Source organism: Streptomyces sp. NPDC057617, from assembly GCF_042800555.1.
In the GTDB taxonomy this organism is placed as follows: domain Bacteria; phylum Actinomycetota; class Actinomycetes; order Streptomycetales; family Streptomycetaceae; genus Streptomyces.
Genome location: NZ_JBHVGV010000007.1, coordinates 1 through 230,686, shown reverse-complemented (window position 1 = coordinate 230,686; position 230,686 = coordinate 1). Strand labels below are relative to the sequence as shown.

At 70.7% G+C, this 230,686-nt stretch carries 196 protein-coding genes (1 of these 196 cut by a window edge); 118 read left to right on the top strand and 78 right to left on the bottom strand.

The genetic code is table 11. From position 1 onward, the window contains the following. Nucleotides 1–156, top strand: partial view of a winged helix DNA-binding domain-containing protein gene (locus ACFU9P_RS19500; protein ID WP_384082320.1) — the end only. Its footprint begins 999 nt before the window's first position; 156 of the gene's 1,155 nt are visible here — the last part of the coding sequence; the start codon falls outside the window, past its left edge; the stop codon is at nt 154–156. A 92-nt stretch (nt 157–248) separates the two neighbouring features. Here ACFU9P_RS19500 and lysA read toward each other — a convergent pair whose 3' ends face one another. The 4 genes from lysA to ACFU9P_RS19480 all read right to left on the bottom strand — a co-directional run bounded on the left by lysA (nt 249) and on the right by ACFU9P_RS19480 (nt 3,901). Beyond that, a complete protein-coding gene (lysA, locus tag ACFU9P_RS19495) occupies nt 249–1,592 on the bottom strand; it encodes a diaminopimelate decarboxylase (RefSeq protein WP_384082317.1) in 1,344 nt (447 codons plus the stop codon). Then, nucleotides 1,589–2,131 carry an SAV_915 family protein gene (locus ACFU9P_RS19490; protein WP_384082314.1) on the bottom strand — a complete coding sequence of 181 codons (543 nt, stop codon included), beginning with the start codon at nt 2,129–2,131 and terminating at the stop codon, nt 1,589–1,591. The genes lysA and ACFU9P_RS19490 overlap by 4 nt, the downstream gene beginning before the upstream one ends. Before the next feature lie 166 nt (nt 2,132–2,297). Then, entirely contained in the window at nt 2,298–2,942 is a 645-nt protein-coding gene (locus ACFU9P_RS19485; protein ID WP_384082311.1) for a LysE family translocator, read from the bottom strand. A gap of 131 nt (nt 2,943–3,073) precedes the next feature. After that, entirely contained in the window at nt 3,074–3,901 is an 828-nt protein-coding gene (locus ACFU9P_RS19480; RefSeq protein ID WP_376380627.1) for a response regulator transcription factor, read from the bottom strand. 298 nt (nt 3,902–4,199) lie between these two features. On the opposite strand from ACFU9P_RS19480, the gene ACFU9P_RS19475 reads away from it, so the two are divergent. Continuing rightward, nucleotides 4,200–6,149, top strand: coding sequence for a multicopper oxidase family protein (locus tag ACFU9P_RS19475; protein WP_384082307.1), 1,950 nt, complete (start codon nt 4,200–4,202; stop codon nt 6,147–6,149). 159 nt (nt 6,150–6,308) lie between these two features. On the opposite strand, the gene ACFU9P_RS19470 is transcribed toward ACFU9P_RS19475, so the two are convergent. After that, entirely contained in the window at nt 6,309–6,755 is a 447-nt protein-coding gene (locus ACFU9P_RS19470) for a pyridoxamine 5'-phosphate oxidase family protein (protein ID WP_384082304.1), read from the bottom strand. A gap of 39 nt (nt 6,756–6,794) precedes the next feature. Beyond that, nucleotides 6,795–7,823, bottom strand: a complete 1,029-nt coding sequence (locus tag ACFU9P_RS19465; RefSeq protein ID WP_384082301.1) for an Acg family FMN-binding oxidoreductase — start codon at nt 7,821–7,823, stop codon at nt 6,795–6,797. Between the two features lie 346 nt (nt 7,824–8,169). Between ACFU9P_RS19465 and ACFU9P_RS19460 the strand changes: the two genes are divergently transcribed. Together ACFU9P_RS19460 and ACFU9P_RS19455 are read left to right on the top strand one after the other, a co-directional pair. Further along, nucleotides 8,170–8,820 (top strand): CBS domain-containing protein, encoded by a 651-nt coding sequence (locus ACFU9P_RS19460; protein WP_376380640.1) that lies wholly within the window; start codon nt 8,170–8,172, stop codon nt 8,818–8,820. Between the two features lie 96 nt (nt 8,821–8,916). Continuing rightward, nucleotides 8,917–9,960 (top strand): zinc-dependent alcohol dehydrogenase family protein, encoded by a 1,044-nt coding sequence (locus ACFU9P_RS19455; RefSeq protein WP_376380643.1) that lies wholly within the window; start codon nt 8,917–8,919, stop codon nt 9,958–9,960. A gap of 133 nt (nt 9,961–10,093) precedes the next feature. On the opposite strand, the gene ACFU9P_RS19450 is transcribed toward ACFU9P_RS19455, so the two are convergent. Continuing rightward, complete coding sequence (locus ACFU9P_RS19450) at nt 10,094–10,780, bottom strand: CBS domain-containing protein (protein ID WP_376380646.1); 687 nt, start codon at nt 10,778–10,780, stop codon at nt 10,094–10,096. A gap of 424 nt (nt 10,781–11,204) precedes the next feature. Here ACFU9P_RS19450 and ACFU9P_RS19445 point away from each other — a divergent pair, with 424 nt between their 5' ends. The 5 genes from ACFU9P_RS19445 (at nt 11,205) to ACFU9P_RS19425 (ending at nt 17,029) form a co-directional block, all read left to right on the top strand. After that, the gene (locus tag ACFU9P_RS19445) at nt 11,205–12,110 is read left to right on the top strand and encodes a universal stress protein (protein WP_384082297.1); all 906 of its coding nucleotides are present in this window, start codon (nt 11,205–11,207) and stop codon (nt 12,108–12,110) included. 173 nt (nt 12,111–12,283) lie between these two features. Next, a complete protein-coding gene (locus ACFU9P_RS19440) occupies nt 12,284–13,825 on the top strand; it encodes an AMP-binding protein (RefSeq protein WP_384082294.1) in 1,542 nt (513 codons plus the stop codon). Nucleotides 13,826–14,026: 201 nt separating this feature from the next. Further along, entirely contained in the window at nt 14,027–15,052 is a 1,026-nt protein-coding gene (locus tag ACFU9P_RS19435) for a cupin domain-containing protein (RefSeq protein ID WP_384082291.1), read from the top strand. A 38-nt stretch (nt 15,053–15,090) separates the two neighbouring features. Further along, on the top strand, nt 15,091–16,002 hold the full coding sequence (locus tag ACFU9P_RS19430; RefSeq protein ID WP_384082288.1) for a hypothetical protein: 912 nt from the start codon (nt 15,091–15,093) through the stop codon (nt 16,000–16,002). A gap of 19 nt (nt 16,003–16,021) precedes the next feature. Next, on the top strand, nt 16,022–17,029 hold the full coding sequence (locus ACFU9P_RS19425) for an alpha/beta fold hydrolase (protein WP_384082285.1): 1,008 nt from the start codon (nt 16,022–16,024) through the stop codon (nt 17,027–17,029). 43 nt (nt 17,030–17,072) lie between these two features. Here ACFU9P_RS19425 and poxB read toward each other — a convergent pair whose 3' ends face one another. The 3 genes from poxB to ACFU9P_RS19410 form a co-directional block, all read right to left on the bottom strand. Then, nucleotides 17,073–18,809, bottom strand: a complete 1,737-nt coding sequence (poxB, locus tag ACFU9P_RS19420) for a ubiquinone-dependent pyruvate dehydrogenase (RefSeq protein WP_384082282.1) — start codon at nt 18,807–18,809, stop codon at nt 17,073–17,075. 17 nt (nt 18,810–18,826) lie between these two features. Further along, nucleotides 18,827–19,423: a DoxX family protein gene (locus ACFU9P_RS19415; RefSeq protein WP_376380665.1), complete on the bottom strand. Its 597-nt coding sequence runs from the start codon at nt 19,421–19,423 to the stop codon at nt 18,827–18,829. Between the two features lie 170 nt (nt 19,424–19,593). Continuing rightward, complete coding sequence (locus tag ACFU9P_RS19410; RefSeq protein WP_384082279.1) at nt 19,594–19,974, bottom strand: YciI family protein; 381 nt, start codon at nt 19,972–19,974, stop codon at nt 19,594–19,596. Between the two features lie 199 nt (nt 19,975–20,173). On the opposite strand from ACFU9P_RS19410, the gene oxc reads away from it, so the two are divergent. Both oxc and ACFU9P_RS19400 read left to right on the top strand, forming a co-directional pair. After that, complete coding sequence (oxc, locus tag ACFU9P_RS19405; RefSeq protein ID WP_384082695.1) at nt 20,174–21,892, top strand: oxalyl-CoA decarboxylase; 1,719 nt, start codon at nt 20,174–20,176, stop codon at nt 21,890–21,892. 13 nt (nt 21,893–21,905) lie between these two features. Further along, entirely contained in the window at nt 21,906–23,120 is a 1,215-nt protein-coding gene (locus ACFU9P_RS19400) for a CaiB/BaiF CoA transferase family protein (RefSeq protein ID WP_376380674.1), read from the top strand. Between the two features lie 226 nt (nt 23,121–23,346). Here the strand turns inward: ACFU9P_RS19400 and ACFU9P_RS19395 are convergent, their stop codons facing one another. Next, the gene (locus tag ACFU9P_RS19395) at nt 23,347–23,814 is read right to left on the bottom strand and encodes a Crp/Fnr family transcriptional regulator (RefSeq protein WP_376380677.1); all 468 of its coding nucleotides are present in this window, start codon (nt 23,812–23,814) and stop codon (nt 23,347–23,349) included. Nucleotides 23,815–23,982: 168 nt separating this feature from the next. Between ACFU9P_RS19395 and ACFU9P_RS19390 the strand changes: the two genes are divergently transcribed. Together ACFU9P_RS19390 and ACFU9P_RS19385 are read left to right on the top strand one after the other, a co-directional pair. After that, nucleotides 23,983–24,492, top strand: coding sequence for a DUF6328 family protein (locus ACFU9P_RS19390; protein ID WP_384082276.1), 510 nt, complete (start codon nt 23,983–23,985; stop codon nt 24,490–24,492). Nucleotides 24,493–24,619: 127 nt separating this feature from the next. Continuing rightward, entirely contained in the window at nt 24,620–26,080 is a 1,461-nt protein-coding gene (locus ACFU9P_RS19385; protein ID WP_384082273.1) for a phosphoribosyltransferase family protein, read from the top strand. Between the two features lie 39 nt (nt 26,081–26,119). On the opposite strand, the gene ACFU9P_RS19380 is transcribed toward ACFU9P_RS19385, so the two are convergent. Next, nucleotides 26,120–26,899 carry a hypothetical protein gene (locus tag ACFU9P_RS19380; protein ID WP_384082270.1) on the bottom strand — a complete coding sequence of 260 codons (780 nt, stop codon included), beginning with the start codon at nt 26,897–26,899 and terminating at the stop codon, nt 26,120–26,122. A gap of 277 nt (nt 26,900–27,176) precedes the next feature. On the opposite strand from ACFU9P_RS19380, the gene gcl reads away from it, so the two are divergent. Continuing rightward, on the top strand, nt 27,177–28,946 hold the full coding sequence (gene gcl, locus ACFU9P_RS19375; protein WP_384082267.1) for a glyoxylate carboligase: 1,770 nt from the start codon (nt 27,177–27,179) through the stop codon (nt 28,944–28,946). Nucleotides 28,947–29,313: 367 nt separating this feature from the next. On the opposite strand, the gene ACFU9P_RS19370 is transcribed toward gcl, so the two are convergent. Together ACFU9P_RS19370 and ACFU9P_RS19365 are read right to left on the bottom strand one after the other, a co-directional pair. Further along, entirely contained in the window at nt 29,314–30,204 is an 891-nt protein-coding gene (locus ACFU9P_RS19370) for a 2-hydroxy-3-oxopropionate reductase (RefSeq protein ID WP_376380690.1), read from the bottom strand. 54 nt (nt 30,205–30,258) lie between these two features. Next, nucleotides 30,259–31,101 (bottom strand): TIM barrel protein, encoded by an 843-nt coding sequence (locus tag ACFU9P_RS19365; RefSeq protein WP_376380693.1) that lies wholly within the window; start codon nt 31,099–31,101, stop codon nt 30,259–30,261. A 384-nt stretch (nt 31,102–31,485) separates the two neighbouring features. Between ACFU9P_RS19365 and ddaH the strand changes: the two genes are divergently transcribed. The 7 genes from ddaH to ACFU9P_RS19330 all read left to right on the top strand — a co-directional run bounded on the left by ddaH (nt 31,486) and on the right by ACFU9P_RS19330 (nt 36,459). Next, a complete protein-coding gene (ddaH, locus tag ACFU9P_RS19360) occupies nt 31,486–32,301 on the top strand; it encodes a dimethylargininase (RefSeq protein ID WP_384082262.1) in 816 nt (271 codons plus the stop codon). A 95-nt stretch (nt 32,302–32,396) separates the two neighbouring features. Beyond that, the gene (locus tag ACFU9P_RS19355) at nt 32,397–32,705 is read left to right on the top strand and encodes a hypothetical protein (RefSeq protein ID WP_384082259.1); all 309 of its coding nucleotides are present in this window, start codon (nt 32,397–32,399) and stop codon (nt 32,703–32,705) included. After that, entirely contained in the window at nt 32,702–33,091 is a 390-nt protein-coding gene (locus tag ACFU9P_RS19350) for a helix-turn-helix domain-containing protein (RefSeq protein ID WP_384082256.1), read from the top strand. The genes ACFU9P_RS19355 and ACFU9P_RS19350 overlap by 4 nt, the downstream gene beginning before the upstream one ends. Before the next feature lie 137 nt (nt 33,092–33,228). After that, nucleotides 33,229–33,786 carry a 2-oxo-4-hydroxy-4-carboxy-5-ureidoimidazoline decarboxylase gene (uraD, locus tag ACFU9P_RS19345; protein WP_384082253.1) on the top strand — a complete coding sequence of 186 codons (558 nt, stop codon included), beginning with the start codon at nt 33,229–33,231 and terminating at the stop codon, nt 33,784–33,786. Further along, nucleotides 33,783–34,133, top strand: a complete 351-nt coding sequence (gene uraH / locus ACFU9P_RS19340) for a hydroxyisourate hydrolase (protein ID WP_384082250.1) — start codon at nt 33,783–33,785, stop codon at nt 34,131–34,133. Before uraD ends, uraH begins: the two co-directional genes overlap by 4 nt. Nucleotides 34,134–34,138: 5 nt before the next feature. Then, a complete protein-coding gene (pucL, locus tag ACFU9P_RS19335; protein ID WP_384082247.1) occupies nt 34,139–35,062 on the top strand; it encodes a factor-independent urate hydroxylase in 924 nt (307 codons plus the stop codon). Between the two features lie 20 nt (nt 35,063–35,082). Further along, a complete protein-coding gene (locus ACFU9P_RS19330; protein WP_384082244.1) occupies nt 35,083–36,459 on the top strand; it encodes an 8-oxoguanine deaminase in 1,377 nt (458 codons plus the stop codon). Nucleotides 36,460–36,570: 111 nt separating this feature from the next. Here ACFU9P_RS19330 and ACFU9P_RS19325 read toward each other — a convergent pair whose 3' ends face one another. The 3 genes from ACFU9P_RS19325 to ACFU9P_RS19315 form a co-directional block, all read right to left on the bottom strand. Further along, complete coding sequence (locus tag ACFU9P_RS19325; RefSeq protein WP_384082241.1) at nt 36,571–37,422, bottom strand: chitosanase; 852 nt, start codon at nt 37,420–37,422, stop codon at nt 36,571–36,573. A 146-nt stretch (nt 37,423–37,568) separates the two neighbouring features. Beyond that, nucleotides 37,569–38,363 (bottom strand): chitosanase, encoded by a 795-nt coding sequence (locus ACFU9P_RS19320; RefSeq protein ID WP_384082692.1) that lies wholly within the window; start codon nt 38,361–38,363, stop codon nt 37,569–37,571. Nucleotides 38,364–38,495: 132 nt separating this feature from the next. Beyond that, nucleotides 38,496–40,025: an MFS transporter gene (locus ACFU9P_RS19315; protein WP_384082238.1), complete on the bottom strand. Its 1,530-nt coding sequence runs from the start codon at nt 40,023–40,025 to the stop codon at nt 38,496–38,498. A 93-nt stretch (nt 40,026–40,118) separates the two neighbouring features. Between ACFU9P_RS19315 and ACFU9P_RS19310 the strand changes: the two genes are divergently transcribed. Further along, entirely contained in the window at nt 40,119–40,520 is a 402-nt protein-coding gene (locus tag ACFU9P_RS19310; RefSeq protein ID WP_384082235.1) for a winged helix-turn-helix transcriptional regulator, read from the top strand. Nucleotides 40,521–40,579: 59 nt separating this feature from the next. Next, complete coding sequence (locus ACFU9P_RS19305) at nt 40,580–42,721, top strand: hypothetical protein (RefSeq protein ID WP_384082232.1); 2,142 nt, start codon at nt 40,580–40,582, stop codon at nt 42,719–42,721. A gap of 180 nt (nt 42,722–42,901) precedes the next feature. On the opposite strand, the gene ACFU9P_RS19300 is transcribed toward ACFU9P_RS19305, so the two are convergent. Then, nucleotides 42,902–43,507: a TIGR03086 family metal-binding protein gene (locus tag ACFU9P_RS19300; protein ID WP_384082229.1), complete on the bottom strand. Its 606-nt coding sequence runs from the start codon at nt 43,505–43,507 to the stop codon at nt 42,902–42,904. A 214-nt stretch (nt 43,508–43,721) separates the two neighbouring features. On the opposite strand from ACFU9P_RS19300, the gene ACFU9P_RS19295 reads away from it, so the two are divergent. The 6 genes from ACFU9P_RS19295 (at nt 43,722) to ACFU9P_RS19270 (ending at nt 49,919) form a co-directional block, all read left to right on the top strand. After that, entirely contained in the window at nt 43,722–44,465 is a 744-nt protein-coding gene (locus tag ACFU9P_RS19295; protein ID WP_384082226.1) for a DUF1684 domain-containing protein, read from the top strand. A 95-nt stretch (nt 44,466–44,560) separates the two neighbouring features. Next, nucleotides 44,561–46,138: an ABC transporter substrate-binding protein gene (locus tag ACFU9P_RS19290; protein WP_384082223.1), complete on the top strand. Its 1,578-nt coding sequence runs from the start codon at nt 44,561–44,563 to the stop codon at nt 46,136–46,138. Between the two features lie 115 nt (nt 46,139–46,253). Continuing rightward, complete coding sequence (locus ACFU9P_RS19285; RefSeq protein WP_384082220.1) at nt 46,254–47,219, top strand: ABC transporter permease; 966 nt, start codon at nt 46,254–46,256, stop codon at nt 47,217–47,219. Continuing rightward, nucleotides 47,216–48,130, top strand: a complete 915-nt coding sequence (locus tag ACFU9P_RS19280; RefSeq protein ID WP_384082217.1) for an ABC transporter permease — start codon at nt 47,216–47,218, stop codon at nt 48,128–48,130. The genes ACFU9P_RS19285 and ACFU9P_RS19280 overlap by 4 nt, the downstream gene beginning before the upstream one ends. Continuing rightward, nucleotides 48,127–49,086, top strand: a complete 960-nt coding sequence (locus ACFU9P_RS19275; protein WP_384082214.1) for an ATP-binding cassette domain-containing protein — start codon at nt 48,127–48,129, stop codon at nt 49,084–49,086. The genes ACFU9P_RS19280 and ACFU9P_RS19275 overlap by 4 nt, the downstream gene beginning before the upstream one ends. Next, nucleotides 49,083–49,919 carry an ABC transporter ATP-binding protein gene (locus ACFU9P_RS19270; protein WP_384082211.1) on the top strand — a complete coding sequence of 279 codons (837 nt, stop codon included), beginning with the start codon at nt 49,083–49,085 and terminating at the stop codon, nt 49,917–49,919. Before ACFU9P_RS19275 ends, ACFU9P_RS19270 begins: the two co-directional genes overlap by 4 nt. A 149-nt stretch (nt 49,920–50,068) precedes the next feature. Here the strand turns inward: ACFU9P_RS19270 and aceB are convergent, their stop codons facing one another. Both aceB and ACFU9P_RS19260 read right to left on the bottom strand, forming a co-directional pair. Further along, entirely contained in the window at nt 50,069–51,700 is a 1,632-nt protein-coding gene (aceB, locus tag ACFU9P_RS19265) for a malate synthase A (protein ID WP_384082208.1), read from the bottom strand. Between the two features lie 232 nt (nt 51,701–51,932). Further along, nucleotides 51,933–52,583: an NTP transferase domain-containing protein gene (locus ACFU9P_RS19260; RefSeq protein WP_384082204.1), complete on the bottom strand. Its 651-nt coding sequence runs from the start codon at nt 52,581–52,583 to the stop codon at nt 51,933–51,935. Between the two features lie 256 nt (nt 52,584–52,839). Between ACFU9P_RS19260 and ACFU9P_RS19255 the strand changes: the two genes are divergently transcribed. Next, nucleotides 52,840–53,157: a DUF5955 family protein gene (locus tag ACFU9P_RS19255; RefSeq protein ID WP_376380754.1), complete on the top strand. Its 318-nt coding sequence runs from the start codon at nt 52,840–52,842 to the stop codon at nt 53,155–53,157. A gap of 161 nt (nt 53,158–53,318) precedes the next feature. Here the strand turns inward: ACFU9P_RS19255 and ACFU9P_RS19250 are convergent, their stop codons facing one another. Beyond that, nucleotides 53,319–54,122, bottom strand: coding sequence for an IclR family transcriptional regulator (locus ACFU9P_RS19250; protein ID WP_384082201.1), 804 nt, complete (start codon nt 54,120–54,122; stop codon nt 53,319–53,321). Between the two features lie 357 nt (nt 54,123–54,479). Here ACFU9P_RS19250 and allB point away from each other — a divergent pair, with 357 nt between their 5' ends. The 3 genes from allB (at nt 54,480) to ACFU9P_RS19235 (ending at nt 58,378) form a co-directional block, all read left to right on the top strand. Beyond that, complete coding sequence (gene allB / locus ACFU9P_RS19245) at nt 54,480–55,823, top strand: allantoinase AllB (protein WP_384082689.1); 1,344 nt, start codon at nt 54,480–54,482, stop codon at nt 55,821–55,823. A gap of 181 nt (nt 55,824–56,004) precedes the next feature. Next, nucleotides 56,005–57,075: an allantoicase gene (alc, locus tag ACFU9P_RS19240; protein WP_384082687.1), complete on the top strand. Its 1,071-nt coding sequence runs from the start codon at nt 56,005–56,007 to the stop codon at nt 57,073–57,075. Between the two features lie 109 nt (nt 57,076–57,184). Then, on the top strand, nt 57,185–58,378 hold the full coding sequence (locus ACFU9P_RS19235; protein WP_376380760.1) for a cytochrome P450: 1,194 nt from the start codon (nt 57,185–57,187) through the stop codon (nt 58,376–58,378). 57 nt (nt 58,379–58,435) lie between these two features. On the opposite strand, the gene ACFU9P_RS19230 is transcribed toward ACFU9P_RS19235, so the two are convergent. Continuing rightward, nucleotides 58,436–59,440, bottom strand: a complete 1,005-nt coding sequence (locus tag ACFU9P_RS19230) for a Gfo/Idh/MocA family oxidoreductase (protein WP_376380763.1) — start codon at nt 59,438–59,440, stop codon at nt 58,436–58,438. A gap of 168 nt (nt 59,441–59,608) precedes the next feature. On the opposite strand from ACFU9P_RS19230, the gene ACFU9P_RS19225 reads away from it, so the two are divergent. From ACFU9P_RS19225 to ACFU9P_RS19200, 6 genes are all read left to right on the top strand, one after another. Then, nucleotides 59,609–60,373 (top strand): GntR family transcriptional regulator, encoded by a 765-nt coding sequence (locus ACFU9P_RS19225; RefSeq protein ID WP_376380766.1) that lies wholly within the window; start codon nt 59,609–59,611, stop codon nt 60,371–60,373. Between the two features lie 222 nt (nt 60,374–60,595). Then, a complete protein-coding gene (locus ACFU9P_RS19220; protein ID WP_376380769.1) occupies nt 60,596–61,624 on the top strand; it encodes a sugar ABC transporter substrate-binding protein in 1,029 nt (342 codons plus the stop codon). Next, complete coding sequence (locus ACFU9P_RS19215; protein ID WP_384082196.1) at nt 61,621–62,694, top strand: ABC transporter permease; 1,074 nt, start codon at nt 61,621–61,623, stop codon at nt 62,692–62,694. Before ACFU9P_RS19220 ends, ACFU9P_RS19215 begins: the two co-directional genes overlap by 4 nt. Beyond that, entirely contained in the window at nt 62,691–63,551 is an 861-nt protein-coding gene (locus ACFU9P_RS19210; RefSeq protein WP_384082193.1) for an ATP-binding cassette domain-containing protein, read from the top strand. Before ACFU9P_RS19215 ends, ACFU9P_RS19210 begins: the two co-directional genes overlap by 4 nt. 324 nt (nt 63,552–63,875) lie before the next feature. After that, the gene (locus ACFU9P_RS19205) at nt 63,876–65,036 is read left to right on the top strand and encodes an ROK family glucokinase (protein ID WP_376380778.1); all 1,161 of its coding nucleotides are present in this window, start codon (nt 63,876–63,878) and stop codon (nt 65,034–65,036) included. After that, complete coding sequence (locus ACFU9P_RS19200) at nt 65,033–65,611, top strand: hypothetical protein (RefSeq protein WP_376380781.1); 579 nt, start codon at nt 65,033–65,035, stop codon at nt 65,609–65,611. Before ACFU9P_RS19205 ends, ACFU9P_RS19200 begins: the two co-directional genes overlap by 4 nt. 31 nt (nt 65,612–65,642) lie before the next feature. Here the strand turns inward: ACFU9P_RS19200 and zwf are convergent, their stop codons facing one another. The 6 genes from zwf to ACFU9P_RS19170 all read right to left on the bottom strand — a co-directional run bounded on the left by zwf (nt 65,643) and on the right by ACFU9P_RS19170 (nt 74,626). After that, nucleotides 65,643–67,079, bottom strand: coding sequence for a glucose-6-phosphate dehydrogenase (gene zwf / locus ACFU9P_RS19195; RefSeq protein ID WP_384082189.1), 1,437 nt, complete (start codon nt 67,077–67,079; stop codon nt 65,643–65,645). After that, nucleotides 67,076–68,113 carry a phosphogluconate dehydrogenase (NAD(+)-dependent, decarboxylating) gene (gene gnd / locus ACFU9P_RS19190; protein WP_384082186.1) on the bottom strand — a complete coding sequence of 346 codons (1,038 nt, stop codon included), beginning with the start codon at nt 68,111–68,113 and terminating at the stop codon, nt 67,076–67,078. The genes zwf and gnd overlap by 4 nt, the downstream gene beginning before the upstream one ends. A 76-nt stretch (nt 68,114–68,189) precedes the next feature. Continuing rightward, entirely contained in the window at nt 68,190–69,263 is a 1,074-nt protein-coding gene (tal, locus tag ACFU9P_RS19185; RefSeq protein ID WP_376380789.1) for a transaldolase, read from the bottom strand. Next, a complete protein-coding gene (gene tkt, locus ACFU9P_RS19180; protein ID WP_384082183.1) occupies nt 69,260–71,323 on the bottom strand; it encodes a transketolase in 2,064 nt (687 codons plus the stop codon). Before tkt ends, tal begins: the two co-directional genes overlap by 4 nt. A 217-nt stretch (nt 71,324–71,540) precedes the next feature. After that, complete coding sequence (locus tag ACFU9P_RS19175; protein WP_384082180.1) at nt 71,541–73,886, bottom strand: glycoside hydrolase family 65 protein; 2,346 nt, start codon at nt 73,884–73,886, stop codon at nt 71,541–71,543. Then, the gene (locus tag ACFU9P_RS19170) at nt 73,883–74,626 is read right to left on the bottom strand and encodes a beta-phosphoglucomutase family hydrolase (RefSeq protein WP_384082178.1); all 744 of its coding nucleotides are present in this window, start codon (nt 74,624–74,626) and stop codon (nt 73,883–73,885) included. The genes ACFU9P_RS19175 and ACFU9P_RS19170 overlap by 4 nt, the downstream gene beginning before the upstream one ends. A 303-nt stretch (nt 74,627–74,929) precedes the next feature. Here ACFU9P_RS19170 and pcaC point away from each other — a divergent pair, with 303 nt between their 5' ends. From pcaC to ACFU9P_RS19135, 7 genes are all read left to right on the top strand, one after another. Further along, complete coding sequence (pcaC, locus tag ACFU9P_RS19165; RefSeq protein ID WP_376380801.1) at nt 74,930–76,222, top strand: 4-carboxymuconolactone decarboxylase; 1,293 nt, start codon at nt 74,930–74,932, stop codon at nt 76,220–76,222. Between the two features lie 142 nt (nt 76,223–76,364). Next, complete coding sequence (locus ACFU9P_RS19160; protein WP_376380804.1) at nt 76,365–76,997, top strand: MBL fold metallo-hydrolase; 633 nt, start codon at nt 76,365–76,367, stop codon at nt 76,995–76,997. A gap of 156 nt (nt 76,998–77,153) precedes the next feature. Next, a complete protein-coding gene (locus tag ACFU9P_RS19155) occupies nt 77,154–77,942 on the top strand; it encodes an exodeoxyribonuclease III (RefSeq protein WP_384082173.1) in 789 nt (262 codons plus the stop codon). Between the two features lie 106 nt (nt 77,943–78,048). Next, nucleotides 78,049–78,489, top strand: coding sequence for a DUF6278 family protein (locus ACFU9P_RS19150; RefSeq protein ID WP_046502235.1), 441 nt, complete (start codon nt 78,049–78,051; stop codon nt 78,487–78,489). Between the two features lie 8 nt (nt 78,490–78,497). Then, the gene (locus ACFU9P_RS19145; RefSeq protein WP_384082169.1) at nt 78,498–79,448 is read left to right on the top strand and encodes a glutamate ABC transporter substrate-binding protein; all 951 of its coding nucleotides are present in this window, start codon (nt 78,498–78,500) and stop codon (nt 79,446–79,448) included. Between the two features lie 10 nt (nt 79,449–79,458). Beyond that, nucleotides 79,459–80,103, top strand: a complete 645-nt coding sequence (locus ACFU9P_RS19140) for an amino acid ABC transporter permease (protein ID WP_384082166.1) — start codon at nt 79,459–79,461, stop codon at nt 80,101–80,103. 14 nt (nt 80,104–80,117) lie between these two features. Further along, nucleotides 80,118–80,996 carry an amino acid ABC transporter permease gene (locus ACFU9P_RS19135; protein WP_384082684.1) on the top strand — a complete coding sequence of 293 codons (879 nt, stop codon included), beginning with the start codon at nt 80,118–80,120 and terminating at the stop codon, nt 80,994–80,996. On the opposite strand, the gene ACFU9P_RS19130 is transcribed toward ACFU9P_RS19135, so the two are convergent. Next, a complete protein-coding gene (locus ACFU9P_RS19130) occupies nt 80,917–81,630 on the bottom strand; it encodes a hypothetical protein (protein ID WP_376380817.1) in 714 nt (237 codons plus the stop codon). The genes ACFU9P_RS19135 and ACFU9P_RS19130 overlap by 80 nt on opposite strands. Before the next feature lie 105 nt (nt 81,631–81,735). On the opposite strand from ACFU9P_RS19130, the gene ggt reads away from it, so the two are divergent. After that, nucleotides 81,736–83,580, top strand: coding sequence for a gamma-glutamyltransferase (ggt, locus tag ACFU9P_RS19125; RefSeq protein WP_384082162.1), 1,845 nt, complete (start codon nt 81,736–81,738; stop codon nt 83,578–83,580). A gap of 151 nt (nt 83,581–83,731) precedes the next feature. Here ggt and map read toward each other — a convergent pair whose 3' ends face one another. Beyond that, the gene (gene map / locus ACFU9P_RS19120) at nt 83,732–84,499 is read right to left on the bottom strand and encodes a type I methionyl aminopeptidase (protein WP_384082159.1); all 768 of its coding nucleotides are present in this window, start codon (nt 84,497–84,499) and stop codon (nt 83,732–83,734) included. A gap of 64 nt (nt 84,500–84,563) precedes the next feature. Between map and ACFU9P_RS19115 the strand changes: the two genes are divergently transcribed. The 8 genes from ACFU9P_RS19115 to ACFU9P_RS19080 all read left to right on the top strand — a co-directional run bounded on the left by ACFU9P_RS19115 (nt 84,564) and on the right by ACFU9P_RS19080 (nt 93,570). Continuing rightward, nucleotides 84,564–84,815, top strand: a complete 252-nt coding sequence (locus tag ACFU9P_RS19115; protein WP_384082156.1) for a helix-turn-helix domain-containing protein — start codon at nt 84,564–84,566, stop codon at nt 84,813–84,815. Nucleotides 84,816–84,914: 99 nt separating this feature from the next. Further along, a complete protein-coding gene (locus tag ACFU9P_RS19110; RefSeq protein ID WP_384082154.1) occupies nt 84,915–85,298 on the top strand; it encodes a PPOX class F420-dependent oxidoreductase in 384 nt (127 codons plus the stop codon). Between the two features lie 132 nt (nt 85,299–85,430). Beyond that, on the top strand, nt 85,431–86,921 hold the full coding sequence (locus ACFU9P_RS19105; protein WP_384082151.1) for a hypothetical protein: 1,491 nt from the start codon (nt 85,431–85,433) through the stop codon (nt 86,919–86,921). Between the two features lie 267 nt (nt 86,922–87,188). After that, complete coding sequence (locus tag ACFU9P_RS19100) at nt 87,189–88,031, top strand: nitrilase-related carbon-nitrogen hydrolase (RefSeq protein ID WP_384082148.1); 843 nt, start codon at nt 87,189–87,191, stop codon at nt 88,029–88,031. Beyond that, a complete protein-coding gene (locus tag ACFU9P_RS19095) occupies nt 88,028–89,323 on the top strand; it encodes an aspartate aminotransferase family protein (RefSeq protein WP_384082145.1) in 1,296 nt (431 codons plus the stop codon). The genes ACFU9P_RS19100 and ACFU9P_RS19095 overlap by 4 nt, the downstream gene beginning before the upstream one ends. A gap of 102 nt (nt 89,324–89,425) precedes the next feature. Then, nucleotides 89,426–90,832: a dihydropyrimidinase gene (hydA, locus tag ACFU9P_RS19090; protein WP_384082143.1), complete on the top strand. Its 1,407-nt coding sequence runs from the start codon at nt 89,426–89,428 to the stop codon at nt 90,830–90,832. Between the two features lie 85 nt (nt 90,833–90,917). Further along, a complete protein-coding gene (locus ACFU9P_RS19085; RefSeq protein WP_384082140.1) occupies nt 90,918–91,919 on the top strand; it encodes a TIGR03842 family LLM class F420-dependent oxidoreductase in 1,002 nt (333 codons plus the stop codon). Nucleotides 91,920–92,040: 121 nt separating this feature from the next. Then, entirely contained in the window at nt 92,041–93,570 is a 1,530-nt protein-coding gene (locus ACFU9P_RS19080) for an NCS1 family nucleobase:cation symporter-1 (RefSeq protein ID WP_384082137.1), read from the top strand. A gap of 108 nt (nt 93,571–93,678) precedes the next feature. Here the strand turns inward: ACFU9P_RS19080 and ACFU9P_RS19075 are convergent, their stop codons facing one another. Beyond that, a complete protein-coding gene (locus ACFU9P_RS19075) occupies nt 93,679–94,734 on the bottom strand; it encodes a biotin/lipoate A/B protein ligase family protein (protein WP_384082134.1) in 1,056 nt (351 codons plus the stop codon). Nucleotides 94,735–95,200: 466 nt separating this feature from the next. On the opposite strand from ACFU9P_RS19075, the gene ACFU9P_RS19070 reads away from it, so the two are divergent. The 5 genes from ACFU9P_RS19070 to ACFU9P_RS19050 all read left to right on the top strand — a co-directional run bounded on the left by ACFU9P_RS19070 (nt 95,201) and on the right by ACFU9P_RS19050 (nt 100,833). Then, nucleotides 95,201–95,944 carry an IPT/TIG domain-containing protein gene (locus ACFU9P_RS19070; RefSeq protein WP_384082131.1) on the top strand — a complete coding sequence of 248 codons (744 nt, stop codon included), beginning with the start codon at nt 95,201–95,203 and terminating at the stop codon, nt 95,942–95,944. A 225-nt stretch (nt 95,945–96,169) separates the two neighbouring features. Continuing rightward, on the top strand, nt 96,170–97,222 hold the full coding sequence (locus ACFU9P_RS19065; protein ID WP_384082128.1) for an IPT/TIG domain-containing protein: 1,053 nt from the start codon (nt 96,170–96,172) through the stop codon (nt 97,220–97,222). A 239-nt stretch (nt 97,223–97,461) separates the two neighbouring features. Beyond that, complete coding sequence (locus tag ACFU9P_RS19060; protein ID WP_384082125.1) at nt 97,462–97,914, top strand: Ig-like domain-containing protein; 453 nt, start codon at nt 97,462–97,464, stop codon at nt 97,912–97,914. Nucleotides 97,915–98,070: 156 nt separating this feature from the next. Next, a complete protein-coding gene (locus ACFU9P_RS19055) occupies nt 98,071–99,885 on the top strand; it encodes a gamma-glutamyltransferase family protein (RefSeq protein WP_384082122.1) in 1,815 nt (604 codons plus the stop codon). A 66-nt stretch (nt 99,886–99,951) separates the two neighbouring features. Then, nucleotides 99,952–100,833 (top strand): inositol monophosphatase family protein, encoded by an 882-nt coding sequence (locus ACFU9P_RS19050; RefSeq protein ID WP_376386785.1) that lies wholly within the window; start codon nt 99,952–99,954, stop codon nt 100,831–100,833. 7 nt (nt 100,834–100,840) lie between these two features. Here ACFU9P_RS19050 and ACFU9P_RS19045 read toward each other — a convergent pair whose 3' ends face one another. Then, entirely contained in the window at nt 100,841–101,662 is an 822-nt protein-coding gene (locus tag ACFU9P_RS19045; protein WP_384082119.1) for a nucleotidyltransferase domain-containing protein, read from the bottom strand. Nucleotides 101,663–101,747: 85 nt separating this feature from the next. On the opposite strand from ACFU9P_RS19045, the gene ACFU9P_RS19040 reads away from it, so the two are divergent. The 4 genes from ACFU9P_RS19040 (at nt 101,748) to ACFU9P_RS19025 (ending at nt 106,378) form a co-directional block, all read left to right on the top strand. Then, entirely contained in the window at nt 101,748–103,163 is a 1,416-nt protein-coding gene (locus tag ACFU9P_RS19040) for a phytoene desaturase family protein (protein ID WP_384082116.1), read from the top strand. A 13-nt stretch (nt 103,164–103,176) separates the two neighbouring features. Continuing rightward, on the top strand, nt 103,177–103,698 hold the full coding sequence (locus tag ACFU9P_RS19035) for an O-acetyl-ADP-ribose deacetylase (protein WP_384082113.1): 522 nt from the start codon (nt 103,177–103,179) through the stop codon (nt 103,696–103,698). A 250-nt stretch (nt 103,699–103,948) separates the two neighbouring features. Then, nucleotides 103,949–105,283 carry a Dyp-type peroxidase gene (locus ACFU9P_RS19030; protein ID WP_384082110.1) on the top strand — a complete coding sequence of 445 codons (1,335 nt, stop codon included), beginning with the start codon at nt 103,949–103,951 and terminating at the stop codon, nt 105,281–105,283. Between the two features lie 57 nt (nt 105,284–105,340). Next, entirely contained in the window at nt 105,341–106,378 is a 1,038-nt protein-coding gene (locus ACFU9P_RS19025; RefSeq protein WP_384082107.1) for a beta-propeller fold lactonase family protein, read from the top strand. Between the two features lie 44 nt (nt 106,379–106,422). Here ACFU9P_RS19025 and ACFU9P_RS19020 read toward each other — a convergent pair whose 3' ends face one another. The 4 genes from ACFU9P_RS19020 to ACFU9P_RS19005 all read right to left on the bottom strand — a co-directional run bounded on the left by ACFU9P_RS19020 (nt 106,423) and on the right by ACFU9P_RS19005 (nt 112,158). Next, nucleotides 106,423–107,421 (bottom strand): cytochrome d ubiquinol oxidase subunit II, encoded by a 999-nt coding sequence (locus ACFU9P_RS19020; protein ID WP_384082104.1) that lies wholly within the window; start codon nt 107,419–107,421, stop codon nt 106,423–106,425. After that, nucleotides 107,418–108,866 (bottom strand): cytochrome ubiquinol oxidase subunit I, encoded by a 1,449-nt coding sequence (locus ACFU9P_RS19015; protein WP_384082101.1) that lies wholly within the window; start codon nt 108,864–108,866, stop codon nt 107,418–107,420. Before ACFU9P_RS19015 ends, ACFU9P_RS19020 begins: the two co-directional genes overlap by 4 nt. Nucleotides 108,867–108,994: 128 nt before the next feature. Then, on the bottom strand, nt 108,995–110,443 hold the full coding sequence (fumC, locus tag ACFU9P_RS19010; protein WP_384082098.1) for a class II fumarate hydratase: 1,449 nt from the start codon (nt 110,441–110,443) through the stop codon (nt 108,995–108,997). Then, nucleotides 110,440–112,158 carry an NAD-dependent malic enzyme gene (locus ACFU9P_RS19005; protein ID WP_384082095.1) on the bottom strand — a complete coding sequence of 573 codons (1,719 nt, stop codon included), beginning with the start codon at nt 112,156–112,158 and terminating at the stop codon, nt 110,440–110,442. The genes fumC and ACFU9P_RS19005 overlap by 4 nt, the downstream gene beginning before the upstream one ends. 148 nt (nt 112,159–112,306) lie before the next feature. Between ACFU9P_RS19005 and ACFU9P_RS19000 the strand changes: the two genes are divergently transcribed. Both ACFU9P_RS19000 and ACFU9P_RS18995 read left to right on the top strand, forming a co-directional pair. Then, a complete protein-coding gene (locus ACFU9P_RS19000) occupies nt 112,307–113,824 on the top strand; it encodes an AlkA N-terminal domain-containing protein (protein ID WP_384082092.1) in 1,518 nt (505 codons plus the stop codon). Between the two features lie 52 nt (nt 113,825–113,876). Next, nucleotides 113,877–114,392 carry a methylated-DNA--[protein]-cysteine S-methyltransferase gene (locus tag ACFU9P_RS18995; RefSeq protein ID WP_384082087.1) on the top strand — a complete coding sequence of 172 codons (516 nt, stop codon included), beginning with the start codon at nt 113,877–113,879 and terminating at the stop codon, nt 114,390–114,392. 28 nt (nt 114,393–114,420) lie between these two features. Here ACFU9P_RS18995 and ACFU9P_RS18990 read toward each other — a convergent pair whose 3' ends face one another. The 3 genes from ACFU9P_RS18990 to ACFU9P_RS18980 form a co-directional block, all read right to left on the bottom strand. Continuing rightward, nucleotides 114,421–115,143 (bottom strand): NAD-dependent deacetylase, encoded by a 723-nt coding sequence (locus ACFU9P_RS18990; RefSeq protein ID WP_376382364.1) that lies wholly within the window; start codon nt 115,141–115,143, stop codon nt 114,421–114,423. Between the two features lie 77 nt (nt 115,144–115,220). Then, complete coding sequence (locus tag ACFU9P_RS18985) at nt 115,221–116,438, bottom strand: hypothetical protein (protein WP_384082084.1); 1,218 nt, start codon at nt 116,436–116,438, stop codon at nt 115,221–115,223. 184 nt (nt 116,439–116,622) lie between these two features. After that, the gene (locus tag ACFU9P_RS18980; RefSeq protein WP_376382368.1) at nt 116,623–117,126 is read right to left on the bottom strand and encodes an NUDIX domain-containing protein; all 504 of its coding nucleotides are present in this window, start codon (nt 117,124–117,126) and stop codon (nt 116,623–116,625) included. Between the two features lie 88 nt (nt 117,127–117,214). On the opposite strand from ACFU9P_RS18980, the gene ACFU9P_RS18975 reads away from it, so the two are divergent. The 3 genes from ACFU9P_RS18975 (at nt 117,215) to ACFU9P_RS18965 (ending at nt 121,838) form a co-directional block, all read left to right on the top strand. Beyond that, a complete protein-coding gene (locus ACFU9P_RS18975) occupies nt 117,215–118,369 on the top strand; it encodes a glycerate kinase (protein ID WP_384082081.1) in 1,155 nt (384 codons plus the stop codon). A gap of 387 nt (nt 118,370–118,756) precedes the next feature. Then, nucleotides 118,757–119,878, top strand: coding sequence for a lipid II:glycine glycyltransferase FemX (locus ACFU9P_RS18970; protein WP_384082078.1), 1,122 nt, complete (start codon nt 118,757–118,759; stop codon nt 119,876–119,878). 166 nt (nt 119,879–120,044) lie between these two features. Next, nucleotides 120,045–121,838: a GNAT family N-acetyltransferase gene (locus ACFU9P_RS18965; RefSeq protein WP_384082075.1), complete on the top strand. Its 1,794-nt coding sequence runs from the start codon at nt 120,045–120,047 to the stop codon at nt 121,836–121,838. Here ACFU9P_RS18965 and ACFU9P_RS18960 read toward each other — a convergent pair. The 10 genes from ACFU9P_RS18960 to ACFU9P_RS18915 form a co-directional block, all read right to left on the bottom strand. Continuing rightward, nucleotides 121,818–123,734: an AMP-binding protein gene (locus ACFU9P_RS18960; protein ID WP_384082072.1), complete on the bottom strand. Its 1,917-nt coding sequence runs from the start codon at nt 123,732–123,734 to the stop codon at nt 121,818–121,820. The two genes, ACFU9P_RS18965 and ACFU9P_RS18960, sit on opposite strands and share 21 nt — an antisense overlap. Nucleotides 123,735–123,829: 95 nt before the next feature. After that, a complete protein-coding gene (pssA, locus tag ACFU9P_RS18955) occupies nt 123,830–124,684 on the bottom strand; it encodes a CDP-diacylglycerol--serine O-phosphatidyltransferase (RefSeq protein ID WP_376382478.1) in 855 nt (284 codons plus the stop codon). Next, a complete protein-coding gene (locus tag ACFU9P_RS18950; protein WP_376382377.1) occupies nt 124,677–125,324 on the bottom strand; it encodes a phosphatidylserine decarboxylase in 648 nt (215 codons plus the stop codon). Before ACFU9P_RS18950 ends, pssA begins: the two co-directional genes overlap by 8 nt. Before the next feature lie 180 nt (nt 125,325–125,504). After that, nucleotides 125,505–126,710 (bottom strand): acyl-CoA dehydrogenase family protein, encoded by a 1,206-nt coding sequence (locus ACFU9P_RS18945; protein WP_384082068.1) that lies wholly within the window; start codon nt 126,708–126,710, stop codon nt 125,505–125,507. A gap of 7 nt (nt 126,711–126,717) precedes the next feature. Continuing rightward, nucleotides 126,718–127,224 carry a MaoC family dehydratase gene (locus ACFU9P_RS18940; RefSeq protein ID WP_376382479.1) on the bottom strand — a complete coding sequence of 169 codons (507 nt, stop codon included), beginning with the start codon at nt 127,222–127,224 and terminating at the stop codon, nt 126,718–126,720. Nucleotides 127,225–127,226: 2 nt separating this feature from the next. Continuing rightward, nucleotides 127,227–128,228: an HpcH/HpaI aldolase/citrate lyase family protein gene (locus ACFU9P_RS18935; protein WP_384082065.1), complete on the bottom strand. Its 1,002-nt coding sequence runs from the start codon at nt 128,226–128,228 to the stop codon at nt 127,227–127,229. Continuing rightward, on the bottom strand, nt 128,225–130,237 hold the full coding sequence (locus ACFU9P_RS18930) for a protein meaA (RefSeq protein ID WP_384082062.1): 2,013 nt from the start codon (nt 130,235–130,237) through the stop codon (nt 128,225–128,227). The genes ACFU9P_RS18935 and ACFU9P_RS18930 overlap by 4 nt, the downstream gene beginning before the upstream one ends. Before the next feature lies 1 nt (nt 130,238). After that, nucleotides 130,239–131,627, bottom strand: a complete 1,389-nt coding sequence (gene ccrA / locus ACFU9P_RS18925) for a crotonyl-CoA carboxylase/reductase (protein WP_384082059.1) — start codon at nt 131,625–131,627, stop codon at nt 130,239–130,241. A gap of 425 nt (nt 131,628–132,052) precedes the next feature. Then, complete coding sequence (locus ACFU9P_RS18920; RefSeq protein WP_384082056.1) at nt 132,053–132,865, bottom strand: TetR family transcriptional regulator; 813 nt, start codon at nt 132,863–132,865, stop codon at nt 132,053–132,055. A 115-nt stretch (nt 132,866–132,980) separates the two neighbouring features. Continuing rightward, the gene (locus tag ACFU9P_RS18915; RefSeq protein ID WP_384082053.1) at nt 132,981–134,792 is read right to left on the bottom strand and encodes a 3-hydroxyacyl-CoA dehydrogenase family protein; all 1,812 of its coding nucleotides are present in this window, start codon (nt 134,790–134,792) and stop codon (nt 132,981–132,983) included. Nucleotides 134,793–135,181: 389 nt separating this feature from the next. Between ACFU9P_RS18915 and ACFU9P_RS18910 the strand changes: the two genes are divergently transcribed. Then, nucleotides 135,182–135,748: an adenylosuccinate lyase gene (locus tag ACFU9P_RS18910; protein ID WP_384082050.1), complete on the top strand. Its 567-nt coding sequence runs from the start codon at nt 135,182–135,184 to the stop codon at nt 135,746–135,748. A 37-nt stretch (nt 135,749–135,785) separates the two neighbouring features. Here ACFU9P_RS18910 and ACFU9P_RS18905 read toward each other — a convergent pair whose 3' ends face one another. Then, the gene (locus ACFU9P_RS18905; RefSeq protein WP_384082047.1) at nt 135,786–136,679 is read right to left on the bottom strand and encodes a helix-turn-helix transcriptional regulator; all 894 of its coding nucleotides are present in this window, start codon (nt 136,677–136,679) and stop codon (nt 135,786–135,788) included. Between the two features lie 128 nt (nt 136,680–136,807). Here ACFU9P_RS18905 and ACFU9P_RS18900 point away from each other — a divergent pair, with 128 nt between their 5' ends. Continuing rightward, nucleotides 136,808–137,758: an NAD(P)-dependent alcohol dehydrogenase gene (locus ACFU9P_RS18900; protein WP_384082045.1), complete on the top strand. Its 951-nt coding sequence runs from the start codon at nt 136,808–136,810 to the stop codon at nt 137,756–137,758. A 97-nt stretch (nt 137,759–137,855) separates the two neighbouring features. Here the strand turns inward: ACFU9P_RS18900 and ACFU9P_RS18895 are convergent, their stop codons facing one another. From ACFU9P_RS18895 to ACFU9P_RS18885, 3 genes are all read right to left on the bottom strand, one after another. Beyond that, nucleotides 137,856–138,464, bottom strand: a complete 609-nt coding sequence (locus tag ACFU9P_RS18895; protein ID WP_384082042.1) for a GNAT family N-acetyltransferase — start codon at nt 138,462–138,464, stop codon at nt 137,856–137,858. A gap of 11 nt (nt 138,465–138,475) precedes the next feature. Then, on the bottom strand, nt 138,476–138,892 hold the full coding sequence (locus tag ACFU9P_RS18890; RefSeq protein ID WP_376382398.1) for a RidA family protein: 417 nt from the start codon (nt 138,890–138,892) through the stop codon (nt 138,476–138,478). A 110-nt stretch (nt 138,893–139,002) separates the two neighbouring features. Next, entirely contained in the window at nt 139,003–140,067 is a 1,065-nt protein-coding gene (locus ACFU9P_RS18885; RefSeq protein WP_376382400.1) for an Rv2578c family radical SAM protein, read from the bottom strand. Between the two features lie 136 nt (nt 140,068–140,203). On the opposite strand from ACFU9P_RS18885, the gene ACFU9P_RS18880 reads away from it, so the two are divergent. The 9 genes from ACFU9P_RS18880 (at nt 140,204) to ACFU9P_RS18840 (ending at nt 153,184) form a co-directional block, all read left to right on the top strand. Beyond that, on the top strand, nt 140,204–140,671 hold the full coding sequence (locus tag ACFU9P_RS18880; protein WP_376382402.1) for an SRPBCC family protein: 468 nt from the start codon (nt 140,204–140,206) through the stop codon (nt 140,669–140,671). A gap of 411 nt (nt 140,672–141,082) precedes the next feature. Beyond that, a complete protein-coding gene (locus tag ACFU9P_RS18875; RefSeq protein ID WP_384082680.1) occupies nt 141,083–143,476 on the top strand; it encodes an MFS transporter in 2,394 nt (797 codons plus the stop codon). A gap of 135 nt (nt 143,477–143,611) precedes the next feature. Then, nucleotides 143,612–146,236: a SpoIIE family protein phosphatase gene (locus ACFU9P_RS18870; RefSeq protein ID WP_384082038.1), complete on the top strand. Its 2,625-nt coding sequence runs from the start codon at nt 143,612–143,614 to the stop codon at nt 146,234–146,236. Nucleotides 146,237–146,283: 47 nt separating this feature from the next. Next, nucleotides 146,284–147,003, top strand: coding sequence for a class I SAM-dependent methyltransferase (locus tag ACFU9P_RS18865; RefSeq protein WP_384082035.1), 720 nt, complete (start codon nt 146,284–146,286; stop codon nt 147,001–147,003). Between the two features lie 67 nt (nt 147,004–147,070). Then, nucleotides 147,071–147,916: an NAD(P)H-binding protein gene (locus ACFU9P_RS18860; protein ID WP_384082033.1), complete on the top strand. Its 846-nt coding sequence runs from the start codon at nt 147,071–147,073 to the stop codon at nt 147,914–147,916. An 85-nt stretch (nt 147,917–148,001) separates the two neighbouring features. Further along, complete coding sequence (locus ACFU9P_RS18855) at nt 148,002–148,835, top strand: M55 family metallopeptidase (protein ID WP_376382410.1); 834 nt, start codon at nt 148,002–148,004, stop codon at nt 148,833–148,835. 1 nt (nt 148,836) lies between these two features. Beyond that, a complete protein-coding gene (locus tag ACFU9P_RS18850) occupies nt 148,837–150,177 on the top strand; it encodes a M20/M25/M40 family metallo-hydrolase (RefSeq protein ID WP_384082678.1) in 1,341 nt (446 codons plus the stop codon). A gap of 11 nt (nt 150,178–150,188) precedes the next feature. Further along, nucleotides 150,189–152,210 carry a prolyl oligopeptidase family serine peptidase gene (locus ACFU9P_RS18845; RefSeq protein WP_384082030.1) on the top strand — a complete coding sequence of 674 codons (2,022 nt, stop codon included), beginning with the start codon at nt 150,189–150,191 and terminating at the stop codon, nt 152,208–152,210. Next, entirely contained in the window at nt 152,207–153,184 is a 978-nt protein-coding gene (locus ACFU9P_RS18840; RefSeq protein ID WP_376382414.1) for an LD-carboxypeptidase, read from the top strand. Before ACFU9P_RS18845 ends, ACFU9P_RS18840 begins: the two co-directional genes overlap by 4 nt. 192 nt (nt 153,185–153,376) lie before the next feature. Here the strand turns inward: ACFU9P_RS18840 and ACFU9P_RS18835 are convergent, their stop codons facing one another. Next, nucleotides 153,377–156,838: a phosphodiester glycosidase family protein gene (locus ACFU9P_RS18835; RefSeq protein ID WP_384082026.1), complete on the bottom strand. Its 3,462-nt coding sequence runs from the start codon at nt 156,836–156,838 to the stop codon at nt 153,377–153,379. A 182-nt stretch (nt 156,839–157,020) separates the two neighbouring features. Here ACFU9P_RS18835 and ACFU9P_RS18830 point away from each other — a divergent pair, with 182 nt between their 5' ends. Further along, entirely contained in the window at nt 157,021–157,611 is a 591-nt protein-coding gene (locus ACFU9P_RS18830; protein ID WP_384082023.1) for a GNAT family N-acetyltransferase, read from the top strand. A 42-nt stretch (nt 157,612–157,653) separates the two neighbouring features. On the opposite strand, the gene ACFU9P_RS18825 is transcribed toward ACFU9P_RS18830, so the two are convergent. After that, entirely contained in the window at nt 157,654–157,989 is a 336-nt protein-coding gene (locus tag ACFU9P_RS18825) for a DUF6204 family protein (protein WP_384082020.1), read from the bottom strand. Between the two features lie 84 nt (nt 157,990–158,073). Between ACFU9P_RS18825 and ACFU9P_RS18820 the strand changes: the two genes are divergently transcribed. Next, nucleotides 158,074–159,006 carry an arginase family protein gene (locus ACFU9P_RS18820; RefSeq protein ID WP_384082675.1) on the top strand — a complete coding sequence of 311 codons (933 nt, stop codon included), beginning with the start codon at nt 158,074–158,076 and terminating at the stop codon, nt 159,004–159,006. A 111-nt stretch (nt 159,007–159,117) separates the two neighbouring features. After that, entirely contained in the window at nt 159,118–161,133 is a 2,016-nt protein-coding gene (locus ACFU9P_RS18815; RefSeq protein ID WP_384082017.1) for a DUF5107 domain-containing protein, read from the top strand. A gap of 95 nt (nt 161,134–161,228) precedes the next feature. On the opposite strand, the gene ACFU9P_RS18810 is transcribed toward ACFU9P_RS18815, so the two are convergent. The 4 genes from ACFU9P_RS18810 to ACFU9P_RS18795 form a co-directional block, all read right to left on the bottom strand. Continuing rightward, nucleotides 161,229–161,588, bottom strand: coding sequence for a VOC family protein (locus tag ACFU9P_RS18810; RefSeq protein WP_217305949.1), 360 nt, complete (start codon nt 161,586–161,588; stop codon nt 161,229–161,231). A 41-nt stretch (nt 161,589–161,629) separates the two neighbouring features. Further along, nucleotides 161,630–162,439 (bottom strand): class I SAM-dependent methyltransferase, encoded by an 810-nt coding sequence (locus ACFU9P_RS18805; RefSeq protein WP_384082014.1) that lies wholly within the window; start codon nt 162,437–162,439, stop codon nt 161,630–161,632. Nucleotides 162,440–162,519: 80 nt separating this feature from the next. Further along, nucleotides 162,520–163,089 carry a GNAT family N-acetyltransferase gene (locus ACFU9P_RS18800; RefSeq protein WP_384082012.1) on the bottom strand — a complete coding sequence of 190 codons (570 nt, stop codon included), beginning with the start codon at nt 163,087–163,089 and terminating at the stop codon, nt 162,520–162,522. A 108-nt stretch (nt 163,090–163,197) separates the two neighbouring features. Further along, entirely contained in the window at nt 163,198–164,706 is a 1,509-nt protein-coding gene (locus tag ACFU9P_RS18795; RefSeq protein WP_384082007.1) for a bifunctional phosphatase PAP2/diacylglycerol kinase family protein, read from the bottom strand. 238 nt (nt 164,707–164,944) lie between these two features. Here ACFU9P_RS18795 and ACFU9P_RS18790 point away from each other — a divergent pair, with 238 nt between their 5' ends. After that, nucleotides 164,945–166,162: an aminotransferase class I/II-fold pyridoxal phosphate-dependent enzyme gene (locus ACFU9P_RS18790; RefSeq protein WP_384082004.1), complete on the top strand. Its 1,218-nt coding sequence runs from the start codon at nt 164,945–164,947 to the stop codon at nt 166,160–166,162. Nucleotides 166,163–166,320: 158 nt separating this feature from the next. Here ACFU9P_RS18790 and ACFU9P_RS18785 read toward each other — a convergent pair whose 3' ends face one another. Together ACFU9P_RS18785 and ACFU9P_RS18780 are read right to left on the bottom strand one after the other, a co-directional pair. Then, nucleotides 166,321–166,995, bottom strand: a complete 675-nt coding sequence (locus tag ACFU9P_RS18785; protein WP_384082672.1) for a DedA family protein — start codon at nt 166,993–166,995, stop codon at nt 166,321–166,323. Then, nucleotides 166,995–167,786, bottom strand: a complete 792-nt coding sequence (locus ACFU9P_RS18780) for an MBL fold metallo-hydrolase (protein ID WP_376382486.1) — start codon at nt 167,784–167,786, stop codon at nt 166,995–166,997. Before ACFU9P_RS18780 ends, ACFU9P_RS18785 begins: the two co-directional genes overlap by 1 nt. Before the next feature lie 238 nt (nt 167,787–168,024). Here ACFU9P_RS18780 and ACFU9P_RS18775 point away from each other — a divergent pair, with 238 nt between their 5' ends. The 4 genes from ACFU9P_RS18775 (at nt 168,025) to ACFU9P_RS18760 (ending at nt 171,693) form a co-directional block, all read left to right on the top strand. Further along, on the top strand, nt 168,025–168,459 hold the full coding sequence (locus ACFU9P_RS18775; protein ID WP_376382434.1) for a hypothetical protein: 435 nt from the start codon (nt 168,025–168,027) through the stop codon (nt 168,457–168,459). A 137-nt stretch (nt 168,460–168,596) separates the two neighbouring features. Beyond that, entirely contained in the window at nt 168,597–170,822 is a 2,226-nt protein-coding gene (locus tag ACFU9P_RS18770; RefSeq protein ID WP_384082001.1) for an alkaline phosphatase family protein, read from the top strand. Nucleotides 170,823–171,015: 193 nt separating this feature from the next. Next, nucleotides 171,016–171,324, top strand: a complete 309-nt coding sequence (locus tag ACFU9P_RS18765; protein ID WP_384081998.1) for a hypothetical protein — start codon at nt 171,016–171,018, stop codon at nt 171,322–171,324. A gap of 93 nt (nt 171,325–171,417) precedes the next feature. After that, complete coding sequence (locus ACFU9P_RS18760) at nt 171,418–171,693, top strand: hypothetical protein (RefSeq protein ID WP_376382440.1); 276 nt, start codon at nt 171,418–171,420, stop codon at nt 171,691–171,693. Nucleotides 171,694–171,778: 85 nt separating this feature from the next. Here the strand turns inward: ACFU9P_RS18760 and ACFU9P_RS18755 are convergent, their stop codons facing one another. From ACFU9P_RS18755 to ACFU9P_RS18730, 6 genes are all read right to left on the bottom strand, one after another. Continuing rightward, nucleotides 171,779–173,041, bottom strand: coding sequence for a sulfite oxidase (locus tag ACFU9P_RS18755; protein WP_384081995.1), 1,263 nt, complete (start codon nt 173,039–173,041; stop codon nt 171,779–171,781). 248 nt (nt 173,042–173,289) lie between these two features. Then, the gene (locus ACFU9P_RS18750; RefSeq protein WP_376382444.1) at nt 173,290–174,858 is read right to left on the bottom strand and encodes an AbgT family transporter; all 1,569 of its coding nucleotides are present in this window, start codon (nt 174,856–174,858) and stop codon (nt 173,290–173,292) included. An 85-nt stretch (nt 174,859–174,943) separates the two neighbouring features. Then, on the bottom strand, nt 174,944–175,903 hold the full coding sequence (locus ACFU9P_RS18745) for an alpha/beta hydrolase family esterase (RefSeq protein ID WP_384081992.1): 960 nt from the start codon (nt 175,901–175,903) through the stop codon (nt 174,944–174,946). A gap of 273 nt (nt 175,904–176,176) precedes the next feature. Beyond that, a complete protein-coding gene (locus ACFU9P_RS18740; RefSeq protein WP_384081989.1) occupies nt 176,177–176,950 on the bottom strand; it encodes a creatininase family protein in 774 nt (257 codons plus the stop codon). Continuing rightward, a complete protein-coding gene (locus tag ACFU9P_RS18735; protein ID WP_384081986.1) occupies nt 176,947–177,687 on the bottom strand; it encodes a FadR/GntR family transcriptional regulator in 741 nt (246 codons plus the stop codon). The genes ACFU9P_RS18740 and ACFU9P_RS18735 overlap by 4 nt, the downstream gene beginning before the upstream one ends. Nucleotides 177,688–177,719: 32 nt before the next feature. Then, entirely contained in the window at nt 177,720–178,760 is a 1,041-nt protein-coding gene (locus tag ACFU9P_RS18730; protein ID WP_384082668.1) for a LacI family DNA-binding transcriptional regulator, read from the bottom strand. A gap of 386 nt (nt 178,761–179,146) precedes the next feature. On the opposite strand from ACFU9P_RS18730, the gene ACFU9P_RS18725 reads away from it, so the two are divergent. From ACFU9P_RS18725 to ACFU9P_RS18705, 5 genes are all read left to right on the top strand, one after another. After that, entirely contained in the window at nt 179,147–180,445 is a 1,299-nt protein-coding gene (locus ACFU9P_RS18725; RefSeq protein WP_376382452.1) for an ABC transporter substrate-binding protein, read from the top strand. A 10-nt stretch (nt 180,446–180,455) separates the two neighbouring features. Beyond that, nucleotides 180,456–181,448: a carbohydrate ABC transporter permease gene (locus ACFU9P_RS18720; protein ID WP_384081983.1), complete on the top strand. Its 993-nt coding sequence runs from the start codon at nt 180,456–180,458 to the stop codon at nt 181,446–181,448. A gap of 95 nt (nt 181,449–181,543) precedes the next feature. Further along, nucleotides 181,544–182,365 carry a carbohydrate ABC transporter permease gene (locus ACFU9P_RS18715; protein WP_376382490.1) on the top strand — a complete coding sequence of 274 codons (822 nt, stop codon included), beginning with the start codon at nt 181,544–181,546 and terminating at the stop codon, nt 182,363–182,365. 36 nt (nt 182,366–182,401) lie between these two features. Then, on the top strand, nt 182,402–183,760 hold the full coding sequence (locus tag ACFU9P_RS18710) for a glycosyl hydrolase (RefSeq protein ID WP_384081980.1): 1,359 nt from the start codon (nt 182,402–182,404) through the stop codon (nt 183,758–183,760). Nucleotides 183,761–183,910: 150 nt separating this feature from the next. After that, nucleotides 183,911–186,958 carry an alpha-mannosidase gene (locus tag ACFU9P_RS18705; RefSeq protein WP_384081977.1) on the top strand — a complete coding sequence of 1,016 codons (3,048 nt, stop codon included), beginning with the start codon at nt 183,911–183,913 and terminating at the stop codon, nt 186,956–186,958. A gap of 70 nt (nt 186,959–187,028) precedes the next feature. Here the strand turns inward: ACFU9P_RS18705 and ACFU9P_RS18700 are convergent, their stop codons facing one another. Together ACFU9P_RS18700 and ACFU9P_RS18695 are read right to left on the bottom strand one after the other, a co-directional pair. Further along, nucleotides 187,029–187,559, bottom strand: a complete 531-nt coding sequence (locus ACFU9P_RS18700; protein WP_384082664.1) for a hypothetical protein — start codon at nt 187,557–187,559, stop codon at nt 187,029–187,031. 50 nt (nt 187,560–187,609) lie between these two features. Then, nucleotides 187,610–188,887 carry a molybdopterin-dependent oxidoreductase gene (locus tag ACFU9P_RS18695; RefSeq protein WP_384081974.1) on the bottom strand — a complete coding sequence of 426 codons (1,278 nt, stop codon included), beginning with the start codon at nt 188,885–188,887 and terminating at the stop codon, nt 187,610–187,612. Between the two features lie 142 nt (nt 188,888–189,029). On the opposite strand from ACFU9P_RS18695, the gene ACFU9P_RS18690 reads away from it, so the two are divergent. The 5 genes from ACFU9P_RS18690 to ACFU9P_RS18670 all read left to right on the top strand — a co-directional run bounded on the left by ACFU9P_RS18690 (nt 189,030) and on the right by ACFU9P_RS18670 (nt 193,482). Next, entirely contained in the window at nt 189,030–190,469 is a 1,440-nt protein-coding gene (locus tag ACFU9P_RS18690) for a hypothetical protein (protein WP_384081971.1), read from the top strand. Nucleotides 190,470–190,476: 7 nt separating this feature from the next. Next, nucleotides 190,477–191,637 carry a molybdopterin-dependent oxidoreductase gene (locus ACFU9P_RS18685; protein WP_384081968.1) on the top strand — a complete coding sequence of 387 codons (1,161 nt, stop codon included), beginning with the start codon at nt 190,477–190,479 and terminating at the stop codon, nt 191,635–191,637. After that, nucleotides 191,634–192,092, top strand: a complete 459-nt coding sequence (locus tag ACFU9P_RS18680) for a hypothetical protein (RefSeq protein WP_376382465.1) — start codon at nt 191,634–191,636, stop codon at nt 192,090–192,092. The genes ACFU9P_RS18685 and ACFU9P_RS18680 overlap by 4 nt, the downstream gene beginning before the upstream one ends. An 89-nt stretch (nt 192,093–192,181) precedes the next feature. Further along, nucleotides 192,182–192,487 carry a 4a-hydroxytetrahydrobiopterin dehydratase gene (locus ACFU9P_RS18675; protein WP_376382467.1) on the top strand — a complete coding sequence of 102 codons (306 nt, stop codon included), beginning with the start codon at nt 192,182–192,184 and terminating at the stop codon, nt 192,485–192,487. A gap of 47 nt (nt 192,488–192,534) precedes the next feature. Next, nucleotides 192,535–193,482 (top strand): AraC family transcriptional regulator, encoded by a 948-nt coding sequence (locus ACFU9P_RS18670; protein WP_384081964.1) that lies wholly within the window; start codon nt 192,535–192,537, stop codon nt 193,480–193,482. Nucleotides 193,483–193,563: 81 nt separating this feature from the next. Here the strand turns inward: ACFU9P_RS18670 and ACFU9P_RS18665 are convergent, their stop codons facing one another. The 3 genes from ACFU9P_RS18665 to ACFU9P_RS18655 form a co-directional block, all read right to left on the bottom strand. Next, a complete protein-coding gene (locus ACFU9P_RS18665; protein WP_376382470.1) occupies nt 193,564–194,394 on the bottom strand; it encodes an aldo/keto reductase in 831 nt (276 codons plus the stop codon). Between the two features lie 142 nt (nt 194,395–194,536). Then, nucleotides 194,537–196,360 carry an AMP-dependent synthetase/ligase gene (locus ACFU9P_RS18660; RefSeq protein ID WP_384081961.1) on the bottom strand — a complete coding sequence of 608 codons (1,824 nt, stop codon included), beginning with the start codon at nt 196,358–196,360 and terminating at the stop codon, nt 194,537–194,539. Between the two features lie 402 nt (nt 196,361–196,762). Next, on the bottom strand, nt 196,763–197,644 hold the full coding sequence (locus ACFU9P_RS18655) for a LysR family transcriptional regulator (protein WP_384081958.1): 882 nt from the start codon (nt 197,642–197,644) through the stop codon (nt 196,763–196,765). 165 nt (nt 197,645–197,809) lie between these two features. Here ACFU9P_RS18655 and ACFU9P_RS18650 point away from each other — a divergent pair, with 165 nt between their 5' ends. Then, entirely contained in the window at nt 197,810–198,835 is a 1,026-nt protein-coding gene (locus ACFU9P_RS18650; RefSeq protein ID WP_384081955.1) for a bile acid:sodium symporter family protein, read from the top strand. A gap of 116 nt (nt 198,836–198,951) precedes the next feature. On the opposite strand, the gene ACFU9P_RS18645 is transcribed toward ACFU9P_RS18650, so the two are convergent. The 6 genes from ACFU9P_RS18645 to ACFU9P_RS18620 all read right to left on the bottom strand — a co-directional run bounded on the left by ACFU9P_RS18645 (nt 198,952) and on the right by ACFU9P_RS18620 (nt 206,899). Continuing rightward, nucleotides 198,952–199,860 carry a phosphotransferase family protein gene (locus ACFU9P_RS18645; RefSeq protein ID WP_384081952.1) on the bottom strand — a complete coding sequence of 303 codons (909 nt, stop codon included), beginning with the start codon at nt 199,858–199,860 and terminating at the stop codon, nt 198,952–198,954. Between the two features lie 216 nt (nt 199,861–200,076). After that, nucleotides 200,077–200,916: a formate dehydrogenase accessory sulfurtransferase FdhD gene (fdhD, locus tag ACFU9P_RS18640; RefSeq protein ID WP_376386972.1), complete on the bottom strand. Its 840-nt coding sequence runs from the start codon at nt 200,914–200,916 to the stop codon at nt 200,077–200,079. 26 nt (nt 200,917–200,942) lie between these two features. After that, complete coding sequence (locus ACFU9P_RS18635) at nt 200,943–201,800, bottom strand: 2Fe-2S iron-sulfur cluster-binding protein (RefSeq protein WP_376386970.1); 858 nt, start codon at nt 201,798–201,800, stop codon at nt 200,943–200,945. Then, entirely contained in the window at nt 201,797–203,827 is a 2,031-nt protein-coding gene (locus tag ACFU9P_RS18630; RefSeq protein ID WP_384081948.1) for an NAD(P)H-dependent oxidoreductase subunit E, read from the bottom strand. The genes ACFU9P_RS18635 and ACFU9P_RS18630 overlap by 4 nt, the downstream gene beginning before the upstream one ends. A gap of 14 nt (nt 203,828–203,841) precedes the next feature. Further along, a complete protein-coding gene (locus ACFU9P_RS18625) occupies nt 203,842–205,782 on the bottom strand; it encodes a molybdopterin oxidoreductase family protein (protein ID WP_376386479.1) in 1,941 nt (646 codons plus the stop codon). A 145-nt stretch (nt 205,783–205,927) separates the two neighbouring features. Continuing rightward, nucleotides 205,928–206,899 carry a 2-dehydropantoate 2-reductase gene (locus tag ACFU9P_RS18620; protein WP_376386477.1) on the bottom strand — a complete coding sequence of 324 codons (972 nt, stop codon included), beginning with the start codon at nt 206,897–206,899 and terminating at the stop codon, nt 205,928–205,930. Between the two features lie 198 nt (nt 206,900–207,097). Between ACFU9P_RS18620 and ACFU9P_RS18615 the strand changes: the two genes are divergently transcribed. The 19 genes from ACFU9P_RS18615 (at nt 207,098) to ACFU9P_RS18525 (ending at nt 230,556) form a co-directional block, all read left to right on the top strand. Next, nucleotides 207,098–208,480, top strand: a complete 1,383-nt coding sequence (locus tag ACFU9P_RS18615; RefSeq protein WP_384081943.1) for an OFA family MFS transporter — start codon at nt 207,098–207,100, stop codon at nt 208,478–208,480. Then, nucleotides 208,428–208,592: a hypothetical protein gene (locus ACFU9P_RS18610; protein ID WP_198533878.1), complete on the top strand. Its 165-nt coding sequence runs from the start codon at nt 208,428–208,430 to the stop codon at nt 208,590–208,592. Before ACFU9P_RS18615 ends, ACFU9P_RS18610 begins: the two co-directional genes overlap by 53 nt. A 181-nt stretch (nt 208,593–208,773) precedes the next feature. Beyond that, complete coding sequence (locus ACFU9P_RS18605) at nt 208,774–209,721, top strand: beta-ketoacyl-ACP synthase III (protein WP_376386472.1); 948 nt, start codon at nt 208,774–208,776, stop codon at nt 209,719–209,721. Nucleotides 209,722–209,814: 93 nt separating this feature from the next. Then, nucleotides 209,815–210,507 (top strand): GntR family transcriptional regulator, encoded by a 693-nt coding sequence (locus ACFU9P_RS18600; RefSeq protein ID WP_384081939.1) that lies wholly within the window; start codon nt 209,815–209,817, stop codon nt 210,505–210,507. A 275-nt stretch (nt 210,508–210,782) separates the two neighbouring features. Next, entirely contained in the window at nt 210,783–211,964 is a 1,182-nt protein-coding gene (locus ACFU9P_RS18595) for an ROK family protein (protein ID WP_376386470.1), read from the top strand. A gap of 363 nt (nt 211,965–212,327) precedes the next feature. Beyond that, nucleotides 212,328–213,860 carry a sugar ABC transporter ATP-binding protein gene (locus ACFU9P_RS18590; protein WP_384081936.1) on the top strand — a complete coding sequence of 511 codons (1,533 nt, stop codon included), beginning with the start codon at nt 212,328–212,330 and terminating at the stop codon, nt 213,858–213,860. Next, the gene (locus ACFU9P_RS18585) at nt 213,857–214,927 is read left to right on the top strand and encodes an ABC transporter permease (RefSeq protein WP_376386466.1); all 1,071 of its coding nucleotides are present in this window, start codon (nt 213,857–213,859) and stop codon (nt 214,925–214,927) included. Before ACFU9P_RS18590 ends, ACFU9P_RS18585 begins: the two co-directional genes overlap by 4 nt. A gap of 57 nt (nt 214,928–214,984) precedes the next feature. Beyond that, the gene (locus ACFU9P_RS18580; protein WP_376386464.1) at nt 214,985–216,025 is read left to right on the top strand and encodes a substrate-binding domain-containing protein; all 1,041 of its coding nucleotides are present in this window, start codon (nt 214,985–214,987) and stop codon (nt 216,023–216,025) included. Nucleotides 216,026–216,075: 50 nt separating this feature from the next. Beyond that, nucleotides 216,076–217,308: a Gfo/Idh/MocA family protein gene (locus tag ACFU9P_RS18575; RefSeq protein ID WP_384081932.1), complete on the top strand. Its 1,233-nt coding sequence runs from the start codon at nt 216,076–216,078 to the stop codon at nt 217,306–217,308. An 82-nt stretch (nt 217,309–217,390) separates the two neighbouring features. Beyond that, on the top strand, nt 217,391–218,395 hold the full coding sequence (locus ACFU9P_RS18570; protein ID WP_376386461.1) for a sugar phosphate isomerase/epimerase family protein: 1,005 nt from the start codon (nt 217,391–217,393) through the stop codon (nt 218,393–218,395). Nucleotides 218,396–218,734: 339 nt separating this feature from the next. Then, the gene (locus ACFU9P_RS18565) at nt 218,735–222,424 is read left to right on the top strand and encodes a ThuA domain-containing protein (RefSeq protein ID WP_384081928.1); all 3,690 of its coding nucleotides are present in this window, start codon (nt 218,735–218,737) and stop codon (nt 222,422–222,424) included. Nucleotides 222,425–222,530: 106 nt separating this feature from the next. Next, complete coding sequence (locus tag ACFU9P_RS18560) at nt 222,531–223,682, top strand: inositol-3-phosphate synthase (RefSeq protein ID WP_384081925.1); 1,152 nt, start codon at nt 222,531–222,533, stop codon at nt 223,680–223,682. After that, nucleotides 223,679–224,581: an SCO3242 family prenyltransferase gene (locus tag ACFU9P_RS18555; protein ID WP_384081921.1), complete on the top strand. Its 903-nt coding sequence runs from the start codon at nt 223,679–223,681 to the stop codon at nt 224,579–224,581. Before ACFU9P_RS18560 ends, ACFU9P_RS18555 begins: the two co-directional genes overlap by 4 nt. Beyond that, nucleotides 224,578–225,420, top strand: a complete 843-nt coding sequence (locus ACFU9P_RS18550; protein WP_384081918.1) for a sugar phosphate isomerase/epimerase family protein — start codon at nt 224,578–224,580, stop codon at nt 225,418–225,420. Before ACFU9P_RS18555 ends, ACFU9P_RS18550 begins: the two co-directional genes overlap by 4 nt. Then, on the top strand, nt 225,417–226,040 hold the full coding sequence (locus ACFU9P_RS18545) for an EboA domain-containing protein (RefSeq protein WP_376386453.1): 624 nt from the start codon (nt 225,417–225,419) through the stop codon (nt 226,038–226,040). The genes ACFU9P_RS18550 and ACFU9P_RS18545 overlap by 4 nt, the downstream gene beginning before the upstream one ends. Then, nucleotides 226,040–226,888, top strand: a complete 849-nt coding sequence (locus ACFU9P_RS18540; protein WP_384081915.1) for a TatD family hydrolase — start codon at nt 226,040–226,042, stop codon at nt 226,886–226,888. The genes ACFU9P_RS18545 and ACFU9P_RS18540 overlap by 1 nt, the downstream gene beginning before the upstream one ends. A 4-nt stretch (nt 226,889–226,892) precedes the next feature. Beyond that, complete coding sequence (gene eboE, locus ACFU9P_RS18535) at nt 226,893–228,062, top strand: metabolite traffic protein EboE (RefSeq protein ID WP_376386449.1); 1,170 nt, start codon at nt 226,893–226,895, stop codon at nt 228,060–228,062. Next, entirely contained in the window at nt 228,059–229,474 is a 1,416-nt protein-coding gene (locus ACFU9P_RS18530; RefSeq protein WP_376386447.1) for a nucleotide pyrophosphatase/phosphodiesterase family protein, read from the top strand. Before eboE ends, ACFU9P_RS18530 begins: the two co-directional genes overlap by 4 nt. A 26-nt stretch (nt 229,475–229,500) precedes the next feature. Next, nucleotides 229,501–230,556, top strand: a complete 1,056-nt coding sequence (locus ACFU9P_RS18525) for a sugar phosphate isomerase/epimerase family protein (protein WP_376386445.1) — start codon at nt 229,501–229,503, stop codon at nt 230,554–230,556. Nucleotides 230,557–230,686: the final 130 nt, after the last annotated feature.

The window sequence follows — 230,686 nt, the reverse complement described above, 5'->3', positions numbered from 1 at the left end:
GGCGGGCGGGTGACCTTGACCGTCGAGGCCTTCGGTGCGCTGACGCCCGGGCAACGTGCGGAGGTGGCCGAGGAGGGGGAGCGGGTGCTTGCGGTCATGGGCATGGGCGGGCCGTACGACATCCGGTTCGGGAGTTTCAGCGGGCCGCAAGGCTGAAACGGTCTCAACGGGCCGCGGGGCTGAGCGTCCCAGGCCGGCGGTGACTGCCGGAGGCCGGCGAGGCAGGGTCCGGCATGCGGTCCATGCGGTCAGAGTCCGACGTCGCGTGCGCGCAGGTCGTCGAAGGTCTCCCGGCGTACCAGAAGCCGCGACCTCCCTCCTGAGACCGCCACCACCGGTGGGCGGCCGGTCATGTTGTAACCGGAGGCCATCGACACCTGGTAGGCGCCCGCGGCCGGGACCGCCAGTACGTCGCCGGGTCTGATGTCCGCGGGCAGCTCCACCGGGCCGGCGAGCACATCGCCCGCCTCGCAGTGCCGGCCGACGACCGTCGCCGTGCGCATCGGGGCCGTGGAGGCATGGCCGACCCGGCGGACCGTGTAGCGCGCCCCGTACAGCGCGGGCCGCGGGTTGTCGCTCATCCCGCCGTCGACCGCGACAAAGACACCGCCGGCGCCCCGCTTCACCGACAGCACCCGGTAGAGCGCGACCCCGGCGGGTGCGACGACCGAACGGCCCGGCTCCACGGTCAGTTTCGGTACGGGCAGGCCGTGGGCGGCACAGGCGTCCGCGAGGGTGGTGGTGATCAGGCGCCCGTACTCGGCCGGGGCAGGCGCCGGATCGCCCGGTACGTACGCCACCGCGAAGCCGCCGCCCAGATCCAGTTCGGGCAGGGTCACGCCGTACCGCTCCCTGATCCACGCCAGAAACGCGACCAGGCGGCGGACCTCCTCGGCGTACGGTTCCGGCCCGGCGATCTGGGAGCCGAGATGGCAGTGCAGGCCGGTGAGTTCGAGGCGGGGCTGGCCGAGGATCCGGCCGACCGTCTCCTCGGCGGAGCCGTCCGCGATCGAGAGCCCGAACTTCTGGCCCTCCGCCCCCGTACGGATCTTGGGGTGCGCGCCCGCCTCGATCCCGGGCAGAACGCGGACCAACACCCGCTGCGGACCTGGCCCGGGCGCCTGCGCGGCGATCCTCGCCGTCTCGCAGGCCGAGTCGATGACGATCCGGCCGACGCCCAGGCGCAGCGCCGCCGACAGGTCCCGGGGGGACTTGGCGTTGCCGTGCAGCACGATCCGCTCGGGCGGGAAGCCGCGGGTGGCGGCCAGCTCCAGTTCGCCGGCGGAGCAGACATCGAGGCCGAGGCCTTCCTGCTCCATCCAGTCGACGACCGCCCGGCAGAGGAACGCCTTGGCGGCGTACACGATCTCGGCGTCGGGCAGCGCCCGCCGCCACGCCCGGGCGCGGGCCCGCACCTCGTCCTCGTCGAGGATGTACACCGGGGTGCCGTAGCGGTCGGCCAGCTCCGCGAGCCCGACCCCGGCCACCGCGATGTCCCCGCCGGGCGCGACGACGGCGGACGCGGGCCAGACCGGCGGGGCGTTCAACTCGTTGATGAGCGCGCGGACATGCCTCAGCGGTTCGGTGGTCATACGGGCATCGCCTCCGGCCGCACGAGCTTCGGCTGTACGGGCGCGTCGGCCGGTTCCGAAACCGGCGGGGCATGGCGGGAACAGGCCCTGACCGGCGCGGCCTGCCGGCCGACGGCGGGGGCGGCGGGGGCCGGGGCGGTGAGCTGGGGGTCCACCGTGACGATCGTCGTGCCGAGCGGTGCGGCGAGCGCACGCAGCGCGGGCTCCGCCAGCCTGATCCACGTCTGCCGCTCGCCGAGAACGGCTGTCAGCCGACGGTCGCTGGTGAAGCCGATCGCGGTCCGCGCGCCGAGCGGGGTGCGCGCGAAGCGGAGCTGGTACCCGCCGCACGAGCCGAGCCGTACGGGCACATACAGCGGCCGTACCGCGCGCCAGTCGTCGGGGCGGGAATCAACGGGGTCCGGATCGGAGGGGTCCGAATCGTCCGCGGCCGAATCGTCCGCGGCCGAATCGTCCGCGGCCGAGCCGTCCGTGGTCGAGCCGTCCGGGGTCGAATCGGCGGGCTCCGAGTCCGCGTCCTCGGGTATGAGGCGCTCCATGGTGTCCTCCCAGGGGAGTCGTTCACTGCCTGACTCCAGGAAGCTATGCCCGGCGGAAGGCGGTTTGCCGGACTCATGACGGAGCGTTGACCGCGCAGCCCCGCTTTTTGACGCGCCCCTGGCACCCGCCGTTTTCCAAGCTCCGGCCCCCGTCCCGTACGGCTCCTCAGTCCGCCCGGCCCGTCGCCGCGACCGTCACCCCCAGCCCGATCATGGCGAACCCGCCCGCGCCGCCGACCATTGACAGCCGCCGGTCCGACCGCGCGAACCAGTTGCGGGCAGCGGAGGCACCCAGACCCCACAGGGTGTCAGTGACCAGCCCGATCCCGATCGGCACCAGCCCCAGCAGCAGCATCTGTGCCGGCACCTGGCCCGCCGAGTGGTCCACGAACTGGGGGAGCACGGCCGCGAAGAACACCACGCCCTTGGGATTGGTCATCCCCACGACAAAGCCGTCCCCGACCGTACGGAGATCTCCGCGCGCCGGGCCCGCGGGCGCCGACATGGCCGAGGCCCGCATCTCCTTGCGGTGCCGGAAGGCCTGCACCCCCAGGAAGACCAGATAGGCCGCGCCCGCCAGCTTCACCGTGAGGAAGACCGTCACCGACTCCTCGACCAGCGCGCCTATCCCCAGCGCGACCGCCACCACCAGGGCATACGACCCGGCCACATTGCCGAGCACCGTGGCGAGCGCGGTCCGCCGTCCGTGCGCCAGCGCCCGCCCGATCACGAACAGCACGCTCGGCCCCGGGATCACGATCACGAGCAGGGACATCGCGGCGAAGGCCAGGAACCGGTCTGTCGACACCATGTGCATACCTCCAATCCGTACCTATGAACGACCGGCCACAGAGGCCGGGCTTTTCCACTGCGGCCGCTGCGGCCGCGGGTCTCCCGAAGCGGCCGCGAAAGGCTCGCGCAAGCTCGAAAGGCTCGCGCAAGCTACGGCAGCAGGCCGGCGCGCCTGGCTGCCACCACCGCCTCCAGCCGGCTGTGCGTGCCGAGCTTGCGCATCGCCGAGCGCAGATAGCCCTTCACCGTCTCCGGGCGGAGCCCCAGCAGCCTCGCCGTCGTCGCGTTGGTCGAGCCCGCCGCGACACAGCCCAGGACATCCACCTCGCGCGGTGCCAGCGTGACCGGCAGCGGCGGCGCCGGGGCGTCCACCGGCAGCGCGGCACCCGCGTGCCGCCCGCAGACGGTGAGCAGCTCTTCCCGCAGCTCCGCGTCGACGATCCGGGGCGCCAGCGCGCGCAGTTCGCTGTGGGCCGCGCGTATCTCCTCCCGGGCACCCGCACCGCCCGCCGCCTCGCGGGCCACCGCGAGCAGCCGCCGCACCTCGTCCCGTACAACTAGGGCCTGCTCCACATCCCGCGCGGCGGCCACCGCCGCGTCGAAGGCCCGCTCCCCGATCGGCAGGGCGCTGCGCAGCGCTCCGTACAGCACCCCGCGCACCCTGCGCCGTACGACCACGGGTACCGCGAGCACCGAGCGCAGCCCCTCCGCCGCCACCGCCGCGTCGTACTCATGGCTGATGTGCCGCGCCTCGCGGTAGTCGGTCACCGCGCAGGGTCTGGCCATGGCGATCGACTTGCCGCCCAGACCGTTCCCCGACGAGATCCGCAGCCCGCGCAGGGCGCTCGTCGAAGTCCCGTGCAGCTCGGCGATCCTCAACTGCCCCATCTCATACGTCAGTCCGCCGAACGTCACGGTCAGCCCGGTCGACCTGCGCAGCCGCGCCAACGCCGCCCGCATCTCCACCGCCTCGCCCATGCCCCCGCCCTCCCGCCGGCACCGCGGCCCCTCCGCCGCCACCCCTGTCCCTGGGTGGTGAGACCCGTATCACTGACAACTCGATGCTAGGGCCTGCCCGCGACACGGCATCAGTTGTCCACAGGCCGGGCCACGACCGTTGTCCACAGGCCGCGTCGGCGCAGGGCGCGGCTAGCCTCATCAGGTGATTCATATCCGGCCATGGAGAGTTTCAACGGCGGTACGGGTATTTGTTCGATGGTGTCTCGGGGCATCTCCTGGCCGTGTGAGTCGGTTCTGACCGTGCGCGGGAGGGCCAATGATCAGTAGGCGTCGGGTCGTGCGGGCCGGTGTTGCGGGCGGGGTCTGTCTGTTTCTGCCCGGCGGGACGGCGTTCGCGGCCCCGGTCACCGCGGACGGGATACTCGATCCGGAGACGGTGGAGAAGTACGTCACCGAACTCGCGATACCTCCGGTGATGCCCCGGGATTCGTGGGACGGCGGGACCGGCCCCGGCACCGACGGCTATACGATCGGCGTCCGGCAGTTCCGGCAGCAGGTACTCCCTCCCGGCAGTCCGGCCACGGCTGTCTGGGGATACGGTTCCTGTCGGCACCCCGGCACATTCAGCTACCCCGCCCGCACGGTGGAGGCCGAGGCGGGCAGGGCGGTCCGGGTGACCTGGGTCAATCGTCTGCTGGACGCGCGGGAGAACTATCTGCCGCACCTGCTGCCGGTGGATCCCACGCTGCACTGGGCGAACCCCCCTGGCGGAGTTCCCGGGCGGGACTCGTCCCCCGTGTTCACCTCGACCCCCGGCCCGTACACGGGTCCCGTACCGATCGTGACGCATCTGCACGGAGGGCGGAACACCGAGGAGAGCGACGGCTACGCCGAGGCGTGGTATCTGCCCGACGCACGTGACATTCCGGCGGGCTACGCGCGAACCGGGTCCTTCTACGCCGAGTTCCGCAGGAAGTCCGAGGAACTGTTCGGCGCGAAGTGGGGCCCGGGGAACGCCGTGTTCCACTACGCCAACCAGGGCCGCGCCGCCACTCTCTGGTTCCACGATCACGCCCTGGGACTCACCAGACTGAATGTGTACGCCGGTCTGACGGGCTTCTACCTTCTGCGCGGCGGGTCGGCAGACCTGGGCGAGGGGGTACTGCCGGGCCCCGCGCCCAGGCTCGGCGACCGGCCGGGGACGAGGTACTACGAGATTCCGGTCGTCATCCAGGACCGGTCGTTCCACACCGACGGAAGCCTGTTCTATCCGGCGAGCCGGGCGTTCTTCGACGGATTCGGGGGACCGTATGTGCCGGAGAGCGACATGGCGCCGATCTGGAATCCGGAGTTCTTCGCCAACGCGATGGTCACCAACGGCCGGACCTGGCCGGTGCTGTCCGTGGAGCCGCGCCGCTACCGGTTCCGGTTTCTCAACGGCTGCAACGCGCGCTTCCTGATCCTCAAGATCGTCACCGACCCGTTGGCACCCAGGCCCGCCGCGCCGGTGCTTCCCTTCTGGCAGATCGGCAGTGAGGGAGGATTCCTGCCGACGCCTGTCCAGCGCGGGGAACTGCTGACCGCGCCGGCCGAACGCGCCGACGTCATAGTCGACTTCACCTCCGTCCCGGTGGGGACCGAGCTGTACCTCATCAACGAGGGACCCGACACGGTGTTCGGGGGCGGAGCGGCGGTTACGGACTTTCCGCCGGCGAATCCGAAGACCACCGGTCAGGTCATGAAGTTCGAGGTGGGACCGCTCACCGCGCCGGACGGGTCGGCGCCGGTCTCTCAGCTCGTACTGCCCCCGTGCGAGCCCCTGGGCGCGGCGAGCCGTACGCGGCGGCTCAGCCTGAACGAGGCGGGCTCGGCCCGGCTGCCGGGCGTGGGTCCGCGCGCCGTGCTTCTCGGCATCCTGGACCCGGCGGGGCAACCGGTGCCTCTGGGGTGGGGCGATCCGGTCACGGAGAATCCCGCCCTGGGCGCGACCGAGGTCTGGGAGATCCACAACCTGACGATGGACGGACACCCGATCCACATCCACGAGGTTCAGTTCCAGGTGGTGGACCGGCAGCGGGACGGTGAGGCGGCGCAGCCCCCGGAGCCGTGGGAACTCGGTTTCAAGGACACGGTGATCGCGTATCCGGGCGCCGTCACCCGGGTCAAGGTCCGGTTCGACCAGGCGGGCCGGTACATGTGGCACTGCCACATGCTGGAGCACGAGGACAACGAGATGATGCGGCCGTTTCGCGTCGGCCCGTCCTGACGGATGCCGGAGAGGGCCGTGCGGTCGTGCGACGGCGACGTTTGGGCCCACAGCCCCGGGACCCGCCCACGGCACACGACGGTCACGGCGCCGAACGCACGGCCGGACGACCGCGCGGCCCGTGTGGGTCGTCCGGCCGGCGCCCTTCCTCCCGCCCGGTCAGCGGCCGGGAGCCGGCGCCGGGCCTATGCGGCGGCCCGTCATCCGGGCCGGGAAGATCGCGAGCCACAGCCGGCGGTCGTCCCCCGCCCAGGGGGCGGTGTACGCCTGCTGGTCCAGTCCGCGTGCGGCGGCGTCTCCCGTGACGGCATGCGCGGTGCCGACGACATTGACGCTCCAGCCCTGGCGCACCGCTTCATCGACATGGTCGACCTCGAAGACGACCTCCTGGTCGGCTGCCGCCGCCGCGGCGGTGCCCGGGGCCGTTCTGTACGCCAGCGAACCGTCGCCCGACACGACGTAGTTGACGGGAACGACAGCGGGGCCGTTGCGCGTGTTCACGGCCACACGGCCGACACCGTGCGTGGAGATCAGGGCACGGCACTCCTCCTCGCTCAGCGTTCCGAACTCGGTCTCGCGCGAATCCCTCCGGGCCCGGTTCGTCATGGTCGACCACCTCCCATCCCTCGGTCTTCTCCTGGCCGGTCAGTCGCCGATCGTCAGTACGTCCCGTACGGGACGACGGGGTGTCCGGGGGCCACGCGGCCCGTACCCCAGGCGCAGGACCATCTGGACATGGCCCGTGCCGGACACCGGGTCACGCAGCAGCCACCGCAGCTCGGGATGTTCGAGTGCCTGAGTGGCGGGTGCGCCGGACACTCCGTGACGTGTGGCGAGGAGCAGGACGCGCTCCATGGCCTGTCCCGCGCGCAGCCAGTCGGCCGGTCCGTCCTCCGGGGTGCTCAGCAGGGCCAGGTGAGGCCGGTCCTCGAAGTCCGCCACCGGCCTGCCTGACACCGCGCCCGCGCCGGCGAAGTCGCGCGCCGGAGCCCTGCCGGCCCGCTTGCGCGGTCCGAACGCGTAGTCGGGGACTCCGTCCGCGGGTGAGTCGGACCTGGCGTTCCAGGTCCACTGCCGCAGCTCGGCTTCCCTTCCGGGGGCCATCCGGCTGTATCCCTCGGCGTCCTGGATCAGATCCAGGACGAACTGGAGGTGCGGTCCGATGAGGAAGGCGAGTTCGGCGCCCTCCCGCCGGGCGGCTCCGGCGAGCGCGCACCGTACCTCCTCCGGCAGCTCCTGGTCCGTGAAGGGCTCGCGGCTGGTGTGCCGGTCATGGATCGCGGGGTGGAGCGAGCCGAGTCCGTCGACCTGTGCCTCGTCCCGTGCCTCTGCCTCTGCCTGTGCCTCTGCCGCGGTCGTCGCGGATTCGAGTCGTACGGTCGCCAGGAGCGAGGGATCGCGGGGGTCGGGGAGCAGCGTCGTCACCGGGAGGAGCCCCTGGTGGACGGCCGCGACCCGGAGATTCAGCAGCGCGGCGCCGCAGCCCAGGTGCAGGCCGGTCAGGGTGGGATCGGAGTACGGCAAGGCGCGGTCGAGATCCGCGGACAGCGCGAGGGTGCGGCTGTCCGGGTTGTAGTGGAAGCGCCAGGGCTGGGCGTTGTGCATCGAAGGCGCGGCCGTGGCGTCGGCGACCAGGCCGCTCACCGTCGTTTCGTCGAGCGCGGGTGACAACACGGCTGCTCCCGGATGAGTCGGTGCTCCCGGACGGGCGATCCCCGTTCCTCTCCAGCGTGCTTCCGAGGCCAGGCCGGTGGCAGGGGCCGTAAGGCCCTGTCCCGGGACCCGTCGGCCTGGAAGCGCGGGCCGGGCGTTCCCCTTCTTCCCGTGATGAGGGGCCGGTTCTTCCCGTGATGAGGGACCGAGTGGCTCATGGTGCCGGGTGGCGCGGCCGGGGACCGTGGAGAGGTGGCCGCGCCGGGCGGTCGGGATCCGAGGCCCATGGCCATGAAGCCTGAGGCCCTTGGCCATGAGAGGCCCTTGGTCATGCGAGGCCCTTGGCCATGAAGGGAGCAGTGAGGACATGGATCACCGCAGGATCAGTGAGCTGATGACCCGCGATGTGGTGAGCGTGCGGCCCGAGACGCCCTTCAAGGAGATCGCCAGAATGCTGGCGGACCACGACATCAGCGCCGTACCCGTGGTCGACACCGCGGGCCGTCCGGTCGGCCTGGTGTCGGAAGCGGATCTGCTGCGCAAGGCGGCGGGCGGGTCCGATCTGTCGGGCCGGACGCCGCTGCCGGACCTGGAGGCGTGGGAGCGCGCCCGTGCCGAGGGCAGCACCGCCGGGGAGGTCATGTCCGCCCCGGTGGTCTGCGCGCACCCCGACTGGACCGTTGTGGAGGCCGCCCGTCTTATGGCGGTGCAGAACGTCAAGCGTCTGCCCGTGGTGGACGAGACCGAGACACTGCGCGGCATCGTCAGCCGCGCCGACCTGCTCCGGGTCTTCCTGCGCCAGGACCACGCCATCCGGGACGAGATCACACACGATGTCCTGGCCGGAACCCTCGGCCTCGCCCCCATGGCGGTCACAGCCGATGTCAAGGAGGGCGAGGTCACCCTGCACGGTGCGGTGGAGGACAGCCGCCTGGTCCCGGTGGTGGTACGGCTGTGCCGCAGCGTGGACGGCGTCGTCACGGTCTCCGAGGATCTGAGGCACCCGACGCGCGACTGAGGCACCAGGTGCTGGACGTCGCCGCCGCCTCCGGCCCGCGAGGAGCTGACTCAACGAGCTGAACCAACGAGCTGAACCAACGAGGAGATGCGCGTCATGAAGGCATTCGTCTTTCACGGACCCGAACAGTCCTCCTGGGACGAGGTCCCCGAACCTTCCGTCAAGGACGGGGCGGATGTGATCGTCCGCGTCGACTCCGTCACCATCTGCGGCACCGATCTGCACATCCTCAAGGGCGATGTCCCGGAGGTCGTCCCCGGGACCGTCCTCGGCCATGAGGCCGTCGGCGAGGTCGTGGAGGCAGGCGGTGACGTGCACACCGTACGGCCCGGGGACCGGGTCCTGGTGTCCTGCGTCTCGGCGTGCGGGCGCTGCCGCTTCTGCCGGGAGGCGCGGTACGGCCAGTGCCTCGGCGGCGGGGGCTGGGTGCTGGGACATCTCATCGACGGGACCCAGGCCGAGTATGTGCGCGTTCCCTTCGCCGATCTCTCCGTCCACCGGCTGCCCGGCTCCCTGGACAGCCAGGACGCGGTCCTGCTCGCCGACATCTTCCCCACCGCCTACGAGGTGGGTGTGCTCAACGGCCGTGTCCGGCCCGGTGACACGGTGGTCGTGGTCGGGGCGGGGCCCATCGGCCTGGCGGCCGTCGCCGCGGCGCGGCTGTTCTCACCGAGGCGTGTGGTCTCCGTCGATCTGTCGCGGCCGAGGCTGGAGGCGGCACGCAGGTTCGGCGCCGACGCGGTGGTGGACGCGGCGGAGGACCCCGCGCGTCTGGTCAAGGATCTGACCGAGGGGCTCGGCGCCGATGCGGCGATCGAGGCGGTGGGGCTGCCCGAGACCTTCGAGCTGTGCACCCGCCTGGTCCGCCCGGGCGGACGCGTCGCCAATGTCGGGGTCCACGGCAAGCCCGCCGTACTGCACCTCGAAGACCTGTGGATCAAGGACGTGACCATCACGACCGGGCTTGTGGACACCTACTCCACCCCGATGCTGATGGACATGACCGCCGCCCGGCGGCTGCCCACCTCGGCACTGGTCACCCACAGCTTCGAACTCGACCGGATGGAGGAGGCGTACGAGGTGTTCTCGGCGCCCGACAGCGGAGCGCTCAAGGTCGTCCTGGAACGGCCCGCCGCGTAAGCGCAGGGCCGAGCCCTGCTTCGTAGCCGAGCGCAAGGCTGCGCCGCTTCGTGCGAGTTCGAGTTGCTTCGTACGTGCCCCTTCCGAGCCGCTTCGTAGCGGCAAGGCCGCGGTGCCTCAGAGCCGCTATGCCTCAGAGCTGAGGCCGCGTCATGGGCGGCCCGACCGGTCCGATGCCCGGGCCTACGAGCGCGCACTCGACGTCCACCACCCCTTCGACCGCACGCGTCAGACGGGCCGCCAGCGGGACGAGAGCGGTGTCATGGATCTGCCCGCTCAGCGTGACCACCCCGTTGACCACGGTGACCCGCACGTTCTCACGGGACACCAGGAAGAGGCGGTCGACGACGTCCTCGCGTACCTCCTCCGCGAGATCCTCGTCCGACCGGAGGAACACCTTGAGCAGATCGCAGCGGCTGACGATCCCGTCGAGCCGTCCCGAGGAGTCGACCACGGGCAGCCGCTTCAGGGTTTTCTGAGCCATGGTCCGTGCCGCCTGGGCGAGCGTGGCATCCTCCCGGACCGTGACGGCGGGGGCGGTCATGACCTCCGCGGCGGTCACCGCTCCGGCCTTGCGCAGATCGTCGAGGCGCCGCATCTGTTCCGCGCGGCCGGGATCCGCGTCCCGGAACTCCTCCTTGGGGAGCAGATCCGCTTCGGACACCACGCCGATCACCCGGCCGTCGTTCGCCAGGACCGGCAGGGCGCTGATGTTCCACCTCTCCATGGTGTCCACGATCTCCTTGAACCCGGCCTCCGGGCTGACCGAGACCACGGCATGCGTCATCACATCGCTCACCGTGTGCGGAGTGTGATGCATGATCCCTCCTCCAGCGGATTGAGCGGACGGCCATGTCGGGACCGGTCGCCGCTACAACAAGCCTCGGCCCACCGGACCCTCGGGCCCAGAGGCCGGCCGGCTCTGCCTCCGGTCCGAACGGCCCACACCGCTCACACCCGCTCACACCCGCCCGTACCGCCCATGCCCGCAGTCCGGCCGGCAGACAGACCAACAGGCCCTGCCAAAGGGGCCGTTCAGCCCCATCGTCACGGACCTTCGGCATCCCGCGGAATTCTCCCCGCGGGACAAGAGTGAGCGGTGCCGGGCAGCGACCGGACGGCCCACCGGTGGTCCGCACACCACAACCCCACTCGATACGACGCCGGAATCGCACGCCCCGATTCAGAACACCCCGATACGGAACGCCCTATTCGGAACGCCCCGATTCAGAAGGTGGAAGCCCATGTCCCGTACCGTCATCGCCGGCCTCGACGGCTCGCTCGAAAGCCGGGCCGCCGCCGACTGGGCGGCCCGCGAAGCAGAACTGCGCGGTCTGCCGCTGAAGCTGGTCCACGTCTGGGAGCCGGTACCGGAACCCGTCGCGCAGGCCTCGCTCCTCGGGGCGGAGACCCAGCGGCACTGGAGCGAACGGATTCCCCGGGAGTCCGCCGAGAGCATCCGGCAGCGGCATCCCGGAGTCGAAGTCACCACGGAGCAGCTCTCCGGACGGCCCAGTGACGTCCTGTCGGGTCTGGCGGAGGACGCCGCCCTGCTCGTCCTGGGATCCCGCGGGCTGAGTGGGATCGGCGGCTTCGTGGTGGGCTCCGTCGGCCTCGCCGTGGTGGCGCACTCCGAGCGGCCCGTGGTCCTGGTGCGCGCCGGGGAACGGGCGACGGACGAGCACACGGCGGATCCCGCCGGCATCCCGTCCGCCACGACTCCGTACCGGCCCGTGGTCCTGGGCCTCGATGCCGACAGCCCGGACGCCTCGGTCATCGAGTTCGCCTTCGACGCGGCCGTCCGCCGGTCCACCTCCCTGCGGGTCGTCCATGGCTGGAACCCCCCGGCCTACTACGCGTACGCCCTATCCATCGACTTCGAACTCCACACGGAGCTGTCCCGGCAGCAGGCCGCCACCCTGACCGAGGTCCTGGACCCGTGGCGGAAGAAGTTCCCCGATGTCGAGGTCAGGGCCGAGTCCGGCTCCGGCAGGCCCGCCGACCAACTGGCCGACGCCTCCCGCGAGGCATCCCTGGTCGTGGTCGGCCGCCGGATCCGCCGCTCCCCGATCGGCGCCCACATCGGACCCGTCACCCAATCCGTACTCCACCACGCCGCGGCCCCCGTAGCCGTCGTCCCGCACGACTGACCACTCCAATGATCATTCCAACACGACTGATCACTCCAAGGGGAGACGTCGACCGCTGACCTCCGCTTCGCGTGGCCTTGATGAACCGTTCAGGGCGTCGGGAACGGGGAAGTCCCTTTCCCAATGCGATCGAGCGCCCGACAGGCGCTCGTTCCGGACAGAGGGAGAGAGCAATGCGGGTTCCGATGACCGTGGCGGACTTTCTCGACCGGGCGGAGCGGGGGTTCCGTACCAGCCCCGGTGTGGTCGACGAACCGGATCAACCCGGCCCGCCCGTGCCCGTCTCGACGTACGGGCGGCTCGGCGAGCGGGTACGGGCCTGGCAGGCGGGGCTCGATGCGCTCGGCGTGGGGGAGGGCGAGCGGGTGGCGGTGGTGAGCCACAACTCCGCGCGCCTGCTTGAGCTGCTGTTCGCCGTGCCGATGAGCGGACGGATCTGCGTGCCCGTCAACTTCCGTCTGAAGCCCGAGGAGATCGAGTACGTGGTGCGGCAGAGCGGCGCCTCGGTCCTGTTCGTCGATCCGGAACTGGACGCGGCACTCTCCGGGATCAAGGCGCGCCACCGCTTCGTTCTGGGCGAGCAGACCGAGGCAGGACTCATGCGTTTCGGCGTCGAGCCGCGCCCGTGGTCGAGTCCGGACGAGGACGCCACCGCGACGATCAACTACACGTCAGGGACCACCGCCCGCCCCAAGGGTGTCCAGTTGACCCACCGCAATATCTGGGTCAACGGGCTCACCTTCGGGCTCCACACCCGGGTGTGGGAGCGGGACGTCTATCTGCACACGCTGCCGATGTTCCACTGCAACGGCTGGGGGATGCCGTTCGTGATGGCCGGACTGGGCGTCAAGCAGGTGGTGCTGCGCAAGGTGGACGGTACGGAGATCCTGCGCCGGATCGACGAGCACGGAGTCACGCTGATGTGCGGCGCGCCCGCGGTGTGGAACGCGGTGCTGGACGCGGCGGCTTCCTGGGAAGGAGAGATCCCGGGCCGGGACAGGGTACGGATCGTCTGCGCGGGCGCCCCGCCGCCGAGCAGGATGATCCAGCGGGTGGACGAGGAACTGGGCTGGGAGTTCACCCAGATCTACGGCCTGACCGAGACATCACCCCTGCTCACCTTCAACCGGACCCGGCCCGGCGACGAGGCCCTGCCCGCGGAGGAGCGTGCACGCAAACTCTCCCGCGCGGGACTCCCCGCGCTCGGCGCCAGACTGAAGGTCTCCGACTCCGGAGAGGTCCTGGCCCGGTCCAACGTCGTACTCGACGGGTACTGGGACAAGCCGGAGGAGACCTCAGCCGTTCTTGAGGACGGCTGGTTCCGCACCGGCGACGGCGGCACGTTCGACGACGCCGACGGGCATCTGACCATCTCCGACCGGAAGAAGGACGTGATCATCACAGGCGGCGAGAACGTGTCGTCGATCGAGGTGGAGGACACGATCTTCAGCCATCCGGCGGTCGCCGAGGTAGCCGTCATCGGTGTGCCCCACGAGAAGTGGGGCGAGACGATCAAGGCCCTGGTGGTCCTCGTGGAGGGCGCGACGGCTCAGGAGGCCGACATCATCGCCCATTGCAAGCAGCGGATGGCCGGCTACAAGGCACCGACGACCGTCGAATTCCGCGATGCCATCCCCCGTACGGCCACCGGAAAGATCCAGAAGTACAAACTCCGCGAGCCGTACTGGTCAGGCCTGGACCGAGGGGTCAACTGACCGCCTCTGACCGCCCCGCTCCGACCGCCTCGCTTTTGACAACGGCTCGTGGCGGGCGAGAATTGAAATGGTGTGCGACTACGAGGTCCGAGGCCCGGCCCCATTGAACGGGGCGTACGAACAGGTCACGGAATCGCCGGTGAGTCATGGGCCGGCGGCTCGGTGGAACGGTGCTCGGACCTCGGATGGGACGGTTGAGCAATGGCCAAGGCCAGGACTCCACAGGACCTGAACAGGCCAATCCAACAGGACGCACCTCTGCTCAGGCGCGGCAAGCTGGTGAAGCCGGGTGAGGGCGTCTCGATCTGGTGGATGGGCGACGACCTGATCACTTTTGCCGCTGTCAGCGAGGACACGGGAAGTGAGTACGCGTTCTGGCTCGATTGTCCGCCGGCCGGAACCGGTCCGCCCAGACATGTCCATTCGCGTGAGGAGGAAGGCTTCTTCCTGCTCCACGGGACGCTTGAACTGAAGGCCGGGGGAATCGACACCATCGTGGGCGACGGTACGTTCTTCGCGGCGCCCCGTGGCATCCCTCATGAGTGGCGCAATGTCGGAGAGGACAGCGCGGAACTCATCACCTTCACCACCCCGGGCGGCAACGAGGGCTTCTTCCTTGAGCTGGGCGCACCTGGCGATGAGCCTCCGGGTGAGCGCGGGACGATGCCGGTCCAGGAAATCAACGCCCGGACTCCTCGCTACGGCGTCACCTATCTGGAAAGCGGCCCCAACGGGTCGGCAAGACCCCTTCCGATCGGCGAAGGACGCGGTCCCACGCTGGTCCTCCCGGGCGAGGGCGACCGCCGGTACGCCGCAGGAGCGACGTACAACATCAAAGCGGCGGGTCTTGCGACCGCGGACGCCTATACGGTCACGGAGATCACGCTTGAGCCGGGCGGCGGCCTGCCCGCCCACCGCCATGCCCGTTACGAGGAGGCCTTCTACGTCCTGGAAGGAACCGTCAGCGCGCAGGTCGACGGACAGGAGTACGAAGCCTCCGCCGGTGCGGTTGTGCTTGTGCCCTGGGGGGTTCACCACCAGGTGCGGAACCGTAGCGATCGGAGCGCAAGACTGTTCGACCTGACGGTGCCCGGCGGGATCGAGGAGTACTACCGCGGTGCGTGTCGCCCGTCTCCCGGGCCGGAGAGCGATCCGGACGGGGATCTGAACCGGCTGACGGAGGTCGGGAAGAAGTTCGGTATCGAGGTCGGCAACAGGAGGCTGTAATGACGGACGCCAACTTTTTGACCGGTAGCAATGGTCTCGTGGCAGTCGACAAGGTCGGGAATCATATTCTGTTTCTCGATCCGGCCACGTATGAGGTCGAGTTGACCCTCGAAGGCTTCGCGCCCAGGGTGCACGAGCTTCTCATCTCGTCCGATCGCCGCTTCGCGTATGTCCCCATCTACGGTGCCGGCATTCACGGGGACAACCCTCATCCGGGCCATCTGATCGCCAAGTTCGACCTGCGGGAACGGAGGCATGCTGGTGACCTCAGCACGTATCCGTATCTGGCCCCGCACGGCCTGCGATGGGGCGCGCGCGGCCAGTTGTACTGCGTGTGCGAGAACAGCGGTGTGGTGCTCGAAATGGATCCCAAGAGCGGCGCGATCGCGAACGTGATCGAGGTGGGTTCCAACAAGGCGCACCGCGTCGAGGTGCTGCCGGACAACAGCAAGCTCTACACCGAGAACGAGGAAGACACGTTCGCGTCGGTCGTCGATCTGGCCACGAAGCGTGTGATCAAGAAAATTCCCACGCCGAACGGCTGCGCGGGAATCGGTATGTCCCCCGACGGGGAGACGGTCATTCTGGTCGACGCACTGCAGCCGCAGTTCTATGTGGTCGACACGGTCTCGGACGAGATCCGCGCGACGGTCACTCTCGACGGGCACCGGAAGGCGGCCCAGATCGCGCGCTACAGCCCCGACGGCAGGTATCTCGTGGTCACGAACTTCGAGGAGCCGCTGGCGACGGTCTTCTCCGAGGACCTCAAGTCCCAGACGCTTCTGCACCTCGGCCAGGGCCCCATGAACATGGCCTTCCACGAGGACGGGGAAACGGTGCTCATCGCGAATCACAACGAGGGCTCGCTGGCCGTGTGCAATCTCGAACGCGGTGAGGTGCTGCGTACCGTACAAGCGGGCTTCGGCATCGAGACCCTCTCGTTCTTCTAGAGGCTTCCAGAGGTCGCTCATGACCATGACCACTGACTGGCAATCCGAAGCCGAGTCGGGCTTCCACACCGTCGGCGACTTCCGGTTCGACGACGGACACCGCCTCGATGTGACCTTGGCGTACCACACGCTCGGTTCGCTGGACGCGGACGGCGGGAACGCCGTGATGCTGCTGCACGGCACCACCGGTTCCGGCCGGCAGTTCCTGGAACCGTCCATCGCGGACTTCCTGTTCGGGAGCGGCCAACCTCTCGACGCGAGCAGGTTCTTCGTGATCCTGCCGGATGCCATCGGGCACGGCAGGTCGAGTCGGCCCAGTGACGGGCTGGGACCCGGCTTCCCGCACTACGGCTATGGAGACATGGTCGAGGGGCAGCACCGGTTGCTGGTGGAGGGGCTGGGCGTCGAGCGGTTGCGGCTGCTGCTGGGCACGTCGATGGGCGGGATGCAGACGTGGATGTGGGGTGAGCGCTATCCGGACCAGCGGGCGCTGATGGCGATCGCCAGTCTTCCGGAGCGCATCACCGGGCGGAATCTGCTGTGGCGGAGGATGCTCATCCATCTGATCGAGTCCGATCCCGCATACGGCGACGGGCGCTACGGCAAGCAGCCGGCCGGTGTCGGTCACGCGATGGCGCTGTTCCAGCTCATGGCCGGAAGCGCGCGGCACATGGCGTCCGATCTTCGGTCCATCGACGACACCGACGGGCAGATCGAGAGAATCGCGTCGCAGGCGCTGGACTGTGAGGACGCCAACGACGTCATCTGGGAGTTCGACGCGTCCCGGGACTACGATCCGGCGCCCGGCCTCCAGTCGATACGGGCGCCGCTGCTGGCCGTCAACTTCGAGGACGACGAGCTCAACCCCGTCGAACTCGGAGGTCTTGAGAGAGCCATCGCGAAGGTTCCCCACGGACGGGCTACGACGCTTCCGGCCGGCCCGAAATCGCGGGGGCACCAATCGCTCCATGTGGCGGAGATCTGGTGTGACCACCTCGCCGAGCTGCTTGACCGGACCCGGGACTGACGGCTCCGGTCAGTGGTGCTCACTCGGTCATTCGGTACCTCGGTCATTCGGTGCTGAGCTGCCGCAGGTTGGTCTTGGTGAGTTCGAGGATCTCGTCCCCCCGGCCGGAGAGGATCGTCCGGGTGGCGAACAGGGTGAAGCCCTTGAGCTGCTCAAGGGTGATTTTCGGGGGCAGCGACAGTTCGTACCGTTCGGTCCGGGCGTCGATCAGCGCCGGTCCGTTGTGCGCGAAGGCCGCGCGCAGGGCGTCCTCCAGCTCGTCGGCGCGCGCGACGCGCGCCGCGAACAGGCCGGCGGCGCGGGCCAGGGCGCTGAAGTCGGGGTTGTCGAGCCCTGTGCCGTACGTGACGATGCCCGCGGCCGTCATCTCCAGCTCGACGAAGGACAGCGCCGAGTTGTTGAAGACGACGATCTTCACCGGAAGGTCCAGCTGGCGCAGTGTGATCAGCTCGCCGAGCAGCATGGCCACGCCGCCGTCACCCGACAGCGCGACCACCTGGCGGCCGGGCTGACCGGCCTGGATGCCGATCGCGTGCGGCAGCGCGTTGGCCATCGAGCCATGGTTGAAGGAGCCGATGAGCCGCCGCTCGCCGTTCATCCGCAGATAACGGGCCGCCCACACCGTCGGAGTGCCGACGTCGGCGGTGAAGGCCGCGTCACGCGCCGCCAGCCGGTCGATCGCGGCGGCGACCTGCTGCGGATGCATGGGGGAGCCGTCCCGTCCGGCCTCGGCCAGCCGGTCCAGCCGGGCCCGCACCCGCCGGTAGTGCCCGGTCATCCTCTCCGCGAAGTCGTTGTCCGTCCGGCGCTCCAGCAGGGGAAGCAGCGCCTGCGCGGTGTCCTTGACGGTCCCCACCAAGGGGACCTCCACCTGCGTACGGCGGCCGATCTGCTCGCCGCGCACGTCGACCTGCACGACGGGGACGTTCTCGGGGTAGAACGACCGGTACGGGAAGTCGGTGCCGAGCATCAGCAGCGCGTCGCAGTGCTCCATCGCCCGGTAGCCGGAGCTGTAGCCGATCAGCCCGGTCAGGCCGACGTCGTAGGGGTTGTCGTACTCAAGGAAGTCCTTGCCGCGCAGTGAGTGGACCATCGGCGCCTTCAGCGCCGCGGCCAGCGCGACTGCCTCGTCGTGGGCGCCCGCGCAGCCCGCCCCGGCCAGGATGGTCACCCGTCCGGCGGCGTTGAGCACGCGCGCGGCCCGCGCGAGCGACCGGTCGTCCGGCCGGATGATCGAGGCCGACTTGAACACCGGGCGCGGTGCCGACGAGGAGGCGGCGCGGTCGAGGAAGAGTTCGCCGGGGATGACCACCACCCCGACACCACCGCGCTCCAGGGCCGTGCGCATGGCCATCTCCAGCAGCCTCGGCACCTGCTCGGGCACGCTCGCCATCTCGCAGTACACACTGCACTCGCGGAACAGCTCCTGAGGGTGTGTCTCCTGGAAGTAGCCCCCGCCGATCTCCGCGCGCGGGATGTGCGCGGCGATGACGAGCACCGGCACCCGGCTGCGCTGTGCGTCGAACATGCCGTTGACGAGGTGCAGGTTGCCTGGGCCGCAGCTACCGGCCGCGACGGCGAGTTCGCCGGTGACGCCTGCCTCGGCGGCGGCCGCGAACGCGGCGGCCTCCTCGTGCCTGACATGCTCCCAGACGATGCCGCCGTCGCGGCGCAGGGCGTCGGTGAACCCGTTGAGGGAGTCTCCCGGCAGGCCGTAGATCCGCCGTACGCCGGAGGCTTTGAGCGTGGAGACGATGGCATCCGCGACTGTGACGGCCATCCGTTCCTCCTGACTGTTCAGGGGCTGCGCGTGACTTCTGACATCCCGCCCGGACCGCTCGCTCGCCACAGCACACGCCGCGTGGCCAGGCCCCCCAGCACGCCGGCCGCACAGCCGACGATGCCGGCGGACGCGGGCCAGTCGATGCCGGCCAGCCGGTCGAGTGACCAGGCGCCCGGCCCGGCGAGCCCGGTGACGGCCACGGACAGGATCAGGACCAGCGGGTACTCGTATCCGTCGTCCTGGACCCACAGCCCGTGCGGGAACTTCACCGTGGCCGCGACGGTCATGACGCTGGCGACGGCCGCCACCCCGAGCGGCGTGAGGAGCCCGGCCGCGAGCAGCAGGCCCCCTCCTGTCTGACCGCTCCCGGCCGCCAGCGCGGTGAGCCGGCCGCCACGGAAGCCGTCGGCCCGGAACTCCTCGGCACCGGCGGTCAGTCCGACTCCGCCCAGCAGGTGCGTCATCTTCTGCAGACCGTGGGCGGCGACCAGCCCTCCGACGACAACACGGAGGGCGAGCAGCCCGGCATCGGTGGAGACGGCGTCCGGGCCGGCAGCGCCCCCTGCCGCACGCAGAGAACGCCGTCTGACGGTGAGTCGTGGATACCGCATGGTCACTTCATTTCTCGCGCCGCGGCATGACAATCCGTTTCGAACTGTGCAGATTGACGCCTTCAGTACAACGTCCCCATATCCGGTGCGCAAGCTGTGGATCGTGATCTTGCATACGGGGGCGGCCGTTGCCGTCACCCGGTGTGGTCGATTCAGATGGGCCGGTGTGGTCAATGCAGGTGGAAGGACGAGCTGGAGGCGTCGAGCGAGATCGGGATGCGTCCCTCGCGCAGCTCCCAGGGGAACGGGCCCTCGAAGGTACGCAGCCCTCGTCGGCACAGCGGGTCCTCGGCGAGCAGTTCGCGGGCCTCGTCGGCGGTATCGGTGTTCAGGATGGTGAGTCCGTCGCCGACCTGCACACCTGGCTCGACAAACGGGCCCGACGCCCAGAGCAGCCCACGGCCTTCCAGCTCGATCATGTACCGCAGGTGGTCCCCGACGTACGGCGTGATTTCGGCGTCCTCGGCGACCCTGCGGTTGATCGCCGCGAACAGCCGTTTCCTGGTCATCCGGGCGAGGAGTTGCTCTACGGTCTTGTCGGTCGTGGACACAGTGATACTCCTTCTCGTGGCGGGCGCCGTGCGACGTGTTATCCCACGCCGGGTGGATTGCTAGACACGATGCCGACTGACCTGGATGGACACCTCCGGTAGGCGTGATCGCCACTGCGGTGGAAGGGTTGGGTTCAGTCGCTCACATTCCTGGGTGATTGATTCGGCATGCATACATGCGGCGTTGGGCGGAGTGGACATGTCTGAGCGGTCGACCCGGCAATTGACCAATGGGTTCAATCTGCTTATCGATGCACTCCAGGCCAATGGGGTGCAGACCATGTATGGCGTGGTCGGAATCCCGGTCACGGATGTGGCACGTCTGGCGCAGGCCCGTGGCATGAGGTACATCGGATTCCGGCACGAGGCGTCGGCCGGAAACGCCGCGGCCATCGCGGGATTTCTCACTCGACGTCCGGGTATCTGTCTCACTGTTTCCGCTCCAGGCTTTCTGAACGGCCTGGTCTCTCTCGCGGCGGCCACGGTCAACTGCTTCCCCATGATCCAGATCAGCGGTTCCAGCGAACGGCCCATCGTCGATCTCCAGCGGGGCGACTACGAAGAACTCGACCAGTTCAGCAGCGCGAAGCCGTTCGCGAAGGCGGCGTACCGCGTCGACCGCCCCGAGGACATCGGACTGGCCACCGCACGTGCTGTCAGGGCCGCTGTGTCCGGACGGCCCGGTGGTGTCTATCTGGACATCCCCGCCGCGGTCCTCGGCGCGACTCTCGACGCGTCGACGGCAGCCGAATCGATCTTCAGCCCCGTGGACCCGGCTCCGGCTCAACTACCGGACCCCACCTCCATCAGGCGCGCCCTCGACCTGCTGCAACGTGCGCAGCGGCCTCTCGTCGTGCTGGGCAAGGGTGCGGCGTACGCGCAGGCGGACGAGACCATCCGTACCTTCATCGAGCACACCGGCATCCCGTTCCTTCCCATGTCCATGGCGAAGGGGCTGCTGCCGGACGGCCACCCGCAGTCCGCGGCGGCGGCCCGCTCCTTCACCATCGGCAATGCCGACGTCGTGTTCATGGTCGGCGCACGGCTCAACTGGATGCTGAGACACGGGGAACCGCCCCTGTGGAACCCGGACGCGAAGTTCGTACAGGTCGACGTCGCGGCCACCGAATTCGACAGCAACCGCCCCATCGCGGCCCCCGTTCTCGGGGATATCCGCTCCGTCTTCGACGTGCTGGTGAAGGAACTTGAGAACTGCCCGGTCCAGGCGCCCAAGAAATGGACCGACGAGATCGGGACCCACAAGGCCAAGAACGTCGAGAAGATGGCCGCCCGCCTCGGCGCGCCCCATGTACCGATGGGATTCTACGGCGCGCTCCGGGTGATCCGGGATGTCATCGCGGACCACCCGGGAACTTATCTGGTCAATGAGGGAGCCAACACGCTCGACTTCGGCCGGGACATCATCGACATCCATAAACCGCGTCACCGCCTCGACACCGGCACCTGGGGCGTCATGGGGATCGGAATGGGCTACGCGATCGCGGCAGCCGTGGAGACAGGTGATCCCGTGATCGTCGTCACGGGCGACAGCGCTTTCGGGTTCAGCGGTATGGAGGTCGAGACGGTCTGCCGCTACAAACTCCCCGTGGTGACCCTCGTGTTCAACAACGGTGGCGTCTACAAGGGCGATGCCGTGAACGCCGAGTCCGCCGATCCGGCACCGACCGTACTCATGCACGACGCACGCTACGACAGGATCGCCGAGGCTTTCGGAGCCGCCGGCCACCATGCCACCACACCCGAAGAACTCGACTCCGCGCTGCGCCAGGCCATGGCATCGAAGAAGCCGGCGGTCATCAACTGTGTCATCGATCCCACGCTGGGCACCGAAAGCGGACATCTGCAGAACCTCAACCCACAGAGTTCGGTACCGGAAACGGCATCGACGAAAAAGTAAGGGGACGGCTTCAATGACGGCAACCGCACGCACGGCAAAAGACCGGGCGAAGACCGACGCACGGAGCGCCGGGCATCTCGACCCTGAGAAGCCGTATCCGCTCGCGGGGATCACCGCACTCGACTTCACACATGTGCTGGCGGGGCCGACGTGTTCGCGCATGCTCGCGGACGGCGGGGCCCGGGTCATCAAGGTCGAGCGGCCGGGCGTGGGAGACGACACCCGGAAGATGGGGCCGTTCCTCAAGGACGGGAGCAGCGAGTACTACCGCTTCGCCAACGTCGGTAAGCAGTCGATCGCCATTGATCTCAAGAATCCCGAGGACATGGCGCTCATCAGACGGATGCTCGGCAAGGTCGACGTGGTCGTGGAGAACTTCCGGCCCGGTGTGATGGCCAAACTGGGTATGGACCCGGAAGAACTGGTCAAGGAATTTCCGCGTCTTGTGGTGTGTTCGATCTCCGGCTTCGGCCAGTACGGGCCCATGCACGACCAAGCCGCGTACGACACGATCATCCAGGCCCTGTCCGGGATCATGGACGCGACCGGTTTTCCGGACGGCGGGCCCACTCGTGTCGGTACGTCCCTCTCGGACATCGCCGCGGGAATCTACGGGTATTGCGGCATCGTGACCGCACTGCTCGCCCGGGAAAGCACGGGTATGGGGAGTACGGTCGACATCGCCATGCTCGATTCGACGTTCGCCCTCCTTGAGCACGGTCTCATGGACGCGCTCGGCCCACGAGTGCGGCCCCAGCGGCTCGGGAACCGGCACCCGTTCATGTATCCCTTCGACACCTTCGCGTGCCGGGACCAGCCACTCGCCATCACCGTCGGGAACGACCATCTGTTCGGGATTCTGGTCGATGTACTCGGCAAACGGCAACTGGCGACGGACAACCGCTTTGACACGAATGCGAAGAGGTCCGACAACTGGGCCCCGTTGAAGCAGGAGATGGAGGCCGTACTCACGACCGACACGGCCGCCGCATGGCGCACGAAGCTCGAACAGGCCGGTATCCCGGTGGGCGTGGTCCTCAATGTGGACGACACACGCAGACTTCCCCAGATCAAGGCACGGGCCATGGTGAAAAACGTCGGGGGCTACGACGTGCCCGGCAGCCCCTTGAAGTACGGGCGGTACAACTCCCTCGGGACACTGTCGCCGTCGCCCGAGCTAGACGAACACGGTGCCGCCATCCGTGCCGAGTTCCAAGAGAGCAAGTAGAACAATCGTTGCCGCCCACCGGCCACGGGCGAACGGTCCCTGGCGGCCAGGGACCGTTCGCGGGTACCGCCGGACTGTGGCGCGACCGGGGCCCGGCGTGACGGGAGCCGCTACTGCGCGGCGAGACGCCAAAGACGCGACGGGTCGGTGTCGCAGTTGTAGATGACGGTGAACGCGTTGTTGTCGACGCGGCCGCCGGGGGGCTGAGGCACTTGCCGCTGTCCTCTCAGGGCATCGGGCCCTCGTTCGTGGCGTGCGGTGCGAACAGGTCCAGGATCCGGGTCCTCGCCTCGTGCAGCCGGTAGGCGAGGACCCCGCCTATCCAGAGCGCCACGGCCTGCCCGAAGACCGGATCGGCGCGGCACATCCGCCGTACGTCCTCGGCGTCGAACTCGTAGGTGCGTACGAGCGTCATGGCCTCCGCCCCGAGCTGCCAGGCGAACGGCGGGAAGAGCCAGGACCATCCGACGAGACTGCCGGCGCCGAGCGATCCGACCTCGGCCGGGCGGCGGCCCGGCACCCGTACGTCGAGGATCACGCAGCCGCTGCGCACGATCCAGAAGCGGTCGGCTGGCTGTCCCTCGTCGAAGAGGCGGGTGCCCTCGGCGAAGTTCACCTCGCGCGCACCGCGCATCAGGCGTTCTCTGTGGTGGATGGGGAGTGCGTGCAAGGTGGTGTCTATGGTGGTGGTCATCAGTGCCGCCTCCTGGGAAAATGCCGCGGCGACCGGCCCACGAACCCGCGGCGGCCTGCGGTTCTTCCTCTCCAGACTCCACCAGGACTTCGCCGTGCGCTATGGGGCATCCGCTTCCGTACGGAGAGTCCTTCCGGCCCGATTCCCGGGGGTGGCGGAGAATGGGGCATGCCCATGCGACCGGATGACGACAGCTGGCGGGACGGTCGGCAGGACAGCCATGAGCCGGTTCGCCAGGAGACCCCCGACCAGCGAGCAGACCGGAATCTGGTGGAACTCCTCCAGGAGCTGCGGGTCGTCCAGACCGGGGTGCAGATCGTCTTCGCCTTCCTCCTCGGCGTGGCCTTCACCAACCGGTTTCCCGGCCTCGACGACTTCCAGCGCGACACCTACGTGGTCACCCTGCTGCTCACCGTGGTCTCCTCCGCGCTGCTCGCGACACCGGTCGCGCTGCATCGCGGCCTGTTCCACCGCGGTGTCAAGCGCCGGATCGTGGATCTTTCGGGACGGCTGGCCGAAGCGGGGCTGGTCTTCCTCGCCCTCTCGCTCAACGGCGCCGTCCTGCTGCTGATGGATGTCGTGCTCGGCCGGACGCCGGCGGTCGTGATCACCGCTGTCTCGACCGCGATGTTCGTAGGTCTGTGGTTCGTTCTGCCCCGTGTGCTGCGCCGCCATTGACGGCCGTCATCGGCGCCGACGGCCATCATTGACGCTTCTGCGACGGTCCTGCCGGTTCAGGTGTTTTGGGGTTGGATGGAAAGAGTTCCCGATACGGGCCGCAGAGCCCCGGCAGAGGAGGCGGATCATGCGCTTCGTCGACCGAACGGCCGCCGGGAGACGGCTGGCCGAAGAAGTGGAACGGATGGATCTTGTCGATCCCGTGGTGCTGGGCCTGCCACGCGGCGGGATCCCGGTCGCGTACGAGGTGGCCCGGGCACTGGCCGCGCCGCTCGATGTGATCGCCGTACGCAAGCTGGGCGTGCCGTACCAGCCCGAGCTGGGATTCGGCGCGATCGGCGAGGAGGGGGTGCGGATCATGAATGAGGATGTGGTCCGCGCGGCCCGGGTCGGCGCGCGCGAGCGCGCGGCGGTGGAGGAGGACGCGCGGGCGGCGCTGGAGCTGCGGCTGCGGCGCTACCGGGGCGACCGCCCGCCGGTCCGGCTCAGGGGCCGTACGGCGGTGATCGTCGACGATGGCATCGCCACCGGCTCCACCGCGTCCGCCGCCTGCCGGGTGGCGCGGGCGCGCGGTGCGGCGCGGGTGGTGCTGGCCGTACCGCTGGCACCGGCCGAGGCCCTGGCCTGGCTGCGCCAGGAGGCGGACGAGGTGGTGTGCCTGTCGTCGCCGGAGTACTTCGGCTCGGTCGGCCAGTGGTACGTGGACTTCGCACAGACCGGCGACGACGAGGTCGCCACCCTGCTGGCCCGAGGCGCGATGCCGGAGGACGGCGGGACCGTACGTACGAGTGCCGCTACGGGCACGAGCAGGGGTACGCGTACGGGCCCCGGAACCGGCCCCGGCACCGGAACCGGAACCGGCACTGGAACCGGCCCCGGGCCCGATACCAGCACCGGTACGGGCATGGGTACGGGTACGGGCATGGCGGACCCCGAGGTCGTGGTGAGCGCCGGGCCGGTCCGGCTGCCCGGGGATCTGGTTGTGCCGGACGGAACGCCGGGCATCGTGGTCTTCGCGCACGGCAGCGGAAGCAGTCGGCACAGCCCCCGCAACCAGGCCGTGGCCGCCGTCCTGAACCGGGCCGGCCTCGGCACCCTGCTGTTCGATCTGCTCACGCCCGACGAGGCGATGAACCGTACCAATGTCTTCGACATAGGACTGCTGGCCGAGCGGCTCACCCTGACCACCCAGTGGCTGCTTCGCGAACACCCCCTGCCGGTCTGCTACTTCGGTGCCAGCACCGGCGCTGCCGCGGCCCTGATGTCGGCGGCCGAGCCGCATATGGACATCGCGGCGGTGGTCTCGCGCGGCGGCCGTCCCGATCTCGCGGCGGGCCGGCTCGCCGAGGTACGGGCGCCCACGCTGCTGATCGTCGGCGGTGCGGACACCGAGGTCCTGCGCCTCAACCGGCAGGCGGCCGACCGGCTGCGCTGCGAGCACCGGGTGGCCGTGGTGCCCGGCGCCACGCACCTCTTCGAGGAACCGGGCGCGCTCGAAGCCGTGGCGGATCTGGCCGGGGAGTGGTTCGCCGGGCACCTGTCCCCGCACGGAGCGCCTCTGGGCCCGCGCCCGGGCCGCGAACGCTGAAGGCCGAACGCTGAAGGCCGCCGGCACTGAAGCGGGATCTCACGCGCCGGCCGAGACCAGCTCGTCCGCCGGGCCGTTGACCGGGCGCGGGGTGCCTGTGAGGTCGAGGACGAAGAGAGGCACGCTCAGTTCGTCCGCGCGGGCGCGGGCCTCGTCGGCGTACCCCGCCAGGGAGAAGAAGACGCTCACCACGGAGGCGTTCAGCCCGTTCAGCCAGAGGCACTCGACGGAGCGCGGGGTGGCCGGGCGGGTCGTCGGGTCGACCTGGGCGAGCACACCCGGGCCGCGCAGGTCGATACCGGCGGGCCTGCCCGCCCTGCCCTCGCCGGTCCGGATGACGCCCTTGAACCCCAGCCAGCGCAGATAGAGCGCGGCGGCCGTCACCGCGTCGTCGGCGGTACGGATCGTCAGCGGGCGGAAGGAGGGGCGCGCCGCCGCAGCGGTCCGGGGCAGCGGAATATGCGCGGGCGGCCCGGCGGGAGGCCGTGCGGGGCCCGCCGCAGGATCACCCGCCACAGGGCCACCCGCCACAGCATCCGCCGCAGGGCCCGCCGCCCCCTCGCGCCGTAGCGGAATCCGCAGCATCGCCCCGCATGCGCAGCCCAGTTCCGGCCGTGGCCAGTGGTCCTCCCGCCCGCAGGCCGCACAGCGGACCCGCACCCACTCCTCCGCCCAACTGCGCTGCGTGACCGGCTCGACCGGAGCGCCCTTGGCCAGCGACGGCGCCACCGGAGCCCCGCACGCGCAGGAGTGCACCGAGGCCACAAAGGTGTGCCTGCGGCCGCAGGACGGGCAGCTCACCGGGACGCTCTCACTCACCCGGCACTCCTTCCCGGCTTCCTGGCTTTCCGGCCGCGCCGCGCCCGCCGCGCTCCGTCATTCCATGGTCCACCACCGGCGAGGCCATGACGAGGGCGCATGACGCCAGGGCGCGGGCCATGGGGGAGCGTCTTCGGCCATCCCTTGACGCCGTACCCGGTCCATCCTAAATTGATTCCGTATCTCAGAACTAAACTTCCGCATTACGGAATCGACTCTCAGGTGGCGCGACAGAGCCCGAATCCGCCGGCCGAAGCAGGAGTACTCCATGCCTCGAATGACCGCTGCCCGAGCGGCAGTTGAGATCCTCAAGCGCGAGGGCGTGACAAATGCGTTCGGTGTGCCGGGCGCCGCGATCAACCCCTTCTACGCAGCACTGAAGGCTTCCGGCGGGGTCCATCACACGCTCGCCCGCCATGTCGAGGGCGCCTCGCACATGGCCGAGGGCTACACCCGTACGCACCCGGGCAACATCGGTGTCTGCATCGGTACGTCCGGGCCCGCCGGCACCGACATGATCACCGGCCTCTATTCCGCGACCGGTGACTCGATCCCGATCCTCTGCATCACCGGCCAGGCACCGACCGCGGTGATCCACAAGGAGGACTTCCAGGCCGTCGACATCGCCTCCATCGCCCGGCCCGTCACCAAGTCGGCGACGACCGTCCTGGAGGCCGCGCAGGTGCCCGGCGTCTTCCAGCAGGCCTTCCATCTGATGCGCTCGGGCCGCCCGGGTCCTGTCCTCGTCGACCTGCCGCTCGATGTCCAGCTCACCGAGATCGAGTTCGACCCCGAGACGTACCAGCCGCTGCCGGTCTACAAGCCGGCCGCGAGCCGCGCGCAGATCGAGAAGGCCCTCGCGATGCTCAACGCGTCCGAGCGCCCGCTGATCGTCGCGGGCGGCGGTGTCATCAACGCCGACGCCTCCGAACTGCTCGTCGAGTTCGCAGAGTTGACCGGGACCCCGGTCATCCCGACCCTGATGGGCTGGGGCGCCATCGCGGACGACCACGAGCTGAACGCCGGCATGGTGGGCCTCCAGACCTCGCACCGCTACGGCAACGCGACCTTCCTGGAGTCGGACTTCGTCCTCGGCATCGGCAACCGCTGGGCCAACCGGCACACCGGAAAGCTCGATGTCTACACCCAGGGCAGGAAGTTCGTCCATGTCGACATCGAACCCACCCAGATCGGCAAGATCTTCGCACCCGACTACGGCATCGCCTCGGACGCGGCGGCCGCGCTGGAACTCTTCGTCGAGGTCGCGAAGGAACTGAAGGCCGCGGGCGAGCTGCCCGACCGCGCCGCGTGGGCCGCGTCCGCGCAGGAGCGCAAGGCCACGCTGCACCGCCGTACGCACTTCGACAATGTGCCGCTCAAGCCGCAGCGGGTGTACGAGGAGATGAACCGGGCGTTCGGTCCCGAGACCCGGTACGTCACCACCATCGGCCTCTCGCAGATCGCCGGCGCGCAGATGCTGCATGTCTACCGGCCGCGCCACTGGATCAACTGCGGTCAGGCGGGACCGCTCGGCTGGACCGTCCCCGCCGCGCTCGGTGTCGCCGTCGCCGACCCCGACGCCACGGTCGTCGCCCTCTCCGGGGACTACGACTTCCAGTTCATGCTGGAGGAACTGGCGGTCGGCGCGCAGCACCGCATCCCGTATGTGCATGTGCTGGTGAACAACTCGTACCTGGGGCTGATCCGCCAGGCGCAGCGCAACTTCAACATCGACTTCCAGGTCAATCTGGAGTTCGAGAACCTCAACTCGCCCGAGCTGGGCGTCTACGGCGTCGACCATGTCAAGGTCACCGAGGGCCTGGGATGCAAGGCGATCCGGGTCACCGAGCCGGACGGGCTGCTGCCGGCCTTCGAGGAGGCGAAGAAGCTCGCCGCCGAGTTCCGGGTGCCGGTTGTGGTCGAGGCGATCCTGGAGCGGATCACGAATATCTCGATGAGCGGTACCGACATCGCGAGCGTGAACGAGTTCGAGGATCTCGCCACCGAGCCGTGGCACGCGCCCACGGAGATCCTGCCGTTGACCTGACCCCCGACCGGTCAGTGGCGGAGGGACACGGCCCCCGCACCGGGCAGGTTCCGGTGCGGGGGCCGTCGTCTGCGTACGTACCGCCGTCCTCGTGCAGCCGTACGACCGTCCCAGTACAGCCGTACGGTCCCGTGCCCGGCCCGCGCCGGGCACGCAGAAGAGCGCGGGGTACGGGAGGGTCCCGTACTCCGCGCTCTTCCGTACGCCGTACGCGCGTGGCCTCACGTACGGCCGGGTGGGTCCGGGCGGCGGCAGCGCCTGGGCGCGACAGGACAGGTGTCAGCGCTGGCGCCGCCCGGGTTCAGGGGGCCGGTGCCCGGTCGGGACGGCCGGAGTGTCCGGCTCGGTCGGATCTGCTCACCGACGGTCAGACCTGGTCACCGGAGAGGCGCTCGACGGAGCGCAGCAGCGCGGAGTGGTCCAGGCCGCCGTCGCCCTGCGCGCGCAGGGAGGCCACCAACTGGGCGACCACGGCGCCGACGGGAAGCGCGGCCCCGACATTGCGCGCGGCGTCCGTGACGATGCCCATGTCCTTGTGGTGCAGATCGATCCGGAAGCCGGGCTTGAAGTCCCGGTTCAGGAAGTTGTCCTTCTTGCGGGTCAGTACGGTCGAGCCGGCCAGCCCGCCGTTGAGGACGTCGAGGGCAGCCGTGAGGTCCACCCCGGACTTCTCCAGGAAGACCACGGCCTCGGCGCACGCCTGGATGTTCACCGCGACGATGAGCTGGTTGGCGGCCTTCACCGTCTGGCCCGCGCCGTGCGGCCCGCACAGCACGATGGTCTTGCCGAGCGCCTCGAACAGCGGCTTGGCCGCGTCGAAGTCGGCCCGCTCACCGCCGACCATGATGGAGAGCACCGCCTCGATGGCCCCGGCCTCGCCGCCGGAGACCGGGGCGTCCAGCACCCTGATGCCCTTCCCGGCCGCGTTCTTCGCCAGATCCACCGAGGTCTGCGGGGTGATGGACGACATGTCGATCAGCAGCGCGCCGCTCCTGGCGTTCTCCAGGATGCCGTCCTCGCCGTACGCGATGGCCTCGACCTGCGGGGAGGCGGGCACCATCGTGACGATGACATCGGCGTCCCCGACCGCCTCGGCGACCGAGCCCGCGACCGAGCCGCCGGCCGCGGCCAGCCGGTCGAGCTTGGGCTGCTCCAGGGTGTAACCGGTCACCGAGTAACCGGCCTTGATCAGGTTCTCGGACATGGGCGAGCCCATGATGCCGAGGCCGATCCACGCGATCTTGGGAAGATTACTCATGAGGTGGCCTCTTTCAGCACACGCGCGCGCGTCTCGACACGCCCGTGAAGGTGGTCAGTTGGCGAGCCAGCCGAAGGCGTCGGCGCTCGGGCGGTCGCCCGGCTTGTACTCCAGGCCGATCCAGCCGGCGTAACCGGCCTTCCGCAGCCGCCCGATGAGATCGTCCAGCGGCAGCGCCCCGGTGCCCGGCGCGCCACGGCCCGGGTTGTCCGCGATCTGTACGTGGCCGGTCTTGTCGGCGTACCGGTCGATGACCCCGGGCAGGTCCTCCCCGTTCATCGACAGGTGGTAGAGGTCGAGCAGGAACGCGGCGTTGCCGAGCCCCGTGGCCTCGTTGACCCGGTCGACGACCTCGATCGCGGCCTCGGCGCTCACCAGCGGATAGCGCGGGGACTCCGGTTTGTTGAGCGTCTCGACCAGCAGGGTCGCCCCGGTCTCGTGGGCCGCGCGGGCGGCCAGCACGAGATTGTCCAGGGCGAGGGCGTCCTGGACGTCCGGGGCGACACCCTCGACGCGGTTGCCGTACAGCGCGTTGAGCGCGCGGCAGCCCACGGAGTCGGCGAAGCCGGCCGCGACCTCGATATTGGCGCGGAAGCGCTCGGATTCCTCACCGGGCACGGAGAGCGCGCCGCGGTCGGGTCCCGGAAGCTGTCCGGCGTAGAAGTTCAGCCCCACGAGCTGGGTGCCCGCGTCGTCGAGCGCCTTCTTCAGCGCAGTCAGCTCGGCCTCCGGCGGGGTGGGGGTGTCGATCCAGGGCCACCACAGCTCCACCGCGCCGAAGCCCGCCGCCGCGGCGGCCGCGGGGCGCTCCAGCAGGGGAAGCTCGGTGAAGAGGATGGACAGGTTCACATCGAAGCGCTGCTCTGTGCCGCGCCCGTTCGTGGAGAGAGGGGCCATGAGGAGTCAGGCGCTCCTTCCGTATTGCGGAAGTCATCTTCTGCTTGATGGAAAGCCTGCCTGTGGGGCTCCTGGGCTGTCAAGAGGTGACGGGGGAAGACGGCGGAAATCCGGGGCTTCGCGGTGCCCCCTCCGTGCGGTGGACGGCCGGACGCAACGAACCGCCGCCGAACGGCCCCGCCACGTCGCATTCTTGCGTCAGCACGCAACATCCGCGGCTTGAGGGCCGTCTCGTCCGGTTCTTATCGTTGAGGCATCCCGTTTTTTCCTTCAGGCGCTCCGCCGCAGCTCCGTCGTGTTCCCCCGTCGCATCCCCCTCGCGTTCGCCCCATCGCGTTGCCCTGTCGCATTCCCGTCGCGTTCCCGTCGGCGAGAGGAAACCCCGTGCCGCCTGTCCGCGTGCCCCGGCCCCGGCGCTATCTCACCTGCGAACCCCGCCACTTCGCCGTCAGTTACGCCATCAACCCCTGGATGCGTCTGGACGAGCCCGTCGACACCGCCCTCGCGCGCGCCCAGTGGGAGTCGCTCGTACGCGCCTACCGTGGCCTCGGCCATACGGTCGAGACCGTCCAGCCCGTCGCGGGACTGCCCGACATGGTGTTCGCCGCCAATTCCGCGCTCGTTCTGGAGGGGAAGGTCTTCGGCTCCCGCTTCCACGCGGCGCAGCGGCAGCCCGAAGCGGGCGTGTACGCGGCGTGGTTCAAGGAGGCGGGGTACGAGACGCACACCCCGGACGCGGTGTGCGAGGGCGAGGGGGACTTCGTACCGGTCGGCGGGCTGATCCTGGCCGGCACCGGCTTCCGCACGACCGTCGCGGCGCACCAGGAGGCCCAGGAGTTCTTCGGGGTGCCGACGGTCGCCCTGCGGCTCGTGGACCCGTACTTCTACCACCTGGACACCGCCCTGTTCGCCCTGGACGACGAGAACATCGCGTACTACCCGGGGGCGTTCTCGCCCGGGAGCCGCGGTGTCCTGGAGCGGCTCTTCCCGCAGGCGCTGATCGCGAGCCGCGAGGACGCGATGGCCTTCGGGCTGAACTCCGTCTCCGACGGGCGCCATGTGATCGTCGCGCCCGAGGCGGTGGGGCTCATCGGGCAGCTCGCCCGGGACGGGTACGTACCCGTGCCCGTCGATCTGTCGGAGTTCCACAAGGCGGGCGGCGGCGCGAAATGCTGCACCCAGGAGATCCGCGGCTTGTGACGGGGAGGCCGGCCGCGGTAGGTCGTGGCCGGTCGAAGCGCGTTTCCCTTCGGTTAGGGTCGTCTCGACCCGGGGCGCGGCGCGATGGAGGCACAGTGCGACTGAGAGTCGAGTTCACGACCGAACCGTTCGACCTCGACGAGGCGCCCGCGCACGCGGTGGTGGCCCGTGAGGTGGTCATGGGCGCCGCGCTGGACGCCGTCGACGTGGGACCCTTCGGCAATACGGCGGAGGGCGGCGCCGAGGCCGTACTGAGCACGGTGGACACCGTGCTGCGGCGGTCGCTGGCGGCCGGGGCGACGCGGGTGTCGCTCCAGATCAATGTGATCGGGACCGACGGGACGGAAGGGGCCGGGAGCGGCGATCACGGGGCGGACGGCGCGCGTGCGGAGGCCGGGCGGTGAGCGGGCCGCCGGACGATCCCTTTGTGACGGCCGTCAAGCCGCTGGTCGACGCCATCGGCGGTGAACTCCTCGCACCGCACGAGGCCCGCCCCGACGATGTCGTACTCGCCTGGGAGGGCGAGAACGTCCTCGCCGTACGGCTGCCCCAGCTCTCGGAGTCCCTGGACCACATCCTGGCCGGACTTGAGCGCCGGCACGGCATGCCCCTCGCGGACCTGGACCGCAAGACCAAGCAGTCGGTCGTACGGACACTGGAGGCACGCGGCGCCTTTTCTGTACGGCACGGTGTGGAGACGGTGGCGAGCGCCCTCGGGGTCAGCCGCTTCACCGTCTACAACTACCTCAACCGCGAGAACGCGGCGAAGGGCGATCAGTCGCCGGCCTGAGGCGCGAGGCTTGAGGCACGAGGCTTGAGGCACGAGGCTTGAGGCGCTTCAGAGGGAGGGGGCGTCGCCGTATCGCCGTACGGTCGTATACAGGGCTTCAACAAAGTGTTGACGATGGAGTGCCGAGGGCGTTAGCTATGCGCAGCCCCCCCAGCACAGCCACGGAGGCTCCCGTGACGTCGACACCGGCTCCGACACCGGGCCTGGTCCGGTTCAACACCCTGTCCGACAGTGCGTTTCTGGCCCTGCTGCACGAGGTGTGCGCCAGTGAGGCATGGGGGAGGAAGCTGCTCGCCCGCCGTCCGTACGCCACCGAAGAAGGCCTTTTCGCCGCCGCCGACACCGTGATGGGTGAACTGGCCGACACGGATCTGGCCGAGGCGATGGCCGGGCACCCGCCGATCGGCCGGCCGAAGCCCGGAGACCCGGTCTCGTCCCGCGAGCAGCGGGGGATGGCCGGTGCGTCCGGGGCGCTCAGGGCCGAGATGCTCGAACTGAATCTGGCGTACCAGGAGCGGTTCGGACATGTCTTCCTGATCTGCGCGACCGGCGCGACCGGCGAGGAGATGCGCGACGCCCTCAGGGAACGGCTTGCGCACACGCCCGAGCGGGAGCGCGCCATCGCGCGTGCCGAGCTGGGCAAGATCAACCGCATCCGGCTGGCCGGTCTCGTAGCGGAAGACAACCACTCATGAGCGCCGGCACCGCGTCCACCGCTTCGGTGTCCACGCACATCCTGGACACCAGCACCGGGCGCCCCGCCGCGGATGTCGCCGTCTCGCTCGCGGCCCGCACCGGTACCGACGAGGCATGGCAGACGCTCGGCGGCTCGCGTACCGACGCCGACGGGCGCTGCAAGGATCTGCCGGCCCTGCCGGAGGGAACGGTTCAGGTACGTCTCGAATTCGCGACCGACGCGTATTTCGACAACGGTGCTTTCTTCCCGGAAGTGACGGTCACCTTCACCGTCGTCGCCGGCGAGCACTATCACGTACCGCTCCTGCTCAACCCGTTCGGCTACTCCGTATACCGAGGGAGCTAGCAGAAATGCCCACGATGCTCGGCCAGAACCAGTACGGCAAAGCGGAAACCCGTGTCGTCAGGATCACCCGGGACGGCCGTACCCACCACATCAAGGACCTGAACGTCTCCGTCGCGCTCCAGGGTGATATGGCGGACGTCCACTATTCCGGCTCCAACGCTCATGTGCTGCCGACCGACACCACCAAGAACACGGTGTACGCGTTCGCCAAGGAGTACGGAATAGAGTCGGCCGAGCAGTTCGGCATCCATCTCGCCCGGCATTTCGTCACCAGCCAGGGACCGATCCATCAGGCGCGCATACGGATCGAGGAGTACGCCTGGGACCGTATCGCCTTCGTGGACGAGCCCTCGCATGAAGCGGGCCCCGACGCGCCGGCGCACTCCTTCGTCCGTACGGGACAGGAGACCCGTGTCACCCAGATCACCTTCGACGGCGAGATCTGGGAGGTCATATCCGGCCTCAAGGACCTGACCGTGATGAATTCGACGGACTCCGAGTTCTGGGGCTTCGTCAAGGACAAATACACCACGCTCCGCGAGGCGTACGACCGTATTCTCGCCACCGAGATCTCCGTGAGATGGCGCCATCACTGGTCGGGCGACGACGAACCGATGCCGGACTGGGACGATTCGTACGCCCGGACGAAGCGGCACATCCTCCGTGCCTTCGCCGAGACCTATTCGCTCTCGCTCCAGCAGACCCTTTACCAGATGGGTTCGCGCGTCATCGAGAACCAGGGCGAGATCGATGAGATCCGTTTCTCCCTGCCGAACAAGCACCACTTCCTGGTCGATCTGGCGCCCTTCGGGCTGAAGAACGAAAATGAGATATATATCGCGGCCGATCGCCCCTACGGTCTGATAGAGGCGACCGTTCTGCGCGACGGAGCCGAGCCCCGCATCCCGCTCGACCTCACCCAACTCTGAACGCAGGGAGCAGAACCGCCATGGCGGCTTCGCGCATCGTCATCGAGAACTGCGCCATCGCGACCGTGGACGCCCTCGACACCGAGTACGCCTCGGGGCATGTGGTTGTCGCGGGCAACCGGATCGAGTCCGTCGGCCCCGGCGCGGCTCCGGCAGGTCTCGACGGAGTGGTCCGCCGCATCGACGGCACCGGCCATCTCGTCACCCCCGGCCTGGTCAACACGCACCACCACTTCTACCAGTGGATCACCCGCGGCCTCGCCACCGACCACAATCTCTTCGACTGGCTGGTCGCGCTCTACCCGGTCTGGGCGCTGATCGACGAGCCGATGGTACGGGCGGCCGCGCGCGGCTCACTCGCGATGATGGCCCGCGGCGGGGTCACCACCGCCATGGACCACCACTACGTCTATCCGCGCGGTACGGGCGATCTGTCCGGCGCGATCATCGGGGCCGCCGCCGAGACGGGCGTACGGTTCACCCTCGCCCGGGGCTCCATGGACCGTGGCCGGTCCGACGGCGGACTGCCCCCGGACTTCGCCGTCGAGACCCTCGACGCCGCGCTCGCCGCCACCGAGGAAACGGTCGACCGCCACCACGACAGCGCCTTCGACGCGATGACCCAGATCGCGGTCGCGCCCTGCTCGCCCTTCTCCGTCTCCACCGATCTGCTGCGGGAAGGGGCGGAGCTGGCACGCCGCAAGGGCGTACGGCTGCATACGCACGGCAGTGAGACCGTGGAGGAGGAGCAGTTCTGCAAGGAGCTGTTCGGGATGGGCCCGACCGACTACTTCGAGTCGGCCGGCTGGCTCGGCTCCGATGTGTGGATGGCCCATTGCGTCCATATGAACGACTCGGACATCGCCGCGTTCGCCCGTACCGGCACGGGAGTCGCGCACTGTCCGTCCTCCAACGCCCGGCTCGCGGCCGGCATCGCCAGGGTCCCGGACATGCTCGCGGCGGGCGTCCCGGTCGGCCTCGGGGTCGACGGCACGGCCTCCAACGAGTCCGGCGAACTCCGCACCGAGCTGCGCAACGCCCTGCTCATCAACCGCCTCGGCGCGCATGGCGAAGCTGCCCTGAACGCCCGTCAGGCGCTGCGCCTCGGTACGTACGGCGGCGCCCAAGTCCTGGGCCGCGCGGGGCAGATCGGCTCGATCGAGGCGGGCAAGCTGGCCGACCTGGTGCTCTGGAAGCTGGACACCCTCGCTCATGCCTCGATCGCGGACCCGGTGGCGGCGCTGGTTCTCGGCGCCGCCGCGCCCGTCACACTGTCCCTGGTCAATGGGCGGCCGGTGGTCGAGGACGGGCGTCTGACCAGGGTGGACGAGGACGCCATCGCCCGCTCCACCCGTGCCGAGGCGCGGCGGCTCGCACGGATCGCCGCGGAGTCCTGAACCTGTCTTCAACCACCTGGGCCGGCGCGGGAAGGATCCCGCGCCGGCCTGTTGGCTCAGTGGCCGGTCGGCTCGCGGGCCGGTCGGCTCAGCCGATACGCAACGGCTCGCTCAGCCGATGTGGAAGCTGTCGCCGTAGACCTTCCAGTCCAGCGGCGGATCCAGGTTCAGATTGCCCTTGTTGAGGAACACCCGCTGCGCGGTGTCCACCCGGCTGGTGTCCTCGTGCGCCTCCTCCTGCTTCATCGCCCAGACCCGGGCGTCGAGGAAGGCGTGCAGATACTGCCTCTCGTCGCCGCCCTGGGCCGGGGTCTTCGCCTTGGCCAGGGCGCGCTTGCGGATATTGCCGAAGCTGGTGCTGTCGCCGCCGTCGCCGTGCATCACGATGGCGTCGTAGTACGCGAACTGCCCGAGCGTGCCGAGCCCGTCCTGCTTGCCGCGGCTGACGGCCGGGTTGAAGTAGACCCGGTCGCGTTCGTCGTTCTGAGCGGTCTTGAACGCGGAGTCCTTGGCGGCCTGCTTCCAGGCCGAGGTGAAGCCCGGGTCCAGGCCCTGGTGCGAGTCCGTGCCGTCGACCTTGCGCAGGGCGGGCAGATACGAGGCGAGCGGGTTGCCCGGCTTGCGGCTGGTGTACAGCTCGACGAGGTCGAGCATGTCGCCCGTACCGGAACAGAATCCGATGATGCCGGCGGTGTAGCCGCGGCCGTCGCCGATGTCCTCGATGTAGCCGTACTGGGCCTTCCAGTCCAGCGAGGAGTTCTCGGCGCTGGAGACGAGCTGCATGGCGATCTCCTTCTTCGCCGGGTCGTCGAGTCCCGCCGCCGCGGCGGGGGCGGCAGGGGCGAGGGCGGTGGCGGCGGCACCGGTGGGGTTCGGTGCCGCGTTCGCCAGGGTGGTGGCGGTGACGGGAAGAGCGATCAGCGTCAGTGCGAGCAGGACAGTGCGTACGTGGGGGGTGGGCACCCTGACCTCCGTGGGGGAGAGTTCCTGGTTGCGCTATCTGTTAGGAAGCTTTCCTACCAAAGGCGAGAGGTGTCGTATACCCGTTCGGGTGTGAAGAGGGCGTGAGGGCTGGACAGTTGACTACAAGTCGACCGCTCCGGTGGGTGCTACTTGCCGGCGATGTGGTAACGGTCGCCGTACACCGACCAGTCGAGCGGGGGATCGAGGTCCAGATTGCCCCGATTGAGAAAGACCCGCTGGGCCGTGTCGATCCGGCTGGTGTCGGAATGGGACGGCTCGTCGCGCATCGCTGCGGCCCGCGCGTCCAGGAACGCGCCGAGATACGCGGTCTCGTCGCCTCCGCGAGCGGGCGGCTCGGCCCGGCGCAGGGCGCGTTCGCGGATCGTACGGAAGCCTGCCGAGCCCTTGGCGTCGGCGTAGCCGTGCATCACATAGGCGTCGTAGTAGATGAACTGCCCCAGCGCGCCCAGACCGTCGGCCTTCGCCCGTGCGACGGCCGGACCGAAATAGATCCGGTCGCGCTCCGCGTCCTGGGCCTGCCGCATGGCCGGGTCCTCGGCCGCCTTCTTCCAGGCGTCGGTGAAGGCACGGCCGAGCCCTTCGTGGGACGCGCTGCCCTCGACCGCGCGCAGCGCGGGGAGGAAACGCTCAAGCGCGTTGCCGGGGCGGGCCTTCGTGTACCGCTGGACGACCAGTCGGAGATCGCCGCAGCCGGTGCAGAATCCGACGATGCCCGCGGTGTAGCCGCGGCCGTCGCCGATGTCCTCGATGTAGCCGTACTGCGCCTTCCAGTCCAGCGAGGAGTTCTCGGCGCTGGAGACGAGCCGCATTGCGATCTCCTTCTTCGCCGGATCGTCCAGCGCGGCCGGCGCCTGCGGGGCGCCGATGCCGATGCCGGTGCTGGTACCGCTGCTGGTGCACGCGGTGCCGATGACGCACATCGCCAGCACCGCCGGGACCCGCAGCAGTCTGCGGAGCGCGTGGATCACGTACCGGCCCTTTCCCCCCGTGGTGCGCACCGGTTTCCGCGGTGCGCACCGGCCGGATCACGAGATTACGGGAGTAGTCCGGGATCAACCCGTATGAGTGGTAGGGGTTCCCGGCTTGTTCGTACGTGGCTCACCTGTACGAGGCTTTTCCGTACCGGACTTGACCGTACGGGCCTTCTTCTTGCGGGGCTTTTCCTTACGCGGCCCTTCTGTACGGAGGAGAACGGCTGCGGCCAGCAGCGCCACCGCGGCCACGCCCGCCGCCGTACGGAACGCGAGCTGGTAGCCGCCGCTCAGGGCCGGGACCGGGTCTTCCCCCGCCCCGAGCAGCTCGCGGGTCCGGCCGGACGCGAGGGCCGCGGTGACGGCCAGACCGAGCGCACCGCCCACCACTTGGCCGGTGTTGAACAGGCCGGACGCCAGACCGCCGTCCTCCGGCCGCGCGTCCGCCATCGCCAGGCCCGTGAGCGCCGGCATGGCCAGCCCGAAACCGGTCCCGAGCAGCAGCATCACGGGCAGTACGTCCATCGCGTACGTACCGTCCGCGGGCGCCCGTCCGAGCAGCGCCAGCCCGGCGACGATCAGCGTGAGCCCGGCCAGCAGCACCCGCCGGGGCCCGAACCGTACGGTCAGCCGTGCCGAGAAACCCAGCATCAGCACCCCGATGACCACTGGCGCGGGCAGGAACGCGAGGCCCGTCAGCAACTCGTCGAAACCCAGCACCCGCTGGATGTAGAGCGCGCCCAGATACTGGAAGGTGAACATGCCGGCGACCATCAGAAGCTGGACGAGATTCGCGCCCGCCAGGGTCCGGGAGCGCAGCAGCCGTGGCCGCAGCAGCGGATCGGCCGCGTACACCTGCCGTACTGCGAAGGCCGCGAGCAGCAGCACGGACAGCGCCCCGAAACCGAGCGTCGGGGTGGACGCCCAGCCGCGGTCCGCGGCCCTGACGATGGTGTGGACCCCGAGCATCAGCGCCGCGGTGACCAGCACCGCGCCCGCGTAGTCGGCCCCCTTGCCGAGGCCCTGGCCGCGGTCGTTCTCCAGGACGCGCAGGGCGGCGATCAGCGCGGCCACCCCGATCGGGAGATTGATCAGGAAGATCGAGTGCCAGCCGAGAGCCGAGGTGAGGGCGCCGCCGAGAAAGGTGCCGAGCGCCCCGCCCGCGGCCCCGACCGCGCTGAACACGGCGATCGCCCTGGCCCGGTCACGGCCCTCGGGGAACAGCGCCACCAGCATGCCCAGGACGACCGCCGAGGTCATCGCCCCGCCGATGCCCTGCGCGAAGCGTGCGGCGATCAGGGCACCGGAGCTGGTCGAGACCCCGCAGAGCAGTGAGGCCACGGTGAAGACGGCGAGCCCCGAGACGAACATCCGCCGCCGCCCGATGAGATCGCCGAGCCGGCCCGCCAGCAGCAGAAGCCCGGCGAAGGCGATGAGATAGGCGTTGACGACCCAGGCGAGACCGGCCGGGGAGAAGCCGAGACCGGACTGGATGGCGGGCATCGCCACGGTCACGATACTGCCGTCGAGGACGGTCATCAGGGTCCCTGCGCACAGCACAACCAGCGCTGTCCAGCGGGAGTGACGGGAGGGCACTACGACCCCGTCCATGGCTTGGACCATGGCTTGGACCTCCAAAGGTGCACGATATGTAACGGGGGTTATCGTGGGTGACCGTGGAGTCCGTCGTAAGGAGGCACTTCGATGTCCCAGGGGAACACGCGGGTAACGGCACAGGTCGTGCACGCGCAGGCGTGCCCGGTGCGGGAAGTTCTTGACAGGGTCGCCGGGAAATGGAGCGTCCTGATCCTGATCGCGGCCGCCCACGGGCCGATCCGGTTCACCGAGCTGGAGCGCTCCATCGAGGGCATCAGCCGGCGGATGCTCACGCTGACCCTGCGGAATCTGGAGCGCGACGGGCTGCTGATCCGTACGGCGCATCCCACCGTCCCGCCCAAGGTCGAGTACGAACTGACGCCCGTCGCCCGCGAGTTGCACGCCTCACTGCTGGGGCTGACGGACTGGGCGGAGCGCCACCGCGTGACGATCGCGCAGTCGCGGGCGGCGTACGACGAGGCGCACGGGCGGGGGCTGAACGCGGACTGAGGGCCTGCCCTGTGGACAAGGCCGGGGCGTTGTCGGACCCCCGTGGCACGATGCCGGTCATGGATCTCGTACAGGTATTCGCCGATCTGGACGCCCAGCCCTGGGCGGACCTTCAGCACGCCTATGGCAGCGCGGCCGATGTGCCCGGGCTGCTCCGAGGGCTGGCGAGTGAGGACGAGGAAGAGGGGTCGGAGGCTCTGGACGAGCTGTACGGCAGCATCTTCCACCAGGGCTCGGTGTACGACGCCACCGCGCGGGCCGTGCCGTATCTGGCGCGGCTGGCCGCGGCCGGGGTCCAGAGCATGGACCTGCTGGTCCTGCTCGGCGGAATAGCGGAGGGCGAGCACGAGCGCGGCCCGAGCGAGTCCGAGCCCGGTGCCTGCCGGGCGGCCGTCATCGCCCAACTGCCCCTGATCCTGCCCTTCGTGGAGGACGGCGAGGCGCGGCTGCGGCAGGCGGCGGTCTGGACGGCGGCCGGTACGGGGGCGGCGGAGGCGGTGCTTCCGGTGCTGCTGCGGCGGCGTGAGCGGGAGAAGGACGCTCTCGTACGGGCCGAACTGCTCTCCGGGATCGTGCTGCTCGACCCGGCGGGATCGGTGTCCGAGGCGATCGCGGCGCTCGACCCCGGGGAGCCGCCGGAGCTGAGGATCGCCGGGGTCCTCGCCTCGCTGGACGCCGGGCTGCCCTGGACGCCCGCGCACCACGAGGCGGTGCTTTCGCTGCTTCCGCTGGACGATCTGGCCGCCGACCGTTTCGACCACGACCGGTCGGAGCCCCTCCAGTTCATCGTCGAAGCGTTGTTGGAGCGTGACACCCTCGCCGACCGTGAGGCGGCGCTCTCCCTGCTCGACGCGGTGCTCCGCGCGCCGGACGCGGAGAGCAGGGCGGAGGGGCTGTGGGCCGCTGAGCAGGCCTGCGACTTCTCGCGCAGTGCCCCGGCGCGGCTCGCGCCTGCGGTGATCGGCCTGCTGGACGACCCGACGCCGGCGCGTGCGGCGCTCCTCGTACTGGACAAGCTGGGCCCGCACGCGGCTCCCGCCGCCCCGGCGCTGGCCGCTCTGGCCTCGGGCGGCGGCGATCTCGCGGACCGCGCGCTCAGCTCCCTCGTCCTGGTGGACCCGGAGCGGGCGGCCCCGCTGCTCGCGCGGGATCTGCCCGAGCGCCCCGGCGCCCTCGGCGCGGCCGTCGGTTTCCCGGACGGGCGGGACGCCGTGCCGTTCCCGTACCACCCGGAGCTGCTGGCGGCCGTCCGCGCGCGGCTGGCCGACCCGGATCTCCAGGGGAACGAGCCGATCCATCTGGCCCGGCTGCTCACGCACTGGGGCGAGCGTGCCGCGCCCGCCTTTCCCGAACTCGTCGCGGCACTGGGCCGGTTCCCCCTCGTCGTACCGCGCGCGCTGGCGGCGGCCGCCCCTGCGCGGGCCGTCGGACCACTGCGTGCAGCGGCCGAATCGGGGCCGGAGGAGGGCCGGTTCGCGGCGGCGCGGGCACTGCACGGGCTGACCGGCGAGAGCGGGCCGCTGCTGACGGCGATCACCGCGGAACTGGCCTGCGGCGATCCCTACCGGATTCGGGAGGCCGCCGGCGCCGCCGACGGGCTGGGCCAGGACGCGACCGTACTGCTTCCGGCGCTCCGGGCCGCCCTCGGCGGGGAGGACGAGCGCCGGACGACCCCGCGCATGGACGCCGATCTGGAGATATCCCTCGCGCTGTGGCGGGGGACCGGTGACCCGGGCGATGCCGTGCCGGTGATCGCGGGCGTACTGGCGGACGCGGACCACGACTGGTCGACGTGGACGGCGATACGGGCGGCACGGGCGGCCGCCCGGCTCGGCCCGGCGGCCGCCACGCTGCGCCCGGCCCTGGAGCACCAGCTGACCGATCTCCGCCGCGCACCGTCAGCGGTCCTGGCCCTGCTCGCCGTGGTCCCCTCCACCCAGGACCTTGGCGATCTGGCCGCCACACTCCTCACCGCGGCCGAACAGAACGCCGACCCCCGAGGAGCCCTGGACGCGCTCACGGCCCTGGGCCCGGCGACCCTGACCCCGGACCACCGCGCCCGCCTGACGGACCTGGCGGAACGAGACCGCAGAGTCTGGGCCACGGGCGATACGAGAACCCTCGTCGCGGCGGACGCCCACTTCCAGCAGCAGGCCCGCGCTTTGCTCCGGAGGGGCAAACCAAGCCCGTCCGGCGCCTGAGGACACAACACAGCAGCCCGTCCGGCGATTGAGGACACAGATTGAGGACACAGCGCGGCAGCCCGTCCGGCGCCTGAGGACGAACCGCGGGGGGGAGCAGGTCCGGGCGCCGTCGACCGTGAGGCCCCCCGGCCCCCGGGCGGGCGCGCCCGGACCTGCCCCGGTTCGCGCGGTCCGGTGTCAGGCCGGGCGCCAGCCCGGATCGCGGCCGCTCAGGCCGATGACGCGGTCCAGCAGCGGCGCGCCGGCCGGCAGCACGATCGGCGGCCCGAACAGACCCTCCGGAGCCGGATCCGTGTCGGCCGGCTCCGCCGCAGGCGCCAGCATCCCGTAGGACACCTGGAGGCTCGCCTCGTCCGGGTCGTACTCCTGGCCCGTACTGCGCGCCAGGTCCCAGCCATGGATCAGGACCTCGTTCAGCGCCACCGTCGCCGCGACCGCCCCCGGCAGTTCGACCCCGCCGACCCGGGTCGCGCCCTCCCATGCCTCAGGCGCCCGCCAGGCCTCGGCCAGTTCGTCGAGCTGCCCCGGCAGCAGCTCACGCCAGTTGTCGACGAGTACGGGCAGCGCGGAGTTCGGCGACGTATCCGTCGTCGGGCCCAGCTCCTTCCGTGCCGCGTCCCGGAACGCCACCGTCAGCCCGACGAGATGTCCGAGCACCTCCCGCACCGTGTACGCGGGACACGGCGTCGGCCCGGCGAGGTGCTCATCGCGAATACCGCCCACCACCCCGGCCACCCGCCGGCACACGGGTCCGAAATCGAAAAGATCAACCTTCATGTCCATGTTCGTATTCGTGTTCATGAAAGGGCAGACCGGCCCCGCCACCGGAACTCATCGGTCCAAGCGCACCCGGAGCCCAGCCATGAGACGGCTGTCTCGAAGAGTGGGCGTTTATGGCTGGAAATGATCCCTCGCATGTACGATCCACTCGTTCCAGACCCGACAGCGACAACGCGCGCCGGATCGAACCTTTGACGCAGACCGGAGCGAGTCACGCATGTCCGTACAAACCCGTGCTTCCTCGTCGGCCATAGCCGTCGCACAGGCCGGCTTCGACGCCTGGCGGGCCTCCCGGCAGACGGCCGTCACCGGGCCGCTCGGGAATCTGGCGCTGGTCGAGACCCGTTGGCTGCCGCAGGGGACCGACGCCGAGGAGGCCAAGGCGGCGGAAGAGGAACAGCTCGGCGGGGACGGCCGTGTGACCGTCACCACGGTGCGGCGGACCGATCTCCACACCGGCGAGCCCGAGCACGGCCTGCGCCTGTGGGACGCCGACGCCCCGGCGATCCAGCACTTCTTGTCCATCGACACCTACCCTTTTCGGCCGGACTGGGTCGTCGAGGCCGCGTTCGCCCCCGTCGCCGCCGACCGCCGCGTTCCGTTCGAGCACATCAGAGACAGCGGAGGCAGCCGGGAACTGGTCGTTCCCGGTGATATCCACGTCACACTGGACGGTGTGGACTACACGCTGTCGGCCTTCGACGACGACGGAACGCTTCTCCTGGTCTTCGGCGATCCGACCAATGGCGCCGACACATACGGCGCGGGCCGGTTCCTGTTCGTCCCGCGCGAGGGGGAGAGCGAAACGGTGATACTCGACTTCAACCGCGCCTTCGTGCCGCCGTGCGGATTCTCCGCTCAGTACAACTGTCCATTGCCGCCCCGGCAGAACCGGTTGCACCTGCCCGTCCACGCGGGCGAGAAGGTCCCGGTTTTCCGCGGCGGCTACTCGCTGAGCTGAGCAGAGCAGATCCCACCACGGCACCACAGCCGGACCGGCCCTCCGCGGGCATCCGCCCCCGGGCCCCGTCCGGCCGTTGATCAGGAGTAGAAGAGATGAGAAAGTCCGTACCGCTGCCCGTACCGCGGCCCGTAGCATCGTCCTCGCCGCTGCCCGGTCCGCTGTCCCGGCCGCTGCTCGGCGGCGCCCTCGCGGTCGCCCTGGCCCTGGCCCTCACCGCCTGCGGCTCCGGGAACGACAACAAGAGCAGCACGCCCTCCGGTTCGTACGACAAGAACGCGACCATCGGCATCGGCTCGCTCTACGAACCGCAGAATCTGGACAACACCGGAGGCGGCGGCCAGGGCGTCACCGAAGCGCTCAACGGCAATGTCTACGAAGGCCTGTTCAGGCTGACCGACAGCGGCAAGGTCGAGAAGCAGCTCGCCAAGGACTACACCGTCAGCCCGGACGGCCTGACGTACACCTTCAAGCTCCGTGACGGTGTGACGTTCCACTCGGGCAAGAAGCTCACCTCCGCGGATGTGAAGTACAGCATCGAGAAGGTGACCGCCGAGAACTCCCAGTCGGCGCGCAAGAGCAGCTTCGACATGATCAAGTCGATCGCCACCCCGGACCCGGCGACCGTCGCGGTGACCCTTTCGTCCAAGTCGATCTCGTTCGTCTACAACCTCAGCTATGTGTGGGTCGTCAACTCCGAGGCCAAGGACCTCAAGACGTCGGAGGACGGCACGGGACCGTACAAGCTGGACAAGTGGACCCGCGGCTCCGCGCTCAGCCTCGACCGCTTCACCGGCTACTGGGGAACGCCCGCGACCAACGCCAAGGTCGTCTTCCACTACTACAAGGACGCGACCGCCCTCAACAACGCGCTCCTCACCAACGCCGTGGACGTGGTGACCAGCGAGCAGAGCCCGGACGCCCTCGACCAGTTCGCCAGCAACCCGGCGTACAAGGTCAACGACGGGAACTCGACCACCAAGCTGCTGCTGGCCTTCAACGACAAGGTCAAGCCCTTCGACAATGTGAAGGTGCGCAAGGCCGTCAGCTCGGCGATCGACAACAAGAAGCTGCTCCAGTCGGTCTGGGGCGACCACGGCACGCTGATCGGCTCCATGGTCCCGCCGACCGACCCGTGGTACGAGGACCTCACCAAGGTCAATCCGTACGATGTGGCGCTCGCCAAGAAGCAGCTCGCGGAGGCCGGTTACGCCAAGGGCTTCGACTTCACCCTCGACACCCCGAACTACGACCCGCACCCGACCGCGGCCACCTTCATCAAGTCGGAACTGGCCAAGGTCGGCATCAACGTCAAGATCAACATCATCACGCCGGACGAGTGGTACACGAAGGTCTACAAGAACCACGACTTCAGCGCGACGCTCCAGGAGCATGTCAACGACCGGGACGTCGTCTGGTACGGGGACCCGGACTTCTACTGGGGCTACGACAACAAGCAGGTCGGCGCGTGGGTGAAGCAGGCCGAGCAGTCGGACACCACCGATGAGCAGACGGCGCTGCTGAAGAAGGTCAACAACCAGATCGCGGAGGACGCGGCCAGCGACTGGCTGTATCTGTACCCGCAGATCGTGGTGGCGTCGACCAAGCTGTCGGGCTACCCGCTCAACGGGCTCAACTCGCAGTTCTACGCTTACGCCATCAAGAAGAGCTAATGTCCTCCACCGCCGTACGGGCGCGCCGTCCCAGTGATCTCCGGATTCCTGGCCGTCGGGCCCGTACGGCGGGAAGCCCCGCTCCCGTGCTTCCGTCGATCGGTCCCCTCCCCTGATGATCTCCTATCTGCTGCGGCGGCTGGCCTTCCTGGCCGGCTCACTCTTCCTGGCCAGCGTGGTGATCTTCCTGCTGCTGCGGGCGCTGCCCGGCGATCCGGCGAACTCCCTGCTCGCGGTCGGCGCGAGCCCCGAGCAGATCGCCGCGGCCCGCCACGAGATCGGCTCGGACCGGCCGCTGCCCGAGCAGTTCGTCACCTGGCTCCATCAACTGGCCACCTTCGACCTGGGGAACTCGTTCATCAGCACGCTCCCGGTCGGGCCGGAGATCACCTCGCGGCTCGATGTGACCGTCCCGCTGACGCTGTTCTCCTTCGTGCTGGCGATACTGATCGCGGTCCCGGTCGGTTTTGTCGCCGCGCACCGCTCGGCCACCTGGTACGGCACGCTCATCAGCGGAATCTCCCAACTGGGCATCGCCGTACCGGTCTTCTGGATCGGGATGATCCTGATCACGGTCTTCGCGCTGCAACTCGGGGTCCTGCCCGCCGGGGGCTTCCCGCAGGACGGTTGGGCCGAGCCGGGGGAGGCGCTCACCTCGCTGGTCCTGCCGGTGATCACCGTCGCACTGGTGATGTCCGCCTCGCTGATCCGGTACGTACGGTCGGCGGCCCTGGACGTCCTCGGCAGCGACTATCTGCGTACCGCCAGGGCCCTGGGCTCGTCCTTCAGCCACGCGATGTGGCGCCACGGCATGCGCAACGGCGCCGTACCGGTCGTCTCCGTCCTCGGTATCGAACTCGCCACGACACTGCTCGGCGCGGTGGTGGTCGAGACGGTGTTCGCGCTGCCAGGACTGGGCAGCATGCTCGCCCAGGCGGTCGCCCAGCACGACTACCCGACGGTCCAAGGGGTGCTGTTCGTGAGTACGTTCGCGGTCCTGGTCATCGGCTTCCTCGGCGATATCGCACAGCGGCTGATCGATCCCCGGCTGCGCGGCCGGCTGTCGGGGGGTGCCCGATGAGCGAGCCGACCGCCGTGGAGCTGACGAAGACGACGCGGGATACGGGTACGGATAGGGGTACGGGCAAGGAACCCGGCACGGCTTCGGGAGCCTCGCGCGGGCGCCGTTCGCCCGCCCTGGTGGCCGGCTGTGTGCTCGTCGGGCTGATCGTCGCCGTCGCGCTGGTCTCGCTGTTCTGGGTTCCGTACGCTCCCGACGACACCTCGGGCGGCAGGCTCACGCCACCCGGTCTGCCGCATCTGCTCGGTACGGACAAGCTCGGCCGCGACCTGCTCACCCAGCTCATGATCGGCGCGCGGATCGCCCTGGAGGCCGGGCTCGGCGCGATCGCGATCGGGGCGGTCCTCGGTGTCTGCGCAGGACTGGCCGCGGGCTTCGCCACCCGCTGGCTCGACGACACCCTGTCCACCCTGCTCGACGTACTGATCGCCTTCCCGACCCTGCTGCTGGCCATGCTGATGGTGGCGGCCCGGTCGGCCTCGCTCGGTACGGCGGTCCTCGCCATCGGGTTCGCGATGACGGCGGTGGTCGCGCGGCTGACCCGGATCCTGGTCAAACGGGTGCTGGCCCTGGACTACATCACGGCGGCCCGCACCTCGGGGACCTCATGGCCGCGTGTGATCACCGGGCATGTGCTGCCCAATATCTGGCCCACCCTGGTGGTGAATCTCGCCCAGCAGTTCGGCCTCGCGGTCATGGCCGAGGCGAGCCTGTCGTTCCTGGGCCTCGGCGCGCCGCCGCCGAACGCCTCGTGGGGACGGATGCTGCATGAGGCACAGGCGACCGTGTTCACCGCGCCCACGGGGGTCATCGCCCCCGGGGTACTGCTCGTCATGCTCGTGGTGGGGGTCAATCTGATCGCGGACGGACTGCGCGACACGCTGGATCCCACGCGGCGGAGGACGCGATGAACGAGTTCGAGAAGTCCGGCCCCGCCGTTCCCGGCGCAGAGGCGGCCGGCGCGGAGACTCCCAGCGGGAAGGCGCCAGGCCCGGCGGCTCCCGGCCCGGCGGCTCCCGGCCCGGCCGCCCCCGGCCCGACCGGCCCCGCCGCCACGGTTCTCGATGTCCGCGGACTGACGATCCGTACCGACCAGGGCCGGGCCCTCGTCTCCGACCTGTCGTTCTCGATCGGCGCGGGCTCCCGGCTCGGCCTGGTCGGCGAGTCCGGTTCCGGCAAATCCCTCACCGCGCTCGCCGTCCTGGGTCTGCTGCCGCCCGGGATGGCCGCCTCCGGCAGCATCGTCCTCAGAACGGATACGGACGGACCCGGCGCCGAGGTCGTCGGCGCGACCGAGCAGCGGCTGACCGGTATGCGCGGCAGGGCCGCCACGATCGTCTTCCAGGAGCCCCTCACCGCGCTCGACCCGCTGATGCGGATCGGCGGCCAGATCGCAGGACCGCTGCGCCGGTGGCGCGGGCTGCGCGGAGCCGCGCTGCGCCGAGCGGTGGGGGAGGCGCTCGAACAGGTACGGCTTCCCGACCCGGACCGGATCATCCGCGCCTACCCGCACGAGATCTCCGGCGGCCAGCGCCAGCGGGTCGCGCTCGCCATGGCCCTGGCCTGCGAACCGGCCCTGCTGATCGCGGACGAGCCCACCACAGCTCTCGATGTGACCGTCCAGTCGGAGGTGCTCGCGCTGCTGGACGGGCTGGTCGCGGAGCGGGACATGGCGCTGCTGTTCGTCAGCCACGACCTGGCGGTCGTCTCGGCGGTGACCGACCATGTCGTGGTGCTCAAGGACGGGTCCGCGGTCGAGTCGGGGACCGTGGACGAGATCGTACGGCGGCCCCGCCACCCGTACACCCGGGATCTGGTGGACAGCGCCCGCCACCTGGAAAGCGCACTGGAACGGATCGTCCGATGACCAACCCGATCCAGCCCGACTCGGCGGCAGCCCCGGGGGCCCCGAATTCCCTGGCCAAAGACGCGCCGATCCTGTCCGCGCGGGACGCGGGCTTCGCGTACCGCGGCTCGCCGCCCGTCCTGCACGGCATCTCGCTCGACATCACCGCCGGCCACAGTATCGGCCTGGTCGGTGAGTCGGGGGCCGGCAAGACCACCGTGCTCAGGCTGCTGCTCGGCCTCACCCGGCCCACGACCGGACGGATCCTGTTCGACGGGGCCGACCTCCGGCTTCGCGACCGGGAACAGATGCGCCGCTTCCGGCGCGCCGTACAGAGCGTCTTCCAGGACCCGTACTCGTCCCTCGACCCCCGCCAGCGGGTCGGCGGCATCGTCTCGGAGCCCCTGCGCTCCCTCGGCCTGACCCGCTCCCGCCAGGACGACCCCCGGGTCGCCGCGGCGCTGGAGGCCGTCGGCCTGCCGGCGGACGCGGCGGCCCGCTACCCGCACGAGTTCTCCGGCGGCCAGCGCCAGCGCATCGCCATCGCCCGCGCCACGGTCTGCGAGCCCCGGATCCTGCTCGCCGACGAACCGGTCAGCGCCCTCGATGTCACGACCCGGGTCAGGATCGTGGACCTGCTGATCGAACTGAAGGAGACCAGAGGCCTCACCATCGCGATGGTCTCCCACGACCTCTCGGTGGTGGCGGCCCTGTGCGAACGTACGGCGGTGCTGGAACGCGGCCGCATCGTCGAACAGGGCGACACCCCCGCGGTCCTCGGCACCCCCACCCACCCCTACACCCGCCACCTCATCACCAGCGTCCCCAGGCTCCCGTCACCGAAGGAAGCCTGAGGAAGAAGCCGGGGGACGAAGCCGGGGGACGAAGCCCGAGGAAGAAGCCCGAGGAAGAAGCCCGAGGAAGAAGCCCGAGGAAGAAGCCCGAGGAAGAAGCCCGAGGAAGAAGCCTGAGGCGACGCCCCCTGACCCTTGCTGACGCCTCGTCAGCCGTGCAGTCGCTCGTAGGCGGGGAGGGTGAGGAAGTCGGTGTAGTGGGGGTCCAGGGCCACCGTCAGCAGCAGGTCGTGGGCTTCCTGCCACTTACCGGACGCGAAGGCTTCCTCGCCGATCTCGGCGCGGATCGCGGTGAGTTCGTCGGCGGCGATGCCCCGGGCGAGTTCCGGGGTGGCGCGCAGGGTGCGGCCGTCGTGGTCGAATTCGACGCCCGCGTTGATCCACTGCCAGATCTGGGAGCGGGAGATCTCCGCCGTGGCGGCGTCCTCCATCAGGTTGAAGATCGCGACCGCGCCCATGCCGCGCAGCCAGGCCTCGATGTAGCGGATGCCGACCTGGACGGCGTTGCGGAGGCCTTCGTATGTGGGCCTGGCGTTCAGGGAGTCGATGGCGATCAGATCGCCGGCGGCGACGGAGACGTCCTCGCGCAGGCGGTCCTTCTGGTTCGGGCGGTCGCCGAGGACCGCGTCGAAGGAGGCCATCGCGATCGGCACCAGGTCCGGGTGGGCGACCCAGGAGCCGTCGAAGCCGTCGGCGGCCTCGCGGTCCTTGTCGGCCTTGACCTTCTCGAAGGCGACCTTGTTGACCTCGGCGTCGTGGCGGGACGGGATGAAGGCCGCCATACCGCCGATGGCGTGCGCGCCGCGCTTGTGGCAGGTGCGGACGAGCAGTTCGGTGTACGCGCGCATGAACGGGGCTGTCATCGTCACGGCGTTGCGGTCGGGCAGTACGAACTTGGCGCCGCCGTCACGGAAGTTCTTCACGATCGAGAACAGATAGTCCCAGCGGCCCGCGTTGAGCCCGGAGGCGTGGTCGCGCAGCTCGTACAGGATCTCTTCCATCTCGTACGCCGCGGTGATGGTCTCGATCAGGACGGTCGCGCGCACGGTGGACTGCGGAATCCCGGTGTAGTCCTGCGCGAAGACGAAGATGTCGTTCCAGAGGCGGGCCTCCAGATGCGACTCGGTCTTCGGGAGATAGAAGTACGGGCCCTTGCCCAGCTCGATCAGGGTCTTCGCGTTGTGGAAGAAGTACAGGCCGAAGTCGACGAGCGCGCCGGGCACCGGCTCGCCGTCCACCCGGAGATGACGCTCCGTCAGGTGCCAGCCGCGCGGGCGCATCACCACGGTCGCGAGCCGGTCCGCGTCCTTGAGGGCGTACGACTTGCCGGAGCGCGGGTCGGTGAAGTCGATACGGCGGGCGTACGCGTCCTTCAGATTGAGCTGGCCCTGGACGACGTTCTCCCAGGTGGGGGCGAGGGCGTCCTCGAAGTCCGCGAGCCAGATCCGCGCCCCCGAGTTGAGCGCGTTGATGGTCATCTTGCGGTCGGTCGGTCCGGTGATCTCGACCCGCCGGTCGTCGAGCGCCTTAGGCGAGGGGGCCACGCGCCAGCTCTCGTCCTCGCGGATCGCCACGGTCTCCGGCAGGAAGTCCAGGCTGGAGGTACGGGCGATCTCCGCGCGGCGCTCCGCGCGGCGGGCGAGCAGCTCGTCACGGCGAGGGGTGAACCGCCGGTGCAGCTCCGCCACAAAGGTGAGGGCGGCGTCGGTGAGTACCTCGTCCTGCCGGGGCAGGGGCTCGGCGTCGACGATGGCCGGTGACGGCGCGGGTGCGGACGACATGAACGGTCACTCCTTCACGGGCGGTGCCCGGCGGCCGCCGGGTCACCTCGGACGGCACGCGGTGCCGTGGCACCGGGATACGGTCGTGGGCGCCGGGTGGGGGGAATGGGCGCTTCTGACCTGTGGATACTAGTTTTCTCATGGTGGAAGTTCAATGGTCTGTTGATATCGAGATTCTCAGGGTCGACAGATCACGACGCCGGGTGCCACGGAAATTCGGGCTGCCGGGCTCTCACTGCTCAAGGTGGGACAGATCTTCCTCCGTGTCGATGTCGTACGCCTGCGCGACATCCCCGCACTCGATCAGAACGATCTCGCTCTCATGCGCCCGCAGATAGCCGCGCGCCCCGCGGTCGCCCCGCGCGTCCGCCGCGATCTCCGCCCACCGGCGGGCGCCGAAGAGTACGGGGTGGCCGCGCCGCCCGTCGTACGAAGCGGACACGAGCGCATCGGGACCGCTTCGTACGACGGCCGGCGCCGACACCAGCCGGGCCACCGCCGCCGCGCCGATCCCCGGCTGGTCCACCAGCAGAACGAGGGCCGCGCCCGCGTCCGTATCGGTCAGTGAGGCGAGGCCCGCGCGCAGGGACGACCCCATGCCGTCGGCCCAGTCCGGGTTGTCGACCAGGACGCATCCGGGCAGGTCCGCCCGGTGCCGTACCTCGTCCGCCGCCGCCCCCAGCACCACATGCACCGGGCCGCAGCCTCCCTCGCGCAGGGCCCGCGCCGCATGTTCGACCAGCGGGCGGCCCCGGTGGGGCAGCAGCGCTTTCGGCCGGCCGCCCAGTCTGCGGCCACCGCCCGCGGCGAGCAGCAGCCCGGCGACACCGCCGTGCCGGGTGGCCTCGCGCGGGTCCGTCGTGTCGTTGTCTCTGCCTGGCATGTGCCCTGCATACAGCAGATATCGCGTCCGTGCGCAGTGCGCCGGCCGGCCCGGCCGGAGTGATCACCGGGTGTTCTGTCCGCATTCGGTTCGCATTCCCGCCGTTTTCCGTCCGCGGAGTGGCGCGTACCGCGCGGGATGGCGTTAACTTGCCCGCGAACCTTGGCGCCTGACCACCGTCCTGGGACCGGAATATCAGCGTGAAGATGTGCCCTACACAAAAATGTGCGGGCACAAGGGGATTGAGGGGGAAGCTTTGTTGCGGAGCGTGGGGCAGACGCCGGTGGCTGAGAAGGGTGAGGACCCGAGGCTGGCGGGGCTGAACGGAGCCGTTTCCCGGCTCCGGCGCGAGCTGGCCGGCTACCCGGTCGAGTTCAGGGACCGGGCCATCGCCGAGGACGAACTGGCGGCGCTGGCCGCGATGGTGGCGGGCGGCGCTCCCGAGGTCGCCCGTATGCGCCGCTCACTGCTGCTGATCGTTGGGTCGATAGGTTCGGTCAGCGCGCTCGGTCCCGCGCTGATGAGCGTACGGAACGCGGTGGACCTGTTCGGGGACGTCCCCGGGTCGCGCTAGGGCGTGTCCGCGGCCCTGTCCGGCGGGTCGGCCGACCGGCTCACCGCGCCCGCCCGCCGCTCACGCCCGCCTCGCCGCTCGCACCCGCCGTTCACGATCCCGTACCGCTCCCGCTGTTCACCATCCCGTACCGCCCGTACCGCTCCCGATCCCCGTACCGCTCACGACTGCGTCGCCGTGTTCGCCAGTGCCTCCGCCAGGTCCCGAGCCACCTCCTGGAGCACCGGGACGATCTTCTCCGTGGCCTCCTCCGTCACCCGGCCCGCCGGGCCCGAGATCGAAATGGCCGCGGCCGTCGGGGAGTTGGGAACCGGCACCGCCAGACAGCGGACCCCGATCTCCTGCTCGTTGTCATCGACCGCGTACCCCGAGCTGCGCACCACCTCCAGGGCCGCCAGAAAGCCCTCGGGGGTGGTGATCGTCTTCTCGGTGGCGGCGGGCATCCCCGTACGGGCGAGCAGGGCGCGGACCTCCTCCGCCGGGGCGTGCGCGAGCAGCGCCTTGCCCACGCCCGTGGAGTGCGGCAGCACCCGGCGGCCCACCTCGGTGAACATCCGCATCGAGTGCTTGGACGGCACCTGCGCGACGTACACGATCTCGTCGCCGTCCAGCAGCGCCATGTTCGCGGTCTCGCCGGTCTCCTCGACCAGCCGGGCCAGATACGGCCGGGCCCAGGTGCCGAGCAGCCGCGACGCCGACTCGCCGAGCCGGATCAGCCGGGGGCCCAGCGCGTACCGCCGGTTGGACTGCTGGCGCACATAGCCGCAGGCGACCAGGGTGCGCATCAGCCGGTGGATCGTGGGCAGGGGCAATCCGCTGCTGGCGGAGAGTTCGCTCAGCCCGACCTCGCCGCCCGCGTCCGCCATCCGTTCGAGCAGGTCGAAAGCGCGCTCAAGAGACTGGACGCCGCCGCTGGCGGGGGCTGATTTGGCGGCGTCGGTGGTGCTGGCGCTGGACGACGGCACGTCAACGGTCCTTTCGGGGCGGGCGGGGCCAAGCAAGCAGCCTACCGGGGCGATTCTTCTCGGGGTCCTGCCTGGAACCCTCCTTGATCCTTTCGCGGCCCTCCTTGAGTGAGCCGCGTTCTGCTTGATGGAATACGGATTCCACCTTACGGAAGTCCATAAGTCTAGCGCGGCAGCGTACCCGATGGGCGGGTCCCCTGGGAATGTGGTCTTGACGGGCCGGGGTCCGGAGTGAAGACTCCTTCAACAGTTCGTTGAATTCTTGTTCGAGAGGCCGACAGGTCGAGAGGCTGAGAGGCCGAGGGGCAGATTCGAGGGGCAGAGATGGCAGAGGTGCCCACAGAGGCGTCCGCGGAAATGTCCGGGGTGAGCCTGGTCCTGCGTTCGACGCGCGTCATCACGCCCGAGGGGACCCGCGCCGCCTCGATCGCGGTCGCCGGCGGACGGATCGCGGCCGTGCTGCCGTACGGTGCCGACGTCCCGGCGGGCGCGCGGCTGGTGGACGCCGAGGACGATGCCGTGCTTCCCGGGCTGGTCGACACCCATGTCCATGTGAACGATCCGGGCCGCACCGAGTGGGAGGGCTTCCGGACCGCCACCCGCGCCGCGGCGGCCGGCGGGATCACGACCCTGCTCGACATGCCGCTCAACTCCCTGCCGCCCACCACGACCGTCGCCCACCTGCGGACCAAGCAGGCGGTGGCCCGTACGCGGGCCCATGTCGATGTGGGCTTCTGGGGCGGCGCGATCCCCGGCAACACCGAGGATCTGCGGCCGCTGTACGACGCCGGGGTCTTCGGCTTCAAATGCTTTCTGTCGCCCTCGGGCGTGGAGGAGTTCCCCGAGCTGGACCGGGAACAGCTCGGGCGCTCGCTGGCGGAGATCGCGGGCTTCGGCGGACTGCTGATCGTCCACGCCGAGGATCCGGGCGAACTGGCCGCGGCACCCCAGCGCGGCGGTCCCGCGTACGCCGACTTCCTGGCGTCCCGGCCGCGCGCCGCCGAGAACGCGGCGGTCGAGGGGCTGGTCGCACAGGCGAAACGGCTCGGCGCCCGGGTACACGTACTGCATCTCTCGTCCTCGGACGCGCTGCCGCTGATCGCCGCGGCCAAGCGCGAAGGGGTACGGATCACCGTCGAGTCCTGCCCGCACTTCCTGACCCTCACGGCCGAGGAAGTCCCGGACGGGGCAACGGAGTTCAAGTGCTGCCCGCCGATCCGTGAGGCCGCCAACCGGGACGCGCTCTGGCAGGGGCTCGCCGACGGCACGATCGACTGTGTCGTCTCCGACCACTCGCCCTGCACACCCGATCTCAAGTCCCCCGATTTCGCCGCCGCTTGGGGCGGAATCTCCTCGCTCCAGCTCGGCCTTCCGGCGATCTGGACCGAGGCGCGCGACCGGGGCCACTCGCTGGAGGACGTCGCGCGCTGGATGTCGTCGGGTCCTGCCGCGCTCGCGGGACTGAGCCGTAAGGGCGCCATCGAGGCGGGCAGGGATGCCGACTTCGCGGTGCTCGCGCCCGACGAGACCTTCACCGTGGACCCGGCCGCGCTGCACCACCGCAACCAGGTGACGGCGTACGCGGGGAAGCGGCTGTACGGGGTTGTCAGGTCGACATGGCTGCGCGGCGACCGGATCGTCCATGACGGCGTCCTCGCCGAACCCTCCGGCCGACTGCTCGAAAGGAACGACCGAACGTGAAAGGAACGGACTGACCGTGTCCGAAGCCCCGTCGGCTCCGTCACCCGAGCCCGACTCGCCCCAGCCCGGCTCGCACCCGCCCGACTCACCTGCGCCCGGCTCAGACGCGCCAGACTCACCCCAGCCCGGCTCACCTGCGCCCGAATCGCCGCCGCGCCTTCCCTCCTTCACCGGTGACGCCCTGCCGTACGCGGGCGGCGATCCGTACGCCGACTACCGCACCGCCGACTTCCCCTTCGCCCGCCTCCCCGATCTCGCCGACCGTCGGCTCGGGGCCGCAGTCATCGCCGCCAACGACGAGTTCTTCGCCGAGCGCGAGAATCTGCTGAAGCCGGAACGCGCCGAGTTCGACCCCGGGCGCTTCGGGCACAAGGGCAAGATCATGGACGGCTGGGAGACCCGGCGCAGACGCGGCACCGGCGCGGACCGCCCGTACCCCGCCGCCGAGGACCACGACTGGGCGCTGGTCAGGCTCGGCGCCCCCGGGATCATCCGCGGGATCGTCGTCGACACCGCGCATTTCAGGGGCAATTACCCGCGGGCGGTCTCGGTCGAGGGCACCTCGCTGCCCGGCTCCCCGTCGCCCGAGGACCTGCTCGCCGACGAGGTGATGTGGACGGTCCTGGTGCCCCGTACGGTCATCGGCGGCCACGCGGCCAACGGCTTCGCGGTCGGAGCCGAGGGGCGCTTCACCCACCTCCGCGTCAACCAGCACCCGGACGGCGGAATCGCCCGGCTGCGGGTGTACGGCGAGGTCGCGCCCGATCCGGGGTGGCTAGGCGTCCTCGGTACGTTCGACCTCGTCGCGCTGGAGAACGGCGGCCGGGTCGAGGACGCCTCCGACCGTTTCTACTCGCCCCCCGTCCACACCATCCTGCCCGGCCGCTCGCGTTCGATGGACGAGGGCTGGGAGACCCGGCGCCGCCGGGACCGGGGCAACGACTGGATCCACTACCGGCTGGTGGAGCGCGCCGAGATCCGCGCGGCCGAGATCGACACGGCGTATCTGAAGGGCAACGCGGCAGGCTGGGCGGCGCTGTCCGTACGCGACGGCGCGGCCGGCGACTGGCGGCAGATCCTGCCCAGGACCCGCCTCCAGCCCGACACCAACCACCGCTTCGCCCTGCCGGCCCCCGCGATCGCGACGGAGGTGCGCATCGACATCTACCCCGACGGCGGCATCTCCCGGCTCCGCCTCTTCGGCTCCCTGACGGACGACGGCATGCGGCGGCTCCGGGCCAAAAGCACCTAGAGCCAGCAGGGCGGGCCTCAACTCCCTGTCCGGTTCGCCCGGTTGGCGCAGGGTGCGGATCCGGCCACCGAGGATGGTGGCCCGGGTGCGGGCCGCGTACGCTGGCCGGATGGCGGTTATCGAACTGGCTGATTACGGCCCGGACTTCAACGTCAATCCCTATCCGTACTACGCGAAGCTGCGGGAGGCGGGGCCCGTTCACGAAGTGCGGGCGCCGGACGGCAACCAGTTCTGGCTGGTCGTCGGATACGAGGAGGGCCGCGCGGCCCTCGCCGACCCCCGGATGTCCAAGGCGCTCGCCACCATGGGGTACGAGTCGGCCGACGAGGCGATCATGGGCCCGCATGTGCTGACCCTCGACCCGCCCGACCACACCAGGCTGCGGAAACTGGTCGCCCCCGAGTTCACCCCGCGCCGGGTCGAGGCGATGCGCCCCCGTATCCAGCGGATCACCGACGACCTGCTCGACGCGATGGTCCCCAAGGGGCGGGCCGACCTCGTCGACGCGCTGGCCTTCCCGCTGCCGATCGTGGTCATCTGCGAGCTGCTCGGCGTGCCGTACGCGGACCGGGACACCTTCCGCGCCTGGACCAATGAGATCGTCGCGCCCACCACCCCCACCGGCCAGCGCGACAACACCATCGAACTCTGCGCGTATCTCGACGAACTCATCGAGGACAAGCGGTCGTCCGGGCCCGCCGACGACCTGCTCTCCACGCTGCTGCGCACCCGGGACGAGGACGGCGACCGGCTCTCCGCGGCCGAACTGCGCGCCTGGGCCTATGTGCTGCTGATCGCCGGGCACGAGACGACCGTCAACCTGATCTCCAACGCGGTCCGCTCCCTGCTCGACCACCCCGCCCAACTGGCCGCGCTGCGCGCCGACTTCAGCCTGCTCGACGGGGCGATCGAGGAGACGCTGCGGTACGAGGGGCCGGTGGAGACCAGCACCGTACGGTTCACCACGGAGCCGATCTCGTACGGCGACACGGAGATCCCGGCCCTCAGGACGGTTCTGGTCGCGCTCGCCTCGGCGGACCGCGATCCGGCCCGTTTCCCCGACCCGGACACCTTCGACATACGCCGTTCCAGTACGCCCGGCCGGGGCCCGGGACATCTCGCCTTCGGGCACGGCATCCACTTCTGCATCGGCGCGCCGCTGGCCCGGCTGGAGGGCCGGATCGCGCTGCGGGCGCTGCTGGAGCGCTGCCCCGGGCTGGAGTTCGACCCGGCGGCGGGAGCGTACGACTGGCTGCCGGGGATGCTGATCCGCGGTGTGCGCGAGCTGCCGGTGCGCTGGTAGGAGCGCTGTCCGTACGGGAGCACCGGCAGCTCGCAGCAAGGGAACCGGTGGCGGGGATCAGCTCGCGGGGATCTCCGCCACCGCGACCGGCCGGTGCTCCCGCCGCGACAGCTCGCACGCCTCCGCGATCCGCAGCGCGTGCAGCGCCTCCCCGCCGTCGCACGGATTCTCCAGCTCGCCGGCGACCACCTTCAGGAAGGCGTCCAGCTCCGCCTCGTACGCCGGGGCGAACCGCTCCAGGAAGCCCGGCCACGGGTTGTCGCAGGGCGGCGGGCCCTTCGGCTCGGTCGAGGTGATCGGCGTACGGTCGTCGAGCCCGACCGCGAACTGGTCGTGCTCGCCGGCCAGTTCCATTCGTACGTCATAGCCCGCGCCGTTGCGGCGGGTGGCCGTCGCCGTCGCGAGCGTCCCGTCGTCCAGGGTGAGTACCGCCGCCGCGGTGTCGATGTCGCCCGCGTCCCGGAACATCCCGGGCCCGCCGTCCGACCCCGTCGCATACACCTCCGCCACCTCGCGGCCGGTGACCCAGCGCAGGATGTCGAAGTCGTGCACCAGGCAGTCGCGGTACAGCCCGCCGGAGAGCGGCAGATACGCGGCGGGCGGCGGAGCCGGGTCCGAGGTGATCGCCCGTACGGTGTGCAGCCGGCCGAGCCGGCCCGACCGTACGAGCTCGCGGGCCGCTCCGTACCCCGCGTCGAAGCGGCGCATGAAGCCGAGCTGGAGCACCGTGCCCGCCGCCTCGACCTCCCGCAGCGCGCCGAGCGTTCCGGCCAGATCGAGGGCGATGGGCTTCTCGCAGAAGGCGGGCAGTCCCGCGCGGGCGGCGCGGCTGATCAGGTCGGCGTGCGAGGAGGTGGCCGAGGCGATCACCACGGCGTCCACGCCCCAGGTGAAGATCTCGTCCACGGAGGGGGCGGCGGTCGATCCCGTACGGTCGGCGACCTCCGCCACCCGTGCCGAGTCGATGTCCGCGACGACCAGGGAGCCGACCTCGCGATGGCGGCTGAGCACGTCCGCGTGAAAGGTGCCGATACGGCCCGTGCCGATGAGTCCGATGCGCATGGCCCCCAAGGTGGCCGTATGCCGCTCACCATGTCAAGCATTTGTCCTGACAATCGAACTTCACGCCTTCCCGTCAAGAAACAGTGCGACTACGCTCGGTCCGTGCCCCATCAGCCGAGACCAGCCCAAGCAGGACAGGAGACGCCCAGCCAGGAGAGGCCCGGGCAGGTGACGCCCGAACCGGATGCGCGTGATCTGCCCCTCCAGCTCAGCGTCGACCGCACCAGCCCCGTCCCGCTGTACTTCCAGCTCTCGCAGCAGTTGGAGGCGGCGATCGAGCGGGGCAGGCTGGCCCCCGGCAGTCTGCTCGGCAACGAGATCGAACTGGCCGGGCGGCTCGGGCTGTCCCGCCCCACCGTCCGCCAGGCCATCCAGTCCCTGGTCGACAAGGGGCTGCTGGTGCGGCGCAGGGGCGTGGGCACCCAGGTCGTGCACAGCCAGGTCAAGCGCCCGCTGGAGCTGAGCAGCCTGTACGACGACCTGGAGGCGGCGGGCCAGCGCCCGGCCACCCGGGTCCTGCGCAATATCCTCGAACCGGCCGCCGCCGAGGTCGCCGCCGCGCTGGGGGTCGCCGAGGGCACGGACGTACAGCTCATCGAGCGGCTCCGGTACGCGCACGACGAGCCGATGGCGTATCTGCGCAATCACCTTCCGGCCGGTCTCATCGAGTGCGACACCGAGCGCCTGGAGGCCACGGGTCTGTACCGGATGATGCGCTCCGCCGGGATCACCCTGCACAGCGCACGGCAGTCGATCGGGGCGCGGGCCGCGACCGCCGAGGAGGGCGGGCTGCTGGCGGAGGCGGGCGGCGCCCCGCTGCTCACCATGGAACGGATCACCTTCGACGACACCGGGCGGGCCGTGGAGTTCGGCTCGCACATCTACCGGGCGTCGCGGTACGCCTTCGAGTTCCAGCTCCTCGTACGTCCGTAGCACTTCCGTGTTACGTCCGCGGGGCTTGACACATGTCTTCTTCGTAAGAATGTACGGACAAACTATTGACGCCTGTACACGAGCGCGGCTAGAACTCGGGAACATCCGGTGGGCCACCCGGTGACCACCCGGCGAACACGCATGGCCGATACTTGGGCGGCCGGGCCGGATCCGCAGGGGCCCCGGCCGTACCGACGAGTTCAGCAAGAAGGGCGCGGCGTCGTGGCAACGGTTCGGACAGGGGTACGGGTACGCGCGCTGAGCGCGGCACTGGCGGCGGTGCTCGGGGTCTCGGCCCTCGCCGGATGCAGCAGCACGGGCGGCAAGCGCGCCGAGGAGGAGCGGGCCCGGCAGGCGGCGACCGCCCAGGGGCGGGCCGCGGTGAACACACCGAAGTGGACGGTGGCCATGGTCACCCACTCCGGTGACGGGGACACCTTCTGGGACATCGTCCAGAACGGCGCCAAGCAGGCCGCCGTCAAGGACAACATCGACTTCCTCTACGCGCACAGCGACGAGGGCCAGCAGCAGGCCCAGCTCGTCCAGTCGTACATCGACAAGAAGGTCGACGGGCTGATCGTCTCGCTCGCCAAGCCCGACGCGATGAAGGATGTCGTCACCAAGGCCGTCAAGGCCGGTATCCCGGTGATCACCGTGAACTCCGGGGCCGATCAGTCGAAGGCGTTCGGCGCGCTGACCCATATCGGCCAGGACGAGTCGATAGCCGGCGAGGCCGTCGGCGACGAACTCGGCGCACGCGGCAGGAAGAAGGCGCTCTGCGTCATCCACGAACAGGGCAACGTCGGCCTTGAACAGCGGTGCGCGGGAGCCAAGAAGAACTTCGGCGGACAGCTTGAGAACCTGTACGTCGACGGTACGAACATGCCGGACGTGCAGGCGTCCATCGAGGCCAAGCTGCAGAGCGACAAGAGCATCGACGCCGTCGTCACCCTCGGCGCGCCCTTCGCGGACGCCGCCGTCAAGGCCAAGCAGGGCGCGGGCAGCGACGCGGAGATCGACACCTTCGACCTGAACGCCAAGGTCGCCGCCGGACTCACGGCCGGGACGCTGGGCTTCGCCGTCGACCAGCAGCCGTACCTCCAGGGGTACGAGGCCGTGGACCTGCTCTGGCTCTACCGCTACAACGCCGATGTGCTCGGCGGCGGGCGCCCGGTCCTCACCGGACCGCAGATCATCACCAAGAAGGACGCCGGGGCACTGGCCGCGTACACCGAGCGGGGGACCCGATGACGGCGACCGCGCCCCCGGTGCCTCCGCTGAACGACAAGTCCCATGGGCAGGGCGGGGACGAGCGGCTGCTCCGTGTCTCGCCGCTGCGCGCGCTCCTCGGCCGCCCCGAACTCGGCGCGGTCGTCGGCGCCCTCGCCGTCTTCCTCTTCTTCTCGGTCGTCGCCGACTCCTTCCTCCGGGCCTCCAGCTTCGGCACCGTCCTGTACGCGGCCTCCACGATCGGGATCATGGCGGTCCCGGTGGCGCTGCTGATGATCGGCGGCGAGTTCGACCTCTCCGCCGGTGTGATGGTGACCAGCTCCGCGCTGATCTCCTCGATGTTCAGCTACCAGATGACCGCGAACGTCTGGGTGGGCGTCGGGGTGTCCCTGCTGGTCACGCTGGCCCTCGGCGCCTTCAACGGCGTGATGCTGACCCGTACGAAACTGCCCAGCTTCATCATCACGCTGGGCACCTTCCTGATGCTCACCGGCCTCAATCTCGGCCTGACGAAACTGATCAGCGGCACGGTCTCCACCAAGACCATCGCCGACATGGAGGGCTTCCCCTCCGCCAGGAAGCTCTTCGCCTCGCAGCTCACCCTCGGCGATGTCGAGCTGAAGGTCACCATCCTGTGGTGGGCCGCGCTGGTGGCGCTCGCCACCTGGATCCTGCTGCGGACCCGCTTCGGCAACTGGATCTTCGCGGTGGGCGGTAACGCGGAGGCCGCCCGCGCGGTCGGCGTACCGGTCACCAGGACCAAGATCGGGCTGTACATGGGCGTGGCCTTCTGCGCCTGGGTGGCCGGACAGCATCTGCTGTTCTCGTTCGATGTCGTCCAGTCCGGCGAGGGCGTCGGCAACGAGCTGATCTACATCATCGCGGCGGTCATCGGCGGCTGTCTGATCACCGGCGGATACGGTTCGGCGATCGGCTCCGCGGTCGGCGCGTTCATCTTCGGCATGACCAGCAAGGGCATCGTCTACGCGGAGTGGAACCCGGACTGGTTCAAGTTCTTCCTCGGAGCGATGCTCCTACTGGCCACGCTGCTCAACGCGTGGGTGCGCAAGCGTGCGGAGGCGACACGATGACGGCGGACGGCACGGCGGCGGAGGACAGGGCGGCCCACGGCGGGGCGGCCGGCGGCGGCGGGGCGGTGGACGGCGCGCTGGTCGAGCTGGACAGGGTCAGCAAGTACTACGGCAATGTCCGCGCCCTGGAAGGCGTCTCGCTGGAGGTGCGCGCGGGCGGGATCAGTTGCGTACTGGGCGACAACGGCGCGGGCAAGTCCACCCTGATCAAGATCATCGCCGGGCTGCACCAGCATGACGCGGGCGACTTCCTGATCGAGGGCGAGAAGACCGTACTGACCTCGCCGCGCGAAGCCCTGGACCGGGGCATCGCCACGGTCTACCAGGACCTCGCCGTGGTGCCGCTGATGCCGGTCTGGCGGAACTTCTTCCTGGGCTCGGAGCCGACCAGGGGGCGCGGGCCCCTCAAGCGGCTCGATGTCGGGCTCATGCGGGAGACGACCCGTACCGCGCTACTGCGGATGGGCATCGACCTGCGCGATGTCGACCAGCCGATCGGCACCCTGTCCGGCGGCGAGCGCCAGTGTGTGGCCATCGCCCGCGCCGTCCACTTCGGCGCGAAGGTCCTGGTCCTGGACGAGCCGACCGCGGCGCTCGGGGTGAAGCAGTCGGGTGTGGTGCTCAAATATGTGGCCGCCGCACGAGACGCGGGACTCGGGGTCGTGCTCATCACACACAACCCGCACCACGCCTTTCTGGTCGGGGACCGGTTCGTGCTGCTCAAGCGCGGCACCATGTCGGGCAGCCACACCAGGGACTCGATCACTCTGGACGAGCTGACCCGCCAGATGGCGGGCGGCTCCGAGCTGGAGGAGCTGAGCCATGAACTGGAGCGCGCCTCCGCCGACACCGCTTGAGCCCGCCCGGGACGCGTCAGCGTCCACGTCCGTAGGTCCGTAAGCCCGTAGGTCCGTAACTCCGTAAAAGTCCCGCCCGGCCCGCGACGCCCGTCACACGACCACAGGACACCCGCGACGCCCCGGACCGGCCCGCAGGGACCTTGACCCGGCCCCGACCGCCCCGGATGGCACAATCTGCCAGGGCGGACACCGTTCGCCGCCGCTGCCCACCCGGGCCGGCCGGCCCCTCATCCCAGGGACGACACGACCCGTGCGAGCACCCCAACCGCGGCCCCCACAGGCCGTGCCGCCTGAGCCGACCCGCACGAGGGAGTCCGGCCGATGAGCACCTACCGCGACCTCACGTCCCACCGCGGCACCGCCCGCGCCACCGTCCTGCGGACCGCCGGCACCCGCGAGCGCCGCTCCCTGCTCACCGCGCCCCGGGTCCCGACCGTCGGCATCGACATCGGCGGTACGAAGGTGATGGCCGGGGTCGTCGACCCCGACGGCAACATCCTGGAGAAGCTCCGCACCGAGACCCCGGACAAGTCCAAGAGCCCCCGGGTCGTCGAGGACACCATCGTCGAGCTGGTCCTCGATCTTTCCGACCGCCACGATGTGCACGCCGTCGGCATCGGCGCGGCCGGCTGGGTCGACGCCGACCGCTCCAAGGTGCTGTTCGCACCGCATCTCGCCTGGCGCGACGAACCCCTCAGGGACGCGCTCTCCGCCCGGCTCGCCGTCCCCGTTATGGTCGACAACGACGCCAACACCGCCGCCTGGGCGGAGTGGCGCTTCGGCGCCGGACGCGGCGAGGACCATCTCGTCATGATCACGCTCGGCACCGGGATCGGCGGCGCCATCCTGGAGGACGGCCGGGTCAAGCGCGGCAAGTACGGGGTCGCCGGCGAGTTCGGCCATATGCAGGTCGTGCCGGGCGGGCACCGCTGCCCCTGCGGCAACCGCGGCTGCTGGGAGCAGTACAGCTCGGGCAACGCGCTCGTACGGGAGGCCAGGGAGCTGGCCGCCGCCGACTCGCCGGTCGCGTACAACATCATCGACCGCGTCAAGGGCAGCGTCCATGACATCACAGGACCGCTGATCACCGAACTCGCCCGCGAGGGCGACGCCATGTGCGTCGAACTGTTCCAGGACATCGGCCAGTGGCTCGGCGTCGGCATCGCCAATCTGGCCGCCGCCCTCGACCCGTCCTGCTTCGTCATCGGCGGCGGGGTCAGCGCCGCCGACGATCTGCTGATCGGCCCCGCCCGCGACGCCTTCCGCCGCCATCTCACCGGCCGCGGCTACCGGCCCGAGGCCAGGATCACCAAGGCGCAGCTCGGCCCCGAGGCCGGCATGGTCGGCGCCGCCGACCTCTCCCGGCTGGTCGCCAGACGCTTCCGCCGCGCCAAGCGCCGCCGTGTCGAACGCCATGAGCGGTACGAGCGCTACGCCCAGGCCATCCGCACTTCCCGTACGAGCCAGGAACCGCCGTCATGACGCTGTCCCGACCGCTGCCGGCCACGGACGAGGCCGGAAAACCGCCGGAGGACCGGCGCCACCGCAACCGCCGCCGCTGGCTGACCGCCATCGTGATCGTGCTGCTCATCGGCATCCCGGCCGGCTATCTGGTGATCTCCGCCGGACAGAGCCGGGAGAGCGGCCGGGACAAGGAGGCCGAGTCCTCCGCCACCGGACTCCAGCACGTCCGGCCCTCCAGGATGAAGCGCCGGATCTTCGAGGTGCCGATCCCCAGCAGCGCCACCCGGGTGCGCTACTACGAGACGAGCAACTGGAAGACCAGCAGGCTGTACGTACAGTTCGACGTCACCTCCACCCAGCTCGACACCTTCCTCACCGGCATGGGCACCGACCGGTCCGCGCTCAAGGACGGCGACATCACCATCGGTCCGCGCGATCTGCGTACCGTCGGCTGGAACTTCGACCTGCCGGGCCACGACTGGGCAGGCACCAGCCACCGCCAGAAGGCACCGCGCCCCAGCCAGGACGTGGTCGTCGACCTCACGGAACCGGGCTTCCCCCGGGTATTCGTCGTCTCCACCACGACCCCCTGACCGCAGCCGCGCCTGACGGGCCCCCTTTCCTTCAGGGTTTGCGATCATCCGGCAGATACCAGCGGTAGGGGGCGATCAGTTCGGTGATGGCCGGTTCCGGGCCCCAGGAGCCGGGTGCGTACGGCTGCGGTGGCGGAGGAGACTCCAGAAGAGGGGCGGAAACCTCCCAGATGCGCTCGATGCCGTCGGACCCGGTGAACAGCGACTGGTCTCCCAGCATGGCGTCCAGGATCAGTCGTTCGTAGCCCTCCAGCCCGTGTGCCTGGCAGAAGGCGTGCTCGTAGTGGAACGCCATACTTGCCGGCCCGAGGAGCATGTCGGGGCCGGGCTCCTTCGCGAGGAAGTCGGCCGCGATCCATCCGGGGTCCCCGAAGTCGATCACGATCTTGTTCCCCTGATCCCTTACCTGCCTGGGAAGTTCGGTCCGGAACATCCTCAAGGGCGGCTCACGGAGGCCCAGGGTGATGACCTCCCGGCGCTGTGCGAGGTTCTTGCCGGAACGGAGATGGAAGGGCACTCCGGCCCACCGCCAGTTGTCCACCTCCAGGCGCAGTGCCGCGAACGTCTCGTTCTGCGAATCCGGGGCGACACCGGGCTCGTCGCGGTAGCCCTCGTACTGGCCGCGTACGACATGAGTGGGTTCGATGGGGCGCAGTGCCTCGAAGACCTTGGTCTTCTCATCCCGCAGCGGTTCGGCGTCGAGTGTGACGGGTGGTTCCATGGCCACGATCCCGAGCACCTGGATCAGGTGTGTCACGATCATGTCCCGGAAAGCGCCGGTGCCTTCGTAGAAGCCGGCGCGGCCCTCGATTCCGATCGATTCCGGCACGTCGATCTGAACATGGCTGATGTGGTTGCGGTTCCAGATCGGCTCGAACAGGCCGTTGGCAAAGCGGAGGGCGAGGATGTTCTCCACCGACTCCTTGCCGAGGAAGTGGTCGATGCGGAACACCTGGGACTCGTCGAAGACCGCGTGGATGGTTTCGTTGAGTGCTCGCGCCGACGCGAGATCAGTGCCGAAGGGCTTCTCGACGATCACTTTGGAGTTCGGGGCGAGGCCGGTTCCGCCGAGCATTTCGATGACGGACCTGAACGCCGGGGGCGGAATGGCCAGGTGGAACAGCCTGCGTGGCTGTCCGCCGAGGGAGTCCTCGGCTGCCCGCACCGCCGCGAGTAGCGGCTCGGCGTTGTCCGGATCCGCGGCGCCGAAGGACAGCGAGGCCTCGAAGGACTCCCATGCCGGGCCGGACGGATCGGACAGCCCGAAGGCAGCGACCGCGTCGTGCGTGTGCTTACGGAACGCGTCGTCGCTGAGCGCGGACCGGGACGTCGACGAGCCCACGATGCGGTAGCCGTTCGGAAGGAGCCCTGCCTGGGCGAGGTGGAACAGTCCGGGCAGCAGTTTGCGCTTGGCGAGGTCGCCGGTGGCGCCGAAGAGTACGATCACGTGGTCGTCCGGGCGTTTCATGACCGGCTCCTCTTCTCGGCGTGGCCGCCGAACTCGCTGCGCATGGCGGACAGGGCCCTGTCGGCGAACTCGCCGAGGCCCCGGGACTCGAATCGCTCGGTGAGTGCGGTGGTGATCACGGCGGCCGGTACGCCTTCGTCGACGGCCGCGAGTACCGTCCACCTGCCCTCGCCGGAGTCGGACACGTGTCCGGTGAACTCCTCCAGGTGCGGTGACCGGGCGAAGGCGTCCGCGGTCAGATCGACAAGCCAGGACCCCACGACCGAGCCGCGGCGCCATACCTCGGCGACTTCGCCGACATCGATCTCGTACTGGTAGGCCTCAGGCTCGCGCAGCGGGGTGGTCTCGGCGTCGGTGCTGAGCTTGCGGCGCCCCGCGTCGGCGTTCTTGATGATGCTGAGTCCTTCGGCGATCGAGGCCATCATCCCGTACTCGATCCCGTTGTGGACCATCTTCACGAAGTGTCCGGCGCCGCTCGGGCCGCAGTGCAGATAGCCGTCGGGTGCGGTTCCGTTGGTCCGTGTCCGGCTCGGTGTGGGGGCCGCGGAGCCGGTACCGGGGGCGATGGTCCGGAAAATCGGGTCGAGCCGGGCGACGGGCTCCGGCTCGCCGCCGATCATGAGGCAGTAGCCACGTTCCAGCCCCCAGATACCGCCTGAGGTTCCACAGTCGAGGTAGTGGATCCGGCGCGGAGCGAGCTGCTTGGCCCGGGTCATGTCGTCCCGGTAGTACGAGTTGCCGCCGTCGATGACCGTGTCGTCCGGATCGAGGAGTTCGACGAGCTGGTCGAGGACCGGCTGCACAACGGCGGCGGGCAGCATGAGCCAGGCGGCTCGGGGCCGCTCCAGTTTCGCCACGAAGTCCTTGAGCGAGCCGGCGCCGACAGCGCCCTCGCCTTCCAGTTCCTTCACTGCGCCCTCGCTGCGGTCGTAGACCACACAGTGATGGCCGTCGCGCATGAGCCTGCGGACGAGGTTGGATCCCATCCGGCCGAGCCCGATCATGCCGAGCTGCATGGGCGTATCGGTTGCCATGGCTGTTCTCCTGTCGGGACGGGCCCTGGCGTTTCAGGGCGCGGTGACTGGCGGCCCCCGCTTCCGCCGGGGGTGGTCAGACAAGGGCCTCCCGTTGCGCGGAGATACGCGCGAGGAGGTCGTTCCAGGAGGTCACGAAGGATGCCGCGCCATCGCTTTGAAGTTTCGCGGCGAGAGCCTTGACGTCCACGCCCGCGTCGGCGAACCGTGCCAGTACCGCGTCGCAGCCGTCGCCGTCGGCCGGCATGGGCTCGCCCACTTCGCCGTGATCGTAAAAGGCCTTGAGCGTCTCGTCGGGCATCGTGTTGACCGTGAACGGTGCGGCGAGTCCGTGGATGTAGAGCGTGTCCGACGCGGCGGGGTCCTTGGTGCGGGTGCTGGCCCACAGCAACCGTTGCATACGAGCGCCCGCGTTCCCCAGGCGTTGCGCACGGTCCGAGTCCAGCAATGTACGGTAGGCCCGGTAGATGTCCTGGCCGACGGCGAGACCGAGCCGGTCACGCAACTCGTCCGGTGCCTTTCCGCTGACAGCCGCGTCCCAGCGGGACATGAACACCGACGCCACCGACCCCACATCAGGATCGAGTCCTTGCTCCACCCTCCGTTCGACCCCCGTCAGATACGCGTCGGCGGCGGCCCGGTAGTGGTCGGCCGAGAACAGCAAGGTGATGTTCACCGGAACGCCCGAGGCAATGCTGTCGCTGATCGCCGGGAGACCTTCGGCGGTGCCGGGGATCTTGATGAACAGGTTGCTCCTGCCCGCTCGTGCGTGAAGTTCCCTCGCCGCTTCGATGGTCCGCGCCGTGTCGTACGCCAGAAGAGGTGACACCTCCAGGGAGACCCAGCCGTCCACGCCGTCCGTTCTCTCGTGGACGGGCAGAAACTGATCCGCGGCACGCTGGAGGTCCTCGATGGCCAGCTCGAAGAAGAGCTCCTCATCCGGCCGTCCCGCCGCGGACTTGGCGCGGATGGCGTCGTCGTACGAGCCGGAGGAAATGGCCTTGTCGAAGATCGAGGGGTTCGATGTCAGGCCGGTCACCGCGTAGTTGTCGATGTAGTGCTGGAGCTGACCGGAGTCGAGCATGTCGCGGGTGATGTTGTCCAGCCACAGACTCTGCCCGAGCTCGTGCAGCATCTGAGTCGCCTTCACGATGTTGTCTCCTTACCGTGTGCCACCAATTCGCGTGCCACCTGCGAGACCCGTTCAGGGGTGAAGCCGAACCTGTTGAGGAGCTGTTTGAGGGGCGCGGAGGCGCCGAAGGTGTGCATGCCGACGACGGCTCCGCGGTCGCCGACGTAGCGGTCCCAGCCGAGTGTGGAGGCCTCTTCGACCGCGACCCTGGCCGTCACCGCGGGTGGCAGCACCTCGTCCCGGTAGTCCCGCGGTTGCCGGTCGAACAGTTCCCAGCACGGCATGCTCACCACCCGGCACGCGATGCCGTCGGCGGTGAGTTCTTCGTACGCGGCCATGGCGAGTGACACCTCGGAGCCGGTGGCGAGCAGAATCACCTCCGGCTCGCCCGAGGGTGCTTCCGCCAGCACATAGGCTCCCCGCGCGACGCCGCCCGCCCCGCCGAGGCGGCTGCGGTCGAAGGTGGGAAGGGCCTGGCGGGAGAGGACCAGCGCCGCGGGCTCGTGGCGGAGGCTGGCGACCACCCGCCACATCTCCACCACCTCGTTGGCGTCGGCAGGGCGGAAGACGAGCAGCCCGGGCGTCGAGCGGAGCCCGGCAAGCTGCTCGACAGGCTGGTGGGTGGGTCCGTCCTCGCCGACCCCGATGGAGTCGTGGGTGAAGATGTGTACGGTCGGGATCTCCATCAGCGCGGAGAGGCGAATGGCCCCCTTGGCGTAGTCGGAGAAGATCAGGAAGCCCGACCAGTACGGCCGTAGTTTCGTCAGTGCCATACCGTTCGCGACGGCTGCCGACGCGTGCTCCCGGACGCCGAGGTGAAGGTTGCGCCCGGACCGGTCGCCGGGCTGGAAGTCGCCGGCGCCGTCGAAGGCGAGTCGGGTCCTGGTCGACGGTGTCAGATCGGCGGATCCGCCGAGGACCCATGGCACCGCCTGGGCGATGGCGTCCAGCACCTGGCCCGATGAGTCGCGGCTCGCCATCCCCTTCGGGTCGGCGGGGAAGGCGGGAAGTACGTTCTCCCAGCCCTCCGGCAGCTCCCGGCGATGGATTCGCTCCAGTTCGTCAGCGAGACCGGGGTAGGAGCCGCGATACGCCTCGAACGTCTTCTCCCAGTCGGTGCGCAACCCGTCGCCACGTGCCCCGATTCCCCGGGCGAACCAGTCGGGCAGGCCGTCGGGGATGTGGAAATCGGCGTCCGGCGGTATGCCGAGGAAGCGCTTGGCCGCTTTGACCCCTTCGGGCCCGAGCGGCGTCCCGTGCGCTTTCGGTGAATCCTCGACCGGCGAGCCATAGCCGATGTGGCTGTGGACCAGGACCAGAGTGGGACGCGCGGTCTCGGCTCGGAAGGTGTGGAAGGCGCGGCCGACCTGGTCGAGGTCGTTGGCGTCGGCGACGGTGGTCACGTTCCAGCCGTAAGCGAGGAAGCGGGCGGCGACGTCCTCGGTGAAGGTGATGTCGGTGTGGCCCTCGATGGTGACCCGGTTGGAGTCGTAGATCCAGCACAGGTTGGACAGCTTCAGATGCCCGGCCAGTGAGGCGGCCTCGGAGGAGATGCCCTCCATCATGCAGCCGTCCCCGGCGAGGGCGTACACGTCGAAGTCGAAGAGTGTGAAGTCCTCACGGTTGAACCGCGCCGCCAGCCACTGGCCGGCGATGGCCATGCCGACGGAGGTGGCGACACCCTGCCCGAGCGGGCCGGTGGTTGCCTCGACGCCGCTCGTCCACCGGTACTCGGGGTGGCCGGGGCAGTGCGAGTCGAGTTGCCGGAACGACTTCAGGTCATCGAGTGTGACCGCCGGGCGGCCCAGCACCTCGTAGTCGGGATCGACCGCGCGGACGCCGGTCAGGTGCAGCAGCGACCAGAGCAGGGCGGAGGCGTGGCCTTCGGAGAGCACGAAGCGGTCGCGGTTCGGCCAGATCGGGTCGGCCGGGTCGAAGCGCAGAAACTTCTGCCACAGTGTGTAGGCGACCGGTGCCATGCCCATGGGCGTTCCGGGGTGCCCGGAACCGGCCTTTTGGATCGCGTCCATGCACAATCCACGAATCGTGTTCACTGACAGTGTGTCGAGGTCGACCATCGCTTCGCCACATCCGTGCTCTCGGTGGATGTCTCCGTGAGTGCACTACGTCGGCGGGCCCGGCCGAAGAGGCCGGAGCGGAGCCCGGTCGCGCGATGAGGCAGGTCACCGGTTCGGGAGGACCGCCATTGCAGGCACTCTCTGCCTGGCCACGTACGGGCCGTTCAACGTACCCACTGTTGTCAGCCTAGGCTCGCCGGGACCTGCCCTCAACTTCTCAGTTGGGGCGCTCGGGGCGGCGTCCTGACGGTTGGGAGGGTTCCGGCAGGACGGTCGGCGGCTTGGTGGGCCGGGTCTGCGGGATGCCGCGGGAAACGGTCACGTGCTCCCCGAAGTGCCTGATCTCGATCGGTTCCCCGGCCACCAGGGTGTAGCAGGCATGGGAGTTGGTGATCTCGACGCGCAGACACCGCTGCCGTGCGTGCATCGAGAAGGCGAGCCGGCTGAGCTTCTCGGGCAGCCTGGGGGCGAAGTGCAGAGTTTCCCCGTGGCAGCGCATGCCCCCGAATCCCGCTACCAGCGCGATCCAGGTGCCGGCCAGGGAGGCGGTGTGCAGTCCGTCGCGGGTGTTCTTCTCCAGATCGTCCAGGTCCATCAGCGCGGCTTCGCCCAGGTAGTCGTAGGCCAGGCGCAAGTGGCCGACCTCGGCGGCCATGACGGCCTGGGTACACGCCGACAGGGAGGAGTCGCGGACGGTGAGCGGCTCGTAGTAGGCGAAATTCCGAGCCTTCTGGCCCTCTTCGAAGGCGTCACCGCGCAGATACATCGCCAGCACGACGTCCGCTTGTTTGATCACTTGCTTCCGGTACAGCTCGAGGTAGTGGAAGTGCAGCATCAGCGGGTACTGGTCGGGCCGGGTGCCGGCGAAATCCCAGACCTGGTGGCCGGTGAAGCCGGCTGACTGCTCGTGGATGCCCAGCGCGCTGTTGCAGGGCACGGCCATCGCCTTGGCGGCATCCCGCCAGGCGGCGATCTCCTTCTCGTCGACGCCGAGCGCCGTGGCCTGCTCCGGATGGCGCTCGGACGCGTCCGCGGCGCCCCGCAGATTCGTCTGGGCCATGAGATTGGTGTAGACGTTGTCGTCCGCGAGCGCACTGTATTCGTCCGGTCCGGTGACGCCGTCGATGTGGAAGCTGCCGTGGGTGTCGTGGTAGCCCAGCGAGTGCCACAACCGGGCCGACTCCACCAGCAGTTCCACGCCGGTCTCGCGCTCGAAGTCCACATCGCCGGTGGCTGAGACATAGCGCACGACGGCATTGGCGATGTCGGCGTTGATGTGGAAGGCCGCGGCGCCGGCCGGCCAGTAGCCGGAGCATTCCGCCCCGTCGATGGTGCGCCACGGGAAGGCCGCGCCCTCCAGGTCCAGTTGGCGGGCGCGGGTGCGGGCCGCGGGCAGGGTGTCCTGGCGCCAGCGCAGCGCCTCGGCGACGCAGCGCGGATAGGTGAAGGTGAGCAGGGGCAGGACGAAGGCCTCCGTGTCCCAGAAGGAGTGCCCGTCGTATCCGGAGCCGGTCAGGCCCTTGGCCGGGATCGCCCGCTGCTCTGCCCGGGCAGCGGCCTGCAGTACGTGGAAGAGCGCGAAGCGGATGGCCTGCTGGATCTCCGCGTCGCCGTCGACCTCGACATCCGCGTGTCCCCAGAAGTCGTCCAGGAACGCTCGCTGCTGGTCGGCCAGGCCCTGCCAGCCGGTGCTCCGCGCGCCGCTGAGCGCGGCCTCCACTTGATCCCGGAGGGCCGGCAGCGAACGCAGCCCGGACCAGCCGTAGGAGACCAGCTTCTCCAGACGGAGCGTCTCGCCGGGCTTGAGTTCGGTGACGACGGTGACCCGGGCGACATCGTCCGCGCTCTCGCTGGAGGCCCGGGTGGACGCCGGGCCCCGCACGATGTGGTCGGCGGCGGCCGCGATCCGCAGGTTGCTCTCGGCAGTGCGGTGCACCAGGCGCAGCCGCATGCCCGCGGCCACGTGTTCCTCGGGCCGTAGCGGTGACTCCAGGGCGGTGGCGACCCGCGGATCGGCGCTGGGCTGGGCCATCGGCTCATTGGCGACGAGTTCGGACTGGATGACGAGTCGCACCTCGTCGTCCACCGGTTCCACCTCGTAGGCGATCGCGGCGATGGCCCGCTGGGCGAAGGAGACCAGGCGGGTGGAGCGCACGCGGACGGTCCTGCCGGCCGGCGAGGTCCACTCGCACACGCGGTGCAACAGTCCGCTGCGCAGATCGAGCACCCGTTCGTGGGAACGAAGGTGCCCGTAACGCAGGTCGAACTGCTCGTCGTCGACCAGGAGGCGGATGAGCTTGCCGTCGGTGACGTTGATGACCGTCTGGCCGGACTCCGGATCGCCGTATCCGGCTTCCGCGTGGGGGCTCGGATGCTTCTCGTGCACGCCGTTGAGGTAGCTGCCCAGCAGTCCGTGCGGCTCGCCCTCATCGAGGTTGCCCCGCCAGCCGACGTGTCCGTTGGACAGGGCGAAGACCGATTCGCTCTGCGCCAGGACGTCCCAGTACAGCCCGCTCTCGCGCACCCGCCAGGGCTCGGCCACAAAGGCGGAATGGGTGATCACGTCACGTCCTCCAGCAACTGCGCGAGATCCTTCACGACAATGTCCGCACCGTGCTCACGCAGGGCGTCCGCCTGACCGACCCGGTCGACGCCGACAACGCATCCGAAGTGGCCGGACCGGCCGGCGTCCATACCTGCCAGGGCGTCCTCGAAAACGGCCGCCGCCCCGGGCTCGACGCCGAGGTCGTGCGCGGCTTCGAGGAAGGTGTCGGGGTGCGGCTTGCCGGGCAGCTTGCGCTCAGCCGCGACCACGCCGTCGATCCGCACGTCGAACTGCTTGTCCATGCCGACCGAGACGAGGATGTCGCGGCAGTTGGCGCTGGAGGAGACAACAGCGGTGCTGAGCCCGGCCGCGCGTACCGCCTCGACATAACGGACGGATCCCGCGTATGCCTGGGCACCCTGTGTATGGATCTTCTCCAGCAGCAGGGCGTTCTTGCGGTTGCCGAGGCCGTGCACGGTGTCCAGTCCGGGTGGGTCGTCGTCGGCTCCCTCGGGAAGCCTGATGCCGCGCGAGGCCAAGAAGGTGCGTACTCCGTCGGCGCGCGGGCGCCCGTCGACGTACGCGTCGTAGTCGGCCACCGAGTCGAAGGGCCGGAAGCCGGGGCCCTCCCGGTGCCGCAGGAAGTCGTCGAAGGCTTCCTTCCAAGCGGCGGCGTGCACCACCGCGGTCTTGGTCAGCACTCCGTCCAGATCGAACAGACAGGCTCGCGTCACGTCTGGAATGCCCAACTTTGTCATGACTTGGGCGTGCCCGTTCTGTCACCCCCTATCCGCGAAATCCATGAAAAAGCGAGACGGACGGGGCGGCAGGCCTTCCGGGCAGCCGCGCGTCGGCCTCGGATCATGGCCGAGAACGTGCTTCGGCGGGGCCGCTTGTACGATGCACGCGCGAGTTGCTTCAGGTACCTCGCGAACAGCGGGGTGCCGGATCATCTCCTTGCCCGGTGGGCGGGGCACCCCGATGTCAAGCGCGCGTGGCGTTGCCGGCCGGTGTCCCGACCCTCTCCCGTGGGAAATCGCGGGATATGGGAGCGTGAGCGGGTGAGTGAGACGATGACTAAGACCCTGCAATACCGCATGGACGGCCCGGAGGACGCCCCCGTCCTGGTCCTCGGGCCCTCCCTCGGCACCACCTGGCACATGTGGGACCGGCAGGTGCCCGAGCTGGCCCGCCAGTGGCGGGTGATCCGTTACGACCTGCCGGGCCATGGCGGCGCGCCCGCGCACCCCGCCACCAGCATTCCCGAGCTGGCGGAACGGCTGCTGGCCACGCTCGACGGGCTCGGGGTGCAGCGCTTCGGGTACGTCGGCTGCTCCATCGGCGGCGCCGTCGGGGCCGAGCTGGCGCTGCGCAGGCCCGACCGGATCGCCTCGCTCGCGGTGGTGGCCGCCTCGCCCCGGTTCGGCACGGCCGACGAGTTCCGCCAGCGCGGGGTGATCGTACGGGCCAACGGTCTCGACCCGATGGCCCGTACCGCGCCCGAGCGCTGGTTCACCGGGCACTTCGCCGCCGCCCAGCCGGCCATCGTCGAATGGGCCGTCCAGATGGTCCGCACCACCGACCCCGGCTGCTACATAGCCGCCTGCGAGGCGCTCGCCGCCTTCGACATCCGCGCCGAGCTGGGCCGTATCGCCGTACCGACGCTGGTCCTGGTCGGTGCCGAGGACAAGGTCACAGGACCGGCCGAGGCGCGCACCCTGGTCGCGGGGATACCGGACGCCCGGCTCGCACTGGTGCCCGGCGCCTCCCATCTCGCGCCGGTCGAGCAGCCCGCCGCCGTCACCGATCTGCTCGTCCACCACTTCTCCACGGCCTGGTACAACCCGTCCGACACCTCCACCGGTCTGACCGTGCTGCCCGACCGGATGATCCAGCCCGCGGTCTCCGCGCCGGCCGGGCCGGTCGCCGAGATCGCCCCCGCCGAGCAGCCCCGGGCCGTATCAGCCGCGCGGCCCGACCCGTACGAGGCGGGTATGCGGGTACGCCGCCAGGTCCTCGGGGACGCCCATGTGGACCGGGCCATGGCCGACGAGGACGACTTCGCCGGCGACTTCCAGGAGCTGATCACCCGCTACGCCTGGGGCGAGGTATGGACCAGGGAGGGCCTGGACCGCCGCACCCGCAGCGCGATCACCCTGACCGCGCTGATCGCCGGCGGACACGTGGAGGAGCTGGCCTTCCACACCCGGGCCGCGCTGCGCAACGGCCTCACCCCGGCCGAGATCAAGGAAGTGCTGCTCCAGTCGGCCGTCTACTGCGGGGTTCCGGCCGCGAACACGGCGTTCCGGGTGGCGCGGACCGTGATCCAGGAGGAGACGAGACCCGAGGCGTAGGACGATGGCGTAAGGGGCCGAGCGAAACGGGCTCAGCGAAACGGGCCCGGCAAAGGGGGCTCAGCAAGCCCGGCAATAGGGGCCGCTAAACCCCAGAGGCATCCACCAGAGGCTCCAGAGACCAGAGAAGAGGCGGTCACCGGTGAAGCTCACCAAGAAGAAGCACTCCTGCGTCCGGCTGGAGAAGGACGGGCGCGCCCTGGTCATCGACCCCGGCGTCTTCACCGAGGAGGACGCCGCCGTCGGCGCGGACGCCGTCCTCATCACCCATGAGCACCCCGACCACTTCGACGAGGGCCGGCTGCGCGCGGCCCTGGAGGGCAACCCGGCGGCCGAGCTGTGGACGCTGCGCAGCGTCGCCGAACAGGTGTCCGCCGCCTTCCCCGGCCGGGTGCACACCGTCGGCCACGGCGACCACTTCACCGCGGCCGGATTCGAGGTACGGGTGCACGGCGAGCTGCACGCCGTGATCCATCCGGAGATCCCGCGGATCACCAATGTCGGCTTCGTCGTGGACGGCTCGGTCTTCCACCCCGGCGACGCGCTCACCGTCCCCGACGAGCCGGTCGAGACGCTGATGCTCCCCGTGATGGCGCCCTGGAACAAGATCGCCGAGGTGATCGAGTACGTACGGGAGGTCAAGCCGCTCCGTACGTACGACATCCATGACGCGCTGCTGACCGAGCTGGCCCGGCCCGTCTACGACACCCATCTCACCAATCTGAGCGGCGCCGACCACTTCAGGCTGGCACCGGGCGGTTCCGCCGAGCTCTGACGGAATCCGAGGGGATCTGGGGGATCTGAGGGGATCCGTCGAGACCCGACGGGACCGGGCGGGACCGGACGGGATCCGACCCGCGAGCGGGCGGGCCGCGGGCGCCGCCGATCCGGCCGGACGCCCACTGTCCGACCCCGCCGATAGGCTGTCCGCATGCGCATCGCGACCTGGAATGTCAATTCGATCACCGCTCGGCTGCCCCGGCTGCTGGCCTGGCTGGAGAGCAGCGGCACGGATGTGCTGTGCGTCCAGGAGACCAAGTGCACCGAGGAGCAGTTCCCCGCCGGCCCGCTCCGTGAGCTGGGATACGAGTCCGCGGTCCACGCGACCGGGCGGTGGAACGGAGTGGCGCTGATCTCCCGGGCCGGTCTGACGGATGTCGTCAGGGGCCTGCCCGACGGGCCTCAGTACGAGGGCGTGGCGGAGCCGCGCGCCATCTCCGCGACCTGCGGCCCGGTCCGCCTGTGGTCGGTCTATGTGCCGAACGGCCGCGAGGTCGGCCATGACCACTACGCGTACAAGCTGCGCTGGTTCGAGGCGCTGCGGAAGGCGGTCGCGGACGGTACGGCGGGCGCGCGCCCGTTCGCGGTCCTCGGCGACTTCAATGTCGCGCCGACCGACGAAGACGTCTGGGACATCTCGCTCTTCGAGGGCGCCACCCATGTCACCCCGGCGGAGCGCGCCGCGCTGGCGGCCCTGCGCGAGGAGGGCCTCTCCGATGTGGTGCCCCGCCCGCTGAAGTACGCCCACCCGTACACCTACTGGGACTACCGCGAGCTGGGCTTCCCCAAGAACAGGGGCATGCGCATCGACCTGGTCTACGGCAACGCGCCGTTCGCGGCGGCCGTCAAGGACAGCTATGTCGACCGGGAGGAGCGCAAGGGCAAGGGCGCCTCCGACCACGCCCCGGTGGTGGTCGATCTCGACGTCCAGGGGCTGTGAAAGACAGGCCCCACAGCCTTCTGCAACACCCTTTGGCGGCTGTCCAGGCGTTGCCGCCCCGCGTGCCCCATGGTGGACCGGCGGGGGGAATGGCACTCTGAGCGGTATGAACATTCCTTTTCTGGACAACTGGCGCAAGCGGCACGGCGGTGATCGCGGCACCTCGCTCGCCGCCGCCGTCCGCGGTGAGCCGGAGGGGGTGGCCGAGCTGCTCTCCGAGTGCGAGCTGCTCCGTGTCCGGGCGGGGCGGGAGGGTCTCCAACTGGACGACTCCCCGGCCTCGTTGGAGGCGCTCGACCAGTTGCCGCCGCGCTGGCGCGACGATCCCGAGGAGCTGCCCTGGCTGGGCAATGACGCGGGGCTCTATCTCGGCACGGTGATCGTCCGTACCGTCCCCGGCGCGGTCTGGCACATCTGGCCGGGCGGGCACCCGGTGGTGCGACTGGCGTCGGGGCGCGAGCTCCAGGTGGTCGAGGCCGGACTCGACTGGGCGGTCAACGGCGCGCCCGAGCTGTCCCAGGTGTACGCGGAGGCGGCGGAGGCCTGACCCCGCAGATGGCCGCCGTCACATGTACGACGCGTACGCATACGAAACAAACCCTGACGGCGCTGGCGCTCGCCCCGCTCGTGCTCCTGGCCGCCGCTTCCGGCGCCGGCTGCGGCAAGGCCGGCAGCCCGCCCGTCAAGGGCCCCAGCCCCGGCTCCCTGCCCCGCTACCGGGTCGACCCCGGCTTCCGGCTCCCCGCCTCGCCCACCTGGTCCGCCGCGAAGAGGCGCGGGCATCTGGTCGTCGGCGCCAAGGAGGACCAGCCGTACATGGGCGAGAAGGACCCCGCCACCGGTGTCTACTCCGGCTTCGACATCGAGATCGCGAAAATGACCGCGGCCTCCCTCGGCTTCGCCCCGGACGGGATCCGCTTCCGTACGATCGCCTCGGCGAACCGCGAAACCGCCCTGCAGAACGGGCAGATCGACTACTACGTCGGCACCTACACCATCAACGCCAAGCGCAAGAAGCTCGTCGGCTTCGCGGGCCCCTACTATCTGGCCGGCCAGTCCCTCCTCGTACGGACCGGTGAGCACGGCATCGAAGGCCCGCGCGACCTCGACGGCAAACGTGTCTGCTCGGCCGCGGGCTCCACCCCGTACCAGCGCATCAAGGACGACTACCCGCGCGCCGAACTCGTCTCGTACGACACCTACTCGGTCTGCGTGGACAATCTGCTGACCTTCCAGGTCGACGCCGTCACCACCGACGACACCATTCTGATGGGCTACGCCGCCAAGGTGCCCGACGTGCTGAAAGTGGTCGGCAGACCCTTCTCGAAGGAGCCGTACGGCATCGGCGTCCCGCGCGGCGACTCCGCCCTGCGGTTCGCGCTCGACGACGCCATCGCGGCGCGTGAGAAGAACGGCGACTGGCGCAGGGCGTACGACGCGACCCTCGGCCTGTCCGGCCGCGCGCCGGCGCCGCCCCCGCCCATCGACCGCTACCCGGCGAAGTGAGGCAGCCGCCATGGACGTACTCACCGAGAACTTCTCCCTCTACGGCGAGGGCTTCCTCGGCACGGTCGAGCTGACGGTCTACGCCTCGCTGCTCGCGCTGGCCCTCGGATTCCTGATGGCCTCCTGCCGGGTGGCGCCCGTACGGTCGCTGCGGGCGGTCGGCACCGTATGGGTGACCGTGCTCCGCAACACCCCGCTGACCCTGCTCTTCTTCGCGGTCCTGCTGGGCCTGCCGCGCTTCGGACTTGTGCTGCCCTTCCAGCTCTTCGCGGTCCTCGCGCTCGGCTGCTACACCTCGGCGTTCATCTGCGAGGTGCTGCGCTCGGGCATCAGCACCGTACCCAAGGGGCAGGGCGAGGCGGCCCGCGGTCTCGGGATGACCTTCGGCCAGACCCTGGGCGCGGTGATCCTGCCGCAGGCGTTCCGTACCGTCATCCCGCCCATCGGCTCGACGCTGATCGCCCTCGCCAAGAACTCGGCGATCGCGGGGGCGTTCAGTGTCACGGAGCTGCTCGGCACCTACAGAACCCTCAATGAGAGGGGTTTCAGCATCATCTGGACCTTCGTGTGGATCGCGGCCGGCTATCTGGTCATCACGCTGGCCATCAGCGCGCTGTTCAACGTGCTGGAGAAGCGCTGGGGACTGGTCCGGTGAGCCCGGTGAGCCCGGTGAGCCCGGTGGGTACGGTGCGGCCGGTGGCGGCCGAGTCGACGGCCCTCTACGACGTCCCGGGCCCCAAGGCGCGCCGACGCCACCGCCTGTACGGTTTCGCGGCGACGGCCGCGATCACCGCGCTGCTCGCCTGGGTGGTCCAACTCCTCTTCGCCACCGGCCAGTTCACCGCCGCCAAGTGGCGGCCCTTCGAATACCGCGGCATCCAGGAGCTGTTGCTGCGCGGACTCGCCAACACCCTGCTGGCCTTCGTCTGCGCCGCGGTGCTCTCGCTCGTCCTCGGCGGTGTCCTCGCCTGCGGCCGGCTCTCCGAGCACCGGCCCGTACGGTGGCTCGCCACCGCCGTGGTCGAGTTCTTCCGCGCCATGCCCGTCCTGGTGATGATCTTTTTCATCTTCGTGGCGCTCCAGGTACGCGCCCTGCCCGCGCTGGTGGCGGGTCTGACGCTGTACAACGGCTCGGTGCTCGCCGAGGTGTTCCGTACCGGAGTCAACTCGGTGGAGCGCGGGCAGCGGGAGGCCGCGTACGCCCTCGGCATGCGCAAGACGCAGGTCATGACGTACGTCCTGGTGCCGCAGGCGGTCCGCGCGATGCTGCCCGCGATCATCAGCCAGCTCGTGGTCGCCCTCAAGGACACCTCGCTCGGCTATCTGATCACCTACGAGGAGTTCCTCCACGCGGGAAAGCTCATCGCCTCGAACCTCGACTACGACGTGCCGTTCATCCCGGTGGTGATGGTGATCTCGCCGGTCTACATCGGGATGTGCATGCTGCTCTCGTGGTGCGCCCACCGGCTCAGACGGCGGGCTCCCGGGCCGCGCGGGTCACGTCGGCGACCAGTTCCACCACATCAGGGCCGTACGCCTGCGAGTTGACCACCTTCAGCAGCAGACAGAACGAGGAGTCGCCGTACTTGCGGGCGAGCCGCTCGTGGTGGCGGGCCAGATAGCGCGAGGCGGCCTGGTTGGTGATGGCGCGCTGCCCGCAGAAGAGGAAGACGGGCCGCGCCCCCTCCCCGGCGGTCAGCCGCGCAAGCAGCACATGTTCCGCGACTCCCGGCTCGGCGAGATAGCGCTCGGTGCCGATCTGGAAGGCGCCCCGGTCGGTCTTGGGCTCGGGGTCGGTGGTCACCTTGACGCCGGGCAGCAGCGAGCTGAGATGAGCCGCCATACGCCGGTTGGAGGCGGGGCCGCCCAGGCAGAATTCCGTACGCTCGCCGAACCCCTGGCGGGCGGTGTCGTGCTGGATGATCTCGGCGTGCGCCCCGCAGTCCTTGATCAGGGCGGCCAGTTCCAGCAGCGCGAAGACGTCGTGGCGGTGCACCGCACCGTCACCGCCCGCCTCGCGATTGACGACCAGCAGACACTCGGAGTTCTTCGGCAGCCCGAAGAACGCCTGCTTGCGGCGGAGCCTGCGGCGCCACAGAGAAGTACGGACGATCCAGCCCAGAGCGGCGCTGACGCCCGCGGCGACCACGCCCAGCACGATGTTGCGTATGTCGTCAGTCATGGGCGCGCATCGTATAGGCATGACGCGAACATCGTTCGAGACGGTCCTGACGGCGCGGGGGTGCTGAAGTTACGCTGCCCCGACAGTTCTTGACTGGAGGTACGGATGCGTCGCTCCGCCGCGTGGAATGTCTCGGTTCTGGCCGTCACCACCGCTGCCCTGCTCTCGGCCTGTGCGCCCGCGCCGCCTTCCTCGGTCTCGGCGGCGCCGGGGCCAAGGACGGCGGGGCCGGCGGGGACGCCCGTGAAGACGCCGGTGGCGGCGGGGTACGGGGGAGCGGTCGCCAGCGTGGACGCGGACGCCTCGGCCGCCGGGATCGAGGTGCTCAGGCAGGGCGGCAACGCGGTGGACGCAGCCGTGGCCACCGCGGCCGCCCTCGGAGTCACCGAGCCGTACTCCGCGGGCATCGGCGGGGGCGGCTACTTCGTCTACTACGACGCCAAGTCCCGTACGGTACGGACCATCGACGGCCGTGAGACCGCGCCGAAGTCCGCCGACAGCTCGCTCTTCCTGGAGGGCGGCAAGCCGATCCCGTTCGCCGACGCGGTCACCAGCGGCCGGAGCGTCGGCACGCCCGGCACCCCCGCCACCTGGGACACCGCCCTCGACGCGTGGGGGAGCAGGCCGCTCGGGCAACTCCTCAAGCCCGCCGAGCGGCTGGCGAAGAACGGCTTCACCGTCGACGAGACCTTCCGCTCGCAGACCCAGGCCAACCAGGCGCGGTTCGCGGACTTCCCGGCCTCGGCCGAACTCTTCCTGCCCGGCGGCCAGTTGCCCGTCGTCGGCTCGGTCTTCAAGAACCCCGATCTGGCCCGTACATACGAGGAACTGGGCCGCAAGGGCGCCGACGCGCTCTACCGCGGCAAGCTGGCCGACGACATCGTCCGTACGGTGCGCAAGCCGCCCGTCGACCCCGCCTCGACCCGGGTCGTACGCTCCGGCGACCTCACCGCCCGGGATCTGGCCGCGTACCGTACGAAGCGGCAGGCGCCGACGAAGGTCTCGTACCGCGGTCTCGACGTGTACGGCATCGCGCCGTCGTCCTCGGGCGGTACGAGCGTCGGCGAGGCCCTCAACATCCTTGAGGGCACCAAGCTTTCGCGGGCGAGCGAGGCGGGCTATCTGCACCGGTTCATCGAGGCGAGCAGGATCGCGTTCGCCGACCGGGGCCGCTGGCTCGGCGACCCGGCCTTCGAGGACGTACCGGTCAAGGAGCTGCTGTCGCAGCGGTTCGCGGACTCGCGCGCGTGCCTGATCAAGGACGACGCGGTCCTCAAGAGCCCGCTCGCGCCCGCCGATCCGCGGCATCCCACGCCGTGCACGGCCCGCGGGACCGCAGCGCCGACGACATACGAGGGCGAGAACACCACGCATCTCACGGCGGCGGACAAGTGGGGCAATGTCGTCGCGTACACGCTGACCATCGAGTCGACGGGCGGCAGCGCGATCACCGTGCCGGGGCGCGGCTTCCTGCTCAACAACGAGCTGACGGACTTCTCCTTCGCCCCGGCGAACCCGGCGGTCCACGACCCGAATCTGCCGGGGCCCGGGAAGCGGCCGCGCTCGTCCATCTCCCCGACGATCGTGCTCGACGCGCACGACCGGCCGGTGCTGGCGCTCGGTTCGCCGGGCGGCGCGACCATCATCACCACCGTGCTCCAGACCCTGACCGGCCATCTGGACCGGGGGCTGCCGCTGGTCGACGCGATCGCGGCGCCGCGCGCCAGCCAGCGGAACGGGGCGGCGACGGAGCTGGAGCCGGGGCTGTGGAACAGCCCGGTGCGCGCGCAACTGGAGGCGCTGGGGCACGTGTTCACGCAGAACCCGGAGATCGGCGCGGCGACCGGGGTGCAGCGGCTGCCGGACGGCCGCTGGCTGGCGGCGGCGGAGAAGGTCCGCAGGGGCGGGGGCTCGGCGATGGTGGTACAGCCGTCGGGCGGCAAGCGCTGACTGTGTAACCTCGTGCGCCGGACGGGACCGGGCAGTCCGGCCCGCGGCCCGTCCGGCGCGCGGGGCCTCGCCCGCCCGCAGCCGGTTGGTGCCTGGGCCCTGTCCGGCCCGTATGGCGCTCGATGGCAAACCGGCGGCCGGACGATCCCGATCAGAGCGCCGTCAGGATCCTCGGGCCGTCGTCCGTGATCGCGACCGTGTGCTCCGCGTGGGACGCCCGGCTTGAGTCCAGGGTGCGGACCGTCCAGCCGTCCTGTGCCGTGAAGTGCCGGTCCGTGCCGCTGCCGATCAGCATCGGCTCGATCGCCAGCACCATCCCGTGGCGCAGCGGCAGGCCGCGCCCGGCCCGCCCCTCGTTCGGCACCCCCGGGTCCTCGTGCATCGAGCGGCCCACCCCGTGGCCGCCGAAGCCGTCCGGGATGCCGTAGCCCGCCGAGCGGCAGACCCGCCCGATCGCATGGGCGATGTCCCCGATGCGGTTGCCGACGACGGCCGCCGCGATCCCCGCCTCCAGCGCCGCCTCGGCCGTGTCGATCAGCCGGAGGTCGTCGGGGCGGGCGCGGCCCACCGTGAAGCTGACCGCCGCGTCGCCCACCCAGCCGTCGAGCACCGCACCGCAGTCGATGCTCACCAGATCGCCGTCGTGCAGCCGGGACGAGTCCGGGATGCCGTGCACGATCGCGTCGTTCACGGACGCGCAGATGACGGCGGGGAAGGGCGTGGGCGCCCAGGCGGGGTGATAGTCGAGGAAGGGCGAGCCGGCCCCGGCCTCGCGCAGCACGGTGCGCGCGGTCTCGTCGAGGGAGCGCAGGGTGACTCCCACGGCCGCGGCCTCGCGTACCGCGGTCAGCGCCTGGGCCACGACCCGGCCCGCGGCACGCATGGAATCGAGGGACGCATCGGTTTTGATCTCCACCATTCCAATAACTATACCGGTCGCCTTGGGGTGGGGCACGCTTGCGCAACGGTATTAGAATGACGGAATGGTACGGACTCCCCTCACCCCCCAGGAGCGCGAGCGCGGCGAGCGGCTCGGCCGTCTGCTCCGCGAGGCGCGCGGCGCGCGCAGCATGGTGGAGGTCGCGGCGGTCGCCGGACTCTCCGCCGAGACCCTGCGCAAGATCGAGACGGGCCGCGCCCCGACCCCGGCGTTCTTCACCGTGGCCGCGCTGGCGGGCGCGCTCGGACTGTCGATGGACGAGATCGCCGTGAACTGCGCTCCGGTCCCGGTCTGACCGCGCGCCGGCCACCCCCGCCGGCGGCGCCTGAGAGCTGGTGGAGGAGTGACGGAGGGGGCTACCGGGGCGATCCCGCCACGGCGTAGGCTCCGGCCCGTGACGACTCTGGACGACATAGCCCCCAGCCGCTACATCAGCCTCACCACCTACCGCAAGGACGGAACGGCTGTCGCCACCCCCGTCTGGCACGCGGTGGAGGGCGGCGAACTGTTCATCTGGACCAGGACGAACACCGGGAAGGTCAAGCGGATCCGCAACAACGGCCGGGTCGTTGTGGCCGTGTGCGACGTACGCGGGCGGATCGCCGAGGGCGCGCCGACCGCCCAGGGCACGGCGCGGCTGCTCGACGAGTCCGCCACCGAACGGATCCGGGGGATGCTCTCCCGCAAATACACCTGGCGGTTCTGGACGATCGACTGGCCCGCGAGGCTGGTGCGGGGCAGCAATCGTCCCCAGATCGGTATCGCTGTCACGTTCTGACCCGTCGGGCACCGTCGCAGCGAGTGGTCCGCACCGTCCCGGAAAACAGTCTGTAGCCGTCCTGTAACACGACTGAGGTCGAATGCAGCGGACCGAAAGGTTCCCTTCGGCAAAGGCAGGGACGGGGCAGCGATGGCGGTGCATCAACTCCCGGCGGAGATCGGGGCGTTCGCGAGGTACTTACGGGATCTCACGGCGCTCCTGGATCCGGGCGACGGCTGGTACGGAGTCTTCCGCGAGCGTGATCCCGAAGGCCTGCGCGCCTGCTTCGAGGGTACGGAGATCCCGCCCTGGGACGTCGTGGACTCACTGCTCCAGGACTACGCGGCGGGGCGCGACCCTCAGGACGCGGCACGCGAGAGCGCGCGGGCGCGACGGCTGCACGCGGCCTCGGCGGCGGCGTACGACCGGCGGTCCGGCGGCGCCGAAGCGCTCTCCGAACGGCTTCAGTTGATGCTGCGCGAGCAGGCGTACCTGGCGGGCCGGGCCGAGGAGCTGGGGCGGCTGCTCCGTACAGCTCCCCAGGACACCCCGCAGGCCCGGCAGCTCAGCCATGAACTGGCCTGGATACGTGACGACCACGCCCGCGCGACGGCCCGCGTCGCCGAACTCCGTGCCAGGCTCACATCGTTGACCACGCCGGGCCGCGCCACTCCGACTCCGCGCCCGCTGGCGCCGGAGGGGTGGTTCCGCGCGGAGGAGCCCTCGGTCTTTGACCGCGAAGCTGGTCCTGACGCACCATCAGGAGCGGTCCGTACGAAGGACGTTCCCCAGTGGGTCGAGGAGGGGCGGCGCGCCGGAGCCCCGGCCGAGACCCCCGCCCCTGCCCCCGCCGCCGCTGCGAAAGGTGCGAAGGAGGCAAAGGACCCCAAGGACGCCAAGGAGAAGAAGCGCGCGTCCGCGCCCAAGCGCAAGCCGCGCGGCGCCCGGTTCGCCGGACTCGAAGTCGAGGAGGAGGCCGAGGAGGCCGCGCCCGCGCCCGCGCTGCCCGTGCCGCCGCCCGCCGCCGCCCCCGCCACCCCGCGCGGCGCCCGCTTCGGCGGCGCACCCGTCGCCGCGGCCCTGCCCGAGGCCCCGCCCGAGCCCTCCGTCGAGGACCTGCGGGCCGCCGCCGAACTCGTCAGGACCCTGGCCGCGCTGCGCGCCGGCGGCCGCAGCGGAGAGGCGCATGTCGTGCTCTGCGAGGCCGCGGGCCGCCCGCCCGGACAGCTCCCGCTGCTCGCCGACGAACTGCACCGCGCCGGACTCGGCGCCGACTGGGCCGAGCTGCTCTGGGAGGCCGCGTTCCTGCCGCCCACCCAGCTCGCCGCCGCCGCGGGCGCGCTCTCCGCGGCCGGCCGCGACGAGGACTGCCGCCAGCTTCTGCGCCAGGGTGTCTCCCGCCCGGCCGAGGAGATCACCGACGCCGTGCTCGCGCTGGGCGGCGCGGGCCGCGCGCACGAGGCGAGAGCACTGCTCTGCGCGTTTGTGCAGGCCCGCGCGCCGGAGGACGCCGTCCTGGTCGCCGCGCCCGACCCGCACCGGCTGGTCCCGCAGCTCATCGAAGCCGCCCGCGAGGTCTCCGTGGCCCGCGAACGCGATGTCGTCCACGCCCTGCGGGTGGCGGGGATCGCGGACGCCTGAGACGCTCGCCGTACCCCCCTCCGTACCGCTCGCCGTACCCTTGCCGTAAAGCCTCGCCCGCTCCTGTGGCACCCCCCGCCGCACCCCCGCCGTACCCCTCGTTCGGACCACAATCGCGCGGTGTCGACCGCTCGGGTGTGAAACTTGATCGACTCTGCGGGTTAACGACGATGGTCTTGCCCCTGTGTGGGACGGGGCTTAGGTTCTCCTCCTACGCATCGTGTCTACGGGCGTAGAGCTATCGCCGCCCCGCCGAAGGAGCAGCTCGTGGCCAGAGTCGTACGCGCCGCACTTGTCCAGGCGACCTGGACCGGCGACACCGAGTCAATGATCGCCAAACATGAGGAGCACGCCCGCGAGGCGGCCCGGCAGGGCGCGCAGATCATCGGGTTCCAGGAAGTGTTCAACGCGCCCTACTTCTGCCAGGTGCAGGAGCCGGAACACTACCGCTGGGCCGAGCCCGTCCCCGACGGCCCGACCGTCAGCAGGATGCGGGAGCTGGCCCGGGAGACCGGAATGGTCATCGTGGTCCCGGTCTTCGAGATCGAGGGAGCCGGCTTCTACTACAACACCGCGGCGGTGATCGACGCCGACGGCTCGTACCTCGGCAAGTACCGCAAGCACCACATCCCGCAGGTCAAGGGCTTCTGGGAGAAGTACTACTTCAAGCCGGGCAACGTCGGCTGGCCGGTCTTCGACACCGCGGTCGGCCGCGTCGGTGTCTATATCTGCTACGACCGCCACTTCCCCGAGGGCTGGCGCCAGCTCGGGCTGAACGGCGCGCAGCTCGTCTACAACCCCTCCGCCACCTCCCGCGGTCTCTCCGCCTACCTCTGGCAGCTCGAACAGCCCGCCGCGGCCGTCGCCAACGAGTACTTCATCGCGGCGATCAACCGGGTCGGCCAGGAGGAGTACGGCGACAACGACTTCTACGGGACGAGCTACTTCGTCGACCCGCGCGGCCAGTTCGTCGGTGACACCGCCGACGACAAGACCGAGGAACTCCTCGTCAGGGACCTGGACTTCGGGCTGATCGACGAGGTGCGCCAGCAGTGGGCGTTCTACCGGGACCGCCGCCCCGACGCGTACGAAGGACTGGTGAAGCCGTGACGCAGCCGCCCGCCGACGAACTGTACGGCCGCCACCGCGCGGTGCTCCCCGACTGGCTGGCGCTCTACTACGACCGCCCCGTCGAGATCACCCACGGCGAGGGCCGCCATGTCTGGGACTCCGAGGGCAACCGCTATCTGGACTTCTTCGGCGGCATCCTCACCACCATGACCGCCCACGCGCTCCCCGAGGTCACCAAGGCGGTGAGCGAGCAGGCCGGGCGGATCATCCACTCCTCCACGCTCTACCTCAACCGTCCGATGGTCGAACTCGCAGAGCGGATCGCCGCCCTCTCCGGCATCCCGGACGCCCGGGTCTTCTTCACCACCTCGGGCACCGAGGCCAATGACACCGCGCTGCTGCTGGCGACCGCGTACCGCGCCTCGAACCAGATCCTGGCGATGCGCAACAGCTACCACGGCCGGTCCTTCTCCACGGTCTCCGTCACCGGCAACCGCGGCTGGTCGCCCACGAGCCTCTCCCCGCTCCAGACGCTGTACGTGCACGGCGGCGTCCGCAGCCGCGGTCCGTACGCGGGCCTCACCGACGAGCGGTTCATCGAGGCCTGTGTCGCCGATCTGGAGGACCTGCTCGGGCACACCCGCGCGCCCGCCGCGCTGATCGCCGAACCGATCCAGGGCGTCGGCGGCTTCACCGCCCCTCCGGACGGGCTGTACGCGGCGTTCCGCCGGGTCCTCGACCGGCACGGCATCCTGTGGATCAGTGACGAGGTGCAGACCGGCTGGGGCAGGACCGGCGAGCACTTCTGGGGCTGGCAGGCGCACGCCGAGAACGGCCCGCCGGACATGTTCACCTTCGCCAAGGGCATCGGCAACGGCATGTCCATCGGCGGGGTCGTCGCCCGCGCCGAGATCATGAACTGCCTGGACGCCAACTCGATTTCGACCTTCGGCGGCAGCCCGGTCACCATGGCGGCCGGCCTCGCGAACCTCTCGTACGTACTGGAGCACGACCTCCAGGGCAATGCCCGCCGGGTCGGCGGACTGCTGATCGAGCGGCTGCGCGCGATCGGCGCCTGCGTCGACTCGGTACGCGAGGTGCGCGGCCGGGGGCTGATGATCGGTGTCGAACTGGTCAGGCCCAGCACCGGGGAAGCGGCCCCGGAGACCGCCACGGCCGTCCTTGAGGCGGCGCGTGAGGGCGGGCTGCTGCTCGGCAAGGGCGGCGGCCACAACACCAGCGTGCTGCGGATCGCGCCCCCGCTCACCCTGACCGTGGCGGAGGCGGAAGAGGGCGCAGCGATTCTCGAACAGGCCCTGCGCGGCGCGTAGTACGGCCCCGGGCCGGGCCGGCCGCACCCCGGCCCGCTGATCGTCCCGTAACGGCCCGATCGTTCCGGGCCCGATCGTTCAAAAAGGGAGGGCGCCACCACCATGAGCAGTACCCGCACCCTGATCCGCGGCGGGCTCGTCATCACCGCCGCCGACGAGACCCGTGCCGATGTCCTGATCGAGGACGGCCGGATCGCCGCACTCGCCGCGCACGGCTCGGGCGTGGCGGAGGGCTGGAGCACCGGCCGTACGATCGACGCCACCGGCAAATACGTCATCCCGGGCGGGGTCGACGCGCACACCCATATGGAGCTGCCGTTCGGCGGCACCTTCGCCTCCGACACCTTCGAGACCGGCACCCGGGCCGCCGCCTGGGGAGGCACCACCACCATCGTCGACTTCGCCGTCCAGTCCCCGGGCCGGGCGCTGCGCGAAGGTCTCGACGCCTGGTTCGCCAAGGCCGACGGGCAGTGCGCGATCGACTACGCCTTCCACATGATCATGTCCGATGTGAACGAGAGCTCCCTGAAGGAGATGGACCTCCTGGTCCAGGAGGGCGTCACCTCGTTCAAGCTCTTCATGGCCTATCCCGGTGTCTTCTACAGCGACGACGGGCGCATCCTGCGCGCCATGCAGCGCGGTGCGCAGAACGGCGGGCTGATCATGATGCACGCCGAGAACGGCATCGCCATCGATGTCCTGGTCGAACAGGCCCTGGCCGCAGGCCGCACCGACCCCCGCTACCACGGGGAGGTACGGAAAGCCCTGCTGGAGGCCGAGGCCACCCACCGGGCGATCAAGCTGGCGCAGGTCGCGGACGCCCCGCTCTATGTCGTCCATGTCTCGGCGGAGGAAGCCGTCGCCGAACTGGCCGCCGCCCGCGACCAAGGGCTCCCGGTCTTCGGCGAGACCTGCCCGCAGTACCTGTTCCTCTCCACCGACAATCTCGCCGAACCGGACTTCGAAGGCGCCAAATACGTCTGCTCCACCCCGCTGCGGCCCAAGGAGCACCAAGCCGCGCTCTGGCGGGGGCTGCGCACCAACGATCTCCAGGTGGTGTCCACGGACCACTGCCCGTTCTGCTTCGTCGGGCAGAAGGAGCTGGGGCGCGGCGACTTCTCGAAGATCCCCAACGGCCTTCCCGGTGTGGAGAACCGGATGGATCTGCTCCATCAGGCCGTGGTCGAGGGCAAGTTGAGCCGCCGCCGGTGGATCGAGATCGCCTGCGCCACCCCGGCCAGGATGTTCGGTCTCTACCCCCGCAAGGGCACCATCGCGCCCGGCGCCGACGCCGACATCGTCATATACGACCCGAGCGCCGAGCAGACCGTCTCGGCCGAGACGCACCACATGAACGTCGACTACTCCGCGTACGAGGGCAAGCGGCTCACCGGACAGGTGGAGACGGTCCTCTCGCGCGGTGAACTCGTCATCGAACGGCGGGAGTTCACCGGCCGGGCGGGACACGGGCAGTACACCCCACGCGCCACGTGCCAGTACCTCACCTGACAACCCCAGTACCGCACCTGAGCATCCCGATACCTCATCACCTCATTCGACATATCTCACCCGACAACCGAGGAGTGACCAGGCCATGGACTTCGGACTCGTCCTCCAGACCGACCCGCCGGCCTCGGCGGTCGTCGGCCTCATGCGGCGCGCCGAGCGCAACGGCTTCCGGTACGGCTGGACCTTCGACTCCGCCGTGCTCTGGCAGGAGCCGTTCGTCATCTACAGCCGCATTCTGGAGCACACCACGACCCTGACCGTGGGCCCCATGGTCACCAACCCGGGCACCAGGACCTGGGAGGTGACCGCCTCCACCTTCGCCACGCTCAACGAGATGTACGGCAACCGCACCGTGTGCGGGATCGGGCGCGGCGACTCGGCGATGCGGGTGGCGGGCCGCAGACCCACCACCCTGGCCAGGCTGGGCGACGCGATCGGGGCCATCCGCGATCTGGCGGAGGGCCGCGAGGCCACCGTCGACGGGCAGGAGCTGCGGCTGCCCTGGGTACGGGACGGAAAGCTGCCGGTGTGGATGGCGGCGTACGGGCCGAAGGCGCTGGCGCTGGCGGGGCAGAAGGCCGACGGATTCATCCTCCAGCTCGCGGACCCGTTCCTGACCGAGTGGATGGTCAGGGCGGTCCGTACGGCCGCCTCGGACGCCGGGCGCGACCCGGACTCCGTGACGATCTGTGTCGCGGCGCCCGCCTATGTGGGCGACGACCGCGCGCACGCGCGCGAGCAGTGCCGCTGGTTCGGCGGGATGGTCGGCAATCATGTCGCCGATCTGGTGGCGCGGTACGGAGAGGGCTCGGGCCTGGTGCCGGAGGCGCTGACCGCGTACATCAAGCAGCGCGAGGGGTACGACTACAGCCACCACGGCCGGGCCGGGAATCCGTCCACGGACTTCGTGCCCGACGAGATCGTGGACCGGTTCTGTCTGCTGGGTCCCGTCGAGGCGCATATCGAGAAGCTGAGGGCGCTGCGCGAGCTGGGCGTCGACCAGTTCGCCGTCTACAACATGCATGACGCGAAGGAAGCGACGATCGACGCGTACGGCGCGGAGATCATCCCCGCGCTGACGGACTGACCGGGCCCTTCCCGCGACGCCCGCCGGGCCCGAACCCGAACCGCCTCCCGCACGGCCTCGTTCGACGTTCCCGATGTTCGACGTCCCCGATCACCGCTTTGGAACGAAGGGTCCCGCCGCCATGACCGCGACCGTACCTCCCCCGTCCCCAGGAGAACCGATAGCCGATCCCCAGGGCCGCGTCGAGCTGCCGCCCGGCGCGCTCCCAAGCGACAGCCGTTTCGTCAACGACGATCTGCTGCCCGTCCCGGTCGCCCGCCGCCGCTGGACGACGTACAACTTCGCCGCGCTCTGGGTCGGCATGGCGCACAACATCCCCTCGTGGCTGCTGGCCTCCGGCCTGGTCACCCTGGGGATGGACTGGAAGCAGGCGGTCTTCACGATCGCGCTGGCCAATCTGATCGTCCTGTTCCCGATGCTGCTCACCGGGCATGCCGGACCCAAGTACGGCATCCCGTTCCCGGTGCTGGCCCGCGCCTCGTTCGGGCTGCGCGGCGCCAATCTGCCCGCGCTGATCAGGGCGGCCGTGGCCTGCGCCTGGTTCGGGATCCAGACCTGGATCGGCGGCCAGGGCATCTTCGTACTGCTCGGCAAGATCTTCGGCGGCTGGGCGGAGGCGTCGGAGATCGGCGGTCAGCCCTGGACGCTCTGGCTCTGCTTCGTTCTCTTCTGGGCGCTCGAACTCGCCATCATCTACCGGGGGATGGACACCCTGCGCCGCTTCGAGAACTGGGCGGCGCCGTTTGTGATCGTCGGCGCGCTGGTGCTGCTCGTCTGGATCGGTGTCAAGGCGGGCGGTCTCGGCCCGCTGCTCGACCAGCCCTCGAAGCTGGGCTGGGGCGCCGACTTCTGGCCGGTCTTCTTCCCGTCCCTCATGGGAATGATCGCCTTCTGGTCCACGCTCTCCCTGAACATCCCCGACTTCACCCGCTTCGGCGCGGGCCAACGCGCCCAGATCTGGGGCCAGTCGCTCGGCCTGCCGACCACCATGACCCTCTTCGCGCTGCTGTCCGTGTTCGTGACCTCGGGCTCGCAGGCGGTGTACGGGGCGGCCGTCTGGGATCCGGTCGAGCTGGCCGCCAAGACCGACAATGTCTTCGGGCTGCTCTTCGCGCTGGTGACCGTACTGGTCGCGACGATTTCGGTGAATATAGCAGCCAATGTGGTCTCGCCCGCCTATGACCTCGCCAATCTCGTACCGAAGCTGATCAACTTCCGTACGGGCGCGCTCATCACCGGTGTGGTCGGGGTCCTGTGCATGCCCTGGAAGCTGACCTCCACCCCCGAGCTGTACATCTTCACCTGGCTGGGGCTGGTGGGCGGTCTGCTCGGTACGGTCGCGGGCATCCTGATCGCCGACTACTGGATCGTCCGGCGCACGGTCCTCGACCTCGGCGATCTCTACCGCCCCGGCGGCCGCTACTGGTACGCGAACGGCTGGAACCCCCGGGCGGTGCTGGCCTTCGCCGTCGGCGGTGTGCTGGCCGTGGGCGGCTCGCACTCGGCGCCGGGGAAGGGGCCGTTCCCCGAGGACGGACTGATCCCCTTCCTGAAGCCGCTCGCCGACTACGGCTGGGCGGTGGGCCTCGCGGCCTCGCTGGTGCTGTACGTGGCGCTGACCCTGCCGGGCCGCCGGAGCGTGGCGGCCTGAGGGCCCTACAGGCCGGGTGCACGACCGTAACAAGGCCCGCTGACAGCGGGACCCGGGACGGCCGGCGGCGACCCGTCGGCTGTTCCGGCCGTCCTGGCCGGACAGGGCCTACGGCACCCGGGCCGTCCACTCCGGGGTGCTGAACTTCGTCTCCGCCAGCTCCCGTGCCCGTGCCATCTCGTGGTCCGTGACCTTGCCTTCGGTGAGCCCGTAACGGTTCCGGAAGGAGGCGATCATCCGCTCGATGACCGCCTCGCGCGGCAGTCCCGTCTGGCGCCGCAGGGGGTCGACCCGCTTGGCCGCGCTGCGGGTCCCCTTGTCCGAGAGCTTCTCGCGACCGATACGGAGCACGTCGAGCATCTTGGCGGCGTCGATGTCGTACGCCATGGTCACATGGTGCAGTACGGCGCCCGTCCCGCTCACGATGCGCTTCTGGGCGGCCCCCGCGACCTTGCCACTGTCCGTGGCGATGTCGTTGAGCGGCTGGTACCAGGCCTTGACGCCCATGTCGCCGAGCGCGCCCAGCACCCAGTCGTCCAGATACGCGTAACTGTCGGCGAAGGTGAGCCCCTTGACGAGCGAGTCCGGCACCGAGAGGGAGTACGTGATGGTGTTGCCGGGCTCGATGAACATGGCGCCGCCTCCCGAGATACGGCGGACCACCGTGATGCCGTGGCGCTCGGCGCCCTCGGGGTCGACCTCGTTCCTCAGGGACTGGAAGCTGCCGATCACCACCGCGGGCGCCGCCCACTCCCAGACCCGCAGCGTCGGCGGACGCAGCCCGGCCGCGACCTCGGTGGTGAGGACCTCGTCGAGCGCCATGTGGAGGGCGGGGGACTGGGGCGGCTCGTGGACGAGCTGCCAGTCGTAGTCCGTCCAGTCGGTGGCGTGCGCCAGCGCGCGGCGGACCGCGACGGCGATGCCCTCGGCGGTCAGCCCGTACATCACCGTGCCCTCGGGAAGCGCCGCTTCGACACGGCCGGCGAGACCGGCGGCGTCGGTGTCGGCGGGCGCGCCCTCCAGGGCCCGGTCGATGGCCTCGATCGCCTCGTCGGGCTCCAGGAAGAAGTCCCCGGCGACCCGCACCCGGCGCAGCAGCCCGTCCTCCGTGTCGAGATCGACGACGACGAGCTTGCCGCCGGGGACCTTGTACTCACCGTGCACGGGAAACCTCCGCCTTTGGGGCATGACCTGTGCAAATCGTACTGCTGTCCGGTGTCAAGGCGTGACGAGACGATAGTGGGAATTTCACGAATGCGCCGCTAATGCGCCCCAGTTCAGGCCACAGCGCTCGGCTGAACGGGTGACTCCCTGTCGGAAGCCTTGTGGCGAAATCACCCGGATGGGTTACTTCAGCTATGCGCATCGGCGGGCCTGAGAATCCGCGAAGACGCGAGCGAGCCCCTGATCAGGCGGTGCATTTTCGAGCCTGACAGGCTGTGTACGTCAATGACCTTCGGTGTGACACGGGTGGCGCGGGACCGGCGACCGGGCACCGGACAAGGCCGTTGATATCTCACCTGGCCAGTGGACACAAGAGCTGACTCGTGACCTGCCGCGGTGACAAGGGCCCGAACGCTCCCATCAGCGCTCGGCGATGCACCACATCCCGGGCGAGGAAGAAGCACTCATGCCCATCACTCCGAACCAAGGATCCAGCGGTGGCGGCACGCCCGTCACCATTACCGGCACCAATCTCTCCGGCACCACCGCGGTGCGCTTCGGCACCCGGCTCGCCACCAACCTCACCAACGTCTCACCCACGCAGGTCACCGCCGTCTCTCCGTCCGGCAGCGGGGCGGTGGGCGTCACGGTGACCACGCCGGGAGGGACGAGCAACCCCATCCCCTTCTACTACGTCGGCGCGCCGTTCAAGCAGTCCCTGAGTCCGACCTCCGGGTCGACGGCGGGCGGCCAGACCGTCACCATCAACGGCACCGGTCTCTCCAGCGCCACCAGTGTCGCCTTCGGCGCCAACACCGCGGTGCCCACCGTGGTGTCCGACAGCCAGATCACCGTGGTCGTCCCGGCCGGCGCGGCCGGCGCCGTGAGCGTCAGCGTCACCACGGCGGGCGGCACCAACAACGGCCTCTCGTACACCTATGTCGCCGCCCCGACGGTGACGGCGGTCGCCCCCGACGAGGGGCCGACGGCGGGCGGTACGGCCGTGACCATCACCGGTACGAACCTCACCAGCACCACACAGGTGACGTTCGACGGCAACCCGGCGCCGTTCACGGTGATCTCCGACACCTCGGTGTCGGCCGTCACCCCGCCCGGCGCGGCCGGCGCGGTGGATGTCGTCGTGACCAATGACGCGGGCAGCGTGACCTCCACGGACGCGTTCACCTACGTCGCCGGGCCCGGTATCTGACCGAGCCATCGAGGGCGGCCACTCTCGGGGTCCGCCCCCCTGCCGAGGCGGACACGGCGTTCCGCGAGGCGGCACCTTCCCGCGGGACGCCCTGTCCCCTCCCGAGTCCCCGGCCCGGTCTCCCTTCCGGGCCGGGGGCCACGGCCCGCCCGTCCAGCGGCGGGCGATCGGCCGTTTCCGGCCCCTTCACGGCTTTGCAAGCCCACTCACACCTACGGAGACACCGTGGACAACCGCGATCCCGCCGTGGCGGCGGCGCGGCCGACCGCCATCGCCGCCGCGCCCGTGCTCAACTCGGTCGTACCCAATTCGGGTCCTACGGCGGGCAACAACGTCGTGACACTGAACGGCAGCGGTTTCACCGGTGTCACCGCGGTCAGCTTCGGCACCGCCGCCGCTCTCCTCTACACCGTCAACTCGACGACGCAGATCACCGCGACGGTCCCGCCCGGGACGGGCACCGTCGGAGTCACCGTCAGAACGCCCGGCGGGACCAGCGGTTCCGTCCCCTACACGTACGTGGCGCCGCCCACCCTCACCGCCGCATCGCCCACCCAGGGCCCGACATCCGGCGGCACCACCGTCGTCCTCACCGGGACCGCCCTCACCGGCGCCACGGCCGTGACCTTCGGGGGCATCCCCGCCACCAGCTACATCGTCAACTCCGCCACCCAGATCACCGCCGTCTCACCGGCCGGATCGGGCGCGGTGCCCATCACCGTCACCACAGCCGGCGGCACCTCCGGTCCCGTCTACTTCTTCTATGTGAGCGCGCCCTACCTCGTCGACATCTCGCCCGGCCAGGGTCCGGCATCGGGCGGCACCACCGTCGTTCTGACCGGGGCCGGCCTGACCGGCGCCACGGCCGTCGCCTTCGGCGCCACCCCGGCGGCCGGTTTCACGGTCACCTCGTCCGCGCAGATCACCGCCGTCTCACCGGCGGGTACGGGGTCGGTCGCCGTCACCGTCACGGGCCCCGGCGGCGTCAGCAACCCGCTCACCTACACCTATGTGGCGCCCCCGGTCCTCAGCGCGCTCTCCCCGGCGCAGGGGCCGACCAGCGCCGGAGCCGGTGTCACCCTCATCGGCAGCGGTCTGACCACCACGACCGCGGTCCGCTTCGGCACGGCGTCCGCGGCGTTCACCGTACTGTCCGACACCACCATCGCCGCGCTCGCTCCGGCGGGCACCACGGGATCCGTTTCCGTCAATGTCACCTCGGCCGGCGGCACCAGCAACTCCCTGACCTATACGCGAGTGGCGGCGCCCATGATTTAGCGCGTGCGCGGAGTCCGTATGCACAAAGAGTCCTTATGCACAGAGAAAAGAATTCCGCTCCTTCTGCTCACCCATTCGACCGGAGTGGGCCGGCCGAGCCAATGCCTCCCGGGAATGGCGGGACTCCCGGCGTAGGGTGACGCTCTCCGACCCGCTGCCCCCTTGCGGCGGGTCTCTGCCCTTTTGCCGATCAAGGAGTGGAATCAGTGCGACATCGGAAAGAACGGCAAGCCTGGAGAATGGCCACCGTCGCGGCGTTCGCCGCGGTGGTGGCCTTCGCCACGCCGGCGGCGGCGGCCGTACCGTCCATGACCACGGTCCAGGCGACGCCCTCCTCGGCGACCGTCGGGCAGTCGGTGCAGCTCACCGCGACGGTGACCTGCGAGGGCGATCCCAGCGGCGGTCTCGGTATGACGTTCTTCGACGGCGGGGACATCCTGAACACCGTGCCCGTCGGAGCGGACGGGCAGGCGAGTTATACGGCGAGTTTCACCACCACCGGCACTCACACCATTACGGCCGCTTACAACGGCAATGACAATTGCGGCGCTTCGAACGACGAGACGGCCGTTGTGGTGTCGACGACACCGGTGCCGCCCACGCCCCCGAACCGCCCCTGTCTCCTTGTCTGCGGCGGCGCCCTGATCAATTTCAGCACGGGCAACATCCACAACGAGATCAACATCGATTAGCAGGTGGCCCCGCCGGGGCACCGCCACCGAGGGAGGACGCGTTTTTCCGCGTCCTCCCTCCGGTCTTTTCCGGCTCTCCTCGCGGACGTCGCCGCACTCGCGCCCGATATCCTGCTGGGCGCGACCGGTCCGTCCCAACAGTGAGGTGGCATCCGTATGTTCACGACCCGGCCGACCCTTCAGGGCACCATCGGCATGGTCTCCTCCACCCACTGGCTCGCCTCGCAGTCCGCGATGGCCGTCCTGGAGGACGGCGGCAACGCCTTCGACGCCGCCGTCGCCGCGGGCTTCGTCCTCCATGTCGTCGAACCTCACCTCAACGGCCCCGGCGGCGAGGTGCCGATCATCCTGGCGCCCGCGGGCGGCGAGGTCCGGGTGCTCTGCGGCCAGGGCCCCGCGCCCGCCGGCGCGACCATCGCCCACTACCGCTCCCTCGGCCTCGAACTGGTCCCCGGCACCGGCCCGTTGGCCGCGGCCGTGCCCGGCGCCTTCGACGCGTGGATGCTGCTCCTGCGCGACCACGGCACCAAGTCCCTGGCCCAGGTGCTCCGTTACGCCGTCGAGTACGCCGAGGACGGCCACCCGCCCGTCGAACGGGTCGCCGAGACCGTCGAGTCGGTCAGGGAACTCTTCGAGACCGAGTGGACCTCGTCCGCCGATGTCTACCTCCCCAGCGGCAAGGCACCGGCGCCGGGGGAGCTGTTCCGTAACCCCGTCCTCGCCGCGACCTGGCGCCGGCTGATCGCCGAGGCCCAGGCGGTCGGCGGCGGGGACCGGGTGGCCGAGATCGAGGCCGCCCGTACGGTGTGGCGCGAGGGCTTCATCGCGGAGGCGCTGCTCCGGCAGTCCGCCCGCCCCACCATGGACACCAGCGGCTCCCGCCACACCGGCACCCTCACCGCGGCCGATCTCGCGGACTGGTCGGCGGCGTACGAGGCACCCGCCACCTACGAGTGGAACGGCTGGACCCTCTGCAAGGCGGGCGCCTGGAGCCAGGGCCCCGTCTTCCTCCAGCAGCTCGCCCTGCTGCCGTCGCGGGTCGAGGAACTGCCCGCGTACGGCTCGGCGGAGTACGTGCATCAGCTCATCGAGGGCTGCAAGCTGGCGATGGCCGACCGGGAGGCCTGGTACGGCGATGCCGCCGAGGCACCGCTCGCCGCGCTGCTCTCGGAGCCGTACAACACCGCGCGCCGCGCGCTCATCGGTGAGCGCGCCTCGTACGAGCTGCGACCCGGCAGCCCGGACGGGCGCGAGCCGGTCCTCAGCGCCCATGCCACCGCCGTCGCCGCCGGTGAGCCCGGCTTCGACCCGCTGGGCCTGCCGGCCGCGGGCGCCGGCGAGCCGACCGTCGCCAGGGACGGGGCCACCCGGGGTGACACCTGCCATCTCGACATCGTCGACCGCTGGGGCAATATGATCGCCGCCACGCCGAGCGGCGGCTGGCTCCAGTCCAACCCGGTCGTGCCCGAGCTGGGCTTTCCGCTGGGCACCCGGCTCCAGATGGCCTGGCTGGACCCCGGCCTGCCGAACTCGCTGACTCCGGGGCGCCGTCCCCGTACCACCCTTACCCCGTCGCTCGCACTGCGCGAGGGCGTACCGGTTCTGGCGTTCGGCACGCCCGGCGGCGACCAGCAGGACCAGTGGCAGTTCCACTTCTTCCTGGCGCTCGCCCTGCGGGCGCGGGTCCGCGGCGGGCTCGACCTCCAGGGCGCCGTCGACGCGCCGAACTGGCACAACGACAGCTTCCCGGGCTCCTTCTTCCCGCGCGGGATGCGGCCGGGGAGCGTGACCGTCGAGGCGGGCACGGCCCCGGAGGTCGTCGAGGGGCTGCGGCGGCGCGGCCATGAGGTGACCGTCGGCGAGCCCTGGTCGGAGGGGCGGCTGTGCGCGGTCGCCAGGGACCCGGAAACCGGCGTCCTGTCGGCGGCCGCGAACCCGCGTGGCATGCAGGGTTACGCCGTAGGGCGCTGAGAGTCCGCCGAGCCGTCACCCGGCCCGCCCTCCGGATTGTCGGAGGCGCGTGATTGGCTGGGAAGCATGATCGATGACTCTGTGTACGGAACGGTCCCCCTGCGAGGCGCGGCCTCGTCGGGGGACGGGGTGCCCGCCGGGCCCCGGGTGTCGGCCGTCGAGGCGGCGGTGCGCGCGGCGGCCGCCGCCGAGATCATGCCGCGCTTCCGGCAGCTCGCCGCGCACGAGATCAGCGAGAAGAGCGGCCCGCACGACCTGGTGACGACCGCGGACCGGCGCGCGGAGGAACATCTCGCAGCCGCCCTGACCGCGCTGCTGCCCGGCTCGCTGGTGGTCGGCGAGGAGGCGGTCCACGCCGACCCGGCGGTGTACGACGCGCTGCGCGCGGACGCGCCCGTATGGATCGTCGACCCGGTCGACGGCACCCGCCAGTTCGTCCACGGAGAGCCCGGCTTCTGCACGCTCGTGGCGCTGGCGCAGGGCGGCGAGGTGCTGGCGTCCTGGACCTACGCGGCGGCGCTGGACGAGATGGCGATCGCCGTACGCGGCCGGGGCGCCACGCTCAACGGCGTCCCGCTGCGCGCCGGAGCCCCCGCGCCCGGCGCGAGGCTGGAGATCGCCATGTCCCACCCCGACTACACCACCGACGAACAGAAGCGCGCCCTCCTGGGCCTTTACACCGAGGGCATCAGCACCCGCGCGTGCGGCTCGGCGGGGCTGGAATATCTGGCCGTCGCCCGGGGCGCGCTCGACGCTGTGGCCTTCAACTGGGAACTGGCCTGGGACCACGCGGCGGGCCTCCTCCTGGTGACGGAGGCGGGCGGCGCCCAGACGACCCTCACGGGCGAGCCGTTCCGTATCACCGGCGGTAACGCGCTCCCCTTCACAGCGGCCCGCGACACCGCCACGGCCCAGTACATACGGCAGCGGCTCCTGACGGGCGCCTGACAACCCGTCAGGCGCCCAGGACGGCTCGTACCTCCCGCACCAGATCCCCGGCCTCCTCCACCGCGTCCGCGTCCAGCACCTTCAGCACCCGAGCGACCCGACCGGCGAAATCCGGCGGCGTGTCCGGGAGAGCGGACGCCAGGGCGGTCGCGCCCTTCTCGTTGAGGCACCAGACGCGGTGGTGCGCGAGCAGGGCCTGTACGAGCACGCCGAAGGCCCGGGACAGACAGAGCGAGACATGGAGGGCGTCGCCCGCGCCCGCCGACTTACGGGCCGCCGCGACGGAGAAGTCCGCCTCCCAGGCCGCCGCGGCGAGCGCCGTCCGCAGCCGGTCCGGATAGTGCCGGGTCGCGCTCCGCAGCGCCGTCAACTCGCCCGAGGGGTCGGCCAGTACGCGGCACAGGGCGACCTCACCCGCGTACGCGGGCGACCAGAACCCGAGCGGGTGGCCCGGCTGCACACCGATCTCGAACCGACCCTCGCAACACTCCCCCCAGACCCGTTCCACCCGGTCCAGATCCCGCAGGATCCAGTCCACGGCGGCCCCGTCCACCCGCAGCCACGCGCCGCCGTCGACCCAGGGCCCCCACTGCCCGGGGCCCGCCACCTCCACCGGCGAGTCCGCCACCTCCGAGGCCAGCGCGGTCAGTGCCGGTACGTCGATCTCGCCGCGGTAGTAGACGCCCAGGTCCCAGTCGGAGTCCGGGCGGTGGGTACCGCGGGCGCGGCTGCCGCCGAGTGCCACGGCGCGTACGCCCCGTACCTCCGTGAGCCGGGCCGCCATCGTGGCGAGGGCGCGGGGCAAAGGGGTGTCAGGTGTGGGGTTCATCGTCGCGGACAGTACCCGCCCTCGGGCTGTCGGTGGCCGGGAATATCCTGGGACTTCTTGCCATCGGCTACGAAGGAGTCCGAAGGTGACGTCGATGCTCGATGCAGTCGTCGTGGGGGCGGGACCGAACGGGCTGACCGCCGCGGTCGAGCTGGCCAGGCGGGGATTCTCGGTGGCCGTGTTCGAGGCCAGGGACACCGTCGGCGGGGGCGCCAGGACCGAAGAGCTGACGCTGCCCGGATTCCGGCACGACCCCTGCTCCGCCGTGCACCCGCTGGGCATCGGCTCGCCCGTCTTCGCGACGATGCCCCTCGGCCGGTACGGGCTCGACTGGCTCCACCCCGAGCTGCCCATGGCGCACCCCTTCGACGACGGCACGGCCGCCGTGCTGTCCCGCTCGGTCGCCGAGACCGCCGCGTCCTTCGGCCCGCGCGACGCCGGGGCGTACCGCCGTCTGGTCGCCCCCTTCCTCGGCAAGTGGGACACCCTCTCCCGGGACTTCATGTCCCTGCCGCTGACCGCGCTGCCGCGTGACCCGGTCACCCTGGCCCGCTTCGGACTGGCGGGGCTGCCGCCCGCGACCTGGCTGGCGCACCGCTTCCACGACGAGAAGGCGCGGGCTCTGTTCGCCGGTCTTGTCGCCCATGTCATCGCGCCGCTGAGCGGGTTCGCCACCGGCGCCGTCGGCCTGATCTTCGCGCTCGCCGCGCACGCCGGCGGCTGGCCGGCCGCGCGCGGCGGCTCCCAGTCGATCTCCGACGCGCTCGCCGCGTACCTCCGCGACCTGGGCGGCGCGGTCCACACCGGATACGAGGTCAAGCGCCTGGACGACCTGCCGCCCGCCCGCGCCTATGTCTTCGACACCTCGCCGACGGCCCTGGCCCGTATCGCGGGCCTCGGCCGCGCGTACGACGGTTACCGCTACGGAGCGAGCGTCTTCAAGATCGACTACGCGCTGGACGGGCCGGTGCCCTGGACCGCCGAGGAGCCCCGCCGGGCCGGCACCGTCCAGATCGGCCCCACCAGCGGGGACATCGGCACGGCCCTGCGCCAGGCGGCGGGCGGGCAGCCGCCCGCGACCCCGTTCCTGATCGCCGCCCAGCCCAGCCTGGCCGATCCGTCCCGGGCCCCCGAGGGCCGGCAGGTCTTCTGGGTGTACGGTCATGTCCCCAACGGCTGGCAGGGCGACCTCACCGACGCGGTCGAGCGCCAGCTCGAACGCTTCGCCCCCGGCTTCCGCGACCGCGTGCTGGCCCGCGCGACCGCGGGCCCGCCCGAGCTCGCCGCCCGTAACGCCAACTACGTCGGCGGCGACATCGCGTGCGGCGCCGCCTCCGGGCTCCAACTGCTCCTGCGCCCCAAGATCTCCCTCACCCCCTACGCCACCGCGCACCCCGCCGTCTTCATCTGCTCCTCCGCGACCCCGCCCGGCCCCGGAGTCCACGGGATGTCCGGGCACAACGCGGCGAAAGCGGTCTGGCGGCGGCTGCGCGCGACCTGAGGAAGCCACCGATATGGCAACCCTGACCCTTGTCCGCGGAGACATCACCGACCAGCGCGTGGACGCCATCGTCAACGCCGCGAACTCCTCACTGCTCGGCGGAGGCGGTGTCGACGGCGCGATCCACAGCCGGGGCGGCCCCGAGATCCTCGCCGAATGCCGCGCCCTGCGCGCCTCGCACTACGGCCGCGGCCTCCCCACCGGCAAGGCCGTCGCCACCACGGCCGGCCGCCTCGACGCCCAGTGGGTGATCCACACGGTGGGCCCGGTGTGGAGCGCCGCCGAGGACCGCTCCGAGCTGCTGGCGTCCTGCTACCGCGAATCCCTGCGGATCGCGGGCGGTCTCGGCGCGAAATCCGTGGCCTTTCCGGCCATTTCCACCGGGATCTACGGCTGGCCCATGGACGACGGCGCCGGGATCGCCGTCCGTACGGTCAAGGAGTCCGCGACGGCGCCGGTCGAGGACGTACGGTTCGTGCTCTTCGACAAGCGGGCGTACGGGATCTTCGAGGCGGCCCTGACGGCCGAGGGCTGATACCGGAGCGGGGCCGGCCCCCTCCGGCCACGCGGTGATCTTCACTACCCCGGAGCAGTACGCCGGGAGACTTCGCGTGCCCAGGGCGGGGGCCGGGGCCCTCGCGGGCAGGGGCGGGGGAGGGCTCCGCCTGGCCGCGGTGGCGATGGCGGGCGGGCGGGGCGGCCGGTACTTTCGGCGCCAGGGCGTGTTTCGGAAGCAGCGTCGTCCGAAACACGCGCTGGGCGGTCCCGTCCCAGGAGGGAACCGTATGAGCGAGAAGAGACAGCCCCGCCCTGCGCCCCCGCACGATCCCGGGGCGGCGTACCCGGGCGGCGAGTGTCCGGCCGGTTTCTTCGCCCGCCGTTCCTTCCTCCAGGGCACGGTCGCCGCGGGCCTCGCCGGAGCGGCCGGGGCCGGTCTGCTGGACAGCGCCGGCGCCACCGCCCGTACCGCCAGCGCCGCACCGGCCCGCGCGGCCGTCCGGGACAGCAAGCCGATCCCGTTCCACGGCCATCACCAGGCCGGCATCGTGACCCTCCCGCAGCGGGACGTGACCTTCATGGCGTTCGATGTGACCGCCGACGACCGCAAGGCGCTCACCGACCTCTTCCGCACCCTGACCGCGCGGGCCCGCTTCCTCACCGCGGGCGGCACACCGCCCAGGACACCTCCGGACGAGCCCGCCTCCGACAACGGCATCCTCGGCCCCGAGATACCGGTGAGCGATCTGACCGTCACTGTCGCCCTCGGCGCGAGCCTCTTCGACGGCCGGTACGGACTGGCCTCCCGCAAGCCGGTCCAGCTCGTCACCATGAAGGCCTTCGCCCACGACGACCTGGATCCCGCCCTCTCCCAGGGCGACATGCTCGTACAGATCTGTGCCACGAACCGCGACACCACCGTGCACGCGCTGCTCGACATCCTGACCCACACGAGCGGCGGCATGAACGAGCGCTGGCGCATCAACGGCACACGCAACCCGTCACGACCTGTCGGCGTCCCTCGCGACTGGTTCGGCTTCAAGGACGGCATCGCCAACCCCGATCTCAACGACACCGCCCAGCTCAACCAGGAGGTCTGGGTCCAGCCGCGTACCGACGAACCCGACTGGGCGGCCGGCGGTACGTACCAGGTGGTGCGCATCGTCCACTTCAAGCTCGAAGAGTGGCAGAAGCTGACCGTCGCCCAGCAGGAACGGATCTTCGGCCGGCGCAAGGCCAGCGGCGCCCCCATGTACGCCACGGACCCCAACGCCTCGGACCAGCTCGACCCCATCTACACCAACGATCCGCAGGGCCTGATCACCCCGCTCGACTCCCATGTCCGGCTGGCCAATCCGCAGACCCCGGAGACCGCGTCGACCAGCGCCATCCTGCGCCGGAGCTACGACTACGACCGCAGTCCGGACGTACGCGGCGGACTCGACCTGGGCCACGCGTTCTGCTGCTTCCAGCGCGAACTCAACACGTATGTCGCCATGCAGACCCGGCTGGAGGGCGAGGCGCTGGTGCCCTACATCACCCCCCAGGGCGGCGGTTACTTCTTCGCCCTGCCCGGTGTCCGTGACAGCCAGGACTACTACGCCCGCGGCCTCCTCGCCTGACCGCCGCCCACGGACCGGCCCCGGCCACGACCCCGGCCCAGCCCCGCAGGAGGCACCATGCAGCACTCGCACCCGCACCCGCGGCGCACGAAGGCGCTCCGCCCGGTCACAGGGGCTTTTGTCGCCCTCCTGCTCACCTCCTGTTCCGCGGCCGGCCCCGTACGGCAGGACCCGGTCGCGGCGCCCTCCGTCAGCGCGCGGGCGGGAGCCGGGAGCCGGGTCTATGTGACCAATCAGCTCGACAACACAATCTCCGTGATCGACACCGGGACACACAAGGTCACCGCCACCGTCCCGGCGGGCACCGGCCCCGAAGGCATCGCCCTCACCCCGGACGGCAAGCACGCCTATATCGCCAACAGCGCGTCGGCCAAGGTGTCGGTGCTCGACACCCGGACCCACAAGATCGTCGCGACCGTGGCCGTCGGCAAGAGCCCCAGCGGTGTCGCGCTCACCCCCGACGGCCGGACCCTCTATGTCACCAACGGCGGTGCGAACAGTGTCTCCGTGCTCGACACCCGCACCAACCGGGTCACCGCGACCGTCCCGGTCGGTGTCTCCCCGGTGAGCGTGGCCGTGGCCCCCGACGGCGCCACGGCGTATGTCGCCAACTCGGGCTCGGCCGGTGTCTCGGTGATCGACACCCGTACGCGCCGAGTCGTCCGTACCATCCCTGCGGGCAGCTTCCCCGTGGCCGTCGCCGTCAGCGCGGACGGCCGGTCGGTGTATGTCGCCAACGAAGTGGCCGCCCGGGTCTCGGTCCTCTCCACCCGCACCGGCAAGGTCACCGCCACCGTGCCGGTCGGCGAGGGAGTCTTCGACGTGACCCTCTCACCGGACGGAAAGAGGGTGTACGCCGCCGTGCTCGGCCCGGGCGATGTGTCCGTGATCGACACCGGCTCGCACCGGGTCGTCAAGACCGTCCATGTGGGCCCTCCGGGAACCGATCCGTTCAATATCGAGGCCACCTCCGGCGCGGTCTATGTCACCGACCAGGGCGCGGGCACCCTCTCGGTCATCGACCCGGCGACCCTCAAGGTCACCTCGACCATCACCCTCGGCAACAGCCCGTACGGCGTGGCGGCCGCCCCCTGACCAGCGCGCCGCCCCGGGGGCCTCAGGACCGGTTCAGGACCGGATCAGGACCGCGTCTCCAGCCTGCCGCGGTTCTGCAGGACGTAGAGAAGCGCCAGCGAAGGCGCGATCAGCGCACCCGCGGCGACCGCGACCCCCGTGAGCACCCACAGCGTGGGCGTGGGCGCCGCCGCCTCGTCGATACGGAGATGAGTCCCCAGCAGATACGGGTACTGCGCCACGCCCCAGCCGCACACCACCGTCGCCACCGCCAGCGCGGCCAGCGCGCGCAGGGCCACCGGCTTCTCGCTCCTGAGCAGCGCGAGACTCGCCAGCCCGCAGAGCGCAGAAATGATCAGCAGCGCCAGCCCGCGGTGGCTCAAGTCGTGGAACAGGCGCGGGGAGTCGGCCTGGAGGATGAAGATCCCGGCGAGCCCGACCGCGCCGGTCACGACCCCGGCGAGCAGCGCCCGGCGGCGGAAGTACGCTTCGAGTTCCGGGCTGTGGTTCTGCGCCGCCGAGACGGTCAGGAACACCGCGGCGAGATAGGCGCACACCGCCACGGCCAGCACCCCGCCGAGCGCCGATGTCGGATTGTTCCAGCTCGTCAGCGGATCGCCGGCGCCACCGGTGGGCACCCGCCCTGACGCGATGGCACCGGCCACACTGCCGAAGCAGTACGGCGTGAGCACCGAGGACACCGCGAAGGCCACCCCGTAGATACGCTGCTCCGGCGTACGCATCGACGCCTTGCGGAAGGCGAAGCCCGCGCCCCGCAGCACAATGCCCAGGGCGGCGAGGCCCAGCGGGATGTACAGCGTCGTGGTGATGGCCGCGAACGCGCTGGGAAAGGCGCTCCACAGCATGACCAGGCAGTAGATCAGCCACGTGTGATTGGCCTCCCACACCGGACCGATCGACACATCGATCAGCTTGCGGGGCCTGCTGCCGCGCGCCGCCCCGCCGGCGGTCAGATCCCAGAATCCGGCGCCGAAGTCCGCCCCGCCGAACAGCGCGTAGGCGATGACACCGAGGAACAGGAGGACCGAGATGGTGTCGCTCATGGACGCCCGCCCTCTCCCGCGTTCGTGTCGGTCAGCGGCCGGACGGGACCGTACGGTACGTCGAGACCCTCGTCCCGCTCGTCCCCGCCGGCTCTCCACCGCTTGGTCAGGGACCGCAGGATCAGTACGGCGCTGGTGCCCACGGTGAGATAGATGGCCAGTACCGTGGCGAAGAACGGCCAGATATTGCCCTGGGTCGTCACCGCGTCCCTGGTCAGCAGCAGACCCACGACGGTCCAGGGCTGCCGCCCGACCTCGGTGACCACCCAGCCGCTCTCCAGGCACACCACGGCGACGATTCCGCTCACGGCTGCGCATCTCAGGAACCACCGGTTCCCCGGCACCTCCCGCTTGCGCCACCACAGCCACGCGAACCACAACGAGAGGGCCAGCAGCGCGAACGCCGTTCCCACCATCACGTCGAACGCGAGATGCACCACGCTCACCGCCGAGTCGTCGGGGCGTACCGAAGGGGGGATCGCGTCGAGCCCGCGGATCTCCGTCGACGGACTGAACCCGGCGAGCAGCGAGGCCACGTCCGGGATCCTCAGCCCGTACCGCACCTCGCCGTCGATCAGCACCCCGCCGATCGTCTCGGGCACATGGCTCCCGGTGTCGGGAAGCAGTTCGACCGCGGCGAACTTCGCCGGTTCGTCCTGGAAGACCTGACGAGCGACCACATCGCCGACATAGATCTGTACGGGCATGACGACGGCGGCCACGACGAATCCGATGAGGAACCCCTGCCGGTGGTAGTGGTCGCGCCGCCCCCGCAGCATGCCGACCGCGTAGACGCTGGACACGAAGAACCCGGCGACGATGTAGGAGGCGAGCATCATGTGCACCGTCTCGAACCAGAAGGCGCCGTTGAAGAACACCTCGGCCGGCCTGACCTCCACGATCCGGCCGCCCCGCATGGTGATCCCGCCCGGCTGGTTCATCCAGCTGTTGGCGGCGACGACGGCGGCCGTACCGCCCATGCTCGCCAGGACCACGGGAACGCCCGTCCAGAAGTGTGTCCAGGGCGGGAGCCGCTTCCAGCCGTAGATATAGATCGAGACGAAGATGGCTTCCAGGAAGAAGAAGATGCCTTCGATCGCGAACGGGAAACCGAAGGCGGCGCCGTACCGGCCCATCAGCCCCGGCCACAGCAGGCCGAGTTCGAAACTCAGCACCGTACCCGTGATCGCTCCGACGGCGAGCAGTACGGCGGCGACCTTCGACCATCGCTGGGCGAGGAGCAGGGCCGACTCGTCGTTGTGGCGCAGACCGCGGTAGTTGGCGATGAGCATCAGGGCGGTGAGCGCCACCCCGAACGGTACGAGGATGATGTGGAAGCCCAGCGTGAAGGCCATCTGCTCCCGGGCGGGCAGCAGTTGCGGCGGGTCGCCGGCCGAGGCCGCGGCCCGGAACAGAATCCCGGCGGCGTGAGCGGAGGATGGCATTCCTGCATCGTCCACGGGCAGGTCGGCCCGGTACCCCGGCGACACGGACCGGCGGCGAGTGACACCCGTTCAGGTGCCGGGCCCGCGACCAGGGCTGTCGGTCGGCCGGGGAACGCCGGCGCGGCGCGTCAGTCGCGGAGACCGGCCATCTTACGGGGGTCGATCACGCGGTCGTACTCCTCAGCCGTGAGATAGCCGCTGGCCAGGGCGGTCTCGCGCAGGGTGGCGCCCCGGTCGGCGGCCCGGTGGGCGATCTCGCTGGCCCGGTCGTAGCCGATCTCGGGGGAGAGGGCGGTGACGAGCATCAGCGAGCGGGAGACATCCTCCTCGATACGGTCGCGGTGGAGTTCCGCGCCCTCGACGCAGTAGACCCGCAGCTTCTCGCTCGCGTCCCCGAGGATCCGGGCGCTGTGCAGCACATTGCTGATGATGACCGGGCGCATCGCGTTGAGTTCGAAATTGCCCTGGCTGGCGGCGAGGGCGACCGCGCTGTCCTCGCCGAGCACCTGGATACAGACCATGACCATGGCCTCGCACTGCGTCGGGTTGATCTTGCCGGGCATGATCGAGCTGCCCGGTTCGTTGGCGGGCAGGGCCAGTTCGCCAAGACCGCAGCGCGGGCCCGACGCCAGCCAGCGCAGATCATTGGCGATCTTCATCAGCGGTACGGCGACCGCGCGCAGCCCGGCCGAGGCGGCGGCCATCGCGTCGAGCCCGCCCTGGGCGGCGAAGTGGTTGGCGGCGACCGTGAAGGGCCGGCCGGTCAGCTCCGCCAGTTCGGTGGCGACCGCGGAGCCGAAGTTCTCGGGGGCGTTGAGGCCGGTGCCGACCGCGGTCCCGCCGATCGCCAGCTCATGGAGCGCGGGCAGAGTGGCGCGTACCCGCTCATGGGCGTCGGTGAGCTGCGACGCGTAACCGGACCACTCCTGGCCGACGGTGAGCGGGACCGCGTCCTGGAGGTGGGTACGGCCGACCTTGACGACATCCCGCCAGGCGGCGGCCTTGGCCGAGATGGCCTCGGTGAGCGTGGCCAGCGAGGGCAGCAGTTCGTCGTGCAGCGCCCGCACGGTGGCGATATGCATCGCCGTGGGGAAGGTGTCGTTGGAGGACTGCCCCATATTGACGTGGTCGTTGGGGTGGATCGGGGTACGCGAGCCGAGGATGCCGCCGACGAGCTGGATGGCCCGGTTGCTGATGACCTCGTTGACATTCATATTGCTCTGCGTGCCCGAGCCGGTCTGCCAGACATAGAGCGGGAAGTGCGCGTCGAGATCGCCGGCGATCACCTCGTCGGCGACCTTCGCGATCAGATCCCGGCGCCAGCCGGACAGCCGGCCGTCCCGCCCGTTGACCAGGGCGGCGGCCTTCTTGACATAGCCGTAGGCGTGGTAGACGGCCTTGGGCATGCGGTCGTCGCCGATCGAGAAGTGGATGAGGGAGCGCTGGGTCTGCGCGCCCCAGTACCGGTCGGCGGGCACCTCGACCGTACCGAGCGAGTCGCGTTCGACACGGGTGCCCCGGGCGTCGATACCGATGGGCAGATCCCGTGCCACCGGCCCGTCCCCGTCCCAGTTCATCGGGCACCGCCTCCGTCGCGGCTTCGGCCGGGACCGCCGTCCCTTCGGCCGGGACCGCCGTCCGCGAGTCCCGGGAGGGGCCCGTACCGCGGCTGCCACATCGCGTCCTGCACGGCCTGCACCAGGTCATCCGGACGGTTCTCGGCCACCCCCTCGGTGATCGCGGCCCGCGCCACGGCCACGGCCACGGTGGCCGAGGAGGCGCGCAGATCCGCCACCGGCGGCAGCAGCGCCGCGCCCGGCGCCCCCACCCGCGCCTGGCCCGCCACGGCCTCGGCGGCGGCGAGCAGCATGCCCGGAGTCACCCGGCGGGCCCGCGACACAATGGCGCCCAGACCGAGCCCGGGGTAGAGCAGGGCGTTGTTGGCCTGCCCGATCACATGCCGTACGCCCTTCAGGTCGACGGGGGCGACCGGGATGCCCGCCGTGGTCAGCGCCTTGCCGTCGGTCCAGGCGAGGATGTCGGCGGGCATCGCCTCGATCCGCTCGGTGGGGTTGGACAGCGGGAAAATGATCGGCCGCTCGACATGCCGGGCCATCTCCGTCACCACCTCCCGGGTGAAGGCTCCGGGGACGGTGGACGTGCCGATCAGAATGGTGGGCCGTACGTTGCGTACGGTCGCCGCCAGGCCGATCGCGCCCCGGTCGGTCCAGCCCTCCGCCTCCGAGGCCGGCCGGGCATAGCCGCGCTGGTAGTCGCGCAGGTCGTCCATGTCGTCGGTGAGCAGGCCCTGCTTGTCGATCAGCCACACCCGGCGCACCGCGTCGTCCCGGTCCAGACCGTCGCGGACCATCGCCTCCACGAGCTGGTCGGCGATCCCCACCCCGGCGGTGCCCGCCCCGAAGACCACCAGCCGCTGGTCCCTGAACGGTGTCCCGGTGACCTTCAGCGCCGAGACGACGGCCGCGAGCGTGATCGCGCCGGTGCCCTGAAGGTCGTCGTTGAAGATCCGGTAGCGGCCGGCGTTCTGCTCCAGGATCCGGCGGGCGTTGTCCGGGCCGAAGTCCTCGAAGTGCAGCAGGGCGTGCGGGAACAGCTCGGCGGCGGTCTCCAGATAGGCGGCGACGAACTCGTCGTACGGCTTCCCGCGCGTGCGGCTGCGCCGTACCCCGAGGTAGAGCGGGTCGTTGAGCAGCGTCTCGTTGTCGGTGCCCACGTCCAGTACGACCGGGATGCAGCGGTCCGGGTGCAGGCCGGCCGCGGCGGTGTAGACGGCGAGCTTGCCCACCGAGATCTGCACCCCGTTGACGCCCCAGTCGCCGATACCGAGGATCTCCTGCGCGTCGGTGACCACCAGCATGTCCACATCGTCAGGACCGAGTCCCTGGTGTTCGAGGGCCGGCCGGATGTCCTGAGGATGGTCGATGGACAGATAGACCCCGCGCGGACGCCGGAACTCATGGCTGTACCGCTTGATCGCGTCGCCCACCGTGGGGTCGTAGACGATGGGCAGCAGCTCGGCGAGATGGTCGGCGAGGACGCGGTAGTACAGCACCTCGTTACGGTCGTGGAGCTGCTCCAGATACACGTTCTTGGCCAGCGCGTCGGGCTGTCTCCGAAGCTGTTCGTACGCGCGCTGAAGCTGCTCGTCCAGGGACAGCACCGCGTCGGGCAGCCGTCCCACCAGCTCCAGTCTCTCGCGCTCCTCGGCGGTGAACGCCGTGCCGCGGTTGGTGAGGGGATCGGACATGACAGGGGGCAGGGCCTGGGACACGGGAGCACTCCTCGGGGAATATCTAGTCGAAGATCCGTTGTCCCTTCCATCGTCGTCCCCGGCCGCCGGACTCGCGCGGCAGGGGGGCCCGACGTCGATGTCGGATTTCTGCCAGCCCGGCGGGCCCGTGTGGCGGATGCTGGAAGCCATGTACACCGATACCGAGCGCTGCGTACGGGCCGTGCGGTCCAAGGACGCGCGGTTCGACGGCTGGTTCTTCACCGCGGTGCTGACCACCCGGATCTACTGCCGGCCGAGCTGTCCGGTCGTACCGCCCAAGGCCGAGAACATGACGTTCTACCCGAGCGCGGCCGCCTGTCAGCAGGCCGGTTTCCGGGCGTGCAAGCGGTGCAGGCCCGACACCAGCCCCGGCTCCCCGGAGTGGAACGCCCGCGCCGACGCCGTCGCCCGCGCCATGCGGCTCATCCAGGACGGGGTCGTCGACCGCGAGGGCGTCCCCGGTCTTGCCGGGCGGCTCGGGTACTCGGCCCGGCAGATCGAACGGCAGTTGCTGGCCGAGCTGGGCGCAGGGCCGCTCGCGCTGGCGCGCGCCCAGCGGGCGCAGACCGCGCGCGTACTGATCGAGACGACGGCACTGCCGATGGCCGAGGTCGCCTTCGCGGCGGGTTTCGCCTCCATCCGCGCCTTCAACGACACCGTCCGCGAGGTCTTCGCGCTGTCGCCGAGCGAGCTGCGCACGCGCGCGTCCCGTGGCGCGCGAGGCGCCCACGGCGTGCGCGGTACGCGGAGCACAGGCGATCCGGAGCAGGCCGGCACCCGCGGAGTCATTTCGCTCCGCCTGCCCTTCCGCGCGCCCCTCAACCCCGACAACCTCTTCGGCCATCTCGTCGCGACCGCCGTCCCCGGTGTCGAGGAGTGGCGCGACGGCGCGTACCGCCGCACGCTCTCCCTGCCGTACGGGCATGGCATCGTCGCCCTCTCGCCGCGCCCCGACCACATCGCCTGCCGGCTCTCCCTCACCGACCCGCGCGATCTCACCCTCGCGATCAGCACCTGCCGCCGGATGCTCGACCTGGACGCCGATCCGGTCGCAGTCGACGAGCAGCTGCGCGCCGATCCGCAGCTCGCCCCGCTGGTCGACAAGGCGCCGGGGCGGCGGGTGCCCCGTACCGTCGACGCGGCGGAGTTCGCCGTACGGGCCGTCCTCGGCCAGCAGGTCTCCACCGCCGCGGCCCGCACCCACGCGGCCCGGCTGGTAACCGCGCACGGAGTGCCGGTCGACGACCCCGAGGGCGGGCTGACGCATCTCTTCCCGGCCCCCGAGGCGCTGGCCGGGCTCGACCCGGAGGCGCTGGCCCTGCCGCGCACCCGGCGTACCACCCTCACCACCCTGGTCGCCGCCCTCGCCGACGGTTCGCTCCGGCTCGGCACCGACAGCGACTGGGAGCGGGCGCGCGAGCAGCTCACCGCCCTGCCCGGGTTCGGGCCGTGGACGGTCGAGGCGATCGCGATGCGCGCGCTGGGCGACCCGGACGCGTTTCTGCCGACCGATCTCGGCGTACGCCGGGCGGCGGGGCGGCTCGGTCTGCCGTCCACCCCGGCCGCACTCACCAAGCGCGCCGCGGCCTGGCGGCCCTGGCGGGCGTATGCCGTGCAGTATCTCTGGGCGACGCATGACCATGCCATCAACCGCCTTCCCGTATAAGCATGTTCAACCCGCTGAGCGTGTTCGACGCAGCAGGCAAGGATGTTCCCTCATGACCACCACGCACATCACGCACACCGTGATCGACAGTCCGTACGGTCCGCTGACACTCGTCGCGGCCGACGGCGTCCTCAAGGGCCTCTACATGGTCGGGCAGCGCCACCGCCCACCCGAGGAGAACTTCGGCGAGCCCGACCTCAGGCCCTTCACCGAGGCCGTGCGCCAACTCACCGCGTACTTCGACGGAGAGCTGACGGAGTTCGATCTCCCGCTGCGCCTCGACGGCACCCCGTTCCAGCGCAGCGTCTGGGACCAGCTACGGAAGATCCCGTACGGCGAGACGCGCTCGTACGGTGAACTGGCCGAATTCCTGGGCAAGCCGGGCGCCTCGCGCGCGGTGGGGCTGGCCAACGGCAAGAACCCGATCGGCATCATCGTGCCGTGCCACCGGGTGATCGGTTCGACCGGCGGCCTCACGGGCTACGGCGGCGGGCTCGACCGCAAGCAGCGGCTGCTGGTCTTCGAGGGCGCGGCGGCCGGGGCTCCGGCCACCGCCACCCTGTTCTGAAGGCCGGCGAGACGGGGGTCCGCCCCCGTCAGTCGCCGCGGTACCTCGTCAGCAGCGTGGGCAGCGCCGTACCGATCGGCTCGCGGATGATCTCGTGGGCGCGGTCGTCGTACGGCGTCGGCTCGGCGTTCACCACGATCAGCCGGGCCCCGTGATCGGCGGCGATCCCCGCCAGCGAGGCGGCCGGCTGCACCTGCAAGGTCGTACCGACCGCGATGAACACCTCGCACGCCTTGGCGATCGCCACCGACTGCGCCAGCACCTCGGGGTCGAGCCGCTCGCCGAACATCACCGTGGCCGACTTGAGGATCCCGCCGCACGCCAGGCAGCGCGGGTCCTCCTCGCCTGCCGCGACCCGGCCCAGCGCCTCCTTCATCGAGGAGCGCACATGGCATCCGGTGCAGACGATCTCCCGTGCGGTGCCGTGCAGTTCGAGGACCTTGCGGGCCGGCATCCCGCCGAGCTGGTGCAGCCCGTCGACATTCTGGGTGATCACCCGGACCGCCGTCCCCGACCGGCTCAGCTCCGCCACCGCGCGATGCGCCGCGTTGGGCTCGGCACGCAGCGTGGGACTGTCGCTCCGCATCCGCCAGGACCGGCGCCGGATCTCCGGATCGGTCATGTACAGGTCGTACGTGACGAGCTTCTCGGCCCCGGGATCGCGGCGCCACAGCCCGTTCGGCCCGCGGTAGTCGGGGATGCCGGAGTCGGTGGAGATCCCGGCGCCGCTGAGGATCGCGACGAGAGTCATACGGCGAGCGTACGCAGCGGTGCCCGCGCGCGGCGAACGAATTGGCCCGGCGGCAGGGCCTTCGCCGGACCCGGGCGTCAGGGGGCGGCGGGCTTCCGTACGGCGGTGAAGGGCGTCGGCGTACGGCCCGTCCAGCGGTGCAGTACGGCGCGGCCCGTCTGGAGCGTGGCGCCGCCGTCCTGGACCGTACCGATCTCGGCGAGGTAGTAGCGCCCGTCGTCGAGCGAGACCAGCCCGTACTGGCCCGCCGACTCCCAGCCGTACAGCCCGGTCGGCGCGTGATGCAGGCCGCGGGACAGCAGCGACAGCAACTGCCCGCGCTCCGGGCGCTGCTGACCGCGTACGGTGCCGACGGTCGCGCGCTTCGAGCCGTCGACCACGAAGAGGGAGTAGTTGGGGAACCGAGTCTTCGTGCCCTTGTACACGGCCAGCAGCCAGTCGCCGCTGTGCGCGTCGTACTCCAGGTTCTGCACGCCGTAGGTGGTGTTGCCGGTGTACGCGAAGTACTTGCCGTCGGGCGCGGCGGGGCCGCTGGTGTGCGGCGCGGACTCGGTGAGCGGCTTCTCGTACTTCTTCCAGCGCCGGACGTCGTACTGGAGCAGCACCTGGTGATCGTTGTCCAGGCGGTCGGCGTTGGCGTACACCCCGTACGCGACGGTCAGTTGAACACCGCCACCGCCACCGCCACCGCCACCACCGCCGCGCCGGTCGAAGGCGGGGCCGAACGCGACACCGTCGATACCGCTGCATCCGTACCGGTGGTCGGGGGTCTTCGCGATGTCGCCGTCGAAGACGCCGTCGCGGTTCATATCGGCCGTGTAGTCCTTCGTCACCTCTTTCAGGTGCACGGTGGAGACCACGCCGGTCGACTGGGCGTCCATGTTCATCCGGGTGATGCGGTCCCCGTCGAAGATCGCGATGTAGAAGGCCTTCGCGGCCTTGTACTCCAGCGAGCCGTAGATCCGGCCGTCCTGCGCGTTGAGGTCCAGATCCCCGAGATGACCGGTGAAGCCGGTGACCGAACCGAGGGGTTTGCCGCGCAGATCGGTCTTCACCAGGAGGTTGGTGAAGGAGAAGTACATACGGCCCTTGCGGCGGTCGACGGCCATGCCCTGGAGATGACCCGACCGCCAGGCACCGCCGTTGACGGTGGTCGGCAGGGCGGGAGCGCCGTCCGGGCTCCGTTCGGCCGCGCCGGCCACGCCCGCTCCGGCACCCCCGCCGATCACGGCGGCCGACGCGACGACTACAGATGTGACGAGGGCCGCGAGTCGGCCGTGTGTCTGGCTTCGCATGAGTCCTCCGGGATCGTGGGACTCAAGAATGATGCCGGGCACGGGAGTTGGGCGGGACGGCGACGGACGAATGTGGCGCATACGCGCCGTCTACGACGCCCCGCGACAACCGCGCCCGCGCCTCCTGGCCGAAGCTTGCGGTACCGACAGACGATCGCCCCCACGGGCAGGACGGGCGTACGCGTCAGGACGTGCCCGGACGGAGGCCGTTCTCCAGTTCCACCGTGCCCGCGCCCGACTCCACCACGTCGAGCGCCGCCTGTACCCGCAGGCCGAGCGAGCCCAGCAGATACGCCGGGATCTCCTCGCGGTCGAGCAGGCGCCACGACAGCAGCTCCTCCTCCTGGAGCCGGATCGCCGCGAGCTGCCGCTCGTCCAGCACCCCGCCGTCGTACAGATACGCCGCGATCGGCGGCCGGGCCTTGCCCGGCACCCAGTCGACGGCCAGCAGCCGCCCCGGTTCGATGTCCAGGCCGATCTCTTCGAGCGTCTCGCGGCGGGCACCCGAGCGCGGGGTCTCGCCGTCGTCGGACTCGACGGTCCCGCCGGGCAGCGCCCAGCCCTCCCGGTAGTTGGGCTCGACGATCAGTACACGCCCCCCGGCATCCCTGAACAGCATGGCGGCGCCGGCGAGTACTCGGGGAAGACCCGCGATATACGCGGCGTATTCGGTATCGGTATCCGTCACACGGGCAGCCTAGGCCCTGTCTGGGACTTGTTCGGACGGATAGGGTCAGGGGCGGCGCGACTGCCTGTTCGAGAGCAGAGGGAATCACGTGACGGACGGAGCAGTAACCGAGGTCGCACGCGTACTGGTCGCGGCGGACAAGTTCAAGGGGACCCTCACGGCCCTGGAGGTCGCGGAACGGGTGACCGCCGGGCTGCACCGGGTCGCCCCCGATACCGTGGTCGAGACCCTGCCGGTCGCGGACGGCGGCGACGGTACGGTCGCGGCGGCCGTGGCGGCCGGTTTCGAACGGCGTGAGGTACGGGTCACGGGGCCGCTCGGCGACGAGCTGACCGCCGCGTACGCCCTGCGGGACGGTACGGCCGTCATCGAGATGGCCGAGGCGTCCGGCCTCCAGCACCTCCCCAGGGGCGTCTTCGCCCCCCTGACCGCGACGACCCACGGCTCCGGCGAACTGCTGCGCGCCGCGCTCGACGCGGGCGCGCGGACCATCGTCTTCGGCGTCGGCGGCAGCGCCACCACCGACGGCGGCGCGGGCATGCTCGCCGCGCTCGGCGCGCGCTTCCTGGACGCGGACGGACAGCCCGTCGGGCCGGGCGGCGGCGGACTGCGGGACCTCGCCACCGCCGATCTGTCCGGCCTGGACGGGCGGCTCGGTACGACGGACATCGTCCTCGCCAGCGATGTCGACAACCCGCTGACCGGGCCCAAGGGCGCCCCCGCCGTCTACGGCCCGCAGAAGGGCGCGAGCCCCGAGGACGTGGCCGTGCTCGACGCGGCGCTCACCCACTACGCGACGGTGCTGGAGGCGGCCATCGGTCCCCGCGCCGCCACTCTGGCGCTCTCGCCGGGCGCGGGCGCGGCGGGCGGTATCGGGTACGGCGCGCTGGTCGGCCTCGGCGCGAGCTTCCGGCCCGGGATCGAGGTGATGCTCGACGTACTGGGCTTCGCTCCCGCGCTGGCCCGGGCGACCCTCGTGATCACCGGCGAGGGCTCGCTGGACGAACAGACCCTGCACGGCAAGGCCCCCGCGGGGGTCGCGGCGGCGGCCCGGGCACGCGGTATCGAGGTCATCGCGGTCTGCGGGCGGCTGGCCCTGCCCCCGGAGGCCCTGGGCCGCGCTGGTATCCGCCGCGCGTACGCCCTCACCGACCTGGAACCGGACCCGGCGGTCTGCATGGCACAGGCGGGCCCCCTGCTGGAACGCCTGGCAGCACAGATCGCGGCCGACTTCCTGACCTGAGCCGTTCCGCCCAGGGCTCCACCTCCTCCTGCCCGCTGCCGGGTTCGCGCCCGGCAGCGTCCCTATCAAGCCCGTCCGCCGTTTGAGGACGGAACCGTCAGCCCCGACGCCGGGCGCCCGCTCGGGCAGAGGCCGACCCTGCCGGGCTCGGGCCGCAGGCCGACGGTTCGGCCTCTGGGGTGCCGGGCCGGCCCCCTGTCGGGAGGACATCCGGCGCCGGGGTCGGCCGTTCCGTCCCCGGACGCCGGACGGGCTGGTCGCGCGTCACGCCCTGAGGTGTGTCCTCACCGCCCCCGCGCGTGTCCGGCCCGCCCCTGCGTGTGCGGCACGTATGACTTAGAGGTCTGCTGACCACAGGCCCGCGCGCCGAGCGAAGGAGCACTTCCCATGGGCTACCGCCTGAAGACGATCAAACGCGACGAACATCTGGCCTTCGTCCGGGCCAGACCCTCGATCAGCCATATGCAGGTTCCCGCGTGGGGCGACGTCAAGCCGGACTGGCGGGCGGAGAGCCTCGGCTGGTTCGACGAGCGGGCGCGCATCATCGGCGCGGGGCTCGTCCTCTACCGGCCGGTGCCGAAGATCAAGCGGTATCTCGCCTATCTGCCCGAGGGCCCGGCCATCGACTGGTTCGCGCCGGACCTGGCGCGGTGGCTCCACCCCCTGCTCGCCCACCTCAAGTCCCGTGGCGCCTTCTCGGTGAAGATGGGCCCGCCCGTCGTCGCCCGCCGCTGGAAGGCGGACGCGGTCAAGGCGGCCATCGCCGACCCCGAGATCAGCCGGCTGCGCGATGTCACGCCCAGCATGGAGGAACGCCGCGCCTTCGCGATCACGGACCGTCTGCAGCGGATGGGCTGGCGGCAGAGCGACGAAGGACCCGACGACGGCTTCAGCGCCGGCCAGCCGCGCCATGTCTTCCAGGTGCCCCTCGCGGGACGGACCCTGGACGAGATCCAGAGCGGCTTCAACCAGCAGTGGCGCCGCAACATCAAGAAGGCCGAGAAGGCCGGCGTCAAGGTGGAGCGCGGCGGCTACGAGGACCTGCCGGTCTTCTACGAGCTGTACCGCGAGACCGCCGAACGCGATCAGTTCCTGCCCCGCCCGCTGACGTACTTCCAGGGCATGTGGACCGCGCTGATCAAGGAGGACCCCGACCGGATGCGGCTCTATCTCGCCCACCACGACGGCGAGGTCCTGTCCGCGGCCACGATGCTCACCGTCGGCGACCACTCCTGGTACTCGTACGGCGCGTCCACCGGCCGCAGGCGCGAGGTGCAGCCGAACAACGCCATCCAGTGGCGCATGATGTGCGACGCCCATGAGCGGGGGGCGCGCGTGTACGACCTGCGGGGCATCACCGACACGCTCGACGAGAGCAACCATCTCCTCGGTCTGCTCCGCTTCAAGGCGGGCACGGGCGGCGAGGCCGTCGAGTATCTCGGCGAATGGGACTACCCGCTCAACAAACTGCTGCACAAGGCGCTCGACCTCTATATGGCACGGCGCTGAACAGCCACGGCGCCGAGCGGCGCGCTGCCGGCTCCGCAAGCTCCGCCGGCTCTGCCATAGGGACGACGCGGCCCGCCGGAACCCCGCCGGGCCGCGCGGCGTCCCTCCCAGTCGGTGCCCCGCCGGGGTCCCGCCCGGTTCCGCCGACAGGACCTAGGGTTGAGCCGTGCGGACACGGATACGGGACGCTCGCCCCGCCGAGGCGGAGGCGCTGAGCGCGCTCGTGCTGCGCTCCAAGGCCCACTGGGGTTACGACGACGCGTTCCTGGCCGCGTGCCGTGAGGAACTCACCATCCGGGCCGCCGATATGACGGGCCGTCGGATCGTGGTCGCGGAGGACGAGGAGTCCGGAGCGGCCCTCGGCGTCGCCTCACTGGAGGGCGCGGCACCCGAAGGAACCCTCGGCCTGCTCTTCGTCGAACCGCACGCGATCGGCCGGGGCATCGGCAGGATCCTGTACGCCCATGTCCTCGACGCGGCCCGGGAATTGGGTTTCAAGCGGCTGACCGTCGACTCCGACCCGCACGCGGTCGGCTTCTACCGGGCCCTCGGCGCGCGGCCCGCCCCCGGTGGCAGCGGTGAACTGCCCCGGCTCCACGTCGAACTGGCCCCGCGAGCGGGCTGGGTGCGGGCATGGACGGGCGGGCGGCGGACCGTACAGCTCGGCAATGTCGCCGAGTTCCAGGCGCAGTTCGGGGCGGCATCCCCGTCGTCACCGCCCGCGCGTCTGAACGAAGCCGGGCTCCGCGCCAGTACGCACTACTCCTGTCTGGCCGCACTGGGCAGCCCGTACCCCGCCGCGGTGGTACTGCCCGGGACCGTACCCGTCGGCTGGACCGAGCTGCTGTGCCGCCAACTCGCCTGGGAATCGGTTGAGTTGTACGACGGTCTCAACACCGGCGCCGGGGGACTGGCCGCCGAGGTCCTGTCCCGCCCCGCCCTTGCCCGCCAACTCCGCGGCCTCGGGCTCCCCTTCGTACCCTGGGGCCACACCCCCGCGACCGGCGAACTGTCCGGGGTGCCACTGCCGCCCGGGGCGCTGCGGTACGAGTCCAAGCGCGCGGCCAACACCCTCTTCCACCAGCTCGCTCCCGGCCATCCCGGCATCGTCGTACCACGCCAGTGGCCGGTCCCCACGCGCCTCGCGGCGGCCCGGCTGATCGTGGCACGCGCCCGCGTCGGCGCCGGCAGTGTGGTCAAGACCGAGCACGGGGTGGGCGGTTCGGGCACCCATGTGGTCACATCCGTACGCGCCCTGCCGCCGGTGCTCCGCGCGCTGCCCCGGGGCCCACTGCTGGTCGAGGAGTACATCGGCGCCGAGTACGCCGACGCCGCCACCGGCCCGCACCCCACTCCGTACACCCCGCCCCGTGATCTCACCTACGACGGTCTCGTGGACGCGGCGGGCGGCGTCCACGATGTGGGCACCGCCCGGATGGATGTGGCGGGCACGGCCTACCAGGGCGCCACCGTCGGCCCCGGCGCCGTCCCGGACGAGGCGGCCTCGGTCGCCCTGCGCTTCGGGCACGCCGTGGGACTGCGGCTCGCCGCGAGCGGCTACCGCGGCTGGTACGACGTCGATTTCGTCACCGCCCCTGCCGGCCGGCTCGCGCCGACGGAGATCAATCTGCGGCTGACCGGGCCCTCGGTGGCCTTCATGGTGAAGGCCCGCCTCGACGAGACCCGAGGCGGCGCCCATCTCGTACGCACCCTGGACCGTGTCCCGCTCGGCGCCCGGCTTCCCGACGCCGAACTCATGGCGTGGCTCGCCGAGTTGACGGCCCGGTGTGCGAGCACCGGAGCGGTGCTGGTGCCCTCGATCCCCACGGCGGCCTTCGACCCCGCACCGTATGTGGGCGTCCTGCTCGCCGCCCGGGCGCCCGGCCGCCTCGACGCGGCCGAGACACTGGTCCGTACGGCGGCCGAGGACCTCGGCGGCCTATTCGCCCCTGCGCGCTGATGCCTCGTCCCGGCGCGCCGACGGCACGCCGAGGACCGCCCAGGCCACCACGATCCCGGCCGCGATCATCAGCGGCACATTGAACGCGTAGACGAGCGCCGCCTGGCGCGGCCAGTCCTGCTTGGCGGCCAGCCGGTAGAAATTGTCCTGCGGCCACCACGCCACCAGCAGCCAGACGAGCGCGAGATGCGCCGCGGTGGTCAGCCCGCGCGGCCCGCCCCGCCGCAGCATCGGTCCCCGCCCGCTCACCAGGAATCCGGCGCCCGCCGCGAAGGACACGATCTCGAAGACGTAGAGCAGGCCGAACAGCCCGCTCCACGGGCCCGGCACTCCGGTCAGATCGGTCGATCCGGGCCAGAAGGTGTCGGTGAGGACGGCGGCCAGGATGCCCGCGAGCACCGGCACCCCACAGCCCTTGGCCGCCGCCGACATCTCGGCGCCGCTCATCCCGCCCTTGCCCGCGTACTGCTTCGCCCCGGGGACCGGCGGCAACGGCAGTGCTGTGCGGTCGACCTTCCCGGCCGCGTTCCTGGGCAGCGGATCGACCCGTACGACCGTGCCGGGGACATCGGCGGCCGGGACCAGCCCGCTCAGCCGGGCCCGCAGCGACGCCGCGTCCGGCACAGCGCCCGCGCGGCCCGGCGATACATAGGCGATCAGCGTGCCGCCCGTACGCCCACGGTCACCGGTGACGACGACCTCACCTATGTCCGGATGGCCGCCGAGCGCCGACTCCACCCGGTATGTGTCGACCGTCCTGCCGCCTATCGCGACCCGGTCGGCGATCCTGCCGCGGAACTCCAGCGGCCCTTCGCCGTGGTGCCGCCCCGCGTCACCGGTCGGAACCGCGTCGCCGCCCTCCGGCGGAGTGAGCCAGATCAGCCCCTTCCGCAGCTCCGCCGTACAGCCCGGGAACGGCCGGCCGAGATACGCGACCCGCTCCGGATGCTCCACAGGACCCGGCAGATGGCCCGGCTCGAACCACATACCGCACCCGGCGACCTCCGCCGGCCCGTACACACTCAGCACCCGGGCCCCCGGATCGGGCAGCAGCCCCTGGAGCCGTAGCTGCTCATCGAGCCGCAGCGGTTCGCCGCCCACCAACAGCAGCCGCAGGGAGGGGAGTCGGCGCTCCAACAGGAGGGCCGCGGTCGCCGGACCGGTCTCCGCGACGGTGACATTCTCCGACTCGGCCAGCCGCCCGTCGACCGGCTCTCCGTCGACCGGCCGCTCCGGCAGCACCAGTGTCCCGCCCGAGCACAGCGCCCGTATCCAGCCGCCGGTGAACTCGGTGGTCCCGGTCCCCGCGGTCACCAGCAGCCGGTCCTCCGGCACCAGCCCGTACACCTCGGTCCAGGCGGCAAACGCGGCGACCCACCGGTCATGCCCGGAAGTGACCGCCCGCCGCTCGCCCGTCGTACCCGCCGTGAACAGTACGGTCGCCCGTCGGCTCCCCGGCCGCCGCGCGGGCGCCGTGTCCGAATGGGCCGCGATCGCTTCGGCGTCGCGGTCGAGACAGATCTCCGCCCGGCGGCGGCCGTCGTCGATCCGCGCCAGCAGCTTCTGATGAGTGATCACGGCGTCGGCCCCGGCGAGCCCCAGCAGCCGGCGTATCTCCTCGCGCGGCGCCCCTGCCTCCACGACGGTGTACGCGTGACCCGCCTTCAGCACCGCCAGCATCGCTGTCAGGGCATCAGGCACCCGGTCCGTACAGATCGCCACGGTGGCACCGGACTCCGGCAGTCCGCCCTCGGCGGCCAGATACGCCGCCAGCCGATTGGCCGCCGCGTCCAGCTCGCGATAGCTCAGCCGCGCGCTCCCGCTGATCACAGCGGTCCGGTCGGGCGCGCGCCGGACTTGGTCCTCGAACAACTGGTGTATCGATCCCCCGGTCATGACCGGGGATCATCCCACGGGACCACAACGATGCGCGAGGGCCCGGATGCGTTCCGCACCCGGGCCCTCGCGGTCAAGACCTGTTGAACGACGTCCTACGGGAGCTGCGCCGCCCGCGCCTCGCGGCGGTTGTCGCGGAACGTGTTCACCCGCCGTGCCGTGGCGAACAGCGGAATGACCGCGCCCGTCACGACCTGGAGCGCACAGCCCGTCTGGAGCAGCAACTGCCCGCCGGGGGCGTCGAACGCCCAGGCGGCCAGCAGCCCCATCGCTGCCACGATCCAGCTCAGCATCGCCACCGCGAGAATGCCCCGCGGCTTGGGGTACTCCACACGGCTGACCATCAGCCAGGCCACCCCGACGATCGCCAGCAGCGTCGGTACGAACGGCAGTTCCAGCAGCACGATCGAGATGACCGTCAGCGCGCCGAAGGGGCTCGGCATGCCCTGGAACATCCCGTCCTTCAGGGTCACACAGGAGAATCTCGCCAGCCGCAGCACGACGGCCAGCAGCACCACCACCGCCGCCAGCGCCGACACCCGCTGATGGGCGTCGTCGGCGACCATGCCGTACACCAGCACGAAGTACGCCGGGGCGAGCCCGAAACTGATCAGGTCGGACAGGTTGTCCAGCTCGGCGCCCATCGGCGAGCTGCGCAGCTTGCGTGCCACGAGCCCGTCGAACAGGTCGAAGATGGCCGCGCACAGCATCAGGATCACGGCCGTCGCCGCGGAGTGCCGTGCCATACCGCTCTCGTCACTGCCCGTGAGATGGGGGATGAGAATGCCGGTGGTGGTGAAGTAGACGGCCATGAAGCCGCAGGTGGCGTTGCCGAGCGTCAGGGTGTCCGCTATCGACAGCCGCAGTGACAGCGGCATTTCCTCCGCGTCGTCCTCCGCTTCGGCCTCGGCCTCGGTGGCCCAGCCGGCTTGCGTATCAGGATCAATCACGGTCAATTCGAGTCACCCCTGCGGTCGTGGCCTGACCGACCTCGACAGCGACCTCGACACCTTCCGGAAGGTAGATGTCGACGCGCGAGCCGAAACGGATCAGGCCGATGCGCTCGCCCTGTTCCACCTTGGTGCCCTGGGGGATGTACGGGACGATGCGGCGGGCCACGGCGCCCGCGATCTGCACCATCTCGATATCGCCCAGCTCGGTGTCGAAGTGCCAGACAACGCGCTCGTTGTTCTCGCTCTCCTTGTTGAACGCCGGGACGAATCCGCCGGGGATGTGCTCCACCGAGGTCACGGTCCCCGCGAGGGGAGCGCGGTTCACATGGACATTCAGCGGACTCATGAAGATGGCGACCCGGGTGCGCCCGTCCTTCCACGGCATGATGCTCTGCACCACACCGTCGGCCGGGGAGATGACCCGGCCCTGGGTGATCTCACGCTCGGGGTCGCGGAAGAACCACAGCATGCCCGCCGCGAGCGCGGTGGCGGGCACAGCGAGAACAGCGGCACGCCGGGAACGGCGCGCACGGACCAGTCCGATCGCCGCGGTGGCGACGGTGGGCAGGAGCCACGGCGATGCTCCGCGCGCGAGGCGGACCCGGCCGCGTGGTGCAGAGGTTTGGCTGTGGGGCATGGATGACCTTCGTAGCGGATGATGCCGCGCGGGAAACGGGGGACGGCGGCTTTCCAGCGATGGTATCGGTTGCGAGCAGCAACTGAGCAAGCCAGCAGCCGAGTCGAGCGGCCGGAAGACGGTGCCTCCCGGCGACGGAGTGTGATCTGTGCGGCGGCCAAATAAGATCAAACGCGACAATCAGCTCTGGGCACGGTACTCCTCCAGCAGTCGGCGTCCAATGATCATTTTCTGGATCTCGGCGGTACCCTCGCCGATCAGCAGCATCGGTGCCTCCCGGTAGAGGCGCTCGATCTCGTACTCCTTGGAGAAGCCGTAACCGCCGTGGATGCGGAAGGCGTCCTCGACGACTTCCTTGCAGTATTCGGAGGCGAGGTACTTCGCCATCCCTGCCTCCAGGTCGTTTCGTTCGCCCGAGTCCTTTTTGCGTGCGGCGTTCACCGTCATCGCATGGGCCGCTTCGACCTTGGTGGCCATCTCGGCCAGCTTGAACTGGATGGCCTGGTGCTGCGCGATGGGCTTGCCGAAGGTGTGACGTTGCTGGGCATATGCCACACCCAGCTCGAAAGCACGTTGTGCGACCCCGCAGCCACGCGCGGCGACATTGACCCGGCCGACCTCGACCCCGTCCATCATTTGGTAAAACCCTCTGCCGGTGGTCCCGCCGAGTACCCGATTGGCCGGAATGCGCAGTCCGTCCATGATCAGTTCGGTGGTGTCGACCCCCTTGTACCCCATCTTGTCGATCTTCCCGGGGATGGTGAGGCCCGGCCGTACCTCACCGAAGCCGGGCTCCTTCTCGACCAGGAAGGTGCTCATCGACCTGTGCGGTGGTGTCCCCTCCGGATGGCCCTCGTCGGTACGGCACAACACGGCGACCAGCGTGGAGGTACCGCCGTTGGTGAGCCACATCTTCTGGCCGTCCAGTACGAAATCGTCCCCGTCCCGTACGCCCTTGGAGGTGATGGCGGAGACGTCCGAGCCGAGACCGGGCTCCGACATCGAGAACGCGCCCCGTACCTCGCCCGCCGCCATCTTCGGCAGGAACGCGTCCTTCTGCTCCTGGGTGCCGTGCTGCTTGAGCATGTACGCCACGATGAAATGGGTGTTGACGATGCCCGAGACGGACATCCACCCGCGGGCGATCTCCTCCACGCAGAGCGCGTAGGTGAGCAGCGACTCGCCCAGACCGCCGTACTCCTCGGGGATCATCAGCCCGAACAGCCCGAGGTCCTTGAGGCCCTCGACGATCCGGGTCGGATACTCGTCGCGGTGTTCCAGCTCCGTGGCGACCGGCAGGATCTCCTTGTCGACGAAGTCCCTTACGGTAGCCAGGATCTCCCGCTGAATCTCGGTCAGCCCGGCGGTCTGGGCGAGTCGGCTCATGGCTGGGTCACTTCTCCCGCGGCTCTGGGCGGCCGGGCTGCTCGCCGCCGCGCTCCTTGACGTACTTCTCGGTCGGCACCATCACCTTGCGGCGGAACACACAGACGACCGTGGAGTCCTGCTTGTAGCCCTTGGTCTCCACATACACGATTCCGCGGTCGCTCTTGGACTTCGAGGGCGTCTTGTCGAGCACGGTCGTCTCGCCGTAGATCGTGTCGCCGTGAAAGGTCGGCGCGATGTGCCGCAGCGACTCGACCTCCAGATTGGCGATGGCCTTCCCGGAGACGTCCGGCACCGACATGCCCAGCAGCAGCGAGTAGACGTAATTGCCGACGACGACGTTCTTCCCGAAGTCGGTCGTCTTCTCGGCGTAGTTGCTGTCCAGATGGAGCGGATGGTGGTTCATGGTGAGCAGACAGAACAGGTGGTCGTCGTACTCCGTCACCGTCTTGCCGGGCCAGTGCTTGTAGACCGCCCCGATCTCGAACTCCTCAAAAGTCCTGCCGAACCGCATCGTCATGCCTCCGGGGCTTCGAAAGCGGTGGTACGGCGCATGCCCGCGGCCCGGCCCTTGCCCGAGATGACCAGCGCCATCTTGCGGCTGGCCTCGTCGATCATCTCGTCGCCGAGCATCGCCGAGCCCTTCTTGCCGCCTGCCTCCGAGGTGTAGTAGTCGTACGCGTCGAGAATCAGCTCGGCGTGGTCGTAGTCCTCCTGGGAGGGCGAGAAGATCTCGTTCGACGCCTCGATCTGGCCGGGGTGCAGCACCCACTTGCCGTCGTAGCCCAGCGCGGCCGCCCGGCGCGCCACCTCGCGGTAGCCGTCCACATCGCGGATCTGGAGGTACGGGCCGTCGATGGCCTGGAGATCGTGGGTACGGGCCGCCATCAGGATGCGCATCAGAATGTAGTGGTAGGCGTCCGCGCCGTAGCCGGGCGGCTGCTGCCCCACCACCAGCGACTTCATATTGATGGAGGCCATGAAGTCGGCGGGACCGAAGACGATGGTCTCAAGGCGCGGCGAGGCGCCGGCGATCTCGTCGACGTTCACCAGACCCCTGGCGTTCTCGATCTGCGCCTCGATACCGATCCTGCCGACCTCGAAGCCCATCGTCTTCTCGATCTGGGTGAGCAGCAGATCCAGCGCCACGATCTGCTGGGCGTCCTGGACCTTCGGCAGCATGACGCAGTCGAGATTGTGGCCCGCGCCCTCCACGACCGTGATCACATCGCGGTACGTCCAGTGCGTCGTCCAGTCGTTGACGCGCACCACCCGGATCTTGCCGGTCCAGTCGCCCTTGTTCAGCGCGTCGACGATGGTGTGCCGGGCACCCTCCTTGGCGAGCGGCGCGCAGGCGTCCTCCAGATCGAGGAAGACCTGGTCGGCCGGGAGCCCCTGCGCCTTCTCCAGGAAGCGCGGGTTCGAGCCCGGTACGGCGAGACAGGAGCGGCGCGGACGCAGCCGGTCGGCGGGGGCGGCGGCCGGCTCGGCGGCGGCGTGCGTGGCAGGCGCGGTCATGCGGGGACCTCCAAGGGGTCGAGCTTGTTCGCTTTCCTGATCTCATCGACGATACGGCCGATGATCTCGGTGATTCCGAAGTCCTTCGGGGTGAACACGGCGGCCACCCCGGCCGCCCGCAGCTCCTCGGCGTCGGCGTTCGGGATGATCCCGCCGACGATCACCGGGATGTCGCCCGCGCCCGCCTCGCGCAGCCGTACCAGCACCTCCGGCACCAGCGCGCCGTGCGAGCCGGACAGCACCGACAGCCCCACGCAGTGCACGTCCTCGGCGAGCGCGGCACCGACGATCTGCTCCGGTGTCAGCCTGATGCCCTGGTAGACCACCTCGAACCCGGCGTCGCGCGCGCGGACCGCGATCTGCTCGGCGCCATTGGAGTGCCCGTCCAGGCCGGGCTTGCCGACCAGCAGCCGCAGCCGTCCCGAGCCGAGTTCGCCGGCGGTACGGGACACCGCCTCGCGGACCGCCGCGAGCGGGGTGTCCGGCTCCGCGCCCACCGCGACCGGTGCGCCGCCCACCCCGGTCGGCGCGCGGAACTCGCCGAAGACGTCCCGCAGCGCCCAGGCCCACTCGCCGGTGGTCACCCCGGCCCGCGCGCATTCCAGGGTTGCCGGCATCAGATTCGCCGTGCCGGCCGCGGCCTTCTTCAGCGCGGCCAGTGCCGCCGTGGCCCGCGTCTCGTCGCGGTTGTCCCGCCAGGTGTGCAGCGCCGCCACCACCCGGGCCTCGTTCGCCGGGTCGACCGTCATGATCGCGGTGTCCAGATCGGCGGTGAGCGGACTGGGCTCGGTGGACCCGTAGCAGTTGACCCCGACGATCTTCTGCTCGCCCGACTCGATGCGCGCCCGGCGCCCGGCGTGCGAGGCGACCAGCCGCGACTTGAGATACCCGGACTCGACGGCCGCCAGCGCGCCGCCCATCTCCTCGATCCGCCCGATCTCGGCGAGGGACTCCGTGACCAGGTCCGCCACCTTGGCCTCGACGACATGCGATCCCTCGAAGATGTCCTCGTACTCCAGCAGATCGCTCTCGTGCGCGAGCACCTGCTGTATGCGGAGCGACCACTGCTGGTCCCAGGGGCGCGGCAGCCCCAGCGCCTCGTTCCAGGCGGGGAGCTGTACGGCGCGGGCGCGGGCGTCCTTGGAGAGGGTCACGGCCAGCATTTCGAGGACGATCCGCTGGACGTTGTTCTCCGGCTGGGCCTCGGTCAGCCCGAGCGAGTTGACCTGGACGCCGTAGCGGAACCGGCGCTGCGAGGCGTCCTCGATGCCGTACCGCTCCCGGGTGACCGTGTCCCAGATCCGGGCGAACGCCCGCATCTTGCACATCTCCTCGATGAAGCGGACTCCGGCGTTCACGAAGAACGACATCCGGCCGACCACCTCACCCCTGCGCTCCTCCGGGATCCGGCCCGACGCGAACACCGCGTCCAGGACGGCGATCGCGGTGGACATCGCGTACGCGATCTCCTGCACCGGGGTCGCGCCCGCCTCCTGGAGGTGGTAGCTGCAGATGTTGATGGGGTTCCACCGGGGGATGTGGTTCACCGTGTACGTGATCATGTCGGTGGTCAGCCGCAGGCTCGGCCCCGGCGGGAACACATACGTGCCGCGCGAGAGGTACTCCTTGACGATGTCGTTCTGGGTCGTCCCCTGGAGACGGGCGATGTCCGCGCCCTGCTCCTCCGCGACCACCTGGTAGAGCGCCAGCAGCCACATCGCGGTGGCGTTGATGGTCATCGAGGTGTTGGTGCGGTCCAGCGGGATGTCCTGGAACAGCCGCCGCATGTCGCCGAGATGGGAGACCGGCACCCCGACCCGGCCGGCCTCGCCGCGGGCGAGGACATGATCGGGGTCGTAGCCGGTCTGGGTCGGCAGGTCGAAGGCGACGGACAGACCCGTCTGCCCCTTCGCGAGATTGCGCCGGTACAGCTCGTTGGACGCCTCGGCGGTCGAATGGCCCGCGTAGGTCCGCATCAGCCAGGGCCGGTCCCGGTGCCGCTCGCCCATCTCAGGCCCCCCGGACCAGGGTGGTGCGCGAGGCCCCGGCGGGCGCCTCCGCCGCGGTGTCACGGAACAGGTTGATGGCGTCGATGTGCCGCGCGCGCAGCTCCTCGTCCCGTACGCCCAGACCCTCGCGCGGCGCCAGCGCCAGCACGCCGACCTTGCCCTGGTGCCGGTTGGCATGGACGTCGTACGCGGCCTGGCCGGTGTCCTCCAGCGCGTACACCTTCGACAGGGTGGGGTGGATCCTGCCCTTGGCGACCAGCCGGTTGGCCTCCCACGCCTCGCGGTAGTTGGCGAAGTGCGAGCCGATGATCCGCTTCAGGGACATCCACAGATAGCGGTTGTCGTACTCGTGGGTGTAGCCCGAGGTCGAGGCGCAGGTGACGATCGTGCCGCCCTTGCGGGTGACATAGACGGAGGCGCCGAAGGTCTCGCGGCCCGGGTGCTCGAAGACGATGTCCACGTCCTCGCCGCCGGTCAGTTCGCGGATGCGTTTGCCGAAGCGCTTCCACTCGCGCGGGTCCTGGTGGTGCTCGTCCTTCCAGAACCGGTAGTCCTCGGCCGTACGGTCGATGATCGCCTCGGCGCCCATCCGCCGGCAGATCTCCGCCTTCAGCCCGCTGGAGACCACACACACCGGCGTGGCCCCGCCCGCGAGCGCGAACTGTGTGGCATATGAACCGAGTCCGCCGCTCGCACCCCAGATCAGCACATTGTCGCCCTGCTTCATCCCGGCGCCGTTGCGGGAGACGAGCTGGCGGTACGCGGTCGAGTTGACCAGGCCGGGTGCCGCGGCCTCCTCCCAGGTCAGATGCTGGGGCCTGGGCATGAGCTGGTTGGACTTCACAAGTGCCAGCTCAGCCAGGCCGCCGAAGTTGGTCTCGAAGCCCCAGATCCGCTGCTCCGGGTCGAGCATCGTGTCGTTGTGCCCGTCGGACGACTCCAGCTCGACGGAGAGACAGTGCGCCACGACCTCGTCGCCCGGCCGCCACGCGTTGACCCCCGGGCCGGTGTGCAGCACGACACCGGAGAGGTCGGAGCCGATGATGTGGTACGGCAGGTCGTGCCGCCTGGCGAGGTCGCTGAGCTTGCCGTACCGCTCCAGGAACCCGAAGGTCGGCAACGGCTCGAAGACCGACGTCCAGACGGAGTTGTAGTTGACCGAGCTGGCCATGACGGCCACCAGGGCCTCGCCGGGGCCGAGTTCGGGCACCGGCACCTCGTCGAGATGGAGCGACTTGCGGGGGTCCTTCTCGCGGCTGGGGAGACCGGCGAACATCTCCGTCTCGTCCTTGTGCACGGTCACCGCGCGGTACGAACCGGGGACGGGCAGTGCGGCGAAGTCGGCGGACGTGGTGTCCGGCGACTGGATCGCGTCCAGGATTTCCTTCACGGTGGTGCCTCCGGCGAAGCTGGGGGAGCGAGCCGCGGGGGCCGCTCGCTGGTGTGCGGTGGAGGTGTGCCGTCGGTTCGGCGGGGGCGCTGCTGATCAGCCTGTGGGGCTGACCGTGCTGAACGGCGGCGCCGGGTGAGCGCGGGAGGTGCCTGTGACGCAGGCGTCCGGGCGCACAAGCGGGACGGCTTGCGGGAACAGCCGGACACCTTCACGGTATGGCACGCCGTGACACCTGGCAAGGCACTGGGTGCCAGAAATCTCTCTCACTTGTCACCGGTGCGGCACGCATGAGCAATCCCTACCGCTGTATTAACGGAAAATATCACTTCATGTGGGCAAAGGAACGCATGGCGTATCGCGGCCAGGGGGAGTCAGCCAAGGGGGAGTCAAGGGGGGAGCGGGGAGCGAGCGAGGGGCGAGGCTTACGCGTCCCTCAGTGCCTGCTTGATGGTCCGCATGACCTCGTCCAGCGGGGCGTCCGTATGCGCCACCGTCACCAGCACATCGCCGCTGGTACGGGCCGTGGCCGCGGCGTGCTGCGGCTTGCCCCCGATGGTCCGGCCCGCGCCGATGCCGGCGCCGAAGGTCTCCCGGACGATCGCGAAGGCATGGTCGAGCTGCGCCTCCACATCGCCCTGGCCGCCCGCCCGCAGCCAGCGGCGCAGCACATGGTTGTGTGCGGTGACGACGGCCGACGCGGCGACCTCCGCCAGCAGCGGGTCGTCATTGCCGTCGGTGTGGTCGCGCTCGTCGAAATGGCCCAGCAGATAGCGGGTGAACAGCCGCTCGTAGCGGGCCACCGAGGCGATCTCGCGCTCCCGCAGGGTGGGCACCTCGCGGGTGAGCCGGTAGCGCTCCACGGAGACCGCGGGGGAGGCCGCGTACATCCGCATGACTTCCTTGATGCCCCGGCAGACCGTGTCCAGCGGATGTTCATGGGCGGGCGCGGCGTTGAGTACCGCCTCCGCCCGTACGAGCGTGTCGTCGTGGTCCGGGAAGATCGCCTCTTCCTTGGAGCGGAAATGCCGGAAGAACGTCCGGCGGGCGACCCCGGCGGCGGCGGCGATCTCGTCGACGGTGGTCGCCTCGTACCCCTTGGTCGCGAACAGCTCCATCGCCGCGGCCGCCAGCTCCCGGCGCATCTTCAGCCGCTGGGCGGCCGCGCGGGTGCCTGCGGCACTCTCCGGAACGTCGGTCCTGGTGTTCGTACGGGAGGACTTGGCGGGCTGGGACATGAGGTGAACGTACTGCATCGACGCAGGAGATCGCGCCCGCGGGGCCGGGTCCTTGATCACCAATGGAACCGGTACCGGGATCGCCGCTGGGCCGGTACCGGGATCAGCGCCGGGATCAGCGCCGGGCGTATTCGCGGAAGCCGCGGCCGGTCTTGCGGCCGAGACAGCCCGCCGCCACAAGATGTTCGAGCAGCGGCGCCGGAGCCAGGCCAGGATCCCGGAACTCGCGGTGCAGCACCCGCTCGATGGCCAGCGACACATCGAGCCCGACCACATCGAGCAGTTCGAAGGGCCCCATCGGATAACCGCCGCCCAGTTTCATCGCGGCGTCGATGTCGTCGAGGCTCGCGTAGTGCTCCTGAACCATCTTGACCGCGTTGTTCAGATACGGGAACAGCAGCGCGTTGACGATGAAACCCGCCCGGTCCCCGCAGTCGACCGGATGCTTGCGGACGGCCGTGGCCACCGCGCGGGCGGTGGCCCGGACGTCGTCGGCGGTGAGGACCGTACGGACCACCTCGACCAGCTTCATCGCCGGAGCCGGATTGAAGAAGTGCATCCCGACCACGTCCTGCGGGCGCGAGGTCGCGCGGGCACAGGCCACCACCGGCAGCGAGGAGGTCGTCGTGGCCAGCACCGCGCCCGGCTTGCAGACCTTGTCGAGCGCGGCGAAGAGCTGCCGCTTGATCTCCAGGTCCTCGGCCACGGCCTCGACGGCGAGATCCACCTCGGCGAAGGCGTCAAGCGAACCGGCCGGGGTGATCCGCGCCAGGGCCTGGTCACGGGCCTCGGCGGTCAGCCGGCCCTTGTCCACGGAGCGGGCGAGGGACTTCGCGATCCGGGCTGCGGCGGCCTCCGCCTTCTCCGGGGTGCGCGCCGCGAGCACCACATCGAAACCGGCCGTGGCGAAGACCTCGGCGATCCCGCTCGCCATGGTGCCGGAGCCCGCGACACCGACGGAGCGGACGGGGCGGGGAGCGCCTGCGGGGCTCGCGGTGCCGGTGGTGTCCGGCGGGATGAGGGCGTCGTCCGGGGTGAGGGCGTCCGGCACCACCGCGCCGCTGCCCGGGCCCTCGTACGTATAGAAGCCGCGGCCCGACTTGCGGCCGGTCAGCCCCGCCTCGCCGAGCTGCCTGAGCACCGGGGCCGGGGCGTGCAGCCGGTCGCGGGACGCGGCGTACATCGCCTCCAGGACCGTACGGGCCGTGTCGACGCCGATCAGATCGAGCAGCGCGAGCGGTCCCATCGGCAGCCCGCAGCCCAGCCGCATCGCCGCGTCGATGTCCTCGCGGGAGGCGTACCTGGCCTCGTACATCGCGGCGGCCTGGTTCAGATAGCCGAAGAGCAGCCCGTCCGCGACAAAGCCGGGCCGGTCACCCACCGCGACCGGCTCCTTGCCCAGCTCCCGGGCGAGCCCGGTGACGGCCGCCACGGCCCGGGGCGCGGTGAGGACCGAGGACACCACCTCGACCAGCTTCATCGCCGGGGCCGGATTGAAGAAATGCAGGCCGAGCACGCGCTCGGGATGCGCCGAGTCCGCGGCCAGCCGGGTCACGGACAGCGCGTTGGTGCCGGTCGCGAGAATCGTCGACGGGCCGACGATCCCGTCCAGCGCCCGGAAGACCCGCTGCTTGGTCTCGTACGACTCGGGCACCACCTCGATCACCAGATCGGCACCGGCGGCGGCGTGCAGATCGGAGAAGGTGCGGAACCGCGCGAGGACCGTGCGCCGCTCCTCCTCCGTGAGCCGCCCGCGCGCCACGGCCCGCGCGGTGGACGCTTCGAGCGAGGCGACCGCCCGTGCGGCGGCGATGTCACTGATGTCGATACCGACGACCTCACGGCCGGCGCGGGCGAGGACCTCGGCGATACCGGTCCCCATGGTGCCGAGGCCGACGACGGCGATGGTGGAGAGAGGGATGTCCATCACGGGACTCCAGAGGATGAGTGACGACTGAGAAGGGCGGACCCGGAATCGCTGGCAGGGGCCGCGGGGCGCGGCGGGCGCGCGTGGCTGATGCGGTCACGGAGCTGGGCGGCGGACTCTGTCCCGGAGCCGCGCCGTACCGACGGTCCGGACGGGCCGGACCGCAAGGGTGCTGAACCGACAGCGCTCTCGGCGGCTGCGTCACCAGGCCACCGGGAGCCGCGGGGGTTTCCCGCTCATTTGAGATTAACCGACGAGTAACGAGCGCGCCAGAGGGGGGTGGTTGTGCGCTGAATCACTTCGGGGTGGGGTGCCGGGGCATGGCGAGGAGTGGCCGGGAGCGGGCGACAAGTGCTCCCGGAGCCGATGCCGTCGATACGCTGGGCCATATGGATGAGGACGTCCGCTCGCTCATGGACCGGGTGCGGGACGAGTCAGGCGGCTCCGCCTCGTACGTACGGCTCGTCGCGACCGAGGACCTAGACGAACTGGCCGCCGTCCTCACCGAGCGCGGGCGGCCCCTGTGGGCGCGGGAGACCGCCGCGTTCCGGCTCGGCTGCGCCGGCGACCGGCGGGCCTTCGAAACGCTGGTACTGCTCCTCAACCACCGCGACCCGGAACGCTGCGTCTCCGCCGCCTACGCCCTCACTCTCCTTGGCGACCCCCGCACCCCCAGAGCCGCAGCCGCCCTCGCCGCCAACCGACTCCGCACCGCCTACGCCCTCCACCCCGTACGGCTGCTCGCCGCGTTACGCGCCCCAGAGTCCGTACCCGCGCTGATCACCACCCTCGAACGACTGCTGGCACCCGACGAGCCGCACTGGCGGGTGGCGCTGGCCTGCGTCGAAGGCCTCGGCACACTCGGGGACGACCGGGCACGGGCCGTACTGGAAGCAGCCCGCGATCACCCGCGACTGGCGTCCGCAGCAGGCGACGCGCTGAGCCGCCTCGCGTAACGCACCTTGCCCTCGTCGACGTGAGCTGGCCGGCACGTCACGGTTGCGGGGTGACCGCTGATGTCGTGTCCGGTGAATCGAGCAGGGCGGCCAGCAACTGGAGTCGCTCGTCGTCCGGGCTTCCCGCTTCGGCGGTGTAGGTGATGAGCACCGGGCCGGGAGCGCCGGGCACCGGATAGGCGTCCCATTCCAGGTTCAGCTCGCCGACCATCGGGTGATTGACACGCATCCGGCCACGGACGGCCTCTTCGACGTCGTGGCGCGCCCAGAGTGTCGCGAACTCGTCGCTTCGGACGGCGAGTTCGCCGACGAGTTCCACGCCGCGAGGGTGCCCCGGGTCGGCGGCGATCTGGGTCCGCAGCATTCCGGTCAGCTCGGCGACGGTGGCCGCCCGGTCCGGGCATGCCTGGTCGGCTTCGGGGTGCAGCAGCAACATGAGCAGGTTTCGTTCGGCCGGGGGGAGCAGGGTGAACTCGCCGAGCAGAGCACCTGCCAGCGGGTTCCACGCCAGGACGTCCAGGAAGCGGCCGACGACCATCGTGGGCGTGGTCATGGTCCGCAGCAGCCGCAGCGTGGTGGGCGGTACCTTCTCGGGCTCGTGGTGGCGCGGGCCGCGGGCGGGTGTGCGCGCGGCGGCGGCGAGGCTGTGCAGGTACCGGGACTCCTCGGCGGAGAAGTTGAGGGCACGTGCGAGAGCGTCCAGGACCTGTTCGGAAGGCCGGACATCGCGTCCTTGTTCCATGCGCTGGTAGTAATCCGCGCTCACCCCGGCCAGCAGGGCCAGTTCCTCCCGCCGCAGCCCGGCGACGCGCCGCCTCGGGCCGGGTTCCAGGCCGACATCCTGTGGCAGCAGTCGAGTGCGGCGCGTCCGCAGGAACTCGGCGAGTTCACGTCGGGGATCGTCACTCACGGCAAGGGAGTCGTCGGTCACGGCGTCAGTATGCCCCGGGCGCGGCTCGTGAGGGTGGGTCTGCCGGACCCAGGAAAAGCGGAACGACCGTGACTCCGCGCGCAGGGTCCAGCATCGGATCATCCACCCCGCCACGGAAGGACAACGACATGAAGGCCGTTCAGATCACGAGCTACGGTGCGGCGGACGTCCTGCGCATCAACGAGGTCCCGCGTCCCGCTCCCGGCGCCGGCGAGGTACTGGTGTCGGTCGAGGCGTCCAGCGTGAACGGACACGACGTGATCGTCCGCGCGGGAGGGCTGAAGATGGTCTCGGGGCGCCGGTTCCCGATCGGCGTGGGGCTGGACTTCGCGGGCGTCGTCGCCGCGACCGGCGCTGATGTCGAGGATTACCGGGCCGGGGACCGGGTGTGGGGCACGGTGCACCCCCGCGAGCGGCACACAACCGGCGGGACAGCCGAATACGTCGTGGTGCCCGCGGACCGCATCGCGCCCGCACCCGTGGGCATCTCACCGGTCGAAGCGGCCTCCGTGGTCGTCGCGGGCACCACCGCGCTGATCGCGCTGCGCGACAGCGCGCACCTCGCCGCCGGGGAACGGGTTCTGGTCCGGGGCGCGGCCGGCGGTGTCGGCACGGCCGCGGTGCAACTGGCACACGCGATGGGCGCTCATGTCACCGCCCTGGCCCGCGACCGCCACACCCGGCTCCTCACCGGCCTCGGCGCCGACGAGGTCCTCGACTACGGCTCCACCACCTCGGACCGGATCGGCCCCTTCGACGTCATCCTCGACACCGTCGGCACGGAACTGAACTGCTACCGAAGCCGGCTTGCCAAGGGCGGCCGCATGGTCACCGTCGGACTGTCCGCGCCCGCCCTGGCCGCAATCGCCGCCTCCAGCGTGTACGGTCCCCGCCGCATTCGTACCTTCAGCGCCGACCCCGACACCGCCGTCCTCCGCGATCTGGCCGGCAATGTCGCCTCGGGTGCGCTGCGTCCGGTGGTCAACGGCGTGTATCCGCTCTCGGACACGGCCGCGGCGCAACAGGCTTTCGAACGGGGCGGCGCGGCAGGCAAGCAAGTGATCCAGGTGACCGCATAACCCCGCGGCAGCTTCACACAAGAACAGCCGAGGGGGGCCGCTACGAGGACAGCCGAGGGAGGCCGCTACTAGGACAGCCGAGGGGGGCCGCCCGGGGTCATCCGAGGCCGGCCTCCGCCGCCGCGGACGCGCTGAGCCGTCTCGCATAGCGCACCTCGGGCACCGCCACCCCGTTCACGTCGAACTGCTCCTCCCTGCCGTCGGGTGCGAAGCCCGCCCTGGTGTAGAAGCGGCGGGCCCGGTCGTTGGCCGCGAGGACCCAGAGCACTAGTGAAGAGGCACCCGCCGCCTCGGCCCTGGCCGTCAGCGCGTCGATCAGCGCGCTGCCCACGCCGGTGCCGATCCGCTCGGGCAGGACATACAGGGCGTACAGCTCCGCCGTCCTGTCCGGTACGTCCTCGTCGCGGCTCGGGCCGCAGCAGCCCCAGCCGACCACGTGGCCCGCCCGCTCGGCCACCAGATCGACCACCCGGCCGTCGCCATTGGTCAGATACTCCCGGCGGCGGGCCGCGTCCTCCTCGACGCTCATCGCGTCGAGATACGCCTGCGGTATCAGTCCCCGGTACGCGTGCTGCCAGCCGCGCACCCGGACCGTGGCGACGGCCTCGCAGTCGTCGACCGTCATCTCACGGATCCGTACGGGGACCTCGGCCCGGCCGGGAGGGGGCAGGTCGCCCGCCCCGGCGCGGGCTCCGTGGTGGGACACGAGGTCATGGCTCAGTCCGTCCCGCCATCGCTCTCCCCGACGATCGCGAACGCCTCTATCTCCACCAGCAGTTCGGGCCGGAACAGCGCCGCCACCTGGACCGCCGAACTCGCGGGCGGACGCGCCGTGTCTATCACCGCGTCCCTCGCCTCGCGTACCGCGGGCAGATGCGCCACATCGGTGACGAAGTACGTCAGCTTGACGACATCGGTGAAGCCGGCCCCGGCCGCGGCCAGACAGCGGCGCAGATTCTCGAACACCTGGCGCGCCTGGACGGCCGGATCCCCCTCGCCGACCACCTTGCCGTCCGCGTCGAACGCGCACTGGCCGGAGACAGCGACGAACCGGCCCGTGCCCCAGACGACATGGCTGTAGCCGTTGCCCGGAGCGACACCGTCGGGGGCCTGCAGATGCGTGAGTTCAGTCATGTGCCCATCCTTGCCGATGCCACTGACAATCGGCCAAGAGTTTCCGTGATCTCCGTGATCTCCGTGATCTCCGTGGCCGCCGTGACCCCCATGATCTCCGTGGCTGCCGGTCACAGCAGTGTGAGCTGGGTCGCCGCCGAGCGGACCGGCAGATCGGGACGCGCGGGCAGCTCCGGGTCCTGGGGTACGGATATGCGCCGGGCCTCGCCGCGCCCCGCAGGCCCGATCCCGAACTCGTCGGCCAGTTCGTGCACCTGCCGGGTGATCCGCCGCTGGTACCACTTGGGCGCGTACGCGCCCTCCGCGTACAGCCGCTCGTACCGCGCCACCAGATACGGATGGTGCTGCTCCAGCCAGGACATGAACCACTCTCGCGCGCCCGGCCGCAGATGCAGTACGAGCGGGGTGACGGAGGTGGCCCCGGCCGCGGCGATCGACCGTACCGTCGCCCTGAGCTGGTCGGGACGGTCGCTCAGGAACGGAATGACCGGCGCCATCAGCACCCCGCAGCCGATCCCGTTCTCGGCCATCGTGCGCACCACGTCGAGCCGCCGCTCTGGCGAGGGCGTACCCGGTTCGACCGTGCGCCACAGCTCCTGGTCGGTGAAGCCGACCGAGACCGAGATCCCCACCTCGGTGACCGACGCCGCCTCCCGCAACAGCTCCAGATCGCGCAGGATCAGCGTGCCTTTGGTAAGGATGGAGAACGGGTTGGCACGGTCACGCAGGGCCGTGATGATGCCCGGCATCAGCCGGTACCGCCCCTCCGCGCGCTGGTAGCAGTCGACATTCGTGCCCATCGCGATATGCGCCCCCTGCCAGCGGCGGGAGGCGAGCTGGCGGCGGACCAGCTCCGGGGCGTTGATCTTGACCACGATCTGGGAGTCGAAGCCCTGGCCGGTGTCGAGATCGAGATAGCTGTGGGTCTTGCGGGCGAAGCAGTAGACGCAGGCGTGTGTGCAGCCCCGGTACGGATTCACCGTCCATTCGAACGGCATACGGGACGCCCCCGGCACCCGGTTCACAATCGAACGGGCACGGATCTCGTAGAAGGTGACACCACGGAATTCGGGTGTGTCGAAGGTCCTGGTGGTCACCGCGTCCGTACCGAAGAGCGCGATGTCCCCGGTCGCCCCCTGCATTGAGGTGTTCTCGACCAGATTGTCCCAGCGCATGGATACCTCCTCGGTAGCACTCACCTCAGAATAGAACACATGTTCCCTTGATCGCCCGCCGAGCGGATTTGGCGGGCGTACCGGAGGGTGGTTGGCTGGCCGCACCCCACCCGGAACGAGTGCTGGAGGAACAGCCATGGCGCAGGTCGAGGCCACCACGGAGCGGATCATCGCGGCGGACCCGGAGACAGTGTTCGACGCGCTGGCCGATTACGAGAACACCCGGGCGAAGCTGCTGCCCGAGCAGTTCAGCGAGTACGAGGTGCGGGAGGGCGGCGACGGCGAGGGCTCGCTCGTCCACTGGAAGCTCCAGGCGACGAGCAAGCGGGTGCGCGACTGTCTGCTGGAGGTGACCGAGCCGACCGACGGACAGCTCATCGAGAAGGACCGCAACTCCTCGATGGTCACCACCTGGACCGTCACCCCCGCCGGCGAGGGCCGTTCGAAGGCCGTCGTCACGACCGTCTGGGACGGCGCGGGCGGGATCGGCGGGTTCTTCGAGCGGACCTTCGCCCCCAAGGGGCTCGGCCGTATCTACGGCGTGATCCTCGAAAGGCTCGCCGCCGAGACCGAGAAGACGCGCGAGAACGGCTCCAGTAACTAGGCGCTGTCCGATCGACCGGACAGGACCTGGCCGTACCGGCTGAGAGAGCCCCAACCGGCCCCTCCGGCCGGACAGTTCGACTCGTCCCGGCAGGTCTCGGCGTGTCACCGCCGGGGTCACCGATTCGAGTGGTTTTCCCCGCGGCGCCGTTGCGCGCCCCCCGCGCGACACGTCGCGGGAAAGCCCCTGATGAGCGCCCCGGCGCAGGCTTCACCGCTCAACCCGCCCCCGTCACAACCCCGTTCAGCCGGAGAGCCTTCCGCTTGCTCCTGCTTGGCGTGCAATGTGAAGTATGACGCCGCGCAGGTGCGACGAGGGGAGCAGTACGTGGGCGGGACCACTCTGGTCAAGGGCGGCGGGCAGGCCATCGAGTACGAGAACACGAACGAGACCGGTGCCGCGCGGGCCGCGGTGCTGCCCGTACCCGCCACCGCGGACCCTCCGCCGCCACCGCCCACCGCGGGCACGGCCCTCACGGAACCCCTCAGCCCCCGCCGGGTGCGGCTCGTCTTCGTAGGGCTGATGCTCGCCCTGCTGCTGGCCGCCCTGGAACAGATGATCGTGGCCACCGCGCTGCCGAAGATCGTCGGGGAGCTCCAGGGCCTGGACCGGATGTCCTGGGCGATCACCGCGTATCTGCTCACCGCCACCATCGGACTGCCGATCTACGGCAAGCTCGGCGATCTCTTCGGCCGCAAGGGCGTCTTCCAGTTCGCGATCGTCGTCTTCGTCATCGGGTCAGCGCTGGCCGGCTGGTCCCGCACCATGGACCAGCTCATCGCCTTCCGCGCCATCCAGGGCATCGGCGCCGGCGGACTGATGATCGGGGTCCAGGCGATCATCGCGGACATCGTGCCCGCCCGTGAACGCGCCCGCTTCATGGGGCTGATCGGCGCCGCCTTCGGGCTCGCGTCCGTGGCCGGGCCGCTGCTCGGCGGCTTCTTCACCGACCATGTCTCCTGGCGCTGGTGCTTCTACTTCAATGTGCCCTTCGGGCTGATCACCCTCGCCGTCGTCGCCGCCGTCCTCCGGCTGCCCAAACCCACCGCCCCTGCGCGGCTCGACCTCCTGGGCTCCCTGATGCTCGCCGCGGCCTCCACCTGTCTGGTGCTGCTGACCAGTTGGGGCGGGACGGAGTACGACTGGAACTCCCGGGTGATCATCGGTCTGGCCGCGGGCGCCGCCGGAACCACCCTGCTGTTCCTGGTCGTCGAGCACTTCGCGGCCGAACCGCTCATCCCCCTGCGGCTGTTCAGGGACACGGTCTTCAACATCACCAGCCTGGTGGGCGCGATCGTCGGTGTCGCGCTGTTCGGCGCGGCCAGCTATCTGCCGACGTATCTCCAGATGGTCGAGGGGGCCAGCGCCACCGAGTCCGGACTGCTGATGCTGCCCATGATGGGCGGCATCGTCGTCGCCTCCGTCGTCTCGGGCCATCTGATCACCCGTACCGGCCACTACAAGATCTATCCGGTGCTGGGCAGCGCGCTCTCGGTGGCCGGCATGTGGCTGCTGTCCCGGCTGGACACCGGCACCTCGATGACCGAGAACGGTGTCGCGCAGGCGGTGCTCGGACTGGGGATGGGCCTGGTCATGCCGGTGCTCATCCTCGCCGTACAGAACGCCGTACGCCCCGCCGACCTCGGCACCGCCACCAGCGCCAACAACTACTTCCGGCAGATCGGCGGCAGCGTGGGCGCCGCCGTCTTCGGCACCCTCTTCGCCGACCGGCTCGCCGACGCGCTCGCCGACCGTATCCCCGCCGGGGCGGGCCTGCCCGACGCCGAGTCCATCACCCCGCAGGCGGTGCACGCCCTGCCGCCCGCCGTCCGCGACGGCTATGTGCAGGCGTACGCGGACGCCATGCCCCGGATCTTCCTCTACCTCGTGCCGGTGCTTGTCCTCGGCCTGTTGATCGCCTTCTTCCTCAAGGAGAAACCGCTGGTGTCCCAGAACGCCTCAGCCGCCGAGTCCGTCACCGTCCCCGGCGCGCGCACCGCGCCCGCCGGTCCGGCCGCTCCGCCGCCCGCGCCCGCCCCGTACACCTCGGGGGTGGCGGTGTGCGGGACGGTGCAGCACAACGACGGCTCCACCGTGCCCCGGGCCGCACTGACCCTGATCGATGTCCACGGACAGCAGATCGGGCGCGGGGCGAGCGGCGCGGACGGGCGGTACGCGCTGAGTGTGCCGGGCTCCGGCTCGTACGTGATGATCGCGGCCGCCGCCGGACACCAGCCGCAGGCCGTCACGGTGACCGTCGGCGAACGGCCCGTCGAGCTGGATGTGGTCCTCGGCGGGGCGGGACGGCTCGCCGGGGCCGTGCGTACCGCCGACGGCACCCCGGTGCGCGACGCCGCCGTGACCCTCACGGATGTACGGGGAGATGTCGTCGCGTCGACCCGCAGCGGCCGCGAGGGCGCGTATGTGATCTCGGAGCTGGTGGCCGGGGAGTACACCCTCGCCGCGAGCGCGCCCGCCTTCCGGCCCGCGGCGCTGCCGGTCAGTGTGCAGGCCTCGCGCGAGACCCGGCAGGACATCGAGCTGGCGGGCGGCGCGGTGCTGCGCGGTACGGTACGGGCCGGCGGCGGCCGTCCGGTCGAGGACGCCCGGGTCACCCTCCTCGACGCGGCGGGCAATGTGGTGGATACCCTCACCACGGGTACCGACGGCACCTTCCGGTTCGTGGACCTCTCCTCCGGCGAGTACACCGTGATCGCCGCGGGCTATCCGCCGGTCGCCACCGTCCTCCATATGGCGGGCGGCGGACGCACCGAACGCGATCTCCAACTGGGCCACGAAGATTGACTGAATTTCAGTCAATAAGTGGTTGTGCGCGGGCGCACCACCTATTGGTTCATTGACCGGCGCAATGCCCGTGAAGGGCCGTACCGTGGAGGGCGGAGCCGCAGATCCTGGCGGCAGGGAAGGAGCCTCCCACCCATGGACAGTGGTATTCCGCCGGGACTGCCGCGGCAGTCCGCCGCGGCCGGCCGGATTCCGCTCGCCGTGGTCGTCGTGGACGGTGACGGCCTGGTGTCGCACTGGTCTTCGGGTGCACGGCGGCTTTTCGGCCACCCCAAGGACGAGGCGGTCGGCCGGCACGCCGGAGATCTGATGCCGGTCGCCGGGGCCCTCGCGGAGGACGAGCGCGGGGTGGCGCACGGCGGGTACGACGGCTATGACGAGCTGGGACCCGAACTGCACGCCCGGGGCCCCTACCCCACCGCGGGCCGCGCGAAGGTCTCCCATCCGGAGCGCGGCCGGGTCGATGTGCTGTGGTGGGCCTATCCGCTGATCGGCCCGGGGCCGGGGCGCCATCTCGTACTCGCGGCGGACGCGGGGCAGTTGCAACCCGAGAACGGCGTGGGCGGCGCAAGCGCCGCGGACATTCTGCGGATCGCCCCCGGTTTCGCGCATCACACGGAATTCCAGCACGCGGACGCATTGGCCCGGCGGCTGCCCGACATTCTGCCGAACATGGGCCCCGCCGAATCCAGCCGCATTATCGCCCAGGTACTCGAACTGGGATATCCCGTCCTGGAATTCAGCCACCACGACCGGGTGCCGGTCACGCCCGACTGGGGTGTGCCGCGGCGACCTGCCGTACGGTACGAAAGTCCCGCGGGCGAGCCCGTACCGGCGGGGGACGAACTCGTACCGGTGGAGGGCGAACTCGTACCGGCGGAGGCTGAGTCCGTATCGGCGGAGCCCGGTCCCGTACCGGCCGGGGCCGGTCCCGTACCGGCCGGGGCCGGTCCCGTACCGGCGGGAGCGGCGTCCAGACGAAGAGCGGTGCCCCGTCCCGAACTCGACCTCGAATACGCCGCGGTGCGTGAGCGTCTGGAGTTCCTGAACGACGTCAGCGGGCGTATCGGCTCCTCGCTCGATCTGGCCCGTACGATCCGCGAGGTCACCAGCGCCGCCGTCCCCCGCTTCACCGACTTCGCGGGCACGCATCTGCGGGCCGCGGTGCTGGCCGGGGAGGGATTCCCGGACGGACCGCCCGACGCCACCACCGTCTGGCACCGGGTATGGGTCGAGCACAATGACGAGCCGGGCCGCTGGGACGATACGGTGCCGGTCGGCGAGGCCATCGCATTCCCCGAGCACACCCCGTTCTTCCAGTGCATGGTGACCGGAGAGCCCGTACTCATCCCGCGGGTGAGCGAGGAGATGGGGAATCGTATCTCCGCGGAATTCGAGAAACGGGATCTGCGCCCGCTCATCAATCACCGGTCCATGCTGCTCGTACCGCTCAAGGCGCGGGATGTCGTACTGGGATTCATGGTGCTGATGAGGCGGCCCGGCCGTGAGCCGTTCGACGACATGGACCGTACGACCGGCGCCGAACTCGCCGCGCGGGCCGGGCTCGTACTGGACAACGCCCGGATGTACACCTACCAGGAGAATGTCGCCGAGACCCTCCAGGACAGCATGCTGCCGCATGTCGCGCCGCGCATGGCGGGCTGTGACATCGCCACCCGCTATCTGCCCGGCACCCGGCTCGGCAGGATCGGCGGCGACTGGTTCGACGCCGTGAAGCTGCCCGGATCGCGGACCGCGCTGGTCGTCGGCGATGTGATGGGCCACGGTCTCAACTCGGCAGCGATGATGGGCCAGTTGCGCACCGCCGTGCAGACCATGGCGGCCATGGAGCTGCCGCCCGCCCAACTGCTCCGCAATCTGGACGACTTGGCGCAGCGGCTCGGCGAACAGTATCTGGCGACCTGTCTGTACGCGGTGTACGACCCGATCAGATCCGAGGTCCAGATCGCCAACGCCGGTCATATTCCACCGGTTCTGGTCCGCGCGGAGGACGGCAGTGCCGAGGTGCTCGACCTGCCGACCGGAGCGCCCATCGGCGTGGGCGGAGTGGCCTTCGAGACGGTGTCCGTACGGGTCGGGCCGGGCGACCGGCTGGTGCTGTGCACCGACGGGCTGGTCGAGGTGCGCGGCGAGGACATCGGGGAGGGCCTGGCCGCGCTCTGCGCGTCCGCCGCGCATCCCGCCGCCGCCATGGACGCCGCCTGCGACACCATCATCCGCGCGCTCAACACCCGCGAAGGGCGCAAGGACGATGTGGCGCTGCTGATGGCCCGGCTCAACGGCATTCCTGACAGCGATGTCGCGGAATACGAACTCGCCCTGGACCCACGCGAGGTGGGCAGGGCGAGACGGCTGGTGCGCGACCGGCTGCTCGGCTGGTCGCTGCCGGACGCGGTGGAGACGGCCGAGCTGATGGTGAGTGAGCTGGTCACCAACGCCATGAACCACGCGCGGTCGCGGCGGGTCGGGCTGCGTCTGGTCCGTACGGATGCCCTGCTGTGCGAGGTGACCGATGACGCACCGGCCCCCGCGGCCCTGCTGAGCGCGCGGCCCGACGACGAGTCGGGGCGCGGACTGCGGGTGGTGAGCACGCTGGCGCACGAGTGGGGGACGAGCAGTACGGCGTACGGGAAGACCGTCTGGTTCGAACAGTCCCTGACCCGGAAGGTGCCTGCCCGCCACCACGGCCGCTGGATGAACCCTCCCGGACTCTTGCCCCCGCAGCCGAGGGGACGGTAGTCCGGACCCCGCAACTCGCTTTCGGCGGGCCGGATGTGGGAGGGCGCATGGATGTGTCGGAGCGTTACCGCGAGGCGTGGGAAGGGTATTGGCGGGCGACCTCGGACGCACCGGGCGAGGTGATCTGGGACGTCGATCCGTCGCTCTCCGCGGTTCCCCACAGCGAGCTGCTGCTTCCGTACGCCGACGCCTCACTCCCCGTGGTCGACCTGGGCTGCGGCAACGGCACCCAGACCCGCTACCTGGCCACCCGCTTCGCCCGCGCGGTCGGGGTCGACCTGTCGCACGCCGCGATCGAACACGCCCGCCGCGCGGACACGGGCAAGACCGCGGAGTTCGAGCAACTCGATCTGGTCGACGGCGACGCCGTGCGCGCACTGCGGGACCGGATCGGCGACACCAATGTCTATATGCGGGCCGTCATCCATCAGAGTGAACCGCAGGACCGCCCCGCCGTCGCGCGGGCCGTGGCCGAACTGCTCGGCGAGCGCGGCCGGGCCTTTGTCGCGGAGCTGACACCCGCCTCGAAGACGGTGCTCCAGCAGGCCGCCTCGGGCCCCGACGGGCCGCCCCCGAAGCTGCGCCGGGTCTTCGACCACGGCCTGAAGCCGGCCGGCGCGACGGACGAGGAGGTGCCGTCACTGCTGCGGGCGGCGGGTCTGACAATCCTGGCCACCGGCGACACGGCGCTCCCCCAGACGGAGACGATGCCGGACGGGACCCGGATGGACCTGCCGGCGAGGTGGTTCGTACTCGCGAGGATGTGAACGGGGCGGCGGGTGTGGGGCGCGGTCGCGGGCTTGAGGGGGTCTTCCGGCGGGTGAGACTTCCGTCATGACACCTGAAACGATCCTGGTCATCGGCGGCACCGGCAAGACCGGCCGTCGGGTTGTCGCGCGGCTGCGGGAGCAGGGGGTGCCGGTGCGGGCCGTGTCGCGGGCCGGGGACGTCCGCTTTGACTGGGAGGACCGTGCCACCTGGAAGGCCGCGCTCGACGGCGTGTCGGGCGCGTACATCGTTCCGCTGGACACCACGCCGTCCAGGACGCCCGATCTGGTGGCACAGGCCGTGGCGTGCGGGGTTGGGCGGCTGGTGCTGCTCTCGGCGCGTGGGGCTGATATTCCCGGTTATTTCGGACCAACCTTCGATGGTGGTCCGCATATCGAGGGGGAGGAGGCGGTACGGGCCTCGGGGATGCCGTGGACGGTCCTGCGGCCCGGATGGTTCGCGCAGAACTTCAGCGAGGGCGCGTTCCGGGACGAGGTGGCCGCCGGTGAACTCGGGCTGTACGCGGGGGACGGTGCGGCCTCGTTCGTGGACGCCGAGGACGTCGCGGCGGTCGCGGTCGCCGCGCTCACCGGACCGGGGCACGAGGGCCGGGTGTACGAACTGTCCGGGCCCCGCGCGCTGACCGTCGACGAGGCCCTGGCCGAGATCGGGAGGGCCACCGGCCACCGGGCCCGCTACCTTCCGCTGGACGCGGCCGCGTACCGGGCGCGTCTGATCTCGCGCGGGGTGTCCGAGGCCGAGGCCGCGGTCTGGGCGGACGCGCTCAAGCCGATCAGGACGAGCTGGGAGGCCCCCGTTCTCGACGGGGTCGCGCGGGCGCTGGGCCGGCCGCCGCGCGACTTTGCCGAGTTCGCGCGGGCGGAGGCGGCGCGCGGCGCCTGGCGTGCCTGAGGGGCATCCGGGACCCCGCCGGCGTGCTGTGGGCGGTTATCCACAGGGCTGGCAGGGCGCGGCGGGGGCGCGTACGGTTCCAGCCATGAAGATCTTGATCAGCGCCGATATGGAGGGCGCCACCGGGGTGACCTGGCCCGGCGACGTCCTGCCGGGCACACCGCAGTGGGAGCGCTGCCGCTCCCTGTTCACCTCCGATGTCAACGCGGCCGTGCTCGGCTTTCTCGAAGGTGGCGCCGATGAGGTGCTGATCAACGAGGCGCACTGGTCCATGCGCAATCTCCTGCTGGAGCGGCTGGACGAGCGCGCGCAGATGATCACGGGGCGGCACAAGTCGCTGTCCATGGTCGAGGGCGTGCAGCACGGCGATGTCGACGGGATCGCCTTCGTCGGCTATCACACCGGCGCCGGTACGGAGGGCGTGCTCGCGCACACCTACCTGGCCAACTCGCTCACCGGGGTATGGCTGAACGGAGCGCGGGCGAGCGAGGGCCTGCTGAACTCACATGTGGTCGCGGAGTACGGCGTGCCGGTGGTCCTGGTCACGGGGGACGACCTGACCTGCAAGGACGCCGAGGGGTACGCACCGGAGGCCCGCAAGGTCGCCGTCAAGGACCATGTGTCGCGGTACGCCGCGGTGTGCAGGACCCCGGCCCGTACCGCCGGGGACATCCGGGCCGCCGCCAAGGAGGCCACGGCGCTGGCCGGGCGGTACGAACCGGTCGCGGGCGGTCCGTTCACCCTGGAGCTGGAGTTCGACGCCACTCATCTCGCCGAGGTGGCCACGGTGGTGCCGGGGGTGGCGGTGAGCGGTGAGCGGCGTGTGACGTACACCAGCGGGACGATGTATGAGGCCATTCGTACCTTCAAAGCGGTGACGACGATCGTTTCGGCCTCGGTGGAGGAGCAGTATGGCTGACATGACGCCGTTCGACACGAGCGTGGCTCCTGATTCCACAGCGCTCGACGAGGTGGTCACCTTCACCTCGGATCTCATCCGTATCGACACCACCAACAACGGAAGCGGGGACTGCCGGGAGCGGCCCGCGGCCGAATATGTCGCCGGGCGTCTCGCCGACGCCGGCATCGACCCCCTCCTACTGGAGCGGACCCCGGGCCGGACCAATGTGGTGGCCAGGATCGAGGGCACGGACCCGTCCGCCGACGCGCTCCTCGTCCACGGCCATCTCGACGTCGTCCCGGCCGAGCCCGCCGACTGGACCCTGCACCCCTTCTCCGGGGAGGTCAGGGACGGTGTGGTCTGGGGGCGCGGCGCGGTCGACATGAAGAACATGGACGCGATGATCCTGGCGGTCGTCCGCGCCTGGTCCAGGTCCGGGGTCCGGCCGCGCAGGGACATCGTGATCGCCTACACGGCCGACGAGGAGGCCAGCGCCGCCGACGGCTCGGGCTTCCTCGCCGACCAGCACCCCGAGCTGTTCGAGGGGTGTACGGAGGGCATCAGCGAATCCGGGGCCTTCACCTATCACGCGGGCCCCGGAATGGCGCTCTATCCGATCGCCGCGGGGGAGCGGGGCACCGCCTGGCTCAAGCTCACCGCCCATGGCAGGGCCGGCCACGGCTCCAAGGTGAACCGCGCCAACGCGGTCAGCAGGCTCGCCGCGGCCATCGCCAGGATCAGTGACCATCCCTGGCCGGTCCGGCTCACCCCGACGGTCCGGGCCGCCCTCGCCGAACTTTCCGCGCTCTACGGGATACACGCCGATGTCGACGCGGCGGACTTTGACCCGGAAGGGCTGCTGGGCAAGCTCGGCCCGGCCGCGGCGCTGGTCGAGGCGACGATCCGGAACAGCGCCAATCCGACCGTCCTGGAAGCCGGTTACAAGGTCAATGTGATTCCGGGCCGTGCCACCGCCTTTGTCGACGGGCGCACGGTGCCCGGCGGCGAGGACGAGTTCCGCGCCACGCTGGACCAGCTCACCGGGCCGGATGTGGAGTGGGCGTTCCACCACCGGGAGACCGCGCTCCAGGCGCCGGTGGACTCGCCGACCTTCGCCAAACTGCGCGCCGCCGTCGAGCGCTTCGACCCCGACGGGCATGTCGTGCCGTACTGCATGTCGGGCGGTACCGACGCCAAGCAGTTCTCCCGGCTCGGGATCACCGGCTATGGCTTCTCGCCGCTCAAGCTGCCTCGCGGCTTCGACTACCAGGCGCTCTTCCATGGAGTCGACGAGCGGGTGCCCGTCTCGGCGCTGCACTTCGGCGTCCGTGTCCTCGACCACTATCTGAAGACCGCTTAGGAGCGCCGACCATGCAGATGACGCGGTCCGTGGATGCCTACGGGAGCTGGCCGTCCCCCATCGACGCCACCCTCGCCGCCTCGCACGACGGGCGCCCCGAGTATGTCGGGACGGTCGGCGACGAGGTGTGGTGGACGGAGCCGCGTCCGGCGGAGGCCGGGCGGCGCGCGCTGGTCCGGCGGCGGGCGGACGGCCGCGAGGAGTCGGTGCTGCCCGCGCCCTGGAATGTCCGCAGCCGGGTCATCGAGTACGGCGGTCTGCCCTGGGCCGGCGCCACCCGGCCCGCGGGCGGCCCGCTGGTCGTCTTCGTCCACTTCCCCGACCAGCGGCTGTACGCGTACGAGCCGGACGGCACCGCCGCGCCGCGCCCGCTCACCCCGGTGTCGGCGACCGGCGGGGGACTGCGCTGGGCCGATCCCCGGCTGCTGCCCGACCGGGGCGAAGTCTGGTGCGTGCTGGAGGAGTTCACCGGCGAAGGGCCCACCGATGTACGGCGGGTGATCGCGGCCGTACCGCTGGACGGATCGGCCGCCGAGGACCGCTCGGCGGTACGGGAGCTGTCCGACGACCGGCACCGCTTTGTCACCGGACCCCGGCTCTCGCCCGACGGGCGCCATGCCGCCTGGATCGCCTGGGACCATCCCCAAATGCCGTGGGACGGCACGGTCGTGATGCTGGGGGAGGTCACTGAGTCCGGACCGTTCACGGGGGTCAGGAGTGTGGTCGGGGACACGGACGAGTCCGTGGCGCAGGCCGACTGGGCGCCGGACGGCTCGCTGCTCTTCGTCTCCGACGCCAGTGGCTGGTGGGAGCTTCAGCGCATCGATCTCGAAGCCCTCGGCCCGGCCGGAGCACCGGGGGTGATCGCGAGCACCGGGCTCTGCCCCGGCCGGAGGGAGGAGTTCGGCGGGCCGCTCTGGAAGATCGGCCTCCAGTGGTTCCACCCCTTGGAGAACGGGCTGATCGCAGTCATCCACGGCACGGGCACCACCGCGCTGGGCATACTCGACCCGGCGACCGGTGAACTGGCCGACGCCGCCGGGCCCTGGACCGACTGGGCGCCCACCCTCGCTGTGCACGGCGACCGGGTGATCGGGGTCGCGGCCGGACCGCGCGGCGCGTACGAGATCGTGGAGCTGGACTCCGCCACCGGCCACGCCCGGGTGATCGGCGCGGAACACCACGACCCGGTCGATCCCGCCTATTACCCCGAGCCCCGGATATGTACCTTCACCGGGCCCGGCGGCCGGGAGATCCACGCCCAGATCTATCCCCCGCACCACCCCGCCCACCGCGCGCCCGAGGGCGAACTGCCGCCCTATGTGATCTGGGCCCATGGCGGACCCACCGGCCACGCCCCGCTCGTCCTCGATCTGGAGATCGCCTACTTCACCTCGCGGGGCATCGGGGTCGCCGAGGTCAACTACGGCGGGTCCACCGGCTACGGCAGGGCCTACCGCGAGCGGCTGCGCGAGCAGTGGGGCGTCGTCGATGTGGAGGACTGCGCGGCCGTCGCCGAGGCGCTCGCCGCGGAGGGCACCGCCGACCCGGCCAGACTCGCCGTACGGGGCGGCAGCGCGGGCGGCTGGACGGCCGCCGCCTCGCTCACCACCACCGGTGTCTACGCCTGCGGCACCATCATCTATCCGATCCTCGATCTGCTGGGCTGGGCGACCGGCGAGACCCATGACTTCGAGTCGCGGTATCTGGAGTCGCTGATCGGACCGCTCGCCGAGGTCCCCGAGCGCTACAGGGAGCGCTCGCCGCTGCACCAGGTCGACCGCATCACCACACCCTTCCTGCTGCTCCAGGGGCTGGACGATGTGATCTGCCCGCCCGCGCAGTGCGAGCGGTTCCTGGACCGGATCGCGGGCCGCGGCATTCCGCACGCGTATCTCGCCTTCGAGGGGGAGGGGCACGGCTTCCGCAGGGCCGACACCATGATCCGTGCGCTGGAGGCCGAACTGTCCCTGTACGCGCAGACCTTCGGCATCGACCGGACCGATATCCCGAGGCTGGAGCTGAAGAAGTGACCACGACGCCGAACGCCGCACCCGCGCCCGCCACTCCGTCAGCTCATGCGGCGCCGCTGGTCAGGCCCGCGCGGCTGCGGCCAGGGGCGCGGGTGGCCGTGGTGGCGCCCAGCGGACCCGTACCGCGGGACCGGCTCGAAGCGGGACTCGACATCCTGCGCGGCTGGGACCTCGACCCGGTCGTCGCCCCGCATGTCCTGGACACGCACCCCTGGCTGGGCTATCTCGCGGGCACGGACGAGGACCGGGCGCGCGATCTCCAGGAGGCGTGGTGCGATCCGTCCGTCGACGCGGTGATCTGCGCGCGCGGCGGCTACGGTGTCCAGCGCATGGCCGATCTGCTCGACTGGACGGCGATGCGGGCCGCGGGCCCCAAGGTGTTCGTCGGCTACAGCGACATCACCGCGCTGCACGAGGCGTTCGCCCGGCGGATGGGTCTGGCCACCTTGCACGGCCCGATGGTCGCCACCGTGACCTTCCTCAAGGACGCCAGGACCCAGGAGTCGCTGCGCGCCACGCTGTTCGAACCCGAGTCGGTGCGGACGCTCGGGCTGGAGTCGGCCAGGGCGCTCGTTCCCGGCCGGGCCCGGGGTGTCACGCTCGGCGGCTGTGTCAGCCTGCTCGCCGCGGATGTCGGCACTCCGTACGGGCGCCCCTCGGCGGCGGGGGGCCTGCTGCTGATCGAGGACGTGGGCGAGGAGCCGTACCGCCTGGACCGTATCCTCACCCAGTTGACGCGCTCCGGGTGGCTGGACGGGGTCGCGGGGATCGCGCTCGGCTCCTGGTCGGGGTGCGGTCCGTACGACGCCGTACGGTCGCTGTTCCTGGATCGGCTCGGCGGGCTGGGCGTACCGGTCGTGGAGGAGCTGGGCTTCGGGCACGGTGAGCCGGCACTGACCGTGCCGCTGGGCGTGCCGGCGGTCCTGGACGCGGAGAGCGGCACGTTGACCCTGGACGTGCCCGCGCTGAGCTGACCTGACCCGGCGCCGCCCCGGCCCGGGACGCCGTCGGAGCCCGGGACGCCGCAGCGGGACGCGGCCGGGCAGCGCTGAGGGCGAGTACATACGTACTCGCCCTCAGTGAGGCCGCCTCACGTGCCGGAACCGCTTACGAGCCGATCCGCGGCGGCTGCACGCCGGTGTTGATGACTGTCACATTCCGCCGTGTCAGGACGGCACGACCTGGATGGTCTTCGAGGTCGTGATCGGCGCGAGCGAGCTGTCGTCGGTGTACGCGCGCATCGAGTCGTTCGTCACCGTCACGGTCACCGAGCCGGGCCGCAGCGCGGTGAGTATCCGGGTCTGCGGGTCGAGGATCGCGACCTTGCCCTGGCGGCGGGCGTCGTCGACGGCGTTCTTCCCGCTGCCGATCGCCAGGCTGGACGAGCCGCTCCAGTCGACCGACATCGGGTACCGCAGCGGCACCACACGCGAGCCTGTCGACACCCCCTGCGGCTGGACGATGCTGCCCGAGAGCTGCGCCGTCTTGTCGACCTCGACGGTGGCCGGGGTGTTGAGCGTGATCGACTGCGCGAACGCGCGCACGTCGGCCTTGAGCCACTGCTGTGCCGCGTCCCGGCTCGCGTCGACGGACCAGTCGACCCAGCCGGTGAAACCGCCGCGGTCCGGCGTGCCGTACGGGTCCTTGCCGGAGGACGGCAGCACCGTGTAGGGGACCCCCTCAAGGCGGTGGACGTTCGCGATCTGGGCGTGGGAGCCGACCATCGCGGCACCCTTGTGCGAGGAGTCACGGAAGTCCGTGAGCATGTTCTCGATGAGCGCGGCCTCGTCGCGGTCGCCGAGCTGGCTGGACTTGGAGTCGGCGGGGTCGTCCACCGGGTGGTGGGCGAACACCATGACGTTGCGCACCGACTTGTCCTTCTCGGCGTCGGCGAGCGCCTGCTGCACCATCGGGAGCTGGTCCCACGCCGTCCCGCGCAGCGACCCGAGGGAGCTGGCGAGCAGGATGAACCGCGTGCCCTTGTGGTCGAACGTCCGGTACGGCCGGCCGAACTCGGCGGTGAAGTTCGTCAGATCGCTCTGGACGTTGTTGAGGCCGTAGGACTCGTGGTTGCCCGGCACGTAGTAGCACGGGATCGAGCCGGCCTCCGGGGCCGGAGTGCTGTCCGGCGCCGGCTCCTGGCCGACCGGGATGAGGTCGCACCCGGCGTCGGTCAGCACCTGGCGGGCCAGCGCGAGGTCCTGCGGCAGGCCGCGGTCGGTGATGTCACCGTTGAGGACGAGCAGGTCCGGGTCGGTCTTGCGGATCCGCTGGATGGCGGCCGTCGCGACCTGGGTCAGCGCCGGATTGTCGGCCGTGAACTGCACGTCCGACAGGGTGGCGAACTGCCAGGTCTTGCGGCCGGCGAGCAGCGAGCCGTCGTCGGAGACGATCGGGTCGGCCTGAAGGTCGGGCTGGGAGGGCAGGTCGATCGACGTCGGGACGTCGGCCTCGATGCGGTCCAGGACGAACGTGCCCGCCTTCTGCTGGGCGACGTTGGTGTTGATGCCCTGGAAGCTCGAGATCGTGATCGGGAACGCCGCGGTGGCCGGCACCGTGAACGTGGCGTTCTGCCAGTCGCTGCTCGCGGTCAGAGCGGTGCCGTAGACGCCGCCGCTCTTGCCGGCCGCGTCGATGTAGCCGAGGTAGGTCAGACCGCTCGGCACGCTGATGCTCGACTTGATCCGCACCCGTACGCGCAGCGGCTGGCCCGGAACCGGGACGCGCTGGGCCGCCGATGCCGCCGAGATGCCCACGTTGCGCATCGCGTTGAAGTCGATCCGCAGGCCGTCGGGGTCCGCCGAGAACTTCGTGGCCGCGGTGCTGTTGTTGCGCCAGCGGGCGAGCACGTCGTCGTCGAAGTCGTAGACCGTCCTGGTCTGGACGCCGATCGTGATCGGGAGCTGGACCGACTTGCCGGCGACCGAGAGCTTGAGGATCGTGCTCGCGTTGGCGAGCGGGGTGACCTTCAGTCTGCCGTTCGCGGCCCGGACGTCGACGACGCTGTGGTCGTAGTCCAGCGTGAGGTCCCGCGGGTCGATCGGGGTGGTGTAACCCTGGGCGTCGCGGCCGGTCACGGAGACGGTGGCCGCCTGCTCGGGCGTCGCGTCGGCGATCGACAGGAGCTGGGACGACAGCTCCACGCTGTTGAGCGGGCCGAGGACGGTGACCTTCGCGTCCTCGTGCTCGCCGCCCACCCGCGCCTCGACCTTGACCGTGCCCGCCTCGGCCGGGGCCGTGAGCGTGCCGTCCTCGACGGACGCGTCGTCGGAAGACCACTGCACGGACTTCTGGTCGACCGCCACGGGCGTCTCGTGCTTGTCGAGGCCCCGCACGACGAGTGCGCGGCGCAGGCCCGGGAAGACCTTCACGCCGCCGTCGGCCGCCGTGGCACCCGGTGCGGGCTTGACGAGTATCTCGTGCAGCTTGCCGTCGCCCTTCGCGACGAACACCCCGACGCCGTTGGGGTCGTTGCGCTCGTGGCCGTCGGACGGGACGTTGCGTACGGTCGCGTCGTCCTCGCCGAGCGCGCGGGCGACCATCGTGGTCGAGCCGCCGCCGTCGAGGTTGACCGCCGTCTCCACGCCCATCGCGGCGAGGTCACGCGCCTCCTTGTCGATTCCGACGCCGCCCTTGCCGGTGCCGCCCGGGCCGTCCCAGGTGGCGAGCACGAGCGTCCGGCCGCCGTCCTTGAAGCCGAGCGCCGTGCGCGGGGCGACCGAGGTGTCGAGGCCCTTGACGACCTGGCCGCCGGAGACGATGGTGCCGCCGTGGCCGATCGCGAACCGCATCGTCTTGGCAACGTTGTCGGCGAGCGAGTAGCTGAGCGCCGCCGGGGCGCCGGGCCGCAGTGCGCGGATCGCGGTCGCCGCGGCGCCGCGCCCGACAAGCACGAAGGCGCCGTCCGGGATCGTCCCCGAGCCCGCGGGACCGTTGGGTGTGACCGACACGACCGAACCGTCCTTGACCAGGACCTCGGCGATCTGGTCGTTGGCCACGCCGGTCAGGCCCCCGTTGCGGCTGTAGCCGCCCCACGCGGACGTGAAGGCGACCATGCCGTCCGCGGGGATCCCGCCGCCGTTCGCGGCGTTGATCGAGAGGACTTTGTGGCCCGTGCCCGCGAAGTCCGCCGTCGCGTTGACGGAGAGGTCCACGAGCTGGCCGATGCCGTCCTTGCTGACGCCGACGTGCTTGCGGCCGCCGGTGATGTCGGCGGTCTTGAGGAGTTCGCCGTCCTGGATCTCACCACCGAGCGCCGCGTTGGAGTTGCCGATGTCGAAGAAGTCGCCGTTGACGCCCGCGACGGCGCCGGCCTTCTTGGCGGCCTCGCTCAGCGGCCCGCCGGACGCGACCGGTCCGGAGGTGAGCAGGTCCGTGCTGACGTCCTTGTCGGACAGGTTCACGGTCAGGAACTGCGCGTCGTACCAGCCCTTCTGGTCGAGCGCCTTCACGTGCTGCAGGTTGATCCCCGGACCGATCTTCTCGGCCGTGTTGATCAAGGGGATCCCGCCGGTGACCGGCGCGGGCCGGCTGTCGTCCGCGTACGCGACGGCAGGTGCGGCCGCCAGCGCGGTCGCCGTGGCGAGCGCCACCAGCAGTGGCCTCGTACACCGATGGTTCAGGACCATCAATTTCATAGGAACCTCGGGTCAAGAGATGACGCGGAGGCAGAACCACCCCCGCCACGCCCAGTTCGAGGGGCGCTCACCCGATTAGAAAGATCAACCACGAAGCGCCGATGACGCCATCACGAGCGTGCAATGAACCCTGCCTGCGAGTTGCGTCCTCACGGGCCCCATAAGCTGGCACGATGTCCGCCCCCGACCCCCGCTCGCCCGGCCCGCTCGCCGAGGGCGACCGTACGTTCGTACGCGCCTACCGCACCGAGGACGCCGACGAGTTCGTCTCGCTCGTCCGCGCGAGCGAGGATCTGCACCGGCCCTGGCTCTTCCCGCCGCGCACCGCGCGGATGTACGCCGAGTACGCGGGCCGGCTCCTCGGGGACCCCGGCAGGGCGGGGTATCTCGTCTGTGCCCGCGACGACGGCCGGATCGCGGGGTTCGTCAACATCAACAACATCGTGCGGGGCGCGTTCCTGAGCGGGGCGATCGGGTACGGCGCGTTCGCGCACGCCGCCGGGCGCGGGCTGATGAGCGAGGGGCTCGGGCTGGTCATGCGCCACGCCTTCGGCCCGCTCGGGCTGCACCGGCTGGAGGCCAATGTGCAGCCCGCCAACACCGCGTCCATCGCGCTCGTACGGCGTGTGGGTTTCCGGCGGGAGGGGTACTCGCCGGACTTCCTGTTCATCGACGGCGCCTGGCGCGACCACGAACGGTGGGCCGTCACCGCGGAGATGCTCAAGCCCGCGGCCCCTGAACGGGCCCCTGAATCCGGAGGCTGAACCCGGCGGCCGGCCCCGGCCGCGGAGTGGCCGAGCGCGGGCTCAGCGGCCCTTGCGGTTGATCTTCATGGTGTCCATGTCGGTCACCGTGGACCGCAGTTCGCCATGTCCGCAGCCCAGCTCCTTCAGCGCCGACTCGGCGCGGTCCTCGGCGAGCGCGGCCGCCATCTCCTCACCGTCGTCCGCGTCCGAGACGATCACATACCGGTAGCTGAAGTGCTTCAGCACCCGGTCATAGGTGAGCGAGCCCTCCGGGGTGAACCGCATCTGCGTCAGACCGTGTTCGTCGACCTCGGCGAGCAGCCGCGCCCGGGCGTCGTCCGTCAGGCCCTCCCATGTCCCCCGCACGATCACCCGGTACGTGTGCTGCGTCGTCATACCTCTGGCCCGCTTTCCGCTCGTACGGCATCCGTATCGAAGTCCGTATTGAAGAGCGAGGATACGGCGATGAAGATGGCCCGCATGCGGAATTTCGTGGTGATCGACGCCCCCTCCAACCTGGGCCTGCGTCCCCCGGCCCCCGGTACGGTGCCCGGCTGTTACAAGCTCGCAGGCGCCCTGCGCGAGCAGCGGATCGTCCAGAGGCTCGGGGCCTTCGAGGGCGGGGTCGTCGTGCCGCCGCGCTATGACCGCGGGGACTGGAAGGAGGGCGACGGCGTCTTCAACGCGGCGGCCATCGCCCGCTACACGCCCCGGCTCGCCGACCGGATCGAGCACCACATCAGGGCGGGGGACTTTCCGGTGGTGCTGGGCGGCGACTGTTCCATCCAGCTCGGCGCGTCGCTCGCGCTGCGCCGTATCGGACGGTACGGCCTGGCGGCCATCGACGGGTCCGCGGACTTCCGGCACCCCGGCAACTCCGAAAGGGTCGGCGCGGCGGGCGGTGAGGAGCTGGCGCTCAGCACCGGGCGCGGCCAGCGCGACCTCACCGATCTTGAGGGGCTGCGGCCGTATCTGCGTGACGAGGACATACGGCTCTGCGGGATCAGGGACTACGACGGCGACCGCGAGGAGCTGGCCCGGCTGAGGATTCCCACCGTGACCGTCGGCGAGCTGCGCGAACGGGGCGTGGCGGGGCAGGCGGAGGCGATGCTGTTGTCGCTGGAGGCGCCGGTCACCGAGGGATTCTGGGTTCATCTCGACGCGGATGTCCTCGACCCGGAGGTCATGCCGGCCGTCGACAGCCCGGACCCGGGCGGACTGCTGCCCGGTGAACTCGCTGTCCTGCTGCGGGCATTGGTCCGCTCGCAGCGCTGTGTGGGCCTCAATGTGACGATCTACGATCCGGACCTCGACCCGGAGGGGACGGCGGGCGCGCTGCTCACGGATCTGATTGTGGAAGCCCTCACCGGGACCGGCACCGGCACGGAAGCCGGTGGCGACACCCCCTCATAACCGCCCGGACCGGGTCACCCTGGTCAGCGGGGCGTTCAGCGTGTTCCATGGTCATCGGGACGTCGGCCGGAGGAGCCGTCGGCCCGCCCGCGCGAACGAAGCGAGGTTGCCGTGGCCACGACCGTGCGACGTGCCGTACTGACCCTGCCCGCCGCCCCCCTGGGGCCGGAGAACCCCCTGCCGGCCCTGCGGACCCTCGACGAGGCGCACACGGTCGACGAACGCGCCAGACAGGGGCTGCCGTCCGACATGGCACGGCAGATCGGTTACGCGCCCCTGCGCACCCCGCTGCCCGTCCGGATCCTGGACGGTTACGGGAGAGTGCGCCGCGAGACCGATGTCGATGCGATCGTGATCGAGAACGACCGGCTGCGGGCCCTCGTCCTGCCCGGCCTCGGCGGCCGGATCCACTCGCTCCACCACAAGCCGACCGGCCGTGAACTGGTCTACCGGAATCCGGTGTTCCAGCCCGCGAGCTTCGCTCTCAACGGCGCCTGGTTCTCCGGCGGCATCGAATGGAACATCGGCGCCACCGGCCACACCACCCTCTCCTGCGCACCGGTGCACGCCGCCCTCGTACCCGCCCCGGACGGCGGCGAGATGCTCAGGCTCTGGGAGTGGGAGCGGCTGCGCGACCTGCCGTTCCAGGTGGATCTGTGGCTGCCCGACGGTTCCGACTTCCTCTACACCGGGGTACGGATCCGCAACCCCCACGAGCGGACCGCGCCCGTGTACTGGTGGTCCAACATCGCCGTCGAGGAGGGCGAGCGCACCCGCGTACTCGCACCCGCCGAGGCCGCCTGGCACTTCGGGTACGAGCACGAACTGCGCAAAGTGCCGGTGCCGGTGCCCGATCCCGGCGGCGCGGGCGCGGACCACACGTACCCGCTGCGCGCGGAGTTCCCCGCCGACTACTTCTACGAGGTGCCGGAGGAGGACCGGAAGTGGATCGCCTCGCTCGACGAGCGGGGCACCGGGCTCGTGCAGACCTCGACCGACACCCTGCGCGGCCGCAAGCTGTTCCTGTGGGGCGCGGGCCGCGGCGGGCGCAACTGGCAGCGCTGGCTGACCGAGCCGGGCACGCCCGGATACGCGGAGATCCAGGCCGGTCTCGCCCGTACCCAGCTCGAACACATCCCCCTCGAAGCCGGCGGCGAACTGAGCTGGCTGGAGGCGTACGGACCGCTCACCGCCGACGCGGAGGCCGTGCACGCGGCCGACTGGGCCCGGGCCCGCGCCGAGGTCACTGACCGGCTCGAAGAGGCCCTGCCGCGCGCGGAGGTCGACGCCGCCTACGCGGCATGGCTGCCGTACGCCGACACCGAGCCGGCGGAGCGGCTCGCGGCCGGCTCCGGCTGGGGCGCGCTCGAAGTGCTGCGCACCGGATACAAGCTGCCGGGCACGCCGTTCGACGAGTCCACGCTCGGGGAGGAGCAGGCGCCCTGGGTGGAGCTGCTGACCAGCGGCATGCTGCCGGTGCCGGAGACCGCCGTACCACCCGGCCCGACGCTGGTGGCGCCGCACTGGCGGGACATGCTGGAGACCGCGCTGGACGAGCCGCTCACCGAGTACCACCTCGGGGTCGCGCAGTGGCACGCCGGGGATCTGGCCCAGGCGGTACGGAGCTGGGAGCGCGGGCTGCGCAGGGCGACCTCGCGGTGGCCGCTGCTGCGCTGTCTGGCCGTCGCCGACCAGCAGGGCGGACACCCACGCCGTGCCGCCGACCACTACGCGGCGGCCTTTGACTCGCTCTGCCAGGACGTCGCAGGGGACGGCGGCGCTGAGGGGAGCGAAGCCGCATCCACCGACGGCGCATGGACCGCCGTTACGGCCGCGCTCGGCCGCGAGACGCTCGACGCGTTGCTCGCGGTGGACCGTACCGCCGAGGCGCGCGGGGTCTGGGAGCGGCTGCCGTCGGACGTACGGCGGCGCGGCGCGTTCCGGTTCGCCGAGGCCCGGCTGCTGGCCGCCGAGGGCAAGAAGGAGGCGGCTCGCGCCCTCTTCGAGGCCGGTTTCGAGGTACCGGATCTGCGGGAGGGCGCCGAGACGCTGGGCGAGGTGTGGGCGGGGCTCACGGACGAACCGCTGCCGGACGCCTATGAGTTCAGGATGCGGTCGACGGACTGAGCCCTGGTGTCATGAGCCCCGGTGTCATGCGCCCCAGAGGCACGAGCCCCGGTGCCATGAGCCCGGATGTCATGAACCGCGCCGGGCCCGGGCGGTCACGCGCCCTGGGCCGCTCTGCGGTCGACGTACTCGAAGACCGAACCGTCGGGGTGCACGGCGATGAGATTGCGGCCCACCGGGGTCGGCACCGGGCCCGCGAGGACCTGGGCGCCGACCTCGGTGAGGATCGTGAGCGCCTCGTCGACGTCCTTGACGGCGATGGTCGCGGTGACTTTGCGCAGCACCTCGATCTCGGACGCGGGCCCGCTCATCAGCAGGAAGCAGCCGACAGCGGCGACCGAGACACCGCCGCGCTCGAAGCGGAGCGCGGGGCTTCCGGTGAGCCGTTCGTAGAACACCACCGAGCGGTCGAGGTCGTCGACGCAGATGCGCAACGTGGTTCCCAGGATTTCCATACGGATCAGGTTAGTTGGCGAGGCCCGGCCAGGAGATCGATTCAGACGCGGCAGAGGATCTCGCCGTGCGGGACCATGAACCAGCCGTCCCGGGCCCCGCCCCACTCCCGCCAGGCCTCGGCGATCTCCGCCAGCTCCGGGCGTGTCGCGTGCCCGCCGCCGACCGCCCGTCCGGCGTAGTCCGACGCGGTCGTACGGTCCGCCCACAGCCCGCTCCACCAGGCACGCTCGTCGGGCGTGGCGAAGCACCAGGTGGCCGCGGTGGCGGTGATACCGGTGAATCCCGCCTGCCGTGCCCAGGAGAGCAGCCGGCGCCCGGCGTCCGGCTCACCGCCGTTGGCGCGGGCGACCGTACGGTACAGCTCCCGCCAGCCGTCCAGCCCCGGGACGGCGGGGAACCAGGCGAAGGCGCCGTAGTCCGCGTCGCGCGCCGCCACGACTCCGCCCGGCCGGCACACCCGGCGCATCTCGCCCAGCGCCCGCACGGGATCGCCGACATGCTGGAGGACCTGGTGGGCGTGGACGACGTCGAAGGAGTCGTCGGGGAAGTCCAGCGCGTGGACATCGGCGACCGCGAAGCGGACATTGCGCACGCCGGCCGCCTCGGCCGTCTCCTCTGCCTGGCGGAGGACATCCGCTGAGGCGTCGACGGCGGTCACCGTGCCGGGCGCGACGAGCCCGGCCAGATCGGCGGTGATGGTGCCGGGGCCGCAGCCCACATCGAGAACGTCCTGGCCCGGCCGCAGCTCGGGGAGCAGATACGCGGCCGAGTTGGCGGCGGTACGCCAGCGGTGCGAGCGCAGCACGGACTCGTGGTGGCCGTGGGTGTAGACGGCGGTCTCCTTCGGCATGGCCGGTCCCCTCTCACGCGGTGGTCCGGCCACGGTACGCCGCCATGTCGGATGATGAGACCCGTGTCTCGCTATATGGTCTATGCGGTCATGGGCGGCTCCGGCCGGTTCGAGCGCGCCCACTCCTCCCGGGTGAGCGCGTACGCCACATCGCCGTGCTCCGAGCCCTCGATGGTCTCCGGCCACTCCTCGAAGAAAGTACGGACATACCGCAGCCCGGACTTCTCCAGCACCCGGCGCGACGCGGTGTTCACGGTCATGGTCTGCGCGGTCACGCGCTCCGCGCCGAGGTCGGTGAACGCCTTGTGGACGAGCGCCCGCGCACCCTCCGTGGCACAGCCGCGCCCCCATGCCGTCCGGTGCAGCCGGTACCCCAACTCGACCACGGCCCAGCCCGGTTCGCTCTCCGGCTCCAGACAGAACCAGCCCAGCCACTCGCCCGAGGCGCTCTCCTCGGCGGCCCAGAAACCGCGCCCGAGGAGCCGTGGCAGGGTCTCCCGCCGAACGGTGTCCCGGGAGACGGGCCGGCCGGCGTCGATGAACCGCCGTACGCCCGGGTCGTTATCGAGCGAGACCACCCGGTCGAGGTCGTCCTCGGTGAAAGGACGGAGGCGCAGCCGGGGGGTCTCCAGGAAGAATCGCGTGGTCATGGCGCGATCCTGGGCTGGTGACACCGGTCTGTCCACCGTATATCCGGGGGCTTCCACAGGGCTTCCGCAGGCACTCTCGCATGGGCTCTCACCTGGGCTTTCACCTGCTCAGAGCAGTGCCTGCGGGCGGTAGACCGTGAGTGCTTCGGGCGCCTTGTCCAGGATCAACTCCCTTGGTGCTTCGGCCACTTCGCCGTCGAAGGCCAGTGGGGTGCCGGGGGCGATGCCCGTGATCCGCAGCCGGGTTCTGCGTTGTGCGGTGTGTACCGGTGAGCGGCTGAGCGGGCCCGCGAGGGCGGCGGCCAGCAGGCGGGGGCCCGGGGCGCGGCCGCCGTGCACCACTCGTACGTCCAGCAGGCCGTCGGCCAGATCGCGCCGGTGGCCCGGGGTGGGGCCCATCCGGTCGTACAGGGAGTTCCCCGCGAACAGCAGCCACAGCGAGCGCCGGCGGCCCTCGAACTCGGCCTCCAGCGGCCGCCCTTCACGCAGTACGGTCAGCGCCGCGAGGACGCCCGCGGGCCAGCCGCCGATCCTCGGCTCCCAGCGCTCGCGCACCCGTACCAGCTCCGGATAGACGCCCAGGCTGAAGGTGTTGAGGAAGCAGCCCTCCGCCGAACCGTCCGGGCCCGGGGTGAAGCGGCCCAGGTCGACCCGGACGGCGTCGCCCGCCGCCACGGCACGGCAGGTGTCCTGGACGGTCTCCGTCCCCAGGTCGTACGCGAAGTGGTTGAGCGTGCCGCCGGGGAAGACGGCCAGGGGCAGACCGTGCCGGGCGGCGGTACGCGCGGCGCGGTTGACCGTACCGTCGCCGCCGAGCACCCCGAGGGCACGGCAACGGCCCGCAGCCTTCTCCAGTTCCGCGTCCACCTCGTCCGGCGCGCACTCCACGACCTCCGCGAACGGCAGCGCGTCCCGCAGCGGCGCGGTGGTGCCGGAGGATCCCGAGGCCCGGTTGACCACGACGACCAGGCCCCGGCCGCCGGGCAGCGCGGGGGCCTCGGCGTGCGGACGTCCGGGCGGCGGGAGCTGTGCACGGGTCGGTACGATCCCGCGTACGGCGAAGGCCGCGCCCACCCCGAGTGCCGCGCCCGCCAGCACATCGCTCGGATAGTGCACCCCGGCGTAGACCCGGGACAGGGCCACCCCGGCGGCCAGCGGGGCCACGGCCGCGCCCCAGCCCTTCGACTCCAGCGCCACCCCGGTCGCGAAGGCAGCCGCCGAGGCCGCGTGCCCGGAGGGGAAGGATGTGGTGAACGGCTGGCGCTTCAGCCGCCGTATCACCGGTACGGCGTCGAGGAGGGGGCGGGTACGGCGTACCGCCCGCTTGCCCACCGTGTTGACGGCGGCCGAGGCGAGCCCGAGCGACGCCACCCCGCGCAGGGCGGCCCGGCGCGAGCGCGCGCCGCGCCCCAGTGCGGCGATACCGACGGCGGCGCCGAACCAGAGCAGCCCGTGGTCGGCGCCCCGGCTGAGACGGGGCAGTACGGGACCCGCACCCGGCCAGCGGCGGGCGGCGAGCGAGCGGAAGACACGCTCGTCCCAGGAGCGGAGCAGCGCGGCGATCGGCGTGCGGGGTTCGTGGCGTGCGATGGGGTCCAGCGCGTTGATGTCCGGCATGGGACGCGGGTACCCGGCGGACGGGACGGCCAAGCGGACGGACACCGCTTCGGGCGGTTCTGCTCCGGGCGCGGCCCGGGAAGCACGGGGTCGCAAACCTCCGTAACCTCCGTACAAAGGACTCGAATCAAGGGCTCGACTCAAGGGCGCGCCACACAAGGCTCGGGTCCGACGCAGGGCACACAGGGCTCGGGCCCCACATACGGCTCGGATTCAGGACAGGCGGGAGGTGGGCGGTATGCGGAGGACGGCTCCCGAGGGCCGTGGCCCGGTCCGGTTCGGCCCGCCCTTTCCCGAGGCGGGGCTGCCCGCCCTGCCCGGACTGGCCGACGCCTGCGCGGCGGCCACCGTACGCACCGAGCCCGAACCGCCCGGCGGCGGCGCGGCGCTGCGCAAAGCGGCCTGCGGCTACTGGTCGCGGCGCGGGCTCCATGGCGACCCTGACGGCGTGGCCGTCGCGCCTGGCGCGCAGCCGCTGCTGTTCGCGCTGCTCGCAGCGTACGACGGAGAGGTGCTGATGCCGAGGCCCTGCCCGGCCTGGTGGTCTCCGCAGGCGCGGCTGCTGGGCCGGCCCGGCTACCAGGTGCCGGCCCCGGCGGAGGCCGGCGGGGTGCCCGATCCGTACGCCCTGCTGGAGACGGTCCGCAGGGTACGGGCCGAGGGCGGCACCCCGCGGGTGCTGCTGCTCTGCCCCGCGGACGACCCCACCGCGACCGTCGCCCCGCCCGAACTGGTGCGGGAGGCCTGCGAGGCGGCGGTCGGCGAGGGGCTGCACGTCATCAGCGACGAGACCTGGCGCGACACGCTGTTCCGGCCGCACGAGACGGTGCTGCTCAGCCCGGCCGAGATGTGGCCCGACGAGGTCGTCGTCGTCCATGACGCGGTGGGCTCGCTGCTTCCGGCCGCCTGGCCGATGGCCTGCGCCCACTACCCCGCGACCGGGGAGGGAGCCGCCCTGCGGGCCAGAACGCTCGACATCCTCACCGCGCTCGGCGCGCTGGTCGCGGGGCCCGTGGCGGCCGCGGCGGCGCTCGCGCTCGACGAGCCGGACGCGGTCGGTGAGCGGGCACGGGCCGCCGCGGGACTGTACGCGCGCGTGGGCGCCGCCGCCCACCACGCGGTGCTCGTCTCCGGCGCCCTCGCCCGGCCCCCGGAGGCGGGCCGCCATCTCTACGCCGATCTCGGCCCGCTGCGCGCGCGGCTGGCGGAGCGCGGGGTGACCGACTCCATGGAGCTGGAGAACCACCTGAGCGAGCGCCTGGGCACCCCGGCGCCCGGCGGCCACCGCTTCGGCGACGAACTGGGCGCCATGCGCGTACGCCTGTCCACGGCTCCGCTGCTCGGCCCGACCCCCGAACACCGCCTGGAGTCCCTCATGGCGTCGGCGCCTCTGGAACTGCCGCATGTGGAGCGGGCGCTGACCGATTTCGCGGCAGCCTTCGCCGAACTGCGCTGAGCTGTCCCCGGGGCGTGACCGTCACGGAGGCGTGCGCCGCGGCGTACCGCGTGAGTCGCCTCGTACCGCGTGCGCCGTCCCCGTAGCGCGTGCGCGCTCCCGTACCGCTCAAGGCCCCGTACCGCTCAAGGCCCCGCGCCGCTCAGGCTCAGTACCGCTCAGGTCTCCTGGCCCTCCGGGCACTGCGGTCCCTCCGCTTCCGGGCCGTCCGGCCTCGCCGGCCCGCGTACCTTGCGCCAGAGCACCGGGGCTCCGCTCAGTACCACCGTCAGGAGCACCGCCGCGAGCACGCCCTCCCACGGCTTCGCGAAGAGCGAGCCGCCCAGGACCCCGATGAGCTGGTACGTCGCCGTCCAGGCCAGACAGGCCGGGACGTCGCCGCGGGCGAAGCGGCGCAGGGGCCAGTCCGCCAGCAGACACGCCAGCATCACCGGGATGCGGCCCGCGGGGACCAGACGGGACAGGACAAGGACCGTCCCCCCGTGCTCGCGGAGTTTGGCCTGCGCCTGTTCCAGGCGGTCGGACGGGGCGTACCGGCGCAGCGCCTCCAGCCAGCGCGAGCCGTTCTTCGAGCCGACCCCGCGCCGCCCCAGCCAGTAGAGCGCCAGATCGCCGAGGAAGGCCGCGCCGGCCGCCACCAGGAAGACATGGAGCATGGCGAGCGGGCTCGTCTGATGGAACGCCACCACCGCCGCCGAACTCACCACCGCGCCCGTCGGCACCACCGGCACCAGCGAGCCCAGCGCCACCAGCAGGAACACCGACGGATAACCGACGGCCTGCTGGGTCGACTCGGGCGGCAGCTCGGCCAGCCGTGATATGACCCCGTCGATCACAGCACCGCCCCCGGCCGCACACTCTCGCCGTGCCGGAGCAGATGCACGGCCACCTCGGGAGCGAGCGTGGCCGCCTTCCGTACGAACTCGTCGCCCGGCGCGTAGAACTCATGGGGACGCACCCCGTCCAGACCGATCGGCCAGTACGTCCCGAAATGCACCGGTACGGCCGCCCGGGGCGCCAGTTGGGCCAGCGCCTGTGCCGCGCGCCCGGCGTCCAGATGGTGCGGTCCGAGATGCGGACCCCAGCCGCCGACCGGCAGCAGCGCCACATCCACCGGGCCCACCGCGTCCGCCATCGTGTCGAAGAGCCCGGTGTCACCGGCGAAATAGGTCCGTGACTCACCGCTGATCACATAGCCGAGCGCGGGGGAGCGGTGCGGCCCGACCGGCAGCCGCCGTCCGTCGTGGTGCGCGGGCACGGCCCGTACCCGCAGCGCCCCGATCTCCACCTCGTCGCCCGCGTCGACCTCGGTGATCCGCAGCCCGGCCGGATTCCTGCGCGCGTCGAGCCGTCTGAGCGAGGGGACGGAACGGTCGGCGCCGCGCGGCAGGATCAGCCGGGTGCCGGGGGCCAGCCGGGCCAGTGAGCGCGGATGCAGATGGTCGGAGTGGAGGTGCGAGACCAGCACGGCGTCGGCGACGGTCGCCTCCGGCGGCGGAACCGGTCCGAGGCGGCGGCGTAGATGGGCCAGCCTGCGGACGAACACCGGATCCGTCAGCACCCGGACCCCGGAGTCCTCGACAGTGCAGGTGGCATGGCCCCACCAGGTGATGACTGTTCCCAACCCGACCTCAGCTCCGCCCTCCGTACCGCTCCCGCCGCGGGGCACGGTCTCCGTACCCCGCCAGCGTACGGTCATGGCTCGTCCGGCGTACGGTGACTGCTCGTCCGGCGGGCCGGATGCGCCCCGTTCGCGCCCTGCCGCCCGCCGGGTACGCGCCTGCCGCGCGGGGGTGCGCGCGGAGTAGGGTCTGCGCACGAGGCCGGGCGCCGTGAGCGGGCGCGGGAGCGGGGGGACTGCCATGGGTGACATCCGGAACGACGGTGACATCCGGGACGACGTACGGGTCGCCGTGATCGCCAGCCTGACCCCCCTGGAGGAACTCGACAGCGACCCCTTCCTGGTGGACACCCGCGGCCAGCACGCGATGTGCGCGCGCTGGGCCGAGGACAAGGGGTACGTCGTGACGAGGCAGCTCCTGCTCTACGGGCTGCGGCCCGATCACCTCGGGCTGTGGGTGGATGTCGACGACGGGGTGGTCGACCTGTTCGTCGCCGCCAACGACCGGGTGCTCGACCGGGCATTCACCTCGGTGCGGGCCTTCGCCGAGGAGTGCGAGCGCAGGGGTGTACGACTGGAGACCGTCGGGCTGGACGAACCGCCGTACGACGCGGCCATGAAGGCCGGTGTCCACCGCAGGCTGTCGATGCCGACGGCGGGCTACGACGGCTGCTGACGCCCGGCGCTTCTTCCGGAACGCGTGGCGTCTTTCCCGGGGAGCGCTCGCCGCGACTTCCGGAACACGAGGCCCGTTGTGCGAGGCTGGGCCGGAGCCCGTGAGGTGTACGGGCCCGGACGTGAGGTGACAGCGGAGTGCTCAGGGGGCGGTGGCGTTCGACGGGCAGGGCCCTGCTGCGGGTGATCGTGGTGTGGGCGGTGTCCACGGTGACGATGCTGGTGCTCGCCGGGATCCTGCCGCAGTTCCGGCTCCAGTCCGGCGACGGCGAGAGCATCACCAAGCTCGCGCTGACCGCGGCCTGCGGCGCGGGCGCGTTCGGACTGCTCGGCGCGCTGGTCTGGCCGCTGCTCGTACGGGCGTTGCTGCTCGTGCCCGCGCTGGTCCTCGGTCTGCTGGTGTTCTTCCTCAACGGCTCACTGCTGCTGCTCGCGCTCCGGCTGGTCCCGGTCGGCCAGGGCGCGGCCAACGCGGAGACCGCGGTGGTGGTCGCCGCCGTGATGTCCGCCGTCGCCTCGGCGACCTCCACGGCCCTCGCGGTCGGGGACGACGACGCCTACCGGCGCAGACTCTCGCGCCTCGCGGACCGGCGGCGGCGCAGAAGCGGCGAGGACGGCCGGCACACCGGGGAGCCCGGTACGGTCTTCCTCCAGCTCGACGGGGTCGGCCACCGCGTGCTGCTGGACGCGGTCGAGGACGGGGTGATGCCGCATGTCGCCGCGTGGCTGGGGGAGCGGCCCAGCCAGCAGCCCACCCACCGGCTGACCCCGTGGCGCACCGACTGGTCCAGCCAGACCGGCGCCAGCCAGCTCGGCATCCTGCACGGCTCCAACCACGACATCCCCGCCTTCCGCTGGTACGAGAAGGACAGCGGCCGGATCATGGTCAGCAACCGGCCCGCGAGCGCCGCCGTCCTCCAGCGCCGGGCCATCCGCCGCACCGGCGACGGCGGGCTGCTCACCCTCGACGGCGCCAGCCGGGGCAATCTGTTCAGCGGCGGCGCCGACCAGCTCGCCCTGGTGCTCTCCATGGCGGCGCGCCGCGGCCGGGCCAACCGCTCCCGGGCCGGGTACTTCGCCTACTTCTCCGACCCGGCCAACGCCGTACGTACGGTGGTCTCCTTCGTCACCGAGGTCGGCCGCGAGATCGGGCAGTCGACCCGGGCGCGGCTGCGCGGCGACCGCCCGAGGGTCGGCCGGGGCGGGCTCTATCCGTTCATCCGGGCCTTCGCGACCGTCGTCGAGCGGGATGTGGTGGTCGCGGCGGTGCTGGGCGACATGCTGGCCGGCCGCACGGCGGTGTACGCGGACCTCGTCGCGTACGACGAAGTCGCCCACCACTCCGGGCCGCACAGCCGGGACGCCGCCCAGGTCCTGCACCGGCTCGACCGCGCGGTCGGCCTGATCGCCCAAGTCGCCGAGCACGCGCCCCGCGCCTACCGGATCGTGCTGCTCTCCGACCACGGCCAGAGCCCCGGAGCGACCTTCGAGAGCGTCTACGGACTCACCCTCAGGGACCTGGTGCGCGCGGGGTGCGGACTGCCCGTACCGCGCAGGGCCGTACGGACGAAGAGCGGGGCCGAGGCGCGCGACGCCGCGCGGCACGCCGTACGCACCGCGCTGCACCGGCCGGTGCGTGAGGGCGCCGAGGAGAAGCCCGCGCCGGGTTCCGACCCGGTCGTGCTGGCTTCCGGCAATCTCGCGCTGATCTCGTTCCCGGACGTACCGGAGCGGATGAGCCGCGAGCAGATCGACCGGCGCCACCCGGCGCTGCTGCGGACCCTGGCCAGCCATCCGGGGATCGGTTTCCTGCTGGTACGGAGCGAGGAGCACGGCTCGGTGGTGCTCGGGCCCGGCGGGGCGGAGGTGCCGCTAGCGGAGCTGGACGACAGCGGGCCGCTCGCGCACATGGGGCCGGGCGCGGCCGAGGCCGTACGGCGCACCGACGCGTTTCCGCATGTCGCGGACATCATGGTCAACTCGATGTACGACCCGGAGACCGGGCAGGTACACGCCTTCGAGGAGCAGATCGGCTCGCACGGCGGGCTGGGCGGCGAACAGTCGCGGGCCTTCCTGCTGTCACCGCTGACGCTCTCCGCGCCGCTGACGGGACCGCTGCCCGGCGGGGACGGTGGAGTCCGGTACGACGGTCAACTCGACGGCGAACATGGCGGTCAACCCGACGGCGAACTCGTGGGCGCCGAGCAGGTGCACCGGGTGCTGCGGCGGTGGCTGCGCGAGGCGAGCGGGCCTCAGGTGCCGCTCGGAACGGTGCCCGGCGGCACGGCGAACGTACCCGCCGGCGTGGCGAACGTACGGTCCGCCGGAGCACAAACGGCCGAGGGCGAACGGGACCCGGCATAGCGCCCCTCCCCCATGCGAGCGGTTTCCGCCGGTAGCAGGACGCGCCACGACGGTTCCTGGGCAGAGGACGCATGTCCAGGAGGTCGTGCCCATGTACCATGCCGCGCCCGCTGTCACCCGTGCCGCAGACGTCCGTGCTTCAGACGTCCGTGCTTCAGACGTCCGTGCTGCCGCCGCGCGGCGGGCCGTGCTGGTGACGCTGCTGGTACTGATCGCGTTTCTGGGCATGTCGCTCGCCCGGGGCGTCCCGGTGGCGTCCGGTGCCGAGCCGCTGCCCCCGGCCTCCGCCACCCGTGAACCGGCCGGCGAGGGCCAGCAGGACACGGCCGAGACCGAACAGACCGCCCCCGGCAGAACGGAACGGGCCGGCGGGCCCCGCGTCCACCCCCTGACCCGCCCCGGTCCGCACGGACCGGGAGCGACTCCGTACGCACGCCGCTGCGCACCGGCCCTGCCCCCGCGCCAGCCGGCCTTCCCCCGCTGTGTGGTGCTGCGCTGCTGACAGTTCCCGGGCTTGGAATGCGCTCTCGCATAACCCAAGTGCCCCCGGAACACCAGCAGTTGATTCAGCCCGACTCACAGTGAGGACACAGCCATGCCCATTGACCCCTTCGCCGCACTGAACGCCATCCTGCGCGCCGAGGCCGCGCGCGCCGACCTGGCCCGTCGCCGGGCCGCGGGCTCGGGAAGCTCCGCGGGCTCGGGGAGTTCGGGAAGTCCGGCAAGTCCGGGAAGTTCGGCGGGCTCGGGAGGGTCCGGAGGTACGGCACGCTCCGCGCGGCCGGCGGACGCGGAGCGGGACGCCGCATCCGTGGCCGCCGCGGAGCGCGGAGCCACGGCCCGACGCAAGAAGACAGGCACGCGCCAGTAGCCCTGTCCGCCCCTCACCCTCATCGGCCGGCCGTTCCCGCCAGGAGCGGCCGGCCCCCGGGTCGGCCTCCCGGGTCGGCCCCCGGTCAGACGACCGTCACCGAGTGGCGTACGACCGCGTCGAACAGATAGCCCTGCGTGTTCGGGACCGCCACCTCGGGCTGCCGGCGCCCCGAGCTGTCCGTCGCACGGGCCAGCAGAACGGCCGGGCCCGGCTCGCGCGGCACCCATTCGGCGCTCCAGCGGACCCAGTCGCCGCGCCGGGGGGTGTCGCGCAGCCGTGCGTGGTGCCAGTGCGTACCCCCGTCGGTGCTGATCTCGACCGACCGTACCGGCGCCCCGCCCGACCAGGACCGCCCCGTCAGCATCTGCTTCCGCCCGGCGGTGACGGTGGCGCCCTGCGCCAGCTCGAAGGCGCTCTTCAGGGTCTGCCGGGCCAGCGGGGCGCTGCCCTCCGGCGGGTAGTTGTCGCCGAACAGCCGGTAGAGCGTGGTGTTCCAGGGGCTGACGAGCGGCTCGTCGCTGACCTCGATGTCACCCAGCCACTTGATGTTCGAAATGCCCACCCAGGACGGCACGATCAGCCGGACCGGAAAACCGTGGTCGGGCGGCAGGGGCTCGCCGTTCATCTCGTACGCGAGGAGCACGTCGTCCAGCGCCTTCGCCACCGGCAGTGGGCGGCGCACCCGGCCGAGGTTCGTGCCCTCGCTGATGACCTCCGCGTCCAGGCCGCGCGGCAGGATGTCGACCGCGTCGGCGGCCAGGCCCGCGCGGCGCAGGACGTCCGAGAGCCGTGCTCCGCGCCAGCGGCCGACCCCGATGGCGCCGAGGGTCCAGGCCGTACCGCTCACCTGCTGGTTCTGCTGGGTGGTGTAGTAACTCCGGCCGTTTCCGGCGCACTCGACGAACGCGGTACGGGTGACCGGGGGCAGCGCCCGCAGATCGTCGTAGCCGAACTCCACCGCCGGGCCGCGCAGCCCGCTGCCCCAGACGGTCAACTTCCAGTCGGCGGCGGCGATCCGCGGGGTCGCGGTGTGGTTGCGGACGAAGAAGTGACTGGCGGGGGTGAGATGCCCGGTGGAGCGCAGCGCCGCGAAGTTGGTCTCGGCGTTGGTACCCCGGACGGTGAACACCTCGGGCGGCAGCGGCTTCACAATGCCGGGGGCGGCCGGCGCCGCGGCCCGCGCGGACGCCTGGCCCGCCGCCGCGAAGGAGCCCGCGGCCGAGGCGGTCGCGAGGAGCTTGAGGAGAGTACGGCGCTCGACACCGGCGGTCCGCGCGCGGCCGAGACGCCACTGGCGCAGCCTGATCCGGTCGTACGCGGACTCGGTCGGCGGAACGGGGGACATCGGCGCTCCAGGGGTGAGGGGAGATCCGTACGGCGTCGGAGCGTGGCAGCGGCGCCGGGACGAGTCAACCGCCCCCGGCCGCCGCGGAGCCGGCCCCGTACGCGCGCCGCGTCCGCCCGTACACCCGCTCCGGCCTGCGGCGGAGCGGCCGCACCCAACGGGCGTGCGGCGCCCCGGCGATGGCTCCGGGGCGCCGCGTGATTTCATCCCGCCGCAATACGGTCCGGCGGTCCGCCCGCCGACGGGCGTCAGCGCACCGGGGCGCCGGGGCCCAGCGGAATGCCCGTCGCCCACCAGACCAGGAACAGCGCGGTCCACGCCAGCGTCATCGCGACGGCCAGCGGCAGGGTGTACGAGGCGAGCGTGCCGATCCCGGCGTTCTTGCGGTACCGCTGGAGGAAGCCCAGCGCCATGATGAAGTACGGGCTCATCGGGGTGATCGCCGTCGACCCGGAGTCCGCGATCCGGAACAGCGCCTGGGTCGTCTCCGCGGGCACACTGACGAGCATCAGCATCGGCACCAGTACGGGCGCGGCCAGCGCCCACATCGCCGAACCGCTGGTGACCATCACATTGACCAGCGTCAGCAGCACCAGGATCAGCAGGAACACCAGCACGATCGGCATCCCGCTCTGCTCCAGCGCCTCCGCCGCCCTGACCGCGAGCACATCGCCTATATGGGTCCAGTCGAAGTAGGCCAGGAACTGGGCGATCGCGAAGAACAGCACCAGCACCGGCGCCATCTGCTTGACGCCCTCGCCCATCAGCCTCGGTACGTCGCCGGGCGAGCGGATCGAGCCGGAGCGGTACCCGTACACCATGCCGGTCAGACCGAACACCACGGCGACGACCGCCGCGATGCCGTCCAGGAACGGTGAGTCGACGATGCTGCCGCCCTCGCCGCGCAGCGGTGACCCCTGCGGCACCATCACGGCGACCAGCACCACGAGCACGGCCACCAGGGCCATGACCGAGGCGCGCAGCGCCGAGCGCTCCCGCGCGCTGAGGGTGAGCGCGCCGAGGTCTTCGAGTTCGGCGTCCGGGTCGGCGTCCAGATCGGGCCGCCGGCTCAGTACGAATTTCGTCACCAGGGTGATGACGGCCGCGAGCAGCAGCGACGAGGCGATGTTGAAGAACCAGTTGCTCAGCGGCGACACATAGGCCGCGTCACCGCCGACGATCTGCGCCGCCGCGGTGGTGATGCCCGCGAAGATGGCGTCGTTGGGGGTGGGGATGGGGCTCGCGTCGTACCCGGAGGCGATGGCCGTATAGGCGACGACGATGCCGAGGATGGGGGAGCGGCCCACCGCGCGGAAGGCCAGACCGCCGAGCGGTACGAGGATGATGTACGCGGCGGCCGACGCGACATGGGCCACGGTGCCCGCGAAGGCGACCGCGAACACCACCCAGGACGCGGGCACCCGCGAGACGCTGACCCGCATCAGCGCCGCGAGGAAACCGGTGCGTTCGGCCACGGCCACACCCATGATGACCACGACGATGGTGGCCATGGGCGGGAAGGTGGCGAAGTTCTCGATCATCGTCGAGACCGCCATGGCCAGCCCGTCGCCGCTGAGCAGATTCTCCACCGCGACGGTCTTGTGGTCGCTGGGCGAGACGACGGAGACATCGGCCGCGGCCAGGATCGCGCTGACCACGGCGAGGACCGCGGACAGGATCCAGAACAGCCAGAACGGGTGCGGCAGCGCGTTGCCGGCCCGTTCGACGACGGCCATCGCGCGGACGATGCGCGGCAGCCGGGTCTCGTCGCCGGGTGGTGCGGGTCTGCCGGGTGGGGCGGGGGTCGATGTGGTCATGGGAGCGGCTCCTTGCTGGATTCCTGCGGGCTGAGTTCCGGGGGGTGGCGGGGACGGTCGGTGTTTCAGCGGGATGTGCGGTGGCTCAGTGGTGGGACGCGGGGGTACGGAACCGGCTCAGGAACCGCCACATGACCTCGTGCGCCTCGATGGTCTGGGTGGTGTAGCCGCCGCCGCTGTAGCTGTCGGCGCCCGGCCAGGTGTGCCCGCCGTCGGTGACCGCGACATGCTGGACCTCGGCGTCCCGGTCGCAGCCCCGCCAGCGCGAGACCGTGATGTCCGGCTCGGTCGCCCGGTCGCGGGCGCGGTCGTCACAGCCGTTGCGCGCGGCCCAGCCGGCCACCCAGTCCCGGATCGCGGGCAGTCCGCGGTCGACGTCCCCGGCGTACGGGATGGTCACGTCACCCGTGCCGTGGAAGTCGATGAGCGGTACGGGGCGTGACGGCCGGCACTCCTCGCCGGTCGGGTAGAGCGCGGCGGCCACCGGCGCGATGGCGGCGATCCGGTCGGCCGCGTGGCAGGCGAGCAAGGTGCTGACGAAGCCCGCCCCGTTGGACTTGCCCGTGGCGTACACCCGCCGCTCGTCGACGCAGAGCGTGGCTTCGATCCGGTCGAGGAGGTCCTCGGTGAACCGGACGTCGTCCACACCGGCCGCCGCGTACGGCGCGCCCTGCCAGGCCTGCCGGTCGCCGTCCCCGGTGCCGATGACCCCGTCCGGATAGACGACGACGGCCGGGAGCGTGGACAGCTTGGAGAACTCCTCGGTGCCCGCGCCGGTGTTGCCACGGCCGTGGAAGGCGAGGACGACCGGCCAGTCGCGCTTCTTCGTGTAACCGTCAGGGAGATGGAGCTGGTACGTACGGTCGCGGCCGCCGCTGCTGATGGTGTGCTGTGCGCTGGTGCCGGGCTGCTGAGGGGCGGGCAGACGGCACGCGCTCCTGTCGGGCTTGGACTGCTGCGCGGCCTCGGCCGCCGGGACGGAGGTGGCTCCGACGCACAGGGCAAGGCTCACGACGGCGGTCGCCATTCGCTGGAGGGAGTTCATGGCAGGCTCCTTCTGCCGTACGCCTGAAGGCGGACGGACGGCTGGTTTTTGGGCAGGGGTGCCCCACATGGGGGGCGGGATCGCGCGCGGCTCGGCGCGATGGAAGAGGTGCGAAGAGGTGCGGTGCGCGTGGTGCGCGCGGTGTGTGTCGTACGGGCAGGTTCTGCCTACGGCACCACGCGCGCCCCTACGAAGAGCCTTGGGGGAGGGCCCTTACGGAGAACAGGGGCGGGGCGCGGTGCCGTACGCGGGGGAGCGGCGGCGGAGCCGGTGTCAGGCGTCCAGCCACTCCTTGACGAAGGCGACCACACGGACCACGACGGCGTCGACGACCGCCTGTCCGTCCTCGGCGGTCGCCCGGCGCGGGTCACCGAGGATGCCGTTGTCACTGAGCCGGTCGTAGCGCACGGCGAGCGCGGGGTGGCTGCCGTGGCGCGAGAGCCGGGAGAGGGGATCGAGCTGGGCCAGGGACGTCGTACCGGCGGTGAGCCGGCCGGTGCGCACCAGCCCGGGGGCGAGATGGAGCATCTGCGCGGTCTCCGCCTCGCCGCTGTGGCCGTGCACCTCGCTGACGCCCATGCCGGCGACGACATCGGCGGCGAGCGCGGTCACGGGGGTCCAGGCGAACTGGAGGCCGGGGTGGGTGGTGAGCAGGTCCTGCGCCACCGTGGCCAGGGTGGCGTTGTTGCCGCCGTGGCCGGTCACCACGAGCACCTTCCGCCAGCCGTGCCGGTGGAGGCTCCCGACGTACTCACGGATCACCGCGGCCAGGGTCGTGGTGGTGAGTGTGACCGTGCCCGCGAAGGCGAGATGGTGCGGGGAGACACCGACGGGCAGGTGCGGTCCGATCACCGCGCGCCCGTCCAGCTCGGCGGCCACCCGGTCGGCGACCGCCTCGGCCCGGATGGTGTCCGTGGCCAGTGGCATTCCGGGGCCGTGCTGTTCGAAGGCACCGGCCGGGATGATGACCACGGGGCTCGCGGTGACGGCCTCGGCCGCCTCCTCGGTCGTCATCTCGGCCAGCCGCAGCGGCGGTCGGGCGCTCATCGGTCCGTGCCCGTCGCCGGGCCATGGGCGTCCGCGTCTTCGGTGTTTGTGTCCTCGGTGTCCGGGAAGTCGGCCGTGAGGACCGCCTCGCGGATGGACCCGAGATGTTCCCGGGTCAGCCGCTCGGCTGCCTCCGCGTCCCCGTCCCGTACCGCCGCGCAGATCTCCACATGCTCCGCGTGGTCCCGCGCGCGGTCGTTGTAGCGGTGCCGGATCTCCACCTGCTCCCGCGCCCTGACCTGGAGCAGCGCCTCGACGGCCTCCCTCAGCAGCGCGTTGCCGCTGGCGGCGGCCAGCGCCACATGGAAGTGGACCGACTGCCGCAGCGACTCCTGCGGCGGATGCAGCGCGTTGGCGGACGCCGCCTCCAACTTCGCGACGGCCTCGGGGACCCTCGTACGGGCCGCTGCCGCCGCCACCGCGGGCTCCAGGACCAGCCGCGCCTCCACGAGTTCGAGCACCGACTCCCGGCTCCCGCGCGGGAGATGGGGGTTGGCGAGCAGCCGCCGCTCACTGCCGGGTCCGACATATGTGCCCGAGCCGTGCCGGAACTCCACCACACCGGTGGCCTCAAGCCTGCGCAGGGCCTCGCGGACCGTGGGCGTGGTGACGTCGAACCGGCGGGCCAGATCGCGGGAGGACGCCAACGCGTCGCCCGGAACCAGCCGTTCGGTGCGGATGATCTCGACGATGCTGTCCGCGAGATGCTCGGACAGCGACAGTTCACTGCGACTCATGAAGTGAATAGATCACTTGATCTCTTCGAGTGTCAATGGTCGTGCCGTGAATGATTTCCGGCCAATGCCGGAGCGGTGCTCTCGCGCTCGATCAGCGTGGGAAGCGGTACGTGTACGGTCCGCGCGCCGCCTCCGTCGAGCAGCGCGGCCAGTTCACCCGCCGCGATCCGGCCGAACCCGACCGCGTCGCGGGAGAGCGCGGTGAGCCGGGGCCGTACCAGCCGGCACAGCGCCGAGTCCTCCCAGGAGACCACCGAGACCTCGCGCGGTACGGAGAGTCCGAGCCCCGCCGCCACCGCCGCGCCGGCCGCGGCCATCACATCGTTGTCGTAGACGAGAGCGGTCGGCGCGCCGGCTTCCTCCAGGACCCGGCGCGTCACCTCCGCGCCCTCTGTGTCCGAGTAGTCGGTGGTCAGCGACCGCACCTCGGCCAGACCGCGCCGGTCCGCCTCGAACCGCAGCGAGCGGATGCGCCGCTCGGTGTGCGCGAGCGAGGGAAGCCCCGCGATATGGACGATCCGCCGGTGGCCCAGCTCGTACAGCCGGCCGACGATCGAGGCCATCGCGCCCGCGTCGTCGGCCCGTACCTGCGAGAGGACCGAGTGCGGCCCCGTGTCGCCGTCGGGCAGCGCGCCGATCACCACACCGGGCAGGCCCAGTTCGTCCAGCAGGCCGGGCCGGGGGTCCTCGGTCCTCGGATCCACCACCAGGACACCGTCCACCCGGTGCTCCGCCCACCAGCGCCGGTAGACCGCGCACTCGGCGTCCACGTCTTCCACCACCTGGAGGAGCAGGCCGAGTTGGCGTTCTGAGAGGATCTCCTGGATGCCGGAGATGAGTTGGAGAAAGAACGAGTCCACGCCGAGGGCGGCGGCGGGTCTGGCCAGGACGAGACCGACCGTGGCCGACCCCTCGCCGGACAGCGCGCGGGCGGCGGTGCTGGGCCGCCAGCCCAGCTGCTCGGCCACCCGGCGCACCCGGTCGCGGGTCACCTCGGAGACTCCGGGACGGCCGTTGAGCGCGAAGGAGACGGCGCTCTCCGAGACGCCGGCGCGCTGCGCGATGTCCTTCATGGTCGGGCGGCGGGCCGGGGTGCGCCTGGCCGCCGGAGCGTCCCGCGGAGTGTCTCTGCCCGATGGCCGGTTCTCCGCCACTCCTGTGCTCCTTTTCCCGTACCTTCTGGTTCCCGTACCTTCCGGCCGTACCGGACGAGCCAGGTGGACCCTGGACTAATGCGCTTGAGTCCTCGCATCCTAAAGCGCATTAGTTCTTTCCCACAAGGAAGCTGACCCAACGGCTCTGACCTGCCGTGATATAGGGGATTCCGCTTTTGACGGGCGAATGTGTTGACTTTCCACCGGGCTCATTGCAAGGTCTGCGGGGAAAACGCAGCCGGGCCCGTCGTTCCGGGCCCGGACCGCCGTCCGCACGTCTGATCCGAGCAAAGGAGCCGTTCACCGTGCGCATCTCCCGCAGAGCAGTCGCCATGGCCACTGTTCTCGCCGCCGTCCTGCCGCTGAGCGCCTGTGGTGGTGGGGACACCGGCACCGAGGGGTCCTCCGACGCCTCAGGCCCCATCAAGGGCCAGATCTCCTTCCAGACCTGGAACCTCCAGGCGAACTTCAAGGACTACTTCAACGGGGTCATCAAGGACTTCGAGAAGAAGTACCCCGATACCAAGGTCAGATGGGTGGACCGGCCGGCCGAGGGCTACGCCGACAAGCTCAGCGCGGACGCCGCCGCCGGCACCCTGCCCGATGTCGTCAATGTCTCCCCCGACCAGCTCGCCCCCCTGACGAAGGCCGGGCTCGCACTGAACCTGGACGCGGACAAGACCGCGGCCGCGTTCCGCAAGGAGTATCTGCCGGACGCCTGGAAGAGCCAGCAGATACCGGGCGTGGAGGGCACGTACGGCTTCCCCTGGTACCTCAACACCGGCCCGATGTTCTACAACAAGCGGCTCTTCGAGGAGGCCGGGCTCGACCCCGAGAAGCCGCCGACCACCTACGACGAGGTCTTCGCCGCCGGACTGGAGATGGCCAGGAAGACCGACGGCAAGATCGCCACCCTCGGCCAGGTGCCCACCATCGAGGACTTCGGCCGCTACGGCGTCCAGCTCGTCAACAAGGAGGGCACCGGCTTCGCGTTCAACGACGCCAAGGGCGTCGAGATGCTCACCCGGTACAAGGAACTGTTCGACGCCAAGGCGCTCGACCCGCAGGCGCTCACCGCGAGCCCCGAGTCCACCGGGGCCAAGTTCCTCACCGAGTCCGTGGCCATGAACCCGGGCAGCGCGCTCGACCTGGAGAACTTCAAGAAGCAGGCCCCGACGCTCTACAAGAACATCGGGATCACCGACCAGGTCACCAGCACCGGCAAGGTCAACATGTACGTCATGGGCGTGATGGTCAACGCCAAGACCCAGCAGAAGCCCGCCGCCGTGGCCTTCGCGCACTTCGTCACCGACGCCACCCGCCAGATGTCGTTCGCCAAGGAAGTCGCCATCTTCCCCAGCACCCAGGGCTCCCTGGACGACCCGTACTTCACCAAGGAGGACGGCACCGACGAGACACGCGTACGGATCGCCGCCGCCAAGTCCCTGAAGAACGCGGTCAATTACACCCCGGTCCTGTTCAGCGAGCAGATGAAGACCGAGCTGCGCAACCAGGTGGCCAAGGCGCTCCAGGGCAAGGTCAGCCCCCAGGAGGCGCTCGACCGTGCGGTCGAGGCCTGCGACAAACTGCTGAAGCAGAGCTGAGCCGGAGACTGTGAAAAGCACCACCGCACCCAGGGCATACCCCTCGGACCCCGCCGCGGCGGGACTCGCGCCCCGGAGCCCCGGCTCCGGCCGTGGGCCCCGCCGCGGGCCCGGCAGCGCGCAGGTCCGCGGGATCGGCCGCCAACTTCCCCTCAGCCCCTGGCTGTTCGCCGCGCCCGGCCTGCTCGTCGTCGGCGCGTTCAGCCTCTATCCGTTCCTCAGCACCCTGGTGAACTCCTTCACCGACCGGCGGGCCCTGATCGCGGGCGACTATGTGGGGCTCGCCAACTTCCGTGAGCTGGTCCATGACGAGATGTTCTGGACCGGTCTGCGCAACAGCACCTTGTACGTCGTCTGTGTCGTCCCCGCGCTGGTGATCCTGCCGCTGCTGCTGGCACTGCTCGTCCAGCGGAACATCCCCGGCATCGCCTTCTTCCGCTCCGCCTTCTACACCCCCGTCGTCGCCTCGATCGTGGTGGTCGGGCTGATCTGGGTGTGGATGCTGGACGACCGGGGGCTGGTCAACTCCCTGCTGGAGACCGTGGGGATCGAGAAGATCGGTTTCCTCAGCGACCAGTGGCTGCTGCTGTTCAGCGCGATGGGCGTCACGGTCTGGAAGGGCCTCGGCTACTACATGATCATTTATCTGGCCGCCCTGGCCAACGTACCGCGCGAGCTGCACGAGGCCGCCGCGGTGGACGGGGCGGGGGCCGTACGCCGCTTCGTCACCGTCACCGTACCGGCGGTCCGCTCCACCATGGTCCTGGTCGGGGCGCTGTCCTCGGTCGCCGCCTTCAAGGTGTTCTCCGAGGTCTATCTGATGGCGGGACCCACCGGTGGACCCGCGGGCGAGGACACCACCCTGGTGATGCTCGTCCAGCGCGTCGGTACGGGACTGACCGGCCGGGTTGGCTACGCCTCCGCCATCTCCGTCGTGGTGTTCGTCGTCACGGTCGCGCTGATGCTGCTGGTGCTCCGCGCCGACCGCAAGGAGGACGCGTGACCTTCCCGCCCCCCACAACAACCGCGCCCACCACGACCGCGCCAGGGACGGCGCGTACCGCCGTACGCACCTTCACCGACGGCGACGGGCGGCGGATCGCCCCCTGGCAGCTCGTGGTGCGCTATGTCCTGCTGCTCGCCGTACTGGCCCTGACGGTCGGGCCGTTCGTCTGGCAGCTGTCCACCTCGCTCAAGGGCCCGCAGGAGGACATCTTCAGCTCCCCGCCGACGTTCTTCCCGGGCGATCCGACCCTGGACAACTACGGCCGGGTCGCCGACACCATCCCGGTCTGGGACTACGCGTTCAACTCGCTCAAGGTCGCCCTGGCGAGTGTGGTCACCAACTGCGTGGGCGCCGCGCTGGCCGGCTACGCGCTGGCCAGGATGCGCTACCGGGGGCGCCGGGCCGCGACGCTGGCCTTCATCCTCGCCATGCTCGTACCCGTCGAGGGCATCATCATCGCCCAGTTCACCACCATGCGGGACCTCGGTCTCAACAACAGCCTGCTCGGGGTGCTGCTGCCCGGTTCCATCGGCGCGATGAACGTCCTGCTGATGCGCAACGCCTTCCTGCACCTGCCCGACGAGGTGGAGGAGGCGGCCTATGTGGACGGTGCCAATGTCTGGCAGCGGTTCCTCCTGATCGCCCTGCCCTCGGTCAAGGGCACCCTCGCGGTCGTCGCGGTCTTCGCGTTCATGGGCGCCTGGGACGACTTCCTCTGGCCGCTGATCGTCCTCAGCGACCCGGAGAACTACACCCTGACCGTCGGACTGAACTATCTGCACGGCACATTCGCCAACGACGAACGGCTGGTCGCGGCCGGTACGGTCATCGCCGTACTCCCGCTGATCATCGTCTTCGCCTGCCTCCAGCGGTACTTCTTCCGGGGCGTCGGCGAAGGCGCCGTCAAGGGCTGACGGCACCGCACTCAGAACCAGGACAACGTTGCCAGTATGAGCACTTCCGCACCACCCGCACCCGAGCCGGCATCCGCGCCCGCGCCCGCATGGACACCGGCACCTGCTCCCGCGCCGCGCTTCGGTGTCAACTACACGCCGAGCGAGGGCTGGTTCCACCACTGGCTCGACTTCGATCCCGATGCCGTACGGGCCGACCTCGACTCCATCGCGGGCCTCGGCCTCGACCACATCCGGGTCTTCCCGCTGTGGCCGCTCTTCCAGCCCAACCGGACCCTGATCAGACCGCGGGCCGTCGAGCAGCTCGTCCAGCTCGCCGACCTCGCGGCCGAACGCGGCCTGGACGTCAATGTCGACGGACTCCAGGGGCACTTGTCGAGCTTCGACTTCCTGCCCGCCTGGACCCGGACCTGGCACCGGAGAAACATCTTCACCGACAACGATGTCGTCTCGGCGCAGGCCGAGTATCTGCGGACGCTCGCCGCCGCGCTCGCGGACCGGCCCAACTTCATCGGGATGACGGTCGGCAACGAGATCAACCAGTTCTCCGGGCCGCCGCACCCCGATCCCGACCCCATCACCCCGGAGCAGGCCGCCGGTTGGCTTCGGCGGCTGCTGGCGGCGTGCGAGGAGGGGGCGCCCGGCAGGCTCCATCTGCACGCCGAGTACGACGCCGCCTGGTACCAGGACGGGCACCCCTTCACCCCGGCGCACTCGGCCAGGATCGGGGCCGTCACCGCCGTGCACTCCTGGGTGTTCAACGGCACCGCCCAGCGGTACGGGCGTACCGGCACCGCCACCGAGCACCACGCCGCGTACATGATCGAGCTGTCCAAGGCCTGGGCGCTCGAACCGCACCGGCCGGTCTGGCTCCAGGAGGTGGGCGCCCCGGCGCCGGTGATCCCGGCCGAGCACGCCGCCGCGTTCACCGAGGCGACCGTGGCCAACGCGCTGGACTGCACCGATGTCTGGGGCATCACCTGGTGGTGCTCGCACGACGTCTCGCGCTCGCTCGCCGACTTCCCGGAGCTGGAGTACACCCTCGGACTGCTCACCAACGACCGGCGGGTCAAGCCCGCCGGGGCGTCGCTCGCGCGGATTGTCGAGGAGTGGCGCGGCCGGGAGTACGCCCCGGCGCCCCGTACCACGGCGCTCGTCGTCGACGTCGGCGACTGTGCGGGCGGTACAGACGGTACGGGGGAGAGCGCCGCGGGCGGTGGGAGCGCGCCCACACGGGCCACCTGCGGTCCCGGCGGAGCGTTCTTCGAGGCCTTCGCACGGCTGACCGAGCAGGGGGTCCGTCCGACTGCGGTTCTTGCGGGCCGGGCCGAGGACAAGGAGCATCTGGCGGGGCGCGGTATCACCGAGGTCGTCCGCCCGGACGAGATCGGCTGATCCCGCGCGCCACCGCAGCCCCGCCCGAAGACCGACCTCGGAGCCTCCGGCCCCGACCGAATCGCACAGCCCGACCGCCCCACCCGCCCGGCCAGCCGTACCCCGCACCCGCACCCACCGCACCCTCACGCACCCCAGGAGCGTCCCCTCATGCACGACGACCGCAGCCTGGTCGAAGGCCGCCTCAAGCGGGTCCTCGACGAGCGCATCCGGCCCGCCGTATACCCCGAATCCGTACCGCTGGACATCGCCGTCTGGCACGCGCCGGGCGAGCCCGTACCGGTCGAGGAGGGCCTCGCCGGCCCCGTCGTACCGATCGCGGCCGGCGACCGCTGGGGCGCCCCCTGGGGCACGAGCTGGTTCCGGGTCTCCGGCACCGTCCCCGAGCGGTGGGCCGGCCGCACCGTGGAGGCCCTGCTCGATCTCGGCTTCGACGAGAACATGCCCGGATTCCAGTGCGAGGGCCTGGTCTACCGGCCCGACGGCTCCCCGGTGAAGGGCCTCAACCCGCGCAACCAGTGGGTACGGATCGGCGCGCCCGTCGTGGGCGGCGAAGAGGTCCTGCTGCACATCGAGGCCGCCTCCAACCCGGTGATCCTCGACTACCACCCCTTCCTGCCGACCCCGCTCGGCGACAAGGAGACCGCGGGCACCGAACCGCAGTACACCCTCGCCCGGATGGATCTCGCGGTCTTCGACGAGACCGTCTGGCAGCTCGTCCAGGACCTGGAGGTGCTCGGCGAGCTGATGGCCGAGCTGCCCGTCGACGGCGCCCGCCGCTGGGAGATCCTGCGCGCGATCAGCCGCGCCCTGGACGCGGTCGACCTCCAGGACGTCAACGGCACCGCGGCCGCCGCCCGGGAGCGGCTCGCCGGGGTGCTGGCCACCCCCGCGCCCGCGACCTCGCACCGCGTCAGCGCGGTCGGCCACGCGCACATCGACTCGGCCTGGCTGTGGCCGCTGCGCGAGACCGTACGCAAGGTGGCCCGTACGACGGCCAATATGACGGCCCTGCTGGAGGACGAGCCCGAGTTCGTCTTCGCGATGTCGCAGGCGCAGCAGTTCGCCTGGATCAAGGAGCACCGGCCCGAGGTCTACGCCAAGGTCAAGAAGGCCGTGGCGGAGGGCCGGTTCGTACCGGCGGGCGGCATGTGGGTCGAGTCCGACACCAATATGCCGGGCTCCGAGGCCATGGCCCGCCAGTTCGTGCACGGAAAGCGCTTCTTCCTCGACGAGTTCGGCATCGAGAACGACGAGGCGTGGCTGCCCGACACCTTCGGCTTCGCCGCGGGACTGCCGCAGATCATCAAGGCCGCGGGCTCCAAGTGGCTGCTCACCCAGAAGATTTCCTGGAGCAAGATCAACAGCTTCCCGCACCACACCTTCACCTGGGAGGGCATCGACGGGACACGGATCTTCACCCACTTCCCGCCCGTCGACACCTACAACTGCTCCATGACGGGCGCTCAGATCGCGCACGCCGCACGGAACTTCAAGGAGAAGGGGGTCGCCAGGCACTCCCTCGCGCCGACCGGCTGGGGCGACGGAGGCGGCGGCACCACCCGCGAGATGATCGCCAAGGCCGCCCGGCTGCGCAGCCTCGAAGGCTCCGCCACCGTCGAGTGGGAGACCCCCGGCGCCTTCTTCGCCAAGGCCGAGGCCGAGCACACGAACCCGCCGGTCTGGGTCGGCGAGCTGTATCTGGAGCTGCACCGGGCCACCCTCACCAGCCAGGCGAAGACCAAGCAGGGCAACCGCCGCAGCGAGCACCTGCTGCGCGAGGCCGAGCTGTGGGCCGCCACCGCCGCCGTACGGACCGGGGCCCCGTACCCGTACGAGCAGCTCGACCGGATCTGGAAGACGGTCCTGCTCCACCAGTTCCACGACATCCTGCCCGGCTCGTCCATCGCCTGGGTGCACCGCGAGGCCGCGAAGACCTACGCGGCCGTCGCCGAGGAGCTGACGGGCATCATCGGCACCGCGCAGCGCGCCCTCGCCGGTGACCCGGCGGGCACCAGGACCCTGCTCTTCAACGCCGCGCCGCACACCCGCGGCGGTGTCGCGGCGGGCGCGGCGGGCGCGGCCACCGGGGGCGGCACCGCCGAGCTGCTGCCGCGCGAGGACGGCGGCTATGTCCTCAGCAACGGCCTGCTGGAGGTCGAGATCGACGGCCGCGGTCTGGTCGTGTCGGTGTACGACATCAGCGCCGAGCGGGAGACCGTGGCCCCCGGCGAGGCCGCCAATCTGCTCCAGATCCACCCCGACTTCCCCAACCAGTGGGACGCCTGGGACGTCGACGAGTTCTACCGGAACACCGTCACCGACCTCACGGATCTCGACTCGATCGGCCCGGCGGGGGAGGCGGGGGCCGCGGCCGTGCGCGTCATCCGCTCCTTCGGCGCGTCGAAGGTCACCCAGGTACTGACCCTCGCGCCGGGCGCCAAGCGGCTCGACATCGACACCGAGGTCGACTGGCACGAGACCGAGAAGTTCCTCAAGGCCGCCTTCCCGCTCGACGTGCACGCCGAGCGGTACGCCTCGGAGACCCAGTTCGGACATGTCCACCGGGCCACCCACACCAACACGAGCTGGGAAGCCGCCAAGTTCGAGGCGTGCAACCACCGTTTCGTCCATCTGGAGGAGCCGGGCTGGGGCGTCGCGCTGGTCAACGACTCGACGTACGGCCACGACGTGACCCGTACGGTCCGCGCCTCCGACTCCGGTACGACCACCACCGTCCGGGTCTCGCTGCTGCGCGCGCCCCGCTTCCCCGACCCGGAGACGGACCAGGGGGTGCACCGCTTCCGGCACGCCCTGGCGCCCGGCGCGGCCATCGGCGACGCCGTCCGCGAGGGCTACCGGATCAATCTGCCGGAGCGCCGGATCACCGGGGACACCGATGTGGCACCGCTGGTCACCGTTGACAACGACGCGGTGGTCGTCAGCGCGGTGAAGCTGGCCGACGACGGGAGCGGCGATGTGGTCGTACGGCTCTACGAGTCGGCCGGCGGCCGGGCCAAGGCGCGCGTCGGTATCGGCTTCGAGGCCACCGGGCTCACCGTGACCGACCTGCTGGAGCGCCCGCTGCGGGAGGCCGGAGGCGCGGAGGGCCGGGAGCGGCCTGAGCTGACTGACGGCGAGGTACGGCTGTCGCTCCGCCCGTTCGAACTGGTCACCCTGCGGTTCGCCCGGGGCTGACGGCTGACACACCGCTGACCCGCCCGGCCCCACCGGCCGGGCGGGCACGGCTCACCCAGGGCTCACCCGCTCACTCGGCGCGGGCCCGCCGCCGGTCCGTGTACAGCCGCGCCACCAGCCAGACGGCGGACACTACGAACAGCGCGGCCGTGATCAGCAGCCAGCGCCCCAGGAACACCTCGATGCTGAGCCGGGTGGCGTCCTCGTACGGCCGGGAGGCGCGCAGCACCAGCGGCCAGTACACCAGCAGCAACAGCAGCGAGAGAAACGCCGGGACGCGCAGATGGTTCACCCCGGGCCCGTGCTCCCCGCGCGCATCACGGCCCGACGGCTCACGACCCGACCGGTCACGGCCCGACCGCAGCGCGGCCTCCGCGCCCCGGTCGCCGAGCGAGTACAGCGGTACGAGCACCAGGTCGTGCAGCACCGCCGCCCCCACGAACCAGATCAGGATCAACAGCCAGTCGCCGCTCAGCAGTCTGATCCCGGCATAGGCGCAGAGCGCGAACGAGGCCAGCAGAAGCAGGAGTTGCAGCGGCGACTCCCCGTACAGCCGCCGGAAGCGCTCCCCGGCCCCGAGCCGCCGCCGGTAGAGACGCATCGCCCGCCACCTCTTGGCGCCCTCGTGGATCAGACGGGCCATGGCGCGGATCAGACGGGCCATGACGACTCCCCGAAGCTCAGCCGCCGCACCCACTTGGTGTTCATCACACCCGGCGCCCCCGGCACGATGACCCGCGCCGGATGTCCGTGATCCGGCGACAGCACCGCCCCGTTGACCCGCAGCGCGAGCAGCGAGCGGTGGTCACGGACCTGGTTGTCGCGGAGCGCGACCGCACGGAACGAGCCGTGCCGCTGCGCCGACTCGACGTACACCGCCGGTGGCGCGTGCCCCAGCCCGACCAGCGCGGCGAGATCGACGAGCCGTACGCCCTCCCACCGCTGGTCCGAGGTGGACCAGCCCTCCACACAGGCGATCGGCAGATCGGCGCGGTGCTGGGGGAGCCGTTCGAGCTGCTCCCTGGTCAGTACGGTCTCCCGGCCACCGCCCCGTACGGTCAGCCGCCAGTCCGGACCGATGTCCCGCGCGCGGATCCCGGTGGCCCGCACCCCCTTGTTGATCTGGAAGCCGTTCGGTCCCGGGCCGGGAGTGCGGCCGTGCGGGGCGAGCAGCGCCGTACCGCGCACCGGCCCGCCGATGCTCTGCCCGACCGTCACCACGAAGAGCGCCACCGAGCCGAGCCCCACCATCCCGAGCGCACCCCGCCGCGACACGGTCGGCGGTGCGGGCGTCCGGGAGACCAGGCCCGTCGTGTCCGGCGGCTCCGGCACGGTCCGGGCGAGCGGGGTCCGCAGCTCGGCCCGGAAGTTCCGGCCGCGCAGCGCCCGTACCGTACGCGGCAGCCTGAGCGCCACGTGCGCGACGAACGCGCCGATGAACACCCACGCCCCGTAGAAGTGCAGCGGATAGAACGAGCCGGGAAAGATGTAGTTCAACTGGATATTGAGGATTCCGGTGGCGAACTCGAAGAGTCCGCCCCCGACGAGCAGCAGCAGCGACAGCCGGTCCAGCGCATGGCCCAACGAACGCACCGGAGGCCGCACGAAGAGCTTCGGCGCGACCGACCACAGCTTCGCGAGCAGGACCGGTACGAGCACCACCCCGAGCGTCACATGCACGCCCTGGGTGACGCGGTAGAGCCAGTACGGATCGGTCGGCCAGGCGAAGAGATAGAAGCCGAGCACCCCCTTGTCCGGTGTCTTGTCGTTGACGGGGGCGAGATCCGGGTTGTACGCGGTGTACGAGACCAGACCGGTGAGGAAGAGGAGGGGGATGCCGGCCAGCAGTGCCACGGCGAAGACCGAGGTCAGCCAGGGGCCGCGCAGCGGGCTGCGCCAGGAGGGGATGAATCGGGCAGGGACCTTCATATCGGTGACCGTAGGACGAGGTGCGCGCCGGTCCCGGCTGCGACATAGCTTCTCCGGGGTGTGTCCCGGATGGATCTGACGGTTCGGTGACATGGGCCGGCGGCTGCCCCGTACGGCGTGATCACGCGCCTACCGTGACGGCGTGACCCTGCTTCCGCACCCCGACTCGCACCCCGGCGCACCGACCGGCACCGCGGCCCCCGACGCCCCCGCCCGCCCGTCGTCCCCCGCGTCCGCCGGCCGCCGCCGCGATCTGCTGGCCGCCGGAGCGGGCGTACTGCTCTATCTCGTCGCCTCCGTGGCCGGCGCCCTGATCGAGCGTTACGACGGCACCCTCCATGTCTCCTGGGCGCCCCTGCTGGCCGAGTGGAGGCCGCACCTCGGCCCCGGAACCGTCCCCGCGCTGCTCGTCGCCGCCCTGGTCGTCGTGTACGGGCCGGGCCTGGCCGCCCGGCTGTCCTGGCGTCGGCTCGTCTGGGGGAGCTGGGCCGTCTCGATGGCCTGGATCTGGTCGCTGGCGCTGGTGGACGGCTGGCAGCGGGGCGTGGCGGACCGGCTGACCACCCGGCACGAATACCTGAGCGCCGTCGACCGGTTCCAGGACATCCCCGCCACCCTGCGCGACTTCACCCACCACATCCTGATGTACGCGCCGGACCCCTGGCCGACGCATATCGCGGGCCACCCGCCGGCCGCCGTGCTGACCTTCGTCGGGCTCGACCGGATCGGCCTCGGCGGCGGGGCCTGGGCCTCGGCGTTCTGCGTCACCACCGGCGCGACGACGGCCGCCGCCGTCCTGGTCACGATGCGCGCGCTGGGCGCCGAGCGGGCCGCGCGCGCCGCCGCGCCCTTTCTGGTCCTCGCCCCGGCCGCCGTCTGGATCGGCGCGTCCGCCGACGGCTACTTCGCGGCCGTCGCCGCCTGGGCCCTCGCCCTGCTGACGCTCGCGGCGACCCGCACCGTACGGGCGCCCTGGGCAGCCGCACTGGGCGCCGGGCTGCTCCTCGGCCTGGCCGCGTACCTCTCGTACGGACTGACGCTCATGGCGGTCCCGGCGGTGGCGGTGCTCCTGATCGCCCGTACGGCCCGGCCGCTGCTGTTCACCCTGCTGGGGTTCGCGGCGGTCACGGCGGTGTTCCTGCTGGCCGGGTTCCGGTGGTGGGAGGCGTACGAGCTGCTGGTGGAGCGCTACTACCAGGGGGTCGCCCGGGAACGTCCGTACGGCTACTGGGTGTGGGCCAATCTCTCCACCCTTGTCGTCACCGCGGGGCTCGCTTCCTTTGCCGGGCTGGGGCGCGCCGTGCGGCGGCTGCGCCGAGGAAGGAAGCCCGGCGAGGACGGCGGTGCGGACAGCGGTGCGGACGGGCGGTTCGTGCTGCTGGTGGGGGCCGTTCTGCTGGCGCTGCTGATCGCCGATCTGTCCGGGATGAGCAAGGCCGAGACCGAGCGCATCTGGCTGCCGTTCGCCCTGTGGCTGCCGGCGCTCGCCGCGCTGCTGCCCGCACGGGACCACCGGGGCTGGCTGGCCGCGGGGGCCGGGACGGCCCTGCTGGTCAACCATCTGCTGCTGACGAACTGGTGAGGACGCAATGCCGGTGAATTTCCCGCCCCGTTTCCGGGGCCGCTTGCACGATCCCCGTACCGCCACCGTGGTGGGACGGCTTCTCGGACCGGCGATTCTGGTCTGCTTTCTCACCGGGGTGTTCAGCCATTACCTCCAGGAGCCGCCCGCATGGCTCGCCGGGCATCTCCCGACCCGGCCCATATCCGGATACCGCGTCACCCAAGGCCTTCATGTCATCAGCGGTATTGCGGCCATTCCGCTTTTGCTGGTGAAAATGTGGACGGTCTATCCGCGCCTTTTCATCCGGCCCCCGGTGCGTTCCGTACTCCACGCCCTGGAGCGGGCGTCCATAGCGATACTCGTGGCGGCCACGCTGCTCGAAGTGTTCATGGGGCTGCTCAACACCGTGCAGTGGTATCCCTGGCCCTTTTCCTTCCGGCAGGTCCACTGGTCGCTCGCCTGGGTCATCATCGGTTCGCTGCTGCTCCATCTCGCGGTGAAAGCACCGGTGATCGCCGCGCATTGGCGTCGTAGGGCCGCGGTGGATCCGGGTGGGGACGAACCGGGCGGGGCCGGAGCCGGTCTCGACGCGGACCGTATGGACCGGCGGTCGCTGCTGTTCGGGCTCGCCGCCTCGGTCGGCGCCGTCACCCTCGTATCGGCCGGCCAGTCCGTCACCCCGCTCAAGGACCTGGCGCTGCTCGCCCCGCGCGACCCCGACACCGGCCCCCAGGGCCTGCCCGTCAACCGCACGTTCGCCGCTGCCGGAATCACCCCCGACGACCTGCGTTCCTGGCGGCTCCGGGTGGACGGCCCGGAACCGTACGAACTGACCCTGGCCGAACTGCGCGCGATGCCCCAGCACCGGGTCGAACTGCCCATCGCCTGTGTGGAGGGCTGGTCGAAGTCGGCGCACTGGGAAGGCGTCCGTATCAAGGACCTGCTGGCGCGCGCGGGCCTGCCCGGGGGAGCGCCGCTGCGGATCGTCTCCTTGCAGCGCCAGGGCGGTTACGGAGTCACCGAGATGGACCGCGCCTACACCCGTGACGGGCTCACCCTGCTGGCCCTGCGCCTCAACGGCGCGGTCCTCGCACCCGACCACGGCTATCCGGCGCGGATCATCGCGCCCAACCGGCCCGGCGCGCTCCAGACGAAGTGGGTCACCCGGCTGGAGGTCCTGGCATGAGCACCACGCATATCACGAGGCCGAGGGGCGCCGCCGGTTTCGCGCGGACCGTCCTGGGAGCCGTGGGCGTACTCGCCCTGGGCTTCGGCGGCTGGCAACTCCTCGACGGTGCAGGCCCCGGGGGTCTGGCCGAGGTCGTCCTCTGGCTCGCCGGAGCCGTCGTCCTGCACGACGGGGTCCTGGTCCCGCTGGTCCTCGCGGCCGGGCTGCTCATCGCGGGAATCCGGCTCCGCCCGGTGCTGCGCGCCGGACTGCTCACGGCGGGCTGTCTGACCCTGCTCGCGCTGCCCTTGCTGCTGCGCCCCGGGAAACCGGGCAATCCGTCCGTACTCCCGCACGACTATCCGCTGAACTGGGCGATCGTGGTGGGAAGTACGGCCGCGGCCACGCTTCTGGCCATCGGGTTCATCGCTCTGGCCGGCGGGCTCAGGAGGCGCGCGAGGACGGATCGCTGACCGCCGTGGCACGGCGGCCCGGCAACCCCCGCCGTACGACGTATCGTCGGCCGGGTCCGCCGCCCGTACCCGGAAGGAGCCCCCGCCCCATGGCCACCCCACCGCTGTCGCAGCAGGAGATCGAGGACCGGCTGCGCGACCTCCCCGGCTGGTCCCTGACGGAGAGTCGTATCGCCCGCGCCTTCCGCCTCGGCAGCCACTTCGCCGCCACCGCCATGGTCGTCCATATCGCCCGGATCCAGGAGGAGTTGAACCACCACTCCGATCTGACGCTCGGCTACAACACCGTCGCTCTCGCCGTCCACACCCATGACGCCGGAGGCGCCGTCACCGAGAAGGACTTCGCGCTCGCGCGGCGTGTCGAGGAGATTGCCCCGGCACACGGCGCGAACTGATCGGTGCGGCGACGGGTCCGCTCTCCGGTGCATTTACGCTGGTGACCATGGACGTACTCGCCGGACTCCTCGACGGACCGCGGGCCCGGGGGGCTTTTCTGCTGCGCATGGTGATGGAGCCGCCGTGGTCCGTCCGGATCGAGGACCGCGCCCCGCTCTGTCTGATGTGCGTCACCCGCGGCGAGGCGTGGATCGTGCCCGACGGCGGCGGGGAACCGGTGCTGCTGCGCCCCGGGGCCGTGGCGGTCGCCCGCGGCCCCGAGCCGTACACCACCGCGGACAGCCCCGGGACCGCGCCCCGCGCGCTGATCGGGCCCGGCGGTGTCTGCCACACCCTGGAGGGCGAGCCGCTCGCCCAGTCCATGCGGCTGGGCGTACGGACCTGGGGCAACGCCTCCGACGGCGGTACGACCGTCCTCATCGGTACGTACCAGATGGACGGCGAGGTCAGCAGACGGCTGCTGGACGCCCTGCCCTCCCTGATCCAGCTCCCCGCCACCGCCTCCAACAGCCCGCTGATGACAGTCCTCGACGAGGAGATCTCCCGGGACGAACCGGGACAGAGCGTCGTGCTCGACCGGGTGCTGGACCTGATGCTGATAGGTGTGCTCCGGGCGTGGTTCTCGCGGCCGGACGCGGAGGCCCCCGGCTGGTACCGCGCCATGGCCGACCCGGCCGTCGGCAATGCCCTGCGGCTGCTCCAGAGCGAACCGGCCCGCCCCTGGACGGTCGCCGAACTCGCCGCCGCCTGCGGAGTCTCCCGCGCCGGGCTCGCGCGCCGGTTCACCGAACTGGTCGGGGAGCCCCCGATGGCGTATCTCACCGGCTGGCGGCTCGCGCTCGCCGCCGATCTGCTGCGCGGGACGGACGCGACGGTCGAGTCGGTGGCCAGGAAGGTCGGCTACAGCGGCTCGTTCGCCCTGAGCGCGGCCTTCAAGCGGGTGCGGGGAGTCAGCCCGCAGGAATACCGCGCGGGCGCGGCGGCGGGCTCGTAACACCGTACGGGCGCGGCGGCGGGCTCGTACACCGTCCGCCGCCGCCGGACCCGCGCGGGAGGCCCCGCGGCTCGGAGGGGCTCAGACGTTGAACTTCGCCGGGTGCGGGCCGATACGCCGTCCCTCGTCCAGCGCCGCGAACGCCGCCAGATCGTCCGCGTCCAGCTCGAAGTCGAACACCTCGATGTTCTCCTGGATCCGCGACGGCGTCACGGACTTGGGGATCACCACATGCCCGAGCTGGAGGTGCCAGCGCAGCACCACCTGCGCCGGTGTCCTGTCGTGCTTGCGCGCGACCGCCACCACCGTCGGCACCTCCAGCAGCCCCTTGCCCTGGCCCAGCGGCGACCACGCCTCGGTGACGATGGAGTGCCGGGCGTGGAAGGCACGCGACTCGGTCTGCGCGAGCTGCGGGTGCAGCTCGATCTGGTTGACGGCCGGGACCACGGAGGTCTCGCCGATCAGCCGCTCCAGGTGCTCGGGAAGGAAGTTCGAGACACCGATGGCCTTGGCGCGGCCGTCCGCGAGGATCTTCTCGAACGCCTTGTAGGTGTCGACGTAGGTGTCGGCGGCCGGCTTCGGCCAGTGGATGAGATAGAGGTCGACATAGTCCAGGCCGAGCTTCGCCAGCGAGGTGTCGAAGGCGCGCAGGGTCGAGTCGTACCCCTGGTCGCCGTTCCACAGCTTGGTGGTGACGAAGAGCTCCTCGCGGGGTGTCCCGGAGGCGGCGATGGCCTGGCCCGTGCCCTCTTCATTGCCGTAGATGGCGGCGGTGTCGATGCTGCGGTAGCCGGCCTCCAGCGCGGTGGCGACGGCCTTCACCGCCTCCGCGTCCGGCACCTGCCAGACCCCGAAGCCGAGCTGGGGCATCTCGATGCCGTTGTTGAGGGTAAGGGTGGGGACCTTGGTCACGAGCGGTCGGTCCTAACGTTGTCGGTTGCCGTGTTGTGCTGTCGGTGCCGTGTGTTGTCGGTGTCGTCATTCCAACGATCACAGCGATGGACGGATTCCCGTCCTCCGTCAACGGTAGAGCCCGCGCCGCGGTCAGGGCGCGCTACCGGTACAGCGCCTCGACCTCGGCGGCGTACGCGGTCTCGATCGCCTTGCGCTTGAGCTTGAGCGAGGGGGTGAGCAGCCCGAGTTCCTCGGTGAACGGATGCGCCAGGATCCGGAACGTACGGATCGACTCGGCCTGGGACACCGAGGTGTTCGCGGCCACCACCGCCCGCCTGATCTCCGTCTCCAGATCCCGGTCCCGTACCAACTCGGCGGGTTTCAGGGGCGGTTTGCCCTGTACGGAGAGCCAGTGGTCCACCGCCTCCCGGTCCACCGTGACCAGCGCGGCGACATACGGGCGGTCATTGCCGACCACGATGCACTGCGCCACCAGCGGATGTGCCCGTACCCGTTCCTCCAGCGCCTGCGGCGACACGCTCTTGCCGCCGGAGGTGACCAGGATCTCCTTCTTCCGCCCGGTGATGGTGAGATAGCCGTCCTCGTCGAGCGCGCCCAGATCGCCGGTGGCGAACCAGCCGCCCCGCAGTACGGCGTCGCTCGCCTCCGGGTCGTTGAGATAGCCGGCGAAGACATGGCCGCCGCGCAGCCACACCTCGCTGTCCTCCGCGATACGGACCGACGTGCCCGGAATCGGCTGGCCCACCGTGCCGTAGCGGGTGCGTTCCGGCGGATTGGCCGTGGCCGCCGCGCTGGACTCCGTCAGCCCGTACCCCTCGTAGATGGTCACCCCCGCGCCCGCGAAGAAGAGCCCGAGCCGCCGGTCCATCGCCGAACCGCCCGACATGGCGTGCCGTACCCGGCCGCCCATCGCCTCGCGCACCTTGCCGTACACGGCCCTTTCGAAGAACTGGTGCTGTACGCGCAGTGCGGCGGACGGCCCAGGACCGAAGCCGAAGGCCCGCTGCTCCTGCGCCTCCGCGTACCGGACCGCCACCTCGACGGCCTTGTCGAAGGGGCCTGACTTCCCCTCGTTCTCCGCCTTGCGCCGGGCCGCGCCGTACACCTTCTCGAAGATGTACGGCACCGCCAGGATGAAGGACGGCCGGAACGCGGCCAGATCGGGCAGCAGTGCACTCGCCTGGAGCGCGGGCTGATGGCCCAGCTTCACCCGGCCCCGGATCGCCGCGATCTCTATCATCCGCCCGAAGACATGCGAGAGCGGCAGGAAGAGCAGCGTCGAGGCCTCGTCGCCGGACTTGGTGTGGAAGACCGGCTCCCAGCGGCTCAGGACGGTGTCCGCCTCGAACATGAAGTTGGCGTGGGTGAGGACACAGCCCTTGGGGCGGCCGGTGGTGCCCGAGGTGTAGATGACCGTGGCCACGGAGTCCGGGGTGACGGCCTGGCGGTGCCGGTGCACCATCTCGTCGTGCAGCCCGGCGCCCGCCGCGAACAGCTCCTTGACCGCGTCGGCGTCGAGCTGCCAGAGCCGCTTGAGCCGGGGCAGCCGGTCGATCACCGAGCCCACGGTCATGGCATGGTCCTCGTGCTCGACCAGACAGGCCGAGACCCCGGCGTCATGGAGCATCCAGTGGACCTGCTCGGCCGAGGAGGTGGGGTAGACGGGGACGGGCTGGGCGCCGATGGACCAGAGCGCGAAGTCGAAGAGCGTCCACTCGTAGCGGGTACGGGACATGATCGCGACCCGGTCCCCGAACCGTACGCCCTGCGCGAGCAGCCCCTTCGCCAGCCGGAGCACCTCGTCACGGAAGCCGGCGGAGGTGACGTCCCGCCACTGGCCGTTCTCGTCCTTGCGGCCGAGGGCGACATGATCCGGGTCGTCGAGCGCATGCGCGAAGACGGCGTCCGCGAGCCCACCGACGTGGGGGGCGGCCGGCAGGGAGGGGACGGTGAACTCGCGCAATGACTTGCTCCTTGTGGCGGCTCCTGGGGCGCTCCGCGCAGCGCGGGTGACGGTACCCCACCGCGAGTCCCGGGGGGAGAGTGTGAGCGGAATCCGGGCGGAGCGGTGTTGGCGCAGGTCAGGGTGGGGAGGGCGGAGGAAGTGGGGGAGCTGGGGGCGGCGGAGGGGCGCGGAGCGGGCGCGCGGAGCCGGAATCTCCACGGAATCCGTACGGCACTGACACGCGCGCTCTACGGTGCGGGATCTTGGTCCGTACCTGTGCCGGGCCGGTACGGGGCGGTGTCCGGCGGGCTCGTAGGGCGTCCGGGGCGGGTCCGGTCCGGTCGGCCGGATGTCCGCGGTGGGCCGGTGCGGCGGGTGCGCCCGGTCCGTCCGGTGCCGTGGGCGCGTTCGGTCCGGTCGTCAGGTGTCGGCCGGTGACCGGTGCAGGCGGTCGCCGCCCGCCAGGATCGCCGAGGCCAGGGCGTCCGCGGCCTCCTGGGCGGCCGCGTGCCCGCGGCCCTTCCCGTGCAGCAGTACGTAGTCCACCTCGCCCAGCTCGGGCAGCCCCGCCGTGGCCGGTACGGGGACCAGACCCGGCGGGATCAGCGCGCGCGTGTGGGGCATGACGCCGAGGCCCGCGCGGGCCGCCGCGATCAGCCCGCTCAGGCTCGCGCTCGTACACGCCACGCGCCAGCGTCTGCCGTGCGCCTCCAGAACCTCCAGCGCGCGGGCGCGGGTGATGCCCGGCGGCGGGAAGAGGATCAGCGGGAGCGGGCGGTCCGGGTCGAGCCGCAGCCGGGGCGCCCCGATCCAGTCGAGGACGGACTGCCGTACCAGCTCGCCATGGGTGTCGCCCCCGCGGCGCTTGGCCAGTACGAGATCGAGGCGGCCCGCCGCGAGCCGGGCGTGCAGGCTGCCGGACATCCCGACCGTCAGCTCCAGGTCCACCTCGGGGTGGTCGCGCCGGAAGGACTCCAGGATCTCCGGCAGCCGGGTCAGCACGAAGTCCTCCGAGGCGCCGAAGCGGAGCCGGCCGCGCAGCCGCGTCCCCGCGAAGTAGGCGGCCGCGCGGTCGTGGGCGGTCAGGATCGTCCCGGCGAAGCCGAGCATGGCCTCGCCGTCCTCCGTCAGCTCCACGCGATGGGTGTCCCGGCTGAACAGCGGCCTGCCCGTGGCCTCCTCCAGGCGGCGGATGTGCTGGCTCACCGTGGACTGGCGCAGCCCCAGCCGACGGGCGGCCCGGGTGAAGCTCAGGGTCTGCGCCACGGCCAGAAACGTACGGAGCTGTCCGGGGTCGTACACGCGGCCAGGGTACGCGGTTCTGTCGGTGTTATCGCGTCGGCCGATAACAGTGAGTGCTGTGTACGGGTATTCCGATCGGGCGGGACGGGTGCAGCATGGGCGGGCGGGTACGCGTGTACCCGACAACGAGCCAGCACGAACCGGCACGAACCGGCAAGGGAGCATATGAACAGCCGCCATTTCCGCCGCCATCTGCTGCGCATACGGATACCGTCCCGGCTCCCCGTCGACCCGTTCGTCCTGGCGCTGCTCATGACCGTGGGACTCGCGGCCCTGCTCCCGGCGTCCGGGCGGGCCGCCGGGGCTGCGGGCGGTGCGACGACCGGCGCGGTGGCGCTGCTGTTCTTCCTGTACGGGGCGCGCCTCTCCACCCGTGAGGTGCTCGACGGACTGCGCCACTGGCGGCTCCACGCGACCGTCCTGGCCTGTACGTTCGTACTCTTCCCGCTGCTGGGGCTGGCCGCGCGGGGGCTCGTACCGTATCTGCTGACCCCTCAGCTCTACACCGGGGTGCTCTTCCTGTGCCTGGTGGCTTCGACGATGCAGTCGTCGGTGGCCTTCACGTCGATGGCGCGGGGCAATGTGCCGGCGGCGATCTGTGCCGGGTCGTTCTCCAGCCTCGCGGGCATCGTGATCACACCACTGCTGGCGACACTGCTGATCGGCGGCGAGGGCGCGGGGATCTCGGCGGGCTCGGTGGCCGGGATCGTGGCGCAGCTCCTTCTGCCGTTCCTGGCGGGGCAGTTGCTGCGGCGCTGGGTGTCCGGCTTCGTCATCCGGCACCGCAAGCTGCTGAGTTCCGTCGACCGGGGGTCGATCCTGCTGGTCGTCTACACGGCGTTCAGCGAGGGCACGACGACGGGCGTCTGGCACAAGGTGACCCCGGCGGACCTGGCGTCCCTGCTCCTGGTGGAGGCGGCGCTCCTGGCGGCGATGCTGACGCTGAGCCGGTACGGGGCGAAGCGCCTGGGCTTCGGCCGGGCGGACGGGATCGCGATCCAGTTCGCGGGCTCGAAGAAGAGCCTGGCGTCGGGGCTTCCGATAGCGAGCGTACTGTTCGGGGCCCAGGCGAGCCTCGCGGTGCTCCCGCTGATGCTCTTCCACCAGCTCCAGATCATGGTCTGCGCCCTACTGGCCCGCCACGCCGCAACCCACCCGCCCACCCCGCAGCCGGCCCGGGCCACGCTCTGATGGAGTGGCCGCCGGTACAAGGTCACCGCGTCCGTAGTCGCCGGTTCGGTGGTCGCCAGTTCGTTCCGTCCTCAATCCGGCGGCGGCTCACAGACGCGCTGGAGCCGGCGCGGTGCCTACTGTGCCTGCGCCGGGTACAGCCAATTCAGTGCGGCGAGGCTCTTGTCGAGGTATTTGCCGTGCCCGGTCCGGATCCCGTACGCCATGTCCTCCAGGACGCTGCACCGGGCGTAGAAGGCCGCGCGTGCGCTCATCGACCGGAGGTCATGGACGTCGGTTCGGTAGCTGCGCAGGGCCACGGCGAGGGCGGCGGGGCCGAGGTCGCGGTAGAGGAGGCCGAAGTCGTAGGCCGGGTCGACGATCGCGGCGTCGCTCCAGTCGATGACGCCGGTGACCGTCCAGGCGGCCGGGTCGATGAGAACGTGCTCGATTCCCAGGTCGTTGTGGGAGAACACCGGAGCGTATCGGCCGGTCGGCGGTGGCGCGTCGAGGAACGCCTCGACGGCCGGGCGGTGCGCCGTCGGTACGCTGTCGGCGACCGCGGCGAAGGTTTCCGCGGCCTCGCGCAGCCACAGCGCTATCGGCTGGTCATCGGTGTCCACCAGCTCGGCCATCCGGTCGACTGGGACTCTGTGCAGCGCGGTGAGCAGTTCGCCGAGCGTGGCGGCGATCGACGTGGCGTGGGCCGACCGTTGCGGTGCGGGCAGGTCGATGAGGGGCAGGCCGGGGAGTTTGAAGTAGGCCAGACAGCCCTGCTCGGCGACCGTGAAGCCCGGCTCGGGGACCGGCAGCGGCGAGACGCCCGCGACGGCGGCGAGCAGGCGGGCCTCGTTGTTCACCTGCGCGGCCCGGCGTGCCGGATCGGGGTCCTTGCTGAAGCGTACGATCAACTCGCCGTTGACCTCGTAGGCGACGTTGTCCTCGCCTTCGCCGAGCAGCACCACGGAGTCGATCCGATAGCCGGGCAGGTGCACGGCCGCCGCGCGACGGACATCTGCGGCACGATCGCGGCTCGGACTTCCCATGCCACGACTCTAGTTCGCCCGCGAAGCTCGTCGCCGTCGCGTCCGGGCCGGAGGACTTCTCCAGGAGGGCGTGCCACCGGCGCACCGGTCCCGTCGGTGCCGCCGGTGATCACGAATGTCATCGAACCGGTGGGTTCAGTTGTTGCCGGAACCGGCCCGGCCGACGCAGGGGGCGCTCCCCGCCGGCCGGGCCGTCATCCCGTGCAGCGGGGAGTGTCACACCCCGGTGTGCAGGGCGATACGCTCGTCGCCCGCGTACACGTTCATGGACGAGCCGCGCAGAAATCCGACCAGGGTCAGCCCGGTCTCCGCCGCGAGGTCGACGGCGAGGGACGACGGTGCGGACACCGCCGCCAGCACCGGAATCCCCGCCATCACGGCTTTCTGCGCCAGCTCGAAGGAGGCACGGCCCGACACCAGCAGGATCGCCCGGGACAGCGGCAGCAGATCCTGCCGCAGTGCCCGGCCGACCAGCTTGTCGACCGCGTTGTGCCGGCCCACGTCCTCCCGGATGTCCAGCATCTCGCCGGCCTCCGAGAAGAGCGCCGCCGCGTGCAGGCCCCCGGTCCGGTCGAAGACCTGCTGTGCCGCCCGCAGCCGGTCCGGGAGTTCGGCGAGCAGCTCCGGCTCCACCCGGAGCCTGGGGTCGTCACCGATCGGGAAGCGGGCCGTGGTCCGGACCGCGTCCAGGCTGGCCTTGCCGCACAGTCCGCACGACGAGGTCGTGTAGACATTGCGCTCCAGCGTGATGTCCGGGACCGGGACGCCGGGGGCGAGCTGGACATCGACCACGTTGTATGTGTTCGAGCCGTCGGCCTTCGCCCCGGCGCAGTACACGATGGACCGTACGTCGGCGTTCGACGCGAGCACGCCCTCGCTCACCAGGAAACCGGCGGCCAGCGCGAAGTCATCGCCGGGCGTGCGCATCGTGATGGCGAGCGGCTTGCCGTTCAGCCGGATTTCCAGTGGCTCTTCCGCCACCAGAGTGTCGGGCCGGGCAGAGGTGGCCCCGTCCCGGATACGGATGGTGCGACGGCGTTCGGTGACCCGTCCCATGGTGATCAGTCCTACTCGTCTGGCGCTCAGCGCTGCTGTACGTGCTGGAAGCCGAAGCGGCCCTTGATGCACAGGTTTCCGTGCGTCACGGGATTGTCGTGCGGAGAGGTGACCTTGACGATCTCATTCTCCTGCACATGCAGTGTCAGATTGCAGCCGACGCCGCAGTAAGCGCAGATCGTGGTCGTCTCCGTCTGGGCCGATTCGTCCCATGTTCCGGCTTCCCGCATGTCGAATTCCGTCTTGAAGCTGAGTGCTCCGGTCGGACAGACCTCAATGCAGTTGCCACAGTAAACACACGCCGAATCGGTGAGCGGAGTGTCGTGCTCGGTCGAGATACGTGCGTCGAAACCGCGGCCGGCCACCGAGATCGCGAAGGAATTCTGCCACTGCTCGCCACACGCATCGACACATTTGTAACACTGAATGCACTTGTCGTAGTCGCGAACGTACAGATCATTATCAACTTTTGGTTCTTCGTTGAGCCTGGCGGCGTCCTCGCCGAAGCGCTCGGGCTTCGCCTCGTACTCCTTGATCCACTCGGCGGCCCTCGGAGTGGTCGAGAGGTCAGTGGAGGAGGCCAGGAGTTCGAGGACGATCTTCCGGCTGTGCCGGGCGCGCTCGCTGTCCGTGCTGACGGTCATTCCGGCCTCGGCCTTGCGCGAGCAGGCGGGGGCGAGCACCCGCGCGCCCTCGACCTCGACCACACAGACCCGGCAGGCGTTCTTCGGTGTCAGTGTGTCGCCCTCGCAGAGCGTGGGGATGTCCTTGCCCGCGGCCCGGCAGGCCTCCAGGATCGTGGAGCCCTCCGGCACCCGGGTCTCCTGCCCGTCGAGTGTGAACTCGATGAGCCGGCGCGGCAGTTGCAGCGGTATCGCGGTCACTTGTAGGCCCCCAGACGGTCGATGGCGGACTCGATGGCGTTCCACGCGGTCTGTCCGAGACCGCAGATGGAGGCGTCCTTCATGGCCTGCCCGACCTCGCGCAGCAGCGCGATGTCGCCGGCCGCCGCGGCGCCGGTGCGGTCCACGATCCGGTGCAGCGCCTCCTCCTGACGCACCGTGCCGACCCGGCAGGGCACACACTGCCCGCAGGACTCGTCACGGAAGAACTCGGCGATACGGAGCAGGATCCTGGGCAGTTCGACGGTGTCGTCCAGCACCAGCACCACCCCCGAGCCGAGTGTGGTGCCCGCGGCCCGGGTGCCCTCGAAGGTGAGCGGGATGTCCAGCTCGTCGGGGCGTACGAAACCACCGGCCGCGCCGCCCAGCAGGATCGCCCGAATGGTGGGCGAGGGGCCCGCCAGATCGAGCAGCTCGCCGAGGGTGGCGCCGAACGGCAGCTCGTAGATGCCGGGGCGCTCCACATTGCCCGAGACACAGAAGAGCTTGGGGCCCGTGGACTGGCCGGTGCCGATCGCCTTGAACGCCTGGCCGCCCTCGGTGAGGATCGGCAGCACATTGATCAGCGTCTCGACGTTGTTCTCGGCGGTGGGCTTGCCGAACAGGCCCTTCTCCACGGGGAACGGGGGCTTGGAGCGTGGCTCGCCCCGGTACCCCTCGATCGAGTTGAACAGCGCGGTCTCCTCGCCGCAGATGTACGCGCCCGCGCCGCGCCGGATCTCGATGTCGAAGGCGTACCCCTGCCCCAGGATGTCGTCCCCGAGCAGCCCGCGGGCGCGCGCCTGGTCGATGGCGTTCTGGAGGAGGCGCAGGGCGCGCGGGTACTCGCCGCGCAGATAGAGGAAGCCGCGGGACGCGCCGACCGCGTACCCGGCGACGGTCATCGACTCGATCAGGGAGTACGGGTCGCCCTCCATGACCACCCGGTCCTTGAAGGTGCCGGGCTCCGACTCGTCGGCGTTGCACACCAGATAGTGCGGGTGCGCGGGCTGCGAGGCGGTGGCTTGCCACTTGCGGCCGGTGGGGAAGGCGGCGCCGCCGCGGCCCACCAGACCGGAGTCGGTGACCTCCCGGATCACTCCGGCGGGCCCGAGGTCGAACGCCCGCCGCAGCGCCGCGTAGCCGCCGTGCGCGCGGTAGTCGTCGAGGCTGTACGGATCGACCACCCCGACCCGCCGGAGGAGCGTCAGCCCCTCCTGCCCGGCCTGCGGTACGGCCATGGCGGCGGCCGGTTCGAGAGGCGCCGCCTGGGGCTCCGCCGCCGCGAGTACGAGCGCCTCGGCGGTCGCGGGCGCGATGACGGCCGTGGCGTAGGGCCGGGGCGCGGGCTCCTGGGGCGTGCTGTCGGGCCGTTCGCCGTTCAGCGCGGCGGCCGGCCGCAGCGGGCCCGCCGGGTCCGCCGCGGCCGGCCAGGAGGGGCGGGCGCCCCAGGGAGCGGGTGCCGGCTCCGCGCCGTCCCGCGCGGAGCCGGCGTCAGGGGTGGTTCGGGAGGGGGCGGCCCCGGACGGGGCGCCCGCCTGGATCACCAGCGCCGCCGGAGCCCGCTCGCACAGGCCCAGACAGGGGCTCGACTGCCAGACGACACCGCCGGAGGCCGAGCCCGCCGCGCCGAGGCGCTCCTCCAGGGCCGCGCAGAGCGCCCCGGAGCCATGGGCGGCGCAGGCCAGGTCGGTACAGACGTGCAGCACCTTCGCGGGCCGCGGCTTGACGGCGAACATCGCGTAGAACGTGGCGACGCCGTACGCCTCCGCCGGCGGCACCGTGAGCCGCCGGCAGAGATAGTCCAGCGCGCCCTCGCTGATCCAGCCGATCCGGTCGTTGATCGCGTGCAGCCCCGGCAACAGCAGGTCCCGCCGCTCGCGTGCCTCGCGGCCGCCCCGTGCCCAGCGCAGATCCGTGTCCGTACGGTCGTCCGCGCCTTCCCACGCCGTCGACGGCGGGCCGAGCAGCTCGTCGACCGCCGCCCGTTCCTCGTCGGTCGGCTTGCTGTCACCGAAGTGCAGATCCACTGATACTCAGCTCCTCACGCGGACGCGGACAGGGGCGCGGTGGTGCTCACGGGCAGCTTCTCGATCCGGATGGCCGACGCCTTGAACTCGGCGGTGCCCGCGATCGGGCAATTGGCCTCGATGGTGAGCTGGTTGGTGTCCACCTCGTCCGGGAAGTGCATGGTCATGAAGGCCAGTCCGGGCCGCAGACCCGGGTCGATCCAGACCGGTGCCTGGACCGTGCCGCGCCGGGAGCTGATCCGTACCTCCTCGCCGACCGTCACTCCGTACCGCTCGGCGTCCTCCGGGCACAGCTCGACATACTCGCCGCGCCGCAGCGGGGAGGCGAAACTCCCGCTCTGCACCCCGGTGTTGTACGAGTCGAGCCGGCGGCCCGTGGTGAGCCTGATCGGGAACTGATCATCCGTCAGATCGACCGGCGGGTCGTGCTTGACGATGCCGAACGGCGCGAGCCTGCCGCGCTTGGCGGGGTCCGCCTCCCACAGCCGGCCGTGCAGATAGGTGGGTTCGAGCTTCTCCGTGTCGGGGCACGGCCACTGGATTCCCTGGTGCTCCTCCAGCCGCTCATAGGTCATCCCGTAGTGGTCGGGGGAGACCGAACGCAGCTCGTTCCAGACCGACTCGGCGTCCGCGTACTTCCAGGGGTGGCCGAGACGGCCCGCCAGATCGCAGATGATGTCGATGTCCTCGCGGGCCTCGCCCGGCGGCTCGACGGCCTTGCGGACCCGCTGGACCCGGCGCTCGCTGTTGGTGGTGGTGCCGTCGGTCTCGGCCCAGGCGGCCGTGGCGGGCAGGACCACATCGGCGAGTTCGGCGGTCTTGGTGAGGAAGATGTCCTGCACCACCAGGTGGTCGAGCTGCTTCATGCGCTCGATGGCCTGCTCGCTGTCCGCCTCGGACTGGGCCGGGTTCTCCCCGATGCAGTAGACGGCCTTGAGGTCGCCGGTCTCCATCGCCTCGAACATGGCCGTCAGGGTCATCCCGTACTGGGGCTGGATGACGGTGTCCCAGGCGGTCTCGAACTTCCGGCGCACGCCGTCCTCCAGGATGTCCTGGAAGCCGGGCAGACGGTTGGGGATGGCACCCATGTCGCCGCCGCCCTGCACGTTGTTCTGGCCGCGCAGCGGCTGCACACCCGAGCCGTACCGGCCGACATGCCCGGTGAGCAGGGAGAGGTTGATCAGCGCCCGTACGTTGTCGGTGCCGTTGTGGTGCTCGGTGATGCCCAGCGTCCAGCAGAGCTGCGCCCGCTCGGCGCGGGCATAGGCGTGGGCCAGGTCGCGAATGGCCTCCGCCGGTACGCCCGTCACCTTCTCGGCGACCGAGAGGGTCCAGGGCTCGACCTCGGCCGCGTACTCCTCGAAGCCGCTGGTCGCCCGCTCGATGAACGACACATTGTGCAGTCCCGCGTGGATGATCTCGCGGCCGACCGCGTGGGCCAGCGGAATGTCCGTACCGACATTCAGCCCGAGCCAGCTCTCCGCCCATTCCGCGGTGGAGGTACGGCGGGGGTCGACGGCGTACATCCGTGCGCCGTTCCTGATTCCCCGCAGTACGTGCTGGAAGAAGATCGGGTGCGCGAACCGCGCGTTGGAGCCCCACATCACGATCAGATCGGTGTGGTCGACCTCGCCGTACGAGGAGGTGCCGCCACCGGATCCGAAGACCGCGGAGAGCCCGGCCACACTGGGCGCGTGGCAGGTCCTGTTGCAGGAATCCACATTGTTGGTGCCCATGACCACGCGGGCGAACTTCTGCGCCACGTAGTTCATCTCATTGGTCGCGCGTGCGCACGAGAACATCCCGAACGCTCCGCGCGCGGCGCTCAGGCCCTGCGCGGCCCGGTCCAGCGCCTCGTCCCAGCTCGCCCTGCGGAGAGGGCCGCCCTTCTCGTCCCGCACCATTGGATAGGTGATACGGGCATACGTCTTCGGTGTCCGGTCTCGCTTCTTCACGCCGCGCTCTCCTCATGAGTGAGGGCCAACTGGCCGCGCCCATTGCATACAGTATTCAGAGGGCGGGTACGCGTGGGAACCCCTCGTAAGGGAATTGACGCGTACCCGCCGGTCGCGAGCGAGGATCAGGTAGTGCCGTACGGGATCAGGCGGCCGCGCCCCGCGCCAGCAGATCCGAGATCGCTTCCACCGTGCGGAGCGTGGGAACGGGCACTCCGGTGAACTCCGCCAGCTCGACCACGGCGGAGAGCAGGACGTCCAGCTCCAGCGGTTTGCCCTTCTCCAGGTCCTGGAGTGTGGACGTACGGTGGTCGCCCACCCGCTCGGCGCCTGCCAGCCGCTTCTCGATGGAGATGTCGGGGCGGGTGCCCAGCGCCTCGGCGACGGCCAGGGTCTCGGACATCATGTGCTCGATGACCTGGCGGGTGCTGGAGTGCAGGCACATCTCCCGCATGGTGGCCCGGGTGAGGGCGCTGATCGGGTTGAAAGAGATATTGCCGAGGAGCTTGATCCAGATGTCATGGCGCAACTCGGGCTCGACGGGGCATTTGAGGCCGCCCGTCCACATCGCTTCGCTGAATTCCAGACACCTTGGCGACACCGAACGGTTGGGTTCGCCGATGGAGAAACGGGTTCCTTCGAGGTGCCGGACAACGCCAGGCCCCTCCAGTTCCGTCGCGGCGTAGACCACGCATCCGATGGCGCGCTCGGGCGGCAGTACGGCACTGACCGAACCGAGCGGATCCACGCTCTCGACCCGGCGGCCGTCATGCGGGCCGCCATGGCCGTGGAAATACCACCAGGGGATGCCGTTCTGGGCGGCGATCACCGCGGTGTTCTCCTTGAACAGCGGTGTCACAAGCGGCCCGCACGCCGCGTACGAATTCGCCTTCAGGCCGAGGAACACATAGTCGACCGGACCGATGTCCTCGGGCCGGTCGGTGGCGTGCACCCGCGCGGTGAAATCGCCGCGGGGGCTGAGGACCCTGACTCCGTGCTCTCTCATGGCCGCGAGATGCGGCCCACGGGCGATGAGATGAACGTCGGCGCCCGCACGGTCGAGGGCTGCTCCGACATAGGCGCCGATCGCTCCGGCGCCGACAACTGCGACTTTCACGGTGGGGCTCTCCGTTCGGTTTGAGGGGGACCGAGGGAAGGGTCACACTCTGTTGCTCGCACCCGGATGGGCGATATATTGTCTACAGTATGGAGTTCTGGTCGACAAGGCTCCCGTTCGGTATGCAGTCGGCAAACTCCGCCATTGATCTTCAAAGGGATCTTCCCTACCGGCTGGTCGGTTCCTAGAGTTCGCGAGATGACCCCACCACTCGCCCCCGCCGGCTGGAGCCGCTGGCTGGTGCCCCCCGCCGCGCTGTCGGTGCACCTGTCGATCGGCCAGGCCTACGCCTGGAGTGTGTTCAAACCCGCTCTTGAATCCGCACTCGGTCTCTCCGGCACCGCGAGCGCTCTCCCCTTCCAGCTCGGCATCGTGATGCTGGGCCTGTCGGCCGCGTTCGGCGGCACCCTCGTCGAACGCAACGGGCCGCGCTGGGCGATGACCGTCGCCCTCTGCTGTTTCTCCTCGGGCTTTCTGCTCGCCGCGCTCGGCGCCGCCACCGAGCAGTACTGGCTGATCGTCTTCGGCTACGGATTCGTCGGCGGCATAGGCCTCGGCATCGGCTACATCTCCCCGGTCTCCACGCTGATCAAGTGGTTCCCCGACCGGCCGGGCATGGCCACCGGCATCGCCATCATGGGCTTCGGCGGCGGCGCCCTCATCGCCTCGCCGTGGTCCGCGCAGATGCTGGAGTCGTACGGGACGGACAGCACGGGCATCGCGCTCGCCTTCCTGACCCACGGTCTCGTGTACGCGGTGTTCATGTCGCTCGGCGTACTGCTGGTACGGGTGCCCCGGCCCGGCGACGACCGGCCGTCCGCGGCCCCGGCGCGGCCCGCCGCGGGCGCGCTGATCTCCACGGCCCAGGTGTCGGCGCGCTCCGCCGTACGCACCCCGCAGTTCTGGTGTCTGTGGGTCGTGCTCTGCATGAATGTCACCGCGGGCATCGGGATCCTGGAGAAGGCCGCCCCGATGATCACCGACTTCTTCGCGAAGACGGACACCCCGGTCTCCGTCTCGGCCGCGGCCGGGTTCGTGGCGCTGCTCTCCGCCGCCAATATGGCCGGGCGCATCGGCTGGTCGTCCACCTCGGACCTGATCGGCCGCAAGAACATGTACCGCGTCTATCTGGGCGTGGGCGCCGTGATGTATCTGCTGATCGCGCTGTTCGGCGACTCCGCCAAGCCGCTGTTCGTGCTCTGCGCGCTGGTGATCCTCTCCTTCTACGGAGGCGGCTTCGCCACGATCCCCGCGTACCTCAAGGATCTCTTCGGCACCTACCAGGTCGGTGCCATCCACGGCCGGCTGCTCACCGCGTGGTCGACCGCGGGCGTCCTCGGCCCGCTCATCGTCAACGGGGTCGCGGACAGCCAGGAAGCGGCCGGCAAGAGCGGCTCAGGACTGTACGGACTGTCCTTCACCATCATGATCGGCCTGCTGGTCGTCGGCTTCGTCGCCAACGAACTCGTCAGGCCCGTCGACCCCCGCCACCATGTCCCCGCCCCGAATCTTTCGAAGGAGGAAACGGATGACCAGCTCGCCGACGAACAGCAGCACGACGCCCGGGACCGGGCCGCTTGAGACACCCCGGCGTACCGGTCTGATCATTTTCGCCTGGCTTTGGGTGGGACTCCCTCTCGCGTACGGTGTGTACGAACTGGTCCTCAAGGCCAAGCAGCTCTTCACCGGCTGACCGGCCGAGCGGTCCCCGTCCGGCCGGGAAACCGGTCGGCCGGGGGCCGGTCCCCGGGGCCGGTTGATCGGGACTCTCCAAGCGGAGCCGGTGAATCCTGTTGGATCACCTGCCCTGTTACCGGTGAGTCGCTGACGAGACTGGAGCACTCCTGACGTCGACAGCAGAGGGGGTCCCGGGCATGACCGGCACTCGTATCGCCGCGCTCGGGCACTATCAGCCCGCCAAGGTGCTCACCAATCACGATCTGGCGGCCATCGTCGACACCAGTGACGAGTGGATCAGCAGCCGCGTGGGCATCAGGACCCGTCATGTGGCGGGTCCCGACGAGCCGGTGGACGAACTGGCCGCGCAGGCGGGCGCCAAGGCCCTCGCCGCCGCCGGACTCACCCCGGCGGACATCGATCTCGTACTCGTCGCCACCTCCACGGCTGTCGACCGCTCGCCGAACACGGCCGCGCGAGTCGCCGCCCGGCTCTCCATGGGCTCGCCCGCCGTGATGGACCTCAATGTGGTCTGCGCGGGCTTCACCCATGCTCTGGCCACCGCCGACCACGCCGTAAGAGCCGGGTCCGCGGCCCGGGCGCTGGTGATCGGCGCGGACAAGATGACCGCGGTCACCGATTGGGCGGATCGTTCCACCTGTGTGCTGGTCGGGGACGGCGCGGGCGCGGCGGTGGTCGTGGCGGACGAGACCGGCGGGGAGCCGGGGATCGGCCCGGTGCTCTGGGGCTCGGTGCCGGAGATGGGCCATGCCGTACGGATCGAGGGCACTCCGTCCCGGTTCGCCCAGGAAGGCCAGTCCGTCTACCGCTGGGCCACCACCCAGTTGCCGCCGATCGCGCGCAAGGTCTGCGAGCGGGCGGGGATCGCTCCCGAGGATCTGGCCGCGGTCGTACTCCACCAGGCGAACCTGCGGATCATCGAGCCCGTCGCCCAGAAGATCGGCGCGATCAACGCCGTCATCGCCCGTGATGTCGTGGTATCGGGCAATACGTCCGCCGCCTCGATCCCCATGGCCCTGTCCAAGCTCGTGGACCGCGGGGAGGTCGAATCCGGCGCCCCAGCACTGCTTTTCGGTTTCGGGGGGAACCTGTCCTATGCGGGCCAGGTGATCCGGTGCCCATAATTCCGGCCGTTCTCGTAGACTGTAGACGATAGCCAATGTCTTGAAGTGAGTCGCTACTGTCATTGACACCGCCGGCCAAGAGGGGGACCCGCGATGTTGTCCGCAAAACTGGCACAAGGGGCCGTACCCAAGCTCGAACGACCCGGTCCGCTGCGTGAGCGTGTGTACGAAGCCCTGCTCGAACTCATAACGATCAGGCAGCTCCAGCCGGGCCAGCATCTCGTCGAGAGCGAGCTGGCGGGCCATCTCGGCGTCTCCCGGCAGCCGGTGCGCGAGGCGCTCCAGCGGCTCAACACCGAGGGCTGGGTGGATCTGCGCCCGGCCCAGGGCGCCTTCGTCCATGAACCCACCGAGGAGGAGGCGGACCAGTTGCTCTCGGTCCGTACGCTCCTGGAGGCGGAGGCCGCCCGGCTCGCCGCCGCCAACTCCGGCTCGGCCGGGATCGCCGCGCTGGAGGCGCTCTGCGCCCAGGGGGAGCAGTCCGTGGCGGACGACGATGTCGATCTGACGGTCGCCACCAACGCGGCCTTCCATGCCAAGGTGATGGAGCTGGCGGGCAATCTCGTGCTGGCCGAACTGGCCGCGAGAGTGGACCGCCGGGTGCGCTGGTACTACACGCCGGTCGCCCGGCAGCGAGGCAAACAGTCCTGGATCGAGCACCGGGAGCTGATCGCCGCGATCGCGACGAGGGACGAGAAGCGCGCGGTCGAGGTGATGAAGGCGCACACCGAGCACACCCGTACGACGTACCACCACCGCACCCAGGCACCGTCCCGGCCGTCCTGACCGGCCGGGTCGCAAGCTGTCCGCAGCGAGTGGCGGGCCCTCGGCACTTCTTGGGTAATTGGCGCAGACGGGATGAGCGGTAACAGGTAGTACAAGATAGACATTAGGCCCCACGGGGTCCCAAAAGGCATGCCAAAAAACAGCTTTGTCCTCGGTGTGGAGAAAGTTGGGACGGATTCCCGCTCAACTTCTTCCCACTGAGGGCAAGCGCTGCTACGTTCCCTCGAAAGCCCGGCAAACATGGCCGAGAAGGCGGGGAGGGGCGCGTGAGACGTATGACGGCACGACCCGCGAACGCCCATCAGGCGCGACTGCTCAGACTGTTGCGCGACGGTGGGCCCAACTCCCGTGCGCAGCTCGGCGACCAGGTGGACCTGTCGCGCTCCAAGCTCGCCGTCGAGGTGGACCGGCTGCTGGAGACCGGACTGGTCGTCGCCGACGGACTCGCCGCCTCGCGCGGCGGCCGGCGCTCCCACAACATCCGGCTGGCGCCCGCCCTGCGCTTCCTCGGGGTCGACATCGGCGCCACATCCATCGATGTGGCCGTGACCAACGCGGAGCTGGAGGTGCTGGGGCATCTCAACCACCCCATGGACGTCCGCGAAGGGCCCGTCGCCATCTTCGAGCAGGTGCTCGCCATGGCGGCCAAGCTCAAGGTCACCGGGCTCGCCGAGGAGTTCGACGGGGCGGGGATCGGGGTCCCAGGGCCTGTCCGCTTCCCCGAGGGTGTGCCCGTCGCGCCGCCGATCATGCCCGGCTGGGACGGCTTCCCCGTACGGGAGGCCCTCAGCCAGGAGCTGGGCTGCCCGGTCATGGTCGACAACGATGTGAACCTGATGGCGATGGGGGAGCAGCACGCGGGCGTCGCACGCTCCGCGGGGGACTTCCTCTGCATCAAGATCGGCACCGGTATCGGCTGCGGCATCGTCGTCGGCGGCGAGGTCTACCGCGGTACGACCGGCAGCGCCGGGGACATCGGCCATATCCAGGTCGTGGCGGACGGCCGCGCCTGCGCCTGTGGCAACAAGGGCTGCCTGGAGGCCTACTTCAGCGGCGCGGCGCTCGCCCGTGACGCCGAGGACGCGGCGCGCACCGGGCGCTCGCCCGAACTGGCCGCCAGGCTGGAGGAGTCGGGCCGGCTGAGCGCGGTGGACGTCGCCGCCGCGGCCGCCGCCGGCGACCCCACCGCGCTCGACCTCATCCGCGAGGGCGGGAACCGCGTCGGCCAGGTGATCGCCGGCCTTGTCAGCTTCTTCAACCCGGCGCTGGTGGTGATCGGCGGCGGGGTGACCGGCCTCGGCCACACACTGCTGGCCAGCGTCCGTACCCAGGTCTACCGGCAGTCGCTGCCGCTGGCCACCGGCAATCTCCCCATCGTCCTGGGCGAGCTGGGCCCGACCGCCGGGGTCACCGGCGCGGCCCGGCTCATCAGCGACCACCTGTTCTCACCGGCCTAGGCCGGTACCGCAGCACGCACCACCGGGCACCACCGCACCACCCCGTACGAACCGCGCCACCCGCAAGAGCCGCACCACCAGCACCGCCGGGCACCACCCGTACGAGCCGCCCCACCGGCACCCTGCACCGCCGGGCACCACCCCGTACCGGACCGGACGCACCACCCGAACCACCAGCACGAGCCGTACCACCCGCACCACCCCGCACGAGCCGCAACCGCATCCGATGTCGCTGCGCTCCCGCGAGCCGCAGCACCCGTACGAGCCGCACACCACCCAACACAGCGCCGCCGCACCTGGCTCCGCCCTGCCCTTGTCCAGTCCTGCCCGCGGGGCGGGCCGCATCCGCCGAGGGGATACGCCATGGCACCAGCACCACCAGAAACCCTTCTGCTCACCATGTCCGGCATCATCAAGACCTTTCCCGGTGTCCGCGCGCTCGACGGTGTGGACCTGGAGGTCCAGGCCGGCGAGGTCCACTGCCTGCTCGGCCAGAACGGCGCCGGCAAGTCCACCCTCATCAAGGTGCTCGCCGGGGCCCACCAGCCCGACGGCGGAGTGATCACCTGGCAGGGCGAAGCGGTCACACTCAAGTCGCCCATCGCCGCCATGCGGCTGGGCATCGCGACCATTTACCAGGAACTCGACCTGGTCGAAGGCCTGTCCGTCGCCGAGAACATCTTCCTCGGCCACGAACCCACCACCGCCGGCTTCGTCATCAAGGGCCGGGAGGCCAGGTCCGCGGCGACCGCGCTGCTCAAGCGGCTCGGCCACCCCGAGATCCAGGCGCACACCCCCGTCGGTGAACTCTCCGCCGCCCAGCAGCAGATCGTGTCCATGGCCCGCGCGCTCTCCCACGACGTACGGCTCATCGTGATGGACGAGCCGTCCGCCGCCCTCGACCCCGACGAGGTCGACAACCTCTTCCGGGTCGTCTCCACCCTGACCGCCGACGGTGTGGCCGTCATCTACATCTCCCACCGGCTGGAGGAGATCCGGCGCATCGGCGACCGCGTCACCGTCATCAAGGACGGCCGTACGGTGGCCGTGGCGCTGCCGGCGAAGGAGACCCCGACCCGCGAGGTCGTCGCCCTGATGACCGGCCGCAATGTCGAGTACGTCTTCCCCGAGCGGCCCGCCGCGCCCGCCTCCGCCGATGCCGCGCCCGTACTGCGGGTCGAAGGCCTCACCAGGGCCGGGGAGTTCGAGCCGGTCGACCTCGAACTGCGGCCCGGCGAGATCGTCGGACTCGCGGGGCTCGTCGGCTCGGGACGCTCCGAGATCCTGGAGACCATCTACGGGGCGCGCAAGCCCACCGCGGGCCGTGTCCTCGTCGGCGGCACCCCGCTGCGGCCCGGCAGCGTACCGTCCGCCGTCCGCGCGGGACTCGGCCTCGCACCCGAGGAGCGCAAGGCCCAGGCCCTGCTGATGCTCGAATCGGTCACCCGCAATGTGTCGGTGTCCTCGCTGCCCCGGTTCGCGCGGATCGGCTGGCTCGACCGCTCGGCCGAACGGACCGCGGCCAGGAAGGCCACCAGGGAACTCTCCCTGCGCCCCGACAACCCGGACGCCCGGATCCGCACCCTCTCCGGCGGCAACCAGCAGAAGGCGGTACTCGCCCGCTGGCTGCTGCGCGGCTGCCGGGTCCTGCTGCTCGACGAACCCACCCGGGGCGTCGACGTCGGCGCCCGCGCCGAGCTGTACGCCGTGATCCGCCGGCTGGCCGACGAAGGCCTCGCCGTGCTGCTCGTCTCCAGCGAGGTCCCCGAAGTGCTGGGCCTCGCCGACCGGGTGCTGGTGCTCCGCGAGGGCCGGGTCGTCCACCGGGCGCCCGCCCAGGAGCTCGACGAGCACCGTGTACTCGACCTTGTGATGGAAGGGAGCCCGACGCCATGAAACAGCCTGCCTCCGAGGCACAGCAGGGCGGGCCCGACGCCGTGCCCGAGCCGCCCACGCCGCCCGTCCCGTCCGCGTCCACAGCCAAGTCCACGGAGGAGAAGGGCGGTTGGCGGAGCCTCGGGCTGCGTCTCGACGTCCGTAACCTCTCGCTGCTCGGGGTGCTGGCCGCGCTGATCGTGGTCGGCGGCATCACCAAGCCCGAACAGTTCCTGGACACCAACAACCTCCAGCTCGTCCTCACCCAGGCCTCGGTCATCGGTGTGGTCACGGTCGGCATGACCTTTGTGATCACCAGCGGCGGCATCGACCTGTCGGTCGGCGCCATCGTGGCACTGGCCTCGGTCTGGGCGACCACACTCGCCACCCAGCAGTACGGCTTCGCGGGCATCCTGTTCACCGCGGTGGTGGTCGGTCTGGGCTGCGGTCTGGTGAACGGGCTGCTCATCGCGTACGGCGGGATGGTGCCGTTCATCGCGACCCTCGCGATGCTGGCCTCCGCCCGTGGCCTCGCCCTCCAGATCACCGAGGGCAAGACCCAGATCGTCACCGTGAACTCGGTGCTCGACCTCGGCATCCCCGACTCGTACGTCCTGGGCATCCCGCCGCTCGTCCTGGTCTTCGCGGCCGTCACGGTCATCGGCTGGCTGGTGCTGAACCGTACGACCTTCGGGCGGCGCACCGTCGCCGTCGGCGGCAACGCCGAGGCCGCCAGGCTCGCCGGTATCGACGTACGGCGCCAGCGGCTCTATCTCTATCTGCTCTCCGGGCTCTGCTGCGGTATCGCGGCCTTCCTGCTGATCATCCTGGCCGGCTCGGGACAGAACACCAACGGAAACCTGTACGAGCTGGACGCCATCGCCGCGGCGATCATCGGCGGCACCCTGCTCAGCGGCGGCCGCGGCACCATCGTCGGCTCCGTCCTCGGTGTTCTGGTCTTCACCACGATCACCAATATCTTCGCGCTCAACAATCTCCAGAGCGATGTCCAGCAGATCGCGAAGGGCGCCATCATCGTCGCCGCCGTACTGGTCCAGCGCCGCACCATGCGCAACGGCGAGGCCTGACTTCCTGCCTCGCACCCGCTTTCCCTGTACCGCCCTACCTTGAAGGGTTGAACCGCCATGCCAGAAACGAGCCGCAGAGGGCTGCTCTTCGGCACCGCCGCCATCTCCGCGGGTGCCCTCCTCACCGCCTGTACCAGCAATGAGCCCGAGAAGAAGGAGCCGGCGGCCAACAGCCAGCCGGCCGCCGCGGACGACAAGCCCGGCACGCCCGTCACCATCGGTTTCGCGGGCCCCCAGGCCGACCACGGCTGGCTCAACGCGATCAACGAGAACGCCAAGTCGCGTGCGGCGAAGTACTCGGAGGTGACGCTGGACATCACCGAGGGCTCCAACGACACCGCCGCCCAGATCGGCCAGGTCGAGACGCTGATCAACAAGAAGGTCGACGTCCTGGTGATCCTGCCGGCCGACGGCAAGGCCCTCACCCAGGTCGGCCTCAAGGCCATGCGCGCCGGTATCCCGGTCATCAACCTGGACCGGATCTTCGCGGACCCGCAGGCGTACCGCTGCTGGGTCGGCGGCGACAACTACGGCATGGGCGTCAGCGCCGGCAACTACATCGGCGAGAAGCTCAAGGACAAGCCGAACGCCACCGTCATCGAGCTGGCGGGGCTCGACAACCTGGAGCTGACCCAGCAGCGCACCCAGGGCTTCGACGACGCCCTGAAGAACTACCCGAACATCAAGAAGGTCGCCCGCCAGGCGGCTGACTTCACCGTCGAGTCGGGCCAGGCCAAGATGGCCCAGCTCCTCCAGGCCCAGGCCAGCTTCGACGCCCTCTGGAACCACGACGACGACCAGGGCGTCGGCGCGCTGCGCGCCATCCAGCAGGCGGGCCGCGACGGCTTCCTGATGGTCGGCGGCGCCGGCGCCAAGTCGGCGATGGACGCCATCAAGGCCGACAACAGCGTGCTCAAGGCCACTGTGCTCTACCCGCCCACCATGGCCGCCTCCGCCATCGACCTGGCCCGCGCACTGGGTCAGTCCAAGGGCGTCAGCGGTCTGGCCGAGCTGGAGATCCCGGTCTCGGTCACGTGCTACTCGGCCGTTGTCGACAAGGACAATGTCGACCAGTACCTGCCTACGGGCTTTAGCTGACCGGTCCGACAGCGGCCGCCCCCACCAGCGACAGACGAGGAGTACTCCGTATGACCCCCGAAGCGTCGGAGAAAGAGGCCGGTGCGCCGCCCGCACTCGGTATCGGCATGGTCGGATACGCGTTCATGGGCGCCGCCCACTCACAGGGGTGGCGCACCGCGGGACACGTCTTCGACCTGCCGATGCGGCCCGTGCTCGCCGCGATCTGCGGACGTGACGAGAGCGCGGTACGGGCCGCGGCGGACAGACACGGCTGGGCCGCCGCCGAGACCGACTGGCGGCGGCTCATCGAGCGCGACGATGTGCGGGTGGTCGATATCTGCACCCCCGGGGACAGCCATGCGGAGATCGCCATCGCCGCGCTGGAGGCGGGCAAGCACGTGCTGTGCGAGAAGCCCCTCGCCAACTCGGTGGCCGAGGCCGAGGCCATGGTCAGGGCCGCCGAGGCGGCGAGGGAGCGCGGCCAGCTCGCCATGGTCGGCTTCAACTACCGCAGGGTGCCCGCCGTCTCGTACGCGAGGCAGCTCATCCAGGAGGGCAGGCTCGGCAGGCTCCGGCATGTCCGGGTCACCTATCTCCAGGACTGGCTGGTCGATCCGGAGTTCCCGCTGACCTGGCGGCTCAAGCGCGAGCACGCGGGCTCCGGGGCGCTGGGCGACCTGGGCGCGCACATCATCGACCTGGCGCAGTTCCTGACGGGGGAGCTGCTGGTCGGGGTGTCCGCGCTCACGGAGACCTTCGTCAAGGAACGGCCGCTGGTCAGCGGGGCGTCGGCGGGGCTCTCCGCGACCGGCGGCGGCGATGTCGGCCAGGTCACCGTGGACGACGCCGCGATCTTCACCGGCCGGCTGGCCTCCGGCGCGCTGGCCTCCTTCGAGGCCAGCCGTATGGCGGCGGGACGCAAGAACGCGCTGCATCTGGAGATCAACGGCGAGCTCGGTTCGCTCGCCTTCGATCTGGAGCGGCTCAACGAACTGTCGTTCCACGACCACACCGAGCCCGCTCCCTCGTCCGGCTTCCGCCGGATCCTGGTGACCGAGCCGGAGCATCCGTACCTCGACGCCTGGTGGCCGCCGGGGCACGCGCTCGGCTACGAGCACACCTTCGTCCACCAGGCCCGCGATCTGGTCGAGGCGGTCGCCGCCGGGACCGGCCCCGTACCGTCCTTCGCGGACGGGCTCCAGGTGCAGCGGGTGCTGGCCGCGGTGGAGGACAGCGCGGCGAAGAACGCGGTGTACACGCCGGTGCCTTCGCCGTCGGGAACCGGCGGGGACGCCGCGTAACAGGTAGAGAAGACCTGGCAGCAGAGCAACGCAGCCACAGAGCGATCAGCAGCCACAGAGCGATACAGAGAAGGAGGTCCGAATGCCACGCCCGTTCACGCTGTTCACCGGCCAGTGGGCCGATCTGCCCCTGGAGGAGGTGTGCAGGCACGCCCGTGACTTCGGTTACGACGGCCTGGAACTCGCCTGCTGGGGCGACCACTTCGAGGTCGACAAGGCGCTCTCCGACCCCGGCTATCTGGACAGCCGCCACCAGTTGCTCGACAAGTACGGGCTGAAGTGCTGGGCGATCTCCAACCACCTCGTCGGCCAGGCCGTCTGCGACAGCCCCATCGACGAGCGCCACCAGGGCATCCTGCCGTCCCGTATCTGGGGCGACGGCGAGCCCGAGGGCGTCAGGCAGCGCGCCGCCGCCGAGATCAAGGACACCGCCAGGGCCGCGGCCGCCTTCGGGGTGGACACGGTCATCGGCTTCACCGGCTCCTCGATCTGGCACCTGGTCGCGATGTTCCCGCCCGTACCGCCCGGCATGATCGACCGGGGGTACGAGGACTTCGCGGAGCGGTGGAACCCGATCCTGGACGTCTTCGACGCCGAGGGGGTGCGGTTCGCCCACGAGGTGCACCCCAGCGAGATCGCGTACGACTACTGGACCACGAAGCGCGCGCTGGAAGCGGTCGACAACCGGCCCGCGTTCGGGCTGAACTTCGACCCGAGCCACTTCGTCTGGCAGGACCTGGACCCGGTCAACTTCCTCTACGACTTCCGGGACCGGATCTACCACGTCGACTGTAAGGAGGCGCGCAAGCGTCTCGACGGCCGCAACGGCCGGCTCGGCTCGCACCTGCCCTGGGGCGACCCGCGGCGCGGCTGGGACTTCGTCTCGGCGGGCCACGGCGATGTCCCGTGGGAGGACGTCTTCCGGATGCTCCGTTCGATCGGGTACGAGGGACCCATCTCGGTCGAGTGGGAGGACGCGGGCATGGACCGGCTCGCGGGAGCGCCGGAGGCCCTCAGGGACCTCAAGCGCTTCGACTTCGACGCGCCCACCGCGTCCTTCGACGCGGCCTTCGGCGGCGGCGAGTAGCGCCTTCGGTCCCCGCGGGGCCGGGCAGAGCCTGGTGGTGACCCCATGCCACCAGGCGGTCCGGCCTGCCCGGAATCCGCTTTGTCCTGGGGGAGGAAAAAGTACAACTTCTCCTCTGCGCAAGGTCTTTCGGTCCCGGACGAACACAGCTACGGTCCACTGAGATGTACAGGACATAGGTGGTCTCCGGTGTGACGGCGCACATCGGCGACGAAGCCACCTCCCCCGGGGACCGGTGCAGGACGAGCACCGGTCCCCTCCCCGGGGAGGCGAGCGCGAGCACAGCATCCGCGCTCCTTGGCACCAGCACGTACGAACAGCCCATTGTGGAGGACTTTCGTGCACAGAAAACGCCCCAGAGCCAGAACCCTCCTCGCGCTCCTGACGGGCGCCCTGCTCGCAGGCTCAAGCCTCAGCGCCGTACCTGCCGCCGCACACCCGGACCATCCGGACGCCGCGGAGGAAAGCTTTCAGCAGGTGACCCTCGCGAAGGGCGCCGACGAGGTGGGCGAGCCCATGTCGCTCGCCGTCCTGCCGGACCGGCAGGTGCTGCACACCTCGCGCGACGGCACGCTCCGGATCACCGACGCCGGCGGCGACACCACCATCGCCGGCACGCTGGACGTCTACAACCACGACGAGGAAGGTCTCCAGGGCGTCGGGGTCGACCCCGACTTCGCCGAGAACCGGGCGATCTATCTCTTCTACGCCCCCAAGCTCGACACCCCCGCCGGCGACGCGCCCGAGAACGGCACGGCCGCCGACTTCGCCCCCTTCGACGGGTACAACCGTCTCTCGCGCTTCACGCTCAACGAGGACGGCACCCTCAACAAGGCGAGCGAGAAGAAGGTCCTCGACGTCGCCACCTCGCGCGGCACCTGCTGCCACGTCGGCGGCGACATCGCCTTCGACGCGGAGGGCAACCTCTATCTGTCGACGGGTGACGACACCAACCCCTTCGCCTCCGACGGCTACACGCCGATCGACGAACGGGCCACCCGCAACCCGGCGTTCGACGCCCAGCGCAGCTCCGGCAACACCAATGACCTGCGCGGCAAGATCCTCCGTATCAAGGTCGCGGAGGACGGCTCGTACACCATCCCGGAGGGCAACCTCTTCGCCCCCGGCACCGAGAAGACGCGGCCCGAGATCTACGCGATGGGGTTCCGCAACCCCTTCCGTATCTCCGTGGACCAGAAGACCGGCATCGTGTACGTCGGTGACTACGGTCCCGACGCGGGCGCGGCGTCGCCGACCCGCGGCCCGGCCGGTCAGGTGGAGTTCGCCCGGGTCACCGAGGCCGGGAACTTCGGCTGGCCGTACTGCACCGGCGACAACGACGCCTATATCGACTACGACTTCGGGACGCAGGCCTCCGGCGCCGCCTTCGACTGCGCGGCCCCGAAGAACACCTCGCCCCACAACACCGGACTGACGGACCTCCCGCCGGCCCAGCCCGCGTGGATCCCGTACGACGGCGGCAGTGTGCCCGAGTTCGGCTCCGGCTCCGAGTCGCCGACCGGCGGCCCGGTCTACCGGTACGACGCGGACCTGGACTCCCCGGTGAAGTTCCCCGAGTCCTACGACGGCAACTACTTCGCCGGCGAGTTCGGCCGCCAGTGGATCAAGCGGATCGAGCAGGACGAGAACGGTACGGTCGGCTCGATCAACCCGTTCCCGTGGACCGGCACCCAGGTCATGGACATGGAGTTCGGCCCCGACGGCGCGCTCTACGTCCTCGACTACGGCCTCTCCTGGTTCGGCGGCGACGAGCACTCCGCGCTCTACCGCATCGAGAACGCCACGGGCGGCAAGTCGCCCATCGCCGAGGCCAGTGTCAACAAGACCTCCGGCAAGTCCCCGCTGAAGGCGGTCTTCTCCTCCGCCGGCACCGAGGACCCCGACGGCGACACCCTCACCTACCAGTGGGACTTCGGCGACGGCGGCACCTCCACCGAGCCCAACCCCACGTACACGTACAAGAAGAACGGCACCTACTCGGCGCGGCTCACCGTCACCGACCCGACGGAGCGCACCGCGACCGCGTCGGTCCGGATCGTCGTGGGCAACACAGCGCCCACGGTGAAGCTCACACTGCCCGCCGAGGGAACCCTGTTCAACTTCGGGGACACCCTGCCCTTCAAGGTCACGGTCACCGACCCCGAGGACGGTCCGATCGACTGCTCCAAGGTGATCGTCCGCTACATCCTCGGCCATGACAGCCACGGCCACCCGATCACCTCGGTCAACGGCTGCGAGGGCACCATCACCGCGCCCGCCGACACCGAGCACGACCCCAACGCCAATATCTTCGGGGTCATCGACGCCGAGTACACCGACGGCGGAGGCGGCGGCCAGGCGGCGATCACCAGCCACGGCCAGGCGCAGCTCCAGCCGCGCCACCGGCAGGCCGAGCACTTCAGCTCCGCCTCCGGCATCAGGACGTACGACAAGGCCCCGGCCAACGGCGGCAAGACCGTCGGCGACATCGACGACGGCGACTGGATCTCCTTCACGCCGTACAACCTGACCGGGTCCAAGACCCTGACCGCCCGGATCTCCTCCGGCGGCGCCGGCGGATTCCTGGAGGTACGGACGGGCTCAGCCACCGGCAACCTGCTCGGCTCCGCGCCGATCCCGGTCACCGGGAGCTGGGAGACCTTCCAGGACATCGACGTACCCCTGCGGTCCGTACCGACGAAGACCACCGAGCTGTTCCTGGTCTTCAAGGGTGCCACCGGCAGCGGCGCGCTCTTCGACCTGGACGATTTCCAGCTCTCCACGGCCGTGCCCGGCAAGACCGAGAAGCGGGTCCTGGTCTTCTCCAGGACCGCCGGGTTCCGCCACGACTCGATCCCCCAGGGTGTCGCCGCGCTCAAGGAGCTGGGCGCCACCACCGGGATCAAGGTCGACTCCACCGAGACGGGCGCCCAGTTCACCACCAACAACCTCGCCCGGTACGACGCGGTGGTCTTCCTCTCCACCACCGGTGATGTTCTCAACGCCGACCAGCAGAAGGCGTTCGAGAACTATGTCGCCACCGGCGGCGGCTACATGGGCGTCCACGCGGCGGCCGACACGGAGTACGACTGGGCCTTCTACGGCGGCCTGGTGGGCGCGTACTTCCAGGGCCACCCGCAGATCCAGCCGGCCACCGTCCGCGTAGAGGACCACGACCACCCGTCGACCGCGCATCTCGGCGACGAGTGGCAGCGCACCGACGAGTGGTACAACTACCGCACCAACCCGCGTGAGCAGGCACGGGTCCTCGCCACCCTGGACGAGACCACCTACCAGGGCGGCACCATGAAGGGCGACCACCCGATCGCCTGGTGCCAGACGTACGAGGGCGGCCGGGCGTTCTACACCGGCGGCGGCCACACCAAGGAGTCGTACGCGGACCCGGCCTTCCGTCAGCACCTGCTCGGCGGACTCCGGTACGCGGCCGGCCAGGTGAAGGCCGACTGCAAGCCGAAGACCGGCTACCGGGACCTCTTCAACGGCAAGACGACAGAGGGCTGGAAGCAGGCCGGACCGGGCAAGTTCAACGTCGTGGACGGTGAACTGCGCTCCGAGGGCGGCATGGGCCTGCTCTGGTACCAGGCCAAGGAGTTCAAGTCCTACTCCCTGAAGCTGGACTGGAAGCTCGCCGGGGACGACAACTCCGGTGTGTTCGTGGGCTTCCCGGCCTCCGACGACCCGTGGTCGGCGGTGGACAAGGGGTACGAGGTGCAGATCGACGCCACCGACACCCCGGACCGCACCACCGGCTCCGTCTACGGCTTCAAGTCGGCCAACGTCAAGGTCAGGGACCAGGTTCTGCGCCCGCCGGGGCAGTGGAACAACTACGAGATCAAGGTCCAGGGTGAGCGTCTGCAGATCTTCCTTAACGGCGTGAAGATCAACGACTTCACCAACACGGACCCGGCGCGCAGCCTGAAGGACGGCTACATCGGGCTGCAGAACCACGGCGCCGACGACCAGGCGTCCTTCCGCAACATCCAGCTCAAGGAACTGCCGGCCTCCTAGGGACACCTGGGACGGGCGGCCCGTCAGCCGGCGGCGGGCGGGGAGGCGCCGTACCCCCGCCCGCCGCCCACCAACCACCACCACACCACCGGCAGGGAGGCAGCCCGTGACGACGAGCGGTACGGAATCGACTGCAGTACGCACCGGAGTCTGGTTCGTCGGAGCCCGCGGCTCCGTCGCCACGACGGCTGTCGCGGGATGCGCGGCGGTCACGGCCGGACTCCACCCCGCGACGGGCATGGTCACCGAGACCCCGCCCTTCGCCGGGACGGGCCTGCCCGCGCTCTCCTCCCTCGTCTTCGGCGGACACGACACGGCGAGCTGTCCGCTGCCCAAGCGCGCCGAGGAACTGACCGCGGCGGGCGTGCTCCCGCATGGCCTGCCCGCCGCGATCCGCGCCGAACTCACCGCCGCCGACCAGGAGATCAGGTCCGGCGGCCCCCAGCCGGGGGACACCAGGAGCGACGAGGAACTCATCGCCGCCTTCGCCGCCGACATCGGCGACTTCGCGCGGCGCACCGGTGTCGCGCGGACCGTCGTCGTCAATGTCTCCTCCACCGAGCCCACCCCCGCGCCCGACGACCCCCGGCTGCCCGCCAGCTCGCTGTACGCGGCGGCCGCGGTACGGGCCGGCTGCTCGTACGTCAACTTCACCCCCTCCACCGGGCTGCGCACCCCGGCCCTCACAGCGGCCGCCGAGGCCGGCGGACTTCCCCACGCCGGCCGCGACGGCAAGACAGGCCAGACGCTGCTCCGTTCCGTGCTCGCCCCGATGTTCGTGCAGCGTGCCCTGACCGTACGCGCCTGGTCGGGCACGAATCTGCTGGGCGGCGGGGACGGAGCGGCGCTGGCCGACCCGGGCGCGGCGGCGGCCAAGAACGCGGGCAAGGAACGCGTCCTGGCCGACACCCTGGGCGAGGCGCCGGAGGGCGAGGTCCATATCGACGACGTCCCGGCGCTGGGCGACTGGAAGACGGCCTGGGACCACATCGCCTTCGACGGCTTCCTCGGCTCGCGGATGATCCTCCAGACGATCTGGCAGGGCTGCGACTCGGCGCTGGCCGCGCCGCTGGTCCTGGACCTGGCACGGCTGGTGTCGCGCGCGCACGAGGCGGGGCTGAGCGGCCCGCTGCCCGAGCTGGGCTTCTACTTCAAGGACCCGGACGGCGGCTCCTCCGCGCTCGCGGAACAGTACGAGGCGCTGCTCGGCTTCGCGGACCGGCTCCGGGAGACGGACCGGCTGCGGGAGGCCCGGTGAACCTGCGCCCGCGCCTGCGGGCCTGGGCCGAACTGCTGCGCGTGTCGGCGCTGTTCACCGTCCCGGGCGATGCCCTGGCCGGCGCGGCGGCGGCCGGCGTACGTGCCAACCGGGGCACGGCGTACGCGGTGGGCGCCTCGCTCTGCCTGTACGAGGCGGGCATGGCGCTCAACGACTGGGCGGACCGCGACGAGGACGCCGTGGACCGCCCGCACCGCCCGATCCCCTCGGGCCGTATCACCCCCGGCGCGGCGCTGGCCGCCGCGGCCGGGCTGACCGCCGCGGGCCTGGCCCTGGCCTCCCGGGCCGGCCGCCCGTCCCTGGCGGTCGGTACGGCGCTGGCCGCCGCGGTCTGGTCGTACGACCTCCGCCTCAAGCACACCCCGGCGGGCCCTCTCGCCATGGGCGCGGCCCGCTCCCTGGACCTGCTCCTGGGCGCGACGGCCACCAGTTCGCGGGGCGCGCGCCCCCCGGCCGCCGGGGCGCGCAAGGCCCTGGGCGCAGCCGGGGTGCTCGGGGCGCATACGGTCGCGGTCACCGTGGTCTCGCGGCAGGAGGCGCAGGGCGGTTCGACCGCCGCGCCGCTCGCCGCGCTCGGGGTGACGGCGGGTCTTGGCGTCCTCACCGGATGGCGGCTGCGCGCGGAACGCTCCGCCGCAGCCCTGCTCACCGGGGGCCTCGCCGCCGTATACGCGAAGACCGCGGGAAAGCCCCTGGCGCACGCCGCGCTCAACCCCTCCCCACCGCTCACCCAGCGCGCCGTGGGCGGCGGGATCCGGGCCATGATCCCGCTCCAGGCGGCGCTCGCCGCGCGGGGCGGAGCCGCCGGGACCGCGCTCGGTGTGCTGGGACTCGTACCACTGGCACGGGCATTCGCACGGAAAGTGAGCCCCACATGAGTCTGCGTTTCGGATACGGCACCAACGGGCTCACCGATCTCCGGCTCGACGACGCGCTCGCGCTCCTGGCCGACCTCGGATACGACGGTGTCGGGCTCACCCTCGACCATATGCATCTCGACCCCATGGCCCCCGACCTGCCCGCCCGCGTCGCCCGCGTCGCCCGGCGGCTGGGGGAGCTGGGGCTCGGGGTGACCGTCGAGACCGGCGGCCGGTATGTGCTCGACCCGCGCCGCAAGCACGGCCCCACCCTGCTCGACCCCGACCCCGAGGGCCGTGCCGCCCGTACCGGACTGCTGGTGACGGCCGTTCAGGTCGCCGCCGACCTCGGCGCGCACGCCGTGCACTGCTTCAGCGGGGTCACCCCGGCGGGCACCGACACCGACACCGCGTGGAAGCGGCTCGACGAGGCGCTGACCCCGGTGGTCGCCGCCGCCGAGAGCGCCGGCGTACCGCTCGCCGTCGAGCCCGAGCCCGGCCATCTCGTGTCGGACCTCGCCGGATTCCACCGGCTCAGACACCGCCTCGGCGACCCCGAACCGCTCGGCCTCACCCTCGACATAGGCCACTGCCAGTGCCTGGAGCCCGCACCGCCAGCCGACTGTGTCCGCGAGGCCGCGCCGTGGCTGCGGCACGTGCAGATCGAGGACATGCGGCGCGGTGTGCACGAGCATCTCCCGTTCGGCGAGGGCGAGATCGACTTCCCGCCGGTGCTCGCCGCGCTGGCCGCCACCGGCTACCAGGGCCTGACCGTCGTCGAACTGCCCCGCCACTCCCACGCGGGCCCCGAACTCGCCCGTACCTCCCTGGACTTCCTCCGTACGAAGGGAGCAGCATGATCTCGAACCCGCCCGCCCAGACCCGCGAGGACCTGGCTCCCCGTCTGGACGCCGCCGCCGGCGCGTGGCTCGACGCCGCCCTGGCCGAGGCCGCCGCGGCCACGGAGGAGGGCGAGGGCGACAACGTTGCCGTCGCCCCCTGGGAGCTGCGCTTCGCCGCCGCCGGCCGCCACTGCGGCCAGGAGCACGCCGACTCCGTACGCACCCTCCTCCTCCAGGAGGCCCGTGCCGGCCTCGCCACCCTGACCCGGCTCTACCACCAGGGCACCGCCGCCGAGCGCCGCGCCGTGCTGCTCGCCCTGCCCCTGCGCGTCACCGGACCCGGCGCGCTGCCGCTGGTCGAGGACGCCCTGCGGACCAATGACACGCGGCTGGTCGCCGCCGCCGTCGGTCCGTACGCCGCCGCCCATCTCGATCCCCACTCCTGGCGGCACGCCATCCTCAAGTGCCTCTTCACCGGTGTGCCGGTCGCCGCCGTCGACGGCCTGGACGGACGCGCCCACGGAGACGCCGAACTGGCCCGGATGCTCGCCGACTTCGCGGCTGAGCGCACCGCCGCCGGCCGTCCCGTACCCGCCGACCTGTACCACGCGCTCCACCTGACCGGCGAGGAGTCCTGATGCGCATCTTCGACCCCCACATCCATATGACCTCCCGTACCACGGACGACTACCAGGCGATGTACGCCTCCGGAGTCCGCGCCCTGGTCGAGCCGTCCTTCTGGCTCGGTCAGCCCCGTACCTCGCCCGAGAGCTTCTTCGACTACTTCGACGCGCTCCTCGGCTGGGAACCGTTCCGTGCCGCGCAGTACGGCATCGCCCACCACTGCACCCTCGCGCTCAACCCCAAAGAGGCCAACGACCCGCGGTGCACGCCCGTCCTGGACGCCCTGCCGCGCTATCTCGTCAAGGACGGTGTCGTCGCCGTCGGCGAGATCGGCTACGACTCGATGACCCCGGCCGAGGACACCGCGCTCGCCGCGCAGCTCCAGCTCGCCGCCGACCACGGCCTGCCCGCGCTGGTCCACACCCCCCACCGCGACAAGCTCGCGGGCCTGCGCCGCACCATCGATGTCGTACGGGAGTCCGCCCTCGACCCGGAGCGGGTCCTGCTCGACCACCTCAACGAGACGACCGTCAAGGACGCGGCGGAGAGCGGCAGTTGGCTCGGCTTCTCCATCTACCCCGACACCAAGATGGACGAGGACCGCATGGTCGCCGTCCTCAAGGCCCACGGCACCGAGAAGGTGCTCGTCAACTCCGCGGCGGACTGGGGCAAGAGCGATCCGCTCAAGACCCGCAAGGTCGCGGACGCGATGCTCGCCGCCGGCTTCGGCGAGGACGACGTCGACCGGGTCCTGTGGCGCAACCCCGTCGCCTTCTACGGGATCAGCGGACGGCTCCAGCTCGAAGTCGCCCCCCCGGAGGCCCTCCACGAGGGCAACTCCATTCTCCGCGGCGGGGAGTGAGCCCATGCGCTTCCGCCACCCCGACGGGTCCACCGTCCATCTCTCGTACTGCACCAACGTCCACCCCGCCGAGAACCTCGAAGGCGTACTCGCCCAGCTCCGCGACCACTGCGAGCCGGTACGCAAACGCCTCGGCCGCGACCGCCTCGGCATCGGGCTCTGGCTGGCCAGGGGCGCCGCGCAGGCCCTGATCAACGACCCGGCCGCACTGCGCGGACTCCGCGCCGAACTGGACCGGCGCGGTCTGGAAGTCGTCACGCTCAACGGCTTCCCGTACGAGGGATTCGGCGCCGAAGAGGTCAAGTACCGCGTCTACAAGCCGGACTGGGCCGACCCGGAGCGCCTCGCCCACACCAGCGACCTCGCCCGGCTGCTCGCCGCGCTGCTGCCCGACGACGTCACCGAGGGCTCCGTCTCCACCCTCCCGCTCGCCTGGCGCACCGAGTTCGACGACGCCGCGGCCCGCGCCGCCCGTACGGCCCTGACCGCGCTCGCCGGACGGCTGGACGCGCTGGAGGAGCTGACCGGCAAGTCCATCAGGATCGCCCTGGAGCCGGAGCCGGGCTGCACCGTCGAGACCACCGCAGACGCGATCGGCCCGCTCACCGAGATCGGCAGCGCCAGGATCGGGATCTGCATCGACACCTGCCATCTCGCCACCTCCTTCGAGGACCCGGCCACCGCGCTGGGCGCGCTGGCCGCCGCCCGGATCCCCATCCCCAAGGCGCAGCTCTCCGCGGCCCTGCACGCCGAGGAACCGCATCTGCCCGAGGTACGGGAGGCCCTCGGCACGTTCGCCGAGCCGCGCTTCCTCCACCAGACCCGGACGCGTACCGCCGCCGGGCTGCGTGGCACCGACGATCTGGACGAGGCACTCGGCGGCGAGGCACTGCCCGACGGCGCCCCCTGGCGCGCGCACTTCCATGTGCCGCTGCACGCCCAGCCCGCCCCGCCGCTCGCCTCCACCCTTCCCGTACTCCAGGACACCCTCACCCGGCTGATCGGCGGCGCCGAGCCGCGGACCCGCCATCTGGAGGTCGAGACCTACACCTGGCAGGCGCTCCCGGCGGAGCTGCGGCCCCGCTCGCGCGGCCAGCTCGCCGAGGGGATCGCCGCCGAACTCACCCTGGCCCGCGACCTGCTGGTCGACCTCGGCCTCAAGGAGCTGCCATGACAGAGACCAAGGCCGAGACCTCGGCCGGGACCGGAGTGACACCAACGCCCCTGCTGGTGCTGGACGTTGTCGGTCTCACGCCCCAACTGCTCCCGCACATGCCCCGGCTGAGCAAGCTGGCGAACACGGGATCGAAGGCCCCGCTGAGCACCGTACTGCCCGCCGTCACGTGCAGCGCCCAGTCCACCTTCCTCACCGGGACGCTCCCCGCCGAGCACGGCATCGTCGGCAACGGCTGGTACTTCCGCGAGCTGGGCGATGTCCTGCTGTGGCGCCAGCACAACGGCCTGGTCTCCGGCGACAAGCTCTGGGACGCAGCCCGCCGCGCCCACCCCGGCTATACGGTCGCCAATATCTGCTGGTGGTACGCGATGGGCGCGGACACCGACTACACCGTCACCCCGCGCCCGGTCTACTACGCCGACGGGCGCAAGGAGCCCGACTGCTACACCCGCCCGCCGGCGCTGCACGACGAACTCACCGAGAAATTCGGTACGTTCCCGCTCTTCCACTTCTGGGGCCCCGGCGCCGACATCGTCTCCTCGCAGTGGATCGTGGACGCCACCCGGCACATCATCCGCACCCGCCGCCCCGATCTGGCGCTCTGCTATCTGCCCCATCTCGACTACGACCTCCAGCGGTACGGCCCCGACGACCCCCGCTCCCACCGCGCCGCGGCCGAGCTGGACACCGCCATGGCCCCGCTCCTCGACGAGGCCGGGGCGGAGGGCCGTACGGTCGTCGCGCTCTCCGAGTACGGGATCACCCGGGTCTCCCGGGCCGTCGACATCAACCGGGCGCTGCGCAGGGCCGGGCTGCTGGAGGTGCACACCCAGGACGGTATGGAGTACCTGGACCCGATGGCCTCCCGCGCCTTCGCCGTCTCGGACCACCAGCTCGCCCATGTGTACGTACGCCGCTCCGAGGACCTGGACGCGACCCGGGAGGCGCTCCAGGACCTGCCCGGAATCGACCAACTCCTCGACGACGAGGGCAAGAAGGCCCACGGTCTGGACCATCCGCGCGCCGGCGAGCTGGTGGCCATCGCCGAACCCGACGCCTGGTTCACGTACTACTACTGGCTCGACGACGCCCGCGCGCCGGACTTCGCGCAGCTCGTCGAGATCCACCGCAAGCCGGGATACGACCCGGTGGAGCTGTTCATGGACCCGCTCGATCCGTACGTGAAGCTCAAGGCGGCCAAGGCGATCGCCCGCAAGAAGCTCGGGATGCGCTACCGGCTCGCCGTCGTACCCCTCGATCCCTCGCCGATCCGCGGGAGCCACGGGCGGCTCCCCGCGAACGACGACGAAGGGCCGCTCATCCTCTGCTCGGCCCCCGAAGCCGTCAGTGGCCGAGTCGCGGCCACCGATGTGAAGTCCCTGCTTCTCCACCTCGCCGGACTGCACTGACACCCCACTGACAGAAGGAGTTCCGCATGAGCCGCAAGAAGTCAGCCGACCCCGAGCTCGCCCAGAAGCTCAGCAGACGGAGCATGCTCGGTGTCGCGGCCGGTGCCACCGCCGCCGCGGTCCTCGGCGCCGCGGCCACCCCGGCCGCCGCCCACGGCAAGGGCCACGGCCAGGAGAACGGGCACGGCCACGGCAAGGGACAGCCGGTCCTGCCCCCCGGCCGCCTCGGCATCCAGCTCTACTCGCTGCGCGACAAGGTCTCCACGCTCGGCTTCGCCAAGGTCTTCGACGAACTCGAACGCTTCGGGTACGACGAGATCGAGTTCGCCGGATACACCCAGGGCTCCGCGGGCGAGATCACCCTGCCCCAGCTCAAGCGGCTGGCCAGGGACCACGGCCTCAAGCCCATAGGCAGCCACGTCAACTACTACGACAACAACAACCCCAACGCCTACAGCTTCGCCCAGAACCTCGAACAGGTCCTGGACGACGCCCAGACCCTGGGCCTGGACCATGTCGGCACCGCCTCGGGGCCGTTCCGCTACGGCTCCACCGTCGACGCCTGGAAGCGGGCAGCGGAGGACTTCAACACCTATGGCGCGGCGGCCAGGCGGCGTGGGCTGAAGTTCTACCAGCACAACCACGCCGAGGAGTTCTCCTTCGCCACGGACCAGCCGAACGTACGGCTGTACGACGTCCTGCTGGCCGAGACCGACCCCGACCTGGTCTATCTGGAGATGGACATCTACTGGGCGTACGCCGGCCAGTTCCGCTTCAGCAAGACCGTGGAGGGCAAGCCCGCGCCCTTCGACCCGCTGCGCTATGTCCTCAAGCAGCCCCACCGCTACCCGCTCTTCCATGTGAAGGACGGCATCGAGGACATCACCGCCCGCGACGGCTACCGGATGGTGGACGTCGGCGACGGGGACATCGACTACCAGCGCTTCATCTCCGCGGTGAACAAGACCCACGGCGGACGGCGCAACCACCACTGGCAGGCCGAGCACGACCAGCCGGTGGACTCCCTCGCCTTCGCCCGCAAGTCCTCCGCGCACCTGCACTCCCTGCGCGAGCGGCGGTAGTCCCGTAATTCCGTAACTCCCTGAACAGACCCCTGAAATGGGGGACGGCCCCCCGGCCTGTTTTTTTTGGAGACCCGCTGGGGGGCGTCTTTTTGGTGGGGCCCCCCCCCTCCCGGGGTCGGAAGAGGGC

Coding starts and splice junctions, on each gene's coding strand:
- lysA (WP_384082317.1), bottom strand. CDS start 1,592: ATGACCACCGAACCGCTGAGGCATGTCCGCGCGCTCATCAACGAGTTG.
- ACFU9P_RS19490 (WP_384082314.1), bottom strand. CDS start 2,131: ATGGAGCGCCTCATACCCGAGGACGCGGACTCGGAGCCCGCCGATTCG.
- ACFU9P_RS19485 (WP_384082311.1), bottom strand. CDS start 2,942: ATGGTGTCGACAGACCGGTTCCTGGCCTTCGCCGCGATGTCCCTGCTC.
- ACFU9P_RS19480 (WP_376380627.1), bottom strand. CDS start 3,901: ATGGGCGAGGCGGTGGAGATGCGGGCGGCGTTGGCGCGGCTGCGCAGG.
- ACFU9P_RS19475 (WP_384082307.1), top strand. CDS start 4,200: ATGATCAGTAGGCGTCGGGTCGTGCGGGCCGGTGTTGCGGGCGGGGTC.
- ACFU9P_RS19470 (WP_384082304.1), bottom strand. CDS start 6,755: ATGACGAACCGGGCCCGGAGGGATTCGCGCGAGACCGAGTTCGGAACG.
- ACFU9P_RS19460 (WP_376380640.1), top strand. CDS start 8,170: ATGGATCACCGCAGGATCAGTGAGCTGATGACCCGCGATGTGGTGAGC.
- ACFU9P_RS19455 (WP_376380643.1), top strand. CDS start 8,917: ATGAAGGCATTCGTCTTTCACGGACCCGAACAGTCCTCCTGGGACGAG.
- ACFU9P_RS19450 (WP_376380646.1), bottom strand. CDS start 10,780: ATGCATCACACTCCGCACACGGTGAGCGATGTGATGACGCATGCCGTG.
- ACFU9P_RS19445 (WP_384082297.1), top strand. CDS start 11,205: ATGTCCCGTACCGTCATCGCCGGCCTCGACGGCTCGCTCGAAAGCCGG.
- ACFU9P_RS19440 (WP_384082294.1), top strand. CDS start 12,284: ATGCGGGTTCCGATGACCGTGGCGGACTTTCTCGACCGGGCGGAGCGG.
- ACFU9P_RS19435 (WP_384082291.1), top strand. CDS start 14,027: ATGGCCAAGGCCAGGACTCCACAGGACCTGAACAGGCCAATCCAACAG.
- ACFU9P_RS19425 (WP_384082285.1), top strand. CDS start 16,022: ATGACCATGACCACTGACTGGCAATCCGAAGCCGAGTCGGGCTTCCAC.
- poxB (WP_384082282.1), bottom strand. CDS start 18,809: ATGGCCGTCACAGTCGCGGATGCCATCGTCTCCACGCTCAAAGCCTCC.
- ACFU9P_RS19415 (WP_376380665.1), bottom strand. CDS start 19,423: ATGCGGTATCCACGACTCACCGTCAGACGGCGTTCTCTGCGTGCGGCA.
- oxc (WP_384082695.1), top strand. CDS start 20,174: ATGTCTGAGCGGTCGACCCGGCAATTGACCAATGGGTTCAATCTGCTT.
- ACFU9P_RS19400 (WP_376380674.1), top strand. CDS start 21,906: ATGACGGCAACCGCACGCACGGCAAAAGACCGGGCGAAGACCGACGCA.
- ACFU9P_RS19395 (WP_376380677.1), bottom strand. CDS start 23,814: ATGACCACCACCATAGACACCACCTTGCACGCACTCCCCATCCACCAC.
- ACFU9P_RS19390 (WP_384082276.1), top strand. CDS start 23,983: ATGCCCATGCGACCGGATGACGACAGCTGGCGGGACGGTCGGCAGGAC.
- ACFU9P_RS19385 (WP_384082273.1), top strand. CDS start 24,620: ATGCGCTTCGTCGACCGAACGGCCGCCGGGAGACGGCTGGCCGAAGAA.
- gcl (WP_384082267.1), top strand. CDS start 27,177: ATGACCGCTGCCCGAGCGGCAGTTGAGATCCTCAAGCGCGAGGGCGTG.
- ACFU9P_RS19370 (WP_376380690.1), bottom strand. CDS start 30,204: ATGAGTAATCTTCCCAAGATCGCGTGGATCGGCCTCGGCATCATGGGC.
- ACFU9P_RS19365 (WP_376380693.1), bottom strand. CDS start 31,101: ATGGCCCCTCTCTCCACGAACGGGCGCGGCACAGAGCAGCGCTTCGAT.
- uraD (WP_384082253.1), top strand. CDS start 33,229: ATGCGCAGCCCCCCCAGCACAGCCACGGAGGCTCCCGTGACGTCGACA.
- uraH (WP_384082250.1), top strand. CDS start 33,783: ATGAGCGCCGGCACCGCGTCCACCGCTTCGGTGTCCACGCACATCCTG.
- pucL (WP_384082247.1), top strand. CDS start 34,139: ATGCCCACGATGCTCGGCCAGAACCAGTACGGCAAAGCGGAAACCCGT.
- ACFU9P_RS19330 (WP_384082244.1), top strand. CDS start 35,083: ATGGCGGCTTCGCGCATCGTCATCGAGAACTGCGCCATCGCGACCGTG.
- ACFU9P_RS19320 (WP_384082692.1), bottom strand. CDS start 38,363: ATGTGCGTCATCGGCACCGCGTGCACCAGCAGCGGTACCAGCACCGGC.
- ACFU9P_RS19315 (WP_384082238.1), bottom strand. CDS start 40,025: ATGGACGGGGTCGTAGTGCCCTCCCGTCACTCCCGCTGGACAGCGCTG.
- ACFU9P_RS19310 (WP_384082235.1), top strand. CDS start 40,119: ATGTCCCAGGGGAACACGCGGGTAACGGCACAGGTCGTGCACGCGCAG.
- ACFU9P_RS19305 (WP_384082232.1), top strand. CDS start 40,580: ATGGATCTCGTACAGGTATTCGCCGATCTGGACGCCCAGCCCTGGGCG.
- ACFU9P_RS19300 (WP_384082229.1), bottom strand. CDS start 43,507: ATGGACATGAAGGTTGATCTTTTCGATTTCGGACCCGTGTGCCGGCGG.
- ACFU9P_RS19295 (WP_384082226.1), top strand. CDS start 43,722: ATGTCCGTACAAACCCGTGCTTCCTCGTCGGCCATAGCCGTCGCACAG.
- ACFU9P_RS19290 (WP_384082223.1), top strand. CDS start 44,561: ATGAGAAAGTCCGTACCGCTGCCCGTACCGCGGCCCGTAGCATCGTCC.
- ACFU9P_RS19285 (WP_384082220.1), top strand. CDS start 46,254: ATGATCTCCTATCTGCTGCGGCGGCTGGCCTTCCTGGCCGGCTCACTC.
- ACFU9P_RS19280 (WP_384082217.1), top strand. CDS start 47,216: ATGAGCGAGCCGACCGCCGTGGAGCTGACGAAGACGACGCGGGATACG.
- ACFU9P_RS19275 (WP_384082214.1), top strand. CDS start 48,127: ATGAACGAGTTCGAGAAGTCCGGCCCCGCCGTTCCCGGCGCAGAGGCG.
- ACFU9P_RS19270 (WP_384082211.1), top strand. CDS start 49,083: ATGACCAACCCGATCCAGCCCGACTCGGCGGCAGCCCCGGGGGCCCCG.
- aceB (WP_384082208.1), bottom strand. CDS start 51,700: ATGTCGTCCGCACCCGCGCCGTCACCGGCCATCGTCGACGCCGAGCCC.
- ACFU9P_RS19260 (WP_384082204.1), bottom strand. CDS start 52,583: ATGCCAGGCAGAGACAACGACACGACGGACCCGCGCGAGGCCACCCGG.
- allB (WP_384082689.1), top strand. CDS start 54,480: ATGTCCGGGGTGAGCCTGGTCCTGCGTTCGACGCGCGTCATCACGCCC.
- ACFU9P_RS19235 (WP_376380760.1), top strand. CDS start 57,185: ATGGCGGTTATCGAACTGGCTGATTACGGCCCGGACTTCAACGTCAAT.
- ACFU9P_RS19230 (WP_376380763.1), bottom strand. CDS start 59,440: ATGCGCATCGGACTCATCGGCACGGGCCGTATCGGCACCTTTCACGCG.
- ACFU9P_RS19215 (WP_384082196.1), top strand. CDS start 61,621: ATGACGGCGACCGCGCCCCCGGTGCCTCCGCTGAACGACAAGTCCCAT.
- ACFU9P_RS19210 (WP_384082193.1), top strand. CDS start 62,691: ATGACGGCGGACGGCACGGCGGCGGAGGACAGGGCGGCCCACGGCGGG.
- ACFU9P_RS19205 (WP_376380778.1), top strand. CDS start 63,876: ATGAGCACCTACCGCGACCTCACGTCCCACCGCGGCACCGCCCGCGCC.
- ACFU9P_RS19200 (WP_376380781.1), top strand. CDS start 65,033: ATGACGCTGTCCCGACCGCTGCCGGCCACGGACGAGGCCGGAAAACCG.
- zwf (WP_384082189.1), bottom strand. CDS start 67,079: ATGAAACGCCCGGACGACCACGTGATCGTACTCTTCGGCGCCACCGGC.
- gnd (WP_384082186.1), bottom strand. CDS start 68,113: ATGGCAACCGATACGCCCATGCAGCTCGGCATGATCGGGCTCGGCCGG.
- tkt (WP_384082183.1), bottom strand. CDS start 71,323: ATGGTCGACCTCGACACACTGTCAGTGAACACGATTCGTGGATTGTGC.
- ACFU9P_RS19170 (WP_384082178.1), bottom strand. CDS start 74,626: ATGACAAAGTTGGGCATTCCAGACGTGACGCGAGCCTGTCTGTTCGAT.
- ACFU9P_RS19155 (WP_384082173.1), top strand. CDS start 77,154: ATGCGCATCGCGACCTGGAATGTCAATTCGATCACCGCTCGGCTGCCC.
- ACFU9P_RS19150 (WP_046502235.1), top strand. CDS start 78,049: ATGAACATTCCTTTTCTGGACAACTGGCGCAAGCGGCACGGCGGTGAT.
- ACFU9P_RS19145 (WP_384082169.1), top strand. CDS start 78,498: ATGGCCGCCGTCACATGTACGACGCGTACGCATACGAAACAAACCCTG.
- ACFU9P_RS19140 (WP_384082166.1), top strand. CDS start 79,459: ATGGACGTACTCACCGAGAACTTCTCCCTCTACGGCGAGGGCTTCCTC.
- ACFU9P_RS19130 (WP_376380817.1), bottom strand. CDS start 81,630: ATGACTGACGACATACGCAACATCGTGCTGGGCGTGGTCGCCGCGGGC.
- ggt (WP_384082162.1), top strand. CDS start 81,736: ATGCGTCGCTCCGCCGCGTGGAATGTCTCGGTTCTGGCCGTCACCACC.
- map (WP_384082159.1), bottom strand. CDS start 84,499: ATGGTGGAGATCAAAACCGATGCGTCCCTCGATTCCATGCGTGCCGCG.
- ACFU9P_RS19115 (WP_384082156.1), top strand. CDS start 84,564: ATGGTACGGACTCCCCTCACCCCCCAGGAGCGCGAGCGCGGCGAGCGG.
- ACFU9P_RS19105 (WP_384082151.1), top strand. CDS start 85,431: ATGGCGGTGCATCAACTCCCGGCGGAGATCGGGGCGTTCGCGAGGTAC.
- hydA (WP_384082143.1), top strand. CDS start 89,426: ATGAGCAGTACCCGCACCCTGATCCGCGGCGGGCTCGTCATCACCGCC.
- ACFU9P_RS19085 (WP_384082140.1), top strand. CDS start 90,918: ATGGACTTCGGACTCGTCCTCCAGACCGACCCGCCGGCCTCGGCGGTC.
- ACFU9P_RS19080 (WP_384082137.1), top strand. CDS start 92,041: ATGACCGCGACCGTACCTCCCCCGTCCCCAGGAGAACCGATAGCCGAT.
- ACFU9P_RS19070 (WP_384082131.1), top strand. CDS start 95,201: ATGCCCATCACTCCGAACCAAGGATCCAGCGGTGGCGGCACGCCCGTC.
- ACFU9P_RS19060 (WP_384082125.1), top strand. CDS start 97,462: ATGGCCACCGTCGCGGCGTTCGCCGCGGTGGTGGCCTTCGCCACGCCG.
- ACFU9P_RS19055 (WP_384082122.1), top strand. CDS start 98,071: ATGTTCACGACCCGGCCGACCCTTCAGGGCACCATCGGCATGGTCTCC.
- ACFU9P_RS19050 (WP_376386785.1), top strand. CDS start 99,952: ATGATCGATGACTCTGTGTACGGAACGGTCCCCCTGCGAGGCGCGGCC.
- ACFU9P_RS19045 (WP_384082119.1), bottom strand. CDS start 101,662: ATGAACCCCACACCTGACACCCCTTTGCCCCGCGCCCTCGCCACGATG.
- ACFU9P_RS19035 (WP_384082113.1), top strand. CDS start 103,177: ATGGCAACCCTGACCCTTGTCCGCGGAGACATCACCGACCAGCGCGTG.
- ACFU9P_RS19030 (WP_384082110.1), top strand. CDS start 103,949: ATGAGCGAGAAGAGACAGCCCCGCCCTGCGCCCCCGCACGATCCCGGG.
- ACFU9P_RS19025 (WP_384082107.1), top strand. CDS start 105,341: ATGCAGCACTCGCACCCGCACCCGCGGCGCACGAAGGCGCTCCGCCCG.
- ACFU9P_RS19020 (WP_384082104.1), bottom strand. CDS start 107,421: ATGAGCGACACCATCTCGGTCCTCCTGTTCCTCGGTGTCATCGCCTAC.
- ACFU9P_RS19015 (WP_384082101.1), bottom strand. CDS start 108,866: ATGCCATCCTCCGCTCACGCCGCCGGGATTCTGTTCCGGGCCGCGGCC.
- fumC (WP_384082098.1), bottom strand. CDS start 110,443: ATGAACTGGGACGGGGACGGGCCGGTGGCACGGGATCTGCCCATCGGT.
- ACFU9P_RS19000 (WP_384082092.1), top strand. CDS start 112,307: ATGTACACCGATACCGAGCGCTGCGTACGGGCCGTGCGGTCCAAGGAC.
- ACFU9P_RS18995 (WP_384082087.1), top strand. CDS start 113,877: ATGACCACCACGCACATCACGCACACCGTGATCGACAGTCCGTACGGT.
- ACFU9P_RS18990 (WP_376382364.1), bottom strand. CDS start 115,143: ATGACTCTCGTCGCGATCCTCAGCGGCGCCGGGATCTCCACCGACTCC.
- ACFU9P_RS18985 (WP_384082084.1), bottom strand. CDS start 116,438: ATGCGAAGCCAGACACACGGCCGACTCGCGGCCCTCGTCACATCTGTA.
- ACFU9P_RS18970 (WP_384082078.1), top strand. CDS start 118,757: ATGGGCTACCGCCTGAAGACGATCAAACGCGACGAACATCTGGCCTTC.
- ACFU9P_RS18960 (WP_384082072.1), bottom strand. CDS start 123,734: ATGACCGGGGGATCGATACACCAGTTGTTCGAGGACCAAGTCCGGCGC.
- ACFU9P_RS18950 (WP_376382377.1), bottom strand. CDS start 125,324: ATGCCCCACAGCCAAACCTCTGCACCACGCGGCCGGGTCCGCCTCGCG.
- ACFU9P_RS18945 (WP_384082068.1), bottom strand. CDS start 126,710: ATGAGCCGACTCGCCCAGACCGCCGGGCTGACCGAGATTCAGCGGGAG.
- ACFU9P_RS18940 (WP_376382479.1), bottom strand. CDS start 127,224: ATGCGGTTCGGCAGGACTTTTGAGGAGTTCGAGATCGGGGCGGTCTAC.
- ACFU9P_RS18935 (WP_384082065.1), bottom strand. CDS start 128,228: ATGACCGCGCCTGCCACGCACGCCGCCGCCGAGCCGGCCGCCGCCCCC.
- ACFU9P_RS18930 (WP_384082062.1), bottom strand. CDS start 130,237: ATGGGCGAGCGGCACCGGGACCGGCCCTGGCTGATGCGGACCTACGCG.
- ACFU9P_RS18920 (WP_384082056.1), bottom strand. CDS start 132,865: ATGTCCCAGCCCGCCAAGTCCTCCCGTACGAACACCAGGACCGACGTT.
- ACFU9P_RS18915 (WP_384082053.1), bottom strand. CDS start 134,792: ATGGACATCCCTCTCTCCACCATCGCCGTCGTCGGCCTCGGCACCATG.
- ACFU9P_RS18910 (WP_384082050.1), top strand. CDS start 135,182: ATGGATGAGGACGTCCGCTCGCTCATGGACCGGGTGCGGGACGAGTCA.
- ACFU9P_RS18900 (WP_384082045.1), top strand. CDS start 136,808: ATGAAGGCCGTTCAGATCACGAGCTACGGTGCGGCGGACGTCCTGCGC.
- ACFU9P_RS18890 (WP_376382398.1), bottom strand. CDS start 138,892: ATGACTGAACTCACGCATCTGCAGGCCCCCGACGGTGTCGCTCCGGGC.
- ACFU9P_RS18885 (WP_376382400.1), bottom strand. CDS start 140,067: ATGCGCTGGGACAATCTGGTCGAGAACACCTCAATGCAGGGGGCGACC.
- ACFU9P_RS18880 (WP_376382402.1), top strand. CDS start 140,204: ATGGCGCAGGTCGAGGCCACCACGGAGCGGATCATCGCGGCGGACCCG.
- ACFU9P_RS18870 (WP_384082038.1), top strand. CDS start 143,612: ATGGACAGTGGTATTCCGCCGGGACTGCCGCGGCAGTCCGCCGCGGCC.
- ACFU9P_RS18865 (WP_384082035.1), top strand. CDS start 146,284: ATGGATGTGTCGGAGCGTTACCGCGAGGCGTGGGAAGGGTATTGGCGG.
- ACFU9P_RS18860 (WP_384082033.1), top strand. CDS start 147,071: ATGACACCTGAAACGATCCTGGTCATCGGCGGCACCGGCAAGACCGGC.
- ACFU9P_RS18855 (WP_376382410.1), top strand. CDS start 148,002: ATGAAGATCTTGATCAGCGCCGATATGGAGGGCGCCACCGGGGTGACC.
- ACFU9P_RS18850 (WP_384082678.1), top strand. CDS start 148,837: ATGACGCCGTTCGACACGAGCGTGGCTCCTGATTCCACAGCGCTCGAC.
- ACFU9P_RS18845 (WP_384082030.1), top strand. CDS start 150,189: ATGCAGATGACGCGGTCCGTGGATGCCTACGGGAGCTGGCCGTCCCCC.
- ACFU9P_RS18835 (WP_384082026.1), bottom strand. CDS start 156,838: ATGGTCCTGAACCATCGGTGTACGAGGCCACTGCTGGTGGCGCTCGCC.
- ACFU9P_RS18830 (WP_384082023.1), top strand. CDS start 157,021: ATGTCCGCCCCCGACCCCCGCTCGCCCGGCCCGCTCGCCGAGGGCGAC.
- ACFU9P_RS18825 (WP_384082020.1), bottom strand. CDS start 157,989: ATGACGACGCAGCACACGTACCGGGTGATCGTGCGGGGGACATGGGAG.
- ACFU9P_RS18820 (WP_384082675.1), top strand. CDS start 158,074: ATGCGGAATTTCGTGGTGATCGACGCCCCCTCCAACCTGGGCCTGCGT.
- ACFU9P_RS18810 (WP_217305949.1), bottom strand. CDS start 161,588: ATGGAAATCCTGGGAACCACGTTGCGCATCTGCGTCGACGACCTCGAC.
- ACFU9P_RS18805 (WP_384082014.1), bottom strand. CDS start 162,439: ATGCCGAAGGAGACCGCCGTCTACACCCACGGCCACCACGAGTCCGTG.
- ACFU9P_RS18800 (WP_384082012.1), bottom strand. CDS start 163,089: ATGACCACGCGATTCTTCCTGGAGACCCCCCGGCTGCGCCTCCGTCCT.
- ACFU9P_RS18795 (WP_384082007.1), bottom strand. CDS start 164,706: ATGCCGGACATCAACGCGCTGGACCCCATCGCACGCCACGAACCCCGC.
- ACFU9P_RS18790 (WP_384082004.1), top strand. CDS start 164,945: ATGCGGAGGACGGCTCCCGAGGGCCGTGGCCCGGTCCGGTTCGGCCCG.
- ACFU9P_RS18775 (WP_376382434.1), top strand. CDS start 168,025: ATGGGTGACATCCGGAACGACGGTGACATCCGGGACGACGTACGGGTC.
- ACFU9P_RS18760 (WP_376382440.1), top strand. CDS start 171,418: ATGCCCATTGACCCCTTCGCCGCACTGAACGCCATCCTGCGCGCCGAG.
- ACFU9P_RS18755 (WP_384081995.1), bottom strand. CDS start 173,041: ATGTCCCCCGTTCCGCCGACCGAGTCCGCGTACGACCGGATCAGGCTG.
- ACFU9P_RS18750 (WP_376382444.1), bottom strand. CDS start 174,858: ATGACCACATCGACCCCCGCCCCACCCGGCAGACCCGCACCACCCGGC.
- ACFU9P_RS18745 (WP_384081992.1), bottom strand. CDS start 175,903: ATGAACTCCCTCCAGCGAATGGCGACCGCCGTCGTGAGCCTTGCCCTG.
- ACFU9P_RS18740 (WP_384081989.1), bottom strand. CDS start 176,950: ATGAGCGCCCGACCGCCGCTGCGGCTGGCCGAGATGACGACCGAGGAG.
- ACFU9P_RS18735 (WP_384081986.1), bottom strand. CDS start 177,687: ATGAGTCGCAGTGAACTGTCGCTGTCCGAGCATCTCGCGGACAGCATC.
- ACFU9P_RS18730 (WP_384082668.1), bottom strand. CDS start 178,760: ATGAAGGACATCGCGCAGCGCGCCGGCGTCTCGGAGAGCGCCGTCTCC.
- ACFU9P_RS18710 (WP_384081980.1), top strand. CDS start 182,402: ATGAGCACTTCCGCACCACCCGCACCCGAGCCGGCATCCGCGCCCGCG.
- ACFU9P_RS18705 (WP_384081977.1), top strand. CDS start 183,911: ATGCACGACGACCGCAGCCTGGTCGAAGGCCGCCTCAAGCGGGTCCTC.
- ACFU9P_RS18700 (WP_384082664.1), bottom strand. CDS start 187,559: ATGCGTCTCTACCGGCGGCGGCTCGGGGCCGGGGAGCGCTTCCGGCGG.
- ACFU9P_RS18695 (WP_384081974.1), bottom strand. CDS start 188,887: ATGAAGGTCCCTGCCCGATTCATCCCCTCCTGGCGCAGCCCGCTGCGC.
- ACFU9P_RS18685 (WP_384081968.1), top strand. CDS start 190,477: ATGCCGGTGAATTTCCCGCCCCGTTTCCGGGGCCGCTTGCACGATCCC.
- ACFU9P_RS18680 (WP_376382465.1), top strand. CDS start 191,634: ATGAGCACCACGCATATCACGAGGCCGAGGGGCGCCGCCGGTTTCGCG.
- ACFU9P_RS18675 (WP_376382467.1), top strand. CDS start 192,182: ATGGCCACCCCACCGCTGTCGCAGCAGGAGATCGAGGACCGGCTGCGC.
- ACFU9P_RS18670 (WP_384081964.1), top strand. CDS start 192,535: ATGGACGTACTCGCCGGACTCCTCGACGGACCGCGGGCCCGGGGGGCT.
- ACFU9P_RS18650 (WP_384081955.1), top strand. CDS start 197,810: ATGAACAGCCGCCATTTCCGCCGCCATCTGCTGCGCATACGGATACCG.
- ACFU9P_RS18645 (WP_384081952.1), bottom strand. CDS start 199,860: ATGGGAAGTCCGAGCCGCGATCGTGCCGCAGATGTCCGTCGCGCGGCG.
- fdhD (WP_376386972.1), bottom strand. CDS start 200,916: ATGGGACGGGTCACCGAACGCCGTCGCACCATCCGTATCCGGGACGGG.
- ACFU9P_RS18615 (WP_384081943.1), top strand. CDS start 207,098: ATGACCCCACCACTCGCCCCCGCCGGCTGGAGCCGCTGGCTGGTGCCC.
- ACFU9P_RS18610 (WP_198533878.1), top strand. CDS start 208,428: ATGACCAGCTCGCCGACGAACAGCAGCACGACGCCCGGGACCGGGCCG.
- ACFU9P_RS18605 (WP_376386472.1), top strand. CDS start 208,774: ATGACCGGCACTCGTATCGCCGCGCTCGGGCACTATCAGCCCGCCAAG.
- ACFU9P_RS18600 (WP_384081939.1), top strand. CDS start 209,815: ATGTTGTCCGCAAAACTGGCACAAGGGGCCGTACCCAAGCTCGAACGA.
- ACFU9P_RS18595 (WP_376386470.1), top strand. CDS start 210,783: ATGACGGCACGACCCGCGAACGCCCATCAGGCGCGACTGCTCAGACTG.
- ACFU9P_RS18590 (WP_384081936.1), top strand. CDS start 212,328: ATGGCACCAGCACCACCAGAAACCCTTCTGCTCACCATGTCCGGCATC.
- ACFU9P_RS18585 (WP_376386466.1), top strand. CDS start 213,857: ATGAAACAGCCTGCCTCCGAGGCACAGCAGGGCGGGCCCGACGCCGTG.
- ACFU9P_RS18580 (WP_376386464.1), top strand. CDS start 214,985: ATGCCAGAAACGAGCCGCAGAGGGCTGCTCTTCGGCACCGCCGCCATC.
- ACFU9P_RS18575 (WP_384081932.1), top strand. CDS start 216,076: ATGACCCCCGAAGCGTCGGAGAAAGAGGCCGGTGCGCCGCCCGCACTC.
- ACFU9P_RS18570 (WP_376386461.1), top strand. CDS start 217,391: ATGCCACGCCCGTTCACGCTGTTCACCGGCCAGTGGGCCGATCTGCCC.
- ACFU9P_RS18550 (WP_384081918.1), top strand. CDS start 224,578: ATGAGTCTGCGTTTCGGATACGGCACCAACGGGCTCACCGATCTCCGG.
- ACFU9P_RS18545 (WP_376386453.1), top strand. CDS start 225,417: ATGATCTCGAACCCGCCCGCCCAGACCCGCGAGGACCTGGCTCCCCGT.
- ACFU9P_RS18540 (WP_384081915.1), top strand. CDS start 226,040: ATGCGCATCTTCGACCCCCACATCCATATGACCTCCCGTACCACGGAC.
- eboE (WP_376386449.1), top strand. CDS start 226,893: ATGCGCTTCCGCCACCCCGACGGGTCCACCGTCCATCTCTCGTACTGC.
- ACFU9P_RS18530 (WP_376386447.1), top strand. CDS start 228,059: ATGACAGAGACCAAGGCCGAGACCTCGGCCGGGACCGGAGTGACACCA.
- ACFU9P_RS18525 (WP_376386445.1), top strand. CDS start 229,501: ATGAGCCGCAAGAAGTCAGCCGACCCCGAGCTCGCCCAGAAGCTCAGC.